This is a genomic window from Tessaracoccus coleopterorum, from assembly GCF_011174705.1.
Classification (GTDB): domain Bacteria; phylum Actinomycetota; class Actinomycetes; order Propionibacteriales; family Propionibacteriaceae; genus Arachnia; species Arachnia coleopterorum.
The window spans coordinates 1,262,712-1,475,261 of record NZ_JAANIJ010000001.1; the positions used below are offsets into that span (position 1 = coordinate 1,262,712).

A 212,550-nucleotide genomic window follows, 5' to 3' on the forward strand; every position below is an offset into this window, starting at 1 on the left:
ACGACGGGACCAGCCTCGAGGAGTTCATCCGGGAGCACCCCGAGACCCTCGGCGACACGTCGCGCGCCGAGTTCGGCTCGCGTCTGCCCTTCCTCCTGAAGGTCCTCTCCGCTGCCGGCCCTCAGCCTGCAGGCACACCCGACGCGCGAACAGGCGGAGGTCGGATACGCCCGCGAGTCGCTGCTCGGCATCCCGCCGAGTGACCCCACCCGCTCCTTCAAGGACGACTGGCCCAAACCCGAGGCGATCGTCGCGCTCACCCGGTTCGAGGGCTGCTAGGTTTCCGCGACCCCACAAGACCGCCGGGTTGTTCGAGGGTCTGGGTGTCGCGGACGAGTTGGCCTCCGTTATCGGGCCGCTCCGCGACCGGCGCGCCGAGCCGGCCCTGCAGGAGGTCTTCCTCGACGTCTTGTCCATCAACCGACGCAGGCACCTGGTCGACCTCGTCGTCTCGGCGGCCGTCGAGCGGCTCGATGCCCCGGCGGGCTGGGCGAGTTCGCCCGCACCGCCGTCGAGTTGGATGAGCACTTCCCGGCGATCCGGGCATCCTCGCCGCCCTGCTGCTGAACCGCTTCACTCTCGAGCCCGGCGAGGCCGTCACGCTCGGGCAGGCGTGATGCATGCCTACCTGCGCGGCACCGGTGTCGAGGTGATGGCCAACTCCGACAACGTGATGCGTGGCGGGCTCACCACGAAGCACATCGACGTGGATGCGCTGCTCCAGGTGGTGAGCTTCGAGTCGGGAGACCCACAGGTGCTGTTGCCGGAGGGCAGCGACGGGGTCTACATCTTCCCCACCCGTTACCGGGAGTTCGAGCTGTGGCTGATCTCCCCCACCAACTGCGATCCGCTCCATCTGCCCCGCACCGACAGCGGCCGGATCGCGCTCGTCACGTCGGGCGAGTTCCGGCTGCACGGCAGCAACGAGGAGTACCTGACCAAGGGCAGCGCCGTCTACATCTGCGCGGGAGAGCACGTGAGCCTCACCGGGCAGGGGCAGCTGTTCGTGGCGGTCTCGGGAACCTGACGGGCCCACTGGCGTCTGACGCCGGTCGTTGGCACAATGGGCCAGCACGCCTCCTTAGCTCAGCGGCCAGAGCGCTCGCCTTGTAAGCGAGTGGTCGAGGGTTCGACTCCCTCAGGAGGCTCCACTCTGTCGGCACGCCATCGTGCGACACCAACTCCGTCATCCCTCCCGTTCTGCGGCACCTGCCAGAACCGACCCCGGCCGTAGAAACTCAGGCGACGAGAAACCTTCTGGCGCCCGCGACCGACAGGCTGATGTGGGCCGGACGGCGGGTGTCCGCGGCCCGGTGGCCGACCGCGTCACCGCCTCCCGGCGCGCAACGACCTTGTCCAGCACGCAACAATGGCTGCATGACCGAACCGAGCAAGTGGGCCCGCATCATCGAGGCCGACCCCGACCATTCCCGCCGCTACATCGAGCGGTTCAAGATGATGGAGGCGGCCGGCCACGATCTGTACGGCGAGGCCCGGGCCGTCGACGCGATGGCCCCCCGCAACGCCAGGATCCTGGATGCGGGATGCGGCCCCGGCCGCCTGGGCGGTCGGCTGCACGCACTCGGCCACCGCGTGGTGGGCGTCGACGTCGACCCAACGCTGATCGCCGCCGCCGAGGAGGACCACCCCGGGCCGCTGTGGCTCGTCGGCGACCTGGCCGACCTCGACCTCCCTCCAGGGGAATCACCGACGGCTTCGACGTCATCGTCTGCGCGGGCAACGTGATGGGTTTCCTCGCACCCTCGACGCGCGTTGAGGTGCTGCGCCGCTTCAAGGCCCACCTGGCCCCCGAAGGCCGCGCCATCATCGGTTTCGGAGCGGGACGCGGCTACGAGTTCGGCGAGTTCTTCTCCGACGCCGACAAGGCGGGCCTCGAGTTGGACCTGCCGCTGTCGACCTGGGACCTGCGTCCCTTCGCCGCCGACTCCACGTTCCTGGTGGCCATCCTCGGCTGACCGGCAGGGCTTCCCTCGGTGCCCGACGTCCCGCTCAGTGGCCACTTTCTCCAACAGGACCAACCAGAATCGGCCACTGGCCCATTTTTCCGGGAGGGCCCGGGCGGGCCCACCGGCCCGGTCGGGTCGGGTCAGCCCTGCTCGATGCGCAGGAAGTTGCCTGCCGGGTCGCGCAGCGCACCGTCGCGGACGCCCCAGAACTGGTCGGTCGGCTCCTGCACCACGCTCACCCCGGGCACCGAGGCGAGCTTGGCGAACAGGGCGTCCAGGTCGTCGCTGCGCAGGTGCATCGGGCTGATGACGCCCTTGGCGATCAGCCCGGCGAGCGCCTGCGCGTCCGCCTCGGAGCGACCCGGTTCGGGCTGGGACAGCACGATCTTGAGGTCCGGCTGCGCGTCGCTGGAGAGCGTGATCCAGCGGTACCCCTCGTTCGCGACGTCCTGCGTGATCTCGAGGCCGAGCGCGTCGCGGTAGAACACCAGCGCGGCCTCAGGGTCGTCGACGGTGATGTGTACGGTGCTCACTGAAACGGCCATGTCGGCTCCTTCCCGAAGGTGGCCCCGATGGCCACACAGACGAGGCTAATCCGGGCGACACCGCCGCGCTTCTCGAATCCTGCTCAATTCCGCGGGTAGCTGCGGCGGGGTCGCGCCACCACCATCAACTGGCACGGCGACAGTTCTGTGGCGTCTCCGGGATGGCGTTCCCGGTAGTCGCTGGGGCTGCAGCCCACAAGGGCAGCGAAGCTGGCCGAGAACGACCCGAGCGACGAGCAGCCGACGGCGATGCTGACGTCGGTCACCGACATCGCGGTGGCAACCAGGAGCGCCTTCGCCCGCTCGATGCGCCTCGTCATCAGGTACGCGTGGGGCGTCTCGTCGTAGGCCGCGCGGAAACGGCGACTGAAGTGCGACGGCGACATCATCGCGGTGCGGGCGAGGTCGGCCACGGTCAGAGGCTGGGCGTACTCGCGGTCCATCCGGTCGCGCGCCAGACGCAACGCCCTCAGCTCCGCGAGGTCGGGCATCAGTCCCGCCCGGCCCCGGCCCTGCGGGCCTCCGCATCCCTGGCCTTGCGCACCCCGGCCAGATACGTGCTGACGAACACGACCACCAGCAGGGCGATGGCCACGTATCCGGCGATCTTCGCGTACCAGTTCAGCACGGCCACCGCGGCATCACCCAACTGCCAACCGAGGATGAAATACCCGGTCAGCCAGAGCGTCGAGGCGATGTAGTCGTAGATGAGGAACCGCTTCAGGCTCATGCCGGTGGCGCCGGCGAGCACGAAGACGACCTGCATGAGCGGCAGCGGCATCGGGATGTAGGCGATCAGGAAGCCGATGGGCCCGAGCTTCTCGGCCCACCGCTCGGCCCTCGCGTAGTTCCTGGCCGCGCGCTTCGACTGCCCGGCCCAGATCTCGATCATGCCGCGACCCCAGAGCTTGCCCGCCCACCAGTAGATCCAGTCGAACTTGAGGCTGAGGATCGACGCCACGATGAGGACGATCGGCCAGTGGGGCATGGCACCGGTGGAGGCGATCGCGCCACTGGCCGCGACGGCGGTGCGGCCGCCTGTGATCATGGCCAGCCAGTCGGGAGCGACCCGAGCAGCCATGCCCGCGTCGGGATCAGGATGAGGCTGAAGACGGCGATGACTCCGAACCAGGCGAGACAGGCGTAGTCGGCGCGGCCCGGCTTCTTCTTCCAGGGCATCCCGTCGGCCTCCCACCAGGCCTCCTCCGCCTCGCCGTCCGCGCCTGCCGCACCGACCGGTCCTGCGGGGCGGACTGGGGCTCACCTGCCTCACCCATCGGTCCTGCGGGGGCGGGCTGGGGCTCGGCGTCAGCCAGGGGCGCCCCGCCTCCGCTTCGACGACGTGGTCGTCGAAGGCCGGGGCGTCGTCTCGTTCATCGGTCACGCGTGAATGCTACGTCACCGGCCACCGTGCCCGACCGGGCCGCCCGCCGCCAGGCTACCCGCACCACCGTCCAGCCCACGCGGGGTGTCAACCCACCGAAGATCGCAGTTTGATAACAAACGCCGACCCGATGGCCAGGTGTTGGTCACAGCCGGGAAGGAAAGGCATTGAACCTTGTCAACGTCGGATCATCGCCGTGTTGACCGACCTCCTGCGCGCCGGGCATCCCCACCGGAGCCCCGGACGGACGGCCCCCGCTGCCCCGACGGGGGACACCCTGCCGGCCCCAGGCCGGAACATGGGTGTAGAGTCCGAAATCAGGAACACCTAAACATAGGTTCCTATCCACTACGGATCGTCGGGCACGTACCTGCCCGTGGAAAGGAATGTGGCATGGCCACTGTCAGCTACCGGGAAGCCTCGCGCGTCTACCCCGGCACCGATCGCGCCGCCGTCAACAAGCTCGACCTCGAGATTGAAGATGGCGAGTTCATGGTTCTCGTTGGCCCTCCGGTTGTGGCAAGTCCACCTCGCTGCGCATGCTCGCAGGCCTGGAAGAGGTCAACTCCGGCTCGATCTTCATCGGCGACCGCGATGTCACCGATCTCCCGCCGAAGGACCGCGACATCGCGATGGTCTTCCAGAACTACGCTCTCTACCCCACATGACGGTGGGCGACAACATGGGCTTCGCCCTGAAGATGCAGAACGTACCCAAGGCCGAGCGCCAGCAGCGCGTCCAGGAGGCAGCCAAGCTCCTCGGCCTGGAGGACTTCCTCAACCGCAAGCCGAAGGCCCTCTCGGGTGGCCAGCGTCAGCGCGTCGCCATGGGCCGCGCGATCGTGCGCCAGCCGCAGGTCTTCCTCATGGATGAGCCGCTGTCGAACCTCGACGCCAAGCTCCGCGTCTCGACCCGCACCCAGATCGCCGCCCTCCAGCAGCGTCTCGGCGTCACCACCGTCTACGTCACGCACGACCAGACCGAGGCCATGACGATGGGTGACCGCGTCGCGGTGATGAAGGACGGCATCCTGCAGCAGGTCGACACCCCGCTCGCGCTGTACGACGCCCCGAGGAACCTCTTCGTCGCGGGCTTCATCGGCTCGCCCGCCATGAACCTGATGACAGGCAAGATCGTCGAGGGCGGCGTGCAGGTCGGCGACTACACCGTTCCGGTGCCCCGCGAGACCCTGGCCAAGGCCGCCGGCGAGGACAGCCTCACCGTGGGCATCCGCCCGAGGCCTTCCGCATCGCCGACGAGGGCATCGGTCTCGACGTGGCCGTCGTCGAGGAGCTCGGCGCCGACTCGTTCCTGTACGGCACCCTTGCGGGCCTGTCGGACGATGAGGTCGTCACCGCTCAGCAGTACGTCGCCCGCGTCGGCGCCCGCACCGCTCCCGAGAAGGGTTCCGTCGTCCGCCTGACGGCCGACCCCGATCAGGTGCACGTGTTCAGCACCAAGACCGAGGATCGCATCTCCTGATCGCAGCTCGTTCATAGAGGAAGAGGGGCCCGGTTCCGACCGGGCCCCTCTTCCTTGTCGCGTTCGGATCGCGCCCGGGTTTCGCTCACAGCACCTGTCCGGCGCCGGACACCGTGCCCATGGCGTCGGGCTTGGTTCCGTATGCTCGAACCTGAGGAAGGGAAGTAGATGGCTGAACTCGGAAGATGGACCCGCGGCATGCGCACCGGGCTCGGGACCGATCCCTCACAGGGGCGGTCGTCCCGCCGATCTACCTGAGCACCAACTACACGTTCGAGGCCATCGGCGAGCCTCGCGCCTACGACTACTCCCGCTCCGGCAACCCCACCAGGGACCTGCTCAATGACGCTGTCGCCGCGCTCGAGGGTGGCGTGGGCGCGACCGCGGTGGCGACGGGTCTGGCCGCCATCACCCTGGTGGCCGAGGCGTTCGTCCCGGCCGGTGCCCGGGTCATCGTCCAGCACGACGCCTACGGCGGCACCTGGCGGCTGTTCACGTTCCTCGCGGAGCAGGGCAGGTTGGCCGTCGACTTCGTCGACTTCAATGACGGCGCCGCCATGGCCGCCGCCATGGCCACATCCCCCGCCCTCGTCTGGATCGAGACCCCGTCCAACCCGCTGCTGCGGATCACCGACATCCGGGCCACCGCCGATGCCGCACACGCCGTCGGAGCCCTCGTGGCCGTCGACAACACATTCCTCTCGCCGCTCTACCAGCGGCCTCTCGAGCACGGCGCCGACGTCGTCATCCACTCGACCACGAAGTTCATCAACGGGCACTCAGACGTCGTGGGCGGCATCGCGGTGGCGGCCGACGAGGCGATCCATGAACGGCTCCGGTTGTGGGCCAATGCCTTGGGCCTCACGGGCAGCGCGTTCGACGCCTACCTGACGCTTCGTGGGCTCCGCTCCCTCGACGCGCGGATGCGCGTCCACACCGACAACACCGAGGTCCTGGTCGACCTGCTCGATGGCCACCGGTCGGTGGCGAACCTCTACTACCCAGGCCTGCCCGGCCATCCCGGCCACGACGTCGCCAAGCGGCAGCAGACCGGCATGGGGTCGCTCCTCGGGCTGGAGCTCCATGGAGGCAGGGCGGCCGCGGAGGCCTTCCTCGACGGGCTGCAGATCTTCCACCTGGCCGAGTCGCTCGGGGTGTCGAGTCGCTCATCTGCCACCCTGCGTCGATGACGCACGCGGGTATGACGGAGGAGGCCCGCGCGACCGCCGGGATCGGAGACGGGCTGCTCAGGATCAGCGTCGGCGTCGAGTCGGCGGAGGATCTGGTGGCCGTCGTCGCCGAGGCCCTCGACCGGGCACAGAGGGCCGCGGGGTAGCCGTGCTCGCGCTCGCGCTCGCGCTCGACCTGGCATCGGCCGGGCTCGAGTGGACCCCTTCCGAGGGGACCGGTTCGCCATCCGCCGCGCGGAGATGGTCGACGAGGTATTCCACCTGGCCGACATGGTCATCGAGACGAGGCGCCTGGAGACCGGAACGATCTTCGCCTTCAACGGCACCACCGAGTGGGCGCTCGACTCGATCCCGCAGGCAGCGACCGTGTGGCTGCCGTCGGAGGCCCAGCTACGCGCGCTCCTCGGGAGCGGTTCGCCTCCCTCACCCTCGCCGGGAACGACTTCGTCGTGACGCTCTCCGACGGCACCACCCACCGGGCCCACGACGCGGAGGACGCCTACGCGAGCGCACTGCTGACGACGCTCCCGCACTCCCCTGGCGGCGCACAGTAGGGTAGTGGGCGTGCCCAGATTCCTCGCCGCCAAGCCCGATGCCGATCTGATCAGGCTCCCCTGGCAGCTCGCGCTGGCCGACTGGCCCACCTATCATCTGGTCGCGCTTCCGCGCGGCATCTCGCGTCACGTCGTGCGGTTCATCCAGGTCGGCGACGACATCCTCGCGGCCAAGGAGATCCTCGAGGAGGTCGCGGTTCAGGAGTACCGGTTGCTCACCGAGCTGCGGCGCCTCGGCGTCCCGGGGGTCGAGCCGGTGGGCGTTGTGACGGGGCGGGTCACCAGCGACGGCGAACCCCTCGATCCCGTGCTGCTCACCAGGCACCTGCCCTTCTCCCTTCCCTACCGGTCGCTGTTCTATCCCGGCGTCAAGCACGAGACCGTCGGTCGCCTGCTCGACGCGATGGTGGTGCTGTTCGCCCGCCTCCACCTGACGGGCTTCTACTGGGGCGACGTGTCCCTGTCGAACATCCTCTTCCGGCGTGACGCGGGCGAGTTCGCCGCCTACCTGGTCGATGCCGAGACGGGGGAGATCCACGACCAGCTCACCGAAGGTCAGCGTCGCCACGACCTGCAGATCGCGCGCACCAACCTGTTCGGGGAGTTCCTCGACCTCGAGGCGGGCGGCATCCTCGACCCGTCCCTCGATCCCGAATGGCTCGTCAACACCATTGAGGAGCGCTACCACCAACTCTGGGCCGAGCTGACCGGCGTCGAGGAGTTCGACGGCTCCGAGATGTATCGGCTCGAGGGCCGCGTGCGACGCCTCAACGCGCTCGGCTTCGACGTCGCGGAGATCGACGTCGACGCCTCCCCGGACGGGCGCACGATCCGGATGCGGCCCAAGGTCGTCGACGCAGGCCACCACACCCGCCGCCTGATGCGACTCACCGGCCTGGACGCCGAGGAGCACCAGGCTCGACGGCTGCTCAACGACATGGACACGTTCCGGGCCAAGAAGGCCCACACGCCCCCGAATCGGTGGCGGCCCACAAGTGGCTGGTCGAGGTGTTCGAGCCCGCCGTCAACCGGATCCCGTCCGACCTACGGGCAAGCGTGACGCGGCCCAGTTCTTCCACGAGGTGCTCGACTACCGCTGGTACCAGTCGCAGCGCGAGGGCCGCGAGGTGCCGACGGCGGAGGCAGCCAGCGGCTACATCCACGAGATCCTCTCGACGCTGCCCGACGAGCAGATGGGCAACCTGCAGCCGGTGGGCGGCGAACTGGTGGACAAGTTCGACCCTCGAAGGGCTTCGTCGACGCCGAGGAGAACGACAAGCCGTACGACCCGTGGGAGGACGGCGCGAACGACCCCGACATCCCCGTGGTGGCGGGCCTCGACATCGCGGCGCTCAGGGCGAAGGCCGCAGCCAAGGAGGCAGCGAAGAAGGCAAAGGGCGGCTAGGCCGCCTCACGCCTCGACGCGGGCCGCCATCCCGGCCGCCGCGACCGCCAAATAGTGGCGGGGCTCGGCCATGGCCTCGTGCGGGGAGCCGGCCAGGCCGCTGAGCGACCGCACGTCGACGAAGGCGCCGACGTCGGCGTCGCCCCCGATCCGTCCAGCCACCAGGCCTACGGGAACGCCCGCGTCCCGGGCCAGGTCGGCGACGTACCCCGGCACTTTGCCCGCCGCGGACTGGGCATCGAAGCTCCCCTCCCCCGTGACAACGTAGTCGGCGCCGCGGACGGCGTCGACCAGTCCGATCATTCGCGCCACCTCCGCCGCCCGGGCACCAGCTGCGCACCCCAGGCGAGCAGCGCGAACCCGCTGCCCCCGCCGCACCCGCACCCGGGGTCTCCGGGTCGGCGGGCAGCAGGGACGCGGCGTGGGCGAGGCATCGGTCGGCGAAGGGACGTCTTCGGGCCGGATTCCCTTCTGGGGCCCGAACACCGCAGCCGCCCCGACGGCCCGAGCAGCGGGTTGGTCACGTCGCTGAGCACGACAGCGCCTCCGGCGGGTGGCGGCAGCAGGTCGGTCAGGTCCGCCACGACGATCGAGGCGAGACCCCGGAGGCCGGGCGCGGCCTCCGATCCGTCGTGGTCGCTGAACCGGCCCCCGAGCGCGCGCAGGAGTCCGACGCCGCAGTCCGTCGAGGCGGACGAGCCGATCCCGAGCACCAGACGCTGCACGCCGTGCGCGAGGGCGGCCGCGATGGCCTGGCCGAATCCAGTGGTGTCGGCGTCGAAGGGCAGCCTCCGCTCCCGAGCAGTTCGATGCCCGACGTCGAGGCCAGCTCGACGACACCGGTGCCGTCGGGCAGCAGCAGCCACCACGCGGCCACCTCTGTGTCGGCCGGCCCCGTCACGAACACCGGCATCCGACGGGAGCCGGGCACGGCCACCTCGAACGCGGCGAGGGTCCCTCCCCTCCGTCGGCCATGGGCCGCAGGATCACGTCGTCGTCGGGTCGAACGGTGCGCCAGGCGTGTGAGATGGTCTCAGCCGCCTCGGCGGCACCGATCGACCCCTTGAAGCTGTCGACCGCAACGACGACGGTGCTCATGCCAGTCGCGGGGTCGAGTCACGAACCTGGACACGGACGGCCAGGGCCGCAGGGTCCGGTTCCCAGTCCCGGTCCACCGCCGCGCGCAGCGCCTGTTCACCGATCGCCTGCAGCGGCACGCTCACGGAAGTGAGATTGGGGGTCACGTCGAGACTCGCGGGGACATCGTCGAAGCCGGCGACCGCGATGTCCGTTCCGACGGTGCGGCCCGCCCCCGCAGCGCCGCGAGGGCGCCGAGGGCCACGACGTCGGTCACCCCGAACACGAAGGTGCCGGGTTCGATGCCGTCCGCAAGGGCGGCCGTCATCGCGCGGTACCCGGCGTCGCGGGTCAGGCCGTCCCGATAGCAGCGCGAAGCGTCCCCGCCGAAGCCGGCACGGAATCCGGCAACGCGTTCGTCGCTGGTTACGACGCCCTCCGAGGCGGCAAGGACGACGGCTGTGAGGTAGCCGAGATCGGTCATCGCCCGGCCCAGCGCCTCGGCCCCACCCCGGTTGTCCACCTTCACGGAGCGCAACGAGGGCGCGCCCCCGCCGATCGCGACGGCGCGTCCACCGGCCGCCTCGAGGAGCCGCAGCTCGGTGTCCAGTTCGGAGGGGTCCCCGTCGCTCGAGCGGGATGCGGCGAGGATCATGCCCCTCGGCCGTTGTCCGCGCAGCTCACGCACCACCCGAATCTCGCGGACGGGGTCGCGGTCGGTCATGGCGATGGTGACCATCAGGCCCTGCTCCTCGGCAGCGTGCGCCACGCCCACGGCGATCTCGCCGAAGTAGGGGTCGGCGATGTCGGCCACCAGCAGCGCGACGGTGGCCGAGGTGCCCTTCGCGGTGGCCTGGGCCGACCGATTGGCGGTGTAGCCGAGCTCGGCCGCGGCGGCCTGCACCTTCACGCGGTACGAGTCGGCGACCGCGCGGGTGGAGCCGTTGAGCACCCTTGAGGCGGTTGCGAGGGACACATCGGCCAGCCTGGCGACATCGTGCAGGGTGGCGTTCCGGGCGGTGGAGTCACAGGGATGAGTCTACGGTTGCAAGGAACGGCTGCACGCTCGACGCGAAGCTCTCCGCGGTCCGGCGGACAACCTCCTCGAACGGGGCCGCCCAGATGTCGGCGTTGAAGATCTCCACCTCGATGTCGCGGTCGTACCCGGTTGCCTCGACGGCACGGGTGAACGACCCGAAGTCGATGACGCCGTCACCGGGATAGTGCCGCGACAGCAGCACGTCGGCCGGGAGCGGCGTCGCCCAGTCGCACACCTGGTAGGTGGCGAGGCGTCCCTCGCGGCCCGCGCGCGCGATCTGTGCGAACGCGTCCGGGTCCCACCAGATGTGGAACGTGTCGACGGTGACGCCCACCACCCGGGCGCGAAGTCGGCCGCGAGGTCGAGCGCGTACCCGAGCGTGGGCACGACGCACCGGTCGGACGCGAACATGGGGTGCAGCGGCTCGATCGCGAGCGTGACGCCTGCCGCCTCGGCGGCGGGGCGAGCTCGTCCAGGGCCGCGCGCACGCCGTCGCGGGCCGCGCCGAGGTCGCGTGAACCGTCCGGCAGGCCTCCCGCGACGAGCACCAGCACCGCCTCGGAGCCGTCGGCGCCGGCCGCGGCGAGCGTCGCGGTCTCCTCGATGGCGCGGCGGTTGTCGTCCAGGGCGGCGCGCCGCTCGGGCGACTCCGGGAGAGTGAAGAAGCCGCCACGGCAGTAGGTCGACATCCGCAGGCCCGAGTCCGCCAGCATCTCTGCGGCCGTCGCGAGGCCCACGTCGGCCACCGGCTCACGCCACAGCCCGATCGACCCGACACCCGCCGCCGACGTGACCCTCAGCGCGGTGCCGAGGTCGGCGTGCTTGATGGTGGCCTGGTTGATCGACAACCTGCCTGACGCGCTCATGAGGCCACCCCGTTCACGGCGAGGAGCGCGTGCCAGCGCTCGGCGGCGAGTTCGGGTCGCTCCAGCGCGTTGGCGGCGTTGGCCAACTCCACGATCCGGGAGAGGTGCGGAAGGCTGCGGGTGGCGTGCAGGCCCCCACCATCTGGAAGGCGGCCTGATGGCCGTTGAGCCAGGAGAGGAACGCGACGCCCGTCTTGTAGTAGAAGGTCGGCGCGGCGAACACCTGCCTGCTGAGCTCCTCGGTGGGGCCCAACAGCTCGAGGTAGCGGGCGGGGTCGCCCGCATCCAGGGCCTGGATCGCGGCCGAGGCCACGGGAGCGACCGCCGCGAAGGCACCGAGGAGCGCGTCGGAGTGCTGCCGCTCCGAGGCCGGGTCACGGTCCGGCTGGGTGGCTGCGGGACGTCGCTGCCTCCGATGAGGCCGACGTAGTTGAAGTCGTCCCGGTGTACATCCGCACCGAACGGGGAAGCCGTTGCCTGACGGCGACCTCGGACTCGGCGTTGAGCAGGCTCATCTTGACGCCGGAGACCCGGTCGACGTCGGCCTCGATGATGTCGAGGAGCACCTCGGCGGCCGTGCCCCACCGGTCGGCCGGGTCGCCTGTGAAGTAGCCGGCCAGCTGCGGGTCGAATGCGGTGCCGAGCCAGTGCAGGATCACGGGCGCCGAGGCGCTCTGCAGCACCTGGCCGTAGACGCGGCGGTAGTCGTCGGCGCCGGTGGCCGCGCGGGCGAGGTGACGGCTGGCCATCAGCACCGGCACAGCGCCCTGCTCCTCGCAGAAGTGCAGCTGGCTGCGGTAGGCGTCGACGATCTGGGCCAGGGTGAGGCTCTCGTCTTCGACGTGGTCGGTGTTGACTCCGACGACGACCGATCCGCCCTCCTCCCGTGCGGTCTGGGCAGACCGCGCGATCAGCTCGCGGGTCGCGGCTGCGTCGAGCCCATGTTGCGCTGCGCGGTGTCCATGGCGTCTGCGACGCCCAGGCCCCAGGAGTAGACGTGCCTGCGGAAGGCGAGGGTGGCGTCCCAGTCGATCTCGGCCGGGCGCCCGGGCGTGTTGTCGGCCCAGGCGACCGGCACCACGTGCGCGGCGGCGTACGCGGTGCGGGTGCGGAGCGGCCCGGTGGGCCGGGCGATGGCGGGTGGATCCAGGAGGTCGACGCGCCGGGTGGATCCGGCCGCGTCGAGCAGGGTGACGGTGGAGCTCATGCGGATCAGCCCAGCGTCAGCTCGTCGAGGGTCACCTTGCGGCCGTCGCGGGCCGAGGCGAGCCCGGCCTCCGCGAGCTGGACGCCGCGCGCACCGGCGAGCAGGTCGAACGGGTAGTCGGTGCCCTGCACGTAGGAGGCGAGGAACTCCTCCCACTGCTGCCGGAAGCCGTTGAGGAACAGGTCGTTGGTCGGCACCTGCGCCCAGTCGTCGGCGTAGTCGTGCCCGTCGGCCAGGTCCGGGTTCCACACCGGCTTCGGCGTCTGGTTGCGGCCCTGCAGCTTGGCGCCGAACAGGCCGACCACCGCCGAGCCGTGCGTGCCGTCGACGTGGAACTCCACTAGCTCGTCGCGGTTGACGCGGGTGGTCCAGCTCGAGTTGATCTGGGCGACGACCCGCCCTCGAGCTCGAACACGCCGTAGGCCGCGTCCTCGGCCGTGGCCGCGTACTCCTCGCCCTTCTCGTCCCAGCGCCGCGGGATGTGGATCGACGCCTGCGCGTAGACGGAACGCACGGGCCGAACAGGTTCTCGAGCAGGTAGTTCCAGTGCGGGAACATGTCGACGATGATGCCGCCGCCGTCCTCGGCGCGGTAGTTCCAGCTGGGGCGCTGGGCGGGCTGCCAGTCGCCCTCGAACACCCAGTAGCCGAACTCGCCGCGAACCGAGAGGATCCGGCCGAAGAAGCCGGAGTCGATCAGGCGGCGCAGCTTCTGGAGGCCCGGAAGGTACAGCTTGTCGTGCACGACGCCGGTCTTCACGCCGGCCTCACGGGCCAGTTGCGCGAGCTCGAGGGCCTCCTCCACCGACTCGGCGGTGGGCTTCTCGGTGTAGATGGTCTTTCCCGCGGCGATCGCCTTGCGGAGCGCGGCCGCCCGCGCCTTCGTCACCAGGAAGTCGGCGTAGATCTCCCACTGCGGGTCGGCGAGGGCCGCGTCCAGGTCGGTGGTGTAGTCGACGATGCCGTGCCGCTCGGCGATCTCGGCGAGCTTCGCCTCGCTGCGTCCCACCAGGAGCGGCCGCACGGTCACCTTGGTGCCGTCAGGGAGCTCGACGCCACCCGCCTCCCGGATCGCGAGGATCGAGCGGACCAGATGCTGCCGGTACCCCATCCGGCCCGAGACACCATTCATGATGATGCCGATCTCGCGGATGCCTGCCGAAGTCGTGGATGTCACGCCTGAATCTCCTTGTAGTGTTTCTCACCATTGGGTAAACGCTTTCCCATATCGTGACACAGACACCCGGGTTCGGCAAGAGAACACGGGAAGCGTTTACCGGAGATACCGGTGGAGGATCAGCAGCCCTCGGGCCCGCAGGCCTCCCCTGGCCGCCCTCGACGGTGATCAGGCTCGGGGCCTGCTCCGAAAGCACGGTGCCGAGCACGTCGAGAAACACCTCGGAGGGCTGGGCACCGGAAACCCCGTAGCGGGAGTCGACGACGAAGAACGGGACGCCGCGGATGCCGAGCCGGGCCGCCAAGGCGATGTCATCCTCGACCGCGCGGTCGAGCTCCTCGGAGTCGAGCGCGTCCCGCGCGGCATCCGCGTCGAGCCCCGCGGCGGTCGCCAGCGCGACCAGGGTGTCGGCGTCACCGATGTGACCACCCGCTCGAAGTGCGAGGAGAACAGCCCTCCTCCAGGGCATCGGCGCGATCGCCACCGTCGGCCGCGTCCGCAAGCTTCGCAGCCTGGAGGACGCGGTGCGCGCGGCGGGAGTTGGCCACCACCAGCGCGTCGAAGTCGTAGTCGAGCCCCTCGTCCGCGGCCACCTGCTTCACCTGGGAGACCATCTGCTCCACCGCGGCGCGGGCATCCCTTGGTCTCCGCCAGGTAGCCGATCTCGTCGCGGTCGCTGCGCTCGGGGAGCGTCGGGTCGAGCTGGAAACTCCGCCAGGTGACGCGCACCTGATCGCGCTGCGGGAACCCGGCGAGCGCCTTCTCGAAGCGGCGCTTCCCGATGTAGCACCAGGGCAGGCGACGTCGGACCAGATCTGGATGTCAATGCTCACGCATGTAATTGAACCATGAACTACCAAACGGGGCCCCGACCGCGGCGACCCACCGCCGCTGCTAGGCTCCACAGCGTTCAGGGCTAGAACCGGGTGTGATCCCGGGCTGACCCGCAACCGTATCCACCTAGGCGTGGGAGCCGGACCGACCCCTGAGCGATACAGATGCTGCCCGCGCGGAATCGGGAAGCGCGGGGACCTCCATGCGCCGACCTTCGCGGGCCTGATCCGCAAGGAGGCCGCCGAATGGCGCCATTCAGAGGACTGGTCGCGGGACTGCTCGCCAGTCTATTCCTCATCCACGCCCCGTCGCGCAGGCCGACGGCCCGACCTTGGCCACCGCCATGCCGGACGCGGCGCTGCGCGCGTGCGTCACCGACAAGCTCGGGCTGCCCGCCTCAGCGGAGCCGACCCCGCCCAGCTCGCGACGGTGACCGACCTGTCGTGCACGGGCGCGGCATCGCCGACGCCACCGGCGTCGCATCGCTGCCCAACCTCACCAAGCTCTTCCTCGGCAACAACAACCTGACGACCGTCGCGCCGCTCGCGGCGGCCGGGAAGCTCCTCACCCTGGGGCTGGCCGACAACTCACTGACCGACATCTCCCCGTTGGCCGCGCTCAGGGAACTCGGCAACCTCGACGTCGCGGGAAACCGGCTGAGCGACGTGTCGGTGCTCGGCTCCTTCCCGAAGGCACCCTCTCGGGCACCCGGCACGGGCAACGGGTGGCCGGCCACCCCGCCACCGCGGGAGAGGCCACGCTCGCGCCAACGCTCGTCGGGCGCGCCGGTGGCACCTTCACCGCCACCCCTCCGGCGGGCGTCACCATCACCGGAGGGCGGGTGACCTACGACACCGCAGGCACCTACACCTGGGCCTTCCGCGACCAGGACGACTTCTACTACAACGGCTCGGTGACCGTCGAGGTGACCGCGGCCCAGGCCACGCTCCTCCGGACGCGGCGCTCAAGGGGTGCGTCAACTCGCGGCTCGGACGGGCCTCCGACGCGGAGCCGAGCGCCGACGATCTGGCCGGGCTGACCGGCACCCTGACCTGCAACGGCAAGGGTGTCCGCGACCTCACCGGCATCGGGCGCCTCACCGGGCTCACCACCTTGACGCTCAACAGCAACGAGATCGGCAACGTCGCCCCGTTGGCGGGCCACCCGAGCCTGGTGACCGTCAATCTCAAGGACAACGCGATCAGCGACCTCTCGGGCCTCGCTTCGCTCCCACGCCTGAAGACGCTCGACCTGACGCTCAATGACGTCATCTCGCTCGCCACGATCGGCCGCAACTCGACCCTGTACACCCTGCGGGTGGGGCAGACGGCATCCTCCGGGCACGCCAGGCTCACGTCGCTGGCGGGGATCGAGCGGCTCACCGGGCTGGGCGTGCTCAACATCAACCACACGGCCGTCACGACCCTGGCCCGCTCGCCGGTCACCCGCACTGACGACCCTCGACGCCGAGAATGCGCGGCTCACCGACATCGGGGCACTGGGCAGCGTGGCGACCCTGAACAGGGTGCGCATCTCCGGCAACCACCTCCATGACCTGTCCGCATTGGCCACCGTGCCGACCGGCAACATCACGGCCACCGGTCAGGTGCTCACGGCACCGACCGCCCAGGCGACGGTGGCCACCGACGCCCGCGGGTCACCGACCGGGACAGGGCGGCCCACTTCGCGACGCCTCCGGCCGGGATCACGCTGACCGACACGACGGTCACCTTCGCGGAGCCGGGCTCCTACACCTGGACCTTCGAGGTCAGGGCCAACACATGGGAGGCGGCCTACTTCTCGGGCACCTTCACCCAGCAGGTCACCGAGGCCCCCACCCCATCGTCGGGGTCGACATCCCCGACGCGGGGTTCCGGGGCTGCCTCGCCGACGCCGTCGGCGTCGGGGACGGGGACCCGATCACGGCCGCCCAGCTGGCCGCCCTCACCGAGGTCAGCTGCGTCGCCAGGTCCATCACGGATCTCACGGGGCCGAACACCTCACCGGCGCCACCAACCTGATCCTGAGCAGCAACCGGATCGCCGACCTGGAGCCGCTCTCGGGCCTGTCGGGCCTGGAGCGGCTGCTCCTCCCCGGCAACTCGATCGCCGATGTGGCGCCGTTGGCCGGCCTCAGCAGGCTCGCCGTGCTCTCGCTCAGCCAGAATCCGGTGGCCTCCATCGCCGCCCTCTCCCGTTGACCGGCCTGACCGACCTCGAGGTCACCCAGCGGGCGCGCCACGACCACGCCGACCTGACAAGCCTCTCCGGGGTGGAGACCATGACGGGGCTCCAACGGCTCGTGGTCAACAACTCGTCGCTGAGCGATCTGACGCCCGTCGCCGGCCTCACGAACCTCACGCGGCTCTACGTCTCAGGCAACGCGATCAGCGACCTCACCCGCTCGCGGGACTGACGCGGCTGACCCACCTGGGCCTCGGCTCCAACGAGGTCGAATCCGTCGCCCCGCTGCGCGCACTCACCGCGCTCGAGTCGCTCGATCTCGCGACGAACCGGATCGCCGATCTTTCCCCCTCGGAGGGATGCCGAGCCAGGCCTACATGGGCCTGAAGGCGCGCTGGCAGGCGGCGACGGTGGCGGAGGTGCCCGCGGGGATGAGCGTCGCGGTCCCCGCGTCCTCGACCACGACGGGTCCCCGTCGCGGTGCAGCCGCCGGCCGGGGTCACCGTCGACGGCGCGCTGGTCAGCTACCCCGCGCCCGGCAGCTACCCGTGGACATTCTCGGCCCGCACCGACCTGGGGGAACACTTCTCAGGCACCGTGACCCAGCTGGTCGGCGAGCCGGTGGCCGACCCGGCGAACATCCCCGACCCGGCGCTGCGCGCCTGCGTCGCGGACGCGGCCGGGTTGGCACCGGGCGCGGTCCCGACCACGGCGCAGGCCGCGGAGGTCACGTCCCTGACCTGCCGTGACGCGGGGATCTCCGACCTGACCGGGCTGGATCTGCTGACCGACGCGACCGCCCTCGATCTGGCCGGGAACCCGTTGCCGGGCCTCGGGCAGATCGCGTCCCTGACCGGCCTGGAGCGGCTCGACCTGAGCCGCACCGGCCTCTCCAGCCTCGCGGGCCTCGGGGCGCTGTCGGCTCTCGAGACCCTCCGGGTCGACGGAAACGCATTGACCAGCCTCGTGGGGGCTCCCACCGGGCTGGGCACGCTGAGCGCGCTCGACCAGACCGCCGCGTTGCCGGACACCGCCGGCGACCTCGTCGTGCCCGTGCCGAGGCTGACCGGGCGCGGCGGCGTCACGTTCGCCGCCGTCTCCCCGACGCGGCGGAGCCCGCCGAGGGCGGTGTCGTCTTCCCGTTGGCGGGCCGGTACCGGTGGGTCTTCGCTTCCGACGACGCCACGTTCACCGGGGTGCTCACGCAGCGGGTGACCAGCGACCGGGTCGACGAGGGCGTCAACGAACCAGCTGCGGCCTGCGTCGCCGCGGGCAACGTCTGGGTCACCGTCGAGCGGGACACCGGGCTGCGTGACGGAGGCTGTGCCACGCAGTTCCGCACGGGCCTCGAGGCGCTCGCGAGCGCCGGGTTCACCGCGACCACGAGCGGGTCGCTCCTGACGGCCATCGACGGGTACCCCGGGCGGGCTCCGGTGACCACTACTGGTCCTACTGGCACGCCGAGCCGACCGGCGACCCGGTCGGGTACCCGTGGACCTACGCCGACCGCGGCCCGGCCGGACACGCGCCCCGCGCGGGCAGTGTCGAGGGCTGGCGCTACGTGGAGTGGGTTCCCGGCACGGATGCCCGGCACCGAGCTGGTCGCTCTCCGCGTCCCTGACACCCACCCCGGCTCCTTCCCCGACGCCGACCCCGTCGCCGACGCCGACCCCGTCGGTGACCCCGGCCCCATCGGCGGCACCCAGCCCGACGGCCTCGCGGGGGCCGTCAGTCACCCCGGCCCCACCGCACCCGCATCGGGCCCGGCACGTCCGGGCCTCCCGTCCACCGGATGGTGAGCGGCCGGGGTTGAACGAACGGGCGGGCACCTCCGGGTGCCCGCCCGTTGCGTCCACGGATAGCCACCCTCGTCGAGGCGCGATCGCCCGCCCCGAGATCCGTGCCGGGCACCACCGGCGAATGCCGCACTGCCATATTTCGGCCATGACCACGGCAGACACCGCAATCATCGCCCCGAGACCACCCCGGCGGAGAGGCCACGCGCCTCGACGCGTCGGGAGCGACTCGTCGTGTTCCTGGCCTCGGGGTCGTCGCCCTTATCGCGGCGGGTTGGTTCGTGCTGGCGCAGGGCACCCTGAGGAGCGTCCACGTCATGCAGGACGCGCAGCCGGTGGTCTGCTCCGGCGCCGAGGTGACGCGGCTCGAGAGTGCGCTGCCCGGTGACGAACCGATTTCGGATCCGGTGCAACTGCCGACGGTTCACATCACAGAGGGCATGGAGTGCAGGCTGCGTCTCTTCGTCGCCAACGACAGCGCGATGACGGTCGACCTCAACGGGATCTACCTGCCCTCATGGGTGAGAGCGCGTTGCGGTTCTCGGTGCAGTTCGCCAACCCCAACCCGGGGCCCGTCCAGATCGACGAGGCCGACGTGGATGCGGTGGCCTACCTGGACTCGGTCACCGTTGCCCCGGGACAGAGGACGTTGGTCGAGGTCCTGTTCACCTACGAGGGCGGGGCCATGCTCGACGAGTGCGCCTCCATGACGATCGGAAGCCCGGCAGCGCTGGTCTCTGCGCTCGGGGCCGACGCCGCCGTGGACGGGGACTGCCCATCACGTACTTCATGGGCGACCCGGCCGCCTGCGGGGAGTGAGCCGGGCCGCCATCTGCGCGTCGCACCCGCCGGGTGCCAGAATGCCCAGCGTGCGCTACATCCTGTTTCCCGGCCGCCACCACCTGATCACGGCCTTCCAGATCGCCCACCTCGGCTCGCTTGTCGAGGCCAACCCTGGCGCGGAGGTGGTCTGGGCGATCACCAGCGCCGATCACGGCGGCACCCAGCGCAACCCGATCGCGGGTGAGCGTCGCCTCGGCCTCATCGAGTCCGTCGCGGCTGCCACCGACCTGCCCTCGCTGACCTTCCTGATCGGCAACCGGCGCCCGAAGCCCGACTTCGCCCACTTCGTCATCGAGGAGATCCGCACCCAGACGGGCGGCGACGTCGCGCTGCGTCCGGGCAACACCCTGGTCGCCTGCTCCACACCCGCCGTCAGCGCCGGCTACGAGGCCCTCGGCTACCGCGTCGACCCGGTGGAGCTCGGCACCGACGAGGCCCGACCCTGGCAGGTGGTCGAGGAGATCATCGCCGCCGGGGACGACTGGACCAGCCGGGTCGGCGGGGTCATGCATCCGGCGGCCCTCAACTACTACCGGCGCTACGGGCTCGCGGCGGCCGTCCAGTCGATCTACGCCGACCCCTGATCGACTCCGACGACGGCGACATCACCGTCACGCGCGACTACGCAACCTACCGGGCGGCGTTCGAGGACAACGCCTGGCGCAAGGTCTCCGAGTTCGCGGGCGCGGTGCGCCCAGGCAGGATCGTCGACGTCGGCTGCGCCACCGGGCAGACCATCAAGCTGCTGAGCGGGAAGCCGGAACTCTTCGAGTCGGACTTCTTCGGGTCGAGGTGGCAAGACCCTCTACGAGATCTGCGAGCAGCGCAGGAGCAACGGCGAGTTCGGCGACGCCAACGTGTTCTTCCATCAACGCAACGTGATGCAGACCAGGCTCTTCGAGGCCGACTCTCTCGACACGGTGATCTCGATGGCGCTGACGCACGAGATCGAGTCGTACCTCGGCCGCGACGAACTGCTCGAGTTCTGCAGGCGCGTGTTCACGATGCTCAGGCCGGGCGGGGTGTGGATCAACTACGACGTCGTCGGCCCCGACGGCAGGGAAGAGCCCGTGCTCGCCGACCTGACGAGCGACGACGGCGCCGCGGACGGTGACCTGGCCGGGCTGTCGACCAGGGCCCGCTTCGAGCGGTTCGCCGTCGACTTCCGGCGCGAGGAGGGCGACGGCATCACCTACCAGGAGGTGCGGCGCGACGGGAGGAACCTCGTGAAGCTCACCCGCGGGCGCTGTACGAGTTCCTCGCGAAGAAGGACTACCTCGACTCCTGGTACTCGGAGGCGCACGAGGCGTTCTGCTTCTTCACCCCGACGAGTGGGTGGCGCTGCTGGAGGCCAACGGCTTCGTGATGACCCGCGACACCCGTCCCATCCGAAACCCGTGGCTGATCGAGAACCGGTTCGGCCCGGCCGCCCGCGTCTACACCGAGGACGCCGAGGGCGGCCTCGTCGCCGACGAATGGTCGTGGACCAACGTGCTCCTCGTCGCGGAGAAGCCGGCACCCTGAGCCCGGGGACCCGGGTCGTTCCCACGGCGGTCCGCCCGGGGGCCGGTCACGGTAAACTTCCTCACCGTGAAGCTCTATGACACCGCAACGCGCTCCGTGCGCGACTTCGTGCCCCTCCGGGACGACGAGGTGTCGATCTACCACTGCGGCCTGACGGTGCAGGCCTCCCGCACCTCGGCCACATCCGCAAGGAGGTCGTCTTCGACGTCCTGCGGCGGTGGCTCGAGCACAACGGCCACACCGTGAAGGTCGTCGCCAACGTCACCGACATCGACGACAAGATCCTCCAGAAGTCGGCGGAGAACGGGGAGGACTGGTTCGCGCTGGCCTACCGCTTCGAGCGCGAACTGCACGACGCCTACGCGTCCCTCGGCTGCATCCCGCCAACCTACGAGCCCGCGCGACGGGCCACGTGCCCGAGATGCTTGAGCTGACGGAGGCCCTGATCGCGGCCGGCCACGCCTACGTCGCCCCGACGGCTCCGGCGACGTCTACTTCGACGTGATGAGCTGGCCCCGCTACGGCGAGCTGAGCGGGATGAAGGTCGACGAGATGGAGCCCGCGGCCGACGCCGACCCGCGCGGCAAGCGCGACCCACGCGACTTCGCCCTCTGGAAGGGCCACAAAGCCGGCGAGCCGGAGACGGCGTCCTGGCCGTCCCGTGGGCCGTGGCCGCCCGGCTGGCATCTCGAGTGCTCCGCGATGGCGGGCAAGTACCTCGGCGACACCTTCGACATCCACGGCGGTGGGATCGACCTGCGCTTCCCGCACCACGAGAACGAGCTCGCGCAGTCGGCGGCCGCGGGCCGCGGCTTCGCGCGGTACTGGATGCACAACGCCTGGGTCACCATGGCGGGCGAGAAGATGAGCAAGTCGCTCGGCAACACGGCGCTCGTCTCCGAGGTGACGAGGGCCTACAACCCGCGCGCCGTGCGCTTCTTCCTGCTGAGCCCCACTACCGCTCGACCATCGAGTTCTCCCCGCCGACGAGGACACCCGCGGCTCGCTCGCCGAGGCGGAGAAGGCGATCACCCGGATCGACACGTTCGTCCGCCGCGCGGCGGAGCTCGTCGGCGGCACCCCGGGCGACACGGCCGCGGCCGACAACCCGAGGTACCGGGCCTTCGCCGCGGCGATGGACGACGACCTCGGCACCCCGGCCGCCGTCGCGGCCCTGTTCGAGGCCATCCGCACCGGCAACCAGGCCATCACCGCCGCCGACGGCGACGCCGTCCGGAGCGAACTCCTGGCCGTCGACGCGATGCTGACGGTGCTCGGCATCCACCCCTCCGCCCCGAATGGGCCACCGGCGCTGTGGGCGATGACCTGACCTCCGTCGTCGACGGCCTCGTCGCGGCCCTGCTCGAGCAGCGGGCCGCCGCGCGCGCAGCCAAGGACTGGGCCGCGGCCGACACCATCCGAGACACCCTGGCCGCCACCGGCCTCAAGATCACCGACACCCCAACGGGGCCACCTGGAGCCTGGAGAACTGATATGGCCGGCAACTCATCGCGTCGCGGAGCAACAAGCAAGGGCAAGGGGAAGGCGGCCGGTTCCGGCGGCCGGATCCGCAAGTCGCTCGAGGGCCGCGGCCCCACCCCAAGGCGGAGGACCGCGTCTACCACAAGGCCACCGTGCCAAGAAGGCCGCGGAGCGGCAGGGGCAGCCGCGCAAGCAGGCACACCGTAGCCCGGCCGGCGCCGACTGGGTGGTGGGCCGCAACCCCGTCTTCGAGGCGATGACGGCGGGACTGCCCGCCAAGCAGGCCTACATCGCCGAGGGCGCCGAGCGCGACGACCGGCTGCGTGACATCCTGAAGTACGCCGCCGAGCACAGCATCCCGCTGCTGCAGGTGACCCGGGCAGAGCTGGACCGCGTCACCGGTGGGCTCGTGCACCAGGGCGTCGCGATGCAGCTGCCCGCCTTCGACTACGCCGACCCGGAGGACGTACTGGCTGACGCGTTGGAGGCCGACGGCATCGTCGTGGCCCTCGACGGCGTCACCGACCCCGCAACCTGGGCGCGATCATCCGATCCGCGGGCGCCTTCGGGGCCACCGGCATCGTCATCCCGTCGCGGCGCTCCGCCTCCATGACTGCGGCCGCATGGAAGACCTCTGCCGGGGCCGCCGCCGGCTCCCATCGCGATGGCCACCAACCTCAACCGGGTGCTGGAGAAGGCGTCGAAGATGGGCTTCACCATCGTCGGGCTCGCGGGCGAGGGCGACGTGCCCGTCACCGGCACGCCGGGCGCCGACGGACCGCTGCTGATCGTGGTGGGCTCCGAGGACGAGGGCCTCTCCCGGCTCGTGCGCGACAACTGCGACTCGCTCATCTCGATCCCGATCGCCAGTGCGGTCGAGTCGCTCAACGCCTCGGTCGCCGCCGCGATCGCGCTGTACGAGGTGTCGCAGCAGCGCTCCGCCGCCCGCGGCCAGGCGTAGCGCTCAGTCGCCCCGCGGGGTGAACTTCAGCGTGTATCGCGCCTGTTCCGGCGCGCCCGTGAACTCGACGGGCACGTCGGGGTGGTCGGGGACCTGGCGACCGCGGTAGATCATCGTCTGCATCGCTATGTATCGGCAGGACGACCGTCGGTGGCCAGATGGCCAGGTAGGCGCAACCGGTGGGGCGGGTGTAGATCGTGGGCCGTCAGGTCCGATCCGCGGATCGCCGTCGATCTGACGCGGACCACCACGTCGGTGGCCTCCTCGATCCGGGTCCGGTAACTCCACCAGCCTGACCTTGCCTCGCGCCTGCCAGTGCCAGCCCATATCACGGGCTCCCTCCTCACTACGACCGGTGCGGGTTCACGCCTGCCTCCCGTCAGCACGTGTCGCTCCCGCCGTGCGGGCACCGCCGTGGCTGGCCCCAAACCGGTCCCACACCCGGTGCGTCGCGAGAAGCCTCGCCAACTGCGACACCGCCTCCCCAACCTCCGCCACCACGACGCCGGGAGCTCCTTCAGACACTCCCGCCGCCGCGAGGACCGCGACCGCGTCGGGCACCACGGCGATCGCCTTGCAATGCCGGAACATCTCCGCCACCAGCTTCACCATCCTCGGATCCACCGGCTCACCGGCCGTGGAATGGCCCGCCTTGGCGTCCAAGGTGGGCACCGCGTCGGGGCCGCGACCGGTGCCACCAGCGCAAGGGCGGCGTCGAACTCGATGGAGGCCGCCGTCAGGTATGCCCGGTCCACCACCAGGTCGCCCAGCTTGCCGCCGGATGGGGCGGTGATGAACGCAGCCATACCCAGCACCTGCACCGCCTCCTTCGCGGCGAAAGCGACATCGGGTGGGGTGTCGGCGTCGACGATGACCGCGATCTTGCGGCCGGTCACCGGCCACTTACCGCGCAACTGCGACACGGCAGGGCTGGGCTCGACCGCGGCCGGGGCACAGTCGGCTCCGGGCCGGAAGGCCGAGGCCGCGGGCCACGTCGGCACACAGGTCGGCGTCGATGTTGGCCAGGCACTGGAGTTGACGTAGCCGGACGGACTCCTCGAAGCATTTGCCCAATTCGAAGGTATAGGCCAAGGTCAGGTGCTGGCGCTCCACCTCCGTCAGGGACCGCACGAAGAGCGTGACCTGGCTGAAGTGATCGCCGAAACCGGCCGACAGCTCGCGTACCTTGTCCCCGGCCACCGGCGTCGGGATGTCGATGAACGCGCCGGAGGCATCGTCGGCCTGGGAAGGGTTCCCGCAGTCGAGGGAGTTGGGTCGGTACGGCGCGACCCCGCCGTGGACCGCGTCCTGGTGAAAGCCGTCGCGGAACATGTCGTTGACCGGGCAGTGGGCCCGGTTGATCGGCAGCTGGCTGAAGTTGGGTCCGCCGAGCCGTGTGATCTGGGTGTCGATGTAGGAGAACAGGCGGACCTGGAGCAGCGGGTCGTTCGTCACGTCGATGCCCGGAACGAGGTTGCCGGGGTTGAACATCACCTGCTCGGTCTCGGCGAAGAAGTTCATCGGTCGCCGGTTCAGGGTCATGGTGCCGATGATCTCCACGGGGCACAGCTCCTCGGGGATCAGCTTGGTCGGGTCAAGCAGGTCGATGCCCTGAAATGTCTCGTCGGCGGTGTCGGGCATCACCTGGAGACCGAGGTCGAAGGACGGGAAGGCGCCCGCGTCGATGGCATCGTAGAGGTCGCGACGGTGGAAGTCCGGGTCGTTGCCCGCCGTCATCTGCGTCTCCTCCCATACCTGTGAGTGGACACCCTGGCGCGGCTTCCAGTGCAACTTCACCAGGCATGTCTCCCCAGCGGTGTTCATCAGCCTGAAGGTGTGGACGCCGAATCCCTCCATCATCCGGTAGGACAGCGGGAGGCCGCGGTCGGACATGCTCCATGCCACGTGAGCCTGCGCCTCCGTGTGCAGGGACACGAAGTCCCAGAACGTGTCGTGCGCACTCTGGGCCTGTGGGATCTCGCGGTCCGGCTCGGGCTTGACGGCGTGAACGATGTCGGGGAACTTGATGCCCTCCTGGATGAAGAACACCGGCATGTTGTTGCTCACCAGGTCGTAGTTGCCCTCTGAGGTGTAGAACTTGGTCGCAAAGCCGCGGGTGTCGCGGACCGTGTCCGACGAGCCACGGAATCCGGCCACCGTCGAGAACCTCACGAAGACGGGAGTCTCCACGCCCCTCTTCAAGAACTCGGCCCTGCAGATCTTCGACGCCCGGCCGTTGGCCACGAACACCCCATGGGCCCCGTGCCACGGGCGTGCACCACGCGCTCCGGGATGCGCTCATGGTCAAAGTGGGTGATCTTCTCGCGCAGGTGATGATCCTGCAACAGCACCGGCCCGCGTGGGCCTGCCTTCAATGCATGGTCAGTGGTGCGGAGGCGGGCACCCTGCGAGGTGGTGAGGTACTCCCCTGCTGGGCCACCGACTCGGGCGGCGCGCCCGTGGGGACGCCGGTGGGCGTCACTGTCGCGGGGCCCTGCTGTGATGGTTTCGGTGGGGGCGGGGCGACGGGGGCGGTCGGCTCCTCCGCGGGAGGCGAATCCACGCCGGGCCCGCTGGGAGGGGTGGGGGTCTTCTTCTCTGCTGGCGACATTGCATTGCTCCTCGGGTGGTCCGGCCACCCGGCCAGGCGGCCAGGCGACGTAGATACTTCTTCAGGAGCCTCCCGGCTTTTTCGGGCTCAGGAGGCTGTCACCCGATGGGGCCGGGATGGGCCGCCATGGGGCTCGACCGCGACACGGGGGCCGGCCATCGGCCATTCGGGCGGCCCCGACCGGTCAGGCGGTGGGGAGCTGGTGCGCTTCGGTTTTGGTCTCGTGGGCCTTGACCTGGCTATCGGTCTTGACGGTCTCGGCCGAGGCCTTGGTCTGCCGGGCCACCTCTTCGGTGGCGCTCTGCGCGTCGGCCTTGATGGTCTGGCCGGCATCCTGTGCCGCCTCCAAGATGTTCTCCGCGGCTTCCTCGGCGAGCGGCTGCAGGTTCTCCTTCGCCTCCGTCGCCATCGCCTTGAGCTCCTCGATCGCCGGCTCAGCGGCATCCCTGAACTGCGCGGCCCGTTCCTTCTCCATCTCCGAGGGTGGGATCAGCCCACCGATGAGCGCCCCGATGCCTGCGGCGATCAGCCCTGCGGCGATCGGGTTGCCCCGCGTCGACGCCTTCAACTGGCGGGGCGCGTCGGCCACCGCGTCGCGGGCATCGGCCACAGCGACACCTGCCTTGTCCCCCACTGCGCCCATGGCACCCTGATCGTAGGGGTCGGTGTCGGAGCCGAAGATGCGCTCCTTGATGCTGTGGACGCCGTCCTTGACCTGATCCACCTGCTCGCGGACCAGGTTGCTCGGCTTGGCGCTGTCGCCGAAGGCGTTGACGTTCTCGCTCAGTTCAGCGCGGGTCCGCTCGATCTCACGACGGATCTCATCCGGATTGCTCATCAGTTCTTCTCCTCATTGCCGGTGGCGGCGTTCGGGATCTTCTTCACGGTCTCAGCGGTCCTGGGCAGGCCCGCATCTTGGCTAACTCCCTCTTCCCCACCATCGCCAGGATGGCGGCGACCGCGAACCAGATCACTGCCACGGTCACGCCCTCCACCCCAGGGACGGGTCCTCGGCCGAGCCCAACAGGACGGCCAGCCCCCACCAGAGGGCCAGGGTGAGTGCGATCAGGCCCAGTAAGGCGGTGATGCCGGCACCGACAAACATGCCGGCACCCTTCCCAGCCTTCGACGCCGACTGCCTGGCCTCGACCTTCGCGAGCTCGACCTCCTGCCGGATCAGGGTGGTGGCGTTGTCGATCAGGTCCGAGGCGATGTCGCCCAACGAGCGCTCCTCAGCCCGGTAACGGGCATAGCTCGCTTCCTTCTCGACCTCTCCCGGGTCGGTCCCTGGCGGGATGGCCGTGTCCGGATAGCCGGCGGCGAAGCGGTCGCCGGCGGTGCGGGCCGATCCGTACGGGTCGGGGCCGTGGGGATCGGATCGGTTTGAGGGGAGGTCATCGGAGGCCCTCCCGCCACGGGTCGCCACCCTCGACGGGGAGATCCTCGTACCGGGGCTCGGGCTCGGCGAACGTCCGGTTGGACATTCGAGACTCGCGACGCGGAGCAGCACCTTGCGTGGACGCGACGTATGGATCGGCAAACTGCGACGCGGGCGGGGTGACCGGCATCCCGGCCACGGGACGGTACCCGGCCGCGGGCTGCGCCAGCCGCTCCTCGTCCGCCTTCGCGCCCTGAAGCCCGCGCACGATGCGCGCACCGATGAAGCCCACGCCGGCTGAGATGGCCAGGAACTGCCAGGGGTTGCGTGCGGCGTAGCGGCGCACCGACTCCAGGACCTCGTCGGGCCGCCGGCTCTCCAACCAGGCGGCCGCCTCGTCGCTGAACCGCTGCGCCTTGTCCATGTATCTGCCGAGCATGCCGTCCTGGTCCGCCTCGGACATGGACCTGAGCTCTCCGCTCAACGAGCGGGCCAACTCGGCGACCATCTGCTGCCCGGTCCCGGCCTGGGCCCGCAACTCGCACATCGACTCGTCGAGCAGCCGCTTGCCCTGAACCTTCGCCTCGTCGACGACCGTGGCTGCCTCCTGCTTGGCGGTCTCGACGACGTGGCCGCCCGCATCCTTGGCAGTGTCGGCGACCTCCTTCGCTTCGTCCTTGGCCGTGGCCGTGACATCCTTAGCCCGATCACCGGTGCGAGCGGCGACCCCTTGACCTGGGCGGTTGCCGAGGGGCCGGCGGAATCGCCGCCCCAATCCGTTCCACCTGACTGACCAGGCGTGGTGACCGGCACCACAGTCGCGCCGGACTCGCTCAGCCCACCCGTGGGTGTCTCATTCGGATACGCCATGGTGATCCTCCATTTACGTTTTCGGTTGTGCGAGAGCTTGTGCGCTCCTGTAACACACTCCTTACCCACAATCAAGGTTCCGAAACCTGATTGCAGCGCTCCTGGTCTGTTGCCGGGTCGGGGTTGAAACGGATGGGTTCGCCGTCGGGTCGATCTTTAGGTCCCACTGCACAGGGTCGTGGGGCACCTCGAGGGCCTACTGCTCCGCCGGGGGAGAGTGCCTGAAGCCACCGGCCTCGAGTAGGCGGCGGGCCTGTAGGTTGTCCCGGACAACTGGGCGAAGGCGGGGTTCATGCCATGACCACGCCCACCGCGTTTGAGATCAGCACACCGAAGATCGGCACACCCTCGCGCAGTGCGGAGCCCATTTCCGGCAATGCGGGCCGGCCACCCGGAGTGGCCGGCCCGCATCGTGGTGCGAAGTGGCAGAGAGGCCACCCGGGGCTCTACTTGAAGACGTCCTTGATCTTCTCGCCAGCCTGCTTGACATCGGCCTTGGCCTGGTCGGCGCGTCCTTCAGCCTCGAGGCGCTCATTGTCGGTCGCCTTACCGACGCCCTCCTTGAGCTTCCCGGCCGCTTCCTGAGCTGCATTGCCGATCTTGTCGTCGATTCCCATGATTCCTCCTCGTTGTGGGTTGGTAACCGGTACATACCCACCTTCCGGCCGGCCAAACATGATCGCAACGGTTGGGTGTCGATGATCGATCTCGTCGTAGCGTTCGTCCCTCCGCAGCGGGACACGCTCCATCCCAGGCGTCTCAGGGAGTTCGGGGCGGCCCGGCCGTGACACACTCCGCCGACGCGTCATTGAGCAAGTCAAGCGGGCGCGTGACTCGCGCACTGATCGCTTGGGCCAGCTCCTCATCGGTGGACCAGCGAGGATTCGCGCTTGAGAGCTCGAGCTGGCCCTGAGTGCCTCGGGAGGGCTATCGGCAGAGAGTTCCCACTGCCGCCTGGCTCAGCCCGCCGCGTTCTCGAACCTGAGTGATGAGGGCCCGGCTCTACCGGGAGAGGCCATCGCTTCGCGCCGCTCAGTACTCCCGCGGGGTGAATCTCAGGGTGTACTGCGCCTGCTCGGGCACGCCCGTGAACTCGACGGGCACGTCGGGGTGGTCGGAGAACCTGGCGACCGCGGTGCCCACGGGGTTGCAGACGAACCTGGCCTCCGCGGACGCGCCAGGAACGATCCAGGTGACGTCGAGTTCACCGCTGCCCCGCTGGATCGACTCGGTGGTGATGGTCTTCGGCAGGTGCGCCTGGATGGGCGCCTGCATGCCTCGGTGTAGATGAAGGAGCGTGGCACGTCCAGCTCGATGACGACGGTCGGGTCACTCGGCACGAACTCGACGCGCGCCCGCATCGACACCCGCAGCCACTGCATCCCCTCCGGCGCCCAACCGCCCTCCGGGTTCCACGGCACCAGCCCATAGCCCGCGCCCGGGTCGAGGCCCAGCCGGAAGCGCGACGACAACTGCTGCCCGTTGACCGGCGCCGTCGTCAGGTCGCGGTCCAGCACCTGCTGGCCTCCGACCACCTCAATGCCGACGCGTTCCCGGAAGCCGCGGGTGGCGTGCCATGCGTCCCCGACCAGGGGCGCGCCGGTGCGCAGATCGACCGTCACCTTCTTCGCCTCGTCGGTGACGCTCAACGCGACCGCGGATCCGCTGCGCACGGCGAACACGAACAGCGCCCAGGCACGGTCATACGTGCCACGCTCGGTGCTGAACAGGCCGAACGGGGCCTTGACGGGGTAGACGACACCCTCCCCACCTCGATCTCGATGCGTGCCGATGAGGCGTCGGTCTCGCCGAAGGTCGGGGTGCCCGCCTGCAGGGTGAAGGCCACCAGCTCGTACCCGTCGGGAGCCCTGATGCCGGTCCGTTCACGCACCTGGGCCGCGGTGACGGCGCCGAGCGCGTCGCCGACGAACCGCCGGTCGAGGCGGGCATCGAAGTGGGGCGTGGAGATCCGCTGGGGCGCGGGCACACCCTCCGACAGGGTCCGCGCACCGGAGTCGGGCGACTGGGCGAAGTAGTCGGCCCGCACCTCGACCGCACCATCGCCGACCGCCGACTCGGAGGGCCCAACGGCCCCTCCTCCCACGTGATCGGCGTGAACGTGCAACCGCTCAACCCGGTGACGGCGAGCAGCGCGAGCGCGGAACGTCTGGTCAGAGGCACGGGGTCAGGGTAGTTCATGAGGTGCCCATCTCACGCCGTGGAGGCGGGCCGACCGGGGCCGCGGGTTAAGCTGAGACCACCCGTCCTAACTGAGGAGAACTGTGAGCGAACTCGAGTCGATCTCGTCGGCGTACCGGAGCCTGTTCAACCTGATCGAGTCCGTTGAACCCCGCATCGCCGCCGCCACCCGCCAGGAACTCACCGATCAGCGCAACTCCCTGAAGCTGATCGCGTCGGAGAACTACGCGAGCCTTCCCGTCCTTGCGACGATGGGCACCTGGATGAGCGACAAGTACGCCGAGGGCACGGTCGGTCACCGCTTCTACGCCGGTTGCCAGAACGTCGACACCGTCGAGTCCGTCGCCGCAGAGCACGCCCGCGAGCTGTTCGGCGCCGAGTACGCCTACGTGCAGCCCCACTCCGGCATCGACGCCAACCTCACCGCCTACTGGGCCATTCTCGCGCACAAGATCGAGTCGCCCGCCCTGGCCGACTTCGGCGCGAAGGGCGTCGCCGAGCTCTCCGAGGCCGACTGGGAGACGCTGCGTCGCCGCTTCGGTGAGCAGCGCCTGCTCGGCATGTCACTCGACGCCGGCGGCCACCTGACGCACGGCTTCCGCCCGAACGTTTCCGGCAAGATGTTCCACCAGCGCTCCTACGGCACCGACCCGAGACCCAACTCCTCGACTACGACGCGCTCGCCGCCCAGGCCCGCGAGTTCAGGCCGCTCATCATCGTCGCCGGCTACTCCGCCTACCCCCGCCGCGTGAACTTCGCCAAGATGCGCGAGATCGCCGACGAGGTGGGCGCGGTGCTGATGGTCGACATGGCCCACTTCGCCGGGCTCGTCGCGGGCAAGGTGTTCACCGGTGACGAGGATCCGGTGCCCTTCGCCGACGTGGTCACGACCACCACGCACAAGTCGCTCCGCGGCCCCGCGGAGGCATGATCCTGTCGACCGGCGAGTACGCCCCGTCGATCGACCGCGGCTGCCCGCTCGTGCTCGGCGGCCCGCTCGCCCATGTGATGGCAGCGAAGGCCGTCGCGCTGGCCGAGGCCCGCACCGAGGCCTTCCGCACGTACGCGCAGAACGTGGCCGACAACGCGAAGGCCCTGGCAGAGGGGCTGCTGACGCGCGACGCGCAGCTGGTCACCGGCGGCACGGACAACCACATCGTGCTGCTCGACGTCCGCAACTTCGGGCTCACCGGCCGCCAGGCGGAGGCCGCGCTGCTGGACTCCGGCATCGTCACCAACCGCAACGCCGTGCCGAACGACCCGAACGGCGCCTGGTACACCACCGGCGTCCGCCTCGGCACCCCGGCACTGACGTCGCGCGGCTTCACCACCTCCGACATGGACGCGGTCGCCGACATGATCGTCTCGGTGCTGAAGTCGACGACGCCGACCACCACGTCCGCCGGCGCGCCGAGCAAGGCGAAGTTCGACCTCGGCTCGGATGCGCGCGACGCCTCGCTCTCCGAGGCGCAGCGCCTGCTCGACCTGCACCCGCTGTACCCGGGCTCGAGCTCGACTGACCCCGCGCAGGCGACACGCAGAGGGAGGGCGACCCGTCGGGTCGCCCTCCCTCTGCGTGTCGCTACCGCGGCATCCCGGTCAGGGCATCTCGGCGGCCACACCCTCAACGATCTTCCCGGCATCCTCCACGCTGACCCTCCCGTGGAGGTGAACATGACCAGCCCGAAGTCCTGAGTGGTCAGGACGCACAGCGTCTCCTGCAGGACGTCGCCGCATCCGCCGCGTCCACCCGCAACAGAGGCCTCCAAGCCGAAGGACTCCACGGATTCGTCCGCCCCATCGCCAGCGGCGTGACCATCTGGCTGCCGCGAACGTAGCTCAGCACGAACCCGGTCTCCTGGAGGGTGAACTCACCGATGCTGGCGGGCAGGTCGTCGGCGGTGAGCACGGGCATGTCGGCGAAGTCTGTCGGCAGGTCGTCACCGGGATCCGATGTCGGCTCGGTCCCGGTCGAACCCGGCTCGGTCGCGGGCTGCGTCGGGTCGGGCGGAGCGACGTTGGGGATGCTGCTCTCGGGGAGCCCGACCTTCGGGCTGAGGTCGCGGGTCATCACGAAGACGCCGACCCGATGAGGCCGATCACCAGGAGCCCGCCGATGATGATCCACGGCAGTTTGCTGGACCTCGGTGGCTGCGGCGGCTGCTGCCCGTACCCCTGCGGCGGCTGCCCGTACCCCTGTGGCGGCTGCTGCCCGTACCCTGCGGCGGCTGCTGCCCGTAGCCCTGCGGCGGCTGCTGGCCGTAGCCCTGCGGGTATCCGCCCGGCTGTGCCTGCTGCGGGTACCCGCCCGGAGGGTTACCGCTCCAGTTGTCGTTGCTCATCTGCTGCTCCTCACGTCTGCCACCACAGGGTAAGGGTGGGGGTGCCAGGAGAGCGGTGGACGCCTGCGCCAGCGCGCGGGTCATGACCGAAAGTCAACGCAGGGTGAGCCGCCCTGCAGCGTGGTGATCAGCTGGGCCAGGGAAGAGGGCAGGTCCCGGAGATGCCAGGTGGCCGGAGCGTGGTACCAGTCGAGCGCATCCGGGTCGGGGCATCGGGGTCGGCGTCACCGGCCACGAGGGCGTCGAGCCAGCGGTCCCGGCTGCCCAACACGACGGTGTAGCCCAGCACCTTCGACGCCTCCGCAAGTTCGCTGCCCTTCGGGAGCTCGTCGGTCGGCTGGACCGCGAGCACCGCGGCGAGGGCCTGCAGCCCGCCCAGCACGGCGGAGCCCGCCGCAGTGCGGCGCGGCATCCGTTCGGCCACCCACACCAGCCCGGCGCCGAGCGCGAGGAGCACCAGCGCGACCAGCCCGAGGTTGGTGAACATGACGAGCAGCACGGCCGCGACGAAGGCCGACGCGAGTGCACCGTAGCCCCTGAGGCGCCAGGACGAACGGGTCGAGTCGGGGCGCGACTCGAACCAGCCACGCGCCACGACCTCGTCGTACAGCGCGTCCTGCACCCGTCCGACGCCCGCTGCGAGGGCGGCCGGCAGCTCCGAGACGAGCGGCCGGGTGCCCTCGGGCGCAACGACGTCGAGCAGTTCCCGCTCGTATGTGGCCAGCGCGTCAACGTCCTCCCGCCGCTCCAGGCTCCAGTCCATGAGGCCGTGGTGCTCACGCGGCAGTTCGGTGATCCGCAGGTGGCCCGGACTGCGAGGTCGAGCAGCGTCGCGGTCACATCCAGCGGATCGACCCGTTCATCGGCCACCGTGCCGACCAGGCCTGGCCGGATCGCGTCGCGCGCCTCGAAGACGCTCTCCCCGTCACCCGTCGGTCGGAACCCGGCCACCGGGGTGGGGCCGGCGCCGCTCTCGAGATCCTGCCCGGTGCGGCGGTGCAACAGGTACAGCAGCAGCCCACCGAGAGCGGCGGCCAGCAGCGCCCAGCCGAGAGTCGGCAGCGATACCTCGAAGGCACGGTCGAGGCTCCACCGGTGCTGGAGCAGGGCGTCGGGCACCACGTCAGCCACGTCGTAACCAACGGTGACGACCACTTCATCGGCGGCGTTGCGTGGACCGTCCTGGAAGACGGGATCGGGCGAGTCGAACGTACCGCCGGAGATGGCGCCGCACTTGCCGACGCTGGCGGCGGGCCCGGCGACGCAGTCCATCAGTTCGGGCCCGGGGCCGGTGACCCGTACCTCCACGCGCTCGACGCCCACGGACAGCCCATGGAGGGCAGGCCACGTCGTGACCGCGAGGTCGCCGTCCTGGCCCTGCTGCTCCGAGGTAGCTCCCACGACGCGGTAGCTGCTCTCCAGCACACCCGCGCCGGCGACGTCCGCCGTCAGCACGAGGGCATCGCCACGCTGGACGAACCCGTCGACGGTCGCGCCGTCGAGCGTGGTGACGGCGCCGGTGACGGTGAAGCGGTGGTAGGAGGAGTCGTCGACGTCCCAGGTCAGCGGCAGGATCCTGGTGACCTCGCCGGGGCAGCGGAGAACCCGAGTCGTTCCGTCACGAGCAGCGAGCCGTCAGCGTTCACCTCGATGGCCACGTCCAGGGTGTCGGCCGCTGTGTCGGCGCTCGCGGTGGGCGCACCCACCACCAGCAGGGCGGCGGCCACCAGTGCCGTCCACCGAAGTCGTCGCCTCATGGATCCTCCTCGGGTGCTCAGCGTAACGGTGGGTGGATCAACGCGACGGCGATGGCCGCCACGCCCTCACCCCGGCCGGTGAGACCGAGCCCGTCGGTCGTCGTCGCGCTGATGCTCACCGGCGCCCGAGCGCCTCGCTCAGCACCCGCTGGCACTCCTCGCGGCGGGGTGCGAGTTTCGGCCGGTTGCCGATCACCTGCACCGACACATTACCGACGGTGAAGCACGCGTCACGGAGTCGGCGCACCGTCTCGCGGACGAACGCCACCCGCTCGCGCCCGCCCATTCGGGTTCGGCGGTGCCGAAGTTGGAGCCGAGGTCGCCGAGGCCCGCCGCCGAGAGCAGCGCGTCACAGACGGCATGGGCCGCGACGTCGCCGTCGGAGTGTCCGGCGAGGCCCGCCGGCTCGTCCGGGAAGTGCACCCCGGCCAGCCACATGGGCACGCCGGGCTTCAACTGGTGGACGTCGGTTCCGATGCCGACCTGCATCATCTGTTCCTCTCCGCGAGCAGCGCCGACGCGAGGATCAGGTCGACGGGCTCTGTGATCTTGAGTGCGTCCCGGTGGCCCGGCACGAGGGTGACATGGAGTCCGGCCAGTTCACAGACGGCGGCGTCGTCGGTGACCTCAATCCCTTCGCGGGCCGCCAGTTCGTGGGCGTCGCGCAGCGCACCGAGCCGCGCGCCCTGCGGGTCTGGACCGCCCGCAGCACGGAGCGGTCGACCACCGAGGAATCGTCGCCGTGAAGCGCCCGGATGGAGTCGACCACCGGCACCACAGGGATGACGGCGGCGGCGCCGTCCACCAGGGCACGGGCCACCGAGGCGACGACCCCGGGTGGGACGAGGGCGCGGGCGGCGTCATGGATCAGCACGACGGCGTCGTCCGGGGCCGTCAGCGCCGCAAGGCCGAGCCGGACGGAGTCCTGACGCGTTGCGCCACCGACGGCGAGGACGGCGCCGGTGCCCGCGAGGGCGGCCTCGAACCCGGCGCGGTGCTCCTCCGGGATCGTCACGACGACCTCGCCGACACCCCTGCACGGAGCGCATCGACGGCGCGACGAACGAGCGCCACGCCGTCGAGTTCAACGAGGGCTTTCGGCACCGCAGCGCCGAGCCGGGAACCAGAACCGGCCGCCACCACAACGGTGACGACCGGCACTAGGTTGTTGTTGCTCATGTGAGGAGTCTAGGAGGCGAGCACCTCATCCAGCATGACCTCCGCCTTCTCCTCCTCCACCTGCTCGGCGAGCGCGAGCTCGGCGACCAGAATGGAGCGGGCCTTGGCGAGCATCCGCTTCTCACCCGCGGAGAGTCCCTTGTCACGGTCGCGACGCCACAGGTCGCGAACCACCTCGGAGACCTTGATCACGTTGCCGGAGTGCAGCTTCTCCATGTTGGCCTTGAACCGGCGCGACCAGTTGGCGGGCTCCTCCGTGTGCTCGGCGCGCAGCACCGAGAACACCTTCTCAAGCCCGTCTGCGTCGACCACGTCGCGCACGCCCACGAGATCCAGGTTGCACGCTGGTACCTTGATCACCAGATCGTTCTGCCCGATAACTCGAAGCACGAGGAAGAGCTTGTCTTCCCCCTTGATGGTCCGGTTCTCGATGTCTTCGATGACAGCAGTCCCATGATTGGGGTAAACCACCGTCTCACCGATCGAAAAAGTCATACTAAGCGACCCTTTCAAAGTCAATTCTAGCAGGCGTGTACGATCCCGCCCAGACCTCACGTTCCGGGCGTCGATCCCGCCGGTGGAACGAATCGATGCAACCCCTGGCCGAGTCTGGTTAGGATGTGGTGCACCCACGCGCCCTCGGAGGACAAATGAGTAAGCCCATGCGCCGCCTCGCGGCCGTCGTCGCAACCGTTGCGCTGACCGTCGCGCTCAGCGCCTGCACCCAGGGTCACTGGGTCTACGAGGCTCCCCGGCGGCCGGCACCCAGGCCGACGACGGCGGCATCAAGCTGCGCAACTTCCTCGTCGTCTCCGACGCAGAGGGTGAGGCCATCCTGCTCGGCGGCATCGCGTCACGCGACGAGTCGACCGAGGTGACGGGAATCGAGATCGCCGCGCAGGGCAGCGACGGCGAGTTCGGCCAGCCGCAGGCGGTCTCCTTCTCCGAGGAGATCTTCAAGGGTCGCACCATCTATCTGGACGGCACCACCACCGCCTTCTCCGACCCCGGCCTCGAGCTGGGTCGCCTCGCCAACGTCACGGTGAGCTTCTCCACGGGACAAAACGTCAGGCTCGATGTGCCCGTGATGTCGTCGGAGCATCCTGACTTCGCCAAGGCCTGGACGACCGCCCGGGGCTGACTCCCGCGGATCAGCCCTCGAACTTGTATCCCAGACCCGGACGGTGACCAACCGTTCGGGTTTGCCGGATCCTTCTCCACCTTCGCCCTGAGTCGCTTGATGTGGACGTCGAGCGTCTTGGTGTCGCCGACGTAGTTGCTGCCCCAGATCCGGTCGATCAGCTGGCCGCGGGTCATCACGCGGCCGGCATTGCGGAGCAGCAGCTCCAGCAGTTCGAACTCGCGCAGCGCGAGGCGCACGTCCTCGCCGTCGACGTTGACCTGGTGCCGCTCGACATCCAGCCTCACACCTGAGACCTCGATGACGTCGGGCAGCAGCACCTGGTCCTGCCCGCGCCTCAACACGGCCCGGATCCTGGCCACCAGCTCGCGGTGGCTGAACGGCTTGGTGACGTAGTCGTCCGCGCCGAGCTCGAGACCGACCACCTTGTCAACCTCCGAGTCTCGCGCCGTCACCATCACGATGGCGACGTTGCCGCGGGCCCGGAGTTGGCGGCACACCTCGACGCCCGGCATCCCGGGCATCATCAGGTCGAGGAGCACCAGGTCGGCACCCTGCTTGTCATAGAGCGAGAGGCCCTCCAGTCCGTCGGCGGCGGTGAGCACCTCGAAACCCTCCTTGGCGAGCATGAAGCTCGTGGCGTCGCGGTACGACTCCTCGTCCTCGATGATCAGGATCCGGGTCATTCGGCCTCTCCTTCGGGTTCCTCTTCGGGCGTGGGGCCCAGGTACATGGGATGCAGAGGGTGAAGGTCGATCCCTGGCCGGGCCTCGACCAGACTCGCACCGTACCGCCGTGCGCCGCTGCGATGTGGCGCACGATGGAAAGCCCGAGGCCGGTGCCGCCACTGGCGCGCGAGCGGCCGTAGTCGACGCGGTAGAAGCGTTCGAAGATCCGCTCCTGGTCCTCGAGCTTGATGCCGATGCCGTTGTCGGAGACCTTGATCTCCACCTGCTGATCGCCGTCCTTCTCGGTGGCCGCGACCGACACGGTGACCCGCGCCCGCTCCCCGAGTAGTTGATGGCGTTCTGCAGGAGGTTGGTGACCGCGTCGGTGAGCTGCCACCGGTCCCCAGCACCAACGCGTCCGACGTGCGCGCAACGATCAGACTGACCTCACGCTGTGTGGCCCGTTCCCGCGACCGGGCGACGGCCTCGGTGACGATGTCGTTGACGTCGACGACCTGGCTGGCCAGCATCGGGTCCTCCGACTGGAGCCGCGACAGGTCGATGATCTGGTTGATCAACTCGGCGAGGCGCGCCGTCTCGATCTGCAGCTTCGTGGCGAACCGCTGCACTGCCTCCGGATCGTCGCTGGCCACCTCGACCGCCTCGGAGAGGACGCTGATGGCGCCGATCGGGGTCTTCAGCTCGTGGGAGATGTTGGCGACGAAGTCGCGGCGCACCGCCTCGATCCGACGCTTGGAGGATTCGTCCTCGGCGAGCACCAGCACGCGTTCGTCGTCGAATGGTGCGATGCGCACCTCCAACTCGAGCGCCTGGGTGCCGGGCACCGCCTCCCGGGCGAGCGGCCCCAGGTACGGCGTCGAGGTGGCCCGCGCGTCGCGCACCTTTTCGAGCAGTTCGGAGAAACCGACGCGGTTGCCGCGGGCCAGGCTGAGTTGGCTCGCCTGCTCGTTCGCGATGAGGATCTCGTCGTCGGGGCCCACCATCACGACACCCGAGGGGACGAGGGCCAGGACGTCCCGCAACTCACGCGAGACGAGGTCGGCCGCCCGCTGGGCCTCGAGCTGACGCCACCCCTCCCTGCCCCGGTAGATCAGGTACCAGAAGAGGCAGCCGGCGAGCGCCACGCCGGCCCCGATCAAACCGGCGAGGGCTGGGTGCATGCCGCCATCATAGGTCGACCCGGCGGGCGCACGCCACCTCGCTGCCGCGTCGGGACGACCCGGCGCCAAGGCTTCACCGCTCGTTAACCAGCGGTTCATGTCGCGGCAACGCCACCGTAGGGAGGCGCCCTAGGGTCGTGCTGTCCGGCTTTGGCTAGACTTCAACCGAAGCACTAAGGAGCAACGATGCGTACCAGCTACCACGAGGAACTCGACTCCATCCTCGACAGCCTCGTCCACATGGCCGAGCTCGTCGAGGTGGCGATCCGTGACGGCGCCGAATCGCTGCTGACCGCCGATCTCGGCCGCGCAGAGTCCGTCATCACCAACGATGCCGAGCTCGACCAGATGCATGAGGAGATGGAGTACAAGTGCCTCTCTCTGCTCGCCCTGCAGGCCCCGTGGCCGGCGAGCTGCGCACCATCGTGTCCGCGATCCGGGTCGTCTTCGAACTCGCCCGGATGGGTGACCTCGCCGCGCACGTGGCGAAGATCGCACGCCTGCGCTACCCGGCCCACGCGGTACCCACCGAGTTCGAGGACAGCTTCCGCGAGATGGCCGACATCGCCATCGAGATCATCGACCAGGCCCGGGTGTCCCTGCAGGAGCGCGACGCGAAGGGCGCGGAGCGGCTCACCGAGATCGATTCCCGCATGGACGACCTGCGCCGGGACCAGTTCACGAGGATGCTCGCCGACGACTCGACCATCTCGGTCGAGGGTGCCGTCGACGTGGCGCTGCTCGGTCGCTACTTCGAGCGCTTCGCCGACCACGCCGTCGCCGTCGGACGCCGGGTCATCTACATCATCACCGGCACTGTGCCCGAGGGTGAGGACTGGCCCAACGCCTGACAAGCCGCAACACGCTGGGCCCTGAGCGACCGGGATGGGCCCGGGGTAGAGTATGCAGCGCATGATCACCCACTCCTGATGGGATTTTTCTGTGTCTCCTGTGCGTCCCCGTCGTTCCATTGCCGCCTTCGCGATGTCGGCGCTGGCCGTCACCGCGTGCGCCCCGGTCGGTGTGGCCACCGGGCCGGCGCCCGGATCCGGAACGCCCACCACGGTCGCGACGTCGCCGGCGCCCTCCGCAGCGGCCACGCAGTCCGCCACCCCGACCCCGACGCCCACACCCGTCGTCAGCCCGACGCCCACGTCCTCGCCTTCCGCGACACCGTCGGGCGGCTACACGGGCGATCCCGATGCCCTGGTGCCGGACGCAACCACATCGGCTCCGCCGAGGCCTACACCTACCCGTCGCTCCTGGTGCAGCAGTGGCTGGAGGGCGAGGTGAAGCCGACGGAGAAGATCGTCTTCCTCACCTTTGACGACGGGCCCAACCCCACCACGACGCCCACCATCCTGAAGGCGCTGAAGGCCGCAGGGTGCACGCCACCTTCTACGTGATCGGCTCCAACGTCGGCGACCAGCCCGAGCTGCTCAGGCAGGAACTCGCCGAGGGGCACGCGATCAACCTCCACAGTTGGTCGCACAACTACAAGTCGCTCTACCCGGGCCGCAGCGCGAATGCCGCGAACATCGAGAGCGAGTACCTGCGCACCATCGAGGCCGTCCAGGGGATCCTCGGTAAGGACTTCAACACCGAGGGCTGGCGCTACCCCGGCGGCCACATGTCGTGGAAGTCGATGGCGGCCGCCGACGCCGCACTAGCGGAGCAGGGTGTGCACTGGGTCGACTGGAATGCCGACACACGCGACAGCGCCCGAAGAAGTCAAGGCCCACGACTGTCGACCAGATGGTGCAGAACGCCACCGAACCCATCCGCAACGGCTTCCACGTCGCCGTCATCCTGGCCCACGACACACCCGACAAGAAGCTGACCGCGCAGTCGGTGCCCGCGATCATCCAGGCTTACAAGGACGCCGGCTACTCCTTCGGGGTCATCTCCTGACAGACGGGTCGCGACCGACGGGTCCTCCAGCTCCCGCGCCCGGGGCTGGGCCGTCTCGGTCAGGGCCGAAAGCACCGCCCGATAGCCGGGCCCGCGGCCGGTTTCGGTAGGCTGATCCCATGACCTCGAAGTTGATCCTGCTCCGCCACGGCGAGAGCGAGTGGAACGCCAAGAACCTGTTCACCGGCTGGGTGGACGTCGACATCAACGAGAAGGGTGTCGAGGAGGGAAGAAGGCGGCCAAGCTGCTGCTCGCCGAGGGCCTGCTCCCCGACGTGCTGCACACCTCACTGCTGCGTCGCGCCATCCACACCGCCAACCTCGCCCTCGACGGCTGCGACCGTCACTGGATCCCGGTGAAGCGCAACTGGCGCCTCAACGAGCGCCACTACGGCAAGCTCCAGGGCCTGAACAAGACCGAGATCCGCGACCAGTTCGGCGAAGAGCAGTTCATGCAGTGGCGCCGCAGCTACGACGTGCCGCCGCCGCCCATCGAGGTCGACAACGAGTTCTCGCAGTACAACGACGCCCGCTACGCCGACATCCCGGCCGACGAGCGCCCGCTGACCGAGTGCCTCAAGGACGTCGTGGCCCGCATGCTGCCCTACTGGGAGGCGCACATCGTCCCCGACCTGGCCGCCGGCAAGACCGTCCTCGTGACGGCGCACGGCAACTCGCTGCGCGCGCTGGTCAAGCACCTCGACGGCATCTCCGACGACGACATCGCCGGCCTGAACATCCCCACCGGCATCCCGCTGTACTACGAGCTGGATGAGGACTTCAAGCCGGTCACCCCGGCGGCCGCTACCTCGATCCGGAGGCCGCCAAGGCCTCGATCGAGGCTGTGAAGAACCAGGGCAAGAAGTAAGCCCGCTGAACCTGTGAGGGGCCGACCGGTGATCCGGTCGGCCCTTTCCAATCCCGCAATCGACCCCACCGTCCACTCCCCTCACCACACCCACGCGCACATGCTTCACCCGAGGTCAGCCTCAGGTGAGCCTCCCGCTAAGGTTCGGGCAGGGCACTGAGTGACGCAGTTTGGGAGGGCCCCGGAAGGGCGGTACGCGACGTGAAGACCTGGATCATCGGCGGCGTCGCCATCGCCGTCGGGGCTGTGTTCCTTTCAGGCTGCGACTCGGCGGGCATCGCGGGCCGGCCCCGGACAGCGACAGGGTCATCGCCGCCGCCTCGCCGTCCGTGAGCCCACTCCACTCCCGAGCCGACCGGCCGCGCCCACCGCGACGCCGACCCCGGAGCCCACACCGACCCCGGAGCCCCGCCCTGACTCCACACCCACCCCGGAGCCGCAGCCTGCGGCGGCCCTCCACCGCGTGCTCGGCGTCATCGACGGCGACACCATCGACGTGCGCATCGACGGGCAGAAGACCCGTATCCGGGTGATCGGCATCGACACCCCGGAGCGCGGCGAGTGCGGCTACCAGGAGGCGGCCAGCGCGATGCAGTCACTCGTGCAGTCGCGCGACGTGATGCTCGAGGCGGATCCGTCACAGGACGACGTGGACCGGTACGGTCGCCTGCTGCGGCACGTCTTCACCGCGGACGGCGTGAGTGTCGCCCAGTCGCTGATCGCCGACGGCTTCGGCCGGGAGTACACCTACTCCAGCCCCTACACCCACCACAGCGACCACGTGAACGCCCAGTCCGCGGCACAGGCCTCGGGCCTCGGAGTCTGGGGCGGCACCTGTGGGCAGACGTCACAGGGGTCGTCGAGGACCCGGCTGGCGGCTCCACCTCCGGCGACTGCACCATCAAGGGAAACATCAACCGCGAGGGCGTGAAGATCTACCACATGCCAGGGCAGCAGCACTACCACAGGACGATCATCGACGAGATCGACGGCGAGCGCTGGTTCTGCTCCGAGCAGGAGGCCACCGAGGCGGGTTGGCGCAGGTCGAAGCGCTGACCCCTCCCCGCCCTGGTCAACCCGTGAAAATCGGCCAGTAGCCGATTCTGATCGGTCCTGCTGAAACTCTGGGCCACCGTCTCCCACCTTCGGCCCAAGCTCCCGATCTGACGTGCGCAGACCGGTAGGCGGTGGCCGGACGCCCCCGCCGGGTCCGGTGGTCGCAGCCTTCACCCGTCAGGCGTGTCCGGAAGAATCGGCCGATCCCAAGCACCCCCCGACGCTGCGACGCATGAGCCCCCTCGGCTGAAGGGTGCGGCCCCATCGCAGAGACCCCTCGCAGAGGCTGGTCTGCCGTGTCCTAGGCTGCTGGCATGAAGACTGCAGTGGTTACAGGCGCGAGTTCGGGAATCGGAGAGGCCACGGCAAGGCTGCTGGCAGGCGAGGGCTACCGCGTGATCTGCGCGGCAAGACGTTTCGATCGCATCAAGGTGCTCGCCGATGAGATCGGTGGCCAGGCGGTCGAGTGCGACGTCACCGACCCCGCCGCCGTCGCCCGGCTCGCAGAGGTCGTCGGCGATTCCCTGGACGTGCTCGTCAACAACGCCGGCGGCGCCGTCGGGCTGGAGCCGGTGGCTTCGGCCGACCTCGATGCATGGGAGACGATGGTCCAGACCAACCTCTTCGGCACCGCCCGCGTGACGAAGGCGCTGCTCCCCGCGTTGACGACCGCGGAGGGCGTGATCGTGTTCGTCACCTCGACCGCGGCCGATGCCGGCTACGAGGGTGGCGCAGGCTACTGCGCGGCCAAGGCGGGTGAACGCTCGATCGTCGAGACCCTGCGCCTCGAGCTCTTCGACCAGCCTGTGAGGGTCACCGAGATCTGCCCAGGGATGGTGCACACCGACGAGTTCGCGCTCACCCGCTTCGGCGGCGACCGGGCCCGCGCCGACGCCGTCTACCAGGGCGTGGCCGAACCGCTGTCGGCCGTGGACGTCGCCGAAGCAATCGTCTGGATGGCTACGAGGCCGGCGCACGTGAACATCGACCGGATGACGATCCGTCCGCGGGCGCAGGCCGCCCAGCACAAGGTGCACCGCGCCTGAGAGACCGGGCCGGGGACGGAGCACTCGGCCGGACCACACGATTGGGTCTACTCGGCCCCGTCGTCATCCTGATTCTGCCCGGCACGCCCGCGGAACAACCGCCGCCAGGCTCCTGCCTCCTCCGCGGCGGTCGCCTCGACCTCCTCGACCGTCTGCTTGGCGCGTCCCCGGACGAGGGCCTTGAAGAAGGCCGCGGCCCGCTCGGACTCGGTCGCCACCGTCTGCCCGTCATCGGTGAACCAGACGATGTCGCCCGCGCGCTTCTCCCCGTGCGTAGGTCGGTCAGGTCGCCCAGGTAGCGCACCAGCACCGCCGCGGAGGCGGCGACAGGCACCGCGAGGAACGCGCCGACGATCCCGGCCCAGGAGCTGCCGAGCAGGACGGCGAGCAGCACGATCACCGGGTGGAGCTGCATGACCCGGGATTGCAGGAGGGGCTGCAGGATGTGTCCCTCGAGCTGTTGGACGCCCAACACCACGGCAAGCACCAGCAGCGCTGTGGTCAGGCCGTTGGACACCAGCGCCACCAGTACCGCGATGGTGCCTGCCGTCACGGCACCGACGATGGGGATGAACCCGGCCATGAAGGTCAGGACGGCGATCGGGAACGCGAGGGGCACCCCGAGCACGAAGGCTCCGAGGCCGATGAAGAACGCATCGACGAAGCTGACCACCGCCTGGGTGCGGATGTAGCCGGAGAGGGTCGACCAGAGGCGCGTGAGGAGCTCGGTGGCATGGAATCCGGCCCTCCTGCCCACGAGGCCACGGACCCACCCGACGAACTTGCTCCCGTCCTTGAGCATGAAGAACGTGATGATGAGCATCGTCAGGAGCGTGACGACTCCGCTTCCGACGCTGCCGCCGATGTTGACGAGCGAGGTGACGATGTCGCCGCTGCGGTCCTGAAGCCAGGAGACAGCCTGGGTGATGTAGCGGTTGATCTCATCGTCATTGATGTTCAGCGGCGGCCCAGCCAGCCAGGTCTGGATCCGCCGGATGCCGTCGAGCGACTGGGTCCTGAGGTCGTCCCACTGGTGGGCCACCGACGGCGCGATGAGGCCGATGAGTCCGCCGATGATGCCGATGCCGAGCAGCATCGAAATGATGGCCCCGAGCGCATAGGGAACGCCCCAACTCCTCAGCCGGGCCGTGAGCGGCCACAGAACCGAGGTGACGAGCAGCGCCAGCAGCACAGGGAGGATGGCGCCGGAGACGTACTTCAGCCCGATTCCCAGCACCACGAGGGCCGCCACGATGACCAGAAACCGCCCGCCCACGCCGCCGCGCCCTTGCCGGCCTCGGCGAGCACATCGGCCCGGTCGACCGGGTTCTCCGGATCTGCGGTGGGGAGCGCCTCGAGCTCGGCCTCCGTCAGGCGCGTCTCCTGGCGTTCCGGTTCGTCGCGTCCCGCCTGTGGGCGGTCGGATCGTCGGTCAAGGGAGGCCTCCTCGGTCACGCTGACCCACCCCATGTTACCCACCCGTCGATGACCATCTCTGCCGGATGACACCATGTCGATGGGGCCATGGCCCTCACCGCGCGGCAGTTCGCCCGGATCCGTGCCTCACCATCCGCGGCCGCGCGATGCGGTCCGCGGACGCAGAGGGCGGCCCCGGGGATGCTTCCCCGGGGCCGCCCGAACTGCTCTATGGCGCTCGGTCAGAGCTCGATGAGCGCCTGGCCGCCCTGGACCGCCTCCCCAGGGCCGACGAGGATCGCGGACACCTTGCCCGCGGCGGGTGCCTTGATCTCGGTCTCCATCTTCATGGCCTCGAGGATGAGGAGGACCTGGTCGGCCTCGATCTCATCGCCCGCAGCCACCAGGATGCGTGCCACCGAGCCGGCCAGCGGTGCCAGCACGGCGTTCGACGACGTGGCGGTCATGGACGCCTTGGTCGGGATGGGGTTGGCACCACCGTTGACGCCGATCACGATCGGGCCGAGGGTCTGGGGCTGCTCCTCCTCGACCTCGACGTCGATCTCGTACTCCGTCTGGTTGACGGTCACCTTCAGCTTCATCATTTCTCCTTAGCGAACGTGCGGGACGGAGCGGTCATGGACTCGGGAACGCGATGCCGCGCCCCAACGGTTCTGCGAACCGTAACGGATCGCCCGGATCCTGGCCTTGTGGCCGAAGAACGCGGCGACCGCTGCGCCGATGGCGATGAGGTCCGCTTCGGGGATCTCCTGCTGGGCTTCCAGCTTGGTGACCTTCTCCTGCAGGCTCGCGACCTGCTCGCTGAGCGCCGCGACGGTGTCGCGGAGCTCCTGCAGCGTGTTGTCTTCCATCGTCTGTCCGATCAGGCCGGGCCGAGGCCGTGCTTCTTGGCCGGGCGGAGCTCCCGCTTGGCGGAGAGCAGCTCGAGCGCAAGGGCGATCTGGCGGCGGGTGTCTGCCGGGTCGATGATGTCGTCGACGAGGCCACGGCTGGCTGCCATGTAGGGCGTGGAGAATGTCTCGCGGTACTCCTCGACCATCTCGGCGCGCTTCGCGTCGCTGTCCTCGGCAGCCTCGATCTCCCGGCGGAACACGACGTTCGCGGCGCCCTCGGCGCCCATGACGGCGATCTCCGCGGTGGGCCAGGCAAACACCTTGTCGGCACCGAGATCCTTGGAGCACATGGCCAGGTACGCGCCGCCGTAGGCCTTGCGCAGGACGACCGTGATCTTCGGGACGGTGGCGGCGGAGTAGGCGTACAGCATCTTCGCGCCGTGGCGGATGATGCCGTTGTGCTCCTGCGCGACACCCGGCAGGAATCCGGGGACGTCGACCAGGTTCACGACCGGGATGTTGAACGCGTTGCAGAAGCGGACGAACTTGCTCGCCTTGTCGGAGGAGTCGATGTCGAGCACGCCCGACATGACGCTCGGCTGGTTGGCGATGATGCCGACGGAGCGACCGACGATGCGGCCGAAGCCGACCACGATGTTCTGCGCCCAACCGGCCTGGACCTCCAGGAAGTCGGCGTGGTCGACGACCTCGCGGATGACATCGCGGACGTCGTAGCCCTTGTTCGACTCGACCGGCAGGATGTCGCGCAGCTTCTCGTTTGGCTCCACGACAAAGTCGGGATCCACGATCGGGGCGTCCTCGGTGTTGTTCTGCGGCAGGAAGCTGAGCAGCTTCTTGGCGATCAGGATCGCCTGCTCGTCATCGTCGGCAACGAAGTGGACGACGCCGGAGCGACCCATGTGCGCGTCGGCGCCACCCAGGTCGTCCTGCGTGACCTCTTCACCGGTGACCTGCTTGATCACGCCGGGGCCCGTGATGAACATGTGGGCCTTGCGGGTCTGAATGATGAAGTCGGTCAGCGCGGGCGAGTAGGCCGCGCCACCGGCGCAGGGGCCGGCAATGATCGAGATCTGCGGAACCGCGCCGGAGAGGAGGACGTTGGCGTAGAAGACCTTGCCGTAGCCAGAGAGGGAGTCGATGCCCTCCTGGACACGGGCGCCGCCCGAATCGTTGATGAAGACGAACGGCGTGCCGGTCATCAGGGAGGCCTTGAGGGCCTCCGTCACCTTGATCGAGTGGGCCTCGCCCGCGGAACCGCCCATGACGGTGAAGTCCTGGGAGGCGAAGTGGACGGGGCGGCCGAGCACCGAGCCGGAGCCGGTGACGACGCCGTCGGCGGGCATGTCCGCCTTGTCCATGCCGAACGTGGTGGTGCGGTTGCGGCGGAAGGCGCCGTCCTCCTGGAAGGAGCCCTCATCGAGGAGCGCCGCGAGACGCTCACGCGCGGACATCTTGCCCTGCGCGTGCTGCTTCTCGATCCGCTTCTCGCCACCGCCGGCCTCAACCGCCGCGCGGCGCTCAGCGAGCTGCTCGAGCCGCTGTTCCATCGTGTGCTGGATAGCCATCCGTGATCTCCTTAGGCCGGCTCGACCGCGACGCTGTGCGAGCGACCGGCGATGGTGACGTTGTACTTGACTGGGCCGGTGATGCCCTTGGCCGGGCCAGCCGCTGCCGACTTCTCGGCGGCGAGCTGGGCCGGGGTCTTCGCGACGCTCTTGGGGCCTTCAGCCCTGCTCTGGAAGAACTTCGGCGCGACACCGGGGAACATCGCGTTGGTGAGGACGTCCTCCTCCGAGCCGTCGAAGCCCTCGAGCTTCGACGCCGTGGCGGTGAGCTCGCCCCACTCCGGCTTCAGGAGATCGGCCGGACGAACCGTGATGACGTCCTTCTTGTTCTGGGCCTGCGCCAGGGCGACGACCTCTTCATTGCGCGGGCGAGGCATTCGCCGTAGTAGCCGAGCATCAGGTCGGCGAACTCGCCCGTCATCACCTTGTAACGGCCCATCAGGACGTTGAACACGGCCTGGGTGCCGACGATCTGGGACGAGGGGGTCACGAGCGGCGGGTAGCCAGCGTCGGCCTTGACCCGCGGCACCTCCTCCATGACCTCACGGATGCGGTCGCCCGCACCCTGGGCCTTGAGCTGCGACTCCATGTTGGAGAGCATGCCGCCGGGGATCTGCGAGGAGAAGATGTCGGTGTCGACGAGGGTGGCCGACTCGAACTCCTTGTACTTGGGGCGGACGCCCGCGAAGTGGTCACGGATGCGCAGGAGGCGCTCCATGTCGAGGTCCGTGGTGTAGCCGGTGCCCTCGAGCATCGCGACGAGCGACTCGGTGGGGTTGTGGCCCGGGCCGAGCGACATCGAGGAGATCGCGGAGTCGACGACGTCGGCGCCGGCCTCGATGGCCTTCATGAGCGACACGAGGGTCACGCCTGTGGTCGAGTGGCAGTGGACGTTGATCTGGACGTCGCCGTAGGTGTCCTTGATGCCCTTGACGATGTCGTAGGCGGGCTGCGGCTGCAGCAGCGCAGCCATGTCCTTCAGCGCGATGGACTCGGCGCCCATGTCGAGCAGCTGGCCCGCCAGCTTGATGTAGCCCTCCACGGTGTGGACCGGGAGACGGTGTAGCAGATCGTGCCCTGGGCGTGCTTCCCCGCCGCCTTGACGGCGGCCATGGCGCGAGCCATGTTGCGGGGTCGTTCAGGGCGTCGAAGACGCGGTAGACGTCCATGCCGTTCTCGGCGGACTTCTCCACGAACTTCTCCACCACCATGTCCTCATAGTGGCGGTAGCCGAGGAGGTTCTGCCCGCGCAGCAGCATCTGCAACCGCGAGTTGGGCATCAGTTCACGGAAGGTCCGCAGACGCTTCCAGGGGTCTTCATTGAGGAATCGGATGCAGGCGTCGAACGTCGCACCGCCCCAGCACTCGACCGACCAGTAACCGGCCTTGTCGATATCCTCACACGCATCAACCATGTCTTCCATGGCCATGCGGGTCGCCATCAAACTCTGATGTGCATCTCGGAGGACGAGCTCCGTAACGCCGATCTTTCGCGCAGTCATGGGAACCATCCAATCATGGGGCCGGGGCGTCGGTTGAGGCACCCCCTCCAGAACTGGTCTGACCTGAATTGGTAGGGTAGAGACGATCGTCTGCGACCGACGGAAAGGCCCGGCGGTACGCAAGAGGGGCGGGTGTGACCATCGTCACACCCGCCCCTTTTCAGGCCCCAGAGGGTCAGCCGCGTCGGGCGAACCGGACGCCGGCCGCGAGCGCTGTGGCCAGGAGCAGGGCGGCGCCCGTCAGCGCGGCAGCACCTTCACCCCGGCCCCGAGGACGGTAGACCCGGTCGACCACCCGGCGTAGCAGACGAGGTCGGCGAAGCCGTTGGCCTCGGCGTGGACGACGGGCTCTCCGACGGTTCAGGCGTCACCGTGGCAGTGGGCGTGGGCGAAGGCGTCACCGACGGCTCCTCAGACGGCTCAGGCGACGGCGTCACCGACGGCTCCTCAGACGGCTCAGGCGAAGGCGTCACCGACGGCTCCTCAGACGGCTCAGGCGACGGCGTCACCGACGGCTCCTCAGACGGCTCAGGCGACGGCGTCACCGACGGCTCAGGGTCACGGTGCCACAGGGCAGTTCGGCAGAGAAGCTGTGGTGGTGCTGCTCGCCTGCGCCCGGCCCGGAGGCGAAGTTGCGCGAGATCCACTGGCCGTTGGTGGTGATGTTGCTGTTGAACGTCAGGTTGACATCGGGCGACCAGACCGCCCCATCTCGAGCCCGTCGATGGTCACGTCGCCCGTGACCCTGGACAGATCGAGCAGGATGTAGCGGGCGAAGGCCTGATCGGCGCCGGCGGTGGCGTCCCAACCGCCGAAGTCGAGCTTGTCGAGCCGCGTGGTGCCTGCCGGCACCTGGACGATAAGCGGGGCCGCGGCGGTCGGCTCGTAGGAGCCGGGATCGATGCGCTTTCCGACCAGGTCGGAGTAGCTCATCACGTTGGGGCGGTCGGTGGCGAACCCGGTCAGCGTGTTGCCGTCGACGCTGGGGAACGCCACATCGTCGTTGGTCTTGTCATAGGTGGCGAGGCACTCGTTGACCGTCGTGATCCGGGAGTCGAGGTCGGGCAGGTAGTCCGCCACGCTCGAGGCCCGGGTCTTCATGGCGGCAAGCGCGGACGCCTGGTCCACGAAGGGCAGCGCCTCGAGATCCAGGATGGCCGGCCCGGTGGTGACCCGCGTCCAGTTCCACCCACGGGAGGAGGCCTGCAAGCCATCGGTGTCCACCAGCTTGGCGATCCCGTTCCCCTCGTTGCTGCCGGCGGGGCCCCGGCGTTCGTGATGGCAAGCCCGTTCTCCCAATCGCCACCGCTCGCGAAGCTGCCCGCGAGGAGGCGAACGGGCACCCCGTCGATCGACGGAATGGTGTAGTCACCCAGCCCGGCCACCTTGTGCACGAGCGGGAAGTTCTGCTTCGTGCTGACGATCCGCCCCGTCACGGCGATCGAGCCCTCGAGCTCGCCGTTGCCGAGGGTGGCGTCACCCTGCGCGAGCACCGTGAACCCCCGTTGACAGCAAAGGGGTTGATCCGCACCTCCGCGGCATTGGCCGCGGGCAGCATGCCCGCCACCAGCAGGCTGACCCCCAGCGGGGCCGCGATGACCAAAGCCGCACGGCCCCGATACGGCGCCGCGGCGCCGTCCCATTCCAGTTCACTGACTCTCCCCTGCGATTGCGAAATTCTGAGGGAACGCTCTCCCGGGCCCGACCCGCCGCTGCCGGCGACTGGCTCTGGTCTTTGGCGCTCCCAGCTGGGAGTCTACTGACCCGCTCGGGGCCGCTTGGACGGGAAGGCTATTCCCTCCCCTTTTCCCCCTCGCGGCCGGGCGTCGGGGCCAGCACTATAGTGCTGCCCAACCATCTCGAGGAGAAGCAATGGAGCGTGAACTCGTAGCCAACGAATGTCAGTCGCGATGCGTCTGGGAGCCGACCGACGAGGAGATCGGCGGAAGGCAGGTCTTCCAGTGCACGGGGTGCCGGTCGGAGTGGACCTCGGCACAGGCGTGGACGCCGCGGAACTGGGACGGCCAGGTCAGCCAGGAGGTCGCGCGGGCCCGGCGCATCGCCTGACCGGTCTCGCCGCAGACACGAAGTGGCCGCCCCCGCACTTGAGGGGCGACCACTGCTTTCGTGGGCCGGTTCAGGCTGGCGAGCTACCAGGAGCCGCTCTTGAACCTGTCTTTGATGTCCTCAGCCTTCTCCGAGACGGTGTCGGCTACCAAGCCGGCCTTCTCCTGGATCTTCTCGCCCAGTTCCCTGGTGCTGGCTTCGAGGCGGTCTTTGCGTCCATCGCGGCTGAGGTCCTCGTTTCCGAGCGCTTCGCCGATGCCTTCCTTGGCCTTACCGATAGTTTCCTGAATCTTGTCTTCTAAGCCCATAGGTTCCTCCCAAGGGGTGGGGATCAGGTCCAACCAGCATAGGTCGGCTTCGGAAGAACCGGAACGACCTGCCTGAGGTTTTCCTGGTCGAGGTGGCCCCGGAGCGGGCTCCGGGGCCACCTCACGGGTTCAGCCGCCGAACTGGACGATGTTGTTGAACAGCCACTTCTGGGTGGTGCGGTACTTCCCGTTGACCTGCTCGGCGACGGTGGCCCAGATGTAGGAGCGGCACCCGTTGCGGCCGCTGGACGCGGTGTCGCATTCAGTGCGCCACTTGCGGCCGTCGGTCGCCGTCCAGGCCTTGTTGTAGCCGACCTTCCCGTAACCTCCGAGCGGGTTGCTGGCCCAGGTGGCGCGGGGCGAGGGCAGGTAGGTCAGATTGTTGAACACGTAGCCCTTGGCCGTGGTGAACTTGCCCTTGCTGTAGGTGATCTGGGTGGCGTAGATCTCGGTGCGGCAGCGGTTGATGGTGGGCGAGTACTTCTCGCACGACGTCTTCCAGTCGCGTCCGTTGTGGCGCCAGACGCCAGGCTGGGTGTAGACGTTGAAGTCGGGATCGCCGGGCACCGGCGGGGCCGACCGCGTCCAGGTGAAGTACGTCCAGGGCAGGTCGCCGCTGATGTCCGTGTAGCCCTTGGTCACGTTGACGAGCCGCGTGCGGTACTTGCCGGTGGCAAGGCCGGCGGGAAGCTTGCCCATGACGCTGGTGGTGCCGCGCTCGCCCACCGTCGCGTAGCCCTGGTAGGTGATGTCGGTCCAGGCGCCGTTGCGGAGCAGCTGGACGCCGTACTTCTGGCCCGGCAGCCCGGCCTCCAGCGTGCGGAACATGACGCCATCGCTGCCGATGGTCGTCGGCTTGAACCCGCGGTCGCTGCCGCGCGAGGTGAGCACCTGCCAGTTCTTCTGCGAGGTTGTCGTCTCGGTGTCGGCGTAGGTACCGACCATGGAGTCACCCTTGCGGAAGTCGGCACCCTGGATGAAGATCTCCCCGCCGTCGACCCCGCGGGCGGCGTCGGCACGGTGACCGAAACCCTCGCGTAGCCGTAGTTCTGTGTGCCCTGCTGCACGAGCGTCGCCGGGACGGTGTCCGAGATCGGCACGAAATCGTACGTGTCCTTGCCGGTCCACTTGACCGCGAACACGCGGATCTGGACCGTCTTGCCCGCCTGGCCCTCCACGTTCACGTTGAACGGCTGGCCCTCCCTCATCCGTTCTGGGTGGTGGAGACGGGCAGGGAGATCCCGCACCGCGACGTGTTGGTGCAGAGCGTCTGGTTTTGTCCGATGAGCGCGTTGGTCGCCGCCTGCGGGGAGACGACCCCGCACCGGTGGCCAGGGTGGGCCGGAGCTGCTCCGCGATCCCGCTCACGGGAGCGGGCGCGTCCTGGGCGGTGCCGTCGGCCGAGGCCTGCGGGGCCGCCGCGACGATCCCCATCCCGGCCAGCAGACCGGCGGCGAGCATCGCCCCGGGCAGTCTCGTGAAGAACATGTGATCCCCTTTTGCGCGTAAGTGTGTGGCGACCACAGTGAAGCGGATGAGGGGGTCACAACCGGACGCCGGCGGCACCGCGTCCAGGGACTGGCTGGACTACCAGGCTCCGCCACGCACCACGAGATCGGTCGGCAGCCGGTACGTGGTGGCCGGCGAGGTGTCGCCCTCGAGCCGGGCGAAGAGCCGCTCGGCCGCAAGCCGTCCGAGCCGACCGGGGTCCTGGGCGACAAGCGTCACCGACACGGGCAGCACGGACGCATACTCGGGGACATCGAAGCCGAAGAGCTCCGATCGCCGCTCCGCGACCCGCAGGGCCGCGACCGCGCCGAGGATCAGCCGGTTGTTGGTGCACATGAGCGCCGTCGGGGGGTCGTCCATGGACAGCACCCGGACGGCCCCACCCTCCGCTCCGAGGGCTCCGACACGTCACGGACGATGAGCTCGGGGTCGATCTCGATACCGACAGCGCCCAGCGCCTCCATGATGCCGGCGAACCTCTCACGGTGGGTGTAGATCGATTCGCTTCCCAGCAGGATGCCGATCCGGCGGTGCCCACGCTCGACGGCCAGCTTTGCCATCCGCCGTCCCAGGCCCCGGTTGTCGACCAGCACGGTGTCGGCGTCGACCCCACCCCTGGGCGGTCGGCAAACACCACCTGCAACCCACGGGCGATCTCGTCGGTGAGGTAGGCACACGAGTCGCCCGCCGGGGTGACGATCAGGCCGCGGATCTGCCGCGCGCACAGGTCGAGGGCGATCTCCCGCTCGGTCGCAGGGCTCTCCGCGGAGCCGGTCATCAGCACCCGTAGCCACGCTCCCGGGCCGTCTCGTCGACGGCCCGTGCGACCGACCCGAAGAACGGGTCGGAGATGTCGGCGGTGATGAGCCCGATGAGCCGCGACCCCGCCCCGACTTGAGGCTCGCCGCGAGCAGATTGTGCCGGTAGCCGAGTTCTTCGACGGCCCTGATCACGCGTGCGGCCATCTCGTCGTCCACCGTCGCGACGCCGTTGACCACCCTGGAGACGGTCTTGAGGCTGACCCCGGCGAGCTCCGCCACGTCGGCCATCGTCGGTCGCCGCTGGCTGCCCATGCCCCACCTCCTCAGTCAAACAAGCAACAAGTTACCGTGGCGTGGCGGGTCGCCCCACCCCGGGAGCCGGTCCGGAACGCTGCTGAATTCACGCGGACGCCTCTGCCCTACGGGCCCTGATGACGTTGATCATGACGGCGATGAGCACGAGGGTGCCGCGGACCACCTGCTGGAGGTACGGGTTCATACCGAGCAGGACCATGCCGTTGAGGAGGATCGCGACGAAGAGGACACCGATGAGGGTTCCCGCCACCGACCCCTTGCCGCCGGCCATCGACGTGCCGCCGATGACCGCGGCCGCGATGGCGTCGAACTCGAGCCCCTGGGCGATGTTGCTGTTGCCGGAGGACAGTTGGGCGGTCTGCAGCAGGCCGGTGATCGCTGCGGTGAAGGCGCTGATCGACATGACGATGATGCGGACCCGGAAGACGTTGATGCCGAGACCTCGGCCGCCTTCGCGTTGCCGCCGACGGCGTACACGGAGCGCCCGAAGACGGTTGACTTGGCGATGAACGCCACGACCGCGAACGCGATCAGGAGGTAGATCGCCGCCACCGGGATGCCGAGAATCCTGCCGCTGCCCAGTAGAAGAACACCGATGGGTCGAGCGGAATGGGGAACGTGTTGGTGATGAGCATCGCAGCTCCCCGCAACGCCAGGTACAGCGCGAGGGTGCCGATGAACGTCGGCACGTTGAACACGTGCCGGATGAAGCCGACGAAGGCGCCGAAGAACACCGCGACCACGATGGCGACGAGGCAGGCGACGGCCATGTTCCAGCCCATCATCCCGACCATGTAGCCCACCAGCGACGACGTCAGGGCGGCCTGCGAGCCGACCGACACGTCGATTTCGCCGGAGACGATCACGAGCGTCATGGCGAAAGCGACGATGCCGAAGAACGCCGCCTGTTGCAGCACATTGAGCAGGTTGCCTGCCGTGAGGAAGTTGGGGGCGAAGAACGAGAGCAGGATGAACACGAGGATCAGCACGCCCAGTAGGCCGGTGCCCTCCCAGGCGAGGGCCCCCGGAGGCCACCGTGCGTGTTCTTCGTGGTCTCTGTCGTGGTGGTCATGCGAGGTGACCTTCCTTTCCCTTCATCGCGAGGGCGAGGAGGCGGTCGCTCGAGGCTTCGGTGCCCGGGACCTCCTCACGGATCATGCCGTCGCGGAGCACGAGCACCCGGTCGCAGACCTGGGTGAGTTCCTCCAACTCGGAGGAGACGAAGATGGATGAGACGCCCGCCGTCGCGAGCTCCCGGATGAGTTCGTAGATCTGGCCTTTGGCATCCACGTCGACGCCCCGGGTCGGCTCGTCGAGCAGCAGGACCCTCATCTCACTTGCGAGGCAGCGGCCGATGACCGCCTTCTGCTGATTCCCGCCGGACAGCGTCCCGATGGGTTGCCGACCGCTGGAGGCCCGGATCCGCAGCCGGGCGATGAGGTCTGCCACCGACGCCCGCTCCTTGAAGACGTCGATGAGGGTGCGCCCGATGACCCGTGACCGCGCCGTGAGCATCATGTTCTCGGCGACGCTGAGGATGGGCACGATGCCGGTGCGTTTGCGGTCCTCGGTGGTCATGGCGACCCCCACCGCGAGCATCCGGCCGGGCGTGCGGTGGGTCATCTCCCGACCGTTTACGCGGACGGTGCCGGTGGCGTCACGGCGGGTGCCGAAGATCGACTCGAGCAGTTCGGTGCGGCCGGAGCCGAGGAGCCCGGCGATCCCGAGCACCTCGCCCTCGCGGAGGATGAGGTCGACACCCTCCAGAATCCCGGAGATGCTGAGATCCTCGACCTCGAGGATGACGGTCGATGAGGGGTCGCGCGGTTCGTGGCGGGCCCGTTCCTCGGCCGCGAGCCCTCAGTGCCCGCGATCATCCTGGCGACCTCCTCGGTCGTCACCTCCGACACCCTGCGCGTCGCGACCTCCTCGCCGTCCCTGAGGACGGTGAGGGTGTCGGCCACGGCGGGGATCTCCCGCATCCGGTGCGACACGTAGATGATGGCCACGCCCTGGCCTGCGAGGCGTCGCAGGAGGGCGAGCAGGACGTCGACCTCGGCCGTGTTGAGCGCGCTGGTCGGCTCATCGAGGATCAGCACCTTCGGCCTCGTCAACAGCGCCTTGGAGATCTCAACCAACTGCTGTTGCGCCGTTGAGAGCCGGCTGACCGGCATCCCGGGGCAGCTTCACCCCCAACAGGTCCATCGCCTCGGTGGCCCGCCTCCGCACCTCACGGTGATCCACGATGCCTGCGCGCCGGGGCCAGCGTCCCAGGGTGATGTTCTCGGCGACGGACAGTTCCGGCACCAGTGAAAACTCCTGGTGGACGACCGCGACGCCACCCTGTTGGGCGTCGTGGGCGTTGGTCCACGCCACAGGGTGGCCGTCGAGGAGGATCTCTCCGCCCGGCCGGTCGGGTGTCTCCAACCCTGCCAGCAGCTTGACGAGCGTCGACTTCCCGGCGCCGTTCTTGCCGAGCAGAGCCCGTACCTCGCCCTTGCGCAGGACGAGGGAGGCGGACCGGAGCGCCCGCACCCGGCCGTAACTCTTGCTCAACTCGCGGCACTCGAGGACGACCTCTGCCTCGCGTTCTGCGGGAGATTCTTCCATCTCCGACCTCCTGTGGCGTGGATCTGATCAGCGGTTCAGGTATTCCTCGGTGGTGGTCAGGTCATCGTGGCTGTAGGTGATGCCGGGGATGAGTTCCTCGATCGGGTCGTTCTTCTCACCTGCGATCGCCTTCTTCGCCATCTCGTAGGCCTTCGCGGCCGTGCTCTGCGGATCCTGTCCGGTGGTCGCCTGCAGCGAGCCGTCCTTCACGAAGCCCGCGATCTGCTCCGAGATGTCGGTGCCGAAGACGGCGACCTTCGCCCCGGCCTGCTTGACCGCTGTCACGAGGCCGACGGTGCCGCCCTCGTTCGAGCCCCACATCACGTTGATGCCGGGGTTGGACGACAGCATGTTGGTGGCGATGGGCGTCGCCTTGTCTGCGAGGTAGCCCTCCTGGTCGGCGGCGTAGTCGGCCTCGACACCTGCATCCTCGAGAGCCTTCTTGAATCCGGCCTTGCGGAGCTTGCAGGTCTCTGCGGCGGCGTCGCAGTTGAGGATCCCGATGACGGCCTTGTTGCCGAGGTTGTCCTTGATGTACTTGGCCGCCGCCTCACCGGTCGCGGTGCCGAGGGCGGTGTTGTCGGACTGGGCCGCACCCTGCACCAGGTCGGGGTTCAGCGCCTCACCGGTGCAGTTGCCGTAACAGATCATCGGGATGCCCGCGTCCTTGATGCTCTTCAGGGTCGCCATCGAGGAGTCGACGCTGACGGGCTGGATGATGATGGCATCCACCTTGCGCTGGATCAGGTTCTGCACACTCTGGGCCTCGGTGCCCGGGTCATTGTTGGAGTTCACTGGGACAACGGTGCCTCCGTCGGCCTTGACGGCGTTCTCCATGCCGGTCTGGATGTTCTTGGATTAGTCATCGCCCTGGAGCATGACGAGGCCGATGGTCAGGGCCTTCGACGTTTCACCTCCACCGGCCGAAGTCTCACCCGGAGCGGGCGATTCGGTCCCCGACTGGGTACCACAAGCGGAAAAGGCGAGTGCGGCAGCCAGCAACACGCCTGCGAATAGGGCCTCTTGGACATTGGCAAGTCTCCTTCGACTCGGCGCAGCGACAGTGCAACGCCTCCTGCACGGAACCATAAACTCAACAGACCCGTTCAGACAACGCTGTCTCATATCTGTGTCCTTTTCGTTATCTTCCGCACACAGGGGCTGGGACGGGTACGCGCCGGGGCCGCAAACGCAGGTGGTCGCCCCCTGTAGAGGGGGCGACCACGGCTTTCGTCTCGTGAGGTGGGGTGCTTCGGCTTCCGCCTCCCGCCCGTGAACATGTTTCGCTTGATCGTTTCGATGTCCTCGGCCTTCACCTCGCGCGACCGGTTGACCGGTCTGCACTCGGATCCTGACGCCCACCATGGGCTGGCTCAGAGGCGATCTCTCATCTGTTCATCGCGGCGAGGTGCTCGACTCCGAGCGTGTCCGCCGAAGCGGATCCCTACCTGTCCGACTGTTTCAGATCTACTCATGTTGACCCATAGATTGCCTCCCAGGGGTTGGGTTCAGCTTCCAACCAGCATAGGTCGGATTCCCGGATTCGGGGCGAAACGCCAGAGAAGTTTTTTTGCCGCAGCGTGTCCCGCCTGTTCAGCCCCAAGCCCCTCCACGCACGACCAACTCGGTGGGCACCCGGATCGTCGCGGCGGGCGAAGGGTCACCGTCGAGCCGTGCGAAGAGCCGCTCGGCCGCGATCCTGCCCAGCTCGCGCGGGTCCTGCGCGATCAGGGTGACGGGTATCGGCAGCACGTCGGCGTACTCGGGTTCGTCGAAGGCGATGAGGTCGACCCGTTGCCGGGAGCCACACAAGGCACCCAGCGCGCCCAGGGTCAACCGGTTGTTGGTGCACAACAGCGCGGTCGGTGGTTCCCGCAGCGACAGGATGCGGCGTGCACCCCCTCGGCCCCATGCGGCTCGGTGATGTCGCTCACCACCAGGTCCGGGTCCAACCCGACACCGGCCGCCCGGAGCGCCTCCCGGATGCCCGCGAACCGCTCGCGGTGCGTGTAGACCGACTCATTGCCCAGCAGGATGCCGATCCGGCGGTGCCCCCGCTCCACCGCGAGCTCCGCCATCCGCCGACCGAGCCCGCGATTGTCGACGAGCACCGTGTCGGCCTCGATACCCTCCGCCGGACGGTCGACGAACACGACCCGCAACCCGCGGTCCACCTCGTCTGCCAGGTAGGCACACGATCCCCCGCCGGGGTCACGATCAGCCCCGGACCTGACGGGCGCACAGGTCGAGGACCAGGCCCCTCTCGGCCTCCGGGCTCTCCGTGGAACCGGTCATCAGTACACCGAAGCCCCGCGACCGGGCCACAGCGTCGACAGCGGCGGCGACCGATCCGAAGAACGGATCCGAGATGTCGGCCGTGATCAGCCCGATCAGCCGTGTCCCGGATCCGGCCTTGAGACCCGCGGCCACGAGGTTGTGGCGGTAGCCGAGATCCCCGATGGCACGGTTTACCCGGGCCACCCGGCCCGCGTCGACCGTGGGCACCCCGTTGACCACCCTCGAAACGGTCTTCAGGCTCACCCCCGCGGCCCTGGCCACGTCGGCCATGGTCGGTCGCCGTCTGCTATCCATGCCTCATCCTCGGCCGCCCTCCTCAGAGGACGGTGCCGTCCCGGAAACCCGAATCGAGCAGGTCGGAGAAGCGCCGGCCGTCGAAACGGCCGCCGACCGCCTCGTCCAGCACGCGCAGGGCCACCAGGTCGTCGTGTCCGACGGCGTCGCGGACCAGCGCCCATGCCCGGTCCGCATCCCAGCCGGGCTCCTGGCTGAGGCGGCGGCCCCGAGCACGACGCCGAGCGACACGTGCCGCGGCGCGATGCCCTCCGCGCGGCAGAGCAGGTAGGCGCCGAGCAGCCGGTCACCGGGCTGCATCTTCCGCACCGGGTCACGGCCCACCCGGGCAGTGGTGTCGCCCAGCCCGCGGTTGCCGAAGCGCGCGAGCAGGTCGTCGACGTGGTCGAGCAGCGGCCCGAGGGCCTGCCCGTAGCGGAGGCTGAGCGCCGAGGCCGCCTCCACCATGGCCGAGCGCACCAGGTAGCGCAGGTCGAACCGGCCGACGGCCTCCCAGATGTGGGTGAGCCCCTGTCCCTCCCCAGGTAGGCGAGGAGGCAGTGGCCGAGGTTGTGCAGGTACAGCTTCCGATCGGCGTAGAAGTCGAAGTCCCCCTCGACAGGGACCAACCCCGGACCTGCGGGGGTGGGCCCAGGAGTGCCGCGGCCTCGTACGGGAGGAGCGAGTACGGTTCGACGCGCACGTCCGCGGGTGCCCTGGGTCGGGGATCTGGATGGGCACCATCCGGCCGATCGAGGTGCGCGCCATGCCGACCGGGGCGAGGTCCCACGCGCCTCGCCTTTCACCAGGTCCATGAGGACGGCGGGCGCGTCGTGGAGGTTCTCACACACGAGCACGTCCAACGGGCCCCACCCGACCGGCCCTTGCCTCGAGTCCCGCGGCCAGCAGCCGGGCCACCGGCGGGAGGTTCTCGGCCCCCACCGCCGTCGCAACGATGTCCGCATCGATGAGCGCACCGACCACGGCGGCCTCGTCACCCAACAGAAGCGCGTCGACACCCGGGATCTCCACGAAGGTCTCCCCGTCGTCCCGCACGACCACCTGGCGGTAGCGGCCGTCGGCCGCCAGCCTGGCGACCAGCGGCTCCGCGACGTCGACGAAGGTGACGCGCCATCCGGCCGATCCGAACAGGGCACCCACGAAGCCGCGGCCGATGCCTCCGGCGCCGAAGACGACGGCCCTGCTCACGGCGCCACCAGCGGGTCGCCCTGGATGGCGCGTCCGACGACAGCGGCGGCCCAGCGGGCGGAATCGACGGCGTCGCGCCCGTCGAGCGCGGCGGCGAGGAACGCGACCGTGAAGGTGTCGCCCGCACCGTTGGACGAGATGAAGCGCCTCAGGGGGCCGCGGGGATCCGGGCGGTGCGGTCGGCCCAGAGCGACGGGTCGACGCCCAGCGCCCCGGCGAGCCGGTGGACGCCGTCGGCCCCGAGGTCGCGAGATGGGACCCTCCGCACCCAGCGTGATGACGACCACCCCGGCTCCCAGCGCCAGCAGGCGCCGCGCCTCCGCGTCGACCGCCCGGGCTCCGGTGGACTCGCCTCGCCGCGGGCGCTCGTCAGGTCGTCCCAGCTCGGGCAGAAGACGTCCGTGTGCGGCAGCACGGCCGCGAGGTACCCCTCCCAGTCGTATCCGCGCAGCGGCGAGTTGTCCGCGCAGAACGACAGGTCGAGCGAGGTGGCCGACCCCTGCGCGTGGGCCCGCTCGAACAGGGCCACGGTCGGGCCCCGAGGTCCGCCGTCATGGCGGGCGCGAGGGTCGGGTACCCGAAGTGCACGAGCGACGCCCCACCAGGTCGCAGGTGCCGTCGAACTCGTCGTTGGTGCCGGTGTGGTGCCAGATGCTGCGGTCGCGGTCGGGGGCTGCACGACCACCGAGTACGACGTCGCCGCCGTGTCGGAGCGGCTGAGGCTCACCCGGCCCGGCGCCAACTCCTCGAGCGCCGCCCGCACAGGCCGCCCAGCGCGTCGCTCCCGATCCGGCAGGCCACCGCGAAGTCGCGCCCGAGCCCCGCCGCGGCGCGCGCCCCGTTGCCCACGGCGCCACCGACGGAGATGCGCGGCGCGCCGATTTCAGACAGGACGCCGGGCTCGAGCGAGACGTCTGCCCCGATCCCGGGCGCGATGTCGACGCAGACGTGCCCGACGATCTGGAGCTCCGTCATCTCACGCCTCTTCGACCGAGATGGCATGCCGGAAGACGAGCTCTTCACCGGCGGTGAGGTTGACGGCGGTCGCCGCGCCGGAAGCCGTCAGGGGATTGGGCTGGCCACTGACGGAGGTTCCGTAGTCGAAGGCCGCTGTGACCGGTTCGACACCGACGCAGAGGTTCGTGCCGCCCCAGGGCGCGTAGTCACGGCCGCGCTGACTCAGCCACAGCATCAGGTGGTTCAGAACCGACGTGTCCCAGGTGAGCCGTGCCCGGTATCCCTCGTCGTGGTTGACGATGGCGAAACCGGTCGGGGCGACGTCGACGAGGAGCACGAGGTCCTCGCTCCGGGAATCCCACGGCAGGCGGCTGAGGTCGACGGTGCCGCCGCCGACGGCTGGGGCCGAGACGGCATCGTCGAACCGCTGCCCCGGGAGCAGCCTCGAGGTCGGCTCCGGCGCCGCCGCCGAGCTCTCGATCCAGCGGGCCGCGGGCAGCTCGAGGGTCGCTCCCCGACGCGGTCGGGCAGTCGGAAGATCGGGTGCAGCCCCAGCGGGAGCGCGGTGTCCACCCGGGTCAGGACCCGGTCCTCGAACGCGATCCCCGCCGCGCTGCAGGTGACCTCGCGGGTCAACCGCTCGACGGGGTCGCCGTCGGGTAGGCGACGGTGAGGACCACCCGGTCGTCCGCCCGCTCCACGACCTCCCAGTCGGCATGGCAGGAGTAGCCGTGGGCCAGCTCGCCGGGGCGGGTTCTCCCTGCGGCCAGCCGGGCAGTGGTGCGGCCGGCGTGATCCCGAACGGGACACAGGGGAAGTCGCCGCGCAGCCTGTCGAGCAGCCGGTCCTCCGGGAAACCCGGCCATCCGGCCACGTACAGCGGTTCCACGGTGCGGCCACCGAGGGAGAAGCGGCCTGTCGTCATGGCGCCGCGACGAGTGATGCTGGCCGTCGTGCCGCCCGCCGCGATCGTGAGCTCGCCCATGTCGGTCAGTTCCCCCGACGCTCTGGGTGCGGGCCCAGGCGGTGAGCCCCAGGTTCAGCGGCGTGAATGCGTAGAGCGTGGCCTGGAACGCGTGGTACAGGTCGGGCTTACCGGGCCACGTGTGTGTGACGGGCTCCCCGTTGTCGTCGAGCTCGGGAACCAGGAGCCGTCGACGTGGTCGATGAAGCGTTCGTCGCAGTACTGCCAGAGCTCGCGGTAGCGCTCGAGGTAGCGGGCGTCTCCGGTGGCCAGGTGGAGATAGTGGGCCGCGCCGATGCCCTCCGGCGGCTCCCAGAAGTAGCGCTCACGCACCACCGGGGTGCCGTCCCAATCGACCGTGTAGGCGAACCCGGGCAGCCATGCGTCGGCGAAGGCGCCGTCGAAGAGCCTGGCCGCGGCAGTGTCCATCCAGTCGCCCTCGACCCGAGCCCTTCATCTGCATCAGCAGCTTGGCCCACTCCAGCCAGTGGCCGGGCTGCGACCCGAACGGGCGGAAGGGATGGTGGGGTCGTCGCGGTTGAAGTCGGGCAGCGGGTTCCAGCCCTCGTCGAAGTGTTCGACGAGACGCCAGGAGCCTTCGGCGGGGTCGGCGGCCGGCTCGGCGATCCGCCGGGCGATCCGGGCCGCCCGATCGAGCAGGAGCCGGTCGCCGGTGGCCTCGTAGGCCGCCATGAACGCCTCCGTCAGGTGCATGTTGGCGTTCTGCCCGCGGTACGGGTCGGAGACGCGGAACGCCCGGTCGTACGCCTCGACGCAGGCCCGTCATCCTCGCGCCAGTAGCGGGTGTCGATCAGCTCGAGAACGTGGTCGAGCAGGGCCGTGCCCGCTCGAAGCCTGCGGTGAGCGCCGAGGAGGCGGCGAGGAGGACGTGCGCCTGCCCGTAGAGTTCCTTGCGGTCGGACGGGGCGTCGCCCCGACCGTGGCGTAGAAACCGCCGTACTCATGGTCGCGACCCCCACCGTCCAGATAGAAGTCGAGCCCGTGCTCGACGACCTCGGCCGCGCCCGGCCGACCGAGGAGGTGGGCGATCGAGAAGCAGTGCATCATGCGGGCGCCGAGGTAGAGATGCGCCCCTGCCCCGGGACGGGGTTGCCCTTGTGATCCAGGTACGCGAACCCTCCCCTGGGATGCACACCTGGGGCTGGTAGAAGTCGAGCAGCCCTGCGCGCTGCTCCTCCAACCAGCTCAGCGTGTAGGGCTCGGTCAGCGACGACGCGTCCGGCACGGTGGTCTCCTTCGACTCTCTACGCCCACTCCGTGGGGGCGCTCTCCCCACGACCCTAGACTCCCGCGACACAAAAGACAACGCTGTCTCCGGGGTCCGGACGGCCCTTCCGGGCGTATCGTCGGCCCATGAGCACAATCGCCATCCGACACGCTGAGCTCGCCGCCAGGTTCGCGGCCATCGCCGAGGGCGTCACCGACTGGGACGCCCTCACACCGGTGCCCGAGTGGCGGGCCAGGGACGTCGTCACCCATCTGGTGACCTGGCTGCCGGGGTTTCTCGGCGGCTCGGCGTGGAGATGGAAACGGTGAAGGGCGACGACCCGTCGCCGTGTGGCGCACCCACAGCGAGGCTGTGCAGACCCTCCTCGACGATCCCGAAGTCGCGGGCCGGGTCGTCGCGTCACCCACGGGGCCGCGCCGCCTCGATGAGACGCTGGACACGTTCTACCTCGCCGACGTGTTCATGCACCGCTGGGACCTCGCCAAGGCCTCCGGCCAGGATCCCGACTGGGAGCCGGCCACCGCGGCCGCGATGTTCGAGGGATGGCCCCGATGCGCGACATCCTGGCGAGCTCGGGACAGTACGGGACGCCGGTCATCCTCGACCCCTCGCACCGGCCGGAGGACCGATTGGCCGCACTGATCGGGCGCGATCCCGCCTGGCGGCCCGGCCCTGAGCCCGGGAAGCGAAATGTCCGGGTCGCCTCATACTCGACCCGGACATGTCCGTCGGCCATTCCACACCAGATTCCCGATCGACGCACAGCGACACGCCGCCGGCGGAACAGCACAACCCCGGACCCGACTGTCAAGTCAGACACGCCGCGCTGACCACGGTCTTTACCGATATTTCCGCGGTTTCCCTGCGGGGTTCCGAGGGCAGTGGTGGAATATGCCTACGCAATCCACTCCGGTGGAGAGCGGAGGACAACCAATCCGACGTCCACTTCCCGCAAGGGGCCCGCAAGGCGGCGGGCGAACGTGTCAGGCGGATACGTCCTCGATGGCAGTGACGCCAACTGTTGTCAACAGGGATGGGTTGAGGCACCTCCTCCCCAGCGGAGCGATCCGCGGGCCGTCGAGACGAGACGGCGAGGTACACCCGGTCCACCCGACCGAGGGCCCGTCGCCCGAGGGTCAATTGGGATGGAAGAGTCCTTCTTCCCCACTCCGGGGCTGCGGCCCACCGGGCCCGACCGGCAGGGCGGGCAGGGGAATACCCGGACGTCCACCCGGATCGACGCGCTGCCGCACGCCGGTCACCTCGAAGGGGCCCGAGCAACTCATACCTGCTCGGGCCCTCTCCATTGGGAGCCCGCGCGAGGCCCGGTTAGGCTCTGCGCATGGATTTCCGTGACTACGACACCCGGGTCGGCGCCTACGCGCTCATCTTCGACGGTGACTCGGTGCTGCTGACCTGGTGGAACGGGCAGGGCCGCCCGGACTGGGCCTCCTGGACGCTGCCGGGCGGCGGGGTCGAGCTCGGCGAGCAGGTCGAGGGCGCCGTGATCCGGGAGGTGTTCGAGGAGACGGGCTTCCGCGTCGAGCTCGACGACTACCTGACGACGCACTCCTGGGCGCGGATGGACGACGAGCATCCCGCCCTTCAACGCGGTGCGGATCATCTTCACGGCGCACATCGTCGGCGGAACCCTCGGCGTGGTCGAGGTGGGCGGGTCGACCGAGCGGGCCGAGTGGGTGCCGCTGGACAGGCTCGACAAGATCGGCCCGCGCGGCCAGTTGGTGGACGTTGCCCTCGACACCTGGCGGCGCCGCAGCTGAGCCCGGTCAGCCCTCGCCGGCCCGGGCCGCCAGGTCGAGGACGGCGGCGGCCACCTCGTCCGGGCGCACGAGCAGGTGGAGATGCGCCCCTGCATGGCCCTCCACGGCCAACCCCAGTCACGGGCCTGCTCCCGCTCGTCGGTGTAGGCCACCCCGAACGCCAGGTAGCCGGCGGGCCGGTCCGCCCATCCCTCGGGAACCGTCAGCGACTGCTCGAAGTAGGAGAGCGGGAGGCGGGGGCACGCCTTGTCCAGCTTCCGGAACAGCGGCTCGGGGACGATCTCGTCGAAGGCCTGTCTGGGCCACCAACGTGTCCACTCGGGAAGGTTACCCTTGCGGTCGGCAAGGCCCTGCAGCATGGGCAGCAACCCGCCCTTGGCCAACTCGAAGCCACCGGAGGCGGGAGGCAGCGCCGCGTCCACGAACACCACCGGCTGCTCCGGGGCGGCGACCAGCGGGCGAGGAGCCCCGCGTTGCTGTGGGCGACGAGCACGTCGGCCGATCCGGCCTCCGCCCGCCAGGCCCGACGATGGCGGTGGCATCGGTCAGCCTGCCCACCTCGGCGACGCCGGCCGTGTGGCCGGCGGCCTTCAGCGAGTCGGCGAGCGGCCGGTAGGCCATCACCGGGAGCAGCGGGCTGGGCAGGATGAGGACGCGGAGCGGTTCGGACATGCCCCAAGTCTCCCAGCTGCCCAGCCGTGCCACTAGCTGCTGAGCATCACCTGTCCACCGGTGACGGGCACCGCCTGGCCGGTCTCGTACTCCTGCTCGATGAGGTAGTAGATCGCGCGCATCACGTCGGAGCCGTAGGTGCCGCGGCGCAGCGGGACCTTCGCCTCGTAGAACTCGCGCACCTCGTCGACGGTGGTCGCGCCGGGCACCTTGCCGGAGCGGAGGTACTGCACGAACAGCCCGCGATCGGGATCGGACCACAGCGGACCGTCGTAGAAGTTGCCGGGGCAGATCGCGTTGACCTTGATCCCGTGCTCGACCAGCTCCAGCGCGAAGCTCTGCACGAGGCCGATACCGCCGAACTTCGACCCGGCGTATGCGCCGTTCTTGTTCGACCCGACAAGGCCCGACTTCGAGTTGATCTGGATGATGTCGGTGGTCCACGACGGTGCCGTGCGGCGCTGCGTGGCCAGCAGGCCGCCCAGGTGCTTGGTGATCAGGAAGAACGCCGTGTAGTTGATGTCGGTGGTCAGCTGGAACGAGGCAAGGTCCTGTTCGAGCACGCTTCCGGCCCGGACGATACCCGCATTGGAGACGACCAGGTCGAGCCCGCCTGTGGTGGCGGCGATGGTCTCCGCCATGGCGCGCACCGAAGCCTCGTCGGCCACGTTGACGGTGATCGGTGCCGTCTGCGGGCCGAGCTCTGCGGCCAGCGCGGCCGCGCCGTCACCGTTGAGGTCGGCGATGTAGACGAACGCGCCCGACGACACCAGGCCGCGGACGATCTCGGCGCCGAAGCCCTGGGCGCCGCCCGTGACGACGGCGACCTTGCCCTCCACCACGCGGGCGCGGGCCGCGGCCGCCGAGGCGGCCGCGGTCTTGCCGTGCGGAAGCGGTGTGGGGCCCCGACGGTGCCGACGGCGAACCCGTAGGTCTCGCCGCCGACGGTTACGAGGAGCTTCTCGGCGAGCGGCGCCACGGCGAGCGCGGCGGGCAGCTGGTCGAGGACCTCGACCTCGACCATGGCCATCCCCAGTCCGCGTCGGCGGCCCGCAGGCCCTCGACGGGGTGACGGCCAGCTCGGGGTCCGGCTCGTCGGCTTCAGGCAGCTTCCGCGCCACGACGGGAACGCCGAGTCGTTCGAGGTAGGCGCCGCGCACCAGCGGCGCGATGTCGACAACGTCCATCGGATCAGCCCTTCCGTAGTTCCGTGACGGCCTGGTCGACCGTCAGCTCGCCGTCGACGACCGCCCTGCCCAGCGCGCCGTAGCGGCCGACACGCTCGGTCAGCGGCAGCCCGCCAGCGGCCCCTCCTGGGAGAAGAGCCCCAGCGCGAGGTCCACGTCGGAGACCAGCTCGTGGGCCACCATCGCCCAGGTGGCGTCGTTGAGGTGGCTCAGTTCGGGGCGCTGGAGTTCCACGCAGTTGAACTGCTGGCGCGGCGTGTTGATGTCGACGCCGGAGACCTCGAGCAGCCCGTACTCGGCGGCGAGTGCCGCGATGCGGGCCATCTGCTCCGCCGTGTTGCGCGGCGGCATGTAGGTGATGGCGGGCATGCCGAGGCGGCGCAGCTCGCCGAACAGCTCCTCGAGGAAGTCGTCCTCGAACTTCTCCGCCTTCTTGTCGCCGGTCGGGGACGCGGTCACGTCGCCGAGGTAGGCGTAGCACGGGATCGCGCCCACGGACGTGGCGAAGGCGATCACCTCGGCCATCGACGGGCACTCGCCGCCGTCCTGCGTGCGGGCGGGGACGACGTAGATCTTCTCGAGGAACTCCGCCTTCATGACGCCGAGCAGGTCGAACGTCAGGTGCGGGTTGTCGACGTCCGAGAGCTGGGCGCGCACCTTGTCTGCCAGGTTCAGGCCGAGCTCGGCGAGCCCGTCGACGAGCCCCTGACCGCGGCCGAAGCGTGCGATGAGCTTGTCGGCCATGGCCGCCAGCAGGTGACGCTCGGTGACGGAGCCGCCGGAGCGGAACTGCGAGCGGCCGACGATGTCACGCTCGACATCGATGGCCTCGGCGCCCAGCCCGGTCAGGATGACGTTGGCGCGCTCCACCATCTCGCCGGTGCGGCGCAGCCGCGCCTCACGGATCGGCGCCAGGTAGGCGGCGACGGCGTCGCGCTGGTGCGCGGGGATGCCCTGCACCGTCATGTAGGCGATGCCCTCGGTGTCGGGGTTGTTGAGCTTCCGGTCGTGCAGCGGGGCGTTGCTGGAGGCCACCTCCTCGGCGCTGTGGACGTAGACGCGGCATTCGAAGCCGGTGACGGCGCCCATCCCGAGCGCCGTGGCGGCCGCGGCCATCTCGCCTGCCCCGGCGGCCGAGTCGTGGTCGACGGAGCCGACGACCATCAGCCCGGCCTCCCGGGCCCGCAGCGCGGCGGCGGCGGGCGTGTAGGGGCTGAAACTGTAGATGGTGTGGACGTGGTTGTTGGATTCCGTCACGAACGCCGGGAACGAGGGCGAGCCCTGCAGGTACTCCTGCAGGGCCGCCAGACGTTCCGCGGGCGAGATCGACGGGTCGTTGATCTTCTCGCGCATGTCAGTTGTCTCCTCAGAGGCCTTCGCGCGAGCGGCGCGCCAGCTCGGCATCGGTCTGGTTCGAGGTGGCGACGTGACCCTTGAGCGGGAGGACCCGCTCGTTGATCGCGTCGATCAGCCAGTCGGCCTGCGGGAAGAAGATCTTCTCCAGCTCCGCGGCCGGCGTGATGATGTTGCGGGAGCCGACCACGGTGACGGGGCGTCGAGGTGGTCGAACGCCAGCGTCTGGATCTGGGAGGCGACCGTGTGCAGGAACGACCCGCGGTCGACGGCGTCGGAGGTGAGCACCAGGCGGCCGGTCTTCTTCACCGAGGCGACGATCGGGTCGAGGTTCAGCGGCGCGACGAAGCGCAGGTCGATGACCTCGGTCGAGATGCCGTACTTCTCCTGCAGGATGTCGGCGGCCTCGATGACGCGGTAGAGCGTCGGGCCGACGACCGCGATCGTCAGGTCGGTGCCCTCACGGCGGACGACGGGCTCACCCTCGGGCACCTCGTAGTAGCCCTCCGGGACGCCCCCTCCTCGAACTGCTCGGCCACGTCGTAGAGGAGCTGCGACTCGAAGAAGACCACCGGGTCGGTGCCGCGCAGGGCGAGGTTCATCATGCCCTTGGCGTCGTACGGGGTGGCCGGGTAGTAGACCTTGAGCCCGGGCATGTGGGCCACGAGCGCGGCCCAGTCCTGCGAGTGCTGGGCGCCGTACTTGGAGCCCACGGAGACGCGCATCACGAGCGGCATCTTCAGCAGGCCGGCGGACATCGCCTGCCACTTCGCGGCCTGGTTGAAGATCTCGTCGCCGGCGCGGCCGAGGAAGTCGCAGTACATCAGCTCGACCAGCGCGCGGCCACCCGAGAGGGCGTAGCCGACGCCGGCGCCGATGATGGCTGCCTCGGAGATGGGCGAGTTGAACAGGCGGTGGTACGGCAGCAGCTCGGTCAGGCCGCGGTAGACGGCGAACGCGCCGCCCAGTCACGGTTCTCCTCGCCCCACGCGGCCATGGTCGGGTCGGTGGCGAAGCGGTGCGCGATGGCCTCGAAGAGGGCGTCGCGGTAGGAGTAGGCCTTGGCCTTGGAGACGGGCTTGCCGAACTCATCGGTGGCCTTGCGGACCTTGGCCTTGAGCGACTTGACCCGGGCGTTCTCCTCGAGCGGCTGCAGCAGCTCCACCTCGGCGTCGGAGAGCTTCTCCTCGTTGCCGTTGGAGTAGATGACCGACTCGATGAACTCGACACCGACGCGGGGGCTGACGTCCTCGTCGCGGGTGGCGAGCGCGATCACCTTGGTGAGTCGCTCGTCGAACTTCGCCTGGATGTCGTCGACCTCGCCCTGCGAGAGGACGCCGTTGGTGACGAGGTAGGCGGCGTAGTTCTTGAGGCCGTCGTGCTGCTCCCACAGCTCGACCTCGTCGCGGGTGCGGTAGCTGGACGCGTCGGAGGGCGAGTGGCCGGAGAAGCGGTAGGTGATGGTGTCGGTGAGGACGGGGCCGCGGCCGGCGGCGAGCAGCTCGCGCTTCCGGTTGACGGCGTCGGCGACGGCGAGCGGGTTGAGGCCGTCGACGCGCTCGGAGTGCATGCCCTCAGGGTTCACGCCGAGGCCGACGCGGGCGAGGATGTCGTAGCCCATGGTCTCGCCTGCGGTCTGACCGCCCATGCCGTAGAAGTTGTTGAAGAAGTTGAACCAGATCGGCGGGTTGCCCTCGACGCCGTCCTTCCACAGCGTGCGGAACTGGTCCATGGCCGCGAAGCCCATGGCCTCCCACACGGGGCCGCAGCCCATGGAGGCGTCGCCGATGTTGGCGATGACGATGCCGTCCTGGCGGTTGATCCGCTTGAAGAGGGCCGAGCCGAGCGCGATGTCTGCCGAGCCGCCGACGATGGCGTTGTTGGGCATGGAGCCGAACGGGGCGAAGAAGGCGTGCATCGAGCCGCCGAGGCCGCGGTTGAAGCCTGCCTTGCGGGCGAAGGTCTCGGCGACGGTGCCGTAGAGGATGAAGTTCTCGGCGAGCTCGGTGAGGTTGTCGTAGCCGACCTCCTCGGCGAAGGCGAGGGTCTCGCCGTCGAGGAAGGTCTTCATGATGTTCTCGAGCTCGGCGCCCTCCAGCTTGCGCGAAGCCGAGTAGCACTTGGCGAGGATCTCGCCGTGGCTCCGGTGCGAGCCGAACAGGAAGTCGTTCGGATCGAGCTGCGAGGCCTGCCCGACGACGGCCGACTCCTGCCCGATGGACAGGTGCGCGGGCCGCGGTGGTTGTACTCGACGCCGTTCCAGGCGCCGGTGGTCTTGATCGAGTTCAGCATGGTCTCGAACTGACGCACGGCGATCATGTCGTGCAGGATGTCCACGAGGCCCTGCTTGCCGTAGGTTTCGAGTTCCTTCTCGAAGTTCGGCACGTAGGCGTTGACCGGGATCTCCGGCGCGGTGATCACCGAGCGGGCGCGGACGTTGCTCGGATCGACGATGAGATTGCGTGGCATGGGCTGGTTACTCCTATTTCTGTGCTCAGGCGTTGACGGCCCAAGCTGCCTCTCGGATGAGTTCACTGACGGTGGGTGGGGGAAGACGACCTGGCGCAGGTCGGTGACGTTGAGTTCGGTCTCGAGCACAACCGAGGCGCCCCAGATCATCTCCGAGGCGTAGCTGCCGAGCACGGTGAGGCCGAGCACCTGCAGGGTGTCGGCGTCGTAGACGAGCTTGGCGGCGCCGGGGCCTTGAGGCCGTTCTCCGCGACGAAGCGGCCCGACATGTAGCCGGGGACGGTGACGGAGGCGGCGTTGATGCCGGCCGCCTTCGCGCTGGCCTCGGTGAGCCCGATGCCCGCGGCCTCGGGGTTGGTGTAGACGGCCCACGGGATCGCGTTCCAACGCATCACCTCACCCTTGCGGTGGGCGTCCTGATCGAGGATGTTCGCGACGGCGATCTCCCCATCCGGTATGCGGCGTGCGCGAGCAGGGAGCGACCCGTCACGTCGCCGACGGCCCAGACGCCCGGCAGGTTGGTGCGCATCCGGTCGTCGATGACGACGCCCTTGCCGGAGAACTCGAGGCCGGTGTTCTCGGCCCCCAGCCCTGGACGGCGGGCGGCGGCCGACGGCCATCAGCACGGAGTCGGCCTCGACGGAGAGTTCCCTGCCGTCCGCGGTGGTGAACCGGACGATCCCGCCGTCGATGGCGGTGACCTGGCAGCCGAGGTTGAAGGTGACCCTTCGAGGCCCTTGCGTAGCTGGGCCGCGACGTCGGCGTCCATGAACGGCGCGATCTCGGGCAGCATCTCGATGACGGTGACCTCGGAGCCGAGCATCGCGAAGAGGCTGGCGAACTCGAGCCCGATCACGCCGCCGCCGATGACGGCGAGGCGGGCCGGGATCTCCTCGATGGCGAGCATGCCGGTCGAGTCGATGACGTGCGGGTTGTCCTTGGCGCCCGGGATCGGGGCATCACGGGACGGAGCCCGTGGCAAGGATCACGTGGTCGGCCGTGTGCGTAGTGCCGTCGACGCTCACCCTGCCCGGGCCCTCGAAGGTGCCGTAGCCCTTGACGACCGTGACACCTGCCTTCTTCTCGGCCGCGCCGACGCCGCCCACGAGGGTGGCGACGGTCTGGGCCTTCCACTTCTGCAGCCGGGTCCAGTCGACGGTCGCGCCGTCGACGTTGACCCCAGCTGAGCGCCGTGGACGGCGTGCTCATAGGTCTTTGCCGCGTTGAGCAGGGCCTTCGTCGGGATGCATCCGACGTTGAGGCAGGTGCCGCCGAGCGAGTCGGCCTCGATCAGCAGCACGTTTTTCTTCGCGTGTCCGAGGCGCTCGGCGGCGATGTAGCCGCCGGGGCCGCCGCCGAGCACGATGACGTCGTAGTGGGTCATGACAGTTGCCTCTCAGCCCAGCACCGTGACGTCGATGTTCTCGACGTAGGTGACGAGGTCCTGCAGGAAGCGGGCGGCGTCGGCGCCGTCGATCACCCGGTGGTCCGCGGTGAGCGAGAAGCCGATGCGCTGCTCGACGCCGAACGAGCCGTCGGCGTTGACCGTGGCCCGCGGGAAGATGGCGTCGACGCCCAGGATCGCAACCTGCGGCACGTTCAGCAGCGGGGTGAACGACTCGATGCCGAAGCCGCCGAGGTTGGACACCGTGAAGGTGGCGCCGCCCAGCAGGTCGGGGTTGATGTTGCCGGCGATCGCGTCGCCCGCCAGCTGCTTGCTCGTCACGGAGAACTCGCGCAGGCTCATCTGCGACGCGTTGCGCACCGTCGGGACCAGGAGCCCGCGGGGGTGTCACAGGCGAAGCCGAGGTGGACCTGCTCGAAGGTGGTGAGCACCCCGTCGCTCAGGTGAGCGTTGTGGCTGGTGTGCTTGGCGGCGGTCTTGATGGCGGCGAAGCCGACCAGGTCTCCGATGGTGACGGCGTTCAGGCCGAGCTCCTCGGGTGAGCCCTTGAGCTTCCTGCGGAGGGCGAGCAGGCCTGCCGCGTTGGCGGTCGAGGTGTAGGTGAGCTGGGCCGAGGTGGCCAGCGACACCATCATCCGATCGGCGATGGTCTTGCGGATGCCCTTGAGGGGGCGGAGGTGCTGGCGCCGGGGTACTCGCGGGCACCGGAGGTGACGAAGGCCGGGCCTGCGCGGCGGGAGCCTGCGCGGCGGGGGCCGTGAGGTCGCCGGTGGTGACCCGTCCCCGAGGCCGGTGCCCTGGGCCGTCGCGCCGTGGGCGCCTGCCCGGGCGGCGCCGCGGGTGGCGTCGGCCAGCGCGGCCTGCACGTCACGCTCGATGACGCGCCCCTTTGGCCCGGAGCCCTCGGTGACGGCTGCCAGATCCAGCGAGTTGGCAGCGGCGAGGCTACGGGCGCGGGGCTGGAGGCGCCGGTGGCCTCGGTGCGGGTGGGTTCGACGGCGGCGGCCGCGGCCGCGGGGGCCTCGACGGCGGGGGCCTCGACGGTGGGGCGTCGCCCTCGCCGTCCCTGCCCTGCCAACCGGCGGCCTCCAGCGCAGGCGCCGGGTCCTCGCCCTGGGCGCCCACCACGAGAAGCGGCTGCTTGACGGGGACGTCGTCGCCCTCATCCCACAGCACAGCGAGGACCGTTCCCGATGCGCTGGAGGGGACCTCCATGGAGGCCTTGTCGGTCTCGACCTCGCAGACGATCGCGTTCTCGGCGATCTCGTCGCCGACCTTGACCTGCCATGACACGATCAGGCAGGACTCGACGGAGTTGCCGAGCTGCGGCATCACAACAACGGTTGCCATGTAGCTGGACCTTTCTTCCTTGGTTAGACGACACACACGCGTGTGTGCTCTTGCAGTGCCTTGACCGCCTCGGCGGGCAGCCCGGAATCGGTGATGATTCCGGTGAGCTGCCCGAGAGACAGAAAACTGACGAAACCGGCCTGGCCGTACTTGGTGGAGTCGGCCACCAGCCAGGTCTCCTCGGCGCGTTGACACATCAGCGACGCGATCTGGGCGCCCTCGACGAACCGGGCGGTGAGGCCGCGGTCGGAGGAGAAGCCGTCGGTGCCGACGAATGCGATGCGGGTGTTGAAGTCGGCGATGGCCCGCTCCGCGGTCGGGCCGACGAACGACTCCGACTCGCGGCGGAACACTCCACCGGTGAGGATGACATTGAGCGCAGGGTTGGCGCGCGCGGAGTTGAACACCAGCGCGGAGTTGGTGACGATCTGGACACCCCTGCGACCGCCCAGGTAACGCACGATGGTGGCCGCGGTGGTCCCCGCCTCCAGCATCACGGTGTCCTCGTCTCCGATCATCGAGGCGGCCATCTGGGCGATGCGCTGCTTGGCGTCGACGTTGATCTGCTCGCGCGCGACGACGGACTTCCAGGTGGTCGGGCGGGCCCCGCGCGGGTGCGTAGGAGCATGCCCTGTTCCTCGAGCGCGCGCAGATCGCCACGGATGGTGACCTCGGAGACTCCGAGCTCGGCCGCCAGACCGGAGACCGTGAGGGCGCCGTCGACGTTGAGGCGGTCCATGATCTGGAGCTCCCGCTGTTCACGTTCGACGGTCATTGTCGGCTTTCGTTGACGTTACGAATTGCTTTCGTTCCACCAACAATAGGTGTCCCCGTGCCCCGCGTCAGCCCCTGGGGAAGCCTGAGCATATGCTCACGTTCCGGCCGGGAGCCGGTGCGCCATTACATCTCCACCACCCTCACCCGACCACAGGAGTCGGTTGAGCCGGCCCCGCGCGGAGCGCCGGGCCGAGCCGAAACCACTCCCGGCTCGGTGCAGGATCCCGAGCAGAGCCTCCCTGCGGCCAAGCACCAGCGCAACGACAGGGGTGGCTTCGACACGTACCTCGCCACCGGCCCGGCTCAACCCAAGTCGGCACGGGCGCCGCAAGGAACCCGACCCCAGCAGTCGGTTGAGCCGGCCCCGCGCGGAGCGCCGGGCCGAGTCGAAACCACTCCCGACTCGGTGCGGTATCCCGAGCAGAGCCCACCTGTGTTTGAGTATCTGCGCATCGACTGGAGTGGCTTCGACACGGGCGGCGCCTCGTACCTCGCCACCGGCCCGGCTCAACCGACTGCTACTGGCCGTCCCCGACGACAGCAGGACACCCAGGCGCAGGAACCGGACAACAGCAGGATTCCCGACCGCAGCGGGAAGCCCGACCCCCAGTAGTCGGCTGACCTCACCCCACCCAACCCCTCTCGCGCAACTCTTGCGTATGCGCATATTCTGCGCATACTGGGTTCATGTCCAAGTCCACCGAACTGGCACGACAGGCGCTCGAGGCCCTCCAGGCCGCTGAGGCCCGCGACGATCCCATGGAACGGGTGGCCGCGCTGGCCGAGGCCCGCGACCGACTCGACGCCGCCTACAACGAGGCATTGGCCGAGGCGGTCGTCTCCGGTCGCTCGTTCCGCGAGGTCGCCCAGGCAGCCGGGGTGGCACCCAACAGCGTCAGCCCCCGCCTCGCGCGCACCTCACTGTTGTCCGCCTACGCATCGCAACCCGGCCGGGTCGCGGCCGACGACGTCACAATCGCCCAGCACGACCTGCGGGGTCCGGCGCCGCCGCCGTCCCGCCGATGCGCTTCACCCCACGCACGAAGACCACCGGAGGAGACCCCACATGACCGACCCCACGTACACCCACCTTGCGTTCCTGCTCGACCGCTCGGGCTCGATGCAGTCCATCAGGACCGACATCGAGGGCGGCTTCGACGCCTTCATCGCCGACCAGCGCACCACGCCGGGGCGCTGCACCGTCACGCTCGCCCAGTTCGACACCGACTACGAGGTGACCTACCTGGACCTGCCCATCGACCAGGTGCCGCCCTGGACCTCAAGCCCGCGGCAGGACGGCGCTGCTCGACTCGATCGCGCGCCTCGTCAACGACACGGGCGCGCGCCTCGCGGCGCTGCCGGAACACGAGCGGCCCGGAACCGTCATCGTCGGCATCATGACCGACGGCCACGAGAACGCGTCGAAGGAGTGGACCCACCCGGCCGTCAAGGCCCTCATCGAGCAGCAGGAGGGCTCCTGGTCGTGGACGTTCTCCTACCTGGGCGCGAACCAGGACGCGATCGAGGTCGGGGCCTCCATCGGGATCTCCCCGACCGCTCGATCACCTACGACGCAGACCACGCGTCGACGGCGATGGGCGCCTTCGCCCGCAGCGTGGCGCGCCTGCGGTCCAGCCGGGCGGCCGGGCGCAGCATCGCCGACGCCCGGGCCGACGCCGCCTACTCGGACTCGGAACGCGGATCGGTCGTCGGCGACACCGGAGCAGGGAGGCACCCGGGGCGGGGCACCGCGCGCTGATCCGTCATGAGCGGTCGGCACCGATGGCCATGAACACGGCTCCCAGCGTGGCGGCCACGAGGCCGACGAGCAGCATGAGTGGAACCCCCGAGACGTCGAGAACGATGCCGCCTGCGACGGAGCCGACGACGCTGCCGCCGGTGGCGGTCATGGTCATGAAGGCCTGGCCGGTCACCCGCTGATGGGGTGGGAAGTGCCGGTTGATGTAGTACACCGATGCCGGCGTGACGAGCCCGAACGCGAGGACCTGCAGCATCTGGGCGCCGTACAGGCCGGCCAGGTTGGGGCGAGGAGGGTGGCGAGGCTCTTCAGCGCGAAGGCGGCGCCCGCCACCGTCATCAGCACCCCGGGCGTCCAGCGGCGCGCGAGGAGGTTGAAGCCGATCATCGTCGGCAACTCGGCCAGCGCCCCGATCATGACGGCGATGCCCATGTCGCCCGCTCCCCCGCCGTGGGAGGTGGCGATCTGATACATGAACCCGCTGATCAGGTTGTGGCTGGTCATCGCGAGCGTGAAGCCGACGAGCAGAAGGGAGAACCTGGTCCACGCTGCGCGGTCGAGGGGCCGCGGTTCGGGAGCCGCGACGACGGCTGCCCCACGATCACCACTCGCGGGCGTCCTGCGGAACAGGAAGGTCGCCGCCACCACCACGAAGACCAGTTGCACCCCGATCAACAGCACGGGCAGAGCCCGGTGGGAGGTCGCCTCGACCACACGCCCGACGGCAAGCGACAGCAGGGCGAAAGTGAACGAGGCGAAGGCCCTCGCCAGGCCGAAGTTCAACCGGAACCCGCGGTTGAGCAGTTCCATCCCGATCGAGTTCACGAGCGGCTGCACGATCTGGATGGCCCCGATGAGCAGCCCGTAGTTGATGGCGAGCAGCAGGCCGCGCCCGGACGGGAGCAGCAGAGTCGCCCCCAGCGCCGCGGTGAGGACGCCGCCCGCCACGATCCACAACCGCAGAGGCCACTTCGAGCGCTCCGCCACCCCTGCCACCAACGGTTGCAGCACCGTCGCGAACGCGCTCGCCACCGCGATGACAAGGCCGATCTGGGCGTTGCTCATCCCCTCGCCGAGCAGATAGACGCTCGCGAAGCTCACGATGAGGCAGAACCCGCTCCAGTAGGACGACTGGAGGGCTGCATAGCGGGCCGTAGGCACCCGAAGAGTCTCTCACGCCCAGCCCGACCTGCGTCCCTGCCGACCCCACCCGGGCGTCGCGTCCCCGTGGGCATGCGCCCGACATGTGCCATCGGCGCGACGCCGGGCCGGCCGGCGTGGTGGAATGGTCCTGCCCGCGACGGGTGGGCACGACGCGGAAAGGTGCGCGATGGACATCCTGTTCGACACTGCCAACCTCGAGGACATCGAGCGGTTGACGCCGATCTACCCGGTCACCGGTGTGACGACGAACCCGAGCATCCTCAAGCGGGAGGGAAAGGTCGACTTCTACGCCCACTTCCGCCGGATCCGCGAGATCATCGGCCCCGACCGGACGCTGCACGTCCAGGTGCTCGCGAAGGACACCCAGGGCATGATCGACGATGCGCACCGCCTTCTCGACAAGATCGACGACAGGATCTACGCCAAGATCCCCACCACGGAGAACGGGATCGGGGCCATGCGCCACCTCAAGGAGGAGGGGTCAACGTCACCGCGACCGCCATCTACTCCAAGACGCAGGGTTTCCTCGCCATCGCCACCGGCGTCGACTACCTCGCCCCTACTACAACCGGATGCAGGCCCTGGACATCGACACGCGGGGAACGCTGCAGGCGCTGGCGACCTTCATCCGGAGGTTCGACGCGCCGAGCAAGATCATGGCGGCCAGCTTCAAGAACATCGTGCAGGTGTCGCACGCCCTGGAGGCCGGCGCCGACGCGGTCACGCTCTCGCCGAAGCTGCTGCGCCAGGCCCTCTCCGCGCCGGACATCACGCACGCGGTCGACGACTTCATCGACGACTGGCACTCCGTCTACGGCACCAAGACCCTCCCGGAGGACTGACCGGCAGCCGCCTGGGCGGGGTCACCCACTCAGGCGGCAGGGTCACCGATCAGCGTCAGGAACAGCGGCCACCCGGTGCGGGTGTCGAGCACGCGCAACACATAGGGCCGGTCGACGATGAACTCGCGCGCCTCCTCGGGCGCCGGGGCGCCGGCTCCGACGGCGACCTCCGTCACCGCCGCCCCGACCGTGCCCCGTGCGCCCACCTGAAGCCGGACCTGCTGCACCCACTGATCGCCGGTGGCCCCGTCCGCGATGCCACCCAGGTCGCTCAGGTCGATCTCCGGCAGGGCGGCGATCAGGTCTGTCTTCCCCTTGAGGTCGAAGGCGGGCATCGTGACGGCGACCCGCTCCTCTGCGGCCGCGTCGAGGGCCAGGCGGACGGCCGCGAGGTCGCCGGAGGAGAGGCTCTCCGGGTCCGCGGCAGGCAGGATCACGTCCGCCGCCAGTGCATCGTCGTAGGCGAGCCGGACCGCGACCCAGCCGTCCCCCTCTGCGTACCTGGCCGTGACGGTGTCCGCCACCGCATCCACCCGCTCCGCACCCGACGACGCGGCGAACTCCACGCTCGCCTCCTCGAAGGCATCGCGCCAGGCGGCCGCGAACAGGAGGGCGTCCTGCAGCACGGCCAGGGTGTCCGGCCTGACCTCGACGGCCGACCTCTCGATGAGTCCGGCGGTGTTGCGCTCTACCCAGGCGTCGAGCACGGCCTTGGCGTCGGCCCGGGCCACCTGGGTCGCGCCGGTGTCGTAGTAGGTGGCGAGGCGGTCGAGGAAGTCGCCGTTCACGGGCCGGTCGATGGCGACCACCTGACCGGCGAGGTGCACCACCGGCGTCGAGGGCGGCTCGTCGACGCTCACCGAGCCGGGCAGGTCCTCGTAGCCGAGCAGCGACTGGCGCAGTGCCCCGAACGCGCGGCCCGTTCCTCCCCTGCCACGCCGAGCGCCGCGTCGATGCTGGCCAGCGACGCGCCGCGGGCACCCTCGGCCACCATGGCGAGGCTCATCGCCAGCGAACTGGGCGACGTCAACCGGTTCGCCCCTTCCGAGTTCCGGATCACCTGCCAGGCGAGGGCCTCGCTCGCCGCGGCCGCGTCGGGCGCGCGGGTGTCCCCGACGGTGAGCGCGAGGACGGGCAGGTCGCTCCGCACCTGCTCGCCGGTGGGGCTGGCGCACGCCACGAGGAGGAGGGTCACCGTCGCGGCAACGGCACGGATGGTTCTGCGCACGGCGGTCACTCCCCGGGTCGACGACGGAGGCGAGGAAGAGGGGCCACCCCGTGTCGGTGTCGACGACGCGGAAGGCGTAACCGCGGTCGACCACGAGCCTGTGGTCGGACTGGACCGCGCTCTCGTAGACCCCATCTCGGTGAGCGCCGCACCGACGGTGCCCTCCGGGAGACCTGCAGGACGGCCTGCTGCCACCACTGACCGGCGAATGCGCCGTCGAACATGCCGCCGAGGTTGCTGAGGTCGACGCCCTGGATCGCCCCCAGCAGGTCGGCCTTCGTCCGTAGGTCCAGTTGGGGCATCGTGACGTCGACCGGCGACACACCCGCGGCCGCCAGCCCGCAGAGGCCTCCTCCAACTCGGCCGCGGTGAGGTCGGCCGGGGAGACGCCCTCGCTGGGCAGGATGACGTCGGCAGCGAGCCGGTCGTCGTAGGCGAGCCGCACCGCCGTCCAGCGCTCCCCCTCCGCGTAGCGGGCGGGAACCACGCCCTGCATCGCCTTCACGGTGCCGGCGCCGTCGAACTCGAGCTGCAGGTCGCCGACGGTGAACGGGACGGCCCAGGCCGCGGAGAACAGCAGCGCATCCTGCGTCACGAGCCGGAGCTCCGGGACGACCTCGATGGCGGACTCCCTGATCAGGCCGCCGGTGTTGCTGCGCGCCCACTCGTCGAGCACACCCTTCGCCTGGTCGTGGGTGGTCTCCACGAGCGGGGCACCGAACCAGCGCCCGAGGCGCTCGACGAACGGCGCCTCAGCCTCCTTGTCGATGGTGACGAGCCTGGCGGCGAGATGGAGCTTTGGGGTGGCGGGCGGGTCCTCAAGGTCGATCCGGTCGGGCGCGGTCTCGTAGCCGGAGAGCGACTCCCGGAGCCCGGAGTAGGCGGCCGACCGCGCCTCACCGCTCAGCCCGAGGACCGAATCGATGCTGGTCAGCGAGGCCCCCTCGGCGCCCTCCGCGGCCATCGCGAGCGAGATGGACAGCGAGCTGGGCGAGACGACCTGGTTGCCTGGGCCGGCACCGAGGACGGCGTCCCAGCCGACCCTCTGGGCGGCCCGGGCCGCCGTGACGAGGTCGGCCGGGTTCGTCTGGTCGGGCAGGCTGCCCACGGCCGACGCCTGCGAGGAGCCCGCCTCCGAGCCGGCCGCGTGCCGGGCGGCGACATCTGAGGTGGACAGGGCGGCTCCCGGCCCCAGCCCGGGCCCCACGATGCCCACGGCCACGGCGAGCGCCCCGATGCCCGCGACCGCGCCGGTCGTCGCGCGGGATCTGGCCCGGCGCCTGCGGGCGCCGTCCAGGAAACCCGACGGCACCGCCGGATCGGGAGCGACCCGCTTCAGTGCGGAGGAGACGTCGGAATCGTCGTGGAACATGGGTCAGACCTCCTGTAGGTGCGCCGACTCCCGCAGGGCGGCGCAGCCTCGGTATGCATACTTCTTGACGGTCCCTCGCTGATGCCGAGCGCCTCGGCAACCTCGGCGACGGAACGGTCCTCGACGTAGCGCATCGTCATCACGGCGCGCTGCATGCGGGGCAGGGATGCGAGGGCGCGCATCACGTCCATCCTCAACTCGGCCGTGGTGTCGCTCCCCTGCGACTCCGGGAGGTGCTCGGAGGGGTCTCCGAACGCCAACTCCTCCGGCGCCACCAGGAGATGTAGGTGCGGTACATCGTGGTGCGCAGGTACGCCTCGAACTTGTGGTCGTTGGCGAGCCTGGCGTAGGCGCCCAGCGATTTCGCGAGCGCCGTCTGGAGGAGGTCCTCGGCATGGTGCGAGTCACCGGTCAGCATCCACGCTGCCCGCAGCAGATCGCCGCCCCGCGCCTCGATGAACGACTCGATGTCGGACATGCCTCACCTCCCTCAGGGCCCACGACGCTCTGACCGTCGTCGTGGGTTGTCACGGAGGCTACTGCGATTCCCGCGCATCGGGCGGTTTGCACCGGTTGCGCGTCGGGTCGCTACGCTCGGAGGCATGCGTGGCGAATACAAGGTGCCTGGTGGCAAGTTGGTGGCGGTCGATGTCGAGGCGACGGACGGGGTGATCACCCAGGCCTTCGTGTCCGGCGATTTCTTCCTCGAGCCCGACGAGGCCCTCGAGGACATCAACGCGGCGCTCACCGGCATGCCGTCCGCGTCCTCGGTGGCCGACCTGGCCTCCGCGATCAACACCCGGCTCGCCGATGACGTCCGGATGATCGGCTTCACGCCCGAGGCGGTCGGCATCGCGGTGCGACGCGCGCTCGGACACGCGACCGACTGGTCGGATCACACGTTCGACGTGATCGGCCCCGTCAGCATGGACCCACGGATGCACGTCGCGCTCGACGAGGTGCTCGCCACCGAGCTCGCCAAGGGCGAGGTGAACCCGAGCCTGCGGATCTGGGACTGGGACCAGCCCCTCGTGGTGATCGGTTCCTTCCAGTCGTACCGCAACGAGATCGACGACGAGGGCCGCGAGCGGCACGGCATCAACGTGGTGCGCCGCATCACCGGCGGTGGCGCCATGTTCATGGAGCCCGGCAACTGCATCACCTACTCGCTGGTGGTGCCGCTCTCGCTGGTGGAGGGGTTGAGCTTCGAGCGCAGCTACGAGTTCCTCGACCAGTGGGTGATGGGGCGCTGGCGAAGGTCGGCATCAACGCCCGCTATGTGCCGCTGAACGACATCGCCTCCGACAAGGGCAAGATCGCGGGCGCCGCGCAGCGCAGGGTGGCCGGCGGAGTCGTCGTCCACCACGTGACCATGGCCTACGACATCGACGCGGACAAGATGCTCGAGGTGCTGCGGATCGGCCGCGAGAAGCTCTCCGACAAGGGCACCAAGTCGGCCAACAAGCGGGTCGATCCGCTGCGCTCGCAGACGCAGCTGCCCCGCGACGAGATCATCGCGACGTTCCTGGCGCACTTCGAGTCGATGTATGCCACCACGCGGCGGGAGTACAGCGACGAGGAGCTGGCCGCCGCGGGCGAGCTGGTGGCGACGAAGTTCTCCTCCGAGGAGTGGACCAAGCGGATCCCCTGATCCCGCTCAGCCGGCCAGGTGGCTGACGGCGGCCAGGACGCCGTCGCGGGTGGCCGCGAGGCCGTCCTGCAGCGACGCCGTCACCACCCAGGCGGCCGTCAGCAGCAGGAGGCCGACCCATGCGATCCGCAGACAGCGGCAGACGCGTCGTCGTGTCATGGGCCGGCCCCTTCCTATACCTCTTTAGACGCCTCAGGCACCCGGTTCGGTTGCATCGGATCCGGGATCGGCTTGCTCAGTTCCCCTGCACGGCTGCGAGCGCCTCGGCGATCCCGGCGGGGGCGTCCACACCTTGGAGGTGTCGTCGGCCCAGAAGGTGTAGCCCCGCCTGCCAGCGCCTGCATCGAGAACAGGCCTCCGAAGCGGTCGGACAGGATGAGCGTCGAGTCGCCGTACTCCAGCACGGCGTCGGTGGCCGCGACGGCGTCGGCCTGCACCGACTTGCCGATGCCACCGACCAGGGTGGCGTCGACGTCATGGATGGCCGTCCAGGTGCCGTCGGCGGCTGGCGCGCACAGCGCGAGGGAGGCCAGGTCGCCCAGATCGGCCGGGATCATCGAGGCCTGCTGCTCGCAGGTCACCGGTGCCGGTGCGGCAGTGGGCTCGGCCCCTCCCGGGCGGCCTGCCACTTCTCGACGGCCAGGTTGTAGAGCTCCTCCCCGCCGCTGCGCCGGGTCGCCCCGTCGCTGAGGGTGCGGCAGCCGTGCAGCTCACCCGTAACGGGACGAGCGTCCCGTCCCCGTACTGGAAGGCGAGCGTGTAGGAGAGCCGGTACTCCATGGTGCAGGCCTGGTTGGGATCGGCCTCCCCGGAGTCGAGGAAGGCGCCGGCCAGCTCGTCGACGCCCACGGTGAGGGGTTCCGCGGGGCCGGCGGTCATCTGGTCGCCGCACAGCCACACCCGGGTCGCTCCGGGCTTCACCGGGGAGTCGCCGCCGGAGAGCTCGGCCCACCCGGTCGTGGCCTCGGAGGCCGCGGCACAGGCCTCGGCCGCGGTGGCCGCTGCGGGGCCGGTCGGCGCTGGGGCATCGGTCGCGGTCCGGGTGGGCGTCGGGCCGACGGCGGGGTTGGCCACGTTCTGGTTGGGCTGGTTCAGCACCGAGATGCCGAGAGGTACCGCCAACGCCACGACCAGCGCGCCGCCCGCGATGCCGGCGGCGGTGCGGTTGCGGCGCCGCCGGGCGTGGACCTTCTCGGCCCACCCGTCGGTGTCGGGATCGTCGGGCCCGCCGCATGGAACAGGTTCTGGATGTCACTCATGATGCCTCCTCAGACAGGTGGGTCGAGCGGCTCAGGCTGGCGCAGCCCGTGAGGAGTGGGTCTTGACGGATCCCTCGGAGATACCGAGCAGCGCGGCCGTCTCCCCGACGGACCGGTCCTCGTAGTAGCGCAGCACCATGACGGCGCGTTGCATCTTCGGCAGCTCGGCCAGGGCACGGGCCAGGTCGATCCGCATCGGCCCGGGCCGCCCCGGTCGCGCCCTCGGGCAGCGCTCCGGTTGGCACCTCACCGTTCCAGCGCCTGCGCCACCACTGGATGTACGTGCGGTACATGGTGGTGCGCAGGTAGGCCTCGAACTCCTCGTCGTCGGCCACCCGCAGGTAGTGCGGATACGCCTTCGCCAGGGCAGCCTGGACCAGGTCCTCGGCCTTGTGGCCGTCACCGGTCAGGAACCAGGCGGCGCGGTACAGGCGTCCCGACCGGGTCTTCACGAACCGGTCGAAGTCCCGCACCTGGTCCACCGACAAGGGATCCGCCTGTGCTGCGGTCTCGGTCATTTCTCCTCCTCACCCGACTCAATGGCCTGGACACCCCATCAGGTTGACACGGCCGGGGAGGAGATTTTCCCGCAGGCGGGCCGTGACCTACGTGTGGGTGGCGCCGGTGATGGCGGCGATGATCTCCTCGTAGGTGGCCGTCTCGGTCGGGAACGACCCGTTGTTACGGCCGTGGCGGAGCACCTCCACGCGGTCCGCGACCGCCCGCACGTCGGTCAGGTTGTGGCTGATCATGATGATGCCGAGCCCACGGTCGCGGAGGTCCTCGATGTAGCTCAGAACCTCCGCGGTCTGGCTGACCGACAGCGACGCGGTGGGCTCATCGAGGACCACGATGCGCGGGTTGTCGACCAGCGTGCGCGCGATGGCGACGCACTGCCGCTGCCCTCCCGAGAGCCCGATCAACGGCTGTTTCAGGTCGGGGATCCGGGTGCGGAGCCGACCGAGGTAGTCGCGGGCGAGTTCGCCCATCGTGTCGGCCTCGAGCACGCCCCACGCGTCACCTCACGCCCCAGGAAGATGTTGGAGGTGACATCGAGCGACTCGACGAGCGCGAGTTCCTGGAAGACCGTGGCGATCCCGAGGCCGAACGCGGCCTGGGCGGAGCCGATCGTGACGGGGCTGCCGTCGAGCAGGATCGTGCCCGCATCGGGCTGGTGCACCCCCGCGATCATCCGTGCCACCGTGGACTTGCCCGCGGCATTGTCGCCGACCAGGGCAACCACCTCTCCGCGGTGGACCTCCAGGTTGAAGTCGACGACCGCCTGCACGCCCCCGAAGTGCTTCGTCACGGAAGCCAACGCGAGCAGCGGTACTCGGGAAAGATCCATCCTCATCCTTCCGTTCTGTGGGAAGACTCGGCCAGGTCGGCGGCGATGGCGAGCGCGCCCCTGGCCTCCGGTGCCTCGCACTCCGCGAGGACGACGAACCCGTCAGGATCGGGCAACAGTGGACGCGAACGCATGGCGCGGCGCACCGAGTCGATGAAGACGGCTCCGGTGGCCGTCAGTTCTCCCGAAAGGCAGACGCGGTGCGGCGCCAACAACACCGCGGCGTCGGCGGCCGCGGCGCCGATGGCGGCAGCGGCGTGGGCCACTGCCTGCTGGCAACCCGCGTCGCCGTCGTTGGCGCGCTGGACGATCTCCCGCAGGCTCAACTGGCCGTGGGTCACCCGCAGCAGGTCGGCCAGGGTCTCGACCGAGGCAAGCGTGTTGAGGCAGCCGCGGGCGCCGCAGCGGCAGATCCGTCCACCCGGATCGGAGCGCATGTGGCCAATGGCCCCAGCGATCGACCCGAGACCGGGTGCGGGGCGCCCCCGATCACGATCGAACCGTCGATGGCGTGGCCTGCCCTGATCACGAGCGCTGAGGGGATCGAGCGCAGAGCACCGTAGCGGCTCTCGGCGACAGCGACCGCGTCCGCCTCCTTGATGGCGGTCACCGGACGGCCGAGCCTGCGCCCCAGCACGTCGACGGCGTCGACCTCGCCCCATCCCGCAAGCCCTTCGGGGAGGAGCCCGTCCGGGGCGGGGATCGCGAGACCGACGGCGGCGACGTCGTCCATGGAGGCCCCGACCTGCTCGGCCAACTCGGCCACGAGCAGGGCGACGCGATCGAGGGTGGTGTCGTAGCGGTGCTCGACGGGGAGCGGGAGCCGCTGCTGCGCGGAAACGGACCACGAGGCATCGGCGATCAGCACCTCGAAGGAGCGGCGTCCGACATGGACGCCCACCGCAAGATCGGACGAGCGCACCAGCGAGACGGCCTGGGCGCGGCGTCCGGAGCGGACGGTCGCCGAGGTCTGCACGACCCCGGACGACTGGAGGCTCTTCACCAGGTTGGAGACGGTGGCCGGGGAGAGCCCCGTCACCGAGGCGAGTTCCACCTGGGTGATCTGTCCGTAGATCCGGACGGCCTCGACGACGGCAGCGGTGTTGGCTTCACGCAGAGAAGTCTGCGATCCCGGGCACCGTTGACTTCGATCACCTTCCAACCCTAGCAACCTCCGGCGCCCCGAAGGCTCGCACACCGCATGCTGACTTCAGATTCGGAACTCAATCGATGGGGGCGGCCCAAGGCGCGTCCGGGCGGCCGCTGGCGGGCTGGCTACGAGGGACGGTGATCCGAAAGACCGGATGGCGACCGGAGCACCCTCCGGAACTGGGTCACGATTCGGTAACGCTTGGATTTACTAGTTGACGCCAATCCGGGAGCGGGTCTAGCGTTTGCTGCAGCCCATGAAGCAACCGTCCGGTCATCGGGGACCGGCCTTCGGGGCTGCAGTTGCCGAAGGGATCCGTCCATGGCAGAGGATCCGATGATGCTCGAGATGTCGCACATCACGAAGGAGTTCCCAGGGGTGCGGGCCCTCGACGACGTCACCATGCGCGTGCGCAGGGGCGAGATCCACGCGATCTGCGGCGAGAACGGTGCAGGCAAGTCGACGCTGATGAAGGTCCTCTCCGGCATCTACCCGCACGGCACGTACACCGGGCAGATCCTGCTCGACGGCCAGCCGGTCAGCTTCCACAACATCGGGCAGTCGGAGCAGGCCGGGATCGTGATCATCCACCAGGAACTGGCTCTGATCCCCGAACTCTCCATCACGGAGAACATCTTCCTCGGCAACGAGGACACCCGCAGGGGCGTCATCGACTGGACCAAGGCCACCCGGGAGGCGACTGAACTCCTGGCACGGGTGGGGCTGGCCGAGAACCCGTCGACCCCATCAAGAACCTCGGCGTCGGCAAGCAGCAACTGGTCGAGATCGCCAAGGCGATGAGCAAGAACGTGCGGCTCCTCATTCTGGACGAGCCGACGGCCGCGCTGAATGAAACCGACTCGGCCCACCTGCTCGATCTGCTGCGTGGGCTGAAGGCGCGCGGGGTCACCTGCATCATGATCAGCCACAAGATCAACGAGATCACCGAGATCGCCGACACGATCACCATCATCCGGGACGGGAAGACGGTCGAGTCGTTCCCGTCACCGCCGACATCGACGAGGACCGGGTCATCCGGGCATGGTCGGCCGCCCCTCTCCTCCCGCTTCCCCGAGTACACACCGAACGTCGGAGAATCCTTCTTCGAGGTCAGCGACTGGACGGTCGCCCACCCCGATACCCCGACAGGCTCGTCTGCAAGGGCTCGACCTTCAACGTGCGTCGCGCCGAGATCGTCGGCTTCGCCGGGCTGATGGGCGCGGGCCGCACGGAACTGGCCAGGTCGATCTTCGGGCACGGCTACGGCACCTACCTCGGGGCCAGATCGTGATGGACGGTAGGCCGATCGACACGTCGACGGTCCCACGGGCGATCGCGGCGGGGCTGGCCTACGTCACCGAGGACCGCAAGCAGCTCGGTTTCAACGGGCTGGACACGATCGAGCAGACCACCGTGTCGGCCGACCTGCGCCGCATCTCCCGCATGGGCGTCATCGACGAGGCCGCCCAGTACAAGGCGGCGGTCCACTACAAGGATCAGATGCGGACCAAGACGCCGAGCGTCAAGGAACCCATCACCAAGCTCTCGGGCGGAAACCAGCAGAAGGTCGTCCTCTCCAAGTGGCTGTTCACCCAGCCTGAGCTGCTCATTCTCGACGAGCCGACCCGCGGCATCGACGTGGGCGCCAAGTACGAGATCTACGGCATCATCCAGACCCTGGCGAGCTCCGGCAAGGGCGTCATCGTGATCAGTTCCGAGCTCCCCGAGCTCCTCGGACTCTGCGACCGCATCTACACCATCGCTGAGGGCCGCATCACCGGCTGCCTCGCCCGCGGCGAGGCAGACCAGGAGTCACTGATGCGCCTGATGACCATCGGAACCACCAAAACCCAGCAGGACATCGATCCTGAACACCTCATCGACCGACACACCGACAGGACCGAACCATGACACCACGCAGACAGTTCTTCGGTGGCAATCTCCGCCAGTTCGGCATGCTGTTCGCACTCATCGCACTCGTGGCCTTCTTCCAGTTCCGCACCGGCGGAAAGGTGTTGACGCCCACCAACCTGATGAACCTGCTCAACGGCAACTCCTACATCCTGGTCCTGGCGATCGGCATGGTGCTCGTCATCATCGCGGGCCACATCGATCTGTCGGTCGGCTCGATCGCCGCCGTCGTCGGCATCGCGGTGGCGCTCATCATGCGCGACTGGAGCGTCCCATGGCCCTCGCGATCCCCATGGGGCTCGCCATCGGCGCCGCCATCGGCGCCTGGCAGGGGTTCTGGGTTGCGATCGTCGGCATCCCGGCGTTCATCGTCACCCTCGCAGGCATGCTGCTCTTCCGCGGCATGAACCAGTGGATCGGCGAGTCGAACACCATCCCCGTGCCGCCGGCTTCCAGAAGATCGGTGCGGGCTACCTGCCGGAGATCGGCCCGGACACCGGATACAACAACCTCACGCTGCTTCTCGGACTCATCGCCCTGGTCGTGCTCGTGATCGTCACACTCCGCAAGCGCAGGCAGCAGGCCCGCATCGGCGCCGACCTCAGCCCCTGTGGATGACCGCCGTGAAGCTCGTGCTCATCGGCGGCGTCATCGTGTACCTCACCACGGCCTTCGCCTCCGGCAGGCCGGGCACCTCATTCCCGTGAGCGGGTTGATCCTGGTGGCGCTCGTGATCATCTACAGCTTCATCTCCAGCAGGACGGTGTTCGGGCGCCATGTCTACGCCGTCGGCGGCAACAAGCACGCCGCCGAGCTCTCCGGCGTGAAGACGAAGAAGATCAACTTCCTCGTCATGATGAACATGTCCATGCTCGCCGCGCTGGCAGGCATGATCTTCGTCGCCCGTTCCACGGCCTCGGGCCCGTTCGACGGTGTGAACTGGGAACTCGACGCGATCGCCGCTGTCTTCATCGGCGGCGCGGCCGTCTCGGGCGGAGTCGGAACCGTCACGGGCTCCATCATCGGCGGCCTGGTGATGGCCGTCCTCAACAACGGCCTGCAGCTGCTCGGCGTCGGTGCCGACATGACCCAGATGATCAAGGGCCTCGTCCTGCTCATCGCCGTCGCCTTCGATGTGTTCAACAAGTCCCAAGGTAAGCCCTCCATCTCCGGGCTCATCACGCGTGCCTTCCGCCGTCAGGATCCGGTGAAGGCAGAGCCATCCACCACCCGCCCTGACCCTCCACCCACCTCAACTCCATATCCCGGGTCACAACGACGGACCCGAAACCAGGAAGAAGGAACCCATGCACAAGACACTCAAGGCGCTCCTCGCAGTGACCGCCGCCAGCGCGCTTGCGCTGACCGGCTGCGCCGCAAGCGAGCGGGAGCCGTCCGCCTCGCCCACCGGGGCGCCGCTGCAGGCTTCGCCGCCGATTCCCTGATCGGCGTCGCCCTGCCGCAGAAGACGTCCGAGAACTGGGTGCTCGCCGAGAACCTCTTCAAGACGGGCCTCGGGGACGCCGGATTCAAGTTCGACGTCCAGTTCGCCAACGGCGGCGTGTCCGAGCAGCAGAACCAGATCCAGGCCATGGTCACCAACGGCGCGAAGGTCATCGTCGTCGGCGCCATCGACGGTTCGCAGCTCGGCACCCAGCTCCAGGCGGCCAAGGACGCCGGCGCCACGATCATCGCCTACGACCGCCTCGTGAAGAACACCGAGGCCGTCGACTTCTACGTCGCATACGACAACTTCAAGGTCGGCGTGCTGCAGGGCACCGCCCTCCTGGATGGCCTGAAGGAACGCAAGGGCGGCTCCGGCCCCTGGAACATCGAGTTGATCGCAGGCAGCCCTGACGACGCCAACAGCCAGGTCTTCTTCGACGGTGCCATGAGCATCCTGCAGCCCGAGATCGACAAGGGCACGCTCGTGGTGGTGTCCGGCCAGACGACCTTCCAGCAGGTCGCCACCCAGGGTTGGAAGGCCGAGAACGTGCAGAAGCGCATGGACACGATCCTGAGCGCCAGCTACAGCGGCGACACCGAGCTGCACGGCATCCTGTCCCCGAACGACACCCTCGCCCGGGCCGCCATGACGTCGGTCAGGAGCGCAGGCAAGGAACTGCCGGTCGTCACCGGACAGGACTCCGAGGTCGAGTCGGTGAAGTCCATCGTGGCCGGTGAGCAGTACTCGACCATCTACAAGGACACCACGGCCCTCGTGGAGCACACCATCACGATGGTCAGCGACCTGCAGCAGGGCAAGACCCCGGAGGTCAACGACGACAAGTCCTACGACAACGGCGTCAAGATCGTTCCCGCGTTCCTGCTCGAGCCGGTGATCGTCACCCAGGCCAACGCGGCCGAGGTGTACGCCAACGACAAGACCCTCGGCCCGCTGACCAAGGGCTGAGCCACACCCGCGGGGCACAGGTCCCCGACCAACCGATGGGCCCCGGCACTGCCGGGGCCCATCTCCCTTCCCTCTCCGAGACAGTGGATGGAACCGCCCCCACAGGGCTGTTGGACACGTGCAGAACTGTCGGGAGCCTTGCCGGGCCTCCAAAAGGAGGCGCCCCGCCGCACCGGGCTCCACGCGATTCAAACCGATGCCGTCACGCGCTTGTGCACCCACCGGAACGACGACGACCCGGCCCGCGGACGGGGTCGGGGTCGCGGCCTGAGCCGTGGGCTACTGGTCGCTGGTGCGGACGCCCACCGTGAGCATCACGTTGGCGTACAGGCGCTGGTCACCCGACATGACGTAGACGGTCACGTCGCTGGACTTGGCGGCCTCGTAGAAGTCCCAGCGCTTGATCTCGACGAACGGCGTGCCCGCCATCGTCGCGCGGTATTCGTCGTGGGCCGGGATGGAGTCGGGGCGCTCGACGCCGGTAGCGTCGTCGGCGGGCACCATGATGGCGACCTGCTCGATCGGGATGGTCTCCTTGATCACCTCGAGGATCTGGCTCACCGAGAGCAGGCCGGGGCCAGGTTGAGGTAGATCCGCTCGGCACTCGGGTTGACCCGTTCACTGACGGGTAGTTGCCGTCACCGATCAGGATCCTGCCGCCGTGACCGGCGCGTCCGAGGGCACCGAGGAGCTGGGGATGGGTCATGGGTCCGTAGAGCACGGGTGTTCCTTTCAGGTTGATTCGCGGACGATGAGGGTGGCCGGGACGACCGTCGTCTCGGCCGGTTCCCCTCGAGCATGAGTTTGAGCGCGTCAACGGCGAGCTCACCGACCCGGGAGAAGTCCTGGCGCAGCGTCGTGAGCGAGGGAAACAGTGCATCGGCTCCGGCCATGTCGTCGAAGCCCACCACCCGCACCTCGCGCGGGATCGCGATGCCGCGCCGCTGCAGCATGCCGAGGCAGCCGAGCGCAAGCTGATCGTTGGCCGCGAACACGCCGTCGAAGCTGCCCTGTTCGAGGCCTTCGATGAGGGGATAGGCGGCCGACGCGTCCCAGGATTCGGCATGCAGTACCCGCTCGGGGATCCCGGCCTCGGCACAGGCCTCGCGGTAGCCCTCGAGGCGCAGCGCGGCATCCATCCAGTCCAGCGGACCGGCGATGTGCACAATGCGACGCGAGCCGCGCCCGAGCAGGTGCGCGACGGCCTGTTTCGCCCCCTCCTTGTGGTCGACGGCGACGCCGACCGAGGTGGCGGGCAGGTCGTGGGCCCGGCCGACGACCACCGTCGGCGTGGCTGCCGCGATCTCGGCCACCCATGCCGGCGAATCGGCGCGACCACCGAGGATGATGATGCCGTCGGCGCTCAGCGGCACGAGGTCGCGCGGGTCGGGAGTTTCGCTGAACCCGAACGGCGCGACGGTGGTGGAGATGTGCAGGTCAAGCGCGGCGAGCTGCTGACAGATCGCCACGAAGGTCGCGGCATGGCCATGGAACAGCGGCACCGCGTCGATCACGTGGACCGAGCCGGTGCGGTGCGCCGAGAGCGATCTGGCGGCCAGGTTCGGCTGGTAGTTCAACTCCTGCACCGCCGCCATGACCCGCTCGCGGGTCTCGTCTGCGACCGCGTCCACGCCGCGGACGACGCGGGAGACGGTCTGGATCGACACGCCCGCCATGTCGGCCACGTCGCGGAGCTTCACCCGCTTCACGGCCGGGTTCATCTGCGGGGCCGGTACGTGACGGTGGATGCGCTCGCCCCGATGACGGCGTTGCGGTCGACCGGATCGAGGCTGCCCATCACCTCGAGCTGGGCCAGCATCGAGCCGAGGACAGATGCCTCGACCGGACCGGCCACGACGGGGATCCCGAGGGCGTCGGCGGTCAGCTGGCACAGCAGCGCGTTCCGCGACCCGCCCCCGACGAGGTTGAGCTGAGGCACCTGGACGCCGGTGAGTTCGTTGAGGGCGTCGATGGCCCTGCTGTAGCGGGACGCGAGCGACTCGAGCACGACCCGGACGATCCCGCCCTCCGTCAGGTCGCCCTCGACCCCGGTCTCCTTGAGCGCTGCACGGATCCGGTCGACCATGCCGCCGGGAGCGACGAAGCGCGGATCGTCCGTGTCTATGGTGACGCCCGTCGACGGGGCTGCCTCGGCGAGCCGGATCAGCTCCACGATGTTGTCCGTGCGTCCCTCGGCGCGCCACTGGCGCTGGCACTCCTGCAGGATCCACATGCCGGTGAGGTTGAACAGTGGGCGGAGGCCGGCGTCGGCCTGCGCCTCGTTGGAGAGCCCGAGCGCCCTGGCCTCCGGCGAGAGCAGCGGGTCGTCCCGCAGCACTCCGAGAACCGACCACGAGCCGCAGCTCAGGAAGTAGGCGTCCCGGTCGAGGTCGCGCTGGAGGGCGTGGACGGCGCATGCGGTGTCATGGCCTCCCGCCCGCACCACGGTGAGAGACTCGAGGCCCTCGACGACGCACGGCCCGGCGACGACATGCTCCGGCGCGGGATCACCGAACCAGTTCCTGGGGATCCCGAGGGCCTCCATCACCTCGTCGGAGAAGGCGTCGGCACCCGGGACGCACAGGCCCGAGGTGGACGCGGGCGAACGGGACCACCCGAGGCGGCCGCTCAGCAGGTAGGTGAAGTAGTCGGCGAGGAACAGCACGCGCTCGGTCCGCGCGGCGGCCTCGGGCTCCTCCGCGATGAACGCGAAGAGCTGATTGCTGGTGTTGATGACCGCAGGGGCGATCCCCGTCGCCGCCCAGGCGGTCTCCTCATCGAGCCGCGCCGTGTAGGCGGGCAGTGTGCGGTTGGTCCGCTCGTCACGGTAGGCCCGCCCGGGGGTCACCGGCTCCCCGTCAGCCCCGAGCGCCACGTGGTCGACTCCCCACGTGTCGACCGAGACGCTGATGGCGTCGGGGAACATCCGGACGGCGTCACGGAGGCCCGCGATGACCTCGTCACCGATGTAGTCGAGATCCCAACTCAGATATCCGTCGACGAGGCGCGCCTCATGCGGGAACCGGCGGACCTCAACCTCGTCGATGCGGCCCTCGTGGAAGGTGCCTGCGACGATGCGGCCGGACGACGAACCGAGGTCGACGGCGAGGACGGTGACGGACACGGGGGCTCCTTGGTCGGTTTGGGTGAGATGGGACGCCCTGGGTCGCCCGGCGGCCGAGGCTGCCGGGCGACCCAGGGCGGGGTTGATCAGGCGTACAGCGGTCCGAAGTTGGCGCAGGCGCGGAAGTCCGCACCCTCGAGGTCCTTCGTGCCGAACGATGCCCACACCTTCGGCCGGAAGATCTTCTCCTCAGGCACGTTGTGCATGTTGACCGGGATGCGCAGCATCGAGGCCAGGGTGATCAGGTCGGCGCCGATGTGGCCGTACGAGATCGCACCGTGGTTGGCGCCCCACTGGTTCATCACCTCGTAGACGCTGGTGAAGGCGCCCCCGCCGGTGAGGTTCGGGACGAACCAGGTGGTCGGCCATGCGGGGTCGGTGCGCAGCTCGATGGTCGTGGCCACCTCGTCGGGCAGTTCGACGGTGTAGCCCTCGGCGATCTGGAGGACCGGGCCGAGCCCGTCGACCAGGTTGATGCGGCACATCGTGACCGGCACCTCGCCCGCGGAGCGGAAGTGCGTCGAGAAGCCGCCGCCGCGGAAGTAACCCACGTTGGCCGGGTGGAACTCCGTGGCGTCGAGCATGGCCTGGCAGTCCTCGTCGGTGAGGTCCCACCAGTTCTTGATGACGTTCTCGCCGTCCTGGGTGGCGGCGAAGGTGCCGTCAAGGGTGGTCGAGCCCGAGTTGCGCAGGTCGATGACGCCACCGGCGGCGCGGCCCTCAAGCTTGTGGCCCGTGACACGCTCGACGGCCTCGGAGCTCCAGAAGGTACGCACGTCGGAGAACAGCTGCGACTTGTTGGTGAGCAGGTGGTTGAACAGCATCGAAGCGCCGTTGAGGGAGTCGTTCTCCGTGGCCAGCATGTAGGGCGCACGCTTGCCGTTCCAGTCGAACGTGGTGTTGAGGATGGTCTCCATCAGGTCACCGTTGGGCATTCCGTCGGTCCACTGACGCTGGCCCTGGAAGCCTGCCACGAGGGCGCCGTGGCCGTTGGCCTCCTCGCCGAAGCCGAGCTCGGCAAGACGCGGGTTACCGACCATCAGGTCACGCGCGATCAGCGTCATCTTCGTGCAGTACTCCCACCACGCCTCGTGCTGGTCGTCCATCCGCTGGTCTGCGGGGTTGAAGTCGCGCCCCTGCTTCAGGTTGGCCCGCACCCACGCGTAAGCCACCTCGTACTCGTCCTTGTCGAAGATCTCCTCGCGGACGCGGCGGTCGAACTCGGACATGTCGATGTACTCGTTGCGCATGCCGAGGTACTTGACCCAGAACTCGTCCTTGACGACGGAGCCTGCGATGCCCATCGAGACACCACCCATGGCGAGGTAGGCCTGGTGGCGCATCTGCGCGACGGCGAGGCCGGCACGCGCGTAGGAGAGGAGGCGCTCCTTCTCGGCCTCGGGGATGGTCTCGTCATCTGCGTCGAGGACGTTCTCTCCGTAGATGCCGAAGGCCGGGATGCCGAGCTGGGCGTGACCGGCGAGGGCGGCCGCCAGGTACACGGCGCCGGGACGCTCGGAGCCGTTGAAGCCCAGATGGCGTGCGGCATGTTGCGATCCATGTCCACCGTCTCGGTGCCGTAGCACCAGCAGGGGGTGACCGAGAGGGTGAGACCGACATTCTCGCGGCGGAACTTGACGCCTGCCGCCTGCGCCTCGGCGACACCACCGATGGTGCTGTCTGCGATCACCACCTGGACGGGCGTGCCGTCAGGGTAGCGCAGCTCCGATTCATAGAGCGCAGCCACCCGCTTGGCCATATTCATCGTCTGATCCTCGAGGCTCTCGCGGACGCCGCGGCGTCGGCCGTCGATGATGGGTCGGATCCCGATCTTGGGGTAGTTGGACACGGATCACACCTTCTTGAGTGCTTGTTCTGGTGAAGAGGAAAATGTTGTCCGGCTGGACGGCACGGGGACCGCAGGCCGGGCAGTGCTGCGGGGGCGCGATGTGGGGTGGGGTGTGGGGTGGGGTGGGCCCTGCGGCCCACCCCACCGGTTACTCACTCGTAGAGGTTCGCGGCGATCGCGGGATCGTCGATGTTGTTCTTGTCGTACCAGGCGAAGCCGGAGTCGATGATCTTCGGCAGCTCCTGGCCGTTGATGGCCTTGATCGCGGCGGTGACGGTCTCGTAGCCCATCTTGACCGGCGACTGGGTGATGGCGCCCGCCATCTGGCCGTTGCGGATGGCGTCGAGCTGGGTCTTGCCGGAGTCGAAGCCGACGACCGTGACGGTCTTGCCGGACTCGATGGCACCCTGGACGGCGCCGGTGGCTGCGGCCTCGTTGGAGCCGTAGACGCCGACGATATCGGGGTTGGCCTGGATCATGGCCTTGGCGGTGTTGGCGGCGAGGCCGACCTCACCGGCGAACTGGGGGTCGAGGACCTTGATGTCGGGGGCGTTGGTCTTCATCCAGTCCTGGAACCCGTCGCAGCGCTGCTTGCCGGTCTGCGAGGTCTGGTCGTGGCAGACGAGCCCGATGGTGCCCTTGTTGCCGACCAGTTCGGCCATGTGCTTGGCGGCCTCCTCGGCTGCGGCGTAGTTGTCGGTCTGCACGGTGGTGAGCGGCAGGTCCGAGTCGACGCCGGAGTCGAACGCGATCAGCGGGATCTTGGCGGCCTCGATCTGCGCGAGCACCGGCTCGGCGGCACCCGTGTCGAGGGCGGCGAAGCCGATGGCTGCGGGCTTCGAGTCGAGAGCGGTCTTCAGCTGGTCGAGCTGCTGGGTGACCTTGGTCTCATCGTCGGGGCCGACGAACTGGATCTTGTAGTTGTACTCGGCGCCAGCCTGCTCGGCGCCCTCCTTCACGGCCTGCCAGAAGCGGTGCTGGAAGCCCTTGGAGACGAGGTAGATGGTCTGGGTGCCGTCGCCCTTGGGGATTTCGCCGTCGCCGGGGGCCGCCGACTCGGTGGGCGTGGTGGGTGCCGTGGTAGGGGCGGTGGTCGTCTCCTGGGGTGCCGGTGCCGAGGGCGAGCCGGTCGGTGCCGAGGTCGAGCAGGCCGACAGACCGAGCACGAGCACGGCCGAGGCGGCGAGGGCGGAGCGCAGCATGCGCATTGCGGATTCCTTTCGGTCGTTGGGAGAACGTCCCCAAACATTTGTTTATTCAGTTGTGGTCCGGGCGACAGTGCCTAGACGGCGGAGGCGCGCTTGCGCCTCAGGATGTCCACGAAGACGGCGATCAGGACGACGATGCCGGTGACGACCAGTTGCCATTCCTGCGCGATGCCCATCATCTGCAGGCCCTTCTTGAGGGTCTCCATGATCAGGGCGCCGACGACGGTGCCGAGGATGTTGGCGCGGCCACCGGCGAGCGAGGTGCCGCCGATGACCACGGCCGCGATCACGTTGAGCTCGAAGCCGACGCCCTCGGCGGGCTGCACGAAGCCGAAACGGCCCGAGTACAGCAGGGCGCCGAAGGCGATGAAGATGCCTGCGGTCACGTAGACCAGGGTCTTCCAGAGCTTGACGTTGACGCCGGAGAGGCGCGTGGCCTCCTCATTGGAGCCGATGGCCAGCGCGTAACGTCCGAGCAGGGTCTTGTTCAGGAGGAACCACGCCACCACCGCGAGGAGCACGAAGATCAGGACGGCGTTGGCGACGCCGGGGATCAGCTGGCCTGACGCGAAGTACTTGAAGTCGGGATTCGCGATGGTGATCGACGAGGCGCCGGAGATGATGAGGGCGAGGCCACGGGCGACCATCATCATGGCGAGCGTCGCGATGAAGGGGGCAACCCGAGCACGGAGACGTTGAGGCCGTTGATGAGGCCGACGAGGGCGCCGAACGCCAGGACGAGGATCAGCCCGAGCCCGAAGGGCAGGTTCATCCGGTCGCCAGCCATGAACACACCCGCCATGACGGCGACCAGGGTCATGCCGGTGCCGGCGGACAGGTCGATGCCGCCGGTGGCGATCACGAAGGTGGCGCCGAGCGCCATCACACCGATGTAGGCCGACTGTTGCACGATGTCCAGCGCAATGCTCGGCTGCGCGAAGTTGGGCGCGAAGATCATGAAGAAGATGTAGATCGCGACGAGGGCCGCGAAGACGAACACCTGCTGCAGTGAGGACTTCAGGAACCGGGACACCGGCGATCCGCTGGAGGCTTCTTCAATCTTGGGCGAGGTGGCGGTGGTGCTCACGCTGCGGTTCCTTTCCCGGAGCCTTGCCGACGGTGGCGAGCTCCATGATGTTTTCCTGGGTGGCGTCCTTGTTGTCGAGGACGCCGGTGATGAGGCCGTGGGCCATCACGGCGATGCGGTGTGACACGCGCAGCACCTCGGGCAGCTCGGAGGAGATCACGACGATCGCCTTGCCCTGCTCGGAGAGCTGCTCGATGAGCTCGTAGATCTCTTCCTTCGCTCCGACGTCGATACCGCGGGTCGGCTCGTCGAAGATGAGCACGTCGCAGTTGCGCACGAGCCACTTGGCGATGACGACCTTCTGCTGGTTGCCGCCCGAGAGTTTCCCGAGAAGCTGGTTGACGTTGGGGTCTTGACCCGGAGCTTGGAGGAGTACTCGGTGCCGACGGTGCGGATCCTGCCGTCGAGGACAAAGCCACCGATGTTGAAGTCGCGCATGGCGGCCATCACGGTGTTGGCCTTGACGTCCTGGTCGAGCAGGAGACCGTACTGCTTGCGGTCCTCCGAGAGGTATCCGATGCCTGCCCGCACCGCATCGGCGGCGCCGCGGATGCGGAGCTTCTTCCCGTGGAGGTAGACGTCACCCGACTGCCGCGGGTCGGCGCCGAAGACGCAGCGCGCGACCTCGGTGCGGCCGGCGCCCATCAGGCCGGCGAAGCCGAGCACCTCGCCCTTGCGGACCTCGAAGTTGATGTCATGCAGGAGCTTGCGGGTACTGAGGTTCTCCACCTTCAGAACGACCTCGTCGCTCTCGACCTTCGTGCGGGGCCTGGCGTCACCCGACACCTCACGGCCGACCATCATCGAGATGATCTCGCGGATCTCCACGTCCTTCGTGACGACGGTGCCCACGAACTGGCCGTCGCGGAGCACGGAGACACGGTCTGTGATCTCCTCGATCTCCGGCATCCGGTGGGAGATGTAGATCAGCCCGGTCTCGGGTGTGATGAAGTCGCGGATCATGCCGAAGAGCGCATCGGTCTCGGCGAGCGTCAGCGCCGCGGTCGGCTCGTCCATGACGAGGATGCGCGAGTCGTAGGAGAGAGCGCGTGCGATCTCGACCATCTGCTGGCGGGCGACGGAGAGGTCGCGGATGTGGTCCTTCGGGTTGATCTTCATGCCGAGCCGGTCGAACAGGTCACCGGCCATCGCGTTGAGCTTGGCGTCGTTGATCACGCCTGCCGAGTGACTGCCCTGGCGCCCGATGTAGAGGTTCTGGGCCACCGTCAGGTCGGGAACCATGTTGAGTTCCTGGTGGATGATGCTGAGGCCGAGCTCACGGGCGTGGTTGACGCCCTTCACCTCGACCTGGGTGCCCTGGAGCCAGATCTCCGCGCCCTCGTCGGGTGTGTAGATTCCGGTCAGGATCTTCATCAGGGTGGATTTCCCGGCGCCGTTCTCACCACAGAGGCCGAGCACCTCTCCAGCATTCAGGTCCAGGTTCACCCCTGGAGCGCCTTTACTCCCGGGAATGTCTTGCTGACATTCCTGAGCTCAAGCATTTTGGTCACGCGCACTCCTTCGTACTACGCCATGGCCGATCAGCACTGCTCGACCACGTCTGATGTTAACGCTAGCACCCTGCCTGCGTGAAGGCCACCCCGTTATCGAATTGTGATGGGACGGTGACCGCCCTCGGACCCACCTGAGCGGCACGGCCAAGGCGTGTAGGTTTGCGGCACAAGTCCGAGGGTGGGAGGGGCCGCGCGGTGAGCCGGGGAAGCTGTACGAGGATCTTGCGGGAATGATCGCGGCGATCGGAGAAGGGGCCCGGGTCGCCTGGCTCGTCGGACCGGAGGGCGTCGGCAAGTCGGCCCTCGCGCGACGGAGCAGCAACACGTCCAGACTCCCGGTCATCCGGGTCGACGTCTACCCGGAGGATCGGGAGGCCCCGCTGTCGACCGCGGGTGAACTGGCCGCGAGCCTCGGCGTCTCCCTCGGGGAAGACCCCGCCCAGGACCTGCTGCGGGCGCTCGAGTCCCTCGGGCCGGCGGTCATCATCATCGAGGACGCCCAGTGGATGGACCAGGCCTCCCAGGTGGCGATCTGGCAGGTCGTGCGCCGCTTCCGTCGGCTTCCGATCTGCCTCATCGTCACCAGCACGCACGCCACCGGGACGCTGCTCGACGGGCTCGGGCTGCTCCTCCGGTCCCCGGAGCGCGGGCAGGTACTGAAGGTCGAGCCGATGGCCGTCGGAGAGACTGCCGCGCTCCTCAAGGCCGAGCTGGGCGTGCCGATCGAGGGCGAGACGCTCGACCTCGTCCAGGCGGTGACAGGCGGCTACGCGACGCTCCTCGACTCCCTGGTCACCCAGGTGCGCCTCGGTGGCCCCGACGTCACGGTGCGCAGCGCCCTGCAGAGCCTCACCAACTCCGACCAGGGCGGGGCCCTGCTGCGGCAACACGTGGTCGGCGCCCTCGGGACGCTGCCCGCGGGAGCACGCGGCGCGCTGCTCGCTCTCGCCCAGTCCGGCCAGCTGACCACACCGCAGCTGACCCACCTCCTACGACTCCGCGGCCTTCCCGACACCGACACCGGGTCGCTGCTCGCCACCGGCCTGGTCGAACGCGCCCCAGCCGATGCCCTGCGCCTGCGACACCGGCTCGCCGCGCGGGTCATCAGGGATGCCGTGCCGTGGACTGAGGCGAGACTCTCACATGCAGCACTGGCCGGAACCCTCACCGGGTTGGAGGGGCTCGAGCACCGCGTCGCGGCGATCGACGCGGCCGAGGTGCCGGAGGTCGCTGCCGAACTGCACGGGCAACTGGTGGGTGCCTACATCGCCAACGACCTGACACTGGCCCTCAGGGTGGCGCGCCACGCCTCCCGCCTCGACCCGGCCATGAAGATCGAGGTGGTCCTCGCCGCCCTCCGGTCAGGGCGTCCCTCCCGCCTGATGGACGTGGCCGACGTAGTGGCCACCATGGCCGCCTCCCCGCCCGCACCGCAGCCCTGACGATCCTCGACCTGCCGGGCATCGGGGTCCGCGCCGCGGTCGACCGGCTCCTCGGAATCGACGCAGGCATGGTCGAGGATCATCGGGATCTCGTCGTGATCGCGCACGCCGCCATCCAGGTGGCGCTGCAGGCGACCCTCGGTGCGATCCCGGAGGCCATCGGCGGATTCGCGGCCTTCGTCGACCCGCTCCGGCTGCGGGCCGCCACGCTGGAGGCCGCCGAGCCGCACTCGGCCGTCGAGCTCAGGATGAACGCCGCCTCGCTGGAGCTGCTGCTCGTCCTGCTCGACGACACGGTTCCGGCACACCTCCGCATCGAGCCCCTGCAGATCCTGGCCGAGCGGATGCAGGACGATCCCCCGTGGCGGCGCTGCTCCTGCCGCTGCTGCCCGCGCTCACGGGCATCCTGAGGTACGCAACCGGCGACCTTGCGGCCGCGAGGGCTGACCTCGCACAGGTGGCCGCCTACCAGCTCCCGGCCGTCCGGGCCCAGGCGGAGCTGGCGATCGCGCACATCTGCTTCCTCGACGGCGCATGGGACGTGGCACATGCCCATGCCGACAGGCAGTTGGCCTCTGCGCTCGACTCGCTGCAGTCACCCGCCTGGGCGCAGGCGTTCGCCGTGGCGGCACTCGTCCCGGCCGTCCGGGCGAGGCTGAGACCGTGGGGAAGTACCTCGGCTGGCAGGCAGCTTCGTCCGACCCGCACAACGTGGGCGACGCCATGGGGCGCGTGGCACTCGCATGGGCCGACATCGCCGCGGGAGGCGACCCGGCGCGAACGGCCGAGCTGCTCGACCGGGCCTGGCCGAACGTGTCCTACCTGAGTTGTTTCCCCACCGGGGTGCTCCGGGTCAGGGCGCACCTGGCCGCAGGCAACGCCGCGGAGGCCGCGGTGGCCCGGGCCGACCTGGAGGTGGCCCCTACGAGGCCCAGGCGCACGCCTACGCCCTTGCACACGCCGAAGCGCTCCTCACCGACGGCGATGAACGGCGCGGGTGGTTCGTGACGGCCGCCCGGCACCTGCGGGCCCAGGCCCGGTCGAACGAGGGCGCGTCGCTGAAGGTCTACGGCTTCGTGCTCGCGGAGGACTGGGCGTCGGCCGTGATCACGGACGACGCGCCTCCCCGCTGGAGCTCACCGCCCTCCTGGACGACGCCATCGACGCCCTCAACACCAACGGCGCCGCCGCCTGGCGCGACCGGCTCTCGGCGTTGGCGCGCCGGATGCGGCCCTCGACCCCGTCGGGCGACCCGACCTCGGTGCTGGGCAGGATGGCGAAGCTGACGACCCGCGAGCGCGAGGTGGCGCTGCTGGCCGCGAAGGGGCTCAGCAACCGCGAGATCGCCACCCATCTCTTCGTCACCGTGCGGACGGCGGAGTACCACGTCCACAACGCCCTGACCAAGCTGGGCATGACGTCACGGACCCAGTTCCAGGACGCCGACCCCGCCGCATAGGAGGTGCGGTCAGTCCTCGATGATCATCGGGGCACCCGCCCGCCGTCAGGCTCCTGGCCGGGTCCCTCCGGGTCTCGTTGCAGGTCGGCCGGTCGGGCTCGTCGGGCTGGGGCGCCACGGGTTCCGGGATACTCACGGCCTCTCCTTTCCGGAGGTGTTCGGTCGCTCAAGCTTCCCCCGCGTCGCCCACCGGGCCAACCCAGGCCGGTAACCCTGGTAGCGCCCCGAAAACCCGGTAGTGGCCGCCTGGGAAACTGGTGGTCGGAGGGTGGCCAAGGCGCGCCACAGCGAGCAGAATTGGTTGTCGAGGGGGCTTCGCGGCGATGCCGTCGAGGAACTCCCCTTGCGACTTCCGGAAGTGCACTGCCGGATTTTGGGGGATGCCCGGGGACGCCTAACGCGTTCCCGGGCATTATTTTTCCCCGCTCCCGGCAGCCGGCCCCGACATGACCCGCAGGGTGAGCGCGGAGGAATCGCCGGATGTCCACGGGATTGACTCACCTCCCGGCTAGGTTGAGGCTCTCACGCCTAGAAGAAGGGCCAGTTACATGGCACAGAGCAGACGACTCCGGCGGTGCGCCGTGGCGGTCGTGGCCTCGGCGCTCGTCCTCACCCCGGCGCCGCGTTCGGCGCCCCGGGTGAGGACGGCCGGGTCACGATCCGCGGGGATCGACCGACACGAAGGACCTGACCAAGCAGTTCGTCAACACGAAGAAGTGGTTCATCGAGCTGGAGAGCGAACCGACCTCGACGGGTGGGAACCGCAGCACGATCGAGCGCCAGCAGCGCGACTTCACCACAAAGGCGAGGGGCGTCGGCAGGGCCAACCGGATCGCGCGGCACTACACCACGCTGTTCAACGGCGTCACCGTCGAGGCGGACGCCGAGGCTGCCCAGCTACTGGCCGAGCTCCCAGGCGTGAAGAACCTGTTCCCGGTGATCCCCGTGGAGGTTCCGAAGTCACAGAATGCCTCCCCTGCCATGTTCACGGCAGGCACGATGACCGGGGCCGACATCGCACGCAGTGAGCTCGGCCTCACGGGCGAGGGCATCAAGGTCGGCGTCATCGACACCGGCATCGACTACGACCACCCGGCCTTCGGTGGAAGCGGCACGAACGGCGGCACCACCTTCCCCACTGCGCGGGTCGCCTACGGCTACGACTTCGTCGGCGATGACTACAACGCCGATCCCGCCTCGGACGGCTACAACCCGATCCCTAAGCCGGACGGCAACCCCGACGACTGCGAGGGGCACGGCACGCACGTCGCTGGCATCGTCGGAGCCGACGATGACTTCAAGGGCGTTGCACCCAACGTCACGCTCGGCGCATACCGCGTCTTCGGCTGCGAGGGTTCGACCGACACCGACATCATCCTCTCCGCCATGGAGCGCGCCGAGGCCGACGGCATGGACGTCATCAACATGAGCCTCGGGGCAGCCTTCGAGACCTGGCCCCAGTACCCGACCGGCACCGCCGCCGACCGCCTGTGGCGCAACGGCATCGTGGTCGTCACCTCGGCGGGCAACGAGGGCGACTACTTCACCCAGTCCGCCGGTTCGCCCGGCGTCTCGCGCCACGCCATCGGTGTCGCCTCCTACGACAACGTCGCCGTGCGCCTGAGCGAGATCGTGTTCACCGGCACCACCGGCGAGCCGATCTCGGCAGGGTACCTGCCCGCCGCCGGTTCCCCGACATCGGTTCCACGGTCGACGGGACGGTCGCCGCCGCCATGACCGATCCGCTCGGCTGCAGCGCCGGCGGCAACGTGGCAGGCAAGGTGGCCGTCGTGTCGCGCGGTGGCTGCCCGTTCCACGACAAGGCACTGATCGCGCAGAAGGCAGGAGCGAAGGCGCTGGTCATCTACAACAATGCGCCCGGCCACATCAGCGCGACGGTCGAGGGCGACACCGCCATCACCATCCCGGTCGTGACGGTGTCCCAGGCCAGCGGCCTGGCGATCGTCGCCGGGCTCCCCGGAACCTGAAGGTCACCGTCCCGGCACCGAGGTGGAGGAGCCCAACCCTCCGGTGGGATGATCTCCGACTTCTCGTCGTGGGGGCTCGCCGCCGATCTGACCCTCAAGCCCGACCTGGGCGCGCCGGGCGGCTCGATCTACTCCACCTATCCGCTGGAGCAGGGCGGCTACCTCACGAACTCCGGCACGTCGATGGCTTCGCCGCACGTCGCGGGTGCGGTCGCGCTGATGCTCGAGTCGGATCCTGGCCTGACGCCCGACCAGGTGCTCACCAGGCTGCAGAACACCTCGGCCCCGAGCCTGTCCCCTGAGGCCCTCGCCGAGGGGTTCGAGGTTCTGGATGCGACCCACCGACAGGGTTCCGGCCTGATCCAGATCGACAAGGCCATCGGGGCGACCACGCTGATCTCCCCTCGAAGATCTCCGCCGGTGAGGGCCAGGACGGCCCGTTCACGCAGAAGCTGACGCTGACCAACACGGGTGACGAGCCAGTGACCTGGTCGCTCAGCCACATCGATGCGGTCTCCTCGGGCATCGATCCCGCAGACGACGAGGCTTGGCAGAACGACCCCGACCTCTTCAGCGAGGAATCGCGGGTGTCCTTCTCGACGAGCACGGTCACCGTCCCGGCAGGCGGCACCGCGAAGGTGGACGTCACGATCGCCCCGCCGACGGGTCGCGGGAGGGCACCACCTACGGCGGCTTCCTGGTGCTCGTCTCCGGGAGGGCATCACCCAGACGGTTCCGTACGCAGGCATGTCCGGCGACTACGGCAACCTGAAGCTCTTCCCGGGCCTGGGCATGGGCCTGCCCACGGTCGTCGAGGTCGCCGCCTGCGGCGCCTGGCAGGACCAGCAGTGCGTCGACCCGGGCGCCGAGCTCGGCTTCCCCGACGCGAGCAGGATCTTCACCGGCAACGGCGACAACCCCTCGGTGGCGGTGCACATGGCCTACCCGGCCCGCTCGCTCACCATGGAGGCGCTGAAGGTCGACGCCAAGGGCAAGCCGATCGAGGCGAGCGCCGGGCAGGTCTTCCGGATGGATTACAAGGGTCGTTCGGCCGAGCTCGACATCTACTCGTGGGACGGCAGGGTGCGGGCCACCTCCGGCCTGATGGTCGACGTCGCCCCGGGCCGCTACGTGCTGCGTCTCACGGCGGTGGAGGCCGACGGAGACGGGGGCACGCAGTCGTGGACCTCTGACCCGTTCAACTACAAGACGCTCAAGCCCACCCCACCCCGACCCCGACCCGACACCGACCCCGACCCGCCGGTGCCCACCCAGCCGCCCGTGGTGCAGGACGTGTACAACACGCCCGGCTACCACTTCGTCAACGGGCGCCGCTGGCTGACGACCTGCGAGAAGTACTCGCAGACCACCCGCTGCCGCACCAGCATCTGGGCCACCACGGTGGCCGAGGTCGACGGCCGCTACGTCAACACCAACGGGTGGGTCTTCAACAACCTCACCTACCTGCCCGGAATGACCAGGGCGCAGTGGGCGAACAACCCGCTCGGCGTGACCGGTTCCTGGACCGCTGCCGACGGGCGCAAGTGGCGCACCGAGTGCGACACCGCCGTCTCCGGCCGCAACGGCTGCCGCACCTTCGTCACCGCAAAGGTGATCCAGGGCACGAAGGGTGCCGACGGCCGGTTCACCTACAGGTGGGTGACGAAGGAGATCATGAACAACATGGTCCGATTCAAGCCGTGACCCACTGAGACGGCCGCTGGGCCCGACCCTCATCGATGTGGGGGGTCGGGCCCAGCGTAGTTCTCCGGCACGGTCAGGCCGGATCGCCCTCGGCCGGTCCCTCCGTGTTCGGCCTCCAACCCAGGGCGGGGCGACATGCGTCGCGAAGGACTCCAGCACGTGCAGGTTGTAGGCCGGCCCCAGCTGATTCGGGATCGTCAGCATGAGGGTGTCGGCCGACCGGACGGCCGAGTCGGCAAGGAGCTGCTCGATCAGGACGTCGGGCTCGGCCGCGTAGGTCTTGCCGAAGGTCGAGCGGAGCCCGTCGATGATGCCGACCTGGTCGGCCTCGTCGCGGCTTCCATCACCGAAGTAGCGCACGTCGAGCTCGCTGACGATCGGGAAGATGCTGCGGCTGACCGAGACGCGGGGCGTCCCGGTGTGGCCGGCCTCACGGTACGACTGCCGGAACGCCTCGATCTGCTCGGCCTGCAGTTCGTGGAACGGCTGCCCGGTCGCCTCGGTCAACAGGGTCGAGCTCATGAGGTTGAGCCCCATCCGGCCGGTCCACTCGGCGGTCGCGCGCGAGCCGCTGCCCCACCAGATGTGCTCCGGCAAGCTCGCGGAGAGGGCTCGATGCGCAGCCTCGTGCCCGGTGGCGCCTGCCGCGGATCGGCGTCGACGAGCTTCTCACCGTTGATCGCGGCCCAGAACAGGTCGAACTTGTCCCGGGCGAGGTCGGCCCCACGGGGGTCGGTCGACCCGGTGTACCCGAACGCCTCGTATCCTCGGTTGGCCGTCTCCGGCGATCCCCGGCTGACTCCGAGCGCAACCCGCCCGTCCGAGATCAGGTCGAGCGCGGCCGCCTCCTCGGCCAGTTGGAGGGGTTCTCGTAGCGGAGGTCGATCACGCCGGTTCCGACCTCGATCCGCTTCGTGCGGGCGGCCATCGCACTCAGCAGCGGCATCGGGGACGCGGCCTGCCGTGCGAAGTGGTGGACCCGGAGAAACGCGCCGTTGACGCCCAGCTCGTCGGCGCCCTCCGCGATCTCGATGGTCTGCTTCAGCATGTCGGCCGCGCCACGGGTCTGCGAGCCCGGTAGCGGTGCGTAGTGCCCGAAGGACAGGAATCCGAATGCTCTCATACCCGCTCCAACCCCTGGAATCCGGCGGAGATTCCCCAAACTGGTACAACGTTCAACTTCATTGAGCGATTACCCTTCCGGACCCCCGGAAAAATCGGCCAATAGCCGATTCTGGTCGGTCACGCTGAAAATACGGGCCACCGACCCGCCACTGGTCCGCCGGGACCTCACTGGGCGGTCCAGCGCTGGATGAGGAAGACGTATGCGAGCGCGAACACCGCGACGATGCCGACGTTGACGCCGAGGCGCTCCCAGAAATGATCCCTCAGGAACGCGATGTCGACCGAGACGATCAGCGTGACCATGAGGAGCAGCCACCCGGCTGCCACGAGGATGCGGGTCATGACCCTCCTTCGGAGTCCGTGCATCCAGGCTACCCGCGATCCAGCGGGATACGGCGGGAGGCCGGCTCCCCATCCGGGGAACCGGCCTCTCGTCAGAGACTCAGCGGTCAGCGGTCACTTGATGGCGGTGCCGGCCGAGCGCAGCTGCTGGCAGGCCTCGACGATGCGGGCCGCCATGCCGGCCTCAGCGGCCTTGCCCACGCACGCGGGTCGTAGGCCTTCTTGTTGCCGACCTCGCCGTCGATCTTCAGCACGCCGTCGTAGTTGCGGAACATGTGCTCCACGACGGGGCGGGTGAAGGCGTACTGGGTATCGGTGTCGATGTTCATCTTGATGACACCGAAGTCGACAGCGTCGGAGATCTCCTGAGCGGTCGAACCCGAGCCACCGTGGAACACCAGGTCGAACGGCGACTCCTTGCCGTACTTGGCGCCGACGGCGTCCTGGATCTCCTTGAGGACGGCGGGGCGCAGCTTCACGGCGCCCGGCTTGTAGACGCCGTGCACGTTGCCGAAGGTCAGCGCGGTGATGTAGCGCCCCTTCTCGCCGAGGCCGAGGACCTCGATGGTGCGGAGGCCGTCCTCGACCGTGGTGTAGAGCTTGTCGTTGATCTCGGCGGCAACGCCGTCCTCTTCGCCGCCGACGACGCCGACCTCGATCTCGAGGATGATGTTGGCCTTCGAGGTGCGGGCGAGCAGCTCATCGGCGATCTGGAGGTTCTCCTCCATCGGAACGGCCGAGCCGTCCCACATGTGCGACTGGAACAGGGGCAGCTCGCCGCGGGCGACGCGCTCCTCGGAGATGGCCAGCAGGGGACGGACGAAGCTGTCCAGCTTGTCCTTCGGGCAGTGGTCCGTGTGCAGCGCAACGTTGATCGGGTAATTCTTCGCGACCTCCTGGCGAAGGCGGCGAACGCAGCGGCGCCTGCAACCTTGTCCTTGATCGTGGGGCCGGACATGTACTCCGCGCCGCCGGTCGAGATCTGCAGGATGCCGTCCGAGCCAGCCTCGGCGAAGCCCTGGAGCGCGGCATTGAGGGTCTGCGAGGAGGAGACGTTGATGGCCGGGTAGGCGAACTTGCCTGCCTTGGCGCGATCGATCATCTCACCGTAGACCTCGGGAGTTGCGACTGGCATGGAAGCCTCTTTTCTCGATGATGTCGTTTCGGCCCTAGCTTATCGCGTCGCCCGATCGGGCGACGGGCGGGTGGGGTCACGGACGACCCACCGGGCGCGCCCTCACACGACCCTGTCGAGCGCCTCGGTGTCGAGTTGAACGCGGCCCAGGGAGTAGGCACGGGCCGCGGAATCGATGACCGCAGGTGCCGCATCCAGGAAGCTGAGCGGAACCTCGGCAACCCGGGCTCCTCCCGCCTCGAGGGCGACGGATGGGCCTGCACCGAGGGCACCGCCCTGAGCTTGAGTCCGGTCACGTCCTCCCAGGGCACACGGACGCTCACCGGGTAGAAGAACTCGACGCCGAGGGGCCGAGGTGGAACGCCGATCCCTCGGGATGCGCGCCAGGTCACGCTTGGCGTTACGCAGCCCCACGGCCGAGACGCCGAACCAGAACGCGGTCGAGGCCACCCACAGGGAGGCGATGGTGATGAGCCAGGTGGTCGACCACTGGTCGCGGAAGAACCAGATGATCACGGCAGTCACCGCAAGCGAGATGAGCGAGGTGACGATCCGCATCCGGAGCGCGCTGCGGTGGCGGGACACCCGGGCCGCCGTCGGGAGCGGCGTGAGGCCCACCACGAATCGCTGCATGTCCGCCACTCTAGTGGCCCGGATCAGTCACCACGGGGGCGCCTGACCCGCCACCGCAGCCGCGTGACGGTGCTGGAGCGACCAGTGGTACATCGCGATCGCGGCCGCCGCGCCCGCATTCATCGACCTGGTCGAGCCGTGCTGGGTGATCGCGACGAGGGCCCCGCACCCCTCCACCATCGCCTCCGTGAGCCCGGGCCCTTCCGAGCCGAAGATCAGGCAGCAGTCCGCGGGCAGCGCGGTCGCCTCGAGGGGCACCGACCCGGGCAGGTTGTCGACGCCGACCGGGGTGATGCCCTCGGCCGCAAGATGGGCGAGCAGCGCGGCCTCATCCTCATGATGGCGGACGTGCAGGTAGCGGTCGGTGACCATCGCACCGCGCCTGTTCCACCTGCGTCGCCCGACGATGTGCACGGCCGCCACGTTGAAGGCGTTCGCGGTGCGCACCATGGAGCCGATGTTGAAGTCGTGCTCCCAGTTCTGGATGGCGACGTGCAGCCTCGCCCTCGTCCGGTCCAGATCGGAGACGATCGCATCCATCCGCCAGTACCGGTACCGGTCGATCACGTTGCGCCGATCCCCCGCCTGCAGCAGGTCGGGGTCGAGCCGGTCATCGTCCGGCCACGGCAGCGGGTGGGGTCCGACGCCGACGGTCGGCGCCGTCGGGTCAGGCAGCTCGTCGGTCATGCATCCGAGGGTGCCCCACCGCCACGCCGCCCACCAAACCGGCGGGACGGCGAAGGCCCCGACCCGGTGCGGGTCGGGGCCTCGGAGAGATGTCTGCGAGCAGAGGCTCAGGCTGCCTGCTCGATTGCGGAGATCTCGAGCTCGAGGGTGATCTTGTCGGAGACGAGGAAGCCGCCGGTCTCGAGCGCGGCGTTCCAGGTGAGGCCGAAGTCGGAGCGGAGGATCTGGGCCGAGCCCTCGAGACCGACGCGGACGTTGCCGAAGGGGTCCTTGGCGGTGCCGGCGAACTCGAGCGGGAAGGTGACGGGCCTGGTCACATCCTTGATGGTCAGGTCGCCGGTGATCTCGACGACATCGCCCTTGATGGCGGCGTCGGTACCCACGAAGGTGAGCTTCGGGAACTGCTCGGCGTCGAAGAAGTCGGCGGAGCGCAGGTGCGCGTCACGGTCGGCGTTGCGGGTGTTGATCGACGCGGCATCGATGGAGACCTCGAGCTTGGTCGACTCGGGCGCCGCGCCGTTGACGATGGCCTGGCCCTCGAACTGCTCGAAGGAACCGCGGACCTTTGTCACCATCGCGTGGCGGGTGATGAAGGACAGCGTGGTGTGGCTGGGGTCGAGAACGTAGGTGCCGTTGAGCTCATTGAGGTTCGTCATGATGAAGTCCTTTTCCTTGTCGGTGCAACCAATATAACAAGACCTGGTTTAGGTTTCAACTACCGGCGTGTCGCGTTCGCCCAGGGCATACGGAAAACGCCCCGCTCCCAGGAAGGGAACGGGCGCCTCGGAAGCGGAGCGGTCAGCCCTGGAACGGGGGCCGGTCGGCGGGCTGCTGCACCGGCTGCTCGTACGGGTTGGGTGCCTGCACCGGGTTCTGGACCTGCTGGGGCGCGATCTGCGGGCCTGCTGCGAGGTGGGCCGCTGCGAGATCTCACCGAAGTTGACGTCGGGAGCCTGGCGGGCGATCGGGTCGTTCAGCTCGAAGTAGGTGGCCTTCTCGAACTTCGCGAAGCCGGCGATGATGTTGCTCGGCACCGACTCGACCTTGGTGTTGTAGTCGCGCACGTTGGCGTTGTAGAAGCGGCGGGCGGCCGCGATCCGGTCCTCGGTGTCGGTCAGCTCGCGCTGGAGTTCGAGGAAGTTGGTGTTGGACTTCAGCTCGGGGTAGGCCTCCACCGTCACGAGCAGCTGGGAGACGGCCTGCGAGAGCTGGGCCTCGATCTCGGAACGCTGGTCGCTGGGCTGCCCACCACTCTGCCCGCGAGCGCGCGCGCCTGGTTGCGCAGCGCCGTGATCTGCTCGAGCGTGTTGCGCTCGTGCGCGGCGTACCCGCGGACGGTCTCGACCAGGTTGGGAATCAGTTCATAGCGACGGTTCAGCTCGACATCGATCTGGCGCCATGACTCCTGGATGACATTGCGGCTCCGGACAAAGCCGTTGTAGGCGCCGACGCCCCAACCGACGATGCCGAGCACCACGACCAGCAGGATGATGGGGACAATCAGAATGGCTTCCACAGGTGTCTCCTTAACGTATCTACTTCACGGTAGCGGACGGTGGGGCTACGGGACAGGGATCGGTCAGAGACCCAGATCGTCCAGGTCGACCGCGTACCGGTACTCGAGCCCCTCGGCGGCCACGGCCTCGGCCGCTCCGGTGCCGCGATCGACGACCACCGCCACCGCCACGACCTCGCCGCCCGCCTCGCGCACGGCCCTGACCGCCGTCAGGGCGGAGCCACCGGTGGTGGATGTGTCCTCCACGACGAGCACCCGGCGCCCCTCGACGCCCGTGCCCTCGATCTGACGCTGCATGCCGTGCGCCTTGGACGCCTTACGCACCACGAACGCGTCGAGGCGACCGCCTGCCGCGGCCTTCGCATGCAGCATGGAGGTGGCCACCGGGTCGGCGCCGAGTGTCAACCCTCCGACGGCGTCGAAGTCGAGATCGGAGACGAGCTCGTTCATCACCCGGCCGACGACCGGTGAGGCCTCACCGTCGAGGGTGACCCGTCGCATGTCGACGTAGTAGTCGGCCTCCTTGCCGGAGGCGAGGGTCACCTTGCCGTGCACCACGGCCAGGTTCCTGATGTGTTCGATCAGGTCGGTACGGTCGGTCATCTTGTCTCCGTCTCGGTGAGGGTGCCGAAGCCGACGGCGCGGTCGAGCGTCTCGATCACGTCCTCGGCGGTGGTCAGGGTGAGGAAGGCCCGGGTCGGGACCTCGTCGGGTGCCCCGGGCACCGGATCGATCACCCAGCTGTCGTCGGCCTGCACGGTGAGCTCTCCGGGCGCCGAGATCAGCGTGTACGTGAACGCGGCATGCGGCGTCTCGACCACCACCTCGTCGCCGACCCGCAGTTCGAGCAGACGCCTGAACGGTTCGCCGTTACTGAAGCGGTGGCCGGCGATCGCGAAATTACCCAGCTGCCCTGGCAATGCGGTGCCGGGATACCAGCCGACGCCCCGCCCGAGATCGGCCGGGTCGACACCCGCGATGACGGGCGCCTCGAGATCGAGGGATGGGATGCGCAGGATCCATGCCGCCGCGTGGGAGCGGGGCTGCGCGACGACAGGTGCGGCGTCATCGGCAGGCGGGTCCGCCTCCGCGAACGAGGCCTTGAGCCCGGCCAGTTCGCCCTCGGCGGTGCGTGCGGCGACGAGATTGGTGCCGAAGAACGTCCACCCGACGACACCACCGAGGCCGAGAGCCACGACGAGCAGGATCAGCAGCAGCACCAGCAGCGGGGAGATGCCCCGCCGCGTCGCCTCCTGCGCACGCTGAGCCTTCACGGTGCCCATTCTTGCAGGTCGCCCCGCTCACCAGCCACGGCCGAGTGGCCCGGGCGACGGTTCGGCCGCCGCGTCGACCATGGGGACGGCCCCACCGGGCCATGCCCCTGCCTCACGCCCTGAGATCCAGCGGTAGCCGATGGTCAGGCGTCCCGACTCTCGTTCGATGCCCGCCAGGTCCGGCCTGACATCGCTCGCGATCAGCACCAGGTTGCCGAACCGCTTACCCTTCGCGACGACCGGCTCCATGCCGATCAGGAGGTTCCGCCAGCGCTCGGCAAGGCCCGCCGCGAGCCGCTTCGACCAGGGGAACGGGGAGCGGTCGGTCACATTGAAGATGGCGACGGCCCTCCGCGGACGATCCGTCGGATCTCATCGAGGGCCTCCTCCGTGGCCAACTCTCCGGGCACCTGAGCGCCGTCGAAAGCGTCCACGATGACGACGTCGGCCCAGCCCTCCGGCATTGCGGCGAGCCCGGTGCGGCCGTCCACGTCACGCACCTTGATGCCGGATCGGGGTGCGAGCGGGATCTTCCTGCGCACCTCGGCGGTGAGTTCGACGTCGGGCTCGCAGACGACCTGGGCGGTGCCGGGGCGGCGCCAGGCCACCCACCGCGGAAGCGACATGCCTGCCCCGCCGACATGCACGACCCGCAGTCGCTCCGACTCCGGGCACCCAGCACCGTGTGGTCGAGCGCCATGGCGATGTGCTGCACGTACTCGAAGGCGAGAAAATCGGGCCGCGCGGGATCGACCCACGACTGGGACGTCGGGCCGAACCGGACCCAGAACGCGCCAGGGTTGTCGAGGTCGGGGAACAGGCGGTCGTTCATCCGGCGAGCCTACCGGGGCCCACCCCCGCGGTCCGGGAGGGGCATGCCGCCCGGAGCACCTAGGCTTGGCGGCGATCATGTCGCTCACCCGTCGCATCCTGTCCCTCGCCGTGCCCGCGTTCGCCGCGTTGCTGGCGCACCCCCTCATGCTGCTCGCCGACACCTGGATCGTCGGCCGCCTCGGCACTGTCCAGTTGGCAGGCCTCAGCATCGGCAGCGGTCTGCTGCTCACCGTCGTGGGCCTGTCGATCTTCCTGGCGTACGGCTCGACGGCGGTCGTGGCACGGTTCGTCGGTGCCGGCCGAAGGCGCCGAGGACTGGAGATGGGGGTGCAGGCCATCTGGGTCGCCGCGGCGATGGGTGCCCTGATCGCCGTCGTCATGTGGCCGCTGGCACCGCTGCTCGCCCGGGCCCTCGGGCAGACGCCGGATCGCTCGCCTACGCCGTCGACTACCTGCGCTGGTCGCTCCCGGGCTCCCCGGATGCTGATGATGCTGGGCGCGACGGGCACGTTCCGTGGCCTCTCCGACGCGAGGACCCTCTCGTCCTCTCCGTGGCGTCCGCCGCCCTCAACTTCGCGCTCAACCTCTTCTTCGTCTTCGGGCTCGGAATGGGGATCGCAGGGGCCGCCCTCGGGACGGCCGTGGCGGAGACCACACTCGGGCTGACCGCCACCTGGCTGGTGACGGTGCAGGCCCGACGGCTCGGGGCCCGCCTCGCTCCGGTGTGGGCAGACATGCGGCACAGCCTCAAGGTCGGCTTCCCGCTGTGGCTCCGAACGCTCCTGCTCCGGGCCGCCCTCCTGTTGACGACCTACGTGGCGGCCAGGCAGGGTTCCTCCGCGCTCGCTGCCCACCACATCGCCATGAACGTGTGGAACCTGCTCGCCTACGCCCTCGACGCCCTTGCGATCGCGGGCAGACCATCATCGCCACCTCACTCGGCGCAGGCGACCGCGCCGAGGCCCGCCGGTTCGCCTCGAAGATGATCCTCTGGTCGATCGGGCAGGGGTCCTCCTCGGCCTGCTCGCCATCCTCACCCGCGACCCGATCGCCGCGGCCTTCAGCACCGACCCCGACGTGCGCACGATCGTCGCCCACCTGCTGCTGATGGTGGGAGCGACACTGGGCCTCGCCGGCTACGTGTATCTCCTCGACGGCGTGCTGATCGGCGCCGGCGACGGGCCGTACCTGGCGAAGGCAGGGCTGATCAACCTCGCGGTGTACGCACCGCTGGCGCTGCTCGCGCTGCTGCTGCCCACAGGGGAACCGGCCCTACTCGGGCTGTGGGCCGCGTTCACGCTCGGTTTCATGGGTGCCCGTGCGGTCACGCTGGGCGTGCGCGCCCGCGGCGACCGTTGGATGGTTGTGGATGCCCACCACGCCGACGCGGGGTAGCGTCGCTACATGGTGGGACTCCGCGTGGCCACAGGCGCCCTGATCGTCGGGCTGGCCGCCGCCTGCTCCGGCCCCTCTCCGGAACCCCCACGACCCGCGCCCGACCGAACGGCCCTCACCGCCTGCCACCGCCACTGCGACCACGTCGCCCGTGTCGACTCCAGCGTCGTCGGCCTCCCCTCCGCGGCCGAACCCATTCCCTCGACCCACACCTTCAGCGTCGTCGAGCATGAGAGGTTCGACGAGCCGTGGGCAATGGTGGCGCTGCCCGGCACCCGGGTGCTCGCGGTCACGGAGCAGGGGGCGCCCTCAAGCTGCGCGACGCAGACGGTGTCCGGGAGGTGACCGGCGTTCCCGAGGTCGTCGTCACCGAGCAGGGTGGCCTCGGCGACATCATCGCCGGCCCGACATTCACAACCGACGGCACCGTGTACCTGAGCTGGGTCGAGGGCTCGGATGGAGCCACCGGCGCCGTCGTCGGCACGGCGCACCTCGACGTGGCCGCCGCCCGGCTGACCGACGTGCGCCGCATCTGGCGTCAGACGCCGGAGATCGACGGTGGCGGTCACTATTCCCACCGGCTCGCCATCCACGACGAACACCTCTTCGTCAGCTCGGGCGACAGGCAGCAGTTCACCCCGGCCCAGGAACTGGACACCGACCTCGGCAAGATCCTGCGCCTGACGCTCGACGGGAAGCCCGCTCCGGGCAACCCGTTCCAGGATGACGGTCCGCCGGCTGACGGCTTCTGGAGCATCGGGCATCGCAACCCGCTGGGCCTGGCCTTCGACGCCGACGGCAGGCTCTGGTCGAGCGAGATGGGCCCCAAGGGCGGCGACGAGATCAACCTCATCCGACCTGGCGCCAACTACGGCTGGCCGGAGGCCTCGAACGGATCCAACTACGACGGTTCCGACATCCCTGACCACAGGCAGGGCGACGGTTTCACCGCGCCCCTTCTCTGGTGGAACCCCAGCATCTCCCCTGGCTCTCTGATGATCTACGGGGCGACCTGTTCCCGGCCTGGCGCGGCGACGCATTCGTCGGGGCACTCTCCGGCGAGGCCCTCATCCGCATCCATCTGGACGCAGGCAGCGCGTCGCTGGGCGAGACGTGGCCGATGGGCACGCGGATCCGCGAGGTGGAGCAGGGTGCCGCCGGGAGATCTGGCTGCTCAGCGACGGCCCTGAAGGCAGGCTGCTGGAACTCAGTCCCTCCTGAACCGCCCTTCCCGGTACCGTCCCGCCTCCGCGGTGCGGGGCTCAGGGCTGGAGACGCTCACCCCGCCAGCCGTCCTCGGTGCGGAGCAGGAGGACCCTGTCGTGCAGGCGTCCGGGGAGGCCCTGCCAGAACTCGAACGTGTCGACATCGACCACGTAACCGCCCCAGTTGGGCGGACACGGCACCTCGCGGCCCGCGAACCGCACCTCCGCCTCGCGGACGGCGTCCAGCAGGTCGGCCCGGCGCGCGAGAGGCTCCGACTGGTGGCTCGCCCAGGCCTCGATCTGCGAGGCGCGCGGGCGCGTCGCGAAATAGGCCTCCGAGCGCGGTCGCGGGATCCGGCTCGTCGCGCCGACGGCCCGCACCTGGCGCATCAGGGTGGGCCACCAGAAGGAGGCCGACGCGACCGGGTAGGCGTTGAGGGCGCGGGCCTTGCGCGAGTCGTAGTTGGTGTAGAACACGAGCCCCGCTCGGAGTGCTCCTTCAACAGGACGATCCGGGACGAGGGCCTCTGGTGCGCGCCGACCGTCGACAGCGTCATCCCGGTCGGTTCGGGCTCCCCGCCGCGATGGCCTGCGCCAGCCACGACCCGAAGAGATGCCAGGGATCGACCCCGGCGGGGTCGTGGGGCAACGTCTCGCCCGCGTACTCGCGTCGGATGTGATGCAGGTCGACCATGGACCCATCAAAGCACCGTGGCGGCGGCTCAGGACCCGAGTTCGCGGTTGATGGCCCGCACGGTCATGGTGGCGGTGTAGAGGTCGGCGCCGGTGAGTTCGCGGTAGCGCTTGATGGCCGCCACCTCGCCCTGGCTGTGGAGCGAGAGGATGATCTCGTCGCGCTCCGAGTAGGTGAGGGACGCGGCGGCGCCGCCTGCTGAACCTGACGGGCAGGGTTCCTGTGCATGCTCGGCCAGATCACCCAGATCCAGATCGCAGTGAGCGGCACGAGGAACCAGGCCCCGTCGAGGGCGCCCGTGAGGACGATCGCGATCATCAGGATCCACCACTGGGCATACCAGGGCCGGGCGGTCCTGTAGTCCTGTAGTTCGCCGGAGGGCGCGCCCCAGGCCGCCGGGTCCTGCGGGCCCTGGCTCTGGTCGAGGGTTCTGTACGGGTCGCCGTAGGTGGGGACGGCAGGCGCCTGGTAGGGGACGCCCCGCCGGCGGGCAGGTCACGGAAGAGCGCCGTGAGTTCGGCGCCGGTGCGCGCCGCGAACGCCTTGTCCATCCGCTCGTTGAACTCCTCGGGGTCAGACGCCCGGCGGCAAGGTGATTCTGGAGGTCCGCCACCGCGGCCTCACGTTCGGAGTCGCCGATGCGCATGTTGTCGTCGCCAGCCATTGGTCCAGCGTACCCACCAGGCGCGCCCACCGGCCCCACCTCCACGGTGGGGGCCGGAGCGTGGTGGATCACGCCATTGCGATGCCGTCTCCGACCCGGTCGAACCGGATCACCTGCCCGTCCTGGACGGCACCGGCCAGCAGCGCCCTGGCGAGCTGATCCTCAATCGTGGACTGCACCAGCCTCCGCAGCGGGCGCGCCCGTAGATCGGGTCGAAGCCGACCTCGGCCAGCCAGGCACGCGCGGGCTCCGTCACCTCGAGGGTGATGCGGCGATCGGCGAGTCGGGCATTGAGCTTGCCGAGCTGGATGTCGACGATGCTGGCGAGGTCCTCGTGGGTGAGGGCTCAAACAGCACGGTGTCGTCGAGCCGGTTCAGGAACTCGGGACGGAACGCCTGCCGCACCACGCCCATCACGGCGTCGCGCTTGTTCGCCGGATCGAGCAGCGGGTCGGCGAGGAACTGACTGCCGAGGTTCGACGTCAGGATCAGCAGGGTGTTGCGGAAGTCGACCGTGCGCCCCTGGCCGTCGGTGAGCCGCCCGTCGTCGAGCACCTGGAGCAGGATGTTGAACAGGTCGGGGTGCGCCTTCTCCACCTCGTCGAGAAGGATCACCGAGTACGGACGCCGCCGCACCGCCTCTGTCAACTGGCCCCCTCCTCGTAGCCGACGTAGCCGGGCGGGGCGCCGACAAGGCGGGCCACCGAGTGCTTCTCGGAATACTCGCTCATGTCGATGCGCACCAGCGCGGTCTCATCGTCGAACAGGAAGTCGGCGAGCGACTTGGCCAGCTCGGTCTTTCCGACACCCGTCGGCCGAGGAAGAGGAACGAGCCGATGGGCCGGTTCGGGTCGGAGATGCCTGCGCGGCTGCGGCGGACGGCGTCGGAGACGACCCTGACCGCATCCCGCTGTCCGATCAGGCGCGCGCCGATGCGCTGCTCCATCTCCAGCAGCTTCTCGGACTCCCCGGCGAGCAGCCGGCCAACGGGCACTCCCGTCCACGCCGAGACGACCTCGGCGATGTCGCTCGCACCGACCTCCTCGGAGACCATCGACTCGACGGGTCCCGTGGACTCGGCTTCGGCGATCTCGCGCTCCACACCGGGGATGTCGCCGTAGAGAATGGTGGAGGCGCGCGTCAGGTCACCTTCACGCTGGGCACGTTCGGCCTCGATGCGCAGCTCGTCGAGCCTCGTCTTGAGGTCGCCGACGCGGTTGAGCCCGGACTTCTCCTTCTCCCAGGCGGCCTCCAGGCCGCGGAGCTTCTCCTCGGAGTCGGCCAGCTCGGACTCCAGATGGGCGAGGCGCTCCCCGACGCGGCGTCGGTCTCCTTCTCGAGCGCGAACTTCTCCATCGTCATCCGGTCCACCTCGCGGCGCAGCATGTCGATGTCCTCCGGCGAGGAGTCGATCTCCATCCGAAGGCGGGAGGCCGCCTCGTCGACGAGGTCGATGGCCTTGTCGGGAAGCTGACGGTTGGTGATGTAGCGGTTCGAGAGGGTGGCCGCGGCGACCAGTGCCGAATCGGTGATGCGCACCTTGTGGTGGGCCTCGTAGCGTTCACGCAGTCCACGCAGGATCGCGACGGTGTCCTCGACCGAGGGCTCGCCGACGTAGACCTGCTGGAACCGGCGCTCGAGCGCGGGTCCTTCTCGATGCGCTCGCGGTACTCGTCGAGCGTGGTGGCGCCGATCATCCGCAGCTCACCGCGGGCGAGCATCGGCTTCAGCATGTTGCCCGCATCCATGGCGCCCTCGCCGGATGCGCCGGCACCGACGACCGTGTGCAACTCGTCGATGAAGGTGACGACCTGCCCCTCCGACTCCTTGATCTCGTTGAGCACGGCCTTCAGCCGCTCCTCGAACTCGCCGCGGTACTTTGCCCGGCGACCATCGAGGCCAGGTCGAGGGAGACCAGCCGCCGGTTGCGCAGGGAATCGGGGACGTCACCTGCGACGAGCCGTTGGGCGAGGCCCTCGACGACGGCGGTCTTCCCGACCCCGGGCTCCCCGATCAGCACCGGGTTGTTCTTGGTGCGGCGGCCAGCACCTGCACCACACGCCGGATCTCGGCGTCGCGGCCGATCACGGGTCGAGCTTGCCCTCGCGGGCGCGCTCGGTCAGGTCGACGGAGTACTTGTCGAGCACGGACTCGCCGCCCTCCGACTCGGCGGACGTGACGCGCTTGCCGCCACGGGATGCGGCGAAGGCCTCGGTGAGGGCGTCGGCACCGACGTGCGCCTTCTCGAGGATGGTCCGGGCGGCCGAGGGGATCATCGCCATGGCGATGAGCAGGTGCTCCGTCGCGACGAAGCTGTCGCCCATCTCGTCCGCGAGGGTCTCAGCCTGTGCGAGCAGCCGGGCGAAGGGCCGCTCAGGGCGGGCTGGCTCACCGACTGGCCGCTGGTGGAGGGCAGCTTCCCGATGGCGAGTTCGGCCGCGTTGTCGATGACCGCGGGGTCGGCGCCGACGGCCTGCAGGAGGCCACCGACCGTGTTGTCGGGGTGAGGAGCAGACCGTGGAGCAGATGCTCCGGTTCGGTGTTGGGGTTGCCCTTGGTGAGGGCCTGCCGGACGGCGGCGGTGAGCGCGTCGCGGGACCTGGTCGTCAGCCTTTCAGTGTTCATCTGATGGTTTCTCCTGGTGTCGATTCAAAGTTGAGTCTACTAAGCTCAACCTTGATTTCAACGGCCGTATTCCCGATTCGGAGCACGACAGCCGCCGGGGCCGGCCTGGGGCGGGCGCCACAGGCGGGTCGCAGGCGACCCACAGGAGGTTGCCGACTAGGCGTCGGCCACCTCGTGCGGATCGACGAGGCGCAACTGGATCGCCTTGACCAGGATCTGGGTACGGGAGGTGACCCCAGCTTCGTCCCGATGTGCGAGAGGTACTGCTTCACCGACCCCTCGGACAGATGCAGGTTCCGGCCGATCTGCCGGTTGGTGAGGCCCCTCATCAGTTCCCTCAGCAGATCGGTCTCCCGCGGGGTCATCGCCACCGCAGGCTCGACGCGGCCATCCGCCACGACCGCCTCGACCAGCTGCCGCCTGACCGTGGAGGACAGCGGCATGTTCCCGTCCAGCGCCTGACGGATGCCGTTGAGCAACTGCTGGGGCTCGAGTCCTTCAACAGGTAGCCCGCGGCCCCGGCCTTGAGCGCAGCCACGATGTGGTTGCGGGTGCCGAAGGTGGTGAGGGCAAGCACACAGGCACGCGGGTGTTCCGCACAGATCGCCCTGGTTGCCTCGACCCCGCTGACCGGCGACATGTTGAGATCCATCAGGACCACGTCGGGGAGATGGACGCGGTACGCCGCGATCCCCTCGCCCCGTCGCGGGCTTCCGCCACCACCTCATGACCGGCCGACGACTCCAGGAGGGCTCGGAAGGCGCCGCGTACCAGCGGCTCGTCGTCGACGATCAGCACGCGGATGGCCATGACTTCGGGCATGGACCCATTGTCCTCCATGGCTCTGACAGATGAGAAGGTGCCGTGCAATACGCGCCAACTTCGAGCAGGAGTCGCTTAGGAACCCGTGGCCCGGTTGTTTACACTACCTTCAAGTCAGGGAGGGGATACGGTGCATCAACCGCAGGGCACGCGGCCGATGGCCTGGGTGATACCCGTGGTCAAGTGTTCCCTGGTGCTCTGGCTCGTCCTGGGTGGAGGCATCTCACTACCGCTCGATCTGCGCTCCCCGGCCGACCTCTGGTCGGCCGTCGACACACTCGCCGGCGTGATCTCCCTCTGGCTGCCTGGGCTCGGCGTCGCCGTCGCCGTCCCTGTGCTGGTGATGGCCCCCTTCCACTACACCACCGGCCTCGGGCTCGTCTCGCTCCTGTTCACGAGCGTGATGGCAGGCATCCGGTGGCCATGGCGGAGGCTCGTCGTCCTCATGGCGCTGCAGGCGGCCTTCCTCCTCTACGACTTCGTCATCGTCGCGACACTCTCGCGGACGTTGACGCTGGCAGGTGTCCTGGCCGTCTCGTACGCGGTCGGACGGTGGATCCACAGATGGCTGGTCCGCCAGCACCGCGGTGAGAAGCGGATCGCCTCCCTGGCCCGACGCACCGCACATGCCCGCGAGGAGGAGCGGACTGCGCTGGCCAAGGAGTTGGCGACCCTGCTCGTGCGCGGCGTCGGCGACATCGCGAGGTCCCTCGACCGGGCACGATCGGAGACCGACCTGGCCGCGAAGCGCCGGATCCTGCACCGCGTAGGCGATGACTGCAGGACGGCGCTGGCGCGCCTGCGGCTCCTCGTCCCGACGCTGCGCGCCCGGCGGCCGACGGCGACTGCATCAACCTGGTGGCCGCCATCGAATGGTTCGAGGACGAGCTCGTATCCCACGGGTTCGAGGTCGAGACCGAAGGCACCCTCGACCGCGACTTCAATGCCCCGTCCGTCGTCTCGCGCCTCCTCCATCTCACGTCGTCCGCGTTGACCCACCGGGCTCCGCCCGGTTCCCTGGTCATCGTCACAGTCGATACGTCGTCCGGGCTGACGATCACGGCCGCCTGCCCCGATCACTCCCCGGGCGGGTGGAGGCGCTGCACCAGATCCAGGACCGGGCCTCTGCCATGGGCGGCACCCTCGCCGTCGACGGCACCGAAGGCCTCACCCTCACGCTCACCCTGCCCGCGCCCCAGTCGACCCGCAAGGGCCCCTGTCCTCCCTGTCACCGGACCGCAGGATCATGGCGATCATCGGCACTCTCGGCATCCTCGCCTCGCTGCTGGCCACCACCGCCAACCTGACCCTTGACCGCCCCTGACCGATTCCGTCCAGTGGCTCACCCTCAGCGCCGGGATCCTCGCGGCGGCCTGGCGTCCCTGGGTGGGAGCGGGGATCCTGCTGTTCGAGGTCGCGGTGCTGTCCTACCTGCTGCCGCCACACGATCTGTGGGCCACCAGCCAGCCGTCGCTCGCGGCGATCGCGCTGACCATCATCGCTGTCTCGCGCATCCCGTGGACCGCTCCCGCGTTGCTGGCCGGCTGGGCCGTGTTCATCGCGACGACCCGTGGAACACCACGCTCGGCCCTTTCGATTCCCTCTCCATGTCGGGCCCGGCAGTGCTGGTGGGCCTCGGCAGCCACTTCTTCATCACCGTGCGGAGGCGTCAGGCGCGCGAGATGGCTGCGCTGGAGCGCGAACGGGCGGCCGCACGGCTGGCCGAGCGGCGCGCGCTCGCCTCCGAACTCCACGACATCGTGGCGCATCAGCTGTCGCTGATCTCCATGTACCTCACGCCGACGGCGCTCGGAGAGGACCGCATCGACGGCACCATCGAGCAGCTGTCCCGCACCACGCTGAGCGCGAAGGACGACCTCACCACGCTCCTCTTCTCGTTGCAGGCGGGCGAGTCGGGCGACCCGGGCACGCAGACCGTCCGCTCCACCTCCAGCGCGGTGGCAGAGACGCTCCGGGAGGCGGGCCACCCCACCGAGGTACTCGCCCCGGCATCCCTCGACGTGCTCGACTCGACCACCCAGAAGACCCTCTCGCGGATCGTCCGGGAGAGCGCGACCAACGCCATCCGCTACGCCGCCGAGGACTCCCCTGTCTCGATCAGCTTCGCGATGACCCCTGCCTCGGTGTCGCTGCGGGTCACCAGCCAGCTCGCCCCCGTCCGGCAGGAGGACCCCGACTCGACCGGAAGCGGCCTGCTCGGACTCCGCGAACGCGTCGAGTTCACCCATGGAACGCTGAGCGCCGGCGAGGTCGGCGACGAGTGGCACGTCGAGGTCACACTGCCGACCGCGGCCCTCGTCACCGCCAGCTGAACCGCGCATCGCACGGGGCGGCGGGCTCCACCGCCCGTCCGGCCCGGCCCGGGTACCGACCGTCCCACCCTGTGGCAGGCTCGACACCATGAGCCACCGCGACCGCCCAGAGGTGCCCCGGAGTTCATCTCGCGCGTCCACCGCATCGTGTCCGCGCTCCCTGAGACCTACCAGGAGAACGCCTGGGTCGGTGTGCGCTGGCGGATCGGCGGCGCCACCGTCGCCCATCTCTTCGGTGGCGAGGACCAGCGCTTCCGCGTCACGCTTCGCGGCCGGTCGCAGGACGTCGCGGCCTTCGAACACCTCGGAGAGCCATACTTCCGGGCCGGGTGGGGATCCGACGTGATCGGGCTGATCATCGACGACGACACCGACTGGGATGAGGTGGCCGAGCTGTTGATCGAGTCGTACTGCATCATGGCGCCCAGGCACCTTGTGATGCGACTCAACCTGCCTCCGGGCCGTAGCCCGGGTACCGCCCACGCCCAAAGTCGGCCGTGAAAAGATGAGAAACATGAAGGCCCTCGCGAAGACGCGGCCCGGCAACGGGCTCGAGTTGATCGACGTTCCGACACCCACCCCCGGCCCCACCGAGGTACTCATCCGGGTCAGTCACACAGGTATCTGCGGAACCGACCTCCACATCTCGTCCTGGGACGGCTGGGCGCAGAAGACCGTGCAGACCCGAGGATCATCGGGCACGAGTTCTGCGGCCACATCGTCGAGCTGGGCTCGTCGGTGACCGGCCTCGAGGTCGGTCAGTTCGTCTCCGGCGAAGGCCACTACGTGTGCGGCCGCTGCCGCGCCTGCCTCGCAGGGAGACGGCACCTCTGCCGCAACACCCGGGGCATCGGCTACCACGTCGACGGCGCCTTCGCCGAGTACTTCGCCATGCCGGCCGCGAATGTCTGGGTTCACCCGGCCGGTCTGAACCCCGAGGTGGCGGCCATCTTCGACCCCTTCGGCAACGCGGTGCACGCCGCACTCCAGTTCCCGCCCTGGCCGAGGACGTCATCGTCAGCGGGGCCGGGCCAATCGGCATCATGGCCGCCCTCGTCGCGAAGTTCCAGGGCGCCCGCAACGTCGTCATCTCCGACCTCAGCGAGCCGCGGCTCGCGCTGGCGAGGTCGCTCGGAATCACCTCAACGGTCAATGTCGGGTCGGAGCGGCTCGAGGACGTGTACGACCGGTTCTCCATGAAGGAGGGCTTCGACATCGGCCTCGAAATGTCGGGCTCGGGGTGGCCCTGACGTCGATGATCGCGAACATGACGCACGGCGGTCGCATCGCGCTGCTCGGGACGCCGACCAAGGAACTGACCGTCGACTTCTCGACCATCATCTTCAACATGTTGACCATCCAGGGTGTCACCGGCAGACAGATCTTCGAGACCTGGTATGCGATGAGCGCGCTGCTGCGCTCCGGTCTGGACATCTCGGGGTCATCACACACCGCTTCCCGGCCGACCGCTTCGAAGAGGCGTTCGCCGTCGCAGGCGATGGGCAGTCCGGCAAGGTCATCATGACGTGGAACTGACAGGAGTAGAGATGGACATCCTCGACCAGATCAACGAAGAACTCGCGCAGCTGCGGGCCGAAGGCCTCTACAAGGAGGAGGCGCCGCTCACCACCGCACAGGCCGCCCACGTCGGCACCCTCGACGGCCAGGTGATCAACCTGTGCGCCAACAACTATCTGGGCTCGCCGACTCGCCCGTGCTGATCGCCGCCGCCAAGGAGGCCCTCGACCGTTGGGGTTCGGGATGGCCTCGGTGCGGTTCATCTGCGGCACCCAGACCCAGCACAAGGAGCTCGAGGCATCCCTGACCCGCTTCCTGCGTCTCGGTGCCGACGGGTTCGACACCATCCTCTACTCGTCGTGCTTCGACGCCAACGGTGGCCTCTTCGAGACCCTCCTCGGCCCCGAGGACGCGATCATCTCCGATGAGCTGAACCACGCCTCCATCATCGACGGTGTGCGCCTCTCGAAGGCCGACCGCTACCGGTACCGCAACCGCGACCTCGACGACCTGCGCCGCCAGCTCGAGGCCGCCCACGGGCGCGCCACAAGCTGATCGCCACCGACGGCGTCTTCTCCATGGACGGCTACGTCGCCCCGCTCGACGCCATCTGCGAGATCGCCGACGAGTACGGCGCCCTGGTGATGGTCGACGACTCGCACGCCGTCGGTTTCATGGGAGGGACGGGTGCGGGACACCGGAGCTGTTCGGGTCGCGGACCGCGTCGACATCCTGACCGGAACGCTCGGCAAGGCCCTCGGAGGCGCATCAGGTGGGTTCACCTGCGCACGGGCACCCATGGTCGAGATGCTGCGGCAGCGATCGCGCCCGTACCTGTTCAGCAACTCCCTGGCACCGTCGATCACGGCCGCGTCGATCGCCGTGCTTGACCTGGTCGGTTCGCATCCGGAGCTGCTGGATCGACTGCGGGAGAACACGCAGTACTTCCGGAGGAGGATCGTGGAGGAGGGGTTCGAGGTGCCGGAGTCGGACCACCCGATCGTGCCCGTGATGTTGGGCGAGGCGGTGGTGGCCGCCAGGATGGCCGACGAGATCCTCGCTCGCGGCGTGTATGTGCGGGCGTTCAGCTACCCGGTGGTCCCGAAGGGAAGGCCCGGATCCGCACGCAGTTGTCGGCATCGCTGACGCGGGAGGACCTGGACAAGGCGATCACGGCATTCGTCGAGGCCAGAGCCGCGGTCACCGCTGCCGGCTGAGCGGGCAGCCGGCCGGTGTTGTCCCCGAGAGGAGCCCGACCACAGCTAGGAACCCGACCCCAGCAGTCGGTTGAGCCGGCCCCCGCGCGAAGCGCCGGGCCGTGATGCTCCTATGTGTTGTCAAGGGTCGCTAGGCGGTTTGTGATGGTTTGCAGGTCGCGGAACAGTTCACGCACGATGGCTCGCTTGAGGAGGCGGATGATCGTGGGGCGTTTGTCTCCGAGCGCGGTTCGCTTGGCTTTGTAGAGCTGTGTCTGCAGGTCCTGCGTGTCGTAGTAGCGGTGGAACGCGATTCGCCAGAAGGCCTGGTTCGCGGTCCTGTCTCCGCCCCGAGAAAGGCGGTAGCGATCCTGGATCCTGCCAGAAGAGATAGGGATCGGAGCGACCCCGCTGAGGGCTGCCAGAGCCTTTTCGCTGACCAGCCTGTCGGGGTTGGCGCCGGCGGCCAGGATCAGCTGGGTGGCCGATACCGGACCGACCCCGCGACGGGCCAGGAGCTCAGGCGCCAGCGCCTGGAGCCAGTGGCGCATCCACGTGGTGTACTGCTTGGCTTCGTCATGGAGGAGCAGCCATCTGGTGGCCGCGTGAGACAGTTCCGGGTACTGCTGCAAGGCGGTGACCTTGCCGGGGGTCAACTTGCCCTTCACGGGATCTGGAGAGCACGGGCAGCGGCGTGGAGTTCGTTTCCGACCTGGGTCTGCTGACGCAACGCCGAAGCCCGGAAAGTGTATGCAGTGCGTAGTCGGGCAGGTTTGAGAGGTCCTTGACCGGGGAGACACGCTGCCCGATCCGGATCGCTTCAGCGGCCTGGAGAGCATCGATCAGGTCGGACTTGCCGCGCTGTCGACGGGTCACCTTGTTGGCGGCTGTGACCTCCATGATCGTGTGCCCGGCGCCGAGCAGAACGGCGGTGATGGTGGAACCATACGACGAGGTTCCCTCGATCCCGATCGCGATCGGCGCCAGGCTGGTCAGCCACACGGTGGCGGCCTCGATCGACTGGGGATCGGTGAGGATGTGGCGGTCTTCGAGCAGGTGACCGTTGTTATCGGTGACCACGATGAGATGGAAGTCGGCGTGGGAATCGATACCGGCCCAACGGTTGGAATCGAGGGTGGTTTGGTTCATGATGGATCCAGATCCTCCATGGTGTTGGTGGATGCTGGTGGTCGACAGGACAGTCAAGGGAAACGAGACGTTTCAGGCTCCTATTAAGTCAGGCCAACAGCGGTGTTGTAGGTGCCGGAGGGACGACACATCACGACAAGGGCATCCCAGCGGAAGTCAGTCGAAACCAGAGTCAGGCCCTCCGGCACCATCATCCCCTCAAAGAGGGACCACCCAAAGCATGACTGTCGAAACCACTCCCGACTCGGTGCAGAGACCCCACCACAGCAGAAGACAAGAGGCGCCGTGGTTTCGACACGGGCGACGACTCGTTCCCGCCGCCGGCCCAGCTCAACCGACAGCCACTGGCCGACCCGTCCGAACACATCACCACGTACGCGCATGCCATGTCCCGACTCTCAGACCCCACTCTGTCTACCCGTCGGTTCCCGCGGACCGGCAAACCCTTGGGCATCGGAGCGACCCGAACCTATGCTTGCGGGCATGTGCCGCAACATCCACCCGCTCAACAACTTCGAGCCGCCCGCCACCGGTGACGAGGTCCGGGCCGCCGCGCTGCAGTACGTGCGGAAAGTCTCGGGGACGACCAGACCGAGCAAGGCCAACGAGGAGGCCTTCAACCGGGCCGTCGAAGAGATCGCCCACATCACCGGCCATCTCATCGAGGCCCTCGTGACGACTGCGCCGCCCAAGGACCGCGAGGTCGAGGCCGTCAAGGCACGGGCCAAGGCCGCCAAGCGCTACGCGACCTTCGCCTGAGCGACCCGCGGCGCGGCACCCGGCCGCCCGCCCTCCGACGTGGTTGAGTTGTCCGGGCCGCACGGATGCGGCCGGGATGAATCGGGAAGGTAGGCATCGTGGGCACAGGTGCGCTCTTCGACTGGGGGCAGGTACCCGTCCAGGTTCTCCTGGCAACGATCGCCTTCGTGCTGTGCGCGATCATCGGCATGGAGCGCCAGTTCCAGCACAAGTCGGCCGGCATCAAGACCCACGCCCTCGTCGGGCTCGGCAGTTGCGTGTTCACGCTGATCTCGGTGGAGGGCTTCGTCTACCTCGCCGAATACCAGGTCACCCGCGACCCGTCACGCATCGCAGCCCAGATCGTCAGCGGCATCGGCTTCCTCGGCGCCGGCCTCATCTTCGTCAACCGCGACGTCGTCCGCGGCCTCACGACGGCCGCATCGATCTGGCTCTCCGCCGCGATCGGCATGGCCTGCGGCTCCGGGCTCATCCCGCTGGCCATCCTCGCCACGCTGCTGCACTTCGTCTCCGCTGTCGTGTTCCCGCCGCTGGCGCGGATCCTCCCCAGAAGGGCGACCGGTCGACCGTCGTCGTCACGTACGAGGACGGCAAGGGTGTGCTCCGCACGATCCTCGAGGAGGCCACCGCCATCGGATGCCGCACCACGCTTCTCACCACGAAGCAGCGCTCCGAGGACGGGCAGCGCGTGATCCGGGCCGAGATGCGCTTCCAGGGTGGCCCTTCGACCCGCGATGTGATGGCGCAGCTGATGGATCTCGACGGCGTCGTGGGCGTGGAGCAGGCCAACAGGGCCGACCCGGACGAGCTCTGATCCGCTCCGCTCCGTCCGGTGACGCCTCCGCGACCACGTCCTGGGCCCAGACCGCACGCTGCTAGGCTGGCTCCGCCGGGGTGCCCCAGAGGGTTGGGCTGAGATCACACCCGCAACACCTGATCTAGGTCGTGCTAGCGAAGGGAGCAGAATGCAGCCGATCATCGCCGTCCTCGAAGAGGTCCGGACCAGCACACCGTTGGTGCACTGCATGACCAACACCGTCGTCCCCGAGATCACCGCCAACGTGCTGCTCGCCATCGGCGCCGCGCCGGCCATGATCGACCTGCCCGAGGAGGCCGGGATCTTCGCGGGCATCGCGTCCGCGCTCCTGATCAATGTCGGGAACGGATCGGCCGAACAGCACCGCGGCATGCGCCTCGCCGCCCCCGCAGCGGAGGCAGCCGGTCGGCCATGGGTGCTCGATCCCGTCGCCGTCGGCGCCCTCCCCATCCGGACGGCGCTGGCCCGCGACCTGCTCGCGCACCGCCCACGGCCATCCGCGGCAACGCGTCCGAGATCCTGGGCCTCGCAGGGGTCAGCCGCGGCGGCCGCGGCGTCGACTCCACCGACGACGCGGAGGCGGCGCTCGACACCGCCGTCGACCTCTCCCGGCGTCACGGCTCGACGGTCGCCGTCTCGGGCCCCGTCGACGTGATCGTCTCCCCGGCCGCGTCACCCGGGTCACCGGCGGGAGCGACCTGATGCCGCTGAACACGGGTACCGGCTGCTCGCTCGGAGCCACCGTGGCGGCCTGCCTCGGCGCCGCCCGCATCGCCGGGCTCGACGACCACGATGCCGTGGTCGCGGCCCACGCACTCTTCGCCGCGGCCGGCACCCTGGCCGCCCGCACCACGACGGGCCCCGCATCGTTCCGCACCGCGTGGATCGATGCGTTGCACGAACTCAGGCCCGCCGACATGATGGGCCTCGTCGGCGTGGAGCGGTCCTGATGCAGGCCGCGCCAGGACTCGCCGCCGGCGTCGACTGGCGGCTCTACCACGTCACCGACACCACCCTCAGCGGCGGCCTCGACCGCGTGCCCGGCATCGTCGAGCGGGCCGTGCTCGGCGGTGCAGGGGTCATCCAGGTGCGCGACAAGGACGTCGATGACGAGGCATTCATCCGACTCACCCGCGGCTGCCTCGACGCGGTTGAGCGCGCATCCGATGCCACCGGGCGTCGGGCGGCCGTCGTCGTGAACGACCGGCTCGCCATCGCCGAGCGCTTCGGACTCCACTTCCACCAGGGGCAGTCCGACGGCGACGTCCGCGAGGCCCGCACCCGGCTGGGTCGCGACGCGCTGATCGGCCTGTCGATCTCGAACCGGGCGCAGCTGCTGGCCGAACTGGCCGCTCCCACCGCCGACGTCCTCGGTCTCTCACCGATCTGGGCCACCCCACGAAGACCGACACCGACCCCGCCCTCGGCCTGGACGGGGCCCGCGCCATCGTCGACGAGGTTGCGGGCGGGCGGTGACCGTCGGCATAGGCGGGATCAACCCCTCCAACGCCCGCGACGTGATCGCGACCGGGGTCGACGGCATCTGCGTCGTCTCCGCCATCTGCACCGCCCCCGATCCCCGGGCCGCGGCCGCCTCCCTCCTCTCCATGTGGAGTTCCGAATGAACCCGAAGATCGCACTCACCATCGCCGGCTCCGACCCCAGCGGGGCGCGGGCATCCAGGCCGATCTCAAGACGTTCACCGCGCTCGGCGTCTACGGCACCGCCGCGCTCGCGGGGCTGACGGTGCAGAACACCCAGGGGGTGCGGGCCGCCCTGCCCGTCGATCCCCAGCTGGTCCGCGACCAGGTGGCGGCCGTTCTCGATGACCTGCCGGTCGCGGCCACCAAGCTCGGGATGCTGTCCAATGCGGAGGTCGCCGCCGCCGTGGCCGACCTCATCGAGGAGCGGCGCGCCGACTTCGGGGTGATCGTGCTCGATCCGGTGATGGTCGCCACCTCGGGTGACGCCCTCCTGGAGGACGACGCGGTCTCGGTGGTGCGCAACCGGCTGATGCGACTCGCAGATGTCATCACCCCCAACTCCCCGAGGCGGCTGTGTTGCTGGGCACCACCCCGGCCAGGGACACCGACGACCTGATCGCCCAGGCGGTGGCGTTGCGCGGCCTCGGCGCCAGGGCCGCACTTCTGAAGGGCGGCCACCTGACCGGTGAGGAACTGACTGACGTGCACGCCAGCGACGAGGGCGTCGCCCTGTTGAGCGGTCCCCGCATCCACACCCGCAACACGCACGGCACCGGCTGCACCCTCAGCTCCGCGATCGCCGCGTACGCGGCGCTGGCCGGCGACACCGTCGAGACGGGCATCTCGCTGGCCTCCGTCGAACTGGCCCGCGACTATCTGCTGCGGGCCATCGCCTCTGCTTCGGAATGGTCGCTGAGCCGCAGCCCGGAGACGGGCCACGGCCCCGTCGACCACCTCGTCGGCACCTGGAGGACCAGTGACCTGGAACATGGGCCATTCAGTGCCCGGGTGTGGAAGGAGACGGTCGATCTGCGCCGCCGGATCGATGCCCTACCGCTACTGACCGGGCTGGCCGACGGGTCGCTCGAACCGCACCGCTTCGTCGGGTACCTCGCACAGGACGACCTGTACCTGCGCGGCTACGCCCGTGCCCTCGCCATGCTCGCCACCCGGGCGCCCGACGCGGGGCGGCCGCCTTCTGGGCGACCGGGGCCAGCGGCGCGGTCGCGGCCGAGTTCGAGATGCACGCCGCCCTCCTCGCCGACGACCGCCTGGCGGGGCTGCCGCGCGCCAAGGTCGCCTCGCCGACGACCCGCGCCTACGTCACGATGCTGCAGGCAGCGGCCGCGTACGAGCCGTACGCCGTCGGGGTGGCGGCCGTGCTGCCCTGTTACTGGGTCTACGCCGATGTGGGTCAGCGGCTCGCCGCGACGGCGTCGGTCGTCGACGACCACCCGTACCGCGCCTGGGTCGCCGCCTACGACGATCCGGCCTTCCAGGAGGCCACCCGCACCGCGATCGCCCTGATGGACGATGCGGCGGAGGCGGCCGACGCCGGGACGCGCGACGCGATGGCCGAGGTGTTCGCGGCTGCCACCTGGTACGAGATGCGCTTCTGGGCGAACTCGTACGACCTGGAGGCCTGGCCGCTCCCCTGACGTGACGCCCCTCAGCAGCCGTCCCAACTCACGTCGGTGGTGTACCGCTGGGCGGACATCTCGTAGATCACATCGGTGTCGACCAGCGGCGGGTGGGCGCGAACACGTAGCCCCGTGGCCGTCAGGCCCACCGAGGACGCGGAACTGGATCTCACGGTTGCCCTGCCGGTAGGAGCCGAAGTACTGCGTCTCCCCGTAGTTCAGCTTTGCCACCACCTTGAACGACGCTCCGTACAGCGCCCGCACCTGGGCGACCGTCATCCCCACCTTCGCACCACGATCGCTCGGGTTGACGGTGTTACGCACAGAGACGTCGGGCAGACCCAGCACAAAGAGCTTGCGGGTGGTGAGCGGCGCAGCCTCCTCCCAGCCCACGCACGGCTCTGTGAACGGCTTGACGTAGCCCAACCTGGAGTAGTTGGTCATCGTCTGCGCCAGGGTGGTGTCGTGGGTGACCTTGATGCCGAGCGGCCCGAGCCCGTCAACGGTCAGCACGCTCTGGTCGAGGACATGGGCAGGGATGGTGCTGACCGGCGGGATGGACGACGACGAGAACGTCACGATGTTGTTGAACACGTAGCCGGAGCGGCGCACGTACCGGGTTCCCTGCCGCACGAGGTAGTCGGTCCAGATGTAGGAGCGGCACCCTCCCTGCCCCGTCTGCGGGTGTTGCACTCCGTGCGCCAGCGGCGACCCGATGACGTCCACTCGATTGATCCGCCGTTGACGCCGCGCCCGGCGAGCGGGTTGCTGCCCCACGCGGCCCGGGGCTGTGGCAGGTATGTCAGGTTGTTGAAGTGCCAGCCGGTGACGCTGCGGTAACTGCCGGAGACCATGACGACCTGGGTGGCCCAGATCTTGGTGCGGCAGCGGACCACGACCGACGAGTACCGCTCGCAGGTGGTGCTCCACAGTCTGCCGTTCTGGATGTGTCCGCCGGGGTCGTGTAGACCGACGGGCCGGCCGCCTCGGCGGTCCGGACGCCGAGTCCCGTGACTGCCGTGGCCGCGGCCACGAGCCCGACCGCGATCCTGGTGAGACGATTCATCTCGATGCTCCTACGTTGGAGGGAATCTGTGCGGGACCGACGCGGGGCCGGACTTGGCGCTGCGGCGGCCAGGTGAGGGTTCCGTATCCCTCCGACACCACCCACTGTCTTCTACGCCGAGCGGAAACGTCTGGTTTCGGCCATCTGGGATCCCCGACACGCCCAAACGGGCCCGAACGGCTCTGACAAGGTGTTTCAACAGCAACCCGCCGGGGGGTGGACCGAATTGGATCGTGCCAATTATTGTGGGGTCATGCCAGAGATTGAGCACACCATGGGATCCGCCCCGACCGACACCCCTCAGAGCCCTCGCAGCTACGGCCCGGCCGCCACGCCGACCCACCCGCTCGCGACCGCTCCCGTCGGCATGCCCTCCCACTCGGTGGACGGTTTCGTCCGCGAGTTCCTGCATGAACTGAACACGAACCAGGGCGTGATGCTGTCACGCTCGAGCGTCAACGACCAGTACCTGGCCCTGGCCAGCACCGTCAAGAACTACCTGATGGCGCGGTGGCTCGAGACGGGCCGCAAGACCCGCGACGCCAAGGTCAAGACCGTCGGCTACCTGTCGGCCGAGTACCTGCTCGGCCGCCAGCTCGACAACGCGCTCCTCGCGACCGACCTCAACGAGGTCGCCACGAAGGGCCTCGAGCTCTGCGGCCTCGACCTTGCGACCCTCCGCGAGCAGGAGGTCGAGCCCGGCCTCGGCAACGGCGGCCTCGGTCGCCTCGCGGCCTGCTTCATCGACTCGCTGGCCACCATGAGCGTGCCCTGCATCGGCTACGGCATCCGCTACGAGTACGGCATTTTCCGACAGACCTTCGTCGACGACCGCCAGGTCGAGAAGCCGGACACGTGGCTCACCCTCGGCTCGCCGTGGGAGTTCCCGCACCCCGAGGCCTCCGTCCAGGTGAACTTCGGTGGCCGCACCGAGAAGTACACCGACGCCGAGGGCCGTGAGCGCACCCGCTGGGTGCCGTCCTGGAACGTGCTGGGCGTCCCCTACAACTACATGGTCCCCGGCTACCTGAACGGGCGCGTCAACACGCTGCGCCTCTGGTCTGCCCAGGCCACCAAGGCGTTCGACCTGCAGATCTTCAACTCCGGCGACTACGCCCAGGCCGTGCGTGCCCAGACCTTCGCCGAGAACATCTCCAAGGTTCTCTACCCCGAGGACTCGACGCCGCAGGGCAAGGAGCTGCGCCTCCAGCAGCAGTACTTCTTCGTTGCCTGTTCGCTGCGCGACTTCATCGACCAGGAACTCGAGCAGGACTTCGACCTCCACAACCTGCCGGAGCGCATCACCTACCAGCTGAACGACACCCACCCCGTGATCGCGGTGCCGGAGCTGATGCGTCTCCTGATCGACGAGCACGGCTTCGAATGGGACGAGGCCTGGGATGTCACGAGCCGGTGCTTCGACTACACGTGCCACACGCTGCTGCCGGAGGCCCTCGAGGTGTGGCCGACCGAGCTGCTCGGCCGCCTGCTGCCGCGCCACCTCGAGATCATCTATCAGATCAACGACCAGTTCATGGCCGAGGTGCGCGGGCCTTCCCGGGCGACGAGATCCGGGCCCGTCGCATGTCGATGATCGCGGAGCACCCCGAGCGCGGCGTTCGGATGGCCTTCCTTGCGACCGTCGCCTCGTCCAAGGTCAACGGCGTCGCGGCGCTGCACTCCCAGCTGCTGCGCGACAAGGTACTGCCCGACTTCTCCGAGCTGTGGCCCGACAAGTTCACGAACGTGACCAACGGCGTCACGCCGCGTCGCTTCGTCAAGCTCAGCAACCCGAGGCTCTCCGACCTCATCACAGACGCCATCGGCCCCGGCTGGGTGACCGATCTCGAGCGACTCAAGGAGCTCGAGCCCTATGCGGACATCCCGCGTTCAAGGAGGCGTTCGCCGAGGTGAAGGCCGCCAACAAGCACCGCCTCACCGAGCTGCTGAAGAAGCGCGACGGCATCGAGCTGCCCGACGGGCACCTGCTCGACGTGATGGTCAAGCGCCTGCACGAGTACAAGCGCCAGTCGCTGAAGCTGCTGCACATCGTCTCGCTCTACGAGCAGGTGATCTCCGGCAAGCTTGCAGCCTCGGACCTAACGCCCCGCACCGTCGTCTTCGGCGCGAAGGCGGCCCCGGGTACAAGATGGCCAAGGACACGATCCACCTGATCAACGCGGTCGCGCGCACCGTCAACAACGACCCCGCACTCGAGGGCCGTCTCAAGGTGGCCTTCCCTGCCAACTACAACGTGACGCTCGCCGAGAAGTTGATCCCGGCGGCCGACCTGTCGGAGCAGATCTCGCTCGCCGGCATGGAGGCCTCGGGCACCGGCAACATGAAGTTCGCCCTCAACGGCGCGCTGACGGTCGGCACGGATGACGGCGCGAACGTCGAGATCCGGCAGCTCGTGGGCGACAAGCACTTCTTCCTGTTCGGCATGGACGAGCCCGCCGTCGCTGCACTCGGCGCCAAGGGTTACGACCCGGCCTCCTACTACGAGTCGAACCCGCAGCTGAAGGCCGCCCTCGACCTGATCCTGTCTGGCCGGTTCTCGGCCGGCGACCCGCACGCCTTCGACTCGGTGGTCTACAACCTGCTCAACCAGGACCGGTTCATGGCCCTCGCCGACTTCCAGTCCTACATCGACGCACAGGCCAGGGTTGAGGAACGTTACGCCGACCAGGACGCATGGACCCGTTCCGCGATCCTCAACGTGGCTCGCACCGGCTACTTCAGCTCGGACCGTTCGATGCGCGACTACCTGCAGCGCATCTGGCAGACCACGCCGATGATCTGACCCGGAGTCGTCGACCGGGTCTCCCCGGCGCCTGACCCGACCGCGGGCCCGTCCTCCTGGAGGACGGGCCCGCGGTCCGTTGTCCGGAGAGGATGCGGCCGGGGTCGGCTCCGGGTCAATCCTTGACGATCACGGCCTGGAACGCGAACGGGCCGAGGTCCACCCGGAACCCACCCTGCGCGGGGTGCCCGCCGTCGACGGGCTCGACGCGGCCGACCACCTCGCTGGTACCGAGGTCGATGACGGTCGCCCCTCCGGGAGTGCCGCGGCACGCACCACGGTGCCCGCCGCACGCTCGGAGAAGTTGAACACGCTGACCTGCACGGCCCCGATCGCCAGCCGGTTGACCATCACGAGGATCGCGGGGTCGTCAGGCAGCGGGATCTCGAGCAGGGTGCCGGTGGCGATGCCGTGCGCCTCGCGCAGGTGCAGCATCGACGCCAGCCGCCGCGCGAACGACCCCGGGTCGGCCAGCTGCGCGGGGAGCGACCCGTACAGTGACCTGGCCCTCGGCAGTCCGGAGGCCGAGCGGTTGGCCTCGGGATTGCGGCCCATCAGGTCGAACGCCCCGCGCTCGATCCACCGGGTGTCGCCGGTGGAGATGAGGTCGGCGACGTCGTCCCGGTCGACGGGCAGGGCCCCCACCAGGTCCCAGCCGGACAGCGCGAAGACGCCCGGCTGCAGCGCGTTGAACGCGGCGAGGAGGAGGTGGGCGTCGCGGACCCGACGCACATCGTCGTCGGTGATGGCGCCCAGGTCGCTGATCCCCAGGCATGCGGTGATCACCGACGCGGTGGTCGACGCGATGCCGTTCTGCGTGAAGATCGCGTTGTAGGGCGCCGCCGGCCCGGCGATGGCGCTGCGCAGGTCGTGCCGGATGCGCTCGGCGAGTTCGGCGCCGGTGTAGTCGACGCCCCCCAGCCGGTAGGCGTCGGCGCGATGGGTGGTGCCGAAGTGCACCAACTCATAGGTCAGTTCATCGTGGTTCTGCAGGGCGTGCACGAGCGCACCCTGGTCGATGCCGATGCGCAGCGCCTCCCCAGCGTCAAGCGCAGGAACTCCGTGTCGCCGGTGGCCAGCGCATGCTGGTAGGCCGGGCGCGTGACGAAGTCGTACGACAGGTCGGGGCCGGCGAGCGACGTCGAACGGATGGCGTCCATGGACAGGTTGAGCTCCTGGAAGGTGAATCCGCCCACCTTGCGCACCATCGACCCGATCAGCTGGTTGGCGGCCACCGAGAGCGGGTGCCCCTCCGACCAGGCCGGTCCGCCCTCGTCGTCCTCGCTGGCCCGCTCGACGCCGAGGAACCCGTTGGCGTCCAGCCGCAGGCCGCCTGCGCCGAGGTCGGTCAGCGCGTGCAGCGCATCACCCATCACCAGCCGCATGCCCGCGAAGGTCGGGTCGAGCCAGTTGATGGAGGGCTGGCCGTCCTTGAAGTAGTGCAGATACACCCACCGGTGCGGTTCGCCGTGCGTGTCGAGCACCTCGGCGGTGGCCGACCAGTTCGTCTCCTTGACGCCGGGCTCGTAGAAGATGACCCGCTGCAACTCGCCGATGATGAAGCCGGCGTCCTTGAGCCGCCGCTCGTCCTCGGCGCTCAGGTTGGTGGAGTCGCGGCCCACCGGCACGTCCGGGAGGAGGTGCCAGGCATCCCGCGGGATGTCGATCATGTGGTAGATCCCGGGTAGTCGCGGTAGTTCATCTCCGCGAGCCGGAAGTCGGAACCCTTCCCTGTGTGGGCGGGCACGAGGTCGTCGATGATGGTGGCGCCACGTTCCGCTGCGGTGCCCTGCATCGTGCGGTACTCGTCCTCCGTGCCGAACATGGGGTCGATCCCCATCGAGATGCGGTCGAAGTGGCCGTCGATCGACGGCGTGCGGGACCAGCCGGAGACGCCGCCGGCGAGCTTCACCGGGCCGGTGTGGACCGCCCTGATCCCGATCTCCGCGAACGCCTCCCACAGGTCGTGGGCGCCGAGCGCCCCAGGAACGACACCCCGTCGAGCGTGATGTGCGACAACGGGTAGGCGGTGAACCACACGGATGCGGTGTCGACCGCGCCGCGGGGTGCGGCCGGGCGTAGGCGCGACCCCACATCTCGGGCTGCCCCGACAACTGCCGGGCGATCGCCTTCGCATCGCCGAGCATCGAGTGGTTGACGAGCCACTCCACGTAGGCCCTGTTGGTTCCCACCGGCTCGAACGGGGTGGCGAGCGTGCCCGTGAACGAGGCGTGCCGCCGCGCCCTGGGCCGCAGCGCCCGAGGCCGCGCCGGGTAGAAGGCCTCGTCGAAGTTGATCTCCTGGTCTGCCACCTCCGCCACCGCGGGATGTGCCTCGGCAACCCCGGGCGGGGATCGGGATGGTGTCCGCGTGCGGTTCGTGCTCTTCGATCGGCTCGCTCACTGGGGTCCTTCCTGTCGGGCCTCCCCAGCCTATGCCGGGAGGACACAGGCGTGGCGGCCGGCCGGTCCGCTGGCCGGAGGTGGCCGAAGGACCGCAGTGGAAAAACGGTGAATGCGGGTCACCGCGGAGGCGCCGGAACTACACTCCCCAGATGCGCACGATCGTCGAGAGGATCAGCAGAGACGCTGCCTCGTCCTGGACGTACTTCGCACGCTCGTCCAATCAGTTCGACGTGGTGCATCACCGGCATCCGGAGATCGAACTCACCTTCGTCCTGGGTGGTGAGGGGATCCGGCAGGTCGCCGGGTCGGTGGACCGCTTCTCGGACGGCGACCTGGTGCTCGTCGGCTCGAATGTCCCGCACGCCTACTGGACAGACAAGGCTCCCGCACCGGTCACGGCGCCCGGCGGGCAGGCGTTGAGCTACATGGTGGAGACCGCGTTCCCTGAGGCGTACGCGAACCTCGGCATCACCCCGATCGCCTACAACCCCGGCCCCGAGCAGGGCGGCTTCTTCACGTTCATGGAGAAGAAGGCTGAGACCGACCCGGGATACCGCGAGGTCATGGACGCCGTCATCCTCGACATGAACAACCCCTCAAGTCGGGCACGGCGTTCATCGATCCGTGGAGCGCGAAGGCCGGAGACGTGCAGAAGGCGATCTGGAACCCGATGCTCAACGGGAAGAAGCCCGTGGATGAGGCCGTCCAGGAGTACATCGACAAGGTCAACGCCCTGGCCAACGCCTAAGGGCCCGGCCGGGGACGGCGCCGTCAGAGGGTGTGGAGCACCGTGCCCGATGCCCCGATGACGACCCGCTGCCCCCGGCCGAGCGTCAGGTGATCGTCCTCGATGCCGTCCCCGAAGGCCACGAGGGTGTCGGACTCCACGATCAGCGCGAGGTCCTCGCCGGCCCCAGTGTGCCGCTCGTCAGCCGCACGCCGGTGGTCGGTGAGGGCCATGCCTCCCGCACGAACCAGGCAAGTGACGGGTCGGTCGGGGCGGGCAGCCGTCCCTCCGGGTCCATCACCCGCTGGAGGGATGCACACCAGCCGGTCGCTCCCGTGCCGGTGCCGACGATCAGCCCGGAGGAGGTCTGGCGCTCCGTCCGCCCCTCCACCTCCATCAGGTACCTGGCCGACTGGTGAGTCGGCTGGCCCACGTAGATCTCGTTGAGGGCGGTGAGCTGCTGGCCGTCGTCCGTGCGGATCGACACCATGGTCCGCCGCATCGGGCTCGCCGTCGCCGAGGTGGCGAGCAGGCGGGCACAGTCGTCCGGACGGTGGGGCACGAGCACCCCGGCATGGCCGCCGGGGTTGATCCCGATCACAGGCTGGCCGTCGAGGTACTTGGCGACGTTTGCCACCAGCCCGTCCTGCCCGACCACGACCACCACGTCCTCGGGGTTGAAGACGAACCGGGACACCTCGCTCCGCTCGACCTCGGCCCGCCTCCACTCGGCGGGGATGGCCGCCGCGACGGCCGCCCTCGCCTGCGCCTGCGCGTCACGGCGCACCTCGAGCTCGTCGATGCTCCGGCCCCGGCTCCGCATCACGAAGGCGGCCTGCCCGCGCGTGCCGTGCCTGGCCAGCAGCCCCTCGATCTCGGTCGCCCGGTAGACGACGACCGCTCTCGGCCTTGCCATGGCTGCTCAGTCCCGCCCGCCAGCGGTCAGCCGACCGAGCATCCCCGTGATGAGGTCGGGGGTCAGCACCAGGGATTCGACCTTCGGCAGGTTGGCGGCGAGCTCCCGCAGGGCGAGCGCGAGCAGGACGTCCCGGCTGGCCTCCCGGTAGGCATCGAGCCTCGCGGCCTCGGCGTCGGCCTCTGCCTCCCCCAGCACCCGGGTGGCGTCGGCCTTCGTCTGCGAAAGGGTCGCCGCACGGCTCGCCTCGGCCCGGACCCGGACGGCGTCGGCCACGGCGGCATCCTCGGCCTCACGGCGGGCGTTGGCGCCGTTCTGGGCGATGAGCTGTTCCTGCCGCCTCGCCAGCTCGATCTGGTTGGCCAGCTCGTTCTCGCCGATCGCAGCCTCCTTCTCGACGGCGAGCGCGCGGCGCTCGAACGTCGCCCGGTCGGCCTCCTGCTGGACCTGTTCGCGGGCGGGCAGCTGCAGGGCCCGCTCCACCTCGGGCTCGGGCCGGAGCAGCGAGAACCGCACCCCGATCACCTCCACCCCGATCGCGGTCAAGCGCTCGTCGGCGCGGAGCCGGGCGATGGCCCCGTCAGCGATCCCGGCCACGTCGAGGGAGAGCACCTCGCGCAGCGGGCGGCCGCTCAGCGTCCCGGTCACCGCGGCGCCCGTGGCACCGTGGATCATGGCGCCGACCGTCTCGAGCGGCGACTCGAGCCAGCGGCCGTTCGTCGGGTCGATCGAGAAGTCGACGCGCGCGGCGGCCTGCGACGGCTCGGCAAAGCGGTAGGTGACGGTGGCCGGTGCTGTGACCTCCTGGAGGTCCGAGGTGCGGATCCTGACGAGCGCCTCCTGCTCCCGGTCATCGACCGGTACCTCGCTGATGGCGGCGGTCAGTGGTCGGAACCAGAAGCCCGCGCCGACTCCGGCCTGCGTGCGACGCCCCTTCGTGAGGCATTCGGTGTAGGTGGTCGCGGTGCCGCGCAGGTGGCGGACGAACGGGAACCGGGTGATCTTGGCCATCGCTGGCCTCCTCTCAACTCTTATCGTGATATTGACGATAAGGGTTGTTCCGCAGGAATGTCAATCTGACGATAAGGGCGGTAGGGTGGCGCCATGCAGCAGAAGTTCTTCGTCACGGTCGACCTGGTGGTTCTCACCATCCGCGACGGACGGCTGCATGCGCTCCTGATCGAACGCAGATTCCCACCCTTCGAGGGGAATGGGCGCTGCCAGGAGGCTACGTGCTGCCGGGAGAGGACCTGACTGCGGCCGCCTATCGTGAACTCGCCGAGGAGACCGCGATCGGCGCGGGCGTGCATCTCGAGCAGTTGGCGACCTACGGTGAGCCGGGGCGCGACCCGCGGGGACGCACCGTGACCGTCGCCTGGCTCGCGCTCGTTCCCGAGGTCCCCGAGCCGGCGGCCGGGACGGACGCTTCGGACGCTGCCTGGGTGCCTGTCGAGGAGCTGGAGGGGGCGCCGTGAGCCTGGCGTTCGACCACGACGCGATCCTCGCGGACGGCATCGAACGGGCGCGGGCCAAGCTCGAGTACTCCCCCTTGCCGCGGCCTTCTGCCCGACCGAGTTCACCGTCGGCCAGCTTCGGCGCATCTACGAGGCCGTGTGGGGCACCCGCTGGATCCGAGGAACTTCCACCGCAAGGTGACCCGGTCCGAGGGGTTCCTGGAGCCGACCGGACACACGAGCACGATCGACGGGGCAGGCCGGCGCAGCTGTACACGCGCGGCACCCTCGACACACTGTTTCCCCGATCACCCGCGCAGCCGGCTGACGCCGGCCTCAGCCCTCCCCCAGCAGACGCAACCGGGCCGCCGCTTCGAGCGCCGCGGCCCGGTCGGAGGCCCCCAACTTCCGGTACAGCGGCTTGATCTGGGAGCGCAGGGTGCCGAGCGTCACGAACCGCTCGGCGGCGATCTCCGAGTTCTTCAGCCCCCGTCGCATCAGCGTCAGGATCTCCCGCTCGGTCGGTGTCAGAGAAGGCCGTTGCTGCCACGTCACCGGTCGGGGATCCCGGCCGCGGCTTCGAGCGCCTCCCGCAGCGGGCGGGGCAGGTCGTCCTCCTGCGTGTCGACGATGTGGACCAGGCGTTCGGTGATGTCGGCTGGGACGAAACGCAGGGCGAAGCGGAGGAGGCGCGGTGACGGCACCTGCCGCCAGCCGAGGGCCAACTCGTCGCGGGCGGCGTCGGGGTTCTCCAGCCGGATCTGGGCGGCGGCGGCATAGACGTGGGCGAGCACCTCGAAGCGCGGGAAGCCCTGCGCGTCGAGCCCCGCACAGTGCCCGAGGGCGGCCGGGTAGTTCCCGTCACGCAGGGAGATCGCGCAGCGCGTGAGCGTGTCGAACAACCCGTCTCCCTCTGGTTGCCGTGGGAACGGGTCCCGGTCCAGCTCGAGACCGGGATCGAGCCCGCGACCGTCGTGGCCCATGCGATGAAGGAGCTCGGGCGGTGGCCCCGCCAGAGCCGGCTGCTGCGTCGCACCACGTCGCGCACCTCGTCGCGCCCCAGCCCCGCTGGATCGGTCTGAGCGCGGACCACGAGGACGAGCGCGTCGAGCGCTGAGCGCGACTGCGAGGGCGCGCCCCGTTCGAAGATGGGCCGCACCGCGGCGAGCGCATCGGCGTCCCTGCCCTCCTCCATCAGGCGGAGGGCCGCAGCGTCGCTGGGTATCTGGTCGTCAACCTCCTCATCGGTGAGCGACCGCAACCCCGCAAGGTCCTGTTCCGTGATCAGGCTCACCCGCTCCAGGGCGTAGAGCCGGTCCGAGGGAAGGCTGAGGTCGGCCATCACGCCCGCGAACCGGAGGGCATCCTGATGTCGGTCGAGCTGAAGGCACGCCCAGTAGGCGAGGTACAGCTGTCCGACCCGGCGGGTCCGTCGCAGGTCGGTCACCTGTTGCCGGGGTTGGTCTGCCTCCAGGAGTTCGCCCACGTGGTCGACGAGGCGGTCGGCGCGGTCGCGTTCGCCCGCAGTCACGGCCGCGAAGAGGGCGACCGCCGTCCGGGCCGACTCATCACCGAACGACGAGGGACTCAGGTCGAGCAGCGTCGCGAGCGCCCTGCGGGCCAGATCGCGTCCCTTCTTCCTGCCCCAGCCTCGGCCCGCGCCCCAGTTCCACCTGTAGAAGCGCCAGGGCGGGCCACTCCGCAGGGTCGGGGCCAGGGCGTTCAGCGCGTCGACGGCGTTGGCGTCGGTGAACATGAGGAACAGCCGGAAATCGTCGCGCACCATGCGCTCGGCGCGGGCCGCTTCACCGAGCTCCAGCAGGGGCCGAGGCCCATCGCCCGCCTGCCCGATGCGAGGATCCGGCGCAGCCCCTCCCGTAACTCGCCCTCCCGTTCCTCGGCCGGGGTGACGCGGTTGAGCGCGGCCCATGCCCCGAGGTCCAGGACAGCGCCTCGACGCCGGCCTCGGCGTCGGTGTCGGCGGTGAACAGCGGATAGGCGCCGGCGCGGGCGAACCAGTCGCCGGTCAGGCCCCCGAAACCCCGCAGGAGATCCCGGGTGAAGGTCCGCATCCCCCTCGCTGCGAGCAACCAGGCGCGGAAACCACCGTCACCCGGCGGTTCCGCTGTGTGGGAGGTGCCCCGCAGCGGCAGCAGCGCCAGTTCCGGGCGGTGGGCGGCACCGTCCACACCCCTCCGGCCGCATCGGCGCGGACCTGCTCGAGGTACCGGTGAACCAGGCTCGGACATCCGGCCATGGTCTCGGGGATCACCGTGAGGTCGGGATTGGGGCCGGTCAGCAGCCGACGGGCGAGGACGGCCGTCTCATCCGGGTCGAAGGCGAGGTCGCGCTCGTCAAGGATGCGTGGTGCAAGGGCGCCGACCGGCCCCGATCCCGGCGGATCCTCGCTGGAGACGATGAGCCTCAGCGACGGTGCCGTCGCAAGGGCCAGGCGGATCTCCTGCCAGAGGGGATCGTCAGCACCGTGGATCAGGTCGTCGATGAACCAGACGGCGGGCGCGGCCTCGGCCGACAGGCCCGGAACCGTTGGTGCAGTTCGTGTCTGCTCCGCGGCCACAGCGTCTCCACCGATGGATCGCCATCCAGCACGCGCCGCTCACACTGACGCATCAGGGTGGTTCGGCCCCAGCCGGGAAGCGCCACCAGTACCACCAGCTGCGGCAGGTAGTCCCACACCTGGTCGAATCGGCGACGCCTCAGGAGCGTCCCGCCTGCGGCCCGCCTCAGACCCATCCGCACCCCAGATACTTGAGCAATACTCCTCCCAGTGTCCCGCATGGGAGGAGCCCCCACAATGGGTCTCACGGGTGCCGCCCGCCCGCGGCTAGGCCGTACGCAGCGCCCGCTGCAGGGAGGAGAGCGAGCCGAAGCCGGAGCGACGTGCCAGGTCGGCCCGTGCTATGCCCGGATGTTCGGCGAGGATGCCGAGGGCGGCCTGCGCCCTAGCCTCGAGCAGGAGGCGGCTGAAGCTGGTGTCCCCCTCCTTCAGCTCCGCCTGGACGGTCCGCACGGAGACGCCGAGGTGCAGTGCCACCTGTTCGATCCGCAGTCCCGGGTCCGTGAAGTGCTGGAGGATGTAGCGCCGGGCCCGCATGAACAGCGGTTCGGCCTGGGTTCGTGTCCCCAGCGCCGCGACGAGGAGGCTGCGGACCACCTGTTCGGCGGCTGGCGCAATGGCGCGGGCGGCGGCGGCCGACAGGTCGTGCACGGAGCAGGTGTTGGTGATGAAGGCCAGCATCGGGCTCAAAGCCCCACATCCATGATCCGGGGAATCGGGAGCCCCGTCTCAGTCAACAGGTCGGCGAAGCGTTCGGGGCACAGTCTGACGACGATCACCTCGTTGCGCGGCTCGATCGTGTGCAGCACCGTTTCACCGCTTCCGGCACCGATCAGGTGGATGCCCGGGGCACGGACCGTCCCACCGCCTGGCCCGTCGATCTCGGTACGTCCCTGAAGTTGCACCAGCAGGGTTGCCCGCCTACCCGTCCGATCACCCCGGTGCCACACCTGTTTCGACCGCGGGAGCCTTGCGTGCGTGATGGAGAAGTCCCGGAACCTCGCGGACCGCGCGGCCATGGTTTCTCTGCCGAGTTCGACGATCTCGAGTTCCATCTGACGCAGAAGCTCCGCCGAACGGCGCGACAGCTTTCCCCTGCCGCCGCCGTCCACCACGAGATCCGAGCGCCTCAGCGGTCGATCGGGCTCGCCGAGCCGACCTCGCGGCGCCAATGCCTGTTCCCCCACGGTTTCCCGTCCCCCAGTGCCGAGTCAACCTGGAGTCATTGGTACCAGATCCGGCGGCTCTCCGGGTACCTGCAGCGGCGTCTCCCCTCCGAATTCCTCCCTTCGGCGCTGCACGGGAGAATTCAGGGGTCGGATGCGGCCTCCGACGGCGCAGGGTGTAGGGGTGAGACGGCCGGCGTCAGCGGCGCTCGGCCATCTCCCACCGCTGCCCGTTTCGAGGAGGCCGCATCCGGGGTTCACCTGGGATCCGCCTGCGGGACGGGGGCCGGCCCTGCAGATCATCGGTTCGGGCAGCGGTGACAACCGCCCGTGGAGACAAGCTTGTCCCAGGCCTCACCCCCGGTCCATGACCCTGCGTTGCGGTTGCGCAAAGTGACACCCGGGCCCTCCGAGGGGCCTCACCAGTCCTTGCGGTCCTCGGCATCGAGGTTGCCCTCGACATCGTCGGCTGCGGCCCGGACGGCCTCCGCGGCCTCGTCCGCGGCCTGTACCACGTCGTCGGCGAGATCGGAGGCCGTGTCTGCCAGGTCGTCCACCGTATCGGCGGCCCCATCGGCGGCGGCCTTTCCACTTGCCCTGCCCGGTCGACCAGGTCGCGGAACACCTTGCCGAGATCACCGACGAAGCTGTCGAGCTGGTCGTTGAGTTGGCTCAGCAGGTGCTTCGCGGTGGGTTCCTCGGTGAGGTCCGGGTGATCGGTGGAGTACTGCTTCTTCTGCTCCTCGTAGTACCCCTTGACGCGGTCACTCACGACCCCGACCAGACCGATGGTGGCGTAGGCCGCGTCGGCGGCCACCTTGGCGAGGTTGTCGCCCAGCTGGTTCAGCTCATCGGTGGCCTTCTGGAGTCGGTCATGGGCCTCGGTTGCCTGGGCATCGTCCGCATCCACGATCGGCTCGTGTGGGTCACCTCCTCGACGCGCTCGGCGTCGTCGAAGGGGCATCGCCGTGGACGTTGTCGGTGTTGTCAGGTCGCTGGGTCTGTTCGCTCATGCTGGCTCCTCGTCGCGTTCTCTCTTACCAGTGTGCGTTGCACACGGCGCAACCGAAAGGGTGGATGCCCCGGGATCACCCCTGAGCCTCCCCCGAGCGGTCCACCACGATCGACCCCGGCGAGCCGCGCAACGATCCGTCGGCTCAGAACCCGAGCCTGGCCGCCACCGACCGGATGTGGTCGGCGCTGTTCTGGAGGCCGAGCAGTTCCTGGGCAGACACCGGCAACTCGAGCGGCTTGACGACACCCTCGCGCCCGATGATCTGCGGCACCGACATGCACACCCCGGAGATGCCGTGCCAGTCGTGCAGCATCGCCGACACGGGAAGCACCGAGTGCTCGTTGCGGAGGATCGCCTGAATGATCCGGGTGCCCGCGAGCCCGATCGCGTAGTTGGTCGCACCCTTGCCCTCGATCACCTCGTAGGCCGCGCCCACCACCTTCTCGGCGATCTCGTCGCGACGCTGGAGGCTGAGCTGCCCCGTCTGCTCCTCCCACTGCCGCAGCGGCACGCCACCGATGGTGGAGGTCGACCAGAGGGGATCTCGGAGTCACCGTGCTCGCCGCACATGTACGCGTGCACGTTGCCCATCGCCACCTCGCACTCCTGGGCCACGAGCCAGCGCAGCCGGGAGGAGTCGAGCACCGTGCCAGATCCGAACACCTGCTGGTCCGGCAACCCGGAGATCTTCAGCACGGCCTGGGTGGTGACGTCGACGGGGTTGGTGACGAGCAGGAACACGGCGTCGGGCGACTGTTCGACGAGCCCAGGCACGATCCTGGCCATGAGGCCGACGGTCTTCTCGGCGAGGTCCATCCGCGTCTCGCCCGGCTGCTGCTTGGCTCCCGCCGCGATGACCACGATGTCCGAGTCGGCCGTGACGGCGACGTCCGCCGATCCCTCGATCTTCGCCGGGGCAGGAACTGGCTGCCGTGCGCCAGGTCCAGCGCCTCGGCGCGCACCTTCTTCCCGTTGATGTCCATCAGGGCCACCTCAGAGGCCGCCCCGCGGATCAGTGCGGCGTACGCAAGGGAGGTGCCGACGGCGCCCGCCCCCACGATCGACAGCTTGGTTCCGGTCCGCCTTCTCACAGCTGGGCTCCCCTCATGCCGGTTTCCTGGATCCTACGCGCCGCGATGGACATGCGGCGGCCCGGGACCTGAGCCAGGTCCCGGGCCGTTGCCACAGGTTTCACTGCCGTTCGATGGCCGGAGGCAACGCCCGCGGGTGGGCGGCCGGAACCGTCCGGTGTAGACGGCGCCTGACGCCTCGGCGGTGAACACGCGCGCCGACGCCTCCTCGGTCTGCAGCCGCCGCACCATGTCGGCCATCCGCTCCACCTGGGCGCGCATGGAGTCGACCTCCTCCTCGAGTGCGAGGATCCGCCGGATCCCCTCGAGGTTGATCCCCTGCTGCGACAGGTTCTGGACGTGACGCAGCTTCGCGACGTCACGCAGCGAGTAGCGGCGACCCCGGCCCCTGGCCCTCTGCGGTACCACCAGCCCGAGCCGGTCGTAGCCGCGGAGGGTCTGGGCGTGCATGTCGGCCAGCGAGGCGGCCACCGACACCGGAAACACTGCGGCCTCCGGGTCGAATGGTTGCAGGTGCTGGCTCATCTGCCTCACGCGCCGAACAGCGCTTCACGCGGGTTGGCCTGGTGGGCCTTCTCCGCGTACTCCTGCAGGGCGGCCTTCGCCTCGGGCGACAGGTCGTCCGGGACCTCGACCATGAGGGTGACCAGCAGGTCGCCCATCGAGCCGTCGGCCTTCCTGACGCCCTTGCCGCGCACCCGCATGGTCCGCCCGTTGGGGTGGACATCGGCACCCGGAGCTTCACGCGGCGGCCGTCGAGCGTGGGGATCTCGATCTCCGCGCCGAGCGATGCCTCCGCGAACGTCACCGGGACCTCGAGGGTGAGGTTGTTCCCGTTGCGGCCGAACAGCTTGTGCGGGGTGACCTTGACCGTCACGTACAGGTCCCCCGTCGCGCCGCCGTTCTCACCGGCAGCACCCTTGCCCTTGAGGCGGATGCGCTGCCCGTCCTGCACCCCGGCCGGGATGCGGACCTGCATCGTCTTGCTGGACCTCCCACGGCCCGAACCCTCACAGGTGGGACACGGGTCGTCGACGAGCAGGCCGCGGCCGAGGCACTCGACACACGGCTCACTCATCTGGAACACGCCGCCGCTGTGGGACGACTGCATGCCGGACCCCTCGCAGGAGGGCAGACGCGCGGGAGCGTGCCCGCCTTCGCCCCGGTTCCGCGGCACGAGCCACACGGCTCGTCCGAGATGGTGCGCAGCGAAATGGTCGCGCCCTCGGCCGCCTGCTCGAACGAGATGGTGGCCTCGCCCTCGACGTCGGCACCCCTGCGGGGACCCCGCTGGGTCGCCCGCCGGGTGGTGCCGCTGCCGTTGAAGAGCCCACCGAAGATGTCGCCGAGGCCGCCCGAGTTGGACGCCGCGTTGCGGAACAGGTCGTCGAGGTTCGTCGCCCCGCCCGGCCCGCCCTGCTGGCCGGGACGGTTGAACTTGAAACCGCCACCGAACAGGCTCCGCGCGTCGTCGTACTCCTTGCGCTTGTCCTTGTCGCTCAACACCGCGCTGGCCTCGGACGCCTCCTTGAAGCGCGCCTCGGCCGCCTTGTCACCGGGGTTCTGATCCGGATGGTTCTCCCGCGCGATCTTGCGGAACGCCTTCTTGATCTCGTCCGCGGACGCGCTCTTGGAGACGCCGAGAATCTTGTAGTAGTCCTTTTCGAGCCAGTCCTTCGTACTCACTCCCGCTCATCTCCTTTCTGGGGATCGCCGATCAGGGGTTCGCCACCGCGACGCGGGCGGGCCGGATGACCCTGCCCTTGAGCTGGTAGCCCTGCTGCATGACCTGGGACACCGTGACAACCTCGACCGGCTGGTCGAGCGGGACGGCCATCAGCGCCTCGTGCAGCATCGGGTCGAACGCGTCGCCGACCTCGCCGAAGGCGACGAGACCGTGCTTGGCGGTGACCTTCTCGAGTTCATCGGTGACGAGCTTGAAGCCGCCCTCGACGTCGCCGTGCTGCCTGGCGAGCGAGATGGAGTCGAGCACCGGCATGAAGTCGGTCAGCACCGCCTCGATGCCCGCCTGGCGCGACAGGTCGCGGTCGCGGTCGACCCGCTTCTTGTAGTTGACGTACTCGGCCTGCAGCCGCTGCAGATCGGCGGTGCGCTCGGCCACGAGGGTCTCGAGCTCCGTCAGCTTCTGCTCGCTGCCTTCCGCGACCTCCGGGGCAAAGCCCTCGGGCGAGGGCGCCGATTCGGCGCCCTCACCCGTGGTCACGCGGTCCGCATCCTGATGCGAATCGGTCACTTGTCTTCCTTCTCCTCGTCGATGATCTCGGCATCGACGACGTCGTCCTCGCCCGCGGGCGAATCTGCAGACTCGCCGTCGGCGGGGCCGACTCCTGCGCCTTGGCCTGGGCCGCGGCGTAGATGGCCTGGCCCATGGAGGCGGCCTTGGTGTTGAGGTCGTCGATCGCGGCCTTGACCACGTCGTTGTCCTCACCCTTCAGGGCCTCCTTGAGGGCCTCGGTCGCCTCGACGACGGGTGCCTTGACGTCCTCACCGATGGTTTCGGCGTGCTCGGCGAGCAGCTTCTCGGTGCGGAACACCAGGGCGTCGCCCTCGTTGCGCATGTCGACGGCCTCGCGGCGCTTGCGGTCCTCATCGGCGTGCGACTCGGCATCCTTGACCATCCGGTCGATGTCGTCCTTGCCGAGGGCCGAGCCGCCGGTGACGGTCATCGACTGCTCCTTGCCGGTGGCGAGGTCCTTGGCCGCGACGTGCACGATGCCGTTGGCGTCGATGTCGAACGTGACCTCGATCTGCGGCACGGAGCGCGGGGCGGCAGGATGCCGGTCAGCTCGAAGTTGCCGAGCGACTTGTTGTCGCGGGCGAACTCGCGCTCGCCCTGGTAGACCTGGATCATCACGGAGGGCTGGTTGTCCTCGGCGGTGGTGAACACCTCGGATCGCTTGGTCGGGATCGTGGTGTTGCGCTCGATGATCTTGGTCATCACGCCGCCCTTGGTCTCGATGCCGAGGCTGAGCGGGGTGACGTCGAGGAGCAGCACGTCCTTGACCTCGCCCTTGAGCACGCCGGCCTGCAGCGAGGCGCCGAGAGCGACGACCTCGTCCGGGTTGACGCCCTTGCTGGGCTCCTTGCCGCCGGTCATCTCCTTGACGAGCTCGACGACCGCGGGCATGCGGGTCGAGCCGCCGACGAGCAGGACGGTGTCGATCTTGTCGACCGAGGTCTTGGCGTCGGCGATGACCGCGTTGAACGGGGCGCGGCAGCGGTCGAGCAGCGGCTGGGTCATGCGCTGGAACTCGGAACGGGTCAGCTTCTCGTCCAGGTGCAGCGGGCCCTCGGCCGAGGCCGTGATGTAGGGCAGGTTGATCGAGGTCTCGGAGGCCGAGCTCAGCTCGATCTTGGCGCGCTCGGCGGCCTCCTGGAGGCGCTGACGGGCCATCTTGTCCTTGGACAGGTCGATGCCGAACTTGTTCTTGAACTGCGTGACCAGCCAGTCGACGACGAGGGAGTCCCAGTCGTCGCCGCCGAGGCGGTTGTCGCCCTTGGTCGCGCGGACCTCGAAGACGCCGTCGGCGATGTCCAGCAGCGAGACGTCGAACGTGCCGCCGCCGAGGTCGAAGACGAGGACCGTCTGCTCCTTGTCGGCCTTGTCGAGGCCGTAGGCGAGTGCGGCCGCGGTGGGCTCGTTGATGATGCGGTCGACCGAGAGGCCCGCGATCTCGCCGGCCTCCTTGGTGGCCTGGCGCTCGGCGTCGCTGAAGTAGGCGGGACGGTGATCACCGCGTTGGTGACCGACTCGCCGAGGTAGGCCTCGGCGTCGCGCTTCAGCTTCTGGAGCACGAAGGCGGAGATCTGCTGGGGACGGTAGTCCTTGCCGTCGATCTCGACCTTCCAGTCGGTGCCCATGTGACGCTTCACGGAGCGGATGGTGCGGTCGACGTTGGTGACGGCCTGACGCTTGGCGACCTCGCCGACGAGGACCTCGCCGGAAGGCGTGAAAGCCACGACCGACGGGGTGGTGCGGGCGCCTTCAGCGTTGGGGATGACGGTGGGCTCGCCGCCCTCGAGGACGGCGACGACCGAGTTGGTGGTGCCGAGGTCGATACCTACTGCACGTGCCATGTGGATTCCTCCTGGAGTCGTGTATCTGTGCGAGATTTCGGGTTGATCCCTTGAGCGGGGTTGACTCAAGTTAATCACATGAGCCAACCAGACTCAAGTTCGAAGTTGAGCCTGGTCGACTCAAGGCACGTGCCTCACGTCGGTGGGTCAGTGGGATGGGACCATGATCGTGAGGGCGCCCGGGACGACTTCAACGCTCACCGCCCGGATCTCCCCGAAGATGTCGCCGTCCAACTCGATGTCCTCCGGGTCCCGGAGCACCACATCGATGTGGGAGCACTGCAGGTAGCGCAGCTCACGGGCGTTGTCGTCGCGCTCGCGCAGGCGGGCCGGCTTGAGCCGCCGCAGGAACGCGTTGTCGACGAGCACCCGCCAGGCCACCAGCAACCATCCGAACGGACCCGTCGGCCGCACCGCCACCACGTCGAGGGCGCCGTCGGTCAGCGAGGCGTCCGGCATCAGGGTGACGCCCCGCGCGATGGTGCCGACATTGCCGACCAGCACCGTGTGCACCTTCGCCACCTTCGGGGCCCCACCGTCGACCCGGTACTGAAGCGTCATCCTCCGGCCCTCGAACAGGGCCGTGAGCCCCGCCTTCACGTAGGCGAGCACACCCACCTTCTTCTTCAACTCCTCGTCGGTCGACGACATGATCCGTGCGTCGAGGCCCATACCGGCCATCACCGTGAACGCGCGACGCTCCGTCGACCCGTCGGTGCGGGTCCAGGTGGCGATGCCGAGGTCGATCGCGCGGGACTGCCCGCCCAGTCCCGCCGCGAAGGAGGCGGCAGGATCACCGATCGGGAGGCCGAGTTCATGGGCGAGCAGGTTCCCGGTGCCCCGCGGCACCAGTGCCAGCGGCACCCCGCTCCCCTCGAGACCCTCGGCCACCGAGCGCACGGTGCCGTCGCCGCCGACGGCGAAGATGAGGTCGCAGCCCTGCGCCACCGCCTCCCGGGTCTGCCGGGTGCCCGGGAGTCGGCGGTGGTCTCAAGCCACAGCGCCTCGCCGAAGCCCGCCCGGGCCAGCAGCGGGTCCAGGATCTCCGCCAGTTCGGGGCGTGTCAGCTTGGTGGGGTTGAACACCACGGCGGCGGTAGGCATGTGCCCATTCTTACCGACGGGCGGGCCTCCACCCCGGCCTGGACACATCACTGCCCGGACCGCTCCTGCCAGACGACCACCGACCATGCGGGAGCGACCTGGGTGCCGCCGGCCTCCGGCCCCTCACCCTCGGGCCAGAAGTTGGCGTGCGCCTCCTCGCTGACATCGGTGTTGATCAGCAGGCGCCACGACTCCCCCAGCCCGATCCCGGGGCCGTGAACTCGACGGGAACATCCGCCATGTTGACCATCACGTAGAAGTTGTCACCGGGCGAGTTGACGTAGACGGCCACGGCGCGGTCCCCTCGGCCGGGCTTCCCACCCCCGTGGGGTGCGGAACAGGAACGACACGTCCTCATCGTCGGCGATCAGATCGCCCCAGTGGTTCTGCTGCAGCGCCTCATGCCGCTGCCGGAGGTTGGCCACGAAGGTGGCGAACCGGAAGAGGCCGTTGACACCGGCCGGGGTTGCGAACTCGCCGAAGTTGTCGTGGTAGGTGGCGTCGACCCCGCCTCGACCGGCACCCGTTGAGGGGCGTTCGTGGGATCATGGCGTAGTTGTTGCACATCGCGGGCGAATGGAGCTCCCACGGGTTGTTGTTGCCGTTCTGGGTCCGGCCGAACTCGTCGCCCGCCACCACCATGGGCACGCCGCGGGAGAAGAACAGGATGGCCCAGAGGTTCCGGGCGCGTTGGCGGCGCAACGCCTGCGAACCGCCCGAGTCCCATGACAGGTTGTCGTCGGATCCGCCGTCGGATGGGCCGAACGGGAACGGGTCGCCATTGTTCTTCTTCTGATAGCTGACCAGGTCAGCCATGTTGAAGCCGTCGTGCGCGTCGATGAAATTGATGGTCTTCTGGGCACCTCCCGAATCGTGGAAGTGGTGGTAGTCGCCGTTGACCATGTCGATGAAACCGGGCGCGTTGCCGTCGCCCTTGGTGAACCGGCGGATGGCATCGCGGTAGCGGCCGTTCCACTCACCCCACCCCTTTGGGAAGTTGCCGACCTCGTATCCCCACAGGTCCCACGCCTCGGCGATGACCTCGATGTCCTGTTCCGCGGCGAAGTCGCGGATCGCGAGCAGCAACGGGTGATCCCCGAAGAACCGCCTCTGCCTGCCCCAGTCCTCCGGGCGGCCTCATCGGGGAGCCTGCCGAGCACGGTGGCGAGGTCGAACCGGAAGCCGTCGACCTGCATCCAGTCGGTCCAGTACGCCAGCGAGTCGAGCACCAACTGCCGTGCCGCCTCCGATGAGTAGTTCACCTGGTTCCCGGTGCCGGTGGCGCCGTCGACCAGCAGTTTCGCATCGGTCATCTGGTAGTACTCGGCACCGGCGAACCCGCCGAGCGAGGTGAACCCGACGGTGTTGACGTCGCCGCCCCAGTTGCCGCCCTCCGCGGTGTGGTTGTACACGACGTCGAGGTACACCTCGAGCCCCACGTCGTGGAAGGCCGAGACCATCTCCTTGAACTCGCGGGTGGGGCCGCCCCAACTGCGGTCGTGGGCGTAGCGGCGGTTGGGCGCGAAGAAGCCGAGCGTCATGTAGCCCCATGCGTTCGTCTTCGTGTCGCGGCCCGACTCGGATGCGTTGGTCTCGTGCACCGGCAGCAACTCGATGGTGGTGATACCGAGCGCCTTGAGATAGGGGCGAGCATGCCCGCACCCTTGTAGGTGCCGTGGTACTCCTCGGGATGTCGACCACGGCCCCGAAGCCCGGCTCCCCGCCAGCAGGTCACCGAGGCGCGCCGCCGACGGGTGCGCGGTCGCCTGCTCGATGGACGCCTCGTAGATGGCGGCACGCTCCCCGGGATCCGGGCTTGGCCGTGACGGGCGTGTGGTCTGCGATGACGACCCCCTTCGGCGCCCAGCCTGCGGTGTCGATCAGGCGGCGGGCGATGCCGTTGACGAGGTCGCCGCCGGTGCCGAACACCCCGTCGTTGATGCCGACGCGGGCCAGCTTGTCGGTGTAGACGTTGTGGGTGATCTCCCGGGCGTACGGGTCGAATAGCACCTTGTTGGGGTTGAACCGGTTGCCGTCCTCGTCCAGGTCGGCGATGAAGCCCGCCTCGGAGCCGGGGCGCCAGTCCGGGACCAGGGCCAGTTGCGGCCCCAGACGCGGAAACCGTAGAGCGCGTTGAGCTGGAGGCCCTGCAGGTTGCCGCGCCAGACGCCGTCGGCGCCCTTCGCGAGCAGGAAGGTGTCGGTTGCGCGTTCGGCGAGCGCCTTCGCGAAGATCTCCAGCTGCACGCGGGTCGCGCCCGGCGCGTAGACGGAAAATGTGATGCCCTCGGCCGACGGGTGCGCGCCCAGCGGCCAGGCCGCGGTCCCCAGGAAGCCTCATCAAGTGCGATGACCATGGGCCGAGTCTAGGACTGCGCCTGTGTCAGTCAGGTTTCAGTTCCGGGCCGGGAACGCCTCGAGCCGTCGGGTCAGGCCCCTGGCGTCGCGAGGGCGTCCTTCATCGACTCGGGTCCCCAGACGAGCATCTGGGCGCCCGGGACGGCGAACAGGCGCACCGCGTTGCCGTGGCCGACCCACACGGTGGCCGCGTCGTCGGGCTGGGCGTACAGCTCGTATCCGGAGGCCAACGCGCTCTGCGTGACGGCGTCGATGACCGCGGCGGGGTCCTCGTCGATCATCATGACGAGGAGTTCCTGCGAGTCGGTGACGATGCTGGACTCGGGCAGTTTGATACCCGTGGGCACGATGACGTCCTGCGGACCGACCTTGATCGACTCGGTCGAGACCTCGCCGTCGAACGACTCACCCGTCTCGCCACCGCCAGGGGTCTGGCCCTCGGTGGGGCGCCGGCCTGGGCGGTCGTTGGCCCCGGGGTCGGCGTGGAGTCATCAGAGCATCCGGCGAGCGCGACGAGCGCGACGACGGAAAGGGCGGCTGCGGCAAGGCGGGGAACATGCTGTTCAGTCTATGCGTGCGCCGACTCAGGCCTCTGACCGGTCGAGGCCCGCGAACAGGTCGGTGGCGGGCCCGTCGCCCGGGGGAAAGGACGGCCGTGGCCGAGGAGGTACGCCTCGCCGGCCCCGGGCAGTTCCTGGACGATCCGGAAGAACTGCCAGAACGGCTGGTTCGGGTCGACCTGGCTGCGGTAGACGTCCAGTGCCGCGCGACACACGTCGAGCCACGGCTGCGTCTCGATGACGGCCACGACCTTGCCCGGGTCCGGGCCGAACGAGTCGGCGTCGCGCTCCTGGTCGGGCCACGGTTCGAGACCACGCTCCTTGGCGATCTCGTAGGCCTCCACCCACTTCTCGGTGTTGTGCGAGTTCCAGAGCACCCGCTCGATCTGCCAGGGGCGCCGAGGTCGGGTCGGTGGGACGGCGACGCGGCCAGCAGCATCGCGTACATCGTGACGCGGTGCGCCTGGATGTGGTCGGGGTGGCCGTAGTTCCCGTGGGGGTCGTAGGTGACGACCACCTGGGGCCTGCGGTCACGGATGACCGCGACGAGGAGGTCGGCGGCCTCGAGCAGGTCGGCGCGCCAGAAGGCGTTGTCCGGCACGCTCTCCGGGACCACGACACGGCCACGGTCGTCGTACACCATCCCGGAGTCGTGGTAGCGCCCTCCCCGCCCAGGAAGACGTGGTCGGTGACGCCGATGACGCCCAGGGCCTCCCGATCTCGCCGACGCGGTGGCGTCCGAGCTCGGCAGGGGTGTAGTGGGCCCACTCGGGCACGAGGATCTCGCCGAGCTCGCCGAGGGTGCAGGTGACAAGCGTCACCTGGGCGCCCTCGGCGAGGTAGCGCGCCATGGTGGCCGCGCTCTGGCTCGACTCGTCATCTGGATGGGCGTGGACGAGCAGCAGGCGGCGATCGGTTGGCACGGCGTCCAGCATAGGTGCGCTCACCGGCCCAGCAGGGTGGCGAACTCGACGAACCCGTCGGCCGCCACTGGGCGCGCCAGACCCGCGACGGCGTCGGCCAGCTCGTCGGCGGCCTGGGCGACGCGCCCCGTCAGCGACGCGGCACCCTGCCCGCCGAAGTCAGAGGTGGCCGCGAACACGCCGGTGCGCACCGGGAGGGCCCGAGGTAGCTGAACAGCGGCCGCATGGCGAACTCGATCATGAGCGAGTGGCGCTCCGTGCCGCCTGTCGCGGCGAGCAGCACCGGCTTACCCGTGAGGGTGCCGGGCTCGAGGATGTCGAAGAAACTCTTGACGAGCCCGCTGATGGAGGCGGAGAAGGTGGGGCTCACCACCACCAGCGCGTCGGCGTCGCGCACCTGTTCGACGACCCGGGCCAGCTCGCCCATCGGAAAGCCGGTGAGCATGGCGTCGGTGATGGGGTGCGCGAACTCGCGCAGCTCCACCACCGTCTCCTCGAGGGTGTCGTTCCCCAGCGCTAGCGCGTCGCGGAGGCGGGCAAGGATGTCGTCGCCGAGCACGCGGGTGCTGGACGGCGACCCGAGGCCCCCGGAGATGACGACGATGCGGGACATGGTGGTTCCTGTTCCTCTTCTACTTGATCGGTGAAAATGGGCGCGGCAGGTCAGAGCCTGTTGTCGTCCTCGGCGCGGGTGCCGGTCCAGAGGTCGGTCTGCGGCTCCCCGCGGTCTCGACGGCGGGACCACCGTTGGCGGCGACCCTGTGAGCATGCGTCGGCCCTCGGGCACGCCGGGTCCGCGGAGCGCGGCGAACTCCCTGCGGAGCACGGGAACGACCTCCTCGCCGAGCAGGTCGAGCTGCTCGAGGACGGTCTTCAGGGGAAGGCCCGCGTGGTCCATCAGGAAGAGCTGGCGCTGGTAGTCGCCAGCGTAGTCGCGGAACCCGAGCACGCGCTCGATCACCTGCTGCGGCGAGCCGACGGTCAGCGGGGTCTCCCGGGTGAAGTCCTCCAGCGACGGCCCGCCACCGTAGACCGGGGCCTTGTCGAAGTAGGGCCGGAACTCCCGGACGGCCTCCTGCGAGTTCTTCCGCATGAACACCTGGCCGCCGAGGCCGACGATCGCCTGGTCGGCGCGCCCGTGCCCGTAGTGCTCGAAGCGCCGGCGGTACAGCTCCACCATCCGACGGGTGTGGTCCGAGGGCCAGAAGATGTTGTTGTGGAAGAAACCGTCGCCGTAGTAGGCGGCCTGCTCCGCGATCTCGGGCGAACGGATCGACCCGTGCCAGACGAACGGCGCCACGCCGTCGAGAGGCCTGGGGTCGAGGTGAAGCCGTGCAGCGGCGTGCGGAACCGGCCCTCCCAGTTGACGACGCCCTCGCGCCAGAGATCGTGGAGAAGGGCATAGTTCTCGATGGCGAGCGCGATGCCGTCGCGGATGTCCTTGCCGAACCAGGGGTAGACCGGGCCCGTGTTGCCGCGCCCGAGGGTGAGGTCCATCCGGCCGTCGAGAAGGTGCTGGAAGGTGGCGTAGTCCTCCGCGATCCGCACCGGATCGGTGGTGGTGATCAGCGTGGTGGCGGTCGACAGGATGATGTTCTTCGTCTGCGCACCGATGAAGGCCATGGTGGTCGTCGGCGACGAGGCCACGAACGGCGGGTTGTGGTGCTGTCCGACGGCGACGACGTCGAGCCCCACCTCCTCGGCCTTCAGTGCGATCGCGACCGTCGCCTTGATGCGCTCGTGCTCCGAGGGCGTGCGGCCGGTCGTGGGGTCGGTGGTGACGTCTCCAACGGTGAAGATGCCGAACTGCATGTCTGCCTCCTTGTGCTTACACCAGGCTACAACATGATTGAGTGTTCAACTATTCCGTGGCGCATCGGCCCACGGCGTCAGCCACTCCTCCGCGCCGACGCGCGAAGCACGAAGCCCGCGATCAGCAGGAAGAGGGCGACGATGAGCAGACCGAAACCGGCAACGGCGAACACGACTCCCAGCGTGATCGCGCCCATGCTGAGAGGCGGCCCGACGACGACGCCCGCGCCGTCGCACTCCACCGTGTAGGTGCCGTTGTCCTGATCCGGCCCGCCGATCCGCCCGATCGCCGAGTACGCGATGTCGTCGCGGGTGAAGCTCATGCTGGAGTCGAGCGCGAGGTCGGGCGCATTCTCACCCGGGGCGAGCACCGAGCAGGTGGTGTCGGGATCGGTGGCGTAGATCACCTGCATCACGTTGTCCTCCACGGTCACCGGCGTGCGTCCGGTGATGGAGGTCAGGGCCTCCGCCGGGGGAGCACTGACGTCATCTGGAAGGCGAATGCCCCACCAGCGCGGCACCCACCGCGAGACACACGGCCCCGACAATCCTCAGCACCTTCCCGCCCGGCCGGAACGCGCCGGAGGACGGGGCCCGTGCCCTGCCCTCGGGTCGTAGCCGAACTGCCCGGACGGCCGCTGCTGGAACTGCTGACCCGGGTACTGCTGACCCGGATACTGCTGACCCGGATACGCCGGCCCGGGAGGCGCCGGGTAGCCCTGCGCCGGCTGGTGCGGATGCGCACCCCGCCCCGGGTATGCGCCCGTCCCGCCCCGCCCGCAGGCGGCTGGGTGCCGTAGGGGCCGTACGGACCCGGCGCCTGAGCGTTCGGGTCGGCCGGGGTTGCGTCATCGCGTGGTCCTCTCGCACGGTGGGCTGGGACAAGCTTAGGCACTCACCGGGCTGATGCGTCGCCCGATTCGCCGCCGGTCAGACCCGGGCGCGCGTCCGTGGGCTGTCACGGTAGGCGCGCCACGCCACGAGCAACTCGTCGCGGCCTCCCCGGGATGACTCGCATGCCATGCCCGGGTGAACCGGTTGAACTCGAACTGGGATCCGATCCCGGCCCGTTCGCCGCGCGTGGCCCGGTAGTGCGCGAGGGCGTCGCCGAGGGTGCGGACCCCGTCTGCCTCGGCGAGGAAGGCCCGCATCGGCGCGTCGAAAGAGAAACCGGTGCCCAGGTGCGCCTCGAACCAGGCCCGTAGGTACTGGCTGCACCGCTGCCCCGGCGGGATGACAGTCGAGGCCCTGAGCTCCCCGCGAGCTGTGAGCCGGTCACGCGACGCGACGAGGGCTCCTCGAAGGTGACGCCGTCAAGCGCGGCCGCGATGCGGCCGGTCAGGAGGTCCTTCGATCCGGTGGTGCGCACCCCGAGGGCGCGGGCGAAGACGACCAGCTCGTCCTTGACCCAGTACCAACGCAGGAACTCGGCCCGGTCAGCCCGGCGGTGAGCCGCGGGCGCACGGACCGCTCGGGGTTTCCACCGGCGGGATGGGCGGTCAGGCGACCTTGCGGGTCCAGCCGAACGGGTCCGCGACCCGGCCGTACTGGATGTCGACCAGGTGCTGACGGATCTCGCTCGTCCTCGCGCCGGGAGGCCGTCGGCCACCTGCTGCACGCCGCGGTCGGGCGAGTTGAACCCGACGATCGGCGTCACGACGGCGGCGGTGCCGCAGGCGAACACCTCCGCGATGGCACCGGAGGCAACGCCGTCGAGCACCTCGTCGATGCTGATGGCCCGCTCCACGGGCGCAGGTCATGCAGGGGGCGAGTTTCAGGATCGACTCGCGCGTGACGCCTGCCAGGATCGAGCCGAGCGCGGGGTGACGAGTTCGCCGTCGGCGGTGACGAACATGATGTTCATCGTGCCGCACTCCTCGACCCACTTGTGCTCGGCACCGTCGGTCCACAGCACCTGGCCGCAGCCGTTCTCGGCGGCCTCCTTGGTGGCGATGAGGCTGGCCGCGTAGTTGCCGCCGCACTTGGCGGTGCCGGTGCCGCCCGGGCGGCACGCGTGTAGTTGGGCGTGATCCAGAGCTTCACCGGCTCGGAGTAGTACGGGCCCGCGGGCGTCGCGATGACGGCGAAGCGGTAGTTGTTGGCCTCCCGCACGCCGAGGTAGGGCTCGGAGGCGATCATGAAGGGCGGATGTAGAGGCTCTGCTCGTTCTCGGAGACGGGCACCCATGCCTTCTCCAGCTGGACGAGGCGCTCGACGGCTTCGAGGAAGAGGGCCTCGGGAAGCGGCGCCATCGCCATCCGCTCGGCGGAGTGGACGAAGCGGGTGGCGTTGCGGTCCGGGCGGAACAGCCAGATGGAGTCGTCGGCGCGGCGGTACGCCTTCATCCCCTCAAAGATCTCCTGCCCGTAGTGCAGGGTCGCTGCGGCCGGGTGGAGCGCCCACTCCTTCATCGGGATGATGCGGGGGTCCTGCCAGCCGTCACCCTCGATGTAGTCGATGACGACGTGATGATCCACGTAGTAGCGGCCGAACCCCGGGTCGGCGAGCGCCGCTTTGCGCGCCGCGTCGGACGTGGGTGCGGTCGACTGGGTGATCGAGAACTGGGCCATGCAGGCGATGCTAGCCGCCGTCGATTTGGCGGCGGCCCCCGTATCACGGGCAGCGACCCGGTGGACGAACGCTCCCGGCCGGGTGTACGTCGGCCTACAGTTGCGCGCATGACAGAAGAGACCCGTCGCCCCACCACCGTCAGCATCGCCCGCACGGGGCGGCTGGGCTACACCGCCACCAATGCTCGAGGTGGAACCATCGACGTCGGCTCCGGGAGTCCGACGACTTCACTCCCGTCGAGTTGATGATGGTCGCGATCGGCGCGTGCTCGGCCATCGACGTCGACCTGGTCACCACCAGGAAGGTGGAGCCCGGCTCGTTCGACGTCGACGTGCACGCCGACCGGGTCAAGGACGCCGACGGCAACCGGGCCGACAACATCGAGGTCGACTTCATGGTGCGCCTCCCCGAGGGCCCCGAGGGGACAAGGCCCGAGCCATGCTCGAGCGCGCCATCGCTTCGGCGCACGACCGCCTCTGCACCGTCTCGCGCACCATCGAGCTCGGCACCCCGGTCGCGATGCGATCGGTCGGCTGAGGTCCACCGCGGTTCACGGCGACCCGACCGATCCGGAATGAAACTCCCCGCGCCCGGTTGTCACCGGGCACAGAGACCAGCCTCCCCATGCCCTCATGACCCGAGACAAGGAACGAAACATGCTCCCGCTCAGCCGCGTCACGCGCGCCATCGCCTCAGTCGTCGCAGTAGGACTGCTGCTCACCGGCTGCGGTGGCTCCAACTCCCCACATCATCGGGCAGCCCCTCGGCCGACGCGGAGATCGAGATCGGGTCGCTCTACGAGCCCGGCAACCTGAGCAACGTCGACGCGGGCGGTCAGGGCATCACCGAGGCGTTCAACGGCAACGTGTACGAGTCGCTGATGAAGCTGGGCGACGACGGCTCCGTCTCACCGCTGCTCGCCGAGGGCTACGCCGTCAGCGACGACGGCCTCACCTACACCTTCACGCTCCGCGACGGCGTCACCTTCCATTCGGGCAGGGCGCTCACGTCGGCGGACGTCAAGGCCAGCTTCGAGCGGGTCGTCGCCGAGAGCTCACAGGCGGCGCGCAAGTCGAGCTATCAGGTGGTCAGCGACGTAGCCACGCCCGACGACAAGACGGTCGTGTTCACCCTGTCCCAGCGCTCCATCTCGTTCCCGTATCTGATGGCCTACGTCTGGATCGTCAACCCCGAACTGGCCGACCCGCTGGCCCAGGCCGACGGCACCGGCCCCTACACATTCGATGAGTGGAAGCGCGGCTCGACGCTGTCAATCGTGCGCAACGACGCCTACTGGGGTGAGAAGGCGAAGAACGGGCGCGTCACGTTCCACTACTTCACCGACGCGTCCGCCGAGTCGAATGCCCTGCTCAGCAACGAGATCGACCTGGTGACCAGCATCCAGAGCCCGACTCGCTGACGCCGTTCGAGAACAACTCGGACTTCACCATCAGCGAGGGCACCTCAACCACCAAGGAGGTCCTCGCCTTCAACGACCGGGTCGCCCGTTCGACGACCCGCTGGTGCGCCGGGCCGTCTACTCGGCCGTCGACCGGCAGAAGCTGCTCGACTCGGTCTGGGCCGGGCACGGCACGCTCATCGGCTCGATGGTGCCGCCCACCGATCCTGGTACGAGGACCTGACCTCCCTCAACCCCTACGACCCGACCTGTCGAAGCAGTTGCTGGCCCAGGCGGGGCTGGCCGACGGGTTCAGCTTCACGCTCCTGACACCCAACTATGACCCGCACCCCGTCGTCGCCGAGTTCCTGAAGTCGGAGCTCGCGAAGGTGGGTGTCACCGTCGAGATCAAGGTGATCACGGCCGACGAGTGGTACACCACGGTGTTCAAGGAGCGCGACTTCCAGGCCACGCTGCAGGAGCACGTCAACGACCGCGACGTCGTCTGGTACGGCAACCCGGACTTCTACTGGGGCTACGACAACGCCGAGGTGCAGCGCCTGATCGGCGAGGCCGAACAGGCGACGTCCGAGGCGGACCAGACCGCGAAGCTCAAGGAGGCCAACCGGATCATCGCGACCGAGGCCGCCAGCAACTGGCTCTACCTCTACCCACAGATCGTGGTGGCGAGCAGCGCCGTCTCGGGATACCCGTAAACGGCCTGAACTCGCAGTTCTACGTGTACAACATCACCAAGGCCTGATGCCCTGTCCGGGCCTGGAAAGGCGGAGCCATGGGTAGGTACCTGCTCAGGCGCTCCGCCTTTCTCGTCGTCTCCTTCCTGGGAGCGATGCTGTTGATCTTCCTTCTGCTGCGGGTGCTTCCCGGCGATCCGGCCAACGCCTTGGTGTCGATCGACGCGACACCCGAGCAGATCGAGGCGGCCCGCGAGCAGGTCGGCTCGAACCTGCCGCTCCACGAGCAGCTGGGCAACTGGCTGGGCGACCTCGCCCGGCTCGATCTCGGCACCTCGTTCATCTCCGGGCCTCGGTGGCCGACGACATCGCCCAACGCCTCACCGTGACACTCCCACTCACCCTGATCGCCTTCGCCATCTCGGTGGTTCTGGCGAGCCTGCTCGGCTACGTGGCCGCGGTGCGGTCGGAGACCCGGCTCGGCACCGCGGTGTCCGGCATCGCGCAGGTCGGCATCGCCGTGCCCGTGTTCTGGATCGGCATCCTGCTGGTGTGGATCCTTGCGCTCGAGCTGCGACTGTTCCCTCCGGAGGCTTCCCCCGCAAGGACTGGGCCGACCCCGCCGACGCGCTGCGCTCCCTGTTCCTGCCTGTGCTGACCATCGTCATGGTGATGACGGCCTCGCTGACCCGCTACGTGCAGTCGGTGGTGCTCGACGTCCTCGACAGCGACTACCTGCGCAACGCGCAGGCCCTCGGCGCGAGCTTCGGCCGGGCATTCTGGCGCCACGGCGTCCGCAACGCCTCGGTGCCCGTGATCTCCATCCTCGGCATCGAGTTGGCCTCGACGCTGCTCGGGGCCGTGGTGGTCGAGAGCGTGTTCACCCTCCCGGGGCTCGGCAGCATGCTGACCCGCGGCATCGAACAGCACGACTACCCACCATCCAGGGCGTCCTGCTCGTGACCACCTCTTCGTGCTGGCGATCGGCTTCCTCGCCGACATCGTCCAGCGCGTCGTCGATCCGCGGTTGCGGGTCAGCCTTTCGGGGCCCACGCATGAGCGCCGACCTGCAGGACACCGTGGTCGCCGAGCCGGGCGGCGCCGTCGCCGGTGGCCCGTGAGCCTGACGCTCGGCACCGTGCTCCTCGCCCTGACCGTGCTGCTGGCCCTCCTGTCGCTGGTGTGGCTCCCGTTCCCGCTCGGCGACACCTCCGGTTCCCGGCTCGAGGCACCCAACGCGACCCACTGGCTGGGACGGACACGTTCGGCCGCGACACGTTCAGCTACCTGATGGTCGGCACCCGGATCGCGCTCGTCGTCGGGGCCGGCAGCGTCATCGTCGCGATGGTCGTCGGCGTCACGGTCGGGACGCTCGCGGCGTTCGCGCGCGGCTGGGTCGACGACATCCAGTCGTCGCTGCTCGACGTGCTGATCGCGTTCCCGACGCTGCTGCTCGCCATGCTGATCGGCGCGGCCCGCGGCGCCAGCCTCTCCACCGCGGTGGTCTCCATCGGCCTGGCGGCGTCCGCCGTCGTCGCCCGGTTGACCCGCATCCTCGCGAAGCGCCTGCTGAACCAGCAGTTCGTGACGGCGGCCCGCACGTCGGGCACCAACGCGTGGGGCATCGTGCGGCTGCACCTGCTCCCCAACATGTGGCCGATGCTTGTCGTCACGGCCGCCCTGATCTTCGGCAGCGCGGTGCTCGCGGAGGCGAGCCTCAGCTACCTGGGCCTCGGGGTCCCGCCGCCCAACTCGTCGCTCGGCCGCCTGCTGCAGGGGCCGAGAAGACGGTGCTGACGGCGCCGTGGGCCGCCATCGCGCCGGGCCTGGTGATCGTCGCGATCGTCCTCGGCGCCAACTTCCTGGCCGACGGCCTGCGGGAGCGACTCGACCCGACGAGAAGGGAACGCGGATGAGGATCGACGTGGAGAACCTCTCGATCGCGCTGCCGTCGGGCCGCCGGGTCGTCGACGGCGTGTCGTTCGGGCTGGGCGACGGGGAGCGGCTCGGGGTGGTCGGCGAATCCGGCTCCGGCAAGTCGGTCAGCACGCTCGCCATCCTCGGCCTGCTGCCGCGCGCTCTGCGAGCGAGCGGGTCGATCGTGGTCGACGGCACCGAGGTTGTCGGGGCCGACCCGAGGTCGCTCCGGGCCATCCGCGGCCGGAGGGTGGCGAAGGTGTTCCAGGACCCGTCGACCGCGCTGGATCCGCTGATGCGGATCGGCAGGCAGGTGGAGGGCCGCTCGCCCGGCACCGGGGCTGAAGGGCCCGGCGCTGCGCTCCGCGGTGCTGGAGGCCCTCGAGGAGGTGCGGCTGCCCGACCCCGAGCGGATGGTGAGGTCGTTCCCGTTCGAGGTCTCCGGTGGCCAGCGGCAGCGCGTCGCCATCGCCATGGCGCTCGCCTGCCGGCCGGAGGTGTTGATCGCCGACGAGCCGACCACGGCGCTGGATGTGACGGTGCAGGCCGGGATCCTGGCGCTGATCCGGCAGCTGTGCGACGAGCGGGGCATGGGCCTGCTGTTCGTCTCGCACGACCTGGCGGTGGTGTCGCAGACCGTGACGCGCGGCATCGTGATGGAGCACGGTCACATAGTCGAGGAGGGCCCGATCGACGCGCTGATCTCGACCCCGCAGAATCCGTACACCCGTCGCCTGGTGGCAAGCGCCCGCGCGCTCGACGAGGCGTTGACGACCGGGAGGCTGAAGTGAGCACCGTCCTCGCCCTCGACTCGGTGACGTTCCGCTACCGCGGGCCTCCGGTCCGGCGCTGCGCGACGTGAGCCTCGCCGTCGAGGAGGGGAAGAGCCTCGGGATCGTCGGCGAGTCGGGCTCGGGCAAGTCGACCGCGCTGAACCTGCTGCTCGGCCTCACCCGGCCCGAGAGTGGACGGGTGCTGTTCGAGGGCGCCGAGCTGAGTGGCCGCGACGCCGTCCGGCGGCTGCGGCGCGCCGTCCAGCCCGTCTTCCAGGACCCGTTCGCGTCGCTCGACCCGCGGATGCGGATCGACCGGATCGTCACGGAGCCACTGGTGTCGCTCGGGATCGAGCGGACCGGCGCGGTGTTGAAGGAGCGGGTCCGCACCGTGCTCGCCGAGGTGGGCCTCGGCGACGACACGCTGAAGCGGTACCCGCACGAGTTCTCCGGCGGGCAGCGACAGCGGATCGCGATCGCGCGGGCGCTGGTGACCGACCCGCGGGTGCTGATCGCCGACGAGCCCGTCAGCGCGCTGGACGTGACGACCAGGATCGACGTCATCGAGCTGCTGGGCCGGTTGCAGAAGGAGCGGGGCCTGAGCGTGGTGATGGTGTCGCACGACATGAGCGTCGTGGCGGCACTGTGTGAGCGGGTCCTGGTACTCAGAGACGGAGCCGCCGTCGAGACCGGGAAGACGCTGCGGGTGCTCGCCGAGCCGGTCGATCCGTACACGAAGGCCCTGATCGGGGCGATCCCCGCCTGCCGGCGTAACGGGCCTGGTATCCGCGGCTGCAGCAAGCAGACCGACGCCAGACGCGGGAAACTGCGCAAACAGGGCCAAACGGGCCGCGGCAGAAGACAGACGCGACCCGCCGGGACCACGGCAGGAGACAGACGCGACCTAGGGAACCCACCGGCCGCACAGGGCGCCCGTCGCCAACGGCGCAGGAACGCCCAACCCGACGATCACCCGACCGGCATCCCGCCCAGACCCACCCGGCCCAGGGGCGACGCGGCCGCATACCCACGGGCGTGCACTCCCGACCACAGCTTCGCGCACCGGAAAGGGCAGACCCGGACGGACGGCCGGCGGCCTCGACAACCTGACCCCCGCAGCCACACAGCAGCCCACAAAACGCAACAACCACGCCGCCGGACGACCGGCCGGGGCTGCCCGGCGCCAGACGCATCACGCATCCAGGCACCAGACGCATCCAGCGACGCCGACAGCGACAGCGAAGCACCCCGCAGACCGCCCCTCCCGAAACGGCGTTTCGGACGCCAGCCACAGCACACGTGGTCGATTGTGTCGGCCCCACCGTGTTAGGTTGCTTCGTGCTTTCAGACCAGTCGGCCAGAAGCCGCGCCTTCGCCCACGTCCTGATCAACACCGCCGCCGCGATGCTCGGCACGGCGTTCGCCTGGTACGCCATCACCTTCTGGGCCTACCTCGAGACCCGCTCTGTCCTCACCACCGCGTTCCTCGGCGGCGCCTACATGTTCGGCATGGCGGTCCTCGGCGTCCCCTTCGGCTCGCTGATCGACAGGTTCCGCAAGCACGTCGTGATGACGGCCTCGGCGATCGGCACGACGGCGATGTTCCTGCTGGCCGGCCTCATGTACCTGTTGGTTCCCGCGCGCAGCCTGATCGACCTCGGGCAGCCCTGGTTCTGGATCTTCGCCTGCCTGATCCTCCTGGGCGCACTGCTCGCGATGATCCGCGGCCTTGCGCTGTCGACCTGCGTCACCATGCTCGTCCCGTCCGAGGGGCGGGCCAAGGCCAACGGCATGGTCGGCGCGGTCAACGGCCTGACGATGCTCGTGACGGGCGTGCTCTCCGGCCTTGCCATGGGCCAGCTGGGCCTCGGCCCGGTGCTGCTCATCTCGATCGTCGTGATGCTGGCCTCGATGGTCCACCTGTGGCTCATCCGCATCCCGGAGCCGGAGATCGTCCACGCGGACGGCACCCCGAAGGCCGTCGACTTCAAGGCCGCGTGGGGCGCCGTCATCGCGGTGCCCGGGCTCATCGGCCTGATCGTCTTCTCGACGTTCAACAACTTCCTCGGTGGCGTCTTCATGTCGCTGCTCGACCCCTACGGCCTCGAGCTGATGCCCGTGGAGACATGGGGCATCGTGTTCGGCCTCTCCAGCATCGGCTTCATCGTCGGCGGTGGGCTGATCGCCAGGTTCGGCCTCGGCGCAAGACCGCTGCGCGCCCTCCTGCTCGCAAACCTCGTCATGTGGACGATCGCCGGCCTGTTCACGCTGCGCGACTCGATCGTCCTGCTGGTCGTCGGAATCTTCCTCTACATGGCGGTGGTGCCGTTCATCGAGGCGGCCGAGCAGACGCTGCTGCAGCGGGTGGTCCCGCTGGCGAAGCAGGGCCGCGTGTTCGGTTTCGCCCAGGCCATCGAGGTGTCGGCCGCCCCGATCAGCGCGTTCCTGATCGGCCCCATCGCGGAGTACTGGCTGATCCCTACGCGGAGTCCCCGTCGGGCCACTCGACCTGGGGTTGGCTGCTGGGCGACGGCCACGCCCGCGGCATCGCGCTGGTGTTCGTGCTCGCGAGCCTGGTCGGCTTCCTGGTCACGTGCCTCGCCTTCCTGACCAGGAGCTACCGGACGCTGACCGCGAGTTACAACGCGGGCGACGTGAATGCCGACCTGGCCAACGACGACAGCAAGGACGTCCACGTCGCGGAAGGTCCAGCACCCGACCTCCCGGGCCCGGACGTCCTCGGAAAGGGGTTCAGCGAACACTGAGAGATCCAGCTGCGGCCCACAGGCGACGGACAAACCCACCTACTCCGGCCGGCACTCGGTGGCGCCATCATCGGCGATGACGCACACCTGATGGACCGCATCAGTAATGACAGAGTCGGGATGGCGTCGACCAGACTCCGATGGACGCTGGACTCACGCCTGACCTCCCCTGGGGAGTCAGATACTGTTCGCCAACAACCTGACCACCCGCTGGGTCAAGCTTCATGCGGTGGGTTCCCCTGCATCGCCGATCCCCAGCACCACGACGTCCCTGCCTGCGTCGACAGACTCCTCAGACACCTCGATGCCGGGCAGCGACTTCAGCACACCGAAGAGTGAGGACCGCAGATCGGCGGGAACCAAGCCCGAGCGCAGCACATCTGCCACGTAGACGAACACCTCCGAGTGAGCGTCCTGTCCATGCCCACGAGAGTCTTCGTAGAGCCGCTCCCGCAGTTGGGTCACATCACGCGGGAGAGATGCCAGGAATGCCGGGCTCGGATGCTGCCAGGAGGCCGGCCTCTGGTTAGGGATGATGTCGTTTGTGAACGTGTCGCTGCGGAGCGAGGAGGAGTCGACACACGGTTGCTGGTTGCTCGCGACTTCGGCTGCCGAGCTCACAAACCAGGATGGTGATTCACCAGTAACTGAGACGTATGTGAGGTCGATGGTCTTGTAGGCACATTCGCCTGACTCCTGGTCAGGGTCGGAGTACTCAGCAACCCCCGTTGATGTGGTGCTGATGAGCCAGAACTGGCCGGGCTCGGCCGGAGGATCAACGGCGTTGATTGCGGCCTGGGTCAGCACTTCCTCGGCGCGGGCGGTTGCCCCAGAGCCCCGAGGCTGCCGATTCCGAGCGCGACGACTGTGAGGGTCGCCGCCGCCACCGCGCCCATGCGCCAGCCGAGGGGCGGCGGGAAGGCTTGGGGCCGGGCGGCGGCGCGGCTCAGGATGTCTCGGCGCTGGGCGGGCGTGTAGGCGGGGTGTCGGCGCCCGGGTCTGCGGCGCGGAGCAGGGTGTCGAGGTCGTTCATGACAGGTCTCCTTGAAGCTGAGGGACGACGCGCAGGCTGGGCGCGGCGGAAGGCTCCGCGAGGAGCTTTTGGGCGCGCTGCCGTGCGCGCATGAGGCGGGAGCGCGTTGCGGAGTCGCTGAGGTCGAGCACGACGGCGATCTCCGCCGGGGTGAGCTCCTCCCAGGCGGCGAGCCGCAGGATCTCAGCATCGGTGGGCGCGAGTTGGGCGAGCACGCTCTCGGCCAGCACGCGGCTGGCCGAGTCGGCTCCCGGCGCCGGGCCCGCGGCGACACCGGCGACGGCGTCGCGCACGTTGAGTCGGCGGGCGAGCGACCTCTTCTCGTGGGCGATGACGTGGTGCGCGGTTCGCAACAGCCATGGAAGGGCCGGTTCGGCGACCGCACCGCGGCGTCGCCAGGCGGTGGCGAAGACCTCCGAGACGACATCGTCTGCGGCGTCATGGCCGACCCGCCGGATCGCATAAGCCCGCACCGTCGTGGCGTGGAGGTCGAACAGCGCTTCGAGCCACTCCTGATCGCGACCCGGTGGTTTCTCTCTCATACCCCTTGGTTCCCGCATCCGGACGGTTCGTGGCACCCGAGCCGGGCCCGGTCCGCGTCACTCCTGCGGGATCGACCCGTCGAGGGCCCAGGCGAGGAACTCCTTCAGGTCGCCGGTCTCCCCGTCGCGGCCGCCACGGCCGATCACGAGCGGGGCGAGCGTCGGCTGGAGCTTGACGCCCGTGAACCGCTCCTTCCACCCTCCGGGCACGACGAGCGAGTAATAGTTGCCATCGGTGTCGAGTGCGACGGAATGGTTCGTGCGCAGGTACCAGCCGACCTTGTCGGTCTTGACGAGGTGCCCGTCGAGCGTGCGGGCCTTCAACGGCCTCGGCTTGAGCCCGGCGGCCTCGGCGTCGAGCAGGAACTGGTCGATCAGCACCTGCGCCTTCGCCGCCTCCGCCCGCGCCGACGCCTCAGTCAGCTGGTGGCGGATCAGCGCGGCCTTCTGCCGCTCGGATAGTTCCTCAACCATCCCCGAGCCTACCCAACCGTCTCCCCGCTCCCGCCCTCTCCCTGCCGGACCCTTCCCAAAATCGGCCAGTGGCCAGTTCTGACCGGTCCCGCTCAAAAAACCGGCCACAAACCCCACCCCGGACGACCCTTCTCCCTGCCGGACCCTTCCCAAAATCGACCAGTGGCCAGTTCTGACCGGTCCCGCTCAAAAAACCGGCCACAAACCCCACACCGGACGACCCCACCCCTTGGCGGAGCCGGCGTTCTCAGAGCCGCGGCAGCAGGCCGAAGTGGGCCACCTCCTCGTCGGTCAACATCCGCGACCGGATCAGGAACCGCTGCCCGGTCGGAGCCTCGACGCTGAACCCGGCACCGCGGCCGTGCACCACGTCGATCGTCAGGTGCGTGTTGCGCCAGTACCCGTACTGCGATTCCGACATGTACACCTCGACCGGGACTGTACGTTTTCCGGTGTAACTCCGATGTAGGAGGTACCCGATGAGGATGCAGGTTGAGCCGGTCGCTGAGGCGGTCGTGATGGAGGGTGACGAGGTGACGGCGACGGGAACGGCCCCGCTGGTGGACAAGGATTTGGTGGCGCAGCTCGTGGGCGACGCGCAGCGGCTGGGGCTGTCGGTGGAGGGCGAGGGCGGGTTGCTGGCGCAGCTGACCAAGCTGGTCCTGGAGTCGGCCCTGGAGGGCGAGATGACCGCGCATCTGGGCTACGACAAGCATGAGCGGGTCGAGGGCAGCGACAATGCCCGTAACGGGACGCGGTCGAAGACGGTGCTGACGAAGGCCGGCCCGGTCGAGATCGCTGTGCCTCGGGATCGGGCCGGGTCGTTTGAGCCGGTCGTGGTGGCGAAGCGGCAACGGCGTCTGGGGCGATCGAGGATGTGGTGTTGTCGCTGTCGGCGCGCGGGCTGACGCATGGCGATATCGCGGCGCATCTGGCCGATGTGTATGGCTCTGAGGTGTCGAAGACCACGATTTCGACGATCACTGACAAGGTCCTGGACTCGATGGGCGAGTGGCAGAACCGGCCGCTGGACCCGGTGTATCCGGTGGTGTTCATCGACGCGATCCATGTGAAGGTCCGTGACGGGCAGGTCGCGAACCGGCCGATCTACGTCGCGTTGGCGGTCACTGTCGACGGGAACCGCGACATCCTGGGGTTGTGGGCCGGTGACGGCGGCGAGGGCGCGAAGTACTGGCAGCAGGTGCTGACCGAGATCAAGAACCGTGGCGTGACGGACGTGTTGATGCTGGTGTGTGACGGGCTGAAGGGGCTGCCCGAGTCGGTGGGTAACGTGTGGCCGCAAGCGATCGTGCAGACCTGCGTGGTGCACCTGATCCGCGGGTCGTTCCGTTACGCGGCAAGGCAGGACTGGGACAAGATCGCCCGCGCGCTGCGGCCGATCTACACCGCTGACACCGTCTCGGCGGCCGAGGACCGGTTCCTGGAGTTCACCGAGCAGTGGGGCGCCCGATATCCGGCGATCGTGCGCTTGTGGGAGAACGCGTGGGCCGAGTTCGTTCCGTTCCTGCAGTTCGACAAGGAGATCCGCCGGATCGTGTGTACCACCAACGCGATCGAGTCGGTCAACGCCAGGATCCGCAAGGCCGTCAAGGCCCGTGGGCACTTCCCCAACGAGCAGGCCGCGCTCAAGTGCGTCTACCTCGCTGTGATGGCGCTGGACCCCACCGGGAAGGGCAGAGCCCGTTGGACGCAGCGCTGGAAGGGTGCCCTGAACGCGTTCGAGATCACCTTCGACGGACGGCTCTCCGCCGGCCGCCGATACTGAGAGTCAAACAACCATGAGATACACCGAAAACTTGACAGACCCCCGGCAGTCGAAGGAGGCTAGGTGGTGGTGCGATTCATCCTCGAGCTGATCGTCGGCGTCGCCCTGGTGGCGATCGTCACGGCAGCAGTCATGGTCACGATGTTCTACTTCGGCCCGTGGGCCGATCCGCCTGGGATGGACGAACTGTGGTGGCTGCTCACGACCGCGGCGGTCATGCTCGCGTCTGACCACTTCAGGATGAGCCGGTCACCGTCGAAGGTCTGCAGCCAAGCCAGCGCGTTGCTGTCGCTCATCACGATCTTGTCGCAGCTCGCCATCTGCCTGCCGAAGTCCTGGGACAGGACGCTCCCGAGCCACGCCGCTGCGCCGGGAGCTCCGTCGTGGCCGAACCGCTCACGCAGGACCACGGCAGCATCGTGTGGCTCCCACAGCATCACCAACGAAGTCATGCACCGAACTCAATCACAGTCCGGTAGAGCGCAGGCCTTTCCGCGTAAAGCAGCGGACGTCAAGCACCCATCGCATCCGGACCTCCAGGGGCGACACCGTGCTCGCGACGTCGCCTCAGCTACCGTTTGGGCATGGGCATGGGCCTGGTCGCCAGGAGGAAGTCCGATCTGCTGGGCGAGGTTTGTATGCATTGCCGGTTGACGGTGGCCCCGGGCAGGGGAGCATGAGCGGGTGAGTACCCCACCACCCCAGGTATTCGGCGTCAGCGCATCCGTCGACGTGTGAAGGTCATCGTGGCCACATTCCTCGTCCTGCTTCTGCTGGCGGGTGCCGCGGTCTGGAAGTTTGGTCCGCGTTATGGCGTGTACCTGGTGCCTCCGAGCCCTGCGGCCTATGCCGATGCCGCGCTGGGCATCATGGATGGCGGGTACTACGCGACTGGTGAGAGCTGGCGCACGGCCCGGGCACAGGCCGTCGCGGACACGCGGGACGCGAAGTCCTATGCGGAGACCATCCCGGCGCTGCGCAGGGCGGTGGTCGTCGCGGGCGGTCACCACAGCAAGGTGATGGATTCGGGCAAGGGCCTGGATGAGGCGATGCCGCAACGGCCGTTGCCGACGCTGCGCAGCGCCGGAGGGATCACCACGGTGGTGGTGCCGGAGCAGGCGGTGTCGGACAAGGCCTTCAAACAGACCTACGCGGACACGTTGGCGAACGGGATTGCCTCGTCGCGCACGGCCACGACCTGCGGTTGGATCGTGGACCTGCGCCACAATCATGGCGGTGACATGGGCCCCATGCTCGCAGGACTGTCGGCCTTGTTGCCCGACGGCAACCTCGTGGGCTTCAAGGACCGCTCTGGCACCGTGGTGTGGGAGACCTTGGAGGGCGGCACAGTGTCCCAGGGCGGTCAGGTCTCGATGGCCGTCGCCGATGCCGCGAAGCTCTCCCAGCCGATCGCGGTGCTGCAGGGCCCGGACAATGGCAGTTCGGGGAGGCGACGGTGCTGGCCTTCCGCGGCCTGGGTCATGCGCGCAGCTTCGGTGCGCCGACGGCCGGCTACTCGTCGGCCAACCAGGTCAGGAGCCTGTACGACGGCACCCAGATCCTCATCACCACGGCAGTCGACGTGGACCGTACTGGCAAGACCTGGAACGGCGGTCCGGTACCACCCGAACAGTCCGCCGACGTGGACACTGCCCACAAGACCGCAGCGACCTGGCTCAACACACAGTGCCACCGCTGACCGTGCGTATGTGCTGAGGCGTGGGTCACCCATACCGTCTAGAGGAAGCCCCTGGCGGTCGCGAGGATGCTGTTGGCAAGACACGCGATGAGGAAGCCGCGCCATCCGCCGCGCCGGGACAGGGCACCGTCCCCGCCGCGCCACAGCTCCCGGGCCGCGAACCAGAGGACGCCAGGGTCCGCCCCCGCGCCCGCTCACTGTGATAGCCCGGGTGCCACACCACGCCAGTGACACGCTCACGGTCATCACGGACACCGCCGTCAATGCCGACCTGGATCTCCAGGTGGTACTGGTTCACCGCCGCCTCCAACTCAGCCGCGTTGTCGAAGGCAGCCACCACGACGTCTCGACGCTGCCGCCTCTCCGGGTCGAAGCGGTAGTGATGAATGACCCATCGCCAGATCGTGTCATCCATCGGATCCACCTCGGCCACCCCGCTCACCCCCATGCTTCCGCAACAGTCAATCGATCCAACACACAGGCCCACAGTGGCCCTGGAAGCCCCACCAGTCAACGATCGCCGGGCCAGCGCGGGACCACTACGCGCCCACGCGGCGCGGCCGCGGAAGGTCCCCGCCGCTCTCCGCCATGAGCGCGCGGTAGAAGAGTGCCCAGTGCTGCTGCGCCTCGCGGCAGTACAGGACGTTCATCGGCTACTGCAGCCCGGTTCACGAGGGCGGGGATTCGTTTCACCGTGGCACGTGATTGAGAATTGCGGCCATGGAGATTCGCATGGTCACGGTGCCACCGACGGGCGCCGTTGACGACGTCGTGGTCGATCGTCGCACGGGAGAATCCTGGACGGTCAGGGTGGAACCGTTCGACATCGCGGAGACTGTCGTGACCTGCGAGCAGTGGGACAGGGCCATGGGACAACCGAGTGACCTCTCCCTGTCCGGGCACCCGAAGTCCGGCATCAGCTGGAGGGAGGCGATCACTTTCTGCAACCTGCTCTCCACTCGCGAGGGTTGGATCCGGTTTACGAGGTCTCGAAGAAGATCGTGGCGGAGCCGACCCAGTGGCGACCGCACAGCGAGCCCAGGCTCGATGACTGGGACGTCGTCTGGAACCACCACGCAGACGGGTACCGCCTGCCCAGTGATGCGGAATGGCACGTCGCTTGCCGCGCGGGAACCACGGGTGCCCGGTATGGCGAGTTGGAACACATCGCCTGGTACGCCGACAACTCTGGCGGATCTTCCAGTCCCGTGCGGTTGAAGGAGCCGAACGGCTGGGGTTTGTTCGACATGCTCGGCGGTGTGTGGGAATGGTGCTGGGACCTGTACGACGCGGACGTCTACGGCTCATACCGCATCATTCGTGGTGGCGGGTGGAGCGATGCCGAGTGGAGCTGCCGATCAGGAGTGCGCCGCAAGACCAACCCAGCGGCCTCCTTCGATGACCTTGGCTTCCGGCTGGCTCGCGGTGCCGTCGGTGTCCCACCGGTCAGGCCGAGCTGACGTAGATCCCGGAGATGCCCATGCCCGAGCTCAGGGCGGCATGTCCGGATGTTCGGTGGGGGCTACTCGTAGTGGGTCCACATCCTCAGGATGTGGACGACGTGGCGATCAGGCAGCACCTCATAGACAAGTCGATGCTGGATGTTGATGCGCCGTGAGTAGCAGCCAGCGAGGTCGCCGACCAACTTCTCGTACTTGGGCGGCGTGGTGAACGGGTCCTGGGCCAGAACCTCCAGCAGGTGCCGCGCCTTCGTCTTCAGCCCTGAGGAGGCCAGCTTCCTGGCGTCCTTCTGGGCCTGGCGCGAATACACCAGAGTCCAGGGACTCACCAGTCAAGCTCGGTCGAGCCAGCGTCGACACCCTCGGCGCGGGCGCGACGGATCGACTCGGCCAACCCCGGTACCGACTCAAGGAACAGCGTCTCCTGGATGGCGAGCCAGTCCTCCTCGCCGATAAGCACGGCGTTGCCACGCTGGCCGGTGATGGTCAGCGGCTCGGACTCCTCGTTGACCTGGTCGATCAACCGGTACAGGTTCGCGCGGGCAGACGTTGCGCTTACAGCAGTCATGGGTACCACCTCCACCAAGCAGCGTACGTTATGACGTACGTTCCTGCAAGTATGGACGGAAGAGTCGAAGTCACGCGGCAGCGGCACCGATGCGATTCGGCCTGGCGATACACCTGCCAGACCGGACTTGAACGTCCCAGAAGCGGCAATTGAGGGCGGTCGTGCTCGGGGACACCGAAGCCGAAGGCTACCCTCGCACACCGCGGCATGAGAGTGCATCCCAATATGGGACCCGTGCTGGTATGATCGGTGACATGACCGTACAGATCGCGATCCGACTCCCCGACGACATGGTGGCCTTCCTCGACAAGTCCGTGGCCGCCGGCAACGCTCCCAGCCGAGCAGCACTGGTGGCACGTGCCCTCGAGCGCGAGATGCGCCGTCAGGTTGCCGAGCACGACGCCGCCATCCTGCGCGAGCGGGGCACCACTGACGAGCTCGACGAGCTGGTCAACTGGTCCGTCGCACACACCACCGTCGAGGACTGACCAGTGCGCGAGATCTGCCTGGTGCGGCTCGACAAGACACGACCAGCAGTCGTTCTGACTCGCGAAGCCGCGCGTGCTGCCATGACGAAAGTCACGATCGCGCCGATCACCTCCACGACCAAGGGCCTGTCCAGCGAGGTTCCGGTCGGCCGGGCCAACGGCCTCGACCACGACGGCGTGATCTCACTCGACAACGTCGTCACCGTTCCGAGGAAGCTGCTCGGCCGGACCGTCGGGTTTCTCACCTACGCACAAGAGGCCGAGCTCGCCCGGGCGGTTGTCCTGGCTTACGACCTCGACATCCCGCTGCTCGATTGACGAACCCGAAAAGGTCGCACCGATCACACCGGGCGCGGCATGTCCGGATGCGTTTGGGCTGGCGACTGCGGCAGGTGGCAGCGTCCAAGTTGGTTGACGCAACGACAACCACGCTAGATACTTTCCTCATTGTAAACCAACTCACAGAGAGGCGGCCATGGACGCCCACGAGCAGCCCACGCCTGAAGAGGCCCGGGCCAGCCTCGAGCAGATCACCGCGTCACGCACCGCCGCCGCGACGGCCACCCGGCGGCCCGCGTGGATCGACGCGGGCATCAGCACCGCAGCGGGCGCCACCATCGCCCTCGGCACAGCCGGATACTGGGTGGCCGCGATCGTCGTCCTGGTCGTTGGCTCGCTCGTGTTCGCGGTTGCCCTGCACCGGCAAGCCCGCGGACGAGGGCAGGTGCTCGACCAACGCGCCATCGGTGCTCGCACGCTCAGGTTCGCCCTGCTGTACGCCGTGCTGTTCGTCCTGGGCCAAATCGAAGCACCACCCAACTGGCAACCCTGGTACTCCCTCGGGCGGGACTGATCGCGGCCATGGGCGGATACGCCTGGCTGCGCTCGGAAGAGCGCTACCGCATCCGGCGCCTCATCGCCGGGGACTACGACCGCTACGACCTCATATGAGCTGGGAACCCCCCGTCCCCAGATTCGACGACCTGATCCACGCCCCAACCCGGCTCCGGATCACCGCCGCCCTCGCGACCGCCACCGACCTCGAGTTCAGCGCCCTCGAAGACGCCCTCGAGATCTCGACGTCACTACTCTCCAAGCAACTCAAACTGCTCGCCCAAGCCAACTACCTCACCCTCGAAAAACGCCCCCAACCCTTCGGCAGACCACGAACCTGGATCCGACTCACCCCCGCAGGACGCACCGCCTACCTCGGCCACGTCCAAGCGCTCCGGCAACTCACCGAAACCGAGGGACCGTCTCACGAATAAGCCACCGGGTCGCGGCAGATCCGGATGTTCGGAGCGCCGCCAAGGCGAGTCTGGGGACTGTACGTTTTCCGGTGTAACTCCGATGTAGGAGGTACCCGATGAGGATGCAGGTTGAGCCGGTCGCTGAGGCGGTCGTGATGGAGGGTGACGAGGTGACGGCGACGGGAACGCCCCGCTGGTGGACAAGGATTTGGTGGCGCAGCTCGTGGGCGACGCGCAGCGGCTGGGGCTGTCCGTGGAGGGCGAGGCGGGCTGCTGGCTCAGCTGACCAAGCTGGTCCTGGAGTCGGCCCTGGAGGGCGAGATGACCGCGCATCTGGGCTATGACAAGCACGAGCGGGTCGAGGGCAGCGACAACGCTCGTAACGGGACGCGGTCGAAGACGGTGCTGACGAAGGCCGGCCCGGTCGAGATCGCTGTGCCTCGGGATCGGGCCGGGTCGTTTGAGCCGGTCGTGGTGGCGAAGCGGCAACGGCGTTTGGGGGCGATCGAGGACGTGGTGTTGTCGCTGTCGGCTCGCGGGCTGACGCATGGCGACATCGCGGCGCATCTGGCCGATGTTTATGGCTCTGAGGTGTCGAAGACCACGATTTCGACGATCACTGACAAGGTCCTGGACTCGATGGGCGAGTGGCAGAACCGGCCGCTGGACCCGGTGTATCCGGTGGTGTTCATCGACGCGATTCATGTGAAGGTCCGTGACGGGCAGGTCGCGAACCGGCCGATCTACGTCGCGTTGGCGGTCACTGTCGACGGGAACCGCGACATCCTGGGTTGTGGGCCGGGACGGCGGCGAGGGCGCGAAGTACTGGCAGCAGGTGCTGACCGAGATCAAGAACCGTGGCGTGACGGACGTGTTGATGCTGGTGTGTGACGGGCTGAAGGGGCTGCCCGAGTCGGTGGGTAACGTGTGGCCGCAAGCGATCGTGCAGACCTGTGTGGTGCACCTGATTCGCGGGTCGTTCCGTTACGCGGCAAGGCAGGACTGGGACAAGCTGGCCCGCGCGCTGCGGCCGATCTACACCGCTGACACCGTCTCGGCGGCCGAGGACCGGTTCCTGGAGTTCACCGAAGCATGGGGGCCCGATATCCGGCGATCGTGCGTTTGTGGGAGAACGCGTGGCCGGAGTTCGTTCCGTTCCTGCAGTTCGACAAGGAGATCCGCCGGATCGTGTGTACCACCAACGCGATCGAGTCGGTCAACGCCAGGATCCGCAAGGCCGTCAAGGCCCGTGGGCACTTCCCCAACGAGCAGGCCGCGCTCAAGTGCGTCTACCTCGCTGTGATGGCGCTGGACCCCACCGGGAAGGGCAGAGCCCGTTGGACGCAGCGCTGGAAGGGTGCCCTGAACGCGTTCGAGATCACCTTCGACGGACGGCTCTCCGCCGGCCGCCGATACTGAGAGTCAAACAACCATGAGATACACCGTTAATTTGACAGACCCCCTCGACCGGATCGATGCCCTCGACGGCGAGTGTTTCGAGCAGCACGTCGGAGGAGCCCGTGAGGAACATCCCCACCGGGTAACACATCGGCGAGCTGCCGTCGCAGCAGCCGCCGGACTGGTGGAACATCAGGGGCCCGTGCTGCGCCGCGAGGGTGCGCAGCAGGTCGGCGGCGGCGTCGGTGATCTCGACCCGGCGTGGTTCACTCATGGCCTTCTCCTTTCGGAGGATGCCCCGGTGCCTCCTCGTGGGGGCGGGGAGGCTCCGGGGCCCTCGCTTGGGCGGTGCGGTGAAAGGACCGCGCCGCCGATCAGAAGAACCCCATCGCCCGTCGGCGTAGGAGACGAGGAGGTTCTTGGTCTGCTGGTAGTGCTCGAGCATCTTGAGGTGGTTCTCCCGGCCGATGCCCGACTGCTTGTACCCGCCGAACGCGGCGTGGGCCGGGTACTGGTGGTAGGTGTTGGTCCAGACGCGGCCGGCCTCGATGGAGCGACCCGCACGGTAGGCGGTGTCGCCGCTGCGACTCCAGACGCCCGCCCGAGCCCGTAGAGGGTGTCGTTGGCGATCGCGATCGCGTCGTCGAAGTCGGTGAAGCTGGTCACAGCGAGCACGGGCCCGAAGATCTCCTCCTGGAAGATCCGCATGTCGTTCGTGCCCTCGAACACGGTCGGGGTGATGTAGTAGCCGTCGCTCAGGTCGCCGCCGAGGTCGGCGCGCTCGCCACCGGTCAGGAGCCTTGCGCCCGACTGCCTGCCGATGTCGATGTAGGAGAGGATCTTCTCGAGCTGGTCGTTGGAAGCCTGGGCCCCGATCATGGTGGTCAGGTCGAGCGGGTTGCCCTGGATGATCCGTCCCACCCTCTCGAGGCCGTCGCCGAGGAACCGGTCGTAGATGCTGCGCTGGATGAGCGCGCGGGACGGGCAGGTGCATACCTCACCCTGGTTGAGCGCGAAGAGGGCAAACCCCTCGAGGGCCTTGTCGTAGTAGGAGTCGCCGGTGTCGCGGGCCACGTCCTCGAAGAACACGTTGGGCGATTTGCCGCCGAGCTCGAGGGTCACGGGATCAGGTTCTGCGACGCGTACTGCATGATGAGGCGGCCGGTGGTGGTCTCGCCGGTGAAGGCGATCTTGCGGATCCGCTTGTGCTGCGCGAGTGGGGCACCGGCCTCGATGCCGAAACCGTTGACGATGTTGACCACGCCGGCGGGGAGCAGATCCCCGATGAGCTCGAACAGGAACAGGATCGAGGCGGGGGTCTGCTCCGCCGGCTTGAGCACGACGCAGTTGCCTGCGGCGAGCGCAGGGGCCAGCTTCCACACGGCCATCAGCAGCGGGAAGTTCCAGGGGATGATCTGCCCGACGACGCCGAGCGGCTCGTGGAAGTGGTACGCGACGGTGTGCTCGTCCAGTTGGCTGAGGCCGCCTTCCTGGGCCCGCAGCACGCCTGCGAAGTAGCGGAAGTGGTCGATGGCGAGCGGGATGTCCGCCGCGAGCGTCTCACGGATGGGCTTGCCGTTCTCCCACGTCTCGGCCACGGCGATCGCCTCGAGGTTGTCCTCCATCCGGTCGGCGATCTTGTTCAGGACGTTGGCGCGGTATGCCGCGGAGGTCTTCTTCCACGACTGGAACGCCTGCCACGCGACGTCGACGGCGCGGTCGATGTCCTCCACCGTTCCGCGACCGACCTCGGTGAACGGCTTGCCGTTGACGGGCGACAGGTTCTCGAAGTTGCCGCCCTTGACCGGTTCGACGAACTCGCCTCCGATGTAGTGGCCGTACCTGGCCCGGTAGGTGGCCTTCGCGCCGGGCCGGCCGGGCGCGGCGTACGTGGTCTCGTTGGCTACTGCGTCCTCGGTGAGTGTCATTGCGCGTGTCTCCTTCGACTCGTCGCCCGCGGAGATCCCTTCGTCTCCGGTGACGTGTGGGAGACGCTAGGCCGTCGAAGGTTGCAGCTACGTTGCGTCGAGGCGGTCGATGCGCGCCAACACCCCTGCCCGCCGCGGTGAACGGGCCGGGAGCACGTCCAGCAGCAGCATCAGGGTCTCGCGGTCGAAGGCGCCCTCCTCGGTGTCGGCATAGGCGAGCAGGGTGTCGGGGCTCGCCTCGGCGAGCAGGGCCTCACGCAGAGCGGTGCGGACGGTGTTGCGGAAGGCGATCACCCCGGGAGACTCCGATCCGGGCAGCACCTCGCCCCGGTAGGCGGCCAGAGCGACCCGGTGGGCCCCGCGGTCGAGGAGACCGAGGACGCCATGCGCGTCGGTGGTCAGGTCGCCCACGAGCCGGTAGGGACGCGACGCGAGGTCGATGCGGGTGGTCGCCTTGCGCAGGGTCCTGCGGAGCCGCACGATCTCGGGGCGGAGGGTGGCCGCGTCCGCGCCCTCCCCGTAGACCAGCTCGGCGAGCCGCTCCGCCGAGAGGCCCGCGGGGCTCAGGCGCAGGAGGAGCAGGATCTCGGCGTGCCTGCGGCCGAACTCCACGGCCGTTGCCCCGTCATCTGCCCTCAACTCCAGGGCGGCCCGGCTCCGACCCAGCACCTGGAGCGTGGCCGTGTCCACCCGCTTCCTGCGTGACTGCCGCCGGACGGGCACCTCATGGCGCGCCCGGAGCCGGGCGATGAGCAGCTCGGACTCGACGGCCCGGGCGGTGGCGTCGACGAGCATCTGGGCCTGCGGGGTCGCGGCCTGCGGGCCTCCCGTGATGTCGAGGACGCCGATGACCCGCCTGGTCTCGGGGTCGCGGACCGGCACCGCGGTGCACGACCAGGGGCCACGTTGAGGTTGAAGTGCTCCGACCCGCGGATCTGCACCGTGCGGCCGAGCGCGAGCGCCGTGCCTGGCGCCGACGTGCCGATCGCGGCCTCCGACCAGTTGGCACCCGCGACAAACCCCATGCCTGAGGTTCGGTCTCGGATCTCCCGGTCGCCCTCTACCCACAGGAGCCTGCCCGCGGCGTCACCCACGGCGATGACGATCCCGAGTCGCTCGTGTCGCCGGGAGGAGCAGGCCGCACACCAGGTCCAGCACGGACGCGAGCGGGTGCCCCTGAGGTACTCGTCGAGTTCGTTGCCCGTCAGGTCGACCGGGGCAGGGCGTCGACCCTGATGCCGCCTGCCGACGCCCGGCGCCAGGATTCCGCGACCAGGGCGCGGAGGTCGTTCAGGGCGTCCTGGGAGGGATCGTCTGTGAGCAGTTGGGCACGGGCGCGTTCGATCATCCGTAGCGTCTCAGGCGAGACGACGCTGCGGTGTGACCACGACGTTGACACTCGGAGCCCCATTTCCCCGTGGGTGTTGGCCAAGTTTAGGTCGGACACCGTGCACTTTCCAGGGTCTCCCGACGACCACTCTCGGCACTTACGCTCGCGTTCGCCAAGCGGGAGATCGTCTCGACCACCGTGCAGGTGGGTGGCGACCTCGACGCCACCGTCGAGTCGATCGCCAGGCTCAATCCGCGCGCCGTGCTGCTCGCCTTCCCCGTGACCGGTGAGCTCGGCCAGCGGCTGCTCGCCGAGGGTGAGCGGGTCATCTCACTGGTGGCCGCGTCCCCCTTCACGCTGTCGATCGGCCACCTCCAGGTCGATCACTCGTCGAGGCCGGTCACCGGCGGATCGCGTTCGCCGACGTGGTGGACTCGACCGAGTTCGGCGTGCTCCCCCGCCGCGCGGAGGTGCTTGCCGCCTGCGCATCCAGGGGCCTCCCGGAACCGCTGGCGGCCGAGGTGGCGCGCAACGGTGACGGCGCCCGCGAGACGATCGAGGCCTGGCACCGTGAAGGTGTCACCGCGGTCGCCGCCTACAACGACGAGGTCGCGCTCGCGGTGCTCTACGGCATCCGCGAGGCCGGCCTCTCCTGCCCCGGCGACATCGCCGTGATCGGGTGCGACGACATCCCGGCCGCCTCCGTCGCGTATCCGCCGCTGAGCACCATCTCCATCGACCTCTCCGCGGTCGACTGGGTGGTCGGGTCGGTGCTCCACGTCCTCGGCCTCGCGGAGGCCCCACCCACGGCCGAGGTGCCCCCACTCAGCGCGCGCCGCCGCGCCACCACCTGAGCGACCCACGTCGCAGCAGGGCAGAACCTTCGGAAAAGGTCGATCCATGTTCCCCTCCCACCACGCCCGTCCAAGCAGAAACGTCACGCGATGAAGCTCAACCACGCCGATCTGATCGAACGTCTCACCCTCGAGGAGAAGGCTGCGCTCACCTCCGGGGCCAACTTCTGGAACACCGTGGCCATCGAACGCCTCGGCATCCCGTCGATGATGCTGACCGACGGCCCGCACGGCGTGCGCAAACAGGGCGGGAAGGCCGACCACCTGGGCTGAACAGGTCGCTCCCCGCCACCTGCTTTCCCACCGCCGCGACGCTCGCCAACAGCTGGGACGTCGCGCTGATCGAGGAGGTCGGCGACGCGCTGGGCGCCGAGGCCGCCGCCGAGGACGTCCAGGTGCTGCTCGGCCCGGGCCTGAACATCAAGCGCAGCCCGCTCGGCGGGCGCAACTTCGAGTACCTCTCCGAGGACCCGTTCCTGACGGGGAAGCTCGCGGCGGCCTTCGTGCGCGGCATCCAGGGCCGCGGTGTCGCAGCCTGCCCGAAGCACTTCGCCGTCAACAGCCAGGAGACCCACCGGATGACGGTCGACGAGATCGTCGACCGCCGCGCCCTGCACGAGATCTTCCTGGAGGGCTTCCGCCGCGCTGTCGTTGAGGGGCGGCCCCGCACCATCATGACCTCATACAACCGGGTCAACGGCACCTACGCCCACGAGAACCCCTACCTCCTCACCGACGTGCTGCGCGAGGGCTGGGGCTTCGACGGGATGGTGGTCTCCGACTGGGGCGGCAGCTTCGACCGGGTCGCGGCGACCAGGGCAGGCGCATCCCTCGAGATGCCCTCGACCGACGGCATGACCGACCGCGAGGTCATCGACGCCGTCCGCGCCGGCTCCCTCGACGAGGCGGTGCTCGACGCCCGCGTCGACGAGGTGCTGACGGTGGCGCTGGCGGAGCGGGGTCGGCCCTGCCGCCGCTGTCCCACGACGAGGCCCACGCCCGCGCCGTCGACGCGGCCGCACGGTCGATGGTGCTGCTGAAGAATGCGACCATCCCGGGTCGCGACGGCGACGCCCGCGCGCTCCTGCCGCTCGACGAGCCGGGCCTTCGGGTCGCGGTCATCGGCGACTTCGCCGAGACCCCCGCTATCAGGGCGCGGGCAGTTCCCTGGTCAACCCGACCCGGCTCAGCGCCGCGCTCCCCGAACTGCGGGGCACGGGCCTGCGCATCATCGGCTACGAACCCGGCTACCGCAGGCTCGGTGGCCCTCGGAGAAACTCCGCGACAAGGCCGTGCGGCTCGCCGCCCGGGCCGACGTCGTGGTCGCGTTCATCGGGCTCGACGAGGCGGCCGAGACGGAGGGCCTCGACCGGGCCGACATGCGGCTCCGCGCGAACCAGCTCGACCTGATGCGCGAGCTCACCGCCCTCGACACCCGCATCGTCGTCGTGCTCGTCGGCGGTGCGCCGGTCGAGCTGCCGTTCATCGACGACGTGGACGCGGTGCTGCACGCCTACCTGGGTGGCCAGGGCGGCGGTGAGGCCATCGCCCGCCTGCTCACCGGTCGCCGGAACCCGTCGGGCAGGCTCGCCGAGAGCTATCCGATCCGCGGAGAGGACGCCCCTCCTCCCCTGGTTCGCGCGCGCCGAGGCCACCGCCGAACACCGCGAGTCGATCTTCGTCGGCTACCGCTACTACGACGCGGTCGACAAGCCCGTGCTGTTCCCTTCGGCCACGGCCTCAGCTACACGACGTTCACCTACTCCGACCTCAGCGCCACGCAGGAAGGCCTCACCGTGACGGTGACCAACACCGGCGCCGTCGAGGGTGAGGAGGTGGTGCAGGCCTACGTCTCCGCCCATCGAACGGATTCCGGGCACCCCGCGAGCTGAAGGGCTTCGCGAAGGTCGCCCTCCTCCCCGGCGAATCCAAGGTGGTTCGGGTCACGCTCGACGGGCACGCGTTCGCCTACTACAACGTCGACGTCGACCGCTGGGTCGTCCAGGCCGGCACGCACACGGTCGCCGTCGGGGCGTCGTCCCGCGACCTCCGCCTCACCACGTCGGTCGACGTCTCCGGAGAGGACCTGCCGTTCCCCTATGACGCGACCCGGCTGCCGCACTATTTCTCCGGGGCCGTGAAGGGCGTCGACGGTGCCGAGTTCGAGGCGCTGCTTTGACGGCCCCTCCCCTCCCCGACTGGGACCGCAGGGCGCCCTCGGGACGAACGACATCCTGGCGAGGGCGGGAGAGCGCAGGGGTCTCGGGCGGATGCTCGTCGGCACCCTGACGCTTGCCCGCCGGGCGCTGATGCGCCTCGGCAGGCCGATCCCCGCCAACTACACCCACTTCGTCCTCGACCTACCCTTCCGCAGCCTGGCTCGGATGTCGGGCGGTCTGGTCGACATGGCGATGCTCGACTCGATCCTGACCGCGATCAACGGCCACCCCGTCAAGGGACTGCGCCGGCTGATCAGGACGTGTCGTGACCACCGACGCAGCAACCGCACCGAAGCGAACTGAGAAGAGAACATGCAGACACGTAGAGAGACCCGGCGCGCCGTCATCCAGGAGGTCGCGTCCGACAAGCAGCGGCACCGGGAACGCGCCGCCGAGTTGAGGGCCATGGGCGCCGAGGAACGCACCGCGGCCAGGTCCGCCGACCGCGCCGTCGCGAAGGAGGCCGAGGCGGCCCGCAAGGCCGAGGTCAGGGCGATGACCGGGCCAGGCGCAGGCTGGCGAAGCGCCACGACCGGATGTACCGGAAGGTGTGGCACCGCCCGCGCCGCGCGATCGCCTGGACGGCCGCTCTCCTGGTGGTCGCCCTCGTGGCGACCCAGGTCGCTCCCATCGTGCGTGACATGTCGCGCCTGTTCGGCCTCTCGATCGACACCTCCTCTCCAGCGGCGGTGGAGGCCCGCGCGAACGGTGCCGAGATCGCCGGGGCGCTCTCCGACGAGGGGATCGTCCTACTGCGGAACGACGACGCGCTGCTCCCCTCGCCGAGGGCAGGGGCCTCAACGTGTTCGGCTTCTCCTCCTTCGGGATGCGCTTCGGCGGTGGCGGCTCCGGAGGCGCGGATCAGTCGGCGGCGAAGGGGCTCTATGCGGGCCTCGAGGAGGCGGGCGTCTCCTACAACCGGGAGCTGCGCGCATTCATGGAGGAGCAGGGCGCCTCCGAGGAGCGGGAGTCCTCCAGCGGCCTGATGCAGATCGTCGGCTCACTGATCGGCGGCGACGGGCCGGACGAGCCCGCCATCGACTACCTGACCGATGAGGCGATCGCGCAGGCGAAGCAGTTCTCCGACACCGCGCTCGTGGTGGTCGGCAACGACGGCGTCGAGATGCAGGACTTCACGCCCGAGGAGCTGCGCCTCACCGACAACCACGTCGCCCTGCTCGACAAGGTGACCGCCAACTTCGACAACGTCATCGTGGTCGTCAACAGCGGCAACGTGATGGAACTCGGGTTCCTGGACGACCACCCCCAGATCCGCTCCGCTCTGTGGATCGGAACGCCCGGCCCGCAGGGCACCGTGTCGCTCGGCCATATCCTCGCCGGTGAGGTGAATCCCTCGGGCCGGCTCACCAGCACCTACGCCTACGACGTGACCGGCGCCCCGCCGCCGAGAACTTCGGCGACTTCCGCTACGACAACATCCCGGGCCGGGCCCTGCTCAACTACGAGGAGGGCATCTACGTCGGCTACCGCTACTACGAGACCCGTTTCCTGGGCGACGAGGCGGGCTACGCCGAGGCGGTGCAGTTCCCGTTCGGGCACGGCCTGAGCTACACCACGTTCGAGCACCAAGTCTCACGGCCCGTGGTGTCCGACGGCACCGTGAGTGTCGAGGTCGCCGTCACCAACACCGGCGACGCGGCGGGCAAGGATGTCGTGCAGGTATACTTCTCGGCCCCTACACCGACGGCGGCATCGAGAAGTCGGCCATCGAGCTGGCGGGCTACGCGAAGACCGACGAGCTCGCCCCGGGAGCGACCCAGAGCGTCACCGTCACGTTCACCGAGCGCGACATGGCCTCCTACGACATGGAGCGTCAGGCGTACGTGCTCGAGGCGGGCCGCTACGACATCTCGGTCGGCACCGACGTCCACACCCTCGAGGCGACGTTCCCACACGAGGTGCCCTCCACGGTCGCGTTCACCACGGACGAGACCACCGGCCACGGCATCGAGAACCGGTTCGACTACGCCGACGGCGACCTGACGTATCTCTCGCGCGAAGATTGGGACGGCACCTGGCCCGACGGCGACGACACCACTCTGACGGCGCCCCAGTCGCTCCTCGACGCGATGGCCGCGGGATCCCGAGGGAACGGGCGACGCCCCGACGACCGGTGCCGACAACGGCATCCAGCTGGCCGACCTGCAGGGCAAGGCGTTCGACGACCCGCTCTGGGAGGAGTTCCTCGACCAGTTCACGCTCGCGGAGCAGATGGACCTGTTCAGCCGCGGCGCCTACCAGACCACCGCCATCGAGCGACTGGGCGTGCCCCAGGCGATCCTGCTGGACGGCCCGGCAGGCATCAACTTCTTCTTCGGCGAGGTGACCGCCGCGTCCTACCCGACACAGGCCGTGATCGCGGCGACCTGGAACGATGAGCTCGCCTACGCCATGGGTGATGCCATCGGCCGGGAGGCCGACGCATACGGCGTGCAGGGCTGGTACGCGCCGGGGATGAACCTGCACCGCACCGCCCAGGGCGGGCGCAACTTCGAGTACTACTCGGAGGATCCGCTCCTGTCCGGGAAGATGGGCGCCGCCATGACGGCCGGGCCCAGAGCCACGACGTGATCGTGTTCATGAAGCACTTCATCGTCAACGACCAGGAGACCAATGCCCGCAGCGGGATCAATGTGTGGGCCAACGAGCAGGCGCTCCGCGAGCTGTACCTGCGGCCGTTCGAGATCACCGTCAAGGAAGGTGACGCGAAGGGCGCCATGTCCAGCTTCATCCATGTCGGCCACAAGTGGGCCGGCGGCAACCCCGAGCTGCTGCAGGACGTCCTGCGCGGCGAGTGGGGTTCGAGGGCGTCGTCACCACCGATGCCGTCCTCGGCGGCTTCATGGACAACCGGCTCGCCGTGCGCAACGGGAACGACCTGATGCTGGACGTGCTGTCTCCCAGCCGCAACATCGCCCAGCTGGAGAGGGCCCACGCCGACGACCCGGTCGGCATCGGCCAGGGGTTGCGCGACCGTGTGCACACCATCTGCTTCGCCCTGCTCCAGACGAGGCTCTTCACCCAGTAGACCGGCTGCGGTGGGTCAACCTCCGACCCACCGCAGCCCTCCCCGTCCGGGTTCGGACGGGCAGCGACGCCCCGGCTTCCCCTCCGGGGCGTCGCCGCATCTCCAGGCCTCAGCCCGGACACAGAGGAGCGGGGCAACCGGTCAGGTCAGATCGACCGGTTGCCCCGCTCCAGACGTGGGCGGCGCCAGGGTCCAAGGCGCCGCGCCCGGGTCAGCTACGCCTGCGGCGCGTTCCCCAGGCCAGGCCCAAGAGCCCGACCAACGCCCCAGCGGCAGCACCCGGTCAAGGGGGTCTCTCCGATGGCACCCACCGATGGGAGGCCTGGGCGACTCACCACTTCCACGGTGACCGAGGCCTCGGGCCCCTCGTCATCGATCTGCGCGGTGTTGGTGTACTTCTCGCTGACGTCGCCTACGGCGAGCTTCAGTTCGAGGGTGTAGGTGAACGAGACGGCGGTTCCGTCGGCGTTCCAGGTGGCCGAGCCGAGCCTTGTGCGCTTGGCACCCGGGTTCGTCAGGTCGTCGTAGACGTCGACCGTCCGGTTCTTCTCGACATCGAGCACGTAGGCGATGGCAGCGGTGGCCGGGACGCTGACGGTGTCGCCGTAGGAGTCGAGGAACGAGATGTCCGCCCCACCTCTGAGGGCATCCCGCCCGGCCTGCCCGTGCAACCGAACGGCACGGCGAGCGCCTCCGTGTCGCCAGGTACCTCCACCTGGAGCCCAGGGTCTCCGGGTCGGAGTCCGCCGCGGTGACGGTGCAGGTCGTCCCTGCCGGCGCCGTGAGGGCACCGACGGTGACGGTGATCGCCTCCGCGTTGGGGTTACCGATCAGGAGTTCGCCGGTCGCCTCGAAGCCGGAGTCGGTGAAGCCGGCCGGGATGGCATCGACCAGGTAGGTGAACCGCGCGCTGCCCGCCTCGGCGACCTTGCGGGTCGCGTCGACGTCCTTGACGATCTTCCACAGGTACTCGCGGTCGAAGGTGCCCGCACCCGCGGCCTCGAGCGTCAGGGAGCGTTCGGCGGACAGATGGTCACATCGGCCGTGTCCTGGGCGAGGCGCGCCGGCGCGTCGTCGGCCGCCACCTCGTCGACCTCGACGAGCGCCTCGATCCATGCGGTGTTGGTCACGACCTCGCACCCCGCCTCGAGGCCGGAGAACCCGACCTCGTACTCGAAGCGCGTCGGGGCGTCGTCGACACTGATGATGTCGATCAGGCTCGGTTCGCCCTCAGGGTCGCCGTGGTCGTCGAAGACCCCGACGTACTCATTGACGGTGGTGTACCCGAAGTCGATCTCCCCGGACTCGAGGGTGGTCTCGCCGCCGTCCCACGCCGCGGTGGCGGTGACGGTGACGGGAGCGTCGAGCGAGGCGAGGACACAGTCGAAGTCGACCGTGGCACTGCCGTCGGCCGGGAGATCGATCTGGACCCCGGGCTTCGCGGCGTCGACATCGGCGGCCTCATCGACGGTGCAGGTCGCCCCGGCGATGTCGGCGGTGAGCGTCGTGCGCACGCCGACGAAGTCGTTCGGGTTGCCCAGACCGACCTGGCCGGACACGGTCCAGCCGCTGTCGGTGTGGCCCGTGACGTCGGCCTCGACGACATAGCCGATCGTGGCCGTGCCGTCCGGGGATGCGATGACGCTGTCGGCCTGACCCTCGGCCAGCAACTTGTCGATCGACCATCCGTAGGTGCGGATGAAGTCGCCCGAGGCATCGATGTCACCGGTCAGGTCTGCGAGGCGGCATGCCTCCGCGTCGGCGGAGGTCTCGGCGGTGAAGCCGTCGTCCCCGTCGATCGAAGCGGTGTTGGTGAACACCTCACAGGTGCCCGCGGTGCCGACGTTCCAGGTGACCTCGTAGCTGCGGGTCTGGGCGCCGTCGGCCAGGTCGACGACCCAGACCGGGTCGAAGGTGAAGTGGTCGTCGGTGACGGTCACGGTGTCGTCGAACGGGTGCACCGTCCAGTCGGCCGTGGCGAGCGCCGCGGTACCGTCGGCCGAGCCGTTGGCCGTGTGGGCGGCCTCCGCATCCCAGGTGACCGTGGCGGTGTTGGTGCCGTCGTAGGCAGGCTTTCCGGTGAACGAGCAGGAGTAGGCGAACACCTCGGTGCCGTCGGCGACGAGGGTGTAGGGGAACGTGACCGGCCTGATCTCACCCGACGGGTCGCTGGTGCCGGTGATCCGGCACTCCGCGCCTGCCCGAGATCGGCGAGGTCGGCCACGGTGATGCTCACGTCCTGCCAGTCGTTGGGGTTGGTCACCGCGATGGTGCCGCCGACCAGCCACCCGGAGTCGCTGGAGGTGCCGGGGTGACGGTGACGTCGTAGCCGACGGTGATGTCGCCGGTCTGCTTGTCGGCCTCGTAAGGCTGGGTGCCGCGGGCCGTCTTGTCGACGTCCCACACCCAGGTGCGGTCGAGCTGCGCGGTGATCGTCTTCTCGACGGTCAGGTCGGCGGCCCGGCACACCTGAACCTCGGCATCATCGGTGTCGGTCAGTCCGCTGTCGCCGGTGATGGTGGCGACGTTGGTGAACGTCTGGCAGGTGCCTGCCTCGTCGACGGTCCAGGTGACCTCGTAGGTGCGGCGCTGCTCGCCGTCACCGGCGGTGACCGTCCAGGCCGGGTCGAACGTGACGTGGTCGTCGGTGACGGTCACCTTCTTGTTCGACGGGGTCTGCGACCACCCGGACGCCGTCACGTCGGCGGTGCCGGTGGCGGTGGCCGACGGCGTGTGTGCCGTCCCCGCATCCCAGGTGACGGTGGCCGTGTTGGTGCCGTCGTAGGCCGGCTGGCCCGTGAACGTGCACGTGTAGTCGAGGGTGACGCTGCCGCCACGGGGACGACGGTTTCACCGTCGGCCACCGTGCAGTCGGCGCCGCCGCCGACGTCGACCGTGTCGGTCACGGTGACGGGGACGTCCTGCCAGTCGTTGGGGTTGGCGACCGTGATCTGGCCGCTCATCGCCCAGCCGCTGTCGGTGTGGCCGGTGGGGTGACGACGACCTCGTAGGTCACCGTCGCCTCGCCCGTGGTCGGGTCGGCGACGACGGGGCCGTCGGGCCCGGTCTTCGTGACGTCCCACAGGTAGGAGCGGTCGAAGGAGCTGACGACATTCTTCGTGACGGTGAGGTCGGCACCGCGGCAGGCCTCGATCTGCTCGGCGTCGGAGCCGGTGAAACCGTCGTCGCCGGTCAGCGACGCGGTGTTGTCGAATGCCTGGCAGGTGCCGGCCTCGCCGACGTTCCAGGTGAGCTCGTAGTGGCGGGTGGATTCACCGTCGGCCAGGTCGACGACCCACCCGGGATCGAAGGTGTGGTGGTCATCGGTGACGGTGACGGTGTCGTCCTTGGGCGCGATGTCCCAGCTGACCTCGGCGACGGCGGCGCTGTCCCAGTCGGATCCGACGGTGCTGCCCGCGATCTCCGGGTCCCAGGTGACGGTTGCCACCGCGGTGCCGGTGTAGAACGGCTTCGTCGCGAAGGTGCACGTGTAGCTCAGCATGACCCGCGTGCCGGCGGCGATCGTGGTCTGGAAGCCGTCGGCGGCAGCGTCCTCGTCGGTGCCGGAAACCACGCAGACCGGGTCACCGCCGGTGGTCAGCTCGACGTCGAGGGTGACGGGGATGTCCACGAACTCGTTCGGGTTGTGCAGTTCGACGGTGCCCTGCCCGGTCCAGGCCTTGTCGGTCTGGGCGCCGGGGGTGACGGTGACGTCGTAGCCGACGGTGACGTTGCCGTCGGCGTCGGTGCGGAACGGGCCCTCCTCGGCCACCTTGTCCACCGACCAGTCGTTCCAGCGCTCGAAGGCGCCCGAGAAGGTGGTGTCGATGATGTTGACGTTGGCACCGCGGCAGGCCTTGATGCGCTCGTCGTCGGAGGCGGAGAAACCGTCGTCGCCGGTGACGGTGGCGATGTTGGTGAAGTCGGCGCAGGTGCCGTCCTCGGCGACGTTCCAGGTGATCTCGTAGCTTCGGGTCTGCGCGCCGTCCGCGACGTCGATGGTCCAGGCCGGGTCGAAGACGTATTCGGAATCGGTGACGGTGACGGTGTCGTTGGTCCGGTTCACTCCCCAGTCGGCCGTCGCGATCGGCGCGGTGGCGGTCGCGCTCCCGTTCGCGGTGTGGGCCGCGGCCTTGTCCCAGGTGACGGTGGCGGTGTTGTCGCCGTCGTAGCCAGGCTTCGAATCGAAGGTGCAGGTGTAGGCCATGACGAGCGTCTGGCCCGCGCGCACCGTGGCCGGGAACTCGCGTGCGATGGTACACTCGCCCCCGCCGCCGAGGTTCAACTCGTCGACGGCCTCGATCTCGATGTCCTGCCAGGCGTTGGGGTTCCGGACGCTGATGGAACCCTCGGCCTTCCAGTTGGAGTCGGTCGCGGCGCCGGGGTGACGGTCACGTCGTAGCCGATCGTGACGTCGCCGGCCTCATCGGCGCGGTACGGGCTGTCACCCTTGGCGACCTTGTGGATGGTCCAGTCCCAGTCGCGGTCGAGCCCGGCCGAGATGGTCTTCGTCACGGTGAGGTCGGCGGCGCGGCAGACCTCGACCGTGACCGAGGCCGACCCGCTGAGGCCGTCGGAACCGGTGAGGCTGGCCGTGTTGGTGAAGGACTCGCAGGTGCCGGGCTCGGCGACGGTCCAGGTCACCTCGTAGTCGCGCGTCTGCGCGCCGTCGGAGGCGTCCACCGTCCAGGCGGGGACGAACTCGAAACGGTCGTCGCTGACGGTGACCGTCTTGTTGATCGGGTCTGGGACCAGGCGGACTCCGCAACTGCCACGACCTTGCGGGCGGTGCCGCTCGGGTGTGGGCCGCGTCGGCGTCCCAGGTGACGACCGCGGTGTTCGAGCCGGTGTAGTCGGGCTGGCCCGCGAAGGTGCAGGAGTAGCCGAACACGAGAGTCGTGTCGCGCGGAACCACGTACTGGAAGCCGGGGGCCGTTGCGTCGGCGTCGACGGCTGCGGGGTCACCGGTGACGCCGGTGACGGTGCAGGTCGCTCCCGTGCCGAGCGACACCTCGTCGCTGACGGTGGCGGTGACGTCCTGCCACAGGTTGGGGTTGGTGACGGTGATCTCACCGCTCATCGCCCAGCCGCTGTCGGTGTGGCCGATCGGGGTGACGGTGACCTCGTAGCCCGCGGTGACCTTTCCGGTGACGGGGTCGGCGTACAGCCGGCCGGTGGGGCCGGTCTTCTCGATGGTCCACATGTACGAGCGGTCGAAGGAGTTGACGGTGTTCTTGTCCACCGTCAGGTCGGCGCCGGAGCACACGGTGACGTCGGCGCTCGACGACTGGCCCGTCTGGACGATGCCGGCCGTGTTGTCGACGGTCTCGCAGGTGCCGGCGGCCGCGCCGAGATCGGCGGTGTAGGAGCGGGTGTGCACCTTGCCCGCGCCCGCGGCGCGGTCGTAGGTGATGGTCCAGGCGGGTCGAAGGGGTAACGGTCATCCGCGACGGTAATGGTCTCGTTGACCGCGGTGACGGCGTAGTTCAGGGGCACGACGGCATCGGTCGTCCTGAGGCCCGCGGCCGCGCCCTTGTCGACGTCGGCCTGCGTCTCGGGGTACTTCGCGAGGTCCCACGCGAGGGTCGCCACGACGGTGTCGCCGTCGGGTTGGCGCCCACGCAGGAGAAGGCGACCGGGCTCGCGCCCGGTGCGAAGTCGAGCTGCAGCCCCGGCGTCACGGGATCGGCGTCGGTGCCCGTGAGGGTGCAGGCGCCGCCCGAGGCCAGCGCACCCGCGACGGTGGCGCGGACCGCGACGGTGTTCGGGTTGGCGACGGAGAGGCTGCCGGTCACGGTGGGGCTGGTCGTGGTGCGGGCCCCCTGCGTGACGTCGACGGTGTAGGTGAAGGTGGCCTTTTCATCGCCCGCGACGTAGGCGTTGTCGCGGTCGACGCGCTTGGCGATGGACCAGGGTATGTCGCCGTGTACGAGCCCGTGGCCGTGGCGCCCAGCGTCAGCGGCAGGTGGGCGCGCGGGTCGGTGAAGGTGAGCGTGACGACCTGGTAGGGCGCGAGCACGATCGACCTGACCCGGTCGGCCGGGGCCGGAAGCAGGTAGCCGGGCGGCGCGACGGTCTCGGTGACGGTGAGCGGGCCGGGGTAGGAGACCTTGGGCTTGATGATGCCGTTGGCCGCGCCGTCGGTGTCGCCGGCGCCGCCGTCGGTGACGGTCAGGGTGCCGGTGCCCGTGGCGGGTTGGGGCTGAGCAGGAAGGTGGCGCCGGGCACCAGCTGGCCGGCGGTGTTGCGCTTCTCGATGGCGAACTCGGGCAGCTCGACGGCACGACGGCCTCGAAGCGGGCGCGGTCGCTCAGCTCCGACGACTCCGACGGGAGGTGCGGGTGCGGATGTCGATCTGTCCGAAGGAGCGGCGGTCGCAGGTGGCGCCGCCGGAGGCGAAGTCGAGGGCGGTGAGGTTGATGCCGACCTCGAAGAAGGTCTTCGGCGCGTAGCCGGAGACGGTGACGGCGTTCTGCTCCCCGATGACGGCGCTGGCGTTGATGCTCTGGGTCACCCAGGCGCTGCCGTTCCAGATGGCGAAGCTGATGAGCTGGAACGGCCCATTGCCGCCCTGCTCGATGCCAAGCATGAAGTCGCCGACGGTCCGGGTGGGGGCGATGCCCGTCGCGACGACCTGGTTGAACTCGACGTTGTAGTAGACCGAGCCGGAGCCGTCCTTACGCACGAACGCCATGTTGAGGTACTGCTGGCCACCCACGTTGTCGAGGTACCAGCGGATGAGGCCGAAGTCGGCCTTGCCGGGGGCGGTCGCCGACTCGCTGGTCCAGCCCGCCGGGTCGTTCTCCTTGCCGCTGAGCTGCGTCGCGTCGGAGAACCCGTCGTCGAAGCTGTTGTGGAAGACGGAGTTCCAGTCCTTGCCGGGAGGGTTCATGGTGCCAGCGGTCAGGTCGCCGTCGATCTCGAACCCGCCCGATAGCGCGGCGAGCGGCGCCATGGCCAAGGGAGTGGGCTGCTCAGCGGCAACAGCCTCGTCCTCGGTCGCTGGAGTCACCTCGCCAACCGCGGGCTGAACCGGGCTGGTCTTCTCCTCGGCCGGGGCGCTGGGCTCCTCGGCCGGAGCGCTGGGCTCCTCGGCCGGGGCACTCGGCTCCTCGGCCGGGGCGCTCGGCTCGGCCGGGGCACTCGGCTCCTCGGCCGGGGCGCTCGGCTCCTCAACCGGAGCGCTCGGCTCCTCAGCCGGGTCCTCGGCCTGCGGCGACTCAACCGTGTTGGCAGTGTCGGGCGTCGTGGCTGGTTCCTTGGCGCCGGCGATGACGGGCTGGGCCGCCATCGAGAGCATGAGTAGGAACGCCAGACAAAGGCGTGGAAAAACAGTCAATGAACGCGACATGGCGCCATCTCCCCAAGATGGAACGGAAAAATAGGCACCCCCTGCGCCTTCCGTTTGCTGAAGGCTAGGGCATGCAGTTCACACTGGCAATCAACTTCCGGCCAGTCTTCGTTCGTGGACACGAGCGCGGCGACGCATCGCCCTCCGCGCCGGGCCCCGACCGGTTCGGAGGTGCGCCCAGGAACGCGGTCCCGGTCCTCGTCACAGCCGTGTGAGCACGCCAGCTCTCGGGTTTCCAACCACCTACCCCGGTCGGCAACGGCGATCGGGGGCGACCGCGGAACCCCTCCACCTGGAACTCCCCTCGTGGGACCCGGCCACCTCTCTCACGCAACGGGTCCCCGGCCACGGTCACCGCGGCGCCGTCTGAGAAGATGGACCCGGCAATCACAAGGAGGACCGATGCCGGAGTTTCGCTACGTTGACATGCTGCCGATCGGGAAGGACGAGACGCCCTACCGACTGCTGACGACCGAGGGGTCGAACTGGTCGACGGACCCGACGGCCGGAAGTTCCTGAAGGTGGCACCCGAGGCGCTCACGCTGCTCGCGGAGACGGCGATGCACGACATCGCCCACTACCTGCGCCCCGCGCACCTGCAGCAGCTGCGCAACATCATGGACGACCCGGAGGCGTCGCCGAACGACAAGTTCGTGGCGCTCGACCTCCTGAAGAACGCCAACATCGCGGCTGGCGGCGTGCTCCCCATGTGCCAGGACACCGGCACCGCGATCATCATGGGCAAGCGTGGCCAGCAGGTGCTCACCGAAGGCACCGACGAGAAGCCGCTGAGCCTGGGCGTCTTCGACGCCTACACCAAGCTGAACCTCCGGTACTCGCAGAACGCCCCCCTCACGATGTGGGAGGAGAAGAACACCGGCTCCAACCTGCCCGCGCAGATCGAGCTGTACGCCGACACCGCCGAGGGCCACGAGAACAACTACAAGTTCCTCTTCATGGCCAAGGGCGGCGGCTCCGCCAACAAGTCGTACCTGTTCCAGGAGACCAAGGCGATCCTCAACCCCGACTCGATGATCTCGTTCCTCGAACAGAAGATCCGGGCGCTGGGCACCGCGGCCTGCCCGCCGTACCACCTGGCGATCGTCGTCGGCGGCACGTCGGCCGAGTTCGCGCTGAAGACGGCCAAGTACGCGTCTGCGAAGTACCTGGACAACCTGCCCACCGAGGGCTCGATGGCGGCCAATGGCTTCCGCGACCTCGAGTTGGAGGAGCAGGTCCTCGAGCTCACCCGGAAGCTCGGCATCGGCGCCCAGTTCGGCGGCAAGTACTTCTGCCACGACGTCCGCGTCATCCGCCTGCCCCGTCACGGCGCTTCGCTGCCAGTCGCGATGGCGGTCAGTTGCTCCGCCGACCGCCAGTGCCTCGGCAAGATCACCCCGGAGGGCGTGTTCATCGAGCAGCTCGAGACCGAGCCGGCCCGCTTCATGCCGGAGACCGTCGACGCCGATCTCGATGCCGAGACCGACGGCGTCACGGGCACCGGAAAGGGCGCGGTCGTCCGGATCGACCTCACCAGGCCGATGCCCGAGATCCTCGCCGAGCTCAGCAAGCACCCCGTCAAGACCCGGGTGTCGCTCACCGGCCCGCTCATCGTCGGCCGTGACATCGCGCACGCCAAGATCAAGGAACGCCTCGACGCGGGCGAGGAGATGCCGCAGTACCTGAAGGACCACCCGGTGTACTACGCCGGTCCCGCCAAGACCCCGAGGGCATGGCGTCTGGTTCCTTCGGCCCCACCACCGCTGGACGGATGGACTCCTACGTGGACCAGTTCCAGGGCGTGGGCGGCTCGATGGTGATGCTGGCGAAGGGCAACCGCTCGCAGGCCGTCACGGACGCGTGCAACACGCACGGCGGCTTCTACCTGGGCTCGATCGGAGGCCCCGCCGCCCGGCTCGCGCAGGACTGCATCAAGAAGGTCGAGGTCGTCGAGTACGAGGAGCTCGGCATGGAGGCGATCTGGAAGATAGAGGTGGAGGACTTCCCGGCGTTCATCGTGGTCGACGACAAGGGCAACGACTTCTTTGCCGAGGTGAACAAGCCGCTGGTGCTGAACATCCCGAAGCGCGAGGGTCTCTGATCCTGGCCTGACGCAGCCCCTTCCGCCGCCGTGCGGAGGGGGCTGCGGCGTCTTGTCAGGCAGTGACGGTGCGCACCCACCGGTTGCCGTCGTGCACGAAGCCGACCCGGGTGAGGTAGCCGGCCTCGGAGTCGGGGACCCCCTCCACGATGACGCGCTGGAATCCCTTGTCGGCGAAGATCCCGGACCTGCGGTGCACGAACTCGCCCGGGGTGAAGTCGCGGTATCTGGGCGTCACCCAGTCAAGCTCGACCCTGGCCTCGCCCGGTTCCCCGGCGCGCACCACCACGACGCCGACGGTCTCGTCGCCGCGGACCACGAGCCAGGCCGACCGGCCCGACGGGTCGGCATCGGCCAGAAACGTCGGATAGAAGGTGGCCACGTCGTTGGCGTGGACGTCGAGCACGCGGCGGAGGTACGCGTCCGACGGGGATACCTCGACCACCTCGAAGGCCCCCTCGTTGTGCTTGGCGCGGTAGAGGCGCACGAGCCAGTAGATGTCGATGACGGCGATGATCGCGTTCATTGCCATGAACGGCCACACGCCGATGATGCCGTTGTAGGCGGCGGCGATGGCCGATCCGGCCAGGTTCATCCAGCGGAAGCGGATGACCCGCGCGACGATGAGCGACCACACCACCAGCCCGGATCCGATCCAGCCGATGATCTCCAACCAGGGCATCGCAGCCTCCTCTGCTGCCCGATCCTAGGGGTGGCGCCACGGCTCCGCCCCCGGGTGCGCATTCTGCGTGACGCGGGCCCTTTTCGTCGAGGCCATGGGCCTCCCGTAGACTTTCGGGTTGGCCGCGACTCTCTCAGCCGCGGTGCGGCGGATGGGATGTGATCGGGTGCGGAGCCCAGGCTTGGACCGGAACTTCAACAGATTCTGGACCGGTGAGTCGCTCTCGCATTTCGCCGTCCAGCTCGGCGCCGTCGCGCTCCCCGTCATCTCGGTCGAGCTTCTGCACGCGACCGAGGCACAGCTCGGCTACCTCAACGCGGCCTCGACGGCCGCGTTCCTCATCCTCGGCCTTCCGGCTGGTGCGTGGGTGGACCGGTGGTTCAAACGCCCGACGATGATCTGGGCCAACCTGACCCGTGGCGCCGCCATCGCCATGGTGCCGCTCCTGTACTACACCGACCTGCTCGAGCTGTGGCATCTGTACCTGATCGCAGGCGTGGTCGGCGTCGCCACGGTGTTCTTCGACGTGGCATACCAGAGCTTCATCCCCATGCTGGTCGGACCCGGTCTGATCTCGCGGGCCAACTCGAGGATGGAGGCGACCGCGCAGTTGGCCCGGCTGGCAGGCCCGCGCTCGGCGGGCTGTTGCTGAAGGTGATGAGTGCGCCGCTGCTGTTTCTGGCCGACAGCCTCGGGTACCTCGCCAGCTGGTGCTTCCTGCTCATGACGCGCGACCACGAGGCGGAGTACCGGGCAACCCGCCCGCCTCGGGCCGATCGCAATCTGGTTGCGGAGATCCGCGAGGGTCTGCGGTTCGTCATCCGGCAGCCCGCGATCAGCCGGATCACCTTCGCGTCGTTCCTCAGCAACTTCGCCTCCACCGCCACGTACACGCTGGTGCCGATCGTCGTGCTGCGGCTCCTCGGGTTCACGCCTTTCGAGTACGGGTTGATCATGACGCTGGGCGCCATCGGCGGGCTGCTGGGCGCCTCCATGGCGGGCAGGATCGGGAGGAGGGTCGGCACCGCCAACGCGGTCAGGTTCTCCACCCTGTCGGGGCTCTCGCGGTGTTCTGCTACCCGGTGGCGCTGCTGCTGGACAACGGGCTCGCGCAGTTCACGGTGTTGGTGGTCGGATCGTTCATCGGAAACGCGGCCATCCTGGTCTACAACGTCACGCAGGTCTCGCTGCGGCAGCGGCTGTGCCCGCCCACCTGCTGGGCAGGATGAACGCCTCGGTGCGGTTCATCGTGTGGGGAATCATGCCGATCAGCGCGATCGCTGCCGGCACGCTCAGCCAGGTGCTCGGGGTCGGCAACTTCCTGTGGATCACCGCGGCGATGGGGACGCTGGCGTTCCTGCCGCTGCTGCGCCTGCACCGCTACATCGACGCCTGACCTGCGTCCCTCCTCGGGGCAACCACCTCCCCCGCCTCTTGGCTGCCCACCCGCGGCGGCCCTCCCCTCCGCCCCCACCCCGGGTGCCAGCCCGCAGCCCCGGCCTGGTGGCTGGAAAAATCGGCCAGTAGCCGATTCTGGTCGGTCTGCCTGAAAAAGGCGCCCACTGACTTGCCCGTCCTCCTGCCGGGCCTCCTGGAAAAATCGGCCAGTGGCCGGTTCTGGTCGGTCCTGCTGAAGAAAGTGACCACCACCCCGCTCCTTGGTGGCGTCGCGGCAGACGGGGAACTCCCTCTGGGCCGTCGGCCAAGGCTGCGCGGTGGTCGGGGTTCTTGGCAGCAACGGGGATGGTTCTACGTGCGCCGGGTCTGGGCTGCCGGGCCTCGGAAAAATGGGCCAGTAGCCGATTCTGGTCGGTCCTGCTGAAAATAGTGGCCACTGCCCTCTACCGGGCTCTCGGAAGAATGGACCAGTAGCCGATTCTGGTCGGTCCTGCTGAAAATAGTGACCACTACCCCGCTCCTTGGTGGCGTCGCGGCAGACGGGGATCCCCCGTCTGGGTCGTCGGCCAGGGTTGCGCGGTGGTTGGGGTTCCTGGCAGCAACGGGGATGGTTCTGCGCGCGCCGGGTCTGGGCTGCCGGGCCTCGGAAGAATGGACCAGTAGCCGATTCTGGTCGGTCCTGCTGAAAATAGTGACCACTACCCCGCTCCTTGGTGGCGTCGCGGCAGACGGGGATCCCCCGTCTGGGTCGTCGGCCAGGGTTGCGCGGTGGTTGGGGTTCTTGGCAGCAATGACGGACGGGCCGACGCTGGGGAAGTCTCGCTGCCGGGTTTCCGTCCGCCGACCCCACCGCCACCACCGCGAAGGCCAGCCCGTGCCTCCCGCCAACAGCAGTCGGTTGAGCCGGGCCGGCGGTGAGGAACGAGACGCCGCCCGTGTCGAAACCACTCCCGTCGATGGGCAGGGGCTCGACCACTAGGCATTTTGACGTCGGCGTTCGTTGGGCTGCGCTGCCGGGCCACCTGAGCTGTCGTCGGGTTCGTGGCAGCAACGGGGTCGTGCTGCCGGGTGGCCGTGCTCCTGCCAGCCCCTGGGAGAGATCGGCCGGTGGCCCGATCCGCGATGAGGTGGCCACGTCGAGGACCCTGACGGCGGGGCAGACGGGCTCAGCGTCAGGTGGTGAGGGGCAGGGTGCCGTGCCCCGGAATGGGGTCCGGCAGGGGTCGAGCCGTGCCGGGGCAGGAACTCGGGCATCGCGTGCTGGTTGATCCGGACTTCCCACCGTTCCCGGGCAGGGTCCCGCCCAGAGATTCGGTCTGGGGTCTGCCTGGTGGGTGGTGCATGCGGGGTGGTTCGACCAGTTTGTGGTGTTTCGGACACAGCAGGACCAGGTTCCCCAGGCAGGTCCGGCCGCCATCCCACCACGGAACCACGTGATGGGCCTCACACTCATGGTCGGCCGCGTCGCAGCCGGGGAACGCACAGCCGCGGTCCCGGATGCTGAGCGCGAGGCGGATCTCGTCGGAGACCAGCCGCCGCGTTCGGCCCAGATCGAGTATCTCAGAGGCGGTGCCCAGGACGACGGGGGTGAGGTCGGCGTCGCAGCACAGGCGCCGCAACTCGCCGGCGCTGATCTTCTGCCCCGACGGCAGCACTCCTGCCTGCTCAACCCGACGCCGCAGCGTCTCTTCGTCGAGGTGGACCACGACCCGGGCCCGGTCCTGCGCCACCCGCACACCCGAGGTGTCATGTCCGCGGATGATCGCCATGAACGCGTCCGCCGCCCGCTGCTCCGGAGTCACCTCAGGCCGACCCACGCCTGCCGAGCGTCGATCGTCACGGGTGGCGCGCTTGACGGCCTCGACCCGCGCCTCGACCAGCCGCACGAGCTCGGCACCGTCGACGGCGGGGACCTGACCGGAGAAATGCAGCGATCCGTCGTCGTAGTGGTACCGGAACGCCCGGTTCCGCTCCGCGCGACGCTGCTGCGCCTCCAACCGCACCTGCTCCCGCTCCGCCGCATCCGCTTCGCACGAGACGGGATCCGCGACGTCCAACGCCTCACCAGCGAGACGCTTCAACGCGTTGGTGTCGAGCCGGGCCGCCTTCGCGACCAGGAACTCCGCCGCCCTGCCCTGCTGCTCCACACTCAACCGGGACGGGAGATCGTCGAGCATCGCCGTGATACACGCGGCCTGCCTGGTCGAGACCGTCCCGTCCACAGCCGCCCGCCCAACCTCGGGATGTGCGGCCAGGTCGTGGCCGGCGAAGATGATCCCGGTCGCCTCACCCTTCGTGGCCCGCCGGGTCGATTTCAGCCAGACCGCCATCGTCAACCCGGTCGCAGCCTCCGCAACACGGCGCCGGTCGGCGTCGGAGATCGCCAGGGAACGGGTGGCGAGCAGTCGGTCGATCAGGGTGTTGAGGGAGGCCAACTGCTCCAACTCGTGTTCCGGGTGACGGAGGCCTCTGGTGGGGCCGCATTCCACTGGTCGAGGCCCTGTTCCAGCCGCGCGATTGCCTCATCGCGGGTGTTCGGGAAAAGGGTGTTCGACACGCCTCTATTCTAGCCATTCCGATGCCTGTATCCAATAGTTCCGGGGCATTTTCTTTTGCTCTGAACCGACTGTTGGCTAGGGGTGTTGTCCGCAATCACCCCGGTGTTGTCCGTCGGGAGAATACCTTTCCCTGGGGTCGATTAAATGCCATGTTCCGGCATCGTGTCGACGGGTTAGTGGTCATTAATTTTCGTGTGACCGATCAGAATGGGCCACTGGCCGATTTTGGGGAGCAGCCCGGGACGTGGGTGGGCGCCCCCGGACCGCCCGCCCAGGCGCCCCACCCGGCTGCCCCAGGAGTGCGACAGATGAGAAGATTCTCATCTGTGCCTACGCACAACCTCATCGGTCGCGGCTTTACTTTCACAAGGAGGCTGACATGCGAAGGAACTGGCTCATCGCGCTGGGTGTGGTGACCGTGTTCGGCCTGCTCGCGGGCTGGGCGATCGCCTCGCTCCTGAGTTCCCCGGAGGATCCCGAGCCACAGCCTGCCATCCGCGTGACGGCGTCCTCACCGGTCGACTCCCCCTCCCCCGCACCCACGGCCCAGGGCACCGCGCCGTCAACCGTCGTGCCACCTTCCCCGTCCCAGACTCCGACGATCGAGCCCACCACCCCGCAGCAGGTATCACCCGCAGCACCCAATCCAGTCGACGATGACGACGACGACGATGACCACGAGCCCGACGACGACGACGACGACTGAGTCTCAGAGACGACTGAGACTCAGATGAGTCGGTAGCCCATCCCCCGAACCGTCTCGAAGCGCTCGCGCCCCAGTTTGCCGCGCAGGTACCGCACGTAAACGTCGACCACGTTGGAGCCTGGATCGAAGTCAAAACCCCACACGTTGCTCAGCAACTGCTCGCGACTCAGCACCTGGCCGGCGTTGCGCAGGAACGTCTCGGTGAGCGCAAACTCGCGGGCAGAGAGGTCGACCCATTCACCGTCGACCTCCGCCCTCCGACTGCGGAAGTCGAGGGTGAGCCCGTTGTGGCTCAGCTGCGTTCCCGCCCCGACGGCCGTCGGCTGCTCGGTGCGGAGCCGCAGCCGGATCCGGGCCAGCAACTCCTCGAAGGAGAACGGCTTCGGCATGTAGTCGTCGGCTCCTCCCTCGAGGCCAGCCACCCTGTCCTCGACCGAGGATCGCGCCGTCAGCATGATCACCGGAACTGTGACCCCTGCCCACGAACCCGCTCAAGCACCTCGAACCCGTCGATGTCGGGAAGGCCGACGTCGAGGAGCATCAGGTCGAACTCACCATGCACGGCGAGCGAGACCGCCTCAATCCCGGACGCACATTGGTGGGCCGTGAATCCCGCGGCCTTGAGACCCTTCGCGATGAAGGCGGCGATGCGGGTCTCGTCCTCGACGATGAGCACAGTGCTCACGGCTGGTCTCCTCGGGTCTCGGTGTGGCTCGGGACGGGCTCTGGGCTGGGGCAAGCGGCAGACTCATGGTGAACGTGGATCCCTCATCGACGACGGACTCGATGTCCAGACGACCATGATGGGCGCCGACGATGGACTCCACGATGCTGAGGCCCAGCCCTGCCCCTGCTCATCCGTGGACGCCCGGCCAAAGCGCTCCCGCACGAGCCCGAGCTTGTCCCCAGGGATGCCGACTCCCTCGTCGCGCACCCACAACTCCACCTCTCCACGGTGCAGCCGTGAGCCCATCGAGATCACAGAGCCGCTGTGGAGTACTTGACGGCGTTCGCCGCCAGCTGGAGCCAGGCCTGGGTGATCCGGGTCGGATCGAGCCACGCCTCGGCGGTCGCGACTCCCTCGAGCCGCCACCGTCGCTCGCCCAGGGTGCGGGCCTTCTCGAACGTCTGGTCGGTCAGCAGGGCAAGGTCCGCCCACTGCGGCGTGACGAAGTCGGTCTGGCCGGCCTTCGCGAGGACGAGCAGGTCGTTGACGAGCCCACCCATCCGGTCGAGCTCATCGATCGCGAGGTCACGGGTCTGCCCCACATCGGCCGGGTCAAGGGATCGACCAGCTCGAGATGCCCCGCACGATGGTGATGGGGGTGCGCAGCTCGTGGCCCACGTCGTCGAGCAGGCGCCGCTGAGCGAGCACCGAACGCTGGATCCGGTCGAGCATCCGGTTGATCGTCGCGGAGAGCGCCGCGAGTTCGTGGCGTCCACGCACATCGACGCGCGTGGTCAGGTCGCCCTCGTCGATCGAGTCGGCGGCGATCCGCAGCTCGTCGATCGGCTTCAGCATCCGCCCCACCAACGGCCAGGCCACGAGCGAGGCCACCGTGAGCATCACAGCCGCCGCGACGGTGTAGATGAGCATCGTGTTGCGCAACTGCTGTGACACAAGGACGGCGTCGAAGACATGCACCAACGCCCCCTGCGCGTTGCCGACGATCACGGGAGCGACCAGGACGCGGTACCTACCCGTCGACGTCTCGAGGGTCGTGATGACGACCTCATCACCCAGCGCCATCGGCCGCATGAGGGCGACGAGTTCGGCATCCTTCTCGGGCCTCAGCACCACATCGGTCGACGCCACCCATCGCACCTTCTCACCCACGAACGCGAGCTCCCCTCAGCCTCGCTGACGACGGTGCGGGCCAGGTAGGTGCGCAGGAGCTCTGATGGCCCGGCAAAGGGCTGCCCGGTTCCCGGGTCGATCCCGTCCTCGGCCAGTACCCGCAGTTCGTCTCGGACGCGGATGAGTTGGGCATCGGTGCCGCCGACGATCTCGCGCTGCTGGATGGCCGCCACGATCGCTCCGGACGCAGCGAGCGTCAGCGCCGCCATCAGGATCATCGGCCCCATGATCCTGACCCGGAGGCTGGTGCGCGCCTTCCCGTCCGTCTCGGTCATGGCCCCATCCTGCCCTGTCACGGTGTGCCAACGAACTCGCATGAGAAGGCTCTCATCCGCAGCCACCTACCGCCCTCATGTTGCGGATGTGTGATGTTCACAACCGATCAGAAGGAGAAGGATCATGGCCTGGAAGCTCTCAACCCCACTGGTGCTCGCCGGAGCGTTCGGCGTCGCGGCCGCCGGCGGCGGCCTGTTGACCTCGTTCGCCGATCCCGGCACCCCGTCCAGACGCCCACGCCGACGGTCAGCGCCCACCTGCCCGCGATGCCACCGTCGGTGCTCTCGGCCACGTCACCGGCCTCGCCGACCGAGTCGGCAACCGCAACCCCCGAGGCGTCCGCTGACACGCCCGCGTCCCCGGTGTCGACGACGTCCCCCTCACCCCGCAGACGCCCCAGTCGCCCATCTCAGCCAAGACGCCCGTCTCCCGGCCTCTCCGGTCAGCCCCACCTCACCGGTCACCCCGGCATCCCCGTCAGCCCGGCCTCGCCGTCCTCGGCCAACTGACGGCCGACTCTCCGGCCCGCATCGCCGCGATGCGGGCCGGCATGCTGCACGGATGAACCCGCCTCGGACTAGGGTCGACGCATGCCCAGCGACATTGCGATGCTCCGGGAGTGGCTGAAGTCGATCGACGACGACACCTTCGTCGCGCTCCCGCCCCGACCACCCGGAACGGCCCGACCGACGCGGCGGAGGTCCACGAGCGGGCATTCGAGCTCATTGATGCCCGCGGCCTCAGCAGGGACACACCGTACATCGGCGGCCACATCCAGTCGGAGGCCTTCAACAGCAGGGGCGCGATGGTCGGGGTGCTCGAGCTCCAGCACTCCGGCCACCTTGCGGCAATCCGTCAGCGCCTGACCACCATTCCCGACCACTTCGAGGTCTCCGGGGCACCTCCGGCAGGGAGACCTTCGCGATCGCCCTCCGCTTCGTCGCCGAGGAGATCGACCTCGCCGACGAGACGGCGGTCGAGGAGGCGGTGGAGGCGATGAACAGGGGCGGATTCTGGCCCGACGGGGATCCGAGGCTGCACGGGGTGGCCCTCACCCCGGAGCGGCTCGCCTGGTTGCACAGCGTCCTGGCCCACGGCGGCCACGACCTCTTCCTCCGCGAGCGGATCATCCAACTGCTCGACTCGCACCGTGCCCTGACCGACGGCGAACTCGACGTCATCCTCGCCGACGCCCTCGCCGAACCGGACCATTGGTACTACAGCGCGCCCGCGCTCACCAACGCCCTGTTCGAGCGTGGGCGACGCGACGACGCCGTGGCGCTGGCCCTCGCGGTGGCGCCGTCAGCGGGTGAGGAGTTCCGCCCGCACGACTGCGGGCTGCTGACCTTCGCGCCGGACATGCGCACCCTGGAACGGGCCTGCGAGCTCGGGGCGCTGCCGGAGGCCGAGGCCATCGCGGCCGCGCTTGGCGGCGCCGGGGCATAGCGACGCAACCGCCGCTCCGCCTCCCGCGGGGCCCGCTTGTAGCTATCCCACAAACTTCATCAGGCGACATTGGGTGAGACTCGCGGCGCATCGGCCCTCCGCATGCGGAACAGTTGCATAGTCCGACGCCTGTCGTGCCCCAGGAGGTTCAATGTTCAAGCGCATCGCGATCGTCAACCGTGGCGAATCCGCCATGAGGCTCATCCATGCCGTCCGCGATCTCAATGCCGAACACCCCGATCGGGAGCCCATCACCACCATCGCGCTGTTCACCGACGGCGAACGCTCCGCGATGTTCGCCCGCGAGGCGGACGAGGCCTTCTGCATCGGCCCCGCGTCCGAGCGTCCCTACCTCAACCACGATCTCCTCGCCCGCGTGCTGCGGGAGGCCCGCGCCGACGCGGTGTGGGTCGGCTGGGGCTTCGTGGCGGAGGACGCCTCGTTCGCCGACCTCGTAGAGAACCTCGGCATCACCTTCATCGGCCCGTCCGGCGATGCGATGCGCAGGCTCGGCGACAAGATTGGCTCGAAGCTGCTGGCCGAGGAGGTCGGCGTGCCCGTCGCGCCCTGGTCGCGCGGCGGCGTCGACACGCTCGACGAGGCCCTCGCAGCCGCAGACCACATCGGCTACCCCTGATGCTCAAGGCGACCGCGGGCGGCGGAGGCCGGGGAATCCGGCGTGTCGACTCCGCGGCCGACCTGTCAGACGCCTACCAGCGCACCCGCGACGAGGCGGAGCGCGCGTTCGGCTCGGGAGTGGTGTTCCTGGAGAAGCTCGTCACCGGTGCCCGACACATCGAGGTCCAGTTGATCTCCGACGGCGAGACGGCCTGGGCGCTCGGCGTACGCGACTGCACGATTCAGCGCCGCAATCAGAAGATCATCGAGGAGTCCGCCTCCCCGCTCCTCACGCCGGATCAGACGGCCGAGGTGAAGGCCTCGGCGGAGCGGCTCGCCCTCAAGGTGGGCTACTGCGGCGCGGCCACCGTCGAGTTCCTCTACCATCCCGCTGACCACCTGTTCGCGTTCCTCGAGGTGAATACTCGCCTGCAGGTGGAGCACCCGATCACCGAGGTCACCAACGACTTCGACCTGGTCAAGGCCCAGATCCACGTCGCATCGGGCGGGAAGCTCACCGAGCGACCCGACGAGTTCGGCCACGCGGTCGAGGCCCGCCTCAACGCCGAGGATCCCGACCGCGACTTCGCACCGTCGCCGGGAAGGATCGCCCGCCTTGACCTCCCGGCCGGCCCGGCATCCGCGTCGACACCGGCGTCGCCGAGGGTGACACGATCCCCGCCGACTTCGACTCGATGATCGCCAAGATCATCGCGAGCGGCCGCACCCGCGGCGAGGCGCTGGGCCGGCTGCGGCGCGCCATGCGCGAGACCACCGTCGTGATCGAGGGGGCGCCACGAACAAGAGCTTCGTGCTCGAACTGCTCTCCCATCCCGAGGTGACCGGGCCGGCCGCGGGTGGTGGGGCCCGCCGCGCGAGCGTGGCCTGGGCCGACACCGGCTGGATCGACCGGGTGCGCGCCGAGGGCGGGCTCGTGGCCGACGAGCATGCGGGCATCGCGCTGGTGGTGGCCGCCATCGAGGCGTACGAGGAGAACGTCGCGATGGAGACCGAGCGGCTGTTGAGTACCGCCCAGGGCGGACGCCCGCAGACGCAGCACAAGTCGGGAGCGGCCGTCGAGTTGAAGCTCCGCGGCGTCGTCCACCAGGTCGCCACCTACGCCACGGGCCGGGCAGCTACCGCGTCGTGGTCGACGGCCAGGGAACTGAGGCGGCGATCACCCGCCTCGACGACGTGCACGGTCGCGTCCGCGTGGGCGACGAGACCTTCCGCATCGTCACGGCTGCCCACGGCCCGGTGCACCTCATCGAGGTGGACGGCGTGATGCACCGCGTCTCGCGCGACGAGGGCGGCGTGCTGCGCTCCCCCGCACCTGCGCTGGTCGTCGCGACCCCGGTGGCCGTCGGCGACACCGTCGAGGCCGGGGCCCCGATCGTGGTGCTCGAGTCGATGAAGATGGAGACGGTCATCCCCGCCCCTTCGCCGCGCGCATCAAGGAGCTGCACGTGATGACCGGCTCGCAGGTGGAGACCATGGCTCCGCTGGTGAAGTTGGAGCCGCTGGGCGGCGACGAGGAGGCCGACTCCGCGGCCCCGGCCCACATCGACCTGCCTGCCCCGCTGCACGACGCGGACGCGAAGGCACGCTGCGACCGGCTGCGCGCCGAGCTGTGCGCGATCCTGATGGGCTTCGACACCGATCCCTCCCGCAGGGTGCTGGACGAATATCTCGCGGCCCGCGAGGACGTGCTCGCGGAGGGCGGTGACGTGCTGACCGGGGAGACGGCGTTCATCGGCCTGTTCGCCGATCTGGCCGAGCTCTCCCGGAACCGCCCATTCGGCGAACAGGACCACACCGAGCTGCGCATCCACTCCGATCGCGAGCACCTGCACCGCTACCTGACCACGCTCGACGTCGACCGGGCTAAGCTACCCGGCCAGTTCGTCGACCGCCTCGGCCGCGTGCTGCGCCACTACGGCGTCGAGTCGCTCGACCGCACGCCGCAGCTGGAGGCCGCGGTCTTCCGCATCTTCCTGGCGCAGAAGCGGGTCGCCGCCGACGTGCCGCTGGTGCTCGGCATCCTCGACAGGTGGATGACCGGCCCTGCCCCGACGCCGCGCGCGCCGACTCCGCGCGGGCCGACCTCGAGCGCGTGCTGCGCGCGACCCAGCTGCGCTTTCCCGCCGTCGGCGACATGACCCGATCGATCCGGTTCCGCTGGTTCGACCAGCCGCAGGTCGACCTGGAGCGGGCCTCGGTGCTGGCCGGCTTCGGCGACGAGGTGGAGGCCCTCGCCGCTGCCCCGGACGCCCCCGACCACGCGGAACGGATCGCGCGACTGGCCGCGGTGCACGAGTGGACCGCCGACTACCTGGCGCTGCGGCTCGGTCGCGGTGTTCCCGCCGTCGAACCGATGCTCGAGGTGCTGCTGCAGAAGTACTACGCCCCTACGATCTGAGCGACGTGGCACCGACGACGGTGGACGGTCGCGCCGTGCTCACCGCCCGCTACGTGATTGAGGGCACCCCCGCCGCTTCGTGGCCACCCTCGGCACCTCTGCAGAGTTGGGCGTGGACGGTCCGCTGCGGCGCATCCTGGGCGACGCGTTCGCGGCCCGCGAGGCTGGCGACGACGCCGTCGGCGAGCTGTACGTGCTGTGGGACGTACAGCCTGGTACCGGAGAGGTGGTGGCACAGCTCTCGGCCACCCTCACATCGTGGGGTTTCGGGCCTGAAGTCAAACGGATCGCCGTGGGTGTCTGCACGGCCGACGGCGAGGTGCAGTACTACACGTTCCGCCTCGAGGATGGGATCGCATCCGAAGACGAGCTCGTCCGCGGCGCTCACACCATGGCGGGTCGCCGGCTCGACCTGTGGCGCCTGTCGGAGTTCGACATCACCCGCCTGCCCGCCACCGACGATGTGTGGCTGTTCGAGTGCGTCGCGAAGTCGAACCCGGACGACCGACGGCTGGTCGCGATGGCCCAGGTGCGCCAGTTGGCCGCGGTCCGCGACCGCGACGGTGGCCTGGTCGGGCTTCCGCACGCCGAGCGTGCCGTCTCCAACTGTCTCGAGGCGATCCGCCGCACCCGCGCGTCCCGCGGCTCCGCGGGTAACAAGCTCGACATGAACCACGTCTGGGTGGATGTGTGGCCGGAGATCGACCTGTCTCTCGATGACATCAAGCCGCTGCAGTCGAAGATCACCCCGCTGTCCGACGGCGCGGGCATCGAGGAGGTGCTCTGCCAGGGCCGGTTCCGGCAGGGTGACCGTCTCACCCCACTCGCACTGCGGTTCCACGCTCAGCCCGGCGCCGGCGTCACGACCACCGTGGGCCGCCCCCGTCGGAGCCGCTGAAGCCGCTGGACGACTACCAGGGCAAGGTGCTGCGCGCCCGTCGACGCGGCCTCGTCTACCCGTATGAGCTGTCCGCCACCCTGGCGGGCGAGGGCGGTTCGCTCACCGAGCTCGATCTCGATGCGGACGGCCGTCTCGTGGAGGTTAACCGGGAGCCCGGTCGCAACAGGGCAGGCATCATCGTGGCCAGGGTCGTCACCCCGACCGCGCTGCACCCTGAAGGCATCACCCGCATCGTCCTGTCGGGCGATCCGACGAAGGGCCTCGGCGCCGTCGCGGAGCCCGAGTGCTCCCGCATCATCGCCGCGCTCGACCTCGCCGAGCAGCTTGGTGTACCCCTGGAGTGGTTCACGCTCAGCTCGGGTGCCAAGATCTCGATGGACTCCGGCACCGAGAACATGGACTGGGTCGGCGCGGCGCTCAAGCGCGTCGTGGAGTTCACCCAGGCCGGCGGCGAGATCAACATCGTCGTGGCGGGCATCAACGTCGGAGCGCAGCCGTACTGGAACGCCGAGGCCACGATGTTGATGCACACGTCGGGCATCCTCGTGATGACGCCGGATTCGGCGATGGTGCTCACCGGCAAGCAGTCGCTCGACTTCTCCGGCGGCGTCTCGGCTGAGGACAACTTCGGCATCGGCGGCTACGACCGCGTGATGGGCCCCAACGGCCAGGCGCAGTACTGGGCGCCCAATCTGGGCGCGGCGATGGAGATCCTGCTCACCCACTACGACCACACGTTCGTGGTGCCCGGCGAGGAGGGTCCACGCAGGGCCACGACGACCGACCCGTCCGACCGCGACGTGTCCGACTTCCCGCACCACTGCGACGGCTCGGAGTTCACCACCGTCGGCCAGATCTTCTCGGCCTCCCACAACCCTGACCGCAAGAAGCCGTTCGACATCCGCACCGTGATCGCCGCGGTCACCGACCAGGATCACGCGCACTCCGAACGCTGGGCGGGCATGGCCGAGGCCGAGACGGCGGTCGTGGTCGACGGCCGGATCGGCGGTCACTCGGTGGCCGTGCTCGGCATCGAGTCCAAGCCGGTCCCCCGCGCAGGCTTCCCTCCCACCGACGGCCCCGACACCTTCACCGCGGGCACCCTGTTCCCGCAGTCGTCGAAGAAGGCTGCCCGCGCCATCAACGCCGCTTCGGGCAACCGCCCGCTCGTCGTGCTGGCGAACCTGTCCGGCTTCGACGGGTCACCCGAGTCGATGCGCAACCTGCAGCTCGAGTACGGCGCCGAGATCGGCCGCGCCATCGTCAACTTCCGCGGCCCGATCGTGTTCGTGGTGATCTCCCGCTACCACGGCGGCGCGTTCGTGGTGTTTTCCAAGAGCCTGAACCCCAACATGACCGTGCTTGCGGTCGAGGGCAGCTTCGCTTCGGTGATCGGCGGCGCCCCGGCCGCGGCGGTCGTGTTCGCGCGCGACGTCGAAAAGCGCACCGCGGCCGATCCGCGGATCAGCGGGCTCGACTCGCGCCTCCGTTCAGCCGAGGCGCAGTCGAAGGCGGAGCTGAGGGTGGCACTGGACACGCTGCGCAAGGCGGTGCGCGCCGAGAAGATCTCGGAGATCGCCGCGGAGTTCGACGGGGTGCACAACATCCACCGCGCCGTGGAGGTGGGCTCGGTGGACAAGGTGATCGCTCCCGCCGAGATCCGGCCGGCGATCATCGCCACCATCGAGGCGTTCCGGGGCTGACCCGGACGCGGACGCCCACGACCAGTGGGTGTCCGCGGGCCTCACCGGCCCGCCGCAACCGCCCCGTCGACCAGGTCGCTCAGTTCGCCGTCGGGTTCCCAACGCAGCAGGTCCCCGGGCTGACAGTCCAGGGCGCGGCAGAGGGCATCCAGGGTGGAGAACCGGACCGCCTTGGCCCGGCCGTTCTTCAGCACGGCGAGGTTCGCCGGCGTGATGCCGACGAGCTCGGCGAGGGTGCCGACGGCCATCTTCCGGCGGGCCAGCATGACGTCGATATCGACGATGATCGCCATCACCACTCCCCGCCACTAGACGACCTGATCCAGCTCGGAGCGGAGGTTGCGCACCT

At 69.1% G+C, this 212,550-nt stretch carries 269 protein-coding genes, 1 tRNA gene, 57 pseudogenes and 1 riboswitch (2 of these 328 running past the window's edge); of the genes and pseudogenes, 136 read left to right on the forward strand and 191 right to left on the reverse strand.

The window, feature by feature from the left end; genetic code table 11:
- The 4 genes and pseudogenes from manA to G7085_RS24970 form a co-directional block, all read left to right on the forward strand.
- Positions 1–1,027: pseudogene (gene manA, locus G7085_RS08020) on the forward strand (mannose-6-phosphate isomerase, class I) (it extends 141 nt beyond the left edge of the window).
- A 48-nt stretch (positions 1,028–1,075) separates the two neighbouring features.
- Positions 1,076–1,151, forward strand: a tRNA-Thr gene (locus G7085_RS08025).
- Between the two features lie 226 nt (positions 1,152–1,377).
- Entirely contained in the window at positions 1,378–1,746 is a 369-nt protein-coding gene (locus G7085_RS24965) for a class I SAM-dependent methyltransferase (protein ID WP_231979325.1), read from the forward strand.
- On the forward strand, positions 1,746–1,976 hold the full coding sequence (locus G7085_RS24970) for a hypothetical protein (protein ID WP_231979326.1): 231 nt from the start codon (positions 1,746–1,748) through the stop codon (positions 1,974–1,976). Before G7085_RS24965 ends, G7085_RS24970 begins: the two co-directional genes overlap by 1 nt.
- A 131-nt stretch (positions 1,977–2,107) precedes the next feature.
- On the opposite strand, the gene G7085_RS08035 is transcribed toward G7085_RS24970, so the two are convergent.
- The 4 genes from G7085_RS08035 to G7085_RS29870 form a co-directional block, all read right to left on the reverse strand.
- Positions 2,108–2,500 carry a VOC family protein gene (locus G7085_RS08035; RefSeq protein ID WP_331715550.1) on the reverse strand — a complete coding sequence of 131 codons (393 nt, stop codon included), beginning with the start codon at positions 2,498–2,500 and terminating at the stop codon, positions 2,108–2,110.
- A gap of 95 nt (positions 2,501–2,595) precedes the next feature.
- Entirely contained in the window at positions 2,596–3,003 is a 408-nt protein-coding gene (locus tag G7085_RS08040) for a helix-turn-helix domain-containing protein (protein WP_231979327.1), read from the reverse strand.
- Entirely contained in the window at positions 3,003–3,560 is a 558-nt protein-coding gene (locus G7085_RS08045; protein WP_197510566.1) for a DedA family protein, read from the reverse strand. Before G7085_RS08045 ends, G7085_RS08040 begins: the two co-directional genes overlap by 1 nt.
- Entirely contained in the window at positions 3,557–3,691 is a 135-nt protein-coding gene (locus G7085_RS29870) for a hypothetical protein (protein WP_269451807.1), read from the reverse strand. The genes G7085_RS08045 and G7085_RS29870 overlap by 4 nt, the downstream gene beginning before the upstream one ends.
- Positions 3,692–4,289: 598 nt before the next feature.
- Between G7085_RS29870 and G7085_RS08050 the strand changes: the two are divergent.
- From G7085_RS08050 to G7085_RS08065, 4 genes and pseudogenes are all read left to right on the forward strand, one after another.
- Positions 4,290–5,378 (forward strand): annotated as a pseudogene (locus G7085_RS08050) (ABC transporter ATP-binding protein).
- Between the two features lie 185 nt (positions 5,379–5,563).
- Positions 5,564–6,714: pseudogene (gene metB, locus G7085_RS08055) on the forward strand (cystathionine gamma-synthase).
- Between the two features lie 94 nt (positions 6,715–6,808).
- Positions 6,809–7,021 (forward strand): hypothetical protein, encoded by a 213-nt coding sequence (locus G7085_RS08060; protein WP_197510567.1) that lies wholly within the window; start codon positions 6,809–6,811, stop codon positions 7,019–7,021.
- Between the two features lie 111 nt (positions 7,022–7,132).
- Positions 7,133–8,527: pseudogene (locus G7085_RS08065) on the forward strand (DUF4032 domain-containing protein).
- 6 nt (positions 8,528–8,533) lie between these two features.
- Here G7085_RS08065 and G7085_RS29875 read toward each other — a convergent pair.
- The 10 genes and pseudogenes from G7085_RS29875 to G7085_RS08125 form a co-directional block, all read right to left on the reverse strand.
- A pseudogene (locus G7085_RS29875) lies at positions 8,534–9,396 on the reverse strand (glycerate kinase).
- 28 nt (positions 9,397–9,424) lie between these two features.
- The gene (locus G7085_RS29880) at positions 9,425–9,625 is read right to left on the reverse strand and encodes a glycerate kinase (RefSeq protein WP_197510570.1); all 201 of its coding nucleotides are present in this window, start codon (positions 9,623–9,625) and stop codon (positions 9,425–9,427) included.
- Complete coding sequence (locus G7085_RS29885) at positions 9,622–9,813, reverse strand: substrate-binding domain-containing protein (RefSeq protein WP_331715954.1); 192 nt, start codon at positions 9,811–9,813, stop codon at positions 9,622–9,624. The genes G7085_RS29880 and G7085_RS29885 overlap by 4 nt, the downstream gene beginning before the upstream one ends.
- Entirely contained in the window at positions 9,768–10,607 is an 840-nt protein-coding gene (locus G7085_RS08090) for a LacI family DNA-binding transcriptional regulator (protein WP_269452086.1), read from the reverse strand. Before G7085_RS08090 ends, G7085_RS29885 begins: the two co-directional genes overlap by 46 nt.
- Before the next feature lie 22 nt (positions 10,608–10,629).
- Positions 10,630–10,920, reverse strand: a complete 291-nt coding sequence (locus G7085_RS34495; protein WP_408647191.1) for a TIM barrel protein — start codon at positions 10,918–10,920, stop codon at positions 10,630–10,632.
- Positions 10,817–11,509, reverse strand: a complete 693-nt coding sequence (locus G7085_RS08095) for a sugar phosphate isomerase/epimerase family protein (protein ID WP_231980819.1) — start codon at positions 11,507–11,509, stop codon at positions 10,817–10,819. The genes G7085_RS34495 and G7085_RS08095 overlap by 104 nt, the downstream gene beginning before the upstream one ends.
- A pseudogene (locus G7085_RS29890) lies at positions 11,506–11,822 on the reverse strand (DUF993 family protein). Before G7085_RS29890 ends, G7085_RS08095 begins: the two are co-directional and overlap by 4 nt.
- A gap of 61 nt (positions 11,823–11,883) precedes the next feature.
- Positions 11,884–13,847 (reverse strand): annotated as a pseudogene (locus tag G7085_RS08115) (DUF993 family protein).
- The gene (locus G7085_RS08120) at positions 13,756–14,376 is read right to left on the reverse strand and encodes a DsbA family oxidoreductase (protein ID WP_197510573.1); all 621 of its coding nucleotides are present in this window, start codon (positions 14,374–14,376) and stop codon (positions 13,756–13,758) included. Before G7085_RS08120 ends, G7085_RS08115 begins: the two are co-directional and overlap by 92 nt.
- Positions 14,306–14,725: a hypothetical protein gene (locus G7085_RS08125; protein ID WP_197510574.1), complete on the reverse strand. Its 420-nt coding sequence runs from the start codon at positions 14,723–14,725 to the stop codon at positions 14,306–14,308. Before G7085_RS08125 ends, G7085_RS08120 begins: the two co-directional genes overlap by 71 nt.
- Positions 14,726–15,169: 444 nt before the next feature.
- Here G7085_RS08125 and G7085_RS08130 point away from each other — a divergent pair, with 444 nt between their 5' ends.
- The 14 genes and pseudogenes from G7085_RS08130 to rlmB all read left to right on the forward strand — a co-directional run bounded on the left by G7085_RS08130 (position 15,170) and on the right by rlmB (position 23,515).
- Positions 15,170–15,571: a hypothetical protein gene (locus G7085_RS08130; protein ID WP_197510575.1), complete on the forward strand. Its 402-nt coding sequence runs from the start codon at positions 15,170–15,172 to the stop codon at positions 15,569–15,571.
- Positions 15,568–15,765 carry a hypothetical protein gene (locus G7085_RS08135; protein ID WP_197510576.1) on the forward strand — a complete coding sequence of 66 codons (198 nt, stop codon included), beginning with the start codon at positions 15,568–15,570 and terminating at the stop codon, positions 15,763–15,765. Before G7085_RS08130 ends, G7085_RS08135 begins: the two co-directional genes overlap by 4 nt.
- A 74-nt stretch (positions 15,766–15,839) precedes the next feature.
- A complete protein-coding gene (locus tag G7085_RS08140) occupies positions 15,840–16,280 on the forward strand; it encodes a leucine-rich repeat domain-containing protein (protein WP_197510577.1) in 441 nt (146 codons plus the stop codon).
- Positions 16,252–16,440 (forward strand): hypothetical protein, encoded by a 189-nt coding sequence (locus G7085_RS08145; RefSeq protein ID WP_197510578.1) that lies wholly within the window; start codon positions 16,252–16,254, stop codon positions 16,438–16,440. Before G7085_RS08140 ends, G7085_RS08145 begins: the two co-directional genes overlap by 29 nt.
- 67 nt (positions 16,441–16,507) lie before the next feature.
- Positions 16,508–16,747 (forward strand): hypothetical protein, encoded by a 240-nt coding sequence (locus G7085_RS08150; RefSeq protein WP_197510579.1) that lies wholly within the window; start codon positions 16,508–16,510, stop codon positions 16,745–16,747.
- A 175-nt stretch (positions 16,748–16,922) separates the two neighbouring features.
- A complete protein-coding gene (locus tag G7085_RS24990) occupies positions 16,923–17,141 on the forward strand; it encodes a leucine-rich repeat domain-containing protein (protein ID WP_231979329.1) in 219 nt (72 codons plus the stop codon).
- A 5-nt stretch (positions 17,142–17,146) separates the two neighbouring features.
- Positions 17,147–17,296 (forward strand): leucine-rich repeat domain-containing protein, encoded by a 150-nt coding sequence (locus tag G7085_RS34500; RefSeq protein WP_408647192.1) that lies wholly within the window; start codon positions 17,147–17,149, stop codon positions 17,294–17,296.
- A gap of 93 nt (positions 17,297–17,389) precedes the next feature.
- Positions 17,390–18,124, forward strand: coding sequence for a hypothetical protein (locus tag G7085_RS08160; RefSeq protein WP_197510581.1), 735 nt, complete (start codon positions 17,390–17,392; stop codon positions 18,122–18,124).
- A complete protein-coding gene (locus G7085_RS08165) occupies positions 18,106–18,708 on the forward strand; it encodes a hypothetical protein (RefSeq protein ID WP_197510582.1) in 603 nt (200 codons plus the stop codon). The genes G7085_RS08160 and G7085_RS08165 overlap by 19 nt, the downstream gene beginning before the upstream one ends.
- A gap of 278 nt (positions 18,709–18,986) precedes the next feature.
- Complete coding sequence (locus tag G7085_RS08170; RefSeq protein WP_197510583.1) at positions 18,987–19,415, forward strand: hypothetical protein; 429 nt, start codon at positions 18,987–18,989, stop codon at positions 19,413–19,415.
- Positions 19,416–19,574: 159 nt separating this feature from the next.
- Positions 19,575–20,132 carry a hypothetical protein gene (locus tag G7085_RS08175; RefSeq protein ID WP_197510584.1) on the forward strand — a complete coding sequence of 186 codons (558 nt, stop codon included), beginning with the start codon at positions 19,575–19,577 and terminating at the stop codon, positions 20,130–20,132.
- A 273-nt stretch (positions 20,133–20,405) separates the two neighbouring features.
- Entirely contained in the window at positions 20,406–21,152 is a 747-nt protein-coding gene (locus G7085_RS08180) for a hypothetical protein (protein ID WP_197510585.1), read from the forward strand.
- Positions 21,139–22,565, forward strand: a pseudogene (gene cysS / locus G7085_RS29900) (cysteine--tRNA ligase). The gene G7085_RS08180 and the pseudogene cysS overlap by 14 nt, the downstream one beginning before the upstream one ends.
- A gap of 1 nt (position 22,566) precedes the next feature.
- A pseudogene (gene rlmB / locus G7085_RS08190) lies at positions 22,567–23,515 on the forward strand (23S rRNA (guanosine(2251)-2'-O)-methyltransferase RlmB).
- 363 nt (positions 23,516–23,878) lie between these two features.
- Here rlmB and G7085_RS29905 read toward each other — a convergent pair.
- From G7085_RS29905 to G7085_RS08225, 10 genes and pseudogenes are all read right to left on the reverse strand, one after another.
- Complete coding sequence (locus tag G7085_RS29905) at positions 23,879–24,106, reverse strand: hypothetical protein (RefSeq protein WP_269451808.1); 228 nt, start codon at positions 24,104–24,106, stop codon at positions 23,879–23,881.
- 14 nt (positions 24,107–24,120) lie between these two features.
- Positions 24,121–24,438, reverse strand: coding sequence for a type 1 glutamine amidotransferase family protein (locus G7085_RS29910; RefSeq protein ID WP_269451809.1), 318 nt, complete (start codon positions 24,436–24,438; stop codon positions 24,121–24,123).
- A complete protein-coding gene (locus G7085_RS34505; RefSeq protein WP_269452089.1) occupies positions 24,419–24,847 on the reverse strand; it encodes a catalase-related domain-containing protein in 429 nt (142 codons plus the stop codon). The genes G7085_RS29910 and G7085_RS34505 overlap by 20 nt, the downstream gene beginning before the upstream one ends.
- Positions 24,839–26,154: pseudogene (locus tag G7085_RS34510) on the reverse strand (catalase); the annotation flags it as partial. The pseudogene G7085_RS34510 and the gene G7085_RS34505, both read right to left, overlap by 9 nt.
- Positions 26,155–26,310: 156 nt before the next feature.
- On the reverse strand, positions 26,311–26,964 hold the full coding sequence (locus tag G7085_RS08200; RefSeq protein WP_197510586.1) for a DUF3618 domain-containing protein: 654 nt from the start codon (positions 26,962–26,964) through the stop codon (positions 26,311–26,313).
- 144 nt (positions 26,965–27,108) lie between these two features.
- Positions 27,109–27,552: a phage holin family protein gene (locus tag G7085_RS32350; RefSeq protein WP_197510587.1), complete on the reverse strand. Its 444-nt coding sequence runs from the start codon at positions 27,550–27,552 to the stop codon at positions 27,109–27,111.
- Complete coding sequence (locus G7085_RS08210) at positions 27,521–28,279, reverse strand: hypothetical protein (protein ID WP_197510588.1); 759 nt, start codon at positions 28,277–28,279, stop codon at positions 27,521–27,523. Before G7085_RS08210 ends, G7085_RS32350 begins: the two co-directional genes overlap by 32 nt.
- A 541-nt stretch (positions 28,280–28,820) precedes the next feature.
- A complete protein-coding gene (locus G7085_RS29930) occupies positions 28,821–29,123 on the reverse strand; it encodes a CsbD family protein (protein ID WP_269451811.1) in 303 nt (100 codons plus the stop codon).
- Between the two features lie 306 nt (positions 29,124–29,429).
- Positions 29,430–30,056 carry a hypothetical protein gene (locus tag G7085_RS08220; RefSeq protein WP_197510589.1) on the reverse strand — a complete coding sequence of 209 codons (627 nt, stop codon included), beginning with the start codon at positions 30,054–30,056 and terminating at the stop codon, positions 29,430–29,432.
- On the reverse strand, positions 30,020–30,421 hold the full coding sequence (locus tag G7085_RS08225; RefSeq protein WP_197510590.1) for a hypothetical protein: 402 nt from the start codon (positions 30,419–30,421) through the stop codon (positions 30,020–30,022). Before G7085_RS08225 ends, G7085_RS08220 begins: the two co-directional genes overlap by 37 nt.
- Before the next feature lie 235 nt (positions 30,422–30,656).
- Here G7085_RS08225 and G7085_RS29935 point away from each other — a divergent pair.
- Positions 30,657–32,079, forward strand: a pseudogene (locus G7085_RS29935) (glycine hydroxymethyltransferase); the annotation flags it as partial.
- Between the two features lie 193 nt (positions 32,080–32,272).
- On the opposite strand, the gene G7085_RS08235 reads toward G7085_RS29935, so the two are convergent.
- The 3 genes from G7085_RS08235 to G7085_RS08245 form a co-directional block, all read right to left on the reverse strand.
- Positions 32,273–32,644 carry a hypothetical protein gene (locus tag G7085_RS08235; RefSeq protein ID WP_197510591.1) on the reverse strand — a complete coding sequence of 124 codons (372 nt, stop codon included), beginning with the start codon at positions 32,642–32,644 and terminating at the stop codon, positions 32,273–32,275.
- Positions 32,645–32,672: 28 nt separating this feature from the next.
- Positions 32,673–32,915 (reverse strand): hypothetical protein, encoded by a 243-nt coding sequence (locus G7085_RS08240; protein WP_197510592.1) that lies wholly within the window; start codon positions 32,913–32,915, stop codon positions 32,673–32,675.
- Positions 32,916–33,042: 127 nt separating this feature from the next.
- On the reverse strand, positions 33,043–33,717 hold the full coding sequence (locus tag G7085_RS08245) for a DUF2207 family protein (RefSeq protein ID WP_269452090.1): 675 nt from the start codon (positions 33,715–33,717) through the stop codon (positions 33,043–33,045).
- Positions 33,718–34,010: 293 nt separating this feature from the next.
- Here G7085_RS08245 and G7085_RS08250 point away from each other — a divergent pair, with 293 nt between their 5' ends.
- The gene (locus G7085_RS08250; protein ID WP_197510593.1) at positions 34,011–34,754 is read left to right on the forward strand and encodes a hypothetical protein; all 744 of its coding nucleotides are present in this window, start codon (positions 34,011–34,013) and stop codon (positions 34,752–34,754) included.
- Here the strand turns inward: G7085_RS08250 and ispF are convergent.
- From ispF to G7085_RS08270, 4 genes and pseudogenes are all read right to left on the reverse strand, one after another.
- Positions 34,690–35,161: pseudogene (gene ispF / locus G7085_RS08255) on the reverse strand (2-C-methyl-D-erythritol 2,4-cyclodiphosphate synthase). The gene G7085_RS08250 and the pseudogene ispF sit on opposite strands and share 65 nt — an antisense overlap.
- A pseudogene (locus G7085_RS08260) lies at positions 35,161–35,687 on the reverse strand (IspD/TarI family cytidylyltransferase). The pseudogenes ispF and G7085_RS08260 overlap by 1 nt, the downstream one beginning before the upstream one ends.
- On the reverse strand, positions 35,684–35,851 hold the full coding sequence (locus G7085_RS08265; protein WP_197510595.1) for a 2-C-methyl-D-erythritol 4-phosphate cytidylyltransferase: 168 nt from the start codon (positions 35,849–35,851) through the stop codon (positions 35,684–35,686). Before G7085_RS08265 ends, G7085_RS08260 begins: the two are co-directional and overlap by 4 nt.
- 9 nt (positions 35,852–35,860) lie before the next feature.
- A complete protein-coding gene (locus G7085_RS08270) occupies positions 35,861–36,346 on the reverse strand; it encodes a CarD family transcriptional regulator (protein ID WP_197510596.1) in 486 nt (161 codons plus the stop codon).
- 167 nt (positions 36,347–36,513) lie between these two features.
- Here G7085_RS08270 and G7085_RS08275 point away from each other — a divergent pair, with 167 nt between their 5' ends.
- Together G7085_RS08275 and G7085_RS08280 are read left to right on the forward strand one after the other, a co-directional pair.
- On the forward strand, positions 36,514–36,729 hold the full coding sequence (locus G7085_RS08275) for a hypothetical protein (RefSeq protein ID WP_231979333.1): 216 nt from the start codon (positions 36,514–36,516) through the stop codon (positions 36,727–36,729).
- The gene (locus G7085_RS08280) at positions 36,726–36,992 is read left to right on the forward strand and encodes a hypothetical protein (RefSeq protein ID WP_197510598.1); all 267 of its coding nucleotides are present in this window, start codon (positions 36,726–36,728) and stop codon (positions 36,990–36,992) included. The genes G7085_RS08275 and G7085_RS08280 overlap by 4 nt, the downstream gene beginning before the upstream one ends.
- A gap of 10 nt (positions 36,993–37,002) precedes the next feature.
- Here the strand turns inward: G7085_RS08280 and G7085_RS08285 are convergent.
- From G7085_RS08285 to G7085_RS34520, 3 genes and pseudogenes are all read right to left on the reverse strand, one after another.
- Positions 37,003–37,621, reverse strand: a pseudogene (locus G7085_RS08285) (winged helix-turn-helix domain-containing protein).
- Positions 37,554–38,057: a sensor histidine kinase gene (locus G7085_RS34515; RefSeq protein WP_408647193.1), complete on the reverse strand. Its 504-nt coding sequence runs from the start codon at positions 38,055–38,057 to the stop codon at positions 37,554–37,556. Before G7085_RS34515 ends, G7085_RS08285 begins: the two are co-directional and overlap by 68 nt.
- Positions 38,058–38,256: 199 nt before the next feature.
- Positions 38,257–38,940 (reverse strand): annotated as a pseudogene (locus tag G7085_RS34520) (histidine kinase dimerization/phospho-acceptor domain-containing protein); the annotation flags it as partial.
- An 87-nt stretch (positions 38,941–39,027) separates the two neighbouring features.
- Here G7085_RS34520 and phoU point away from each other — a divergent pair.
- The 6 genes and pseudogenes from phoU (at position 39,028) to G7085_RS08320 (ending at position 43,721) form a co-directional block, all read left to right on the forward strand.
- Positions 39,028–39,692, forward strand: a pseudogene (phoU, locus tag G7085_RS08295) (phosphate signaling complex protein PhoU).
- Between the two features lie 78 nt (positions 39,693–39,770).
- Positions 39,771–40,681 (forward strand): annotated as a pseudogene (locus tag G7085_RS32355) (polysaccharide deacetylase family protein).
- 190 nt (positions 40,682–40,871) lie between these two features.
- Positions 40,872–41,619: pseudogene (locus tag G7085_RS08310) on the forward strand (phosphoglyceromutase).
- A gap of 463 nt (positions 41,620–42,082) precedes the next feature.
- Positions 42,083–42,550 carry a thermonuclease family protein gene (locus G7085_RS08315; protein ID WP_197510601.1) on the forward strand — a complete coding sequence of 156 codons (468 nt, stop codon included), beginning with the start codon at positions 42,083–42,085 and terminating at the stop codon, positions 42,548–42,550.
- Positions 42,547–42,675 (forward strand): sunset domain-containing protein, encoded by a 129-nt coding sequence (locus G7085_RS29945; RefSeq protein ID WP_269451813.1) that lies wholly within the window; start codon positions 42,547–42,549, stop codon positions 42,673–42,675. Before G7085_RS08315 ends, G7085_RS29945 begins: the two co-directional genes overlap by 4 nt.
- A 314-nt stretch (positions 42,676–42,989) precedes the next feature.
- Positions 42,990–43,721, forward strand: coding sequence for an SDR family NAD(P)-dependent oxidoreductase (locus tag G7085_RS08320; RefSeq protein ID WP_197510602.1), 732 nt, complete (start codon positions 42,990–42,992; stop codon positions 43,719–43,721).
- Here the strand turns inward: G7085_RS08320 and G7085_RS08325 are convergent.
- The 8 genes and pseudogenes from G7085_RS08325 to G7085_RS08360 form a co-directional block, all read right to left on the reverse strand.
- Positions 43,636–44,973 (reverse strand): AI-2E family transporter, encoded by a 1,338-nt coding sequence (locus G7085_RS08325; protein ID WP_197510603.1) that lies wholly within the window; start codon positions 44,971–44,973, stop codon positions 43,636–43,638. The genes G7085_RS08320 and G7085_RS08325 overlap by 86 nt on opposite strands.
- Positions 44,940–45,200: a hypothetical protein gene (locus G7085_RS08330; protein WP_197510604.1), complete on the reverse strand. Its 261-nt coding sequence runs from the start codon at positions 45,198–45,200 to the stop codon at positions 44,940–44,942. Before G7085_RS08330 ends, G7085_RS08325 begins: the two co-directional genes overlap by 34 nt.
- Positions 45,201–45,379: 179 nt before the next feature.
- Positions 45,380–45,739, reverse strand: coding sequence for a biotin/lipoyl-containing protein (locus G7085_RS08335; RefSeq protein WP_197512803.1), 360 nt, complete (start codon positions 45,737–45,739; stop codon positions 45,380–45,382).
- A gap of 9 nt (positions 45,740–45,748) precedes the next feature.
- Entirely contained in the window at positions 45,749–46,009 is a 261-nt protein-coding gene (locus G7085_RS08340) for a hypothetical protein (protein ID WP_197510605.1), read from the reverse strand.
- Between the two features lie 11 nt (positions 46,010–46,020).
- Positions 46,021–47,577 (reverse strand): acyl-CoA carboxylase subunit beta, encoded by a 1,557-nt coding sequence (locus tag G7085_RS08345; RefSeq protein ID WP_197510606.1) that lies wholly within the window; start codon positions 47,575–47,577, stop codon positions 46,021–46,023.
- A gap of 11 nt (positions 47,578–47,588) precedes the next feature.
- A pseudogene (locus tag G7085_RS08350) lies at positions 47,589–49,079 on the reverse strand (methylmalonyl-CoA carboxytransferase subunit 5S).
- 678 nt (positions 49,080–49,757) lie between these two features.
- The gene (locus G7085_RS08355) at positions 49,758–50,207 is read right to left on the reverse strand and encodes a hypothetical protein (RefSeq protein WP_197510607.1); all 450 of its coding nucleotides are present in this window, start codon (positions 50,205–50,207) and stop codon (positions 49,758–49,760) included.
- On the reverse strand, positions 50,177–50,572 hold the full coding sequence (locus tag G7085_RS08360) for a collagen-binding domain-containing protein (RefSeq protein ID WP_197510608.1): 396 nt from the start codon (positions 50,570–50,572) through the stop codon (positions 50,177–50,179). Before G7085_RS08360 ends, G7085_RS08355 begins: the two co-directional genes overlap by 31 nt.
- A 379-nt stretch (positions 50,573–50,951) precedes the next feature.
- Here G7085_RS08360 and G7085_RS08365 point away from each other — a divergent pair, with 379 nt between their 5' ends.
- Positions 50,952–51,146 carry a hypothetical protein gene (locus G7085_RS08365; protein WP_197510609.1) on the forward strand — a complete coding sequence of 65 codons (195 nt, stop codon included), beginning with the start codon at positions 50,952–50,954 and terminating at the stop codon, positions 51,144–51,146.
- An 83-nt stretch (positions 51,147–51,229) separates the two neighbouring features.
- Here G7085_RS08365 and G7085_RS08370 read toward each other — a convergent pair whose 3' ends face one another.
- Positions 51,230–51,487 (reverse strand): CsbD family protein, encoded by a 258-nt coding sequence (locus G7085_RS08370; protein ID WP_231979334.1) that lies wholly within the window; start codon positions 51,485–51,487, stop codon positions 51,230–51,232.
- A 96-nt stretch (positions 51,488–51,583) separates the two neighbouring features.
- Positions 51,584–52,399 carry a hypothetical protein gene (locus G7085_RS08375; protein ID WP_197510610.1) on the reverse strand — a complete coding sequence of 272 codons (816 nt, stop codon included), beginning with the start codon at positions 52,397–52,399 and terminating at the stop codon, positions 51,584–51,586.
- Between the two features lie 382 nt (positions 52,400–52,781).
- Between G7085_RS08375 and G7085_RS08380 the strand changes: the two genes are divergently transcribed.
- A complete protein-coding gene (locus G7085_RS08380; RefSeq protein WP_197510611.1) occupies positions 52,782–52,946 on the forward strand; it encodes a hypothetical protein in 165 nt (54 codons plus the stop codon).
- A 95-nt stretch (positions 52,947–53,041) separates the two neighbouring features.
- Here the strand turns inward: G7085_RS08380 and G7085_RS08385 are convergent, their stop codons facing one another.
- The 21 genes from G7085_RS08385 to G7085_RS08475 form a co-directional block, all read right to left on the reverse strand.
- Complete coding sequence (locus G7085_RS08385) at positions 53,042–53,323, reverse strand: substrate-binding domain-containing protein (protein WP_231979335.1); 282 nt, start codon at positions 53,321–53,323, stop codon at positions 53,042–53,044.
- Positions 53,278–54,036 (reverse strand): LacI family DNA-binding transcriptional regulator, encoded by a 759-nt coding sequence (locus tag G7085_RS08390; RefSeq protein ID WP_197510613.1) that lies wholly within the window; start codon positions 54,034–54,036, stop codon positions 53,278–53,280. Before G7085_RS08390 ends, G7085_RS08385 begins: the two co-directional genes overlap by 46 nt.
- An 88-nt stretch (positions 54,037–54,124) precedes the next feature.
- Positions 54,125–54,679: an ABC transporter permease gene (locus tag G7085_RS29950; protein WP_197512806.1), complete on the reverse strand. Its 555-nt coding sequence runs from the start codon at positions 54,677–54,679 to the stop codon at positions 54,125–54,127.
- Entirely contained in the window at positions 54,570–55,028 is a 459-nt protein-coding gene (locus G7085_RS08400) for an ABC transporter permease (protein ID WP_197510614.1), read from the reverse strand. Before G7085_RS08400 ends, G7085_RS29950 begins: the two co-directional genes overlap by 110 nt.
- Positions 55,029–55,107: 79 nt before the next feature.
- Positions 55,108–55,770, reverse strand: a complete 663-nt coding sequence (locus G7085_RS08405; RefSeq protein WP_197510615.1) for an ATP-binding cassette domain-containing protein — start codon at positions 55,768–55,770, stop codon at positions 55,108–55,110.
- Positions 55,674–56,177, reverse strand: coding sequence for a hypothetical protein (locus G7085_RS32360; protein WP_197510616.1), 504 nt, complete (start codon positions 56,175–56,177; stop codon positions 55,674–55,676). The genes G7085_RS08405 and G7085_RS32360 overlap by 97 nt, the downstream gene beginning before the upstream one ends.
- Positions 56,170–56,595, reverse strand: coding sequence for an ATP-binding cassette domain-containing protein (locus tag G7085_RS08415; RefSeq protein WP_197510617.1), 426 nt, complete (start codon positions 56,593–56,595; stop codon positions 56,170–56,172). Before G7085_RS08415 ends, G7085_RS32360 begins: the two co-directional genes overlap by 8 nt.
- Before the next feature lie 81 nt (positions 56,596–56,676).
- On the reverse strand, positions 56,677–57,498 hold the full coding sequence (locus G7085_RS08420; protein WP_331715956.1) for a substrate-binding domain-containing protein: 822 nt from the start codon (positions 57,496–57,498) through the stop codon (positions 56,677–56,679).
- 744 nt (positions 57,499–58,242) lie between these two features.
- Positions 58,243–58,503 carry a substrate-binding domain-containing protein gene (locus tag G7085_RS08425; protein ID WP_331715555.1) on the reverse strand — a complete coding sequence of 87 codons (261 nt, stop codon included), beginning with the start codon at positions 58,501–58,503 and terminating at the stop codon, positions 58,243–58,245.
- A complete protein-coding gene (locus tag G7085_RS08430; protein WP_197510619.1) occupies positions 58,482–58,823 on the reverse strand; it encodes a substrate-binding domain-containing protein in 342 nt (113 codons plus the stop codon). The genes G7085_RS08425 and G7085_RS08430 overlap by 22 nt, the downstream gene beginning before the upstream one ends.
- Positions 58,824–58,866: 43 nt before the next feature.
- Positions 58,867–59,241 (reverse strand): LacI family DNA-binding transcriptional regulator, encoded by a 375-nt coding sequence (locus tag G7085_RS29955; RefSeq protein WP_331715556.1) that lies wholly within the window; start codon positions 59,239–59,241, stop codon positions 58,867–58,869.
- A 3-nt stretch (positions 59,242–59,244) separates the two neighbouring features.
- Positions 59,245–59,988: a mannitol dehydrogenase family protein gene (locus G7085_RS34525; RefSeq protein WP_408647078.1), complete on the reverse strand. Its 744-nt coding sequence runs from the start codon at positions 59,986–59,988 to the stop codon at positions 59,245–59,247.
- 75 nt (positions 59,989–60,063) lie between these two features.
- The gene (locus tag G7085_RS08445) at positions 60,064–60,429 is read right to left on the reverse strand and encodes a mannitol dehydrogenase family protein (protein WP_197510622.1); all 366 of its coding nucleotides are present in this window, start codon (positions 60,427–60,429) and stop codon (positions 60,064–60,066) included.
- Positions 60,426–60,683, reverse strand: coding sequence for a PfkB family carbohydrate kinase (locus G7085_RS34530; protein ID WP_408647194.1), 258 nt, complete (start codon positions 60,681–60,683; stop codon positions 60,426–60,428). The genes G7085_RS08445 and G7085_RS34530 overlap by 4 nt, the downstream gene beginning before the upstream one ends.
- Positions 60,578–61,192 (reverse strand): hypothetical protein, encoded by a 615-nt coding sequence (locus G7085_RS08450; RefSeq protein WP_197510623.1) that lies wholly within the window; start codon positions 61,190–61,192, stop codon positions 60,578–60,580. The genes G7085_RS34530 and G7085_RS08450 overlap by 106 nt, the downstream gene beginning before the upstream one ends.
- Positions 61,153–61,404 (reverse strand): carbohydrate kinase family protein, encoded by a 252-nt coding sequence (locus tag G7085_RS08455; protein WP_197510624.1) that lies wholly within the window; start codon positions 61,402–61,404, stop codon positions 61,153–61,155. Before G7085_RS08455 ends, G7085_RS08450 begins: the two co-directional genes overlap by 40 nt.
- Position 61,405: 1 nt before the next feature.
- Positions 61,406–62,371 carry a hypothetical protein gene (locus G7085_RS08460; protein ID WP_197510625.1) on the reverse strand — a complete coding sequence of 322 codons (966 nt, stop codon included), beginning with the start codon at positions 62,369–62,371 and terminating at the stop codon, positions 61,406–61,408.
- Between the two features lie 54 nt (positions 62,372–62,425).
- Positions 62,426–62,779 (reverse strand): AGE family epimerase/isomerase, encoded by a 354-nt coding sequence (locus G7085_RS34535; protein ID WP_197510626.1) that lies wholly within the window; start codon positions 62,777–62,779, stop codon positions 62,426–62,428.
- On the reverse strand, positions 62,676–62,912 hold the full coding sequence (locus tag G7085_RS34540) for an AGE family epimerase/isomerase (protein ID WP_408647195.1): 237 nt from the start codon (positions 62,910–62,912) through the stop codon (positions 62,676–62,678). Before G7085_RS34540 ends, G7085_RS34535 begins: the two co-directional genes overlap by 104 nt.
- On the reverse strand, positions 62,813–63,064 hold the full coding sequence (locus tag G7085_RS34545; RefSeq protein ID WP_408647079.1) for an AGE family epimerase/isomerase: 252 nt from the start codon (positions 63,062–63,064) through the stop codon (positions 62,813–62,815). Before G7085_RS34545 ends, G7085_RS34540 begins: the two co-directional genes overlap by 100 nt.
- Before the next feature lie 69 nt (positions 63,065–63,133).
- Complete coding sequence (locus G7085_RS08475) at positions 63,134–63,418, reverse strand: AGE family epimerase/isomerase (protein WP_231979338.1); 285 nt, start codon at positions 63,416–63,418, stop codon at positions 63,134–63,136.
- Between the two features lie 306 nt (positions 63,419–63,724).
- Between G7085_RS08475 and G7085_RS08480 the strand changes: the two genes are divergently transcribed.
- From G7085_RS08480 to G7085_RS34550, 3 genes are all read left to right on the forward strand, one after another.
- Positions 63,725–63,907: a maleylpyruvate isomerase N-terminal domain-containing protein gene (locus G7085_RS08480; RefSeq protein ID WP_197510628.1), complete on the forward strand. Its 183-nt coding sequence runs from the start codon at positions 63,725–63,727 to the stop codon at positions 63,905–63,907.
- A gap of 19 nt (positions 63,908–63,926) precedes the next feature.
- Positions 63,927–64,241 carry a hypothetical protein gene (locus tag G7085_RS08485; protein ID WP_197510629.1) on the forward strand — a complete coding sequence of 105 codons (315 nt, stop codon included), beginning with the start codon at positions 63,927–63,929 and terminating at the stop codon, positions 64,239–64,241.
- A gap of 700 nt (positions 64,242–64,941) precedes the next feature.
- Complete coding sequence (locus G7085_RS34550) at positions 64,942–66,030, forward strand: NUDIX hydrolase (RefSeq protein WP_197510630.1); 1,089 nt, start codon at positions 64,942–64,944, stop codon at positions 66,028–66,030.
- A 54-nt stretch (positions 66,031–66,084) separates the two neighbouring features.
- Here the strand turns inward: G7085_RS34550 and G7085_RS08495 are convergent, their stop codons facing one another.
- From G7085_RS08495 to G7085_RS25070, 14 genes and pseudogenes are all read right to left on the reverse strand, one after another.
- Complete coding sequence (locus G7085_RS08495; protein ID WP_231979340.1) at positions 66,085–67,239, reverse strand: SDR family NAD(P)-dependent oxidoreductase; 1,155 nt, start codon at positions 67,237–67,239, stop codon at positions 66,085–66,087.
- Between the two features lie 99 nt (positions 67,240–67,338).
- Positions 67,339–68,592 (reverse strand): PHP domain-containing protein, encoded by a 1,254-nt coding sequence (locus G7085_RS08500; RefSeq protein WP_197510631.1) that lies wholly within the window; start codon positions 68,590–68,592, stop codon positions 67,339–67,341.
- Positions 68,593–68,605: 13 nt separating this feature from the next.
- Positions 68,606–68,782, reverse strand: coding sequence for a hypothetical protein (locus G7085_RS08505; RefSeq protein WP_197510632.1), 177 nt, complete (start codon positions 68,780–68,782; stop codon positions 68,606–68,608).
- On the reverse strand, positions 68,707–69,084 hold the full coding sequence (locus tag G7085_RS08510; protein ID WP_197510633.1) for a transketolase C-terminal domain-containing protein: 378 nt from the start codon (positions 69,082–69,084) through the stop codon (positions 68,707–68,709). Before G7085_RS08510 ends, G7085_RS08505 begins: the two co-directional genes overlap by 76 nt.
- Positions 69,039–69,560, reverse strand: coding sequence for a hypothetical protein (locus tag G7085_RS08515; RefSeq protein WP_331715957.1), 522 nt, complete (start codon positions 69,558–69,560; stop codon positions 69,039–69,041). The genes G7085_RS08510 and G7085_RS08515 overlap by 46 nt, the downstream gene beginning before the upstream one ends.
- Entirely contained in the window at positions 69,527–70,663 is a 1,137-nt protein-coding gene (locus G7085_RS08520; protein ID WP_197510635.1) for a thiamine pyrophosphate-dependent dehydrogenase E1 component subunit alpha, read from the reverse strand. The genes G7085_RS08515 and G7085_RS08520 overlap by 34 nt, the downstream gene beginning before the upstream one ends.
- The gene (locus tag G7085_RS25050) at positions 70,660–71,250 is read right to left on the reverse strand and encodes a hypothetical protein (RefSeq protein WP_331715557.1); all 591 of its coding nucleotides are present in this window, start codon (positions 71,248–71,250) and stop codon (positions 70,660–70,662) included. The genes G7085_RS08520 and G7085_RS25050 overlap by 4 nt, the downstream gene beginning before the upstream one ends.
- The gene (locus G7085_RS29960; RefSeq protein WP_269451815.1) at positions 71,208–71,453 is read right to left on the reverse strand and encodes a hypothetical protein; all 246 of its coding nucleotides are present in this window, start codon (positions 71,451–71,453) and stop codon (positions 71,208–71,210) included. Before G7085_RS29960 ends, G7085_RS25050 begins: the two co-directional genes overlap by 43 nt.
- Positions 71,453–72,043: pseudogene (locus tag G7085_RS25055) on the reverse strand (FAD-dependent oxidoreductase). Before G7085_RS25055 ends, G7085_RS29960 begins: the two are co-directional and overlap by 1 nt.
- Before the next feature lie 39 nt (positions 72,044–72,082).
- Complete coding sequence (locus G7085_RS25060) at positions 72,083–72,445, reverse strand: FAD-dependent oxidoreductase (protein ID WP_231979341.1); 363 nt, start codon at positions 72,443–72,445, stop codon at positions 72,083–72,085.
- A gap of 12 nt (positions 72,446–72,457) precedes the next feature.
- Positions 72,458–73,392: pseudogene (locus G7085_RS34555) on the reverse strand (2-oxo acid dehydrogenase subunit E2).
- A 19-nt stretch (positions 73,393–73,411) separates the two neighbouring features.
- On the reverse strand, positions 73,412–73,816 hold the full coding sequence (locus G7085_RS08545; RefSeq protein WP_197510639.1) for a biotin/lipoyl-containing protein: 405 nt from the start codon (positions 73,814–73,816) through the stop codon (positions 73,412–73,414).
- Positions 73,817–73,839: 23 nt separating this feature from the next.
- A complete protein-coding gene (locus G7085_RS08550) occupies positions 73,840–74,346 on the reverse strand; it encodes a DeoR/GlpR family DNA-binding transcription regulator (RefSeq protein WP_231979342.1) in 507 nt (168 codons plus the stop codon).
- A complete protein-coding gene (locus G7085_RS25070) occupies positions 74,331–74,591 on the reverse strand; it encodes a DeoR family transcriptional regulator (RefSeq protein ID WP_231979343.1) in 261 nt (86 codons plus the stop codon). Before G7085_RS25070 ends, G7085_RS08550 begins: the two co-directional genes overlap by 16 nt.
- A gap of 117 nt (positions 74,592–74,708) precedes the next feature.
- Between G7085_RS25070 and G7085_RS08555 the strand changes: the two genes are divergently transcribed.
- The 3 genes from G7085_RS08555 (at position 74,709) to G7085_RS08565 (ending at position 76,362) form a co-directional block, all read left to right on the forward strand.
- On the forward strand, positions 74,709–75,206 hold the full coding sequence (locus G7085_RS08555; protein WP_197510640.1) for a hypothetical protein: 498 nt from the start codon (positions 74,709–74,711) through the stop codon (positions 75,204–75,206).
- A 74-nt stretch (positions 75,207–75,280) separates the two neighbouring features.
- The gene (locus tag G7085_RS08560) at positions 75,281–75,994 is read left to right on the forward strand and encodes a sigma-70 family RNA polymerase sigma factor (RefSeq protein WP_197510641.1); all 714 of its coding nucleotides are present in this window, start codon (positions 75,281–75,283) and stop codon (positions 75,992–75,994) included.
- The gene (locus G7085_RS08565) at positions 75,991–76,362 is read left to right on the forward strand and encodes a hypothetical protein (protein ID WP_197510642.1); all 372 of its coding nucleotides are present in this window, start codon (positions 75,991–75,993) and stop codon (positions 76,360–76,362) included. The genes G7085_RS08560 and G7085_RS08565 overlap by 4 nt, the downstream gene beginning before the upstream one ends.
- Here G7085_RS08565 and G7085_RS08570 read toward each other — a convergent pair.
- Both G7085_RS08570 and G7085_RS08575 read right to left on the reverse strand, forming a co-directional pair.
- On the reverse strand, positions 76,357–76,608 hold the full coding sequence (locus tag G7085_RS08570) for an MFS transporter (protein WP_197510643.1): 252 nt from the start codon (positions 76,606–76,608) through the stop codon (positions 76,357–76,359). The two genes, G7085_RS08565 and G7085_RS08570, sit on opposite strands and share 6 nt — an antisense overlap.
- Complete coding sequence (locus G7085_RS08575) at positions 76,524–77,513, reverse strand: MFS transporter (RefSeq protein WP_197510644.1); 990 nt, start codon at positions 77,511–77,513, stop codon at positions 76,524–76,526. Before G7085_RS08575 ends, G7085_RS08570 begins: the two co-directional genes overlap by 85 nt.
- A 169-nt stretch (positions 77,514–77,682) precedes the next feature.
- Here G7085_RS08575 and G7085_RS34560 point away from each other — a divergent pair.
- Both G7085_RS34560 and G7085_RS08585 read left to right on the forward strand, forming a co-directional pair.
- Positions 77,683–77,937 (forward strand): annotated as a pseudogene (locus G7085_RS34560) (transaldolase family protein); the annotation flags it as partial.
- Positions 77,897–78,358, forward strand: a complete 462-nt coding sequence (locus G7085_RS08585) for a beta/alpha barrel domain-containing protein (protein WP_197510645.1) — start codon at positions 77,897–77,899, stop codon at positions 78,356–78,358. The pseudogene G7085_RS34560 and the gene G7085_RS08585, both read left to right, overlap by 41 nt.
- A gap of 29 nt (positions 78,359–78,387) precedes the next feature.
- Here the strand turns inward: G7085_RS08585 and G7085_RS08590 are convergent, their stop codons facing one another.
- From G7085_RS08590 to G7085_RS08600, 3 genes are read right to left on the reverse strand one after another with little or no spacing between them, the layout of a single operon-like run.
- Positions 78,388–80,958 (reverse strand): serpin family protein, encoded by a 2,571-nt coding sequence (locus G7085_RS08590; protein ID WP_197510646.1) that lies wholly within the window; start codon positions 80,956–80,958, stop codon positions 78,388–78,390.
- A complete protein-coding gene (locus G7085_RS08595; RefSeq protein WP_231980092.1) occupies positions 80,922–81,140 on the reverse strand; it encodes an RNA polymerase sigma factor in 219 nt (72 codons plus the stop codon). Before G7085_RS08595 ends, G7085_RS08590 begins: the two co-directional genes overlap by 37 nt.
- Before the next feature lie 11 nt (positions 81,141–81,151).
- On the reverse strand, positions 81,152–81,436 hold the full coding sequence (locus G7085_RS08600; protein WP_197510648.1) for a sigma factor: 285 nt from the start codon (positions 81,434–81,436) through the stop codon (positions 81,152–81,154).
- A 124-nt stretch (positions 81,437–81,560) separates the two neighbouring features.
- Between G7085_RS08600 and G7085_RS08605 the strand changes: the two genes are divergently transcribed.
- Positions 81,561–82,247 carry a lipoyl protein ligase domain-containing protein gene (locus tag G7085_RS08605; protein ID WP_231979344.1) on the forward strand — a complete coding sequence of 229 codons (687 nt, stop codon included), beginning with the start codon at positions 81,561–81,563 and terminating at the stop codon, positions 82,245–82,247.
- Positions 82,238–82,609 (forward strand): lipoate--protein ligase family protein, encoded by a 372-nt coding sequence (locus tag G7085_RS25075; protein WP_231979345.1) that lies wholly within the window; start codon positions 82,238–82,240, stop codon positions 82,607–82,609. Before G7085_RS08605 ends, G7085_RS25075 begins: the two co-directional genes overlap by 10 nt.
- A gap of 6 nt (positions 82,610–82,615) precedes the next feature.
- On the opposite strand, the gene G7085_RS08610 is transcribed toward G7085_RS25075, so the two are convergent.
- The 8 genes and pseudogenes from G7085_RS08610 to G7085_RS08645 form a co-directional block, all read right to left on the reverse strand.
- Positions 82,616–82,768, reverse strand: a complete 153-nt coding sequence (locus G7085_RS08610) for a hypothetical protein (RefSeq protein WP_197510649.1) — start codon at positions 82,766–82,768, stop codon at positions 82,616–82,618.
- Positions 82,769–82,782: 14 nt separating this feature from the next.
- Entirely contained in the window at positions 82,783–83,166 is a 384-nt protein-coding gene (locus tag G7085_RS08615; protein ID WP_197510650.1) for a hypothetical protein, read from the reverse strand.
- A complete protein-coding gene (locus G7085_RS08620; protein WP_197510651.1) occupies positions 83,084–83,731 on the reverse strand; it encodes a hypothetical protein in 648 nt (215 codons plus the stop codon). Before G7085_RS08620 ends, G7085_RS08615 begins: the two co-directional genes overlap by 83 nt.
- Complete coding sequence (locus G7085_RS08625) at positions 83,701–83,868, reverse strand: hypothetical protein (RefSeq protein ID WP_197510652.1); 168 nt, start codon at positions 83,866–83,868, stop codon at positions 83,701–83,703. The genes G7085_RS08620 and G7085_RS08625 overlap by 31 nt, the downstream gene beginning before the upstream one ends.
- Positions 83,865–84,386 (reverse strand): sigma factor, encoded by a 522-nt coding sequence (locus tag G7085_RS36245; RefSeq protein ID WP_197510653.1) that lies wholly within the window; start codon positions 84,384–84,386, stop codon positions 83,865–83,867. Before G7085_RS36245 ends, G7085_RS08625 begins: the two co-directional genes overlap by 4 nt.
- Positions 84,387–84,473: 87 nt before the next feature.
- A complete protein-coding gene (locus G7085_RS25080) occupies positions 84,474–84,857 on the reverse strand; it encodes an ATP-binding cassette domain-containing protein (RefSeq protein WP_231979346.1) in 384 nt (127 codons plus the stop codon).
- Complete coding sequence (locus G7085_RS25085) at positions 84,800–85,177, reverse strand: ATP-binding cassette domain-containing protein (RefSeq protein ID WP_331715558.1); 378 nt, start codon at positions 85,175–85,177, stop codon at positions 84,800–84,802. The genes G7085_RS25080 and G7085_RS25085 overlap by 58 nt, the downstream gene beginning before the upstream one ends.
- A 41-nt stretch (positions 85,178–85,218) precedes the next feature.
- Positions 85,219–86,414 (reverse strand): annotated as a pseudogene (locus tag G7085_RS08645) (ROK family protein).
- A 354-nt stretch (positions 86,415–86,768) separates the two neighbouring features.
- On the opposite strand from G7085_RS08645, the pseudogene G7085_RS25090 reads away from it, so the two are divergent.
- From G7085_RS25090 to G7085_RS08665, 6 genes and pseudogenes are all read left to right on the forward strand, one after another.
- Positions 86,769–87,148 (forward strand): annotated as a pseudogene (locus G7085_RS25090) (ATP-binding cassette domain-containing protein); the annotation flags it as partial.
- A gap of 15 nt (positions 87,149–87,163) precedes the next feature.
- Positions 87,164–87,580 (forward strand): ATP-binding cassette domain-containing protein, encoded by a 417-nt coding sequence (locus G7085_RS25095; protein ID WP_231980820.1) that lies wholly within the window; start codon positions 87,164–87,166, stop codon positions 87,578–87,580.
- A 76-nt stretch (positions 87,581–87,656) separates the two neighbouring features.
- Entirely contained in the window at positions 87,657–88,277 is a 621-nt protein-coding gene (locus G7085_RS25100; RefSeq protein ID WP_231979348.1) for an ATP-binding cassette domain-containing protein, read from the forward strand.
- Positions 88,274–88,684 carry a hypothetical protein gene (locus tag G7085_RS08655; RefSeq protein WP_197510655.1) on the forward strand — a complete coding sequence of 137 codons (411 nt, stop codon included), beginning with the start codon at positions 88,274–88,276 and terminating at the stop codon, positions 88,682–88,684. Before G7085_RS25100 ends, G7085_RS08655 begins: the two co-directional genes overlap by 4 nt.
- A gap of 4 nt (positions 88,685–88,688) precedes the next feature.
- Positions 88,689–88,895: an LPXTG cell wall anchor domain-containing protein gene (locus G7085_RS08660; protein ID WP_197510656.1), complete on the forward strand. Its 207-nt coding sequence runs from the start codon at positions 88,689–88,691 to the stop codon at positions 88,893–88,895.
- A gap of 85 nt (positions 88,896–88,980) precedes the next feature.
- On the forward strand, positions 88,981–90,690 hold the full coding sequence (locus tag G7085_RS08665; RefSeq protein WP_197510657.1) for a substrate-binding domain-containing protein: 1,710 nt from the start codon (positions 88,981–88,983) through the stop codon (positions 90,688–90,690).
- Positions 90,691–90,969: 279 nt separating this feature from the next.
- On the opposite strand, the gene G7085_RS08670 is transcribed toward G7085_RS08665, so the two are convergent.
- The 9 genes and pseudogenes from G7085_RS08670 to G7085_RS08700 all read right to left on the reverse strand — a co-directional run.
- Positions 90,970–91,251, reverse strand: coding sequence for an RbsD/FucU domain-containing protein (locus tag G7085_RS08670; RefSeq protein ID WP_331715560.1), 282 nt, complete (start codon positions 91,249–91,251; stop codon positions 90,970–90,972).
- A gap of 77 nt (positions 91,252–91,328) precedes the next feature.
- On the reverse strand, positions 91,329–92,399 hold the full coding sequence (locus G7085_RS08675; RefSeq protein WP_197510658.1) for a LacI family DNA-binding transcriptional regulator: 1,071 nt from the start codon (positions 92,397–92,399) through the stop codon (positions 91,329–91,331).
- A gap of 8 nt (positions 92,400–92,407) precedes the next feature.
- Entirely contained in the window at positions 92,408–93,814 is a 1,407-nt protein-coding gene (locus G7085_RS08680) for a rhamnulokinase (protein WP_197510659.1), read from the reverse strand.
- 86 nt (positions 93,815–93,900) lie between these two features.
- Positions 93,901–95,663 (reverse strand): annotated as a pseudogene (locus tag G7085_RS08685) (L-fucose isomerase).
- Between the two features lie 152 nt (positions 95,664–95,815).
- Positions 95,816–96,865, reverse strand: coding sequence for an ABC transporter substrate-binding protein (locus G7085_RS08690; protein WP_231979349.1), 1,050 nt, complete (start codon positions 96,863–96,865; stop codon positions 95,816–95,818).
- A gap of 80 nt (positions 96,866–96,945) precedes the next feature.
- Positions 96,946–97,829: pseudogene (locus tag G7085_RS08695) on the reverse strand (ABC transporter permease).
- 97 nt (positions 97,830–97,926) lie between these two features.
- Positions 97,927–98,118, reverse strand: coding sequence for a hypothetical protein (locus G7085_RS25110; protein ID WP_231979351.1), 192 nt, complete (start codon positions 98,116–98,118; stop codon positions 97,927–97,929).
- 129 nt (positions 98,119–98,247) lie between these two features.
- Positions 98,248–98,472, reverse strand: a pseudogene (locus G7085_RS32375) (hypothetical protein); the annotation flags it as partial.
- Positions 98,436–99,404 (reverse strand): annotated as a pseudogene (locus tag G7085_RS08700) (sugar ABC transporter ATP-binding protein); the annotation flags it as partial. The pseudogenes G7085_RS08700 and G7085_RS32375, both read right to left, overlap by 37 nt.
- Positions 99,405–99,702: 298 nt before the next feature.
- Between G7085_RS08700 and G7085_RS08705 the strand changes: the two are divergent.
- The 4 genes from G7085_RS08705 (at position 99,703) to G7085_RS32380 (ending at position 102,373) form a co-directional block, all read left to right on the forward strand.
- Entirely contained in the window at positions 99,703–100,914 is a 1,212-nt protein-coding gene (locus G7085_RS08705) for an AAA family ATPase (protein ID WP_197510661.1), read from the forward strand.
- Positions 100,915–100,982: 68 nt separating this feature from the next.
- Positions 100,983–101,324 (forward strand): hypothetical protein, encoded by a 342-nt coding sequence (locus G7085_RS08710; RefSeq protein ID WP_197510662.1) that lies wholly within the window; start codon positions 100,983–100,985, stop codon positions 101,322–101,324.
- A gap of 253 nt (positions 101,325–101,577) precedes the next feature.
- Positions 101,578–101,922, forward strand: coding sequence for a hypothetical protein (locus G7085_RS08715; RefSeq protein ID WP_197510663.1), 345 nt, complete (start codon positions 101,578–101,580; stop codon positions 101,920–101,922).
- A complete protein-coding gene (locus tag G7085_RS32380) occupies positions 101,912–102,373 on the forward strand; it encodes a LuxR family transcriptional regulator (RefSeq protein WP_331715563.1) in 462 nt (153 codons plus the stop codon). The genes G7085_RS08715 and G7085_RS32380 overlap by 11 nt, the downstream gene beginning before the upstream one ends.
- A gap of 653 nt (positions 102,374–103,026) precedes the next feature.
- Here G7085_RS32380 and G7085_RS08725 read toward each other — a convergent pair.
- The gene (locus tag G7085_RS08725) at positions 103,027–103,200 is read right to left on the reverse strand and encodes a hypothetical protein (protein ID WP_197510664.1); all 174 of its coding nucleotides are present in this window, start codon (positions 103,198–103,200) and stop codon (positions 103,027–103,029) included.
- A gap of 91 nt (positions 103,201–103,291) precedes the next feature.
- On the opposite strand from G7085_RS08725, the gene G7085_RS08730 reads away from it, so the two are divergent.
- The 5 genes and pseudogenes from G7085_RS08730 (at position 103,292) to G7085_RS25120 (ending at position 106,065) form a co-directional block, all read left to right on the forward strand.
- Positions 103,292–104,110: a S8 family serine peptidase gene (locus tag G7085_RS08730; protein ID WP_331715564.1), complete on the forward strand. Its 819-nt coding sequence runs from the start codon at positions 103,292–103,294 to the stop codon at positions 104,108–104,110.
- On the forward strand, positions 104,107–104,361 hold the full coding sequence (locus G7085_RS08735; RefSeq protein ID WP_197510665.1) for a PA domain-containing protein: 255 nt from the start codon (positions 104,107–104,109) through the stop codon (positions 104,359–104,361). The genes G7085_RS08730 and G7085_RS08735 overlap by 4 nt, the downstream gene beginning before the upstream one ends.
- Before the next feature lie 48 nt (positions 104,362–104,409).
- The gene (locus G7085_RS29970) at positions 104,410–104,817 is read left to right on the forward strand and encodes a S8 family serine peptidase (RefSeq protein WP_197510666.1); all 408 of its coding nucleotides are present in this window, start codon (positions 104,410–104,412) and stop codon (positions 104,815–104,817) included.
- Between the two features lie 26 nt (positions 104,818–104,843).
- Positions 104,844–104,969, forward strand: a pseudogene (locus G7085_RS34575) (hypothetical protein); the annotation flags it as partial.
- A 139-nt stretch (positions 104,970–105,108) separates the two neighbouring features.
- A complete protein-coding gene (locus G7085_RS25120; protein ID WP_231979352.1) occupies positions 105,109–106,065 on the forward strand; it encodes a hypothetical protein in 957 nt (318 codons plus the stop codon).
- A gap of 518 nt (positions 106,066–106,583) precedes the next feature.
- On the opposite strand, the pseudogene G7085_RS34580 reads toward G7085_RS25120, so the two are convergent.
- The 12 genes and pseudogenes from G7085_RS34580 to G7085_RS34585 all read right to left on the reverse strand — a co-directional run bounded on the left by G7085_RS34580 (position 106,584) and on the right by G7085_RS34585 (position 113,757).
- Positions 106,584–107,188 (reverse strand): annotated as a pseudogene (locus G7085_RS34580) (LLM class flavin-dependent oxidoreductase).
- Positions 107,189–107,355: 167 nt separating this feature from the next.
- Positions 107,356–107,532 carry a hypothetical protein gene (locus G7085_RS08760; RefSeq protein ID WP_197510667.1) on the reverse strand — a complete coding sequence of 59 codons (177 nt, stop codon included), beginning with the start codon at positions 107,530–107,532 and terminating at the stop codon, positions 107,356–107,358.
- Between the two features lie 114 nt (positions 107,533–107,646).
- Positions 107,647–108,667: pseudogene (gene fbaA / locus G7085_RS08765) on the reverse strand (class II fructose-bisphosphate aldolase).
- 102 nt (positions 108,668–108,769) lie between these two features.
- A complete protein-coding gene (locus G7085_RS08770; RefSeq protein WP_197510668.1) occupies positions 108,770–109,300 on the reverse strand; it encodes a hypothetical protein in 531 nt (176 codons plus the stop codon).
- 27 nt (positions 109,301–109,327) lie between these two features.
- A complete protein-coding gene (locus G7085_RS08775; protein ID WP_197510669.1) occupies positions 109,328–109,987 on the reverse strand; it encodes a TrmH family RNA methyltransferase in 660 nt (219 codons plus the stop codon).
- 107 nt (positions 109,988–110,094) lie between these two features.
- Positions 110,095–110,643 carry a YceI family protein gene (locus G7085_RS08780; protein WP_197510670.1) on the reverse strand — a complete coding sequence of 183 codons (549 nt, stop codon included), beginning with the start codon at positions 110,641–110,643 and terminating at the stop codon, positions 110,095–110,097.
- Positions 110,644–110,691: 48 nt separating this feature from the next.
- A complete protein-coding gene (locus tag G7085_RS25130) occupies positions 110,692–111,207 on the reverse strand; it encodes a LemA family protein (RefSeq protein ID WP_331715958.1) in 516 nt (171 codons plus the stop codon).
- On the reverse strand, positions 111,165–111,503 hold the full coding sequence (locus G7085_RS32385) for a LemA family protein (protein ID WP_331715565.1): 339 nt from the start codon (positions 111,501–111,503) through the stop codon (positions 111,165–111,167). The genes G7085_RS25130 and G7085_RS32385 overlap by 43 nt, the downstream gene beginning before the upstream one ends.
- A 63-nt stretch (positions 111,504–111,566) precedes the next feature.
- Positions 111,567–112,106 (reverse strand): orotate phosphoribosyltransferase, encoded by a 540-nt coding sequence (gene pyrE, locus G7085_RS08790; protein WP_197510671.1) that lies wholly within the window; start codon positions 112,104–112,106, stop codon positions 111,567–111,569.
- On the reverse strand, positions 112,103–112,786 hold the full coding sequence (locus tag G7085_RS08795; RefSeq protein WP_197510672.1) for a sortase: 684 nt from the start codon (positions 112,784–112,786) through the stop codon (positions 112,103–112,105). The genes pyrE and G7085_RS08795 overlap by 4 nt, the downstream gene beginning before the upstream one ends.
- 18 nt (positions 112,787–112,804) lie before the next feature.
- The gene (locus G7085_RS08800) at positions 112,805–113,107 is read right to left on the reverse strand and encodes a hypothetical protein (protein WP_197510673.1); all 303 of its coding nucleotides are present in this window, start codon (positions 113,105–113,107) and stop codon (positions 112,805–112,807) included.
- Entirely contained in the window at positions 113,104–113,757 is a 654-nt protein-coding gene (locus G7085_RS34585; RefSeq protein WP_408647080.1) for a spermidine synthase, read from the reverse strand. Before G7085_RS34585 ends, G7085_RS08800 begins: the two co-directional genes overlap by 4 nt.
- Between G7085_RS34585 and G7085_RS08810 the strand changes: the two genes are divergently transcribed.
- The 5 genes and pseudogenes from G7085_RS08810 to G7085_RS08830 form a co-directional block, all read left to right on the forward strand.
- A complete protein-coding gene (locus tag G7085_RS08810; RefSeq protein ID WP_197510675.1) occupies positions 113,687–114,277 on the forward strand; it encodes an MATE family efflux transporter in 591 nt (196 codons plus the stop codon). The genes G7085_RS34585 and G7085_RS08810 overlap by 71 nt on opposite strands.
- Positions 114,253–114,597 (forward strand): hypothetical protein, encoded by a 345-nt coding sequence (locus G7085_RS08815; protein WP_197510676.1) that lies wholly within the window; start codon positions 114,253–114,255, stop codon positions 114,595–114,597. The genes G7085_RS08810 and G7085_RS08815 overlap by 25 nt, the downstream gene beginning before the upstream one ends.
- Before the next feature lie 91 nt (positions 114,598–114,688).
- Positions 114,689–115,006, forward strand: coding sequence for a hypothetical protein (locus G7085_RS08820; protein ID WP_197510677.1), 318 nt, complete (start codon positions 114,689–114,691; stop codon positions 115,004–115,006).
- Between the two features lie 24 nt (positions 115,007–115,030).
- Complete coding sequence (locus tag G7085_RS08825; RefSeq protein ID WP_197510678.1) at positions 115,031–115,351, forward strand: hypothetical protein; 321 nt, start codon at positions 115,031–115,033, stop codon at positions 115,349–115,351.
- Positions 115,348–116,108: pseudogene (locus tag G7085_RS08830) on the forward strand (PQQ-dependent sugar dehydrogenase); the annotation flags it as partial. The gene G7085_RS08825 and the pseudogene G7085_RS08830, both read left to right, overlap by 4 nt.
- 160 nt (positions 116,109–116,268) lie before the next feature.
- Here the strand turns inward: G7085_RS08830 and G7085_RS08835 are convergent.
- From G7085_RS08835 to G7085_RS08870, 7 genes and pseudogenes are all read right to left on the reverse strand, one after another.
- Positions 116,269–116,688 carry a pyridoxal 5'-phosphate synthase gene (locus tag G7085_RS08835; protein ID WP_197510680.1) on the reverse strand — a complete coding sequence of 140 codons (420 nt, stop codon included), beginning with the start codon at positions 116,686–116,688 and terminating at the stop codon, positions 116,269–116,271.
- 245 nt (positions 116,689–116,933) lie between these two features.
- Positions 116,934–117,233, reverse strand: coding sequence for a hypothetical protein (locus tag G7085_RS08845; protein WP_197510682.1), 300 nt, complete (start codon positions 117,231–117,233; stop codon positions 116,934–116,936).
- Positions 117,223–117,569 (reverse strand): annotated as a pseudogene (locus tag G7085_RS34590) (DUF1707 SHOCT-like domain-containing protein). Before G7085_RS34590 ends, G7085_RS08845 begins: the two are co-directional and overlap by 11 nt.
- 68 nt (positions 117,570–117,637) lie before the next feature.
- Positions 117,638–120,194 (reverse strand): annotated as a pseudogene (clpB, locus tag G7085_RS08855) (ATP-dependent chaperone ClpB).
- Complete coding sequence (locus G7085_RS34595; RefSeq protein ID WP_408647081.1) at positions 120,191–120,637, reverse strand: response regulator transcription factor; 447 nt, start codon at positions 120,635–120,637, stop codon at positions 120,191–120,193. Before G7085_RS34595 ends, clpB begins: the two are co-directional and overlap by 4 nt.
- Complete coding sequence (locus tag G7085_RS08865) at positions 120,556–120,846, reverse strand: response regulator (protein ID WP_197510684.1); 291 nt, start codon at positions 120,844–120,846, stop codon at positions 120,556–120,558. Before G7085_RS08865 ends, G7085_RS34595 begins: the two co-directional genes overlap by 82 nt.
- Positions 120,846–121,016 (reverse strand): response regulator, encoded by a 171-nt coding sequence (locus G7085_RS08870; RefSeq protein WP_197510685.1) that lies wholly within the window; start codon positions 121,014–121,016, stop codon positions 120,846–120,848. The genes G7085_RS08865 and G7085_RS08870 overlap by 1 nt, the downstream gene beginning before the upstream one ends.
- Positions 121,017–121,209: 193 nt before the next feature.
- On the opposite strand from G7085_RS08870, the gene G7085_RS08875 reads away from it, so the two are divergent.
- Together G7085_RS08875 and G7085_RS08880 are read left to right on the forward strand one after the other, a co-directional pair.
- A complete protein-coding gene (locus G7085_RS08875) occupies positions 121,210–122,010 on the forward strand; it encodes a sensor histidine kinase (RefSeq protein ID WP_197510686.1) in 801 nt (266 codons plus the stop codon).
- Between the two features lie 97 nt (positions 122,011–122,107).
- Entirely contained in the window at positions 122,108–122,323 is a 216-nt protein-coding gene (locus G7085_RS08880) for a hypothetical protein (RefSeq protein ID WP_197510687.1), read from the forward strand.
- Positions 122,324–122,443: 120 nt separating this feature from the next.
- Here the strand turns inward: G7085_RS08880 and G7085_RS29975 are convergent, their stop codons facing one another.
- On the reverse strand, positions 122,444–122,575 hold the full coding sequence (locus G7085_RS29975; protein ID WP_269451817.1) for a hypothetical protein: 132 nt from the start codon (positions 122,573–122,575) through the stop codon (positions 122,444–122,446).
- Positions 122,576–122,623: 48 nt separating this feature from the next.
- On the opposite strand from G7085_RS29975, the gene G7085_RS08885 reads away from it, so the two are divergent.
- From G7085_RS08885 to G7085_RS08900, 4 genes and pseudogenes are all read left to right on the forward strand, one after another.
- Positions 122,624–123,349 (forward strand): sensor histidine kinase, encoded by a 726-nt coding sequence (locus G7085_RS08885; RefSeq protein ID WP_197510688.1) that lies wholly within the window; start codon positions 122,624–122,626, stop codon positions 123,347–123,349.
- 147 nt (positions 123,350–123,496) lie between these two features.
- Positions 123,497–123,850, forward strand: a complete 354-nt coding sequence (locus tag G7085_RS08890) for an MmcQ/YjbR family DNA-binding protein (protein WP_331715566.1) — start codon at positions 123,497–123,499, stop codon at positions 123,848–123,850.
- Between the two features lie 13 nt (positions 123,851–123,863).
- Positions 123,864–124,885, forward strand: a pseudogene (gene tdh, locus G7085_RS08895) (L-threonine 3-dehydrogenase).
- 11 nt (positions 124,886–124,896) lie between these two features.
- Positions 124,897–126,084 (forward strand): annotated as a pseudogene (locus tag G7085_RS08900) (glycine C-acetyltransferase).
- A 110-nt stretch (positions 126,085–126,194) separates the two neighbouring features.
- Here G7085_RS08900 and G7085_RS08905 read toward each other — a convergent pair.
- A complete protein-coding gene (locus tag G7085_RS08905) occupies positions 126,195–126,695 on the reverse strand; it encodes a transposase (protein WP_197510689.1) in 501 nt (166 codons plus the stop codon).
- The gene (locus G7085_RS08910) at positions 126,640–127,212 is read right to left on the reverse strand and encodes an IS110 family transposase (RefSeq protein ID WP_231979353.1); all 573 of its coding nucleotides are present in this window, start codon (positions 127,210–127,212) and stop codon (positions 126,640–126,642) included. Before G7085_RS08910 ends, G7085_RS08905 begins: the two co-directional genes overlap by 56 nt.
- A 483-nt stretch (positions 127,213–127,695) precedes the next feature.
- On the opposite strand from G7085_RS08910, the gene G7085_RS08915 reads away from it, so the two are divergent.
- The 10 genes and pseudogenes from G7085_RS08915 (at position 127,696) to G7085_RS30000 (ending at position 132,510) form a co-directional block, all read left to right on the forward strand.
- A complete protein-coding gene (locus tag G7085_RS08915; protein ID WP_197510691.1) occupies positions 127,696–127,971 on the forward strand; it encodes a DUF2277 domain-containing protein in 276 nt (91 codons plus the stop codon).
- Positions 127,972–128,069: 98 nt separating this feature from the next.
- Positions 128,070–128,663, forward strand: a complete 594-nt coding sequence (locus G7085_RS08920) for an MgtC/SapB family protein (RefSeq protein WP_197510692.1) — start codon at positions 128,070–128,072, stop codon at positions 128,661–128,663.
- Positions 128,660–128,785, forward strand: coding sequence for a hypothetical protein (locus G7085_RS29980; RefSeq protein WP_269451818.1), 126 nt, complete (start codon positions 128,660–128,662; stop codon positions 128,783–128,785). The genes G7085_RS08920 and G7085_RS29980 overlap by 4 nt, the downstream gene beginning before the upstream one ends.
- Before the next feature lie 66 nt (positions 128,786–128,851).
- Positions 128,852–128,948: riboswitch (TPP riboswitch) on the forward strand.
- A gap of 48 nt (positions 128,949–128,996) precedes the next feature.
- Positions 128,997–129,209: pseudogene (locus tag G7085_RS34600) on the forward strand (hydroxyethylthiazole kinase); the annotation flags it as partial.
- The gene (locus G7085_RS34605; RefSeq protein WP_408647197.1) at positions 129,200–129,490 is read left to right on the forward strand and encodes a hydroxyethylthiazole kinase; all 291 of its coding nucleotides are present in this window, start codon (positions 129,200–129,202) and stop codon (positions 129,488–129,490) included. The pseudogene G7085_RS34600 and the gene G7085_RS34605, both read left to right, overlap by 10 nt.
- On the forward strand, positions 129,490–129,738 hold the full coding sequence (locus tag G7085_RS29990) for a hydroxyethylthiazole kinase (RefSeq protein ID WP_197510694.1): 249 nt from the start codon (positions 129,490–129,492) through the stop codon (positions 129,736–129,738). Before G7085_RS34605 ends, G7085_RS29990 begins: the two co-directional genes overlap by 1 nt.
- Complete coding sequence (locus G7085_RS36250) at positions 129,738–130,532, forward strand: thiamine phosphate synthase (protein WP_231979354.1); 795 nt, start codon at positions 129,738–129,740, stop codon at positions 130,530–130,532. The genes G7085_RS29990 and G7085_RS36250 overlap by 1 nt, the downstream gene beginning before the upstream one ends.
- Positions 130,466–131,442 (forward strand): annotated as a pseudogene (thiD, locus tag G7085_RS08945) (bifunctional hydroxymethylpyrimidine kinase/phosphomethylpyrimidine kinase); the annotation flags it as partial. The gene G7085_RS36250 and the pseudogene thiD, both read left to right, overlap by 67 nt.
- Before the next feature lie 158 nt (positions 131,443–131,600).
- Positions 131,601–131,930 carry a thiaminase II/PqqC family protein gene (locus G7085_RS29995; RefSeq protein ID WP_269451819.1) on the forward strand — a complete coding sequence of 110 codons (330 nt, stop codon included), beginning with the start codon at positions 131,601–131,603 and terminating at the stop codon, positions 131,928–131,930.
- Positions 131,931–132,381: 451 nt separating this feature from the next.
- Positions 132,382–132,510, forward strand: a complete 129-nt coding sequence (locus G7085_RS30000) for a hypothetical protein (RefSeq protein ID WP_269451820.1) — start codon at positions 132,382–132,384, stop codon at positions 132,508–132,510.
- Here the strand turns inward: G7085_RS30000 and G7085_RS08955 are convergent.
- Positions 132,488–132,808, reverse strand: a complete 321-nt coding sequence (locus G7085_RS08955; RefSeq protein WP_197510697.1) for a hypothetical protein — start codon at positions 132,806–132,808, stop codon at positions 132,488–132,490. The genes G7085_RS30000 and G7085_RS08955 overlap by 23 nt on opposite strands.
- A 672-nt stretch (positions 132,809–133,480) precedes the next feature.
- On the opposite strand from G7085_RS08955, the pseudogene G7085_RS25150 reads away from it, so the two are divergent.
- A pseudogene (locus G7085_RS25150) lies at positions 133,481–135,781 on the forward strand (glycogen/starch/alpha-glucan phosphorylase).
- Between the two features lie 129 nt (positions 135,782–135,910).
- Here the strand turns inward: G7085_RS25150 and G7085_RS08980 are convergent.
- Genes G7085_RS08980 through G7085_RS08990 form a run of 3 tightly spaced genes read right to left on the reverse strand, consistent with a single transcriptional unit; the run spans position 135,911 to position 138,122 of the window.
- Complete coding sequence (locus G7085_RS08980) at positions 135,911–136,783, reverse strand: hypothetical protein (protein WP_197510702.1); 873 nt, start codon at positions 136,781–136,783, stop codon at positions 135,911–135,913.
- Positions 136,753–137,451: a hypothetical protein gene (locus tag G7085_RS08985; protein ID WP_197510703.1), complete on the reverse strand. Its 699-nt coding sequence runs from the start codon at positions 137,449–137,451 to the stop codon at positions 136,753–136,755. Before G7085_RS08985 ends, G7085_RS08980 begins: the two co-directional genes overlap by 31 nt.
- Positions 137,448–138,122, reverse strand: coding sequence for an alpha-amylase family protein (locus G7085_RS08990; protein WP_197510704.1), 675 nt, complete (start codon positions 138,120–138,122; stop codon positions 137,448–137,450). Before G7085_RS08990 ends, G7085_RS08985 begins: the two co-directional genes overlap by 4 nt.
- A gap of 213 nt (positions 138,123–138,335) precedes the next feature.
- On the opposite strand from G7085_RS08990, the gene G7085_RS08995 reads away from it, so the two are divergent.
- Positions 138,336–138,995, forward strand: coding sequence for a cupin domain-containing protein (locus tag G7085_RS08995; protein ID WP_197510705.1), 660 nt, complete (start codon positions 138,336–138,338; stop codon positions 138,993–138,995).
- Between the two features lie 81 nt (positions 138,996–139,076).
- On the opposite strand, the gene G7085_RS09000 is transcribed toward G7085_RS08995, so the two are convergent.
- Positions 139,077–139,829 (reverse strand): diacylglycerol kinase catalytic domain-containing protein, encoded by a 753-nt coding sequence (locus tag G7085_RS09000; protein ID WP_231979355.1) that lies wholly within the window; start codon positions 139,827–139,829, stop codon positions 139,077–139,079.
- A gap of 6 nt (positions 139,830–139,835) precedes the next feature.
- Positions 139,836–140,840 (reverse strand): SPFH domain-containing protein, encoded by a 1,005-nt coding sequence (locus G7085_RS09005; RefSeq protein WP_197510706.1) that lies wholly within the window; start codon positions 140,838–140,840, stop codon positions 139,836–139,838.
- Between the two features lie 93 nt (positions 140,841–140,933).
- Between G7085_RS09005 and G7085_RS25155 the strand changes: the two genes are divergently transcribed.
- Together G7085_RS25155 and G7085_RS25160 are read left to right on the forward strand one after the other, a co-directional pair.
- Positions 140,934–141,083 (forward strand): NUDIX hydrolase, encoded by a 150-nt coding sequence (locus G7085_RS25155; protein WP_231979356.1) that lies wholly within the window; start codon positions 140,934–140,936, stop codon positions 141,081–141,083.
- Positions 141,062–141,304, forward strand: a complete 243-nt coding sequence (locus tag G7085_RS25160) for an NUDIX domain-containing protein (RefSeq protein WP_331715567.1) — start codon at positions 141,062–141,064, stop codon at positions 141,302–141,304. The genes G7085_RS25155 and G7085_RS25160 overlap by 22 nt, the downstream gene beginning before the upstream one ends.
- A 315-nt stretch (positions 141,305–141,619) precedes the next feature.
- Here G7085_RS25160 and G7085_RS09015 read toward each other — a convergent pair whose 3' ends face one another.
- Together G7085_RS09015 and G7085_RS09020 are read right to left on the reverse strand one after the other, a co-directional pair.
- Positions 141,620–141,838 carry a helix-turn-helix domain-containing protein gene (locus G7085_RS09015; RefSeq protein ID WP_197510707.1) on the reverse strand — a complete coding sequence of 73 codons (219 nt, stop codon included), beginning with the start codon at positions 141,836–141,838 and terminating at the stop codon, positions 141,620–141,622.
- The gene (locus tag G7085_RS09020) at positions 141,835–142,185 is read right to left on the reverse strand and encodes a hypothetical protein (protein ID WP_231979357.1); all 351 of its coding nucleotides are present in this window, start codon (positions 142,183–142,185) and stop codon (positions 141,835–141,837) included. The genes G7085_RS09015 and G7085_RS09020 overlap by 4 nt, the downstream gene beginning before the upstream one ends.
- A 467-nt stretch (positions 142,186–142,652) precedes the next feature.
- Between G7085_RS09020 and G7085_RS09025 the strand changes: the two genes are divergently transcribed.
- The gene (locus tag G7085_RS09025) at positions 142,653–143,270 is read left to right on the forward strand and encodes a hypothetical protein (protein WP_197510709.1); all 618 of its coding nucleotides are present in this window, start codon (positions 142,653–142,655) and stop codon (positions 143,268–143,270) included.
- Positions 143,271–143,309: 39 nt separating this feature from the next.
- On the opposite strand, the gene G7085_RS09030 is transcribed toward G7085_RS09025, so the two are convergent.
- From G7085_RS09030 to G7085_RS09120, 21 genes and pseudogenes are all read right to left on the reverse strand, one after another.
- On the reverse strand, positions 143,310–143,861 hold the full coding sequence (locus tag G7085_RS09030; RefSeq protein ID WP_197510710.1) for a hypothetical protein: 552 nt from the start codon (positions 143,859–143,861) through the stop codon (positions 143,310–143,312).
- Positions 143,862–144,128: 267 nt separating this feature from the next.
- A complete protein-coding gene (locus G7085_RS09035; RefSeq protein ID WP_197510711.1) occupies positions 144,129–144,542 on the reverse strand; it encodes a helix-turn-helix transcriptional regulator in 414 nt (137 codons plus the stop codon).
- 5 nt (positions 144,543–144,547) lie between these two features.
- Positions 144,548–144,973 (reverse strand): hypothetical protein, encoded by a 426-nt coding sequence (locus G7085_RS09040; protein ID WP_197510712.1) that lies wholly within the window; start codon positions 144,971–144,973, stop codon positions 144,548–144,550.
- A 253-nt stretch (positions 144,974–145,226) separates the two neighbouring features.
- Complete coding sequence (locus tag G7085_RS09045; RefSeq protein WP_197510713.1) at positions 145,227–145,937, reverse strand: hypothetical protein; 711 nt, start codon at positions 145,935–145,937, stop codon at positions 145,227–145,229.
- Between the two features lie 247 nt (positions 145,938–146,184).
- Positions 146,185–147,133: pseudogene (locus tag G7085_RS09050) on the reverse strand (L-lactate dehydrogenase).
- Between the two features lie 150 nt (positions 147,134–147,283).
- Positions 147,284–147,658 (reverse strand): annotated as a pseudogene (locus tag G7085_RS09055) (heat shock protein transcriptional repressor HspR); the annotation flags it as partial.
- 5 nt (positions 147,659–147,663) lie between these two features.
- Positions 147,664–148,819: pseudogene (gene dnaJ, locus G7085_RS09060) on the reverse strand (molecular chaperone DnaJ).
- A gap of 31 nt (positions 148,820–148,850) precedes the next feature.
- Positions 148,851–149,387, reverse strand: coding sequence for a nucleotide exchange factor GrpE (locus G7085_RS09065; protein WP_197510715.1), 537 nt, complete (start codon positions 149,385–149,387; stop codon positions 148,851–148,853).
- Positions 149,384–151,231 (reverse strand): annotated as a pseudogene (gene dnaK, locus G7085_RS09070) (molecular chaperone DnaK). The gene G7085_RS09065 and the pseudogene dnaK overlap by 4 nt, the downstream one beginning before the upstream one ends.
- Positions 151,232–151,378: 147 nt before the next feature.
- The gene (locus G7085_RS25165; protein ID WP_331715959.1) at positions 151,379–151,912 is read right to left on the reverse strand and encodes a diacylglycerol/lipid kinase family protein; all 534 of its coding nucleotides are present in this window, start codon (positions 151,910–151,912) and stop codon (positions 151,379–151,381) included.
- A gap of 66 nt (positions 151,913–151,978) precedes the next feature.
- Positions 151,979–152,185: pseudogene (locus G7085_RS30005) on the reverse strand (diacylglycerol/lipid kinase family protein); the annotation flags it as partial.
- 694 nt (positions 152,186–152,879) lie between these two features.
- Positions 152,880–154,124, reverse strand: coding sequence for an alpha-amylase family glycosyl hydrolase (locus G7085_RS09080; RefSeq protein ID WP_197512822.1), 1,245 nt, complete (start codon positions 154,122–154,124; stop codon positions 152,880–152,882).
- Positions 154,066–154,263 carry a hypothetical protein gene (locus tag G7085_RS09085; protein WP_197510717.1) on the reverse strand — a complete coding sequence of 66 codons (198 nt, stop codon included), beginning with the start codon at positions 154,261–154,263 and terminating at the stop codon, positions 154,066–154,068. Before G7085_RS09085 ends, G7085_RS09080 begins: the two co-directional genes overlap by 59 nt.
- On the reverse strand, positions 154,215–154,664 hold the full coding sequence (locus tag G7085_RS09090; RefSeq protein ID WP_197512824.1) for a hypothetical protein: 450 nt from the start codon (positions 154,662–154,664) through the stop codon (positions 154,215–154,217). The genes G7085_RS09085 and G7085_RS09090 overlap by 49 nt, the downstream gene beginning before the upstream one ends.
- Positions 154,665–154,762: 98 nt before the next feature.
- Entirely contained in the window at positions 154,763–155,038 is a 276-nt protein-coding gene (locus tag G7085_RS09095; RefSeq protein WP_197510718.1) for a hypothetical protein, read from the reverse strand.
- Between the two features lie 58 nt (positions 155,039–155,096).
- Positions 155,097–155,894 carry a PIG-L family deacetylase gene (locus tag G7085_RS09100; RefSeq protein WP_269451821.1) on the reverse strand — a complete coding sequence of 266 codons (798 nt, stop codon included), beginning with the start codon at positions 155,892–155,894 and terminating at the stop codon, positions 155,097–155,099.
- The gene (locus G7085_RS30010) at positions 155,782–156,174 is read right to left on the reverse strand and encodes a PIG-L family deacetylase (RefSeq protein WP_331715569.1); all 393 of its coding nucleotides are present in this window, start codon (positions 156,172–156,174) and stop codon (positions 155,782–155,784) included. Before G7085_RS30010 ends, G7085_RS09100 begins: the two co-directional genes overlap by 113 nt.
- Before the next feature lie 20 nt (positions 156,175–156,194).
- Positions 156,195–156,353: a hypothetical protein gene (locus G7085_RS09105; protein WP_197510719.1), complete on the reverse strand. Its 159-nt coding sequence runs from the start codon at positions 156,351–156,353 to the stop codon at positions 156,195–156,197.
- Positions 156,305–157,072, reverse strand: coding sequence for an NAD(P)H-dependent oxidoreductase (locus tag G7085_RS36255; protein WP_456300411.1), 768 nt, complete (start codon positions 157,070–157,072; stop codon positions 156,305–156,307). Before G7085_RS36255 ends, G7085_RS09105 begins: the two co-directional genes overlap by 49 nt.
- A 93-nt stretch (positions 157,073–157,165) precedes the next feature.
- Positions 157,166–157,986: pseudogene (locus G7085_RS34625) on the reverse strand (CE1758 family FMN-dependent luciferase-like monooxygenase); the annotation flags it as partial.
- A 77-nt stretch (positions 157,987–158,063) separates the two neighbouring features.
- A complete protein-coding gene (locus tag G7085_RS09120; protein WP_197510721.1) occupies positions 158,064–158,414 on the reverse strand; it encodes a hypothetical protein in 351 nt (116 codons plus the stop codon).
- 168 nt (positions 158,415–158,582) lie between these two features.
- Here G7085_RS09120 and G7085_RS09125 point away from each other — a divergent pair, with 168 nt between their 5' ends.
- Entirely contained in the window at positions 158,583–158,786 is a 204-nt protein-coding gene (locus tag G7085_RS09125) for a hypothetical protein (protein ID WP_197510722.1), read from the forward strand.
- Positions 158,787–158,873: 87 nt separating this feature from the next.
- On the opposite strand, the gene G7085_RS34630 is transcribed toward G7085_RS09125, so the two are convergent.
- From G7085_RS34630 to G7085_RS32415, 5 genes and pseudogenes are all read right to left on the reverse strand, one after another.
- Positions 158,874–159,221, reverse strand: a complete 348-nt coding sequence (locus G7085_RS34630) for a hypothetical protein (RefSeq protein WP_408647198.1) — start codon at positions 159,219–159,221, stop codon at positions 158,874–158,876.
- Positions 159,222–159,280: 59 nt separating this feature from the next.
- A pseudogene (locus tag G7085_RS34635) lies at positions 159,281–159,733 on the reverse strand (hypothetical protein); the annotation flags it as partial.
- 27 nt (positions 159,734–159,760) lie between these two features.
- Positions 159,761–159,901, reverse strand: coding sequence for a hypothetical protein (locus tag G7085_RS32405; RefSeq protein WP_331715571.1), 141 nt, complete (start codon positions 159,899–159,901; stop codon positions 159,761–159,763).
- On the reverse strand, positions 159,847–160,125 hold the full coding sequence (locus G7085_RS32410) for a hypothetical protein (RefSeq protein ID WP_331715572.1): 279 nt from the start codon (positions 160,123–160,125) through the stop codon (positions 159,847–159,849). The genes G7085_RS32405 and G7085_RS32410 overlap by 55 nt, the downstream gene beginning before the upstream one ends.
- Complete coding sequence (locus G7085_RS32415) at positions 160,122–160,556, reverse strand: branched-chain amino acid aminotransferase family protein (protein WP_331715573.1); 435 nt, start codon at positions 160,554–160,556, stop codon at positions 160,122–160,124. Before G7085_RS32415 ends, G7085_RS32410 begins: the two co-directional genes overlap by 4 nt.
- Positions 160,557–160,664: 108 nt before the next feature.
- On the opposite strand from G7085_RS32415, the gene G7085_RS25180 reads away from it, so the two are divergent.
- The 15 genes and pseudogenes from G7085_RS25180 (at position 160,665) to G7085_RS09180 (ending at position 168,106) form a co-directional block, all read left to right on the forward strand.
- Positions 160,665–160,802 (forward strand): hypothetical protein, encoded by a 138-nt coding sequence (locus G7085_RS25180; RefSeq protein ID WP_231979359.1) that lies wholly within the window; start codon positions 160,665–160,667, stop codon positions 160,800–160,802.
- On the forward strand, positions 160,802–161,977 hold the full coding sequence (locus G7085_RS09140; RefSeq protein WP_231979360.1) for an ABC transporter substrate-binding protein: 1,176 nt from the start codon (positions 160,802–160,804) through the stop codon (positions 161,975–161,977). The genes G7085_RS25180 and G7085_RS09140 overlap by 1 nt, the downstream gene beginning before the upstream one ends.
- Before the next feature lie 58 nt (positions 161,978–162,035).
- Positions 162,036–162,200, forward strand: a pseudogene (locus tag G7085_RS30015) (ABC transporter substrate-binding protein); the annotation flags it as partial.
- Positions 162,184–162,672 carry an ABC transporter substrate-binding protein gene (locus G7085_RS09150; protein WP_331715961.1) on the forward strand — a complete coding sequence of 163 codons (489 nt, stop codon included), beginning with the start codon at positions 162,184–162,186 and terminating at the stop codon, positions 162,670–162,672. The pseudogene G7085_RS30015 and the gene G7085_RS09150, both read left to right, overlap by 17 nt.
- A 77-nt stretch (positions 162,673–162,749) precedes the next feature.
- Positions 162,750–163,040 (forward strand): ABC transporter permease family protein, encoded by a 291-nt coding sequence (locus G7085_RS25185; protein ID WP_231979361.1) that lies wholly within the window; start codon positions 162,750–162,752, stop codon positions 163,038–163,040.
- Positions 163,037–163,309, forward strand: coding sequence for an ABC transporter permease subunit (locus G7085_RS25190; RefSeq protein ID WP_231979362.1), 273 nt, complete (start codon positions 163,037–163,039; stop codon positions 163,307–163,309). The genes G7085_RS25185 and G7085_RS25190 overlap by 4 nt, the downstream gene beginning before the upstream one ends.
- Positions 163,303–163,614 (forward strand): ABC transporter permease, encoded by a 312-nt coding sequence (locus G7085_RS25195; protein ID WP_331715574.1) that lies wholly within the window; start codon positions 163,303–163,305, stop codon positions 163,612–163,614. The genes G7085_RS25190 and G7085_RS25195 overlap by 7 nt, the downstream gene beginning before the upstream one ends.
- Before the next feature lie 10 nt (positions 163,615–163,624).
- Positions 163,625–163,942, forward strand: a complete 318-nt coding sequence (locus G7085_RS25200) for a hypothetical protein (protein WP_231979363.1) — start codon at positions 163,625–163,627, stop codon at positions 163,940–163,942.
- A complete protein-coding gene (locus tag G7085_RS25205; protein ID WP_231979364.1) occupies positions 163,942–164,448 on the forward strand; it encodes an ABC transporter permease in 507 nt (168 codons plus the stop codon). Before G7085_RS25200 ends, G7085_RS25205 begins: the two co-directional genes overlap by 1 nt.
- Positions 164,442–164,567 (forward strand): hypothetical protein, encoded by a 126-nt coding sequence (locus G7085_RS30020; protein WP_269451823.1) that lies wholly within the window; start codon positions 164,442–164,444, stop codon positions 164,565–164,567. The genes G7085_RS25205 and G7085_RS30020 overlap by 7 nt, the downstream gene beginning before the upstream one ends.
- Positions 164,564–164,818, forward strand: a pseudogene (locus tag G7085_RS36260) (ATP-binding cassette domain-containing protein); the annotation flags it as partial. The gene G7085_RS30020 and the pseudogene G7085_RS36260, both read left to right, overlap by 4 nt.
- A gap of 118 nt (positions 164,819–164,936) precedes the next feature.
- A complete protein-coding gene (locus G7085_RS36265) occupies positions 164,937–165,359 on the forward strand; it encodes an ATP-binding cassette domain-containing protein (RefSeq protein ID WP_456300393.1) in 423 nt (140 codons plus the stop codon).
- A gap of 67 nt (positions 165,360–165,426) precedes the next feature.
- Positions 165,427–166,671 carry an ABC transporter ATP-binding protein gene (locus G7085_RS09170; RefSeq protein ID WP_331715575.1) on the forward strand — a complete coding sequence of 415 codons (1,245 nt, stop codon included), beginning with the start codon at positions 165,427–165,429 and terminating at the stop codon, positions 166,669–166,671.
- Positions 166,672–166,679: 8 nt separating this feature from the next.
- Positions 166,680–167,951 carry an MFS transporter gene (locus G7085_RS09175; protein ID WP_197510725.1) on the forward strand — a complete coding sequence of 424 codons (1,272 nt, stop codon included), beginning with the start codon at positions 166,680–166,682 and terminating at the stop codon, positions 167,949–167,951.
- The gene (locus tag G7085_RS09180) at positions 167,903–168,106 is read left to right on the forward strand and encodes a hypothetical protein (RefSeq protein ID WP_197510726.1); all 204 of its coding nucleotides are present in this window, start codon (positions 167,903–167,905) and stop codon (positions 168,104–168,106) included. Before G7085_RS09175 ends, G7085_RS09180 begins: the two co-directional genes overlap by 49 nt.
- A gap of 222 nt (positions 168,107–168,328) precedes the next feature.
- Here the strand turns inward: G7085_RS09180 and G7085_RS09185 are convergent, their stop codons facing one another.
- The 4 genes from G7085_RS09185 to G7085_RS09200 form a co-directional block, all read right to left on the reverse strand.
- Complete coding sequence (locus G7085_RS09185; RefSeq protein WP_197510727.1) at positions 168,329–168,913, reverse strand: hypothetical protein; 585 nt, start codon at positions 168,911–168,913, stop codon at positions 168,329–168,331.
- A 222-nt stretch (positions 168,914–169,135) separates the two neighbouring features.
- Entirely contained in the window at positions 169,136–169,681 is a 546-nt protein-coding gene (locus G7085_RS09190) for an RNA polymerase sigma factor (RefSeq protein ID WP_197510728.1), read from the reverse strand.
- 57 nt (positions 169,682–169,738) lie between these two features.
- Complete coding sequence (locus G7085_RS09195; RefSeq protein WP_197510729.1) at positions 169,739–170,155, reverse strand: hypothetical protein; 417 nt, start codon at positions 170,153–170,155, stop codon at positions 169,739–169,741.
- Between the two features lie 247 nt (positions 170,156–170,402).
- Positions 170,403–170,723, reverse strand: coding sequence for a DUF779 domain-containing protein (locus G7085_RS09200; protein WP_197510730.1), 321 nt, complete (start codon positions 170,721–170,723; stop codon positions 170,403–170,405).
- Here G7085_RS09200 and G7085_RS09205 point away from each other — a divergent pair.
- Positions 170,674–171,941, forward strand: a pseudogene (locus G7085_RS09205) (IS256 family transposase). The gene G7085_RS09200 and the pseudogene G7085_RS09205 sit on opposite strands and share 50 nt — an antisense overlap.
- 146 nt (positions 171,942–172,087) lie before the next feature.
- Here the strand turns inward: G7085_RS09205 and G7085_RS09210 are convergent.
- Positions 172,088–172,378, reverse strand: coding sequence for a hypothetical protein (locus tag G7085_RS09210; protein ID WP_197510731.1), 291 nt, complete (start codon positions 172,376–172,378; stop codon positions 172,088–172,090).
- A 309-nt stretch (positions 172,379–172,687) separates the two neighbouring features.
- On the opposite strand from G7085_RS09210, the gene G7085_RS09215 reads away from it, so the two are divergent.
- Complete coding sequence (locus tag G7085_RS09215) at positions 172,688–173,731, forward strand: S41 family peptidase (RefSeq protein WP_197510732.1); 1,044 nt, start codon at positions 172,688–172,690, stop codon at positions 173,729–173,731.
- A gap of 910 nt (positions 173,732–174,641) precedes the next feature.
- Positions 174,642–175,100 carry a formylglycine-generating enzyme family protein gene (locus G7085_RS09220; protein ID WP_331715576.1) on the forward strand — a complete coding sequence of 153 codons (459 nt, stop codon included), beginning with the start codon at positions 174,642–174,644 and terminating at the stop codon, positions 175,098–175,100.
- Between the two features lie 62 nt (positions 175,101–175,162).
- Here the strand turns inward: G7085_RS09220 and G7085_RS09225 are convergent, their stop codons facing one another.
- On the reverse strand, positions 175,163–175,429 hold the full coding sequence (locus tag G7085_RS09225; RefSeq protein ID WP_197510734.1) for a Txe/YoeB family addiction module toxin: 267 nt from the start codon (positions 175,427–175,429) through the stop codon (positions 175,163–175,165).
- Complete coding sequence (locus tag G7085_RS09230; RefSeq protein ID WP_197510735.1) at positions 175,426–175,668, reverse strand: type II toxin-antitoxin system Phd/YefM family antitoxin; 243 nt, start codon at positions 175,666–175,668, stop codon at positions 175,426–175,428. Before G7085_RS09230 ends, G7085_RS09225 begins: the two co-directional genes overlap by 4 nt.
- A 254-nt stretch (positions 175,669–175,922) precedes the next feature.
- On the opposite strand from G7085_RS09230, the gene G7085_RS09235 reads away from it, so the two are divergent.
- The 5 genes and pseudogenes from G7085_RS09235 (at position 175,923) to G7085_RS09255 (ending at position 178,825) form a co-directional block, all read left to right on the forward strand.
- On the forward strand, positions 175,923–176,156 hold the full coding sequence (locus G7085_RS09235) for a YlcI/YnfO family protein (protein WP_197510736.1): 234 nt from the start codon (positions 175,923–175,925) through the stop codon (positions 176,154–176,156).
- Positions 176,157–176,159: 3 nt separating this feature from the next.
- A complete protein-coding gene (locus G7085_RS09240) occupies positions 176,160–176,474 on the forward strand; it encodes a type II toxin-antitoxin system PemK/MazF family toxin (protein ID WP_197510737.1) in 315 nt (104 codons plus the stop codon).
- 157 nt (positions 176,475–176,631) lie between these two features.
- Positions 176,632–177,009: a hypothetical protein gene (locus G7085_RS09245; RefSeq protein WP_197510738.1), complete on the forward strand. Its 378-nt coding sequence runs from the start codon at positions 176,632–176,634 to the stop codon at positions 177,007–177,009.
- 94 nt (positions 177,010–177,103) lie between these two features.
- Entirely contained in the window at positions 177,104–177,424 is a 321-nt protein-coding gene (locus tag G7085_RS09250) for a transcriptional regulator (protein WP_197510739.1), read from the forward strand.
- 175 nt (positions 177,425–177,599) lie between these two features.
- Positions 177,600–178,825 (forward strand): annotated as a pseudogene (locus G7085_RS09255) (IS256 family transposase).
- Here G7085_RS09255 and G7085_RS09260 read toward each other — a convergent pair.
- From G7085_RS09260 to G7085_RS09275, 4 genes and pseudogenes are all read right to left on the reverse strand, one after another.
- Positions 178,785–179,078 (reverse strand): DUF779 domain-containing protein, encoded by a 294-nt coding sequence (locus G7085_RS09260; RefSeq protein WP_197512829.1) that lies wholly within the window; start codon positions 179,076–179,078, stop codon positions 178,785–178,787. The pseudogene G7085_RS09255 and the gene G7085_RS09260 sit on opposite strands and share 41 nt — an antisense overlap.
- Before the next feature lie 201 nt (positions 179,079–179,279).
- A pseudogene (locus tag G7085_RS09265) lies at positions 179,280–180,732 on the reverse strand (aldehyde dehydrogenase family protein); the annotation flags it as partial.
- A gap of 87 nt (positions 180,733–180,819) precedes the next feature.
- Complete coding sequence (locus G7085_RS09270) at positions 180,820–181,614, reverse strand: sigma-54-dependent transcriptional regulator family protein (RefSeq protein ID WP_197510740.1); 795 nt, start codon at positions 181,612–181,614, stop codon at positions 180,820–180,822.
- Between the two features lie 322 nt (positions 181,615–181,936).
- Positions 181,937–182,080, reverse strand: coding sequence for a hypothetical protein (locus G7085_RS09275; RefSeq protein WP_197510741.1), 144 nt, complete (start codon positions 182,078–182,080; stop codon positions 181,937–181,939).
- Between the two features lie 368 nt (positions 182,081–182,448).
- Here G7085_RS09275 and G7085_RS09280 point away from each other — a divergent pair.
- The 6 genes and pseudogenes from G7085_RS09280 to G7085_RS09305 form a co-directional block, all read left to right on the forward strand.
- Positions 182,449–182,916: pseudogene (locus G7085_RS09280) on the forward strand (substrate-binding domain-containing protein); the annotation flags it as partial.
- Between the two features lie 90 nt (positions 182,917–183,006).
- The gene (locus tag G7085_RS09285; RefSeq protein ID WP_197513061.1) at positions 183,007–183,189 is read left to right on the forward strand and encodes a hypothetical protein; all 183 of its coding nucleotides are present in this window, start codon (positions 183,007–183,009) and stop codon (positions 183,187–183,189) included.
- A gap of 68 nt (positions 183,190–183,257) precedes the next feature.
- Positions 183,258–183,956, forward strand: coding sequence for a glycoside hydrolase family 3 N-terminal domain-containing protein (locus G7085_RS09290; RefSeq protein WP_331715962.1), 699 nt, complete (start codon positions 183,258–183,260; stop codon positions 183,954–183,956).
- A 3-nt stretch (positions 183,957–183,959) separates the two neighbouring features.
- A complete protein-coding gene (locus G7085_RS09295; RefSeq protein WP_231979365.1) occupies positions 183,960–184,808 on the forward strand; it encodes a glycoside hydrolase family 3 protein in 849 nt (282 codons plus the stop codon).
- Positions 184,805–185,095: a fibronectin type III-like domain-contianing protein gene (locus G7085_RS09300; protein ID WP_197512832.1), complete on the forward strand. Its 291-nt coding sequence runs from the start codon at positions 184,805–184,807 to the stop codon at positions 185,093–185,095. The genes G7085_RS09295 and G7085_RS09300 overlap by 4 nt, the downstream gene beginning before the upstream one ends.
- A 91-nt stretch (positions 185,096–185,186) precedes the next feature.
- Complete coding sequence (locus G7085_RS09305) at positions 185,187–185,438, forward strand: hypothetical protein (RefSeq protein WP_197510743.1); 252 nt, start codon at positions 185,187–185,189, stop codon at positions 185,436–185,438.
- A 184-nt stretch (positions 185,439–185,622) separates the two neighbouring features.
- Here G7085_RS09305 and G7085_RS09310 read toward each other — a convergent pair whose 3' ends face one another.
- A complete protein-coding gene (locus G7085_RS09310) occupies positions 185,623–185,808 on the reverse strand; it encodes a hypothetical protein (RefSeq protein WP_197510744.1) in 186 nt (61 codons plus the stop codon).
- Positions 185,809–185,922: 114 nt separating this feature from the next.
- Here G7085_RS09310 and G7085_RS09315 point away from each other — a divergent pair.
- From G7085_RS09315 to G7085_RS09335, 5 genes and pseudogenes are all read left to right on the forward strand, one after another.
- A pseudogene (locus tag G7085_RS09315) lies at positions 185,923–186,702 on the forward strand (glycoside hydrolase family 3 protein); the annotation flags it as partial.
- Positions 186,703–186,868: 166 nt separating this feature from the next.
- Positions 186,869–186,961, forward strand: a pseudogene (locus tag G7085_RS34640) (fibronectin type III-like domain-contianing protein); the annotation flags it as partial.
- 406 nt (positions 186,962–187,367) lie between these two features.
- Positions 187,368–187,727, forward strand: a complete 360-nt coding sequence (locus tag G7085_RS34645) for a glycoside hydrolase family 3 N-terminal domain-containing protein (RefSeq protein ID WP_197510746.1) — start codon at positions 187,368–187,370, stop codon at positions 187,725–187,727.
- Positions 187,724–188,038, forward strand: coding sequence for a glycoside hydrolase family 3 N-terminal domain-containing protein (locus G7085_RS34650; RefSeq protein WP_197510747.1), 315 nt, complete (start codon positions 187,724–187,726; stop codon positions 188,036–188,038). The genes G7085_RS34645 and G7085_RS34650 overlap by 4 nt, the downstream gene beginning before the upstream one ends.
- Entirely contained in the window at positions 188,017–188,184 is a 168-nt protein-coding gene (locus tag G7085_RS09335; RefSeq protein WP_231979367.1) for a hypothetical protein, read from the forward strand. The genes G7085_RS34650 and G7085_RS09335 overlap by 22 nt, the downstream gene beginning before the upstream one ends.
- A gap of 215 nt (positions 188,185–188,399) precedes the next feature.
- On the opposite strand, the gene G7085_RS09340 is transcribed toward G7085_RS09335, so the two are convergent.
- The 10 genes from G7085_RS09340 to G7085_RS09385 form a co-directional block, all read right to left on the reverse strand.
- Complete coding sequence (locus G7085_RS09340; protein WP_197510749.1) at positions 188,400–188,855, reverse strand: hypothetical protein; 456 nt, start codon at positions 188,853–188,855, stop codon at positions 188,400–188,402.
- A gap of 336 nt (positions 188,856–189,191) precedes the next feature.
- Positions 189,192–190,472, reverse strand: coding sequence for a hypothetical protein (locus G7085_RS09345; RefSeq protein WP_197510750.1), 1,281 nt, complete (start codon positions 190,470–190,472; stop codon positions 189,192–189,194).
- A complete protein-coding gene (locus G7085_RS09350) occupies positions 190,444–190,884 on the reverse strand; it encodes a hypothetical protein (RefSeq protein WP_197510751.1) in 441 nt (146 codons plus the stop codon). Before G7085_RS09350 ends, G7085_RS09345 begins: the two co-directional genes overlap by 29 nt.
- Positions 190,881–191,147, reverse strand: a complete 267-nt coding sequence (locus G7085_RS09355; protein ID WP_197510752.1) for a hypothetical protein — start codon at positions 191,145–191,147, stop codon at positions 190,881–190,883. The genes G7085_RS09350 and G7085_RS09355 overlap by 4 nt, the downstream gene beginning before the upstream one ends.
- Positions 191,144–192,415: a hypothetical protein gene (locus G7085_RS09360; RefSeq protein WP_197510753.1), complete on the reverse strand. Its 1,272-nt coding sequence runs from the start codon at positions 192,413–192,415 to the stop codon at positions 191,144–191,146. Before G7085_RS09360 ends, G7085_RS09355 begins: the two co-directional genes overlap by 4 nt.
- 50 nt (positions 192,416–192,465) lie before the next feature.
- Positions 192,466–192,699 carry a hypothetical protein gene (locus G7085_RS09365; protein ID WP_197510754.1) on the reverse strand — a complete coding sequence of 78 codons (234 nt, stop codon included), beginning with the start codon at positions 192,697–192,699 and terminating at the stop codon, positions 192,466–192,468.
- Positions 192,629–193,564 carry a hypothetical protein gene (locus tag G7085_RS09370; protein WP_197510755.1) on the reverse strand — a complete coding sequence of 312 codons (936 nt, stop codon included), beginning with the start codon at positions 193,562–193,564 and terminating at the stop codon, positions 192,629–192,631. The genes G7085_RS09365 and G7085_RS09370 overlap by 71 nt, the downstream gene beginning before the upstream one ends.
- Before the next feature lie 106 nt (positions 193,565–193,670).
- A complete protein-coding gene (locus G7085_RS09375) occupies positions 193,671–193,979 on the reverse strand; it encodes a hypothetical protein (protein ID WP_197510756.1) in 309 nt (102 codons plus the stop codon).
- Positions 193,976–194,203, reverse strand: a complete 228-nt coding sequence (locus G7085_RS09380) for a hypothetical protein (RefSeq protein WP_197510757.1) — start codon at positions 194,201–194,203, stop codon at positions 193,976–193,978. The genes G7085_RS09375 and G7085_RS09380 overlap by 4 nt, the downstream gene beginning before the upstream one ends.
- 291 nt (positions 194,204–194,494) lie before the next feature.
- Entirely contained in the window at positions 194,495–195,475 is a 981-nt protein-coding gene (locus G7085_RS09385; protein ID WP_197510758.1) for a hypothetical protein, read from the reverse strand.
- 620 nt (positions 195,476–196,095) lie between these two features.
- On the opposite strand from G7085_RS09385, the pseudogene G7085_RS09390 reads away from it, so the two are divergent.
- Positions 196,096–197,636, forward strand: a pseudogene (locus G7085_RS09390) (fumarate hydratase).
- Positions 197,637–197,691: 55 nt separating this feature from the next.
- Here G7085_RS09390 and G7085_RS09395 read toward each other — a convergent pair.
- Complete coding sequence (locus G7085_RS09395) at positions 197,692–198,318, reverse strand: hypothetical protein (RefSeq protein WP_197510759.1); 627 nt, start codon at positions 198,316–198,318, stop codon at positions 197,692–197,694.
- A 151-nt stretch (positions 198,319–198,469) separates the two neighbouring features.
- Between G7085_RS09395 and G7085_RS34655 the strand changes: the two are divergent.
- From G7085_RS34655 to G7085_RS25235, 3 genes and pseudogenes are all read left to right on the forward strand, one after another.
- A pseudogene (locus G7085_RS34655) lies at positions 198,470–199,314 on the forward strand (MFS transporter); the annotation flags it as partial.
- A 71-nt stretch (positions 199,315–199,385) separates the two neighbouring features.
- Positions 199,386–199,547 carry a hypothetical protein gene (locus G7085_RS25230; protein WP_231979368.1) on the forward strand — a complete coding sequence of 54 codons (162 nt, stop codon included), beginning with the start codon at positions 199,386–199,388 and terminating at the stop codon, positions 199,545–199,547.
- 8 nt (positions 199,548–199,555) lie between these two features.
- On the forward strand, positions 199,556–199,714 hold the full coding sequence (locus G7085_RS25235; protein WP_231979369.1) for a hypothetical protein: 159 nt from the start codon (positions 199,556–199,558) through the stop codon (positions 199,712–199,714).
- A 1,174-nt stretch (positions 199,715–200,888) separates the two neighbouring features.
- Here the strand turns inward: G7085_RS25235 and G7085_RS09410 are convergent.
- Positions 200,889–202,160 carry an HNH endonuclease signature motif containing protein gene (locus G7085_RS09410; protein WP_197510762.1) on the reverse strand — a complete coding sequence of 424 codons (1,272 nt, stop codon included), beginning with the start codon at positions 202,158–202,160 and terminating at the stop codon, positions 200,889–200,891.
- A 493-nt stretch (positions 202,161–202,653) separates the two neighbouring features.
- On the opposite strand from G7085_RS09410, the gene G7085_RS09415 reads away from it, so the two are divergent.
- Complete coding sequence (locus G7085_RS09415; RefSeq protein ID WP_197510763.1) at positions 202,654–202,980, forward strand: hypothetical protein; 327 nt, start codon at positions 202,654–202,656, stop codon at positions 202,978–202,980.
- A gap of 20 nt (positions 202,981–203,000) precedes the next feature.
- Here G7085_RS09415 and G7085_RS36270 read toward each other — a convergent pair whose 3' ends face one another.
- The 7 genes and pseudogenes from G7085_RS36270 to G7085_RS09440 all read right to left on the reverse strand — a co-directional run bounded on the left by G7085_RS36270 (position 203,001) and on the right by G7085_RS09440 (position 205,113).
- Positions 203,001–203,369 carry a winged helix-turn-helix domain-containing protein gene (locus G7085_RS36270; RefSeq protein ID WP_331715963.1) on the reverse strand — a complete coding sequence of 123 codons (369 nt, stop codon included), beginning with the start codon at positions 203,367–203,369 and terminating at the stop codon, positions 203,001–203,003.
- 15 nt (positions 203,370–203,384) lie between these two features.
- Positions 203,385–203,665, reverse strand: a pseudogene (locus tag G7085_RS36275) (response regulator); the annotation flags it as partial.
- Positions 203,559–203,807, reverse strand: coding sequence for a hypothetical protein (locus G7085_RS34665; protein WP_408647083.1), 249 nt, complete (start codon positions 203,805–203,807; stop codon positions 203,559–203,561). The pseudogene G7085_RS36275 and the gene G7085_RS34665, both read right to left, overlap by 107 nt.
- Positions 203,729–203,953: a hypothetical protein gene (locus G7085_RS09425; RefSeq protein ID WP_197510764.1), complete on the reverse strand. Its 225-nt coding sequence runs from the start codon at positions 203,951–203,953 to the stop codon at positions 203,729–203,731. Before G7085_RS09425 ends, G7085_RS34665 begins: the two co-directional genes overlap by 79 nt.
- 5 nt (positions 203,954–203,958) lie before the next feature.
- Positions 203,959–204,249, reverse strand: a complete 291-nt coding sequence (locus G7085_RS09430) for a HAMP domain-containing histidine kinase (protein ID WP_197510765.1) — start codon at positions 204,247–204,249, stop codon at positions 203,959–203,961.
- A 10-nt stretch (positions 204,250–204,259) separates the two neighbouring features.
- Positions 204,260–204,796, reverse strand: coding sequence for a HAMP domain-containing protein (locus tag G7085_RS32435; RefSeq protein ID WP_197510766.1), 537 nt, complete (start codon positions 204,794–204,796; stop codon positions 204,260–204,262).
- The gene (locus G7085_RS09440; protein ID WP_197510767.1) at positions 204,772–205,113 is read right to left on the reverse strand and encodes a hypothetical protein; all 342 of its coding nucleotides are present in this window, start codon (positions 205,111–205,113) and stop codon (positions 204,772–204,774) included. Before G7085_RS09440 ends, G7085_RS32435 begins: the two co-directional genes overlap by 25 nt.
- 620 nt (positions 205,114–205,733) lie before the next feature.
- Between G7085_RS09440 and G7085_RS09445 the strand changes: the two genes are divergently transcribed.
- From G7085_RS09445 to G7085_RS25285, 11 genes are all read left to right on the forward strand, one after another.
- Positions 205,734–206,114: a hypothetical protein gene (locus G7085_RS09445; protein WP_197510768.1), complete on the forward strand. Its 381-nt coding sequence runs from the start codon at positions 205,734–205,736 to the stop codon at positions 206,112–206,114.
- A complete protein-coding gene (locus G7085_RS09450) occupies positions 206,102–206,560 on the forward strand; it encodes a hypothetical protein (RefSeq protein ID WP_197510769.1) in 459 nt (152 codons plus the stop codon). The genes G7085_RS09445 and G7085_RS09450 overlap by 13 nt, the downstream gene beginning before the upstream one ends.
- A gap of 151 nt (positions 206,561–206,711) precedes the next feature.
- A complete protein-coding gene (locus G7085_RS25245; RefSeq protein ID WP_231979370.1) occupies positions 206,712–207,197 on the forward strand; it encodes a biotin carboxylase N-terminal domain-containing protein in 486 nt (161 codons plus the stop codon).
- Positions 207,197–207,877 carry an ATP-binding protein gene (locus G7085_RS25250; RefSeq protein ID WP_231979371.1) on the forward strand — a complete coding sequence of 227 codons (681 nt, stop codon included), beginning with the start codon at positions 207,197–207,199 and terminating at the stop codon, positions 207,875–207,877. Before G7085_RS25245 ends, G7085_RS25250 begins: the two co-directional genes overlap by 1 nt.
- Entirely contained in the window at positions 207,853–208,020 is a 168-nt protein-coding gene (locus G7085_RS25255) for a hypothetical protein (RefSeq protein ID WP_331715964.1), read from the forward strand. The genes G7085_RS25250 and G7085_RS25255 overlap by 25 nt, the downstream gene beginning before the upstream one ends.
- Positions 207,990–208,463, forward strand: coding sequence for a hypothetical protein (locus G7085_RS25260; protein ID WP_231979372.1), 474 nt, complete (start codon positions 207,990–207,992; stop codon positions 208,461–208,463). Before G7085_RS25255 ends, G7085_RS25260 begins: the two co-directional genes overlap by 31 nt.
- Entirely contained in the window at positions 208,451–208,648 is a 198-nt protein-coding gene (locus tag G7085_RS25265) for an acetyl-CoA carboxylase biotin carboxyl carrier protein subunit (RefSeq protein ID WP_331715577.1), read from the forward strand. Before G7085_RS25260 ends, G7085_RS25265 begins: the two co-directional genes overlap by 13 nt.
- Positions 208,648–209,337 (forward strand): hypothetical protein, encoded by a 690-nt coding sequence (locus G7085_RS25270; protein ID WP_231979373.1) that lies wholly within the window; start codon positions 208,648–208,650, stop codon positions 209,335–209,337. Before G7085_RS25265 ends, G7085_RS25270 begins: the two co-directional genes overlap by 1 nt.
- A complete protein-coding gene (locus G7085_RS25275) occupies positions 209,334–209,597 on the forward strand; it encodes a hypothetical protein (protein WP_231979374.1) in 264 nt (87 codons plus the stop codon). The genes G7085_RS25270 and G7085_RS25275 overlap by 4 nt, the downstream gene beginning before the upstream one ends.
- A gap of 79 nt (positions 209,598–209,676) precedes the next feature.
- Positions 209,677–210,495, forward strand: a complete 819-nt coding sequence (locus G7085_RS25280) for a hypothetical protein (RefSeq protein ID WP_331715578.1) — start codon at positions 209,677–209,679, stop codon at positions 210,493–210,495.
- A 26-nt stretch (positions 210,496–210,521) separates the two neighbouring features.
- The gene (locus G7085_RS25285; RefSeq protein WP_331715579.1) at positions 210,522–212,201 is read left to right on the forward strand and encodes a carboxyl transferase domain-containing protein; all 1,680 of its coding nucleotides are present in this window, start codon (positions 210,522–210,524) and stop codon (positions 212,199–212,201) included.
- Positions 212,202–212,242: 41 nt separating this feature from the next.
- Here the strand turns inward: G7085_RS25285 and G7085_RS09460 are convergent, their stop codons facing one another.
- Entirely contained in the window at positions 212,243–212,494 is a 252-nt protein-coding gene (locus tag G7085_RS09460) for a helix-turn-helix domain-containing protein (RefSeq protein WP_197510770.1), read from the reverse strand.
- Positions 212,494–212,550, reverse strand: the 3' end of a protein-coding gene (locus tag G7085_RS09465; RefSeq protein WP_231980124.1) for a DUF2975 domain-containing protein. 276 nt of this gene lie beyond the right edge of the window; 57 of the gene's 333 nt are visible here — the last part of the coding sequence; the start codon falls outside the window, past its right edge; its stop codon occupies positions 212,494–212,496. Before G7085_RS09465 ends, G7085_RS09460 begins: the two co-directional genes overlap by 1 nt.

What these genes read in the sequence shown, in the direction of transcription:
- G7085_RS08615 (WP_197510650.1), bottom strand. Translation starts at nt 83,166, where the DNA reads ATGATCCCGGCCGATCTGGGCGACCTGGCCTCCCTCGCGCTGTGCGCG.
- G7085_RS34595 (WP_408647081.1), bottom strand. Translation starts at nt 120,637, where the DNA reads ATGCCGCTGTCCTCCACGGTCAGGCGGCAGCTGGTCGAGGCGGTCGTG.
- G7085_RS08500 (WP_197510631.1), bottom strand. Translation starts at nt 68,592, where the DNA reads ATGCGCGAGAAGATCAACGACCCGTCGATCTCGCCCGCGGAACGTCTG.
- G7085_RS08705 (WP_197510661.1), top strand. Translation starts at nt 99,703, where the DNA reads ATGATCGCGGCGATCGGAGAAGGGGCCCGGGTCGCCTGGCTCGTCGGA.
- G7085_RS08455 (WP_197510624.1), bottom strand. Translation starts at nt 61,404, where the DNA reads ATGACGGAGCTCCAGATCGTCGGGCACGTCTGCGTCGACATCGCGCCC.
- G7085_RS08775 (WP_197510669.1), bottom strand. Translation starts at nt 109,987, where the DNA reads ATGACCGACGAGCTGCCTGACCCGACGGCGCCGACCGTCGGCGTCGGA.
- G7085_RS08985 (WP_197510703.1), bottom strand. Translation starts at nt 137,451, where the DNA reads ATGATCGACATCCCGCGGGATGCCTGGCACCTCCTCCCGGACGTGCCG.
- G7085_RS08200 (WP_197510586.1), bottom strand. Translation starts at nt 26,964, where the DNA reads ATGAGCAATCCGGATGAGATCCGTCGTGAGATCGAGCGGACCCGCGCT.
- G7085_RS09385 (WP_197510758.1), bottom strand. Translation starts at nt 195,475, where the DNA reads ATGGCGGCCCAGCCCGTCATCGCCGGCGCCAAGGAACCAGCCACGACG.
- G7085_RS09440 (WP_197510767.1), bottom strand. Translation starts at nt 205,113, where the DNA reads ATGACCGAGACGGACGGGAAGGCGCGCACCAGCCTCCGGGTCAGGATC.
- G7085_RS25120 (WP_231979352.1), top strand. Translation starts at nt 105,109, where the DNA reads ATGTCCGGCGACTACGGCAACCTGAAGCTCTTCCCGGGCCTGGGCATG.
- G7085_RS08480 (WP_197510628.1), top strand. Translation starts at nt 63,725, where the DNA reads ATGAGCACAATCGCCATCCGACACGCTGAGCTCGCCGCCAGGTTCGCG.
- G7085_RS08045 (WP_197510566.1), bottom strand. Translation starts at nt 3,560, where the DNA reads ATGATCACAGGCGGCCGCACCGCCGTCGCGGCCAGTGGCGCGATCGCC.
- G7085_RS09260 (WP_197512829.1), bottom strand. Translation starts at nt 179,078, where the DNA reads ATGAGTGAACCACGCCGGGTCGAGATCACCGACGCCGCCGCCGACCTG.
- G7085_RS08340 (WP_197510605.1), bottom strand. Translation starts at nt 46,009, where the DNA reads ATGGAAGACAACACGCTGCAGGAGCTCCGCGACACCGTCGCGGCGCTC.
- G7085_RS08460 (WP_197510625.1), bottom strand. Translation starts at nt 62,371, where the DNA reads ATGGGCGAGCTCACGATCGCGGCGGGCGGCACGACGGCCAGCATCACT.
- G7085_RS25070 (WP_231979343.1), bottom strand. Translation starts at nt 74,591, where the DNA reads ATGACCGTCGAACGTGAACAGCGGGAGCTCCAGATCATGGACCGCCTC.
- G7085_RS29990 (WP_197510694.1), top strand. Translation starts at nt 129,490, where the DNA reads ATGCCGCTGAACACGGGTACCGGCTGCTCGCTCGGAGCCACCGTGGCG.
- G7085_RS34645 (WP_197510746.1), top strand. Translation starts at nt 187,368, where the DNA reads ATGGACCTGTTCAGCCGCGGCGCCTACCAGACCACCGCCATCGAGCGA.
- G7085_RS08865 (WP_197510684.1), bottom strand. Translation starts at nt 120,846, where the DNA reads ATGGATCTCAACATGTCGCCGGTCAGCGGGGTCGAGGCAACCAGGGCG.
- G7085_RS08560 (WP_197510641.1), top strand. Translation starts at nt 75,281, where the DNA reads ATGTCCAAGTCCACCGAACTGGCACGACAGGCGCTCGAGGCCCTCCAG.
- G7085_RS08240 (WP_197510592.1), bottom strand. Translation starts at nt 32,915, where the DNA reads ATGAGCAACGACAACTGGAGCGGTAACCCTCCGGGCGGGTACCCGCAG.
- G7085_RS08375 (WP_197510610.1), bottom strand. Translation starts at nt 52,399, where the DNA reads ATGGTCGGTACCTACGCCGACACCGAGACGACAACCTCGCAGAAGAAC.
- G7085_RS08595 (WP_231980092.1), bottom strand. Translation starts at nt 81,140, where the DNA reads ATGCGCGCCCTCGCATCCCTGCCCCGCATGCAGCGCGCCGTGATGACG.
- G7085_RS09195 (WP_197510729.1), bottom strand. Translation starts at nt 170,155, where the DNA reads ATGGTTGAGGAACTATCCGAGCGGCAGAAGGCCGCGCTGATCCGCCAC.
- G7085_RS08570 (WP_197510643.1), bottom strand. Translation starts at nt 76,608, where the DNA reads ATGCTGCAGGTCCTCGCGTTCGGGCTCGTCACGCCGGCATCGGTGTAC.
- G7085_RS09250 (WP_197510739.1), top strand. Translation starts at nt 177,104, where the DNA reads ATGAGCTGGGAACCCCCCGTCCCCAGATTCGACGACCTGATCCACGCC.
- G7085_RS08345 (WP_197510606.1), bottom strand. Translation starts at nt 47,577, where the DNA reads ATGGCTATCCAGCACACGATGGAACAGCGGCTCGAGCAGCTCGCTGAG.
- G7085_RS25245 (WP_231979370.1), top strand. Translation starts at nt 206,712, where the DNA reads ATGTTCAAGCGCATCGCGATCGTCAACCGTGGCGAATCCGCCATGAGG.
- G7085_RS34525 (WP_408647078.1), bottom strand. Translation starts at nt 59,988, where the DNA reads ATGGCGCGCACCTCGATCGGCCGGATGGTGCCCATCCAGATCCCCGAC.
- pyrE (WP_197510671.1), bottom strand. Translation starts at nt 112,106, where the DNA reads ATGACCGACCGTACCGACCTGATCGAACACATCAGGAACCTGGCCGTG.
- G7085_RS29880 (WP_197510570.1), bottom strand. Translation starts at nt 9,625, where the DNA reads ATGAGCACCGTCGTCGTTGCGGTCGACAGCTTCAAGGGGTCGATCGGT.
- G7085_RS08040 (WP_231979327.1), bottom strand. Translation starts at nt 3,003, where the DNA reads ATGCCCGACCTCGCGGAGCTGAGGGCGTTGCGTCTGGCGCGCGACCGG.
- G7085_RS09415 (WP_197510763.1), top strand. Translation starts at nt 202,654, where the DNA reads ATGCGAAGGAACTGGCTCATCGCGCTGGGTGTGGTGACCGTGTTCGGC.
- G7085_RS09245 (WP_197510738.1), top strand. Translation starts at nt 176,632, where the DNA reads ATGGACGCCCACGAGCAGCCCACGCCTGAAGAGGCCCGGGCCAGCCTC.
- G7085_RS25155 (WP_231979356.1), top strand. Translation starts at nt 140,934, where the DNA reads ATGCAGCAGAAGTTCTTCGTCACGGTCGACCTGGTGGTTCTCACCATC.
- G7085_RS09025 (WP_197510709.1), top strand. Translation starts at nt 142,653, where the DNA reads ATGTCGGTCGAGCTGAAGGCACGCCCAGTAGGCGAGGTACAGCTGTCC.
- G7085_RS29960 (WP_269451815.1), bottom strand. Translation starts at nt 71,453, where the DNA reads ATGCGTTGGAACGCGATCCCGTGGGCCGTCTACACCAACCCCGAGGCC.
- G7085_RS25270 (WP_231979373.1), top strand. Translation starts at nt 208,648, where the DNA reads ATGACCGGCTCGCAGGTGGAGACCATGGCTCCGCTGGTGAAGTTGGAG.
- G7085_RS08690 (WP_231979349.1), bottom strand. Translation starts at nt 96,865, where the DNA reads ATGCTGCGCTCCGCCCTCGCCGCCTCGGCCGTGCTCGTGCTCGGTCTG.
- G7085_RS08795 (WP_197510672.1), bottom strand. Translation starts at nt 112,786, where the DNA reads ATGGGCACCGTGAAGGCTCAGCGTGCGCAGGAGGCGACGCGGCGGGGC.
- G7085_RS08710 (WP_197510662.1), top strand. Translation starts at nt 100,983, where the DNA reads ATGGTCGAGGATCATCGGGATCTCGTCGTGATCGCGCACGCCGCCATC.
- G7085_RS34585 (WP_408647080.1), bottom strand. Translation starts at nt 113,757, where the DNA reads ATGAGGGGGTGCGCCAGCAACGCGGCGAACGCGGGCACGGCGAGGGAC.
- G7085_RS08095 (WP_231980819.1), bottom strand. Translation starts at nt 11,509, where the DNA reads ATGAGCGCGTCAGGCAGGTTGTCGATCAACCAGGCCACCATCAAGCAC.
- G7085_RS08770 (WP_197510668.1), bottom strand. Translation starts at nt 109,300, where the DNA reads ATGCAGCGATTCGTGGTGGGCCTCACGCCGCTCCCGACGGCGGCCCGG.
- G7085_RS08605 (WP_231979344.1), top strand. Translation starts at nt 81,561, where the DNA reads ATGCGTGGCGAATACAAGGTGCCTGGTGGCAAGTTGGTGGCGGTCGAT.
- G7085_RS08150 (WP_197510579.1), top strand. Translation starts at nt 16,508, where the DNA reads ATGGGAGGCGGCCTACTTCTCGGGCACCTTCACCCAGCAGGTCACCGA.
- G7085_RS25095 (WP_231980820.1), top strand. Translation starts at nt 87,164, where the DNA reads ATGAGCAAGAACGTGCGGCTCCTCATTCTGGACGAGCCGACGGCCGCG.
- G7085_RS09275 (WP_197510741.1), bottom strand. Translation starts at nt 182,080, where the DNA reads ATGATCGAACGCGCCCGTGCCCAACTGCTCACAGACGATCCCTCCCAG.
- G7085_RS29870 (WP_269451807.1), bottom strand. Translation starts at nt 3,691, where the DNA reads ATGCCCTGGAAGAAGAAGCCGGGCCGCGCCGACTACGCCTGTCTCGCC.
- G7085_RS08600 (WP_197510648.1), bottom strand. Translation starts at nt 81,436, where the DNA reads ATGTCCGACATCGAGTCGTTCATCGAGGCGCGGGGCGGCGATCTGCTG.
- G7085_RS09140 (WP_231979360.1), top strand. Translation starts at nt 160,802, where the DNA reads ATGATGGTCGCGATCGGCGCGTGCTCGGCCATCGACGTCGACCTGGTC.
- G7085_RS25060 (WP_231979341.1), bottom strand. Translation starts at nt 72,445, where the DNA reads ATGACCCACTACGACGTCATCGTGCTCGGCGGCGGCCCCGGCGGCTAC.
- G7085_RS08520 (WP_197510635.1), bottom strand. Translation starts at nt 70,663, where the DNA reads ATGAAGACCTTCCTCGACGGCGAGACCCTCGCCTTCGCCGAGGAGGTC.
- G7085_RS08610 (WP_197510649.1), bottom strand. Translation starts at nt 82,768, where the DNA reads ATGACACGACGACGCGTCTGCCGCTGTCTGCGGATCGCATGGGTCGGC.
- G7085_RS29975 (WP_269451817.1), bottom strand. Translation starts at nt 122,575, where the DNA reads ATGAACACGGCCCAGCCGGCCAGCAACGCGGGAGCGGTCCACGGGATG.
- G7085_RS25205 (WP_231979364.1), top strand. Translation starts at nt 163,942, where the DNA reads ATGGTCGGCACCCGGATCGCGCTCGTCGTCGGGGCCGGCAGCGTCATC.
- G7085_RS08885 (WP_197510688.1), top strand. Translation starts at nt 122,624, where the DNA reads ATGTCGGGCCCGGCAGTGCTGGTGGGCCTCGGCAGCCACTTCTTCATC.
- G7085_RS24970 (WP_231979326.1), top strand. Translation starts at nt 1,746, where the DNA reads ATGGGTTTCCTCGCACCCTCGACGCGCGTTGAGGTGCTGCGCCGCTTC.
- G7085_RS32415 (WP_331715573.1), bottom strand. Translation starts at nt 160,556, where the DNA reads ATGGCCCAGTTCTCGATCACCCAGTCGACCGCACCCACGTCCGACGCG.
- G7085_RS08810 (WP_197510675.1), top strand. Translation starts at nt 113,687, where the DNA reads ATGTCGCTCACCCGTCGCATCCTGTCCCTCGCCGTGCCCGCGTTCGCC.
- G7085_RS08365 (WP_197510609.1), top strand. Translation starts at nt 50,952, where the DNA reads ATGGAGCGTGAACTCGTAGCCAACGAATGTCAGTCGCGATGCGTCTGG.
- G7085_RS08265 (WP_197510595.1), bottom strand. Translation starts at nt 35,851, where the DNA reads ATGAGCAACAACAACCTAGTGCCGGTCGTCACCGTTGTGGTGGCGGCC.
- G7085_RS08270 (WP_197510596.1), bottom strand. Translation starts at nt 36,346, where the DNA reads ATGACTTTTTCGATCGGTGAGACGGTGGTTTACCCCAATCATGGGACT.
- G7085_RS08495 (WP_231979340.1), bottom strand. Translation starts at nt 67,239, where the DNA reads ATGGACGTTGTCGACATCGCGCCGCTGGTGCGCGGCGCCTACCTCGAA.
- G7085_RS08550 (WP_231979342.1), bottom strand. Translation starts at nt 74,346, where the DNA reads ATGGCCGCCTCGATGATCGGAGACGAGGACACCGTGATGCTGGAGGCG.
- G7085_RS09295 (WP_231979365.1), top strand. Translation starts at nt 183,960, where the DNA reads ATGCGACCATCCCGGGTCGCGACGGCGACGCCCGCGCGCTCCTGCCGC.
- G7085_RS36255 (WP_456300411.1), bottom strand. Translation starts at nt 157,072, where the DNA reads ATGGACCACGCGGGCCTTCCCCTGAAGACCGTCCTCGAGCAGCTCGAC.
- G7085_RS08870 (WP_197510685.1), bottom strand. Translation starts at nt 121,016, where the DNA reads ATGCCCGAAGTCATGGCCATCCGCGTGCTGATCGTCGACGACGAGCCG.
- G7085_RS08545 (WP_197510639.1), bottom strand. Translation starts at nt 73,816, where the DNA reads ATGGCAACCGTTGTTGTGATGCCGCAGCTCGGCAACTCCGTCGAGTCC.
- G7085_RS08780 (WP_197510670.1), bottom strand. Translation starts at nt 110,643, where the DNA reads ATGACGAACCTCAATGAGCTCAACGGCACCTACGTTCTCGACCCCAGC.
- G7085_RS08335 (WP_197512803.1), bottom strand. Translation starts at nt 45,739, where the DNA reads ATGAAGCTGAAGGTGACCGTCAACCAGACGGAGTACGAGATCGACGTC.
- G7085_RS08910 (WP_231979353.1), bottom strand. Translation starts at nt 127,212, where the DNA reads ATGAACCAAACCACCCTCGATTCCAACCGTTGGGCCGGTATCGATTCC.
- G7085_RS08235 (WP_197510591.1), bottom strand. Translation starts at nt 32,644, where the DNA reads ATGACCCGCGACCTCAGCCCGAAGGTCGGGCTCCCCGAGAGCAGCATC.
- G7085_RS09460 (WP_197510770.1), bottom strand. Translation starts at nt 212,494, where the DNA reads ATGGCGATCATCGTCGATATCGACGTCATGCTGGCCCGCCGGAAGATG.
- G7085_RS34545 (WP_408647079.1), bottom strand. Translation starts at nt 63,064, where the DNA reads ATGCACCTGACGGAGGCGTTCATGGCGGCCTACGAGGCCACCGGCGAC.
- G7085_RS09230 (WP_197510735.1), bottom strand. Translation starts at nt 175,668, where the DNA reads ATGACTGCTGTAAGCGCAACGTCTGCCCGCGCGAACCTGTACCGGTTG.
- G7085_RS08320 (WP_197510602.1), top strand. Translation starts at nt 42,990, where the DNA reads ATGAAGACTGCAGTGGTTACAGGCGCGAGTTCGGGAATCGGAGAGGCC.
- G7085_RS25165 (WP_331715959.1), bottom strand. Translation starts at nt 151,912, where the DNA reads ATGGCCGGTATGGGCCTCGACGCACGGATCATGTCGTCGACCGACGAG.
- G7085_RS09395 (WP_197510759.1), bottom strand. Translation starts at nt 198,318, where the DNA reads ATGCCCTGGTTGGAGATCATCGGCTGGATCGGATCCGGGCTGGTGGTG.
- G7085_RS09355 (WP_197510752.1), bottom strand. Translation starts at nt 191,147, where the DNA reads ATGAGCGGCCAGATCACGGTCGCCAACCCCAACGACTGGCAGGACGTC.
- G7085_RS08565 (WP_197510642.1), top strand. Translation starts at nt 75,991, where the DNA reads ATGACCGACGGCCACGAGAACGCGTCGAAGGAGTGGACCCACCCGGCC.
- G7085_RS09005 (WP_197510706.1), bottom strand. Translation starts at nt 140,840, where the DNA reads ATGGCCAAGATCACCCGGTTCCCGTTCGTCCGCCACCTGCGCGGCACC.
- G7085_RS25100 (WP_231979348.1), top strand. Translation starts at nt 87,657, where the DNA reads ATGGACGGTAGGCCGATCGACACGTCGACGGTCCCACGGGCGATCGCG.
- G7085_RS09190 (WP_197510728.1), bottom strand. Translation starts at nt 169,681, where the DNA reads ATGAGAGAGAAACCACCGGGTCGCGATCAGGAGTGGCTCGAAGCGCTG.
- G7085_RS08585 (WP_197510645.1), top strand. Translation starts at nt 77,897, where the DNA reads ATGCGCACCGCCTTCTCGACAAGATCGACGACAGGATCTACGCCAAGA.
- G7085_RS34505 (WP_269452089.1), bottom strand. Translation starts at nt 24,847, where the DNA reads ATGTTCCGCGACGGCTTTCACCAGGACGCGGTCCACGGCGGGGTCGCG.
- G7085_RS09305 (WP_197510743.1), top strand. Translation starts at nt 185,187, where the DNA reads ATGCTCGTCGGCACCCTGACGCTTGCCCGCCGGGCGCTGATGCGCCTC.
- G7085_RS08385 (WP_231979335.1), bottom strand. Translation starts at nt 53,323, where the DNA reads ATGGACGACCCCCCGACGGCGCTCATGTGCACCAACAACCGGCTGATC.
- G7085_RS08760 (WP_197510667.1), bottom strand. Translation starts at nt 107,532, where the DNA reads ATGACCCGCATCCTCGTGGCAGCCGGGTGGCTGCTCCTCATGGTCACG.
- G7085_RS08275 (WP_231979333.1), top strand. Translation starts at nt 36,514, where the DNA reads ATGCGCCGCCTCGCGGCCGTCGTCGCAACCGTTGCGCTGACCGTCGCG.
- G7085_RS25180 (WP_231979359.1), top strand. Translation starts at nt 160,665, where the DNA reads ATGACAGAAGAGACCCGTCGCCCCACCACCGTCAGCATCGCCCGCACG.
- G7085_RS29955 (WP_331715556.1), bottom strand. Translation starts at nt 59,241, where the DNA reads ATGGATAGCAGACGGCGACCGACCATGGCCGACGTGGCCAGGGCCGCG.
- G7085_RS25250 (WP_231979371.1), top strand. Translation starts at nt 207,197, where the DNA reads ATGCTCAAGGCGACCGCGGGCGGCGGAGGCCGGGGAATCCGGCGTGTC.
- G7085_RS09425 (WP_197510764.1), bottom strand. Translation starts at nt 203,953, where the DNA reads ATGGGCTCACGGCTGCACCGTGGAGAGGTGGAGTTGTGGGTGCGCGAC.
- G7085_RS29995 (WP_269451819.1), top strand. Translation starts at nt 131,601, where the DNA reads ATGCTGCAGGCAGCGGCCGCGTACGAGCCGTACGCCGTCGGGGTGGCG.
- G7085_RS08735 (WP_197510665.1), top strand. Translation starts at nt 104,107, where the DNA reads ATGACCGATCCGCTCGGCTGCAGCGCCGGCGGCAACGTGGCAGGCAAG.
- G7085_RS08060 (WP_197510567.1), top strand. Translation starts at nt 6,809, where the DNA reads ATGGTCGACGAGGTATTCCACCTGGCCGACATGGTCATCGAGACGAGG.
- G7085_RS25080 (WP_231979346.1), bottom strand. Translation starts at nt 84,857, where the DNA reads ATGGGCGAACTCGCCCGCGACTACCTCGGTCGGCTCCGCACCCGGATC.
- G7085_RS25275 (WP_231979374.1), top strand. Translation starts at nt 209,334, where the DNA reads ATGACCCGATCGATCCGGTTCCGCTGGTTCGACCAGCCGCAGGTCGAC.
- G7085_RS08655 (WP_197510655.1), top strand. Translation starts at nt 88,274, where the DNA reads ATGACACCACGCAGACAGTTCTTCGGTGGCAATCTCCGCCAGTTCGGC.
- G7085_RS36245 (WP_197510653.1), bottom strand. Translation starts at nt 84,386, where the DNA reads ATGACCGAGACCGCAGCACAGGCGGATCCCTTGTCGGTGGACCAGGTG.
- G7085_RS09100 (WP_269451821.1), bottom strand. Translation starts at nt 155,894, where the DNA reads ATGGTGTACGACGACCGTGGCCGTGTCGTGGTCCCGGAGAGCGTGCCG.
- G7085_RS09235 (WP_197510736.1), top strand. Translation starts at nt 175,923, where the DNA reads ATGACCGTACAGATCGCGATCCGACTCCCCGACGACATGGTGGCCTTC.
- G7085_RS24965 (WP_231979325.1), top strand. Translation starts at nt 1,378, where the DNA reads ATGACCGAACCGAGCAAGTGGGCCCGCATCATCGAGGCCGACCCCGAC.
- G7085_RS08625 (WP_197510652.1), bottom strand. Translation starts at nt 83,868, where the DNA reads ATGAGTGACATCCAGAACCTGTTCCATGCGGCGGGCCCGACGATCCCG.
- G7085_RS08915 (WP_197510691.1), top strand. Translation starts at nt 127,696, where the DNA reads ATGTGCCGCAACATCCACCCGCTCAACAACTTCGAGCCGCCCGCCACC.
- G7085_RS36270 (WP_331715963.1), bottom strand. Translation starts at nt 203,369, where the DNA reads ATGCCGAAGCCGTTCTCCTTCGAGGAGTTGCTGGCCCGGATCCGGCTG.
- G7085_RS09285 (WP_197513061.1), top strand. Translation starts at nt 183,007, where the DNA reads ATGAAGCTCAACCACGCCGATCTGATCGAACGTCTCACCCTCGAGGAG.
- G7085_RS34605 (WP_408647197.1), top strand. Translation starts at nt 129,200, where the DNA reads ATGGGTGCTCGATCCCGTCGCCGTCGGCGCCCTCCCCATCCGGACGGC.
- G7085_RS08475 (WP_231979338.1), bottom strand. Translation starts at nt 63,418, where the DNA reads ATGATGCACTGCTTCTCGATCGCCCACCTCCTCGGTCGGCCGGGCGCG.
- G7085_RS09035 (WP_197510711.1), bottom strand. Translation starts at nt 144,542, where the DNA reads ATGCTGGCCTTCATCACCAACACCTGCTCCGTGCACGACCTGTCGGCC.
- G7085_RS34535 (WP_197510626.1), bottom strand. Translation starts at nt 62,779, where the DNA reads ATGGACACTGCCGCGGCCAGGCTCTTCGACGGCGCCTTCGCCGACGCA.
- G7085_RS36250 (WP_231979354.1), top strand. Translation starts at nt 129,738, where the DNA reads ATGCAGGCCGCGCCAGGACTCGCCGCCGGCGTCGACTGGCGGCTCTAC.
- G7085_RS08590 (WP_197510646.1), bottom strand. Translation starts at nt 80,958, where the DNA reads ATGTTCCACGACGATTCCGACGTCTCCTCCGCACTGAAGCGGGTCGCT.
- G7085_RS34550 (WP_197510630.1), top strand. Translation starts at nt 64,942, where the DNA reads ATGGATTTCCGTGACTACGACACCCGGGTCGGCGCCTACGCGCTCATC.
- G7085_RS32410 (WP_331715572.1), bottom strand. Translation starts at nt 160,125, where the DNA reads ATGATCGCCTCCGAGCCCTACCTCGGCGTGCGGGAGGCCAACAACTAC.
- G7085_RS25185 (WP_231979361.1), top strand. Translation starts at nt 162,750, where the DNA reads ATGGGTAGGTACCTGCTCAGGCGCTCCGCCTTTCTCGTCGTCTCCTTC.
- G7085_RS29905 (WP_269451808.1), bottom strand. Translation starts at nt 24,106, where the DNA reads ATGTTCCGGCATTGCAAGGCGATCGCCGTGGTGCCCGACGCGGTCGCG.
- G7085_RS29930 (WP_269451811.1), bottom strand. Translation starts at nt 29,123, where the DNA reads ATGGAGCGTGTCCCGCTGCGGAGGGACGAACGCTACGACGAGATCGAT.
- G7085_RS09210 (WP_197510731.1), bottom strand. Translation starts at nt 172,378, where the DNA reads ATGCTGTGGGAGCCACACGATGCTGCCGTGGTCCTGCGTGAGCGGTTC.
- G7085_RS08390 (WP_197510613.1), bottom strand. Translation starts at nt 54,036, where the DNA reads ATGGGCAGCCAGCGGCGACCGACGATGGCCGACGTGGCGGAGCTCGCC.
- G7085_RS29970 (WP_197510666.1), top strand. Translation starts at nt 104,410, where the DNA reads ATGATCTCCGACTTCTCGTCGTGGGGGCTCGCCGCCGATCTGACCCTC.
- G7085_RS08995 (WP_197510705.1), top strand. Translation starts at nt 138,336, where the DNA reads ATGCGCACGATCGTCGAGAGGATCAGCAGAGACGCTGCCTCGTCCTGG.
- G7085_RS09000 (WP_231979355.1), bottom strand. Translation starts at nt 139,829, where the DNA reads ATGGCAAGGCCGAGAGCGGTCGTCGTCTACCGGGCGACCGAGATCGAG.